A 228591-nucleotide genomic window follows, 5' to 3' on the forward strand; every position below is an offset into this window, starting at 1 on the left:
CCGAGGCGCTCGGCCTCGACACGGCGCCGCTGCGCATCGAGTGCTTCGACGTCTCGCAGATCCAGGGCACCGACGTGGTCGCCTCGATGGTCGTCTTCGAGGACGGCCTGGCCCGCAAGAGCGAATATCGGCGCTTCGCCATCCGCGGCAACCCCGACGGCAGCGGCACCGACGACCTGGCCGCGATGAGCGAGGTGATGCGGCGCCGCTTCGCCCGCTTCCGCGCCCGTCCCGGCGCCGACGCCCCTCAGGATCGCCCCGACCCCGACGACCCCGATGAGCTGGACGGGCCGGGCGGTGAGCCGGCCACCGGCGGGTCGACCGCTGGTGGCGCTGCTTCGTCCGGCGTCGGTGAGGCCGTCCCCAGTTGGACAGAGGCGGCAGCAGCCGCCGAGTCGGCCGCCGGTGGGGCACTCACCGGAACGGCAGCTACCGCGTCCGCCGCCGTCGAGGCCCCCGCCGGAAAGACGGAGGCGTCCGTCCTGGGCGAGGGCGACGAGATCGCCACCGCCGACCTGCCGGGCATCGACCCGCTGACCGGCCGGCCTCGCCGGTTCGCCTATCCGCCCCAGCTGGTCGTCGTCGACGGCGGCCAGCCGCAGGTGAACGCCGTCGCCGCCGTGCTGGCCGACCTGGGCATCACCGACGTGGCGCTGTGCGGCCTGGCCAAGCGCCTCGAGGAGGTGTGGCTGCCGGGGGAGGACTTCCCGGTGATCCTGCCGCGCACCTCCGAGGCGCTCTATCTGCTGCAACGCGTCCGCGACGAGGCCCACCGCTTCGCGATCACGTTCCACCGGCAGCGCCGTTCGAAGCGGATGACCGCCTCGGCCCTCGACAACGTGCCCGGGCTGGGCGAGACCCGCCGCAAGGCGCTGCTGCGCCACTTCGGATCGCTCAAACGGGTGGCCGCGGCGACGCCCGAGGAGATCACCGAGATCCCCGGGATCGGCCGGCGCACGGCCGAGACGCTGTTGGCGGCCCTCAACCCCGACAAGGCCAAGCCGACCGACCAGAGCGACCCGGTGGACCAGGGCAACCCGGCGGACGACAGCGGCCTGGCCGACCGGAGCGGCTTGGTGGATCAGGGCGGCCTGGCGGACGACGGTGGCCGGGCCGACCGGAGCGGCTTGGTGGATCAGGGCGGCCTGGCGGACGACGGTGGCCGGGCCGACCGGAGCGGCTTGGTGGATCAGGGCGGCCTGGCGGACGACAGTGGCCGGGCCGACCAGAGTGGCCGGGCCGACCAGGGAGGCTCCGCGGACCCGGGTGGCATTGCGGACGAAGGCGGCCAGGTGGACCGGGGTGGCCCAATGGGCGAAGGTGGCTCGGCTGGCCAAGACGGCGCGTCTGACCAGGCCGGACCGGCCAATCAGGGCGGCGCAGGCGAGCAGGGCGGCGCAGCCGAACAGGGCGGCGCAGCCGAGCCCGGCACCGTGCCGGCCGGGGGAGCGGGCCGCACCAAGGCCGGTGCCAACCGGTCCAAGGCGTCCAAGCCCAAAGCCACCCGGCTTGAAGCGTCCTGGACCGAGACGTCCCGGCCGTAGGAGTGGCGCCTCGCCGCGTCCTGGCCTGAGGGGTCCCGGCCTGAGGGGTCCCGGCCTGAGACGCCGTCGCCGCAGGTGCGTTCGTCGTCGTTCGGTCACCGGGACAGCGTGGCGGAAGAAGCGCCTCGCCACGCTGCCTGTGGACAACGCTCGGCCGGCCGGGCCGCCCCCTGTGGACAACGCGCCGGCGCTCTTGCGAGCGAGTAGGGTCTCCCTGCCCCGGGAGGGAGGGGGCTCGGGATGGCTTGGCCGCACGAAGCAAGATCGAAAAACGTGCGTCCGGGCGGAAGGCGGGACGGCGTGCCGGTGTTGTGACAGGCGGAGCTGGTTCAGCGGTGTCGTGGCGACCGAGCAGAGGATCTGTTGTGACGACCGGAGCAGAGGCACCGATCGGATGGATGACATGCCTCCGAGCGGATGCCGGCCCCAGCTTCGGCCTAGGATGTTGTGTCCGCCGGGGGCGCGGGCGAAGCGACGCTGGGAGGCGTGCGTGACCGAGTCGATGCCGGAGTTCGTGGCCGACGCGACCGATCCCGACGAGGTGACCACCGACTTGGTGGTCGTGACCGGGGTTTCCGGCGGTGGGCGCAGCACGGTTGCCCGCGCGCTGGAGAATGTCGGCTTCTACGTGGTCGACAACCTGCCGCAGGCTTTGATGCTCGACATGGCTCAGCTCGCCTTCCAGGCCGGCGGGGCCGCGCGGCGTACGGCGATGGTTCTCGACGTCCGCAGCCGGGCCTTCTCCACCGACCTGGCCGGCGCCATCCGGGCTCTGCGCGAGCGTGGCTTCTCGCCGCGGGTCGTCTTCGTCGACGCCGAGGACGACGTGCTGATCCGCCGCTTCGAGTCGGTGCGCCGGTCGCACCCGCTGCAGGGGGACGGCCGCCTCGCCGACGGCATCACGGCCGAGCGCAAGCTGCTCGAGGAGGCCCGCGAGCAGGCTGATGTGATCATCGACACCAGCCACCTGAACGTGAACCAGCTGCGCCGTCGCGTCGAGGAGCTGTTCGGCGGCGAGGACGTGCGGCGGCTGCGCATCACTGTGCTCTCGTTCGGCTTCAAGTACGGTCTGCCGCCGGACGCCGACTACGTGATGGACGCCCGCTTCCTGCCCAACCCGTTCTGGGTGCCCGAGCTGCGCGACCACACCGGCCTGGAGGACGCGGTCAGCTCGTACGTCCTCGACCAGGAGGGCGCGGGCGACTTCGTGAAGACGTACGCGGGTCTGATCGCGGCCACCGCGACGGGCTTCGAGCGTGAGGGCAAGCGCTACCTGACCGTGGCCGTCGGCTGCACGGGGGGCAAGCACCGCAGCGTCGCGATCGCCGAGGAGCTCACCGCCCAGCTGCGTGACATGCGCCTGGCCGCGCACCCGTCCCACCGCGACCTGGGGCGGGAGTGACCATGCCCCCGGTACGCGTGGTGGCCTTCGGCGGCGGCCACGGGCTGAGCGCCTCGCTGCGTGCCCTGCGGGGCAGCGCCGCCCAGCTCGATCTGGACATCACCGCGGTGGTCACCGTGGGCGACGACGGTGGTTCCAGCGGGCGCCTGCTGGCCGAGCGCGACGCGTTGCTGCCGCCCGGCGACCTGCGTCAGGCGCTCGCGGCGCTGGCCGACGACCAGCCAACCACCCAGCGCACCGCCAAACTGCTGCAGTATCGCTTCGCCGAGATCTCGGCGGTCGGTGGCGAGGGTCCCGACCCGCTGGTGGGGCACGCCGTCGGCAACCTTCTGCTGCTCGGCCTCATGGAGATGCTGGGCGACCCGGTGGAGGCCCTCGATCAGGCGGCCGCCATGGTCGGCGCGCGCGGGCGGGTGCTGCCGATGGCCCGGCACGCGATCGGCATCGAGGCCGACGTCCGCGGGGCCGACCCGAAGCATCCGGACGAGATCGTCACCGTGCGCGGTCAGCACGCCGTGGCGGTCGCGCACGGGCACGTCGAGGCCGTCCGCATCGAGCCGGCCGACCCGCCGGTCTGCGCGCAGGCCATCACCGCGATCGGCGAGGCCGACTGGCTGATCTTCGGCCCGGGCAGCTGGTTCACCAGCGTGCTGCCGCACCTGATGGTGCCGGGGCTGGCCGAGGCGATCATGAAAAGCCCGGCCCGGCGGCTGGTCACGCTCAACCTGGCCAGCGAGAACGAGACGCTCGGCCTGTCGGCCGCCGACCATCTGGCCGCCCTGCACTGGCATCAGCCCGGTCTGCGGGTCGACGTCGTGCTGGCCGACGGGCGCTGGGTGGGCGAGCCCGAGCCGGTGCGCCGGGCCGCGGAGGCTCTGGGCGCCCGCCTGGTCCTGGCCCCCGTGGCCGTTGCGGACGGCAGCCCGAAGCATGATCCTGCATCGTTGGGCGTTGCCCTGGTGCCTGTCCTCGGTGCCGATCGTTAAAGCAAGGGCGTAATGCGGCACTCACTGTTCAAGATCCGGCGCATGAGGTGACAACACGATGGCTATGACGGCAGCGGTCAAGGATGAGCTGAGCCGGGTCGACGTGCCCAAGCCATGCTGCCGGCGGGCCGAGATGGCGGCGTTGCTCCGGTTCGCGGGCGGCCTGCACATCGTCTCGGGGCGCGTGGTGGTCGAGGCTGAGCTCGACACCGGTGCGGTGGCCCGGCGGCTGCGGCGCGAGATCGCCGATGTCTACGGGTACCCCAGCGAGGTGCACGTCCTCGCGTCGGGTGGGCTGCGCAAGGGCAGCCACTACATCGTGCGCATCGTCAAGGACGGTGAGGCGCTGGCCCGCCAGACCGGCCTGCTCGACGTGCGTGGCCGTCCCGTGCGGGGTCTTCCGCCGCACGTCGTCTCGGCCAACGTCTGCTGCGCGGTCGCCGCGTGGCGGGGCGCTTTCATGGCGCACGGCTCGCTCACCGAGCCCGGCCGTTCCAGCGCCCTGGAGATCACCTGTCCCGGCCCCGAGGCCGCCCTGGCCCTGCGGGGCGCGGCCCGGCGCATCGGCATCACCGCCAAGGACCGCGAGGTGCGCGGCGTCGACCGCGTGGTGATCAAGGACGGCGACGCGATCGCCGCGCTGCTCACCCGCATCGGGGCGCACTCGAGTGTGCTGGCCTGGGAGGAGCGCCGGGTGCGCCGCGAGGTGCGGGCCACGGCCAACCGGCTCGCCAACTTCGACGACGCGAACCTGCGCCGCTCGGCCCGCGCCGCCGTCGCCGCGGCCGCCCGGGTCACCCGGGCCCTGGAGATCCTGGCCGACGAGGCTCCCAACCACCTCACCTCGGCCGGCCGGCTGCGCCTCGAGCACCGGCAGGCGTCGCTGGAGGAGCTGGGCGCGCTGGCCGACCCACCGCTGACCAAGGATGCGATCGCCGGCCGTATAAGGCGTCTGCTCGCCCTCGCCGACAAGCGCGCCCGTGATCTCGGCATCCCCGACACCGAGGCCGCCGTCACCCCGGAGATGATGGCCTGCTGATCGGCCACCGGGCCGGCCGCCGCGCTGTCCGGTGTCGTTGCGCTCGGTCACTGTCACACCGCGTACGGCCGTGTTGTCCGGTAGGAGAAGTGCTGGTTAACGGTGGCGTCGCAGCAGGGTGGGGTCGTGACCCCTCGGAAAGTTTCCGGGAGGTCTCGGATAGGGTCTTACCGACGGCGACGGTGCCGGCAGCTCGGCCGACCGCGCTGTGCGCCGCCAGTCTGACGCGGCGCCTCACACAGCTTCAGGCGCGGCGACCGGACGCCCCTCTGCCGGCCCTCGACATGGTCGGCAACGCAGACCCCTCCGCCGGTCGCATATTCCGGCGGACCGAAACGAGGAGATCCACCTGTGACCATCCGGGTTGGCATCAACGGCTTCGGCCGTATCGGCCGCAACTTCTTCCGGGCGGTTCTCGCCTCGGGTGCGGACATCGAGATCGTCGGCGTGAACGACCTGACCGACAACGCCACGCTGGCTCACCTGCTCAAGTACGACTCGATCCTCGGCCGCCTGCCGCACGAGGTGAAGGCCACCGCCGACGAGATCACCGTCGCCGGCAAGACCTTCAAGGCGTACGCCGAGAAGGACCCCAACAACCTGCCCTGGGGCGACCTGGGCGCCGACGTCGTCATCGAGTCGACCGGCTTCTTCACCGACGCCGCGAAGGCCAAGGCGCACGTCGACCAGGGTGCCAAGAAGGTCATCATCTCGGCCCCGGCCAAGAACGAAGACATCACCATCGTCATGGGCGTCAACGACAACCTGTACGACGGTGCGAAGCACACCATCATCTCGAACGCTTCCTGCACCACGAACTGCCTCGCGCCGATGGCGAAGGTCCTGAACGACACGATCGGCATCGAGCGTGGCCTCATGACCACGATCCACGCCTACACCCAGGACCAGAACCTGCAGGACGGCCCGCACAAGGACCTGCGTCGCGCCCGCGCCGCCGCCCTCAACATCGTGCCGACCTCGACCGGTGCCGCCAAGGCCGTCAGCCTGGTGCTGCCCGAGCTCAAGGGCAAGCTCGACGGCTTCGCGCTGCGGGTGCCGATCCCCACCGGCTCGGCCACCGACCTGACCTTCACCGCCGGCAAGGAGACCTCGGTCGACGAGGTCAACGCCGCGATCAAGGCGGCCGCGGACGGCCCGCTCAAGGGCATCCTGGTCTACACCGAGGACCAGATCGTCTCCTCGGACATCGTCACCGACCCGGCCTCCTGCATCTTCGACGCCGGCCTGACCAAGGTCATCGGCAACCAGGTCAAGGTCGTCGGCTGGTACGACAACGAGTGGGGCTACTCGAACCGCCTCGTCGACCTGGTCAAGCTGGTCGGCTGACACATCGTGAAGACTCTCGACGACCTGCTCGGCGAGGGTGTCTCGGGTCGGCGCGTGCTCGTGCGCGCCGACCTGAACGTCCCGTTCGACAAGAGCAACCCCGGCGTGATCAGCGACGACGGCCGCGCCCGCGCGGTGCTGCCCACGCTGGTCGCGCTGCGCGACGCGGGCGCCCGCGTCATCGTCATGTCGCACCTGGGCCGGCCCAAGGGCGCGCCCGACCCCAAGTACACGCTCGCCCCGGTCGCCACCCGTCTGGGTGAGCTCCTCGGCTCGCCGGTGATCTTCGCCGCCGACACCGTGGGTGCGGACGCGTCGGCCAAGGCCGGCGCGCTCGAGGACGGCCAGGTGCTCCTGCTCGAGAACCTGCGCTTCAACGCCGGCGAGACCGCCAAGGACGACGCCGAGCGCGGCGCCTTCGCGGACCAGCTGGCCGGGTTCGCCGACGTCTACGTCGACGACGCGTTCGGCGCGGTGCACCGCAAGCACGCCTCGGTCTTCGACGTGGCGGCCCGCCTGCCGCACTACGCGGGTGGTCTCGTCCTCAAGGAGGTCGAGGTGCTCAAGAAGGTCACCGAGAGCCCCGAGCAGCCGTACGTGGTGGTGCTCGGTGGTTCGAAGGTGTCCGACAAGCTGGCCGTGATCAAGGCCCTGCTGCCCAAGGTCGACAAGCTCCTCGTCGGCGGCGGCATGTGCTTCACGTTCCTCAAGGCCCAGGGCCACGAGGTCGGCAAGTCGCTGCTCGAGGAGGACATGGTCGGCACCTGCCGCGACCTGCTCTCCGAGGCGCAGGGACGGATCGTGCTGCCGGTCGACGTCGTCGCGGCGACCGAGTTCTCGGCCGACGCCGACCACGTGACCGTGCCGGCCTCCGAGATCCCGGCCGACCGGCTCGGCCTGGACATCGGTCCCGAGTCGGTCGCGCTGTTCGCCGAGGCCGTCGGGTCGGCCAGGACGGTCTTCTGGAACGGCCCGATGGGCGTGTTCGAGCTGGCGCCGTTCGCGGCCGGCACCCGGGGCGTGGCCGAGGCGATCACCAAGATCGACGGCTTCTCCGTGGTCGGCGGCGGCGACTCGGCCGCGGCCGTGCGGACGCTGGGCCTCGACGAGAGCGCCTTCGGGCACATCTCGACCGGCGGCGGCGCCTCGCTGGAATACCTCGAGGGCAAGACCCTCCCCGGCATCGACGCACTGGAGAAGTGATGGCGGACGCTCGCCGGCCCCTGATGGCCGGCAACTGGAAGATGAACCTCAACCACTTCGAGGCCAACCTTCTGGTGCAGAAGCTCGCCGCGAGCCTGAGCGAGCAGCAGCTGACCGACGTCGAGGTGGCTGTCCTGCCGCCGTTCACCGACCTGCGCACCGTGCAGACCGCGGTCGACGGCGACAAGCTCCGGATCGTGTACGGGGCCCAGGACATCTCGCAGCACAAGTCGGGCGCGTACACCGGCGAGATCGCCGGGTCCATGCTGGAGAAGCTGGGCTGCACGTTCGTGCTGGCCGGTCACTCCGAGCGCCGGGAGTACCACAACGAGGACGACACGCTGGTCAACGCGAAGGTGAAGGCGGCCTTCGCGAGCAACCTGACGCCGATCCTGTGCGTGGGTGAGGGCCTGTCGGTCCGCGAGGCCGACGGCCACCGCGATCACTGCGTGTCGCAGCTGGACGCCGGCCTGGCCGGGCTGAAGCCCGAGCAGGTCAAGCAGATCGTCGTCGCGTACGAGCCGGTCTGGGCGATCGGCACGGGCAAGACGGCGACGCCCGAGGACGCCCAGGAGGTCTGCGGTGAGCTGCGCAAGCGGCTCGCCGACAAGTACGGCGCCGAGATCGGCGACGCTGTGCGCATCCTCTACGGCGGATCGGTGAAGGCGGCGAACATCGCGGCCATCATGGCCCAGCCCGATGTGGACGGCGCCCTGGTCGGCGGCGCGAGCCTGGACGCCGAGGAGTTCGCCTCGATCGCCCGGTTCCGCGAGCACGTAGCGCGCTGATGTCTGTCCGTGTGCCCGGGCGCATAGAGCGCCCGGGCACACGCTATTGTTGACCCGCTGCAGTGCCCTTCGAGAGGATTCGGCCCGACTATGCCCATGTGGTTCGCGTACACGTTGATCGTGTTGCTGGTGCTCACCAGCATTCTGCTGACCCTGCTGATCCTGCTGCACCGCGGCAAGGGCGGCGGCATGTCGAGCATGTTCGGCGGCGGCGTCACGTCCAGCCTCGCGGGCTCCTCGGTCGCCGAGAAAAACCTGGACCGCTACACCGTTCTGGTGGGCATCATCTGGTTCGCCTGCATCGTCGGGCTCGGCCTGTGGCTCCGGCTCGCCATCCCGGGCAGCTGATTCCCCGCCCCGTGCTTCCTGACGGAGCGTCATAGTCGTAGAATCTGCCGCGCGTCCGGTTCTGCCGGGCGCGCGGCATTTTTCTTGCTCTGTTTCGGCCTGATTTCGGCCAGCAAACATCAGCGCCCTCGAGACAGGAGTTCCTCCGTGTCCAGTGGCAGTGCGATCCGTGGCAGCCGGGTCGGCTCGTCCCCGGTCCGCCCCGACGAGCGCAGCGAGCCCGCCCCGCGGCGTGAGGTGACCTATTTCTGCGCGGCAGGTCACGCCAGCGAGATTCTGTTCGCCGCCGAGGCGGCGCCGCCCGACGCCTGGGACTGCCCGCGCTGCGGTCAGCCCGCCGGCCTCGACCGGCAGAACCCGCCGGGACGGTCCCGCGCCGAGCCGTACAAGTCGCATCTGGCGTACGTCAAGGAGCGGCGCACCGACGAGGACGGCGCCAAGATCCTCGAAGAGGCGCTGGCCAAGCTGCGGCAGCGCCGCGGCCGGGGCAACTGAGCCCTCTCAGACAGCCGTGTCGCGGCCCAGGTAGATGACGCCGGGCTGCGACGGCACCACGATCTGCTCGAAGCCCAGCCGGTCGTAGAAGGCACGCGCGGCGGTGTTGGCCGGGGCCATGCCCAGGTGCACCCTCGGCACGCCGGCCGCGTGCAGCCCGGCCAGGAACGACCACATCAACCCGCGTCCGAGACCACGGCCCTGCCATTCCGGCAGCAGGTCGATGTGCAGGTGCGCGGGATGGCCGGCGAGCTCGGGCACCAGCATGCGCTCGGGGTTGTGGTGCAGCTCGAGCCAGAACTCGTCGCGCGGGTCGTCGCCGTACCGGCCGGCGGTGACGGGCAGCCACTCGGTGCGGTAGCGGCGTACGAACTCGGCCGTGTCGGCAGTGCCGACGACGTAGCCGACCGCGTTGCCCCGTCCGTCGTCGAGGATGCGGGCCACGGCGGGTTCCAGGACGACGTACGGGGCGGCGAAGATGTCGCCGACGAGGCGGTCGGAGCTGTTCTGCCCCCGGGCGTCCCCGCCGGCGTCGGCGGTACGGACGCAGATGTCGTAGACGGCGTCGAGGTCGGAGGGCTGATAGGCGCGGATCTCTGGCTGCACACCGGAAGTCTATGATCCGCGTTCGGTGTGGCCTCGATCACCGTCCGGCGACAGATGGTCGGAGAGCGCGGCTGCCGGAGCGAAGCAGACGCTAACTCGCCTTGGCGGCGGCCGCCTTGTCGAGCAGCCAGTACGTCTTCGTGCGGCCGGTCGCGTGGGCCGCCGGCACCAGCTTGTCGCCGTTGAGCGCCCGGCCGACCGAGTCGGTCTTGTCGGGGCCGGCCGCGATGAGCCACACCTCGTCGGCCGACTGGATCGTCGGCATCGTCAGAGTGATCCGGGTGGGCGGCGGCTTCGGGCTGTCGTGCACGGCGGCCGTGGTGCCGACGGTCTCGTTGAGCACCGGGTGCTCGGGGAAGAGCGAGGCCACGTGGCCGTCCTCGCCGACCCCCAGCATCAGCACGTCGAACGGCGGCAGGCCGGCCTCGCCCTGGCGCAGCTCCCCGGCGTACCGCGAGGCGGCCGCCTCGGCGTCGTCGCCGTCGGGGCCGTCCGAGGCGGGCATGGCGTGCACCCGGGCCGGGTCGAGCGGCAGCGCGTCGAGCAGCGCCTCGCGGGCCTGGGTCTCGTTGCGCTCGGGGTCGCCGGCGGGCAGGAAACGCTCGTCGCCCCACCACAGGTCGACCCGGGTCCAGTCGATCGCCGCGGCTTCGGGCAGCGTCCGGAGGGCGGTCAGCACCCGCTTGGCGATCCGGCCGCCGGTCAGCACCACACCGGCCGAGCCCCGCTCGGCCTGGGCGTCCACGATCTTGGCGATCAGCCGGGACGCCACGGTCGCGGCCAGGGTGTCGGCGTCCGGTACCACCACGACCAGGGTCTTGCTCACTGTGCGTCTCCTGTCGGCGTCAATGGGAGAGGCCGTCCACCGGTTACGGCGGACGGCCCCACTACTCGTTCCTGGAACTCAGGCGGCCGTGCCGCCGGGACCGGCCATCGCGGCCTCGTCGCCGGCCTTGGCGGCCAGCGCCGGGTCCTTCCACACGTGGACGCGCATCGGCGGCTTGTGGTCGAGCCCGGAGACGCCGGCCATCGAGCCGAGCGCGTCGGCGTAGATCTGGTCGGCGTCCAGCCGCCGCAGCTCCTCGGCCAGCTCGTCACCGACCGGGCGCTTGGGCAGCGGCATGTAACGGTCTTCCTGGCCCGTGCGGCTGAACAGCGCGGTGTTCTCCTCGCGGGTCACCGTCACCGTGTCGCCGGTCTCGGTCTGCAGCATCACCGAGTGCATGCGCGGGGCACGGTCGGAGGCCTGCAGCTCGGGCACGATGCCCAGCCGGGACTGCAGCCAGCCCTTCATCAGCCAGGCCGTCGGGTCCTTGGGCGGGGCCACGATGGTCGCGCCGGTCACCCGGGCCTCGGTGGTGTCGAACGCGCCGGCCACCAGGGTGCGCCACAGCGTGATGCGGGTCCAGGTGAGGTCGGTGTCGCCCGGCGCGTAGTCGATCGCCCGCTGGCGCAGCGCGGCCACCGGGTCGGGCGCCTGCGCGCAGTCGGTGATGCGGCGGTCGGCGACCACCCCGAGGAAGTCGTTCGCGATCATGTCCGGTGGCTCCTGGTGCCACCAGCTGACGACCGGGACGTCCGGAGCGAGCAGCGGCATGACCACCGACTCGGCGTGCAGCGCGAGCCGACCGTACATGCGCATGACGACCGCCTCGGCCGGGCCGAGACGACCGCCGACGACGATCTCGGCGTCCAGGCGGCTGCGGCCCTCCAGATCGGAGCGCACCACGATGAGCAGCCGGCAGGGGTGCGCGGCGGCCGCGATGGTGGCCGCGGCCTCGGCCTCGCGGACCTTCTTCTCCTCGACGACAGCCACCAGCGTCAGGGCGAGGCCGGAGGCCACACCGCCGGCGCTGCGCCGCTCGGCGGCGAGCGCCTTGACCACCTCGTTGCCGGTGGTGTCCCACAACCCGATCATGCTCGCCTCCAGGCGCGACCCTCGCGGGCCAGCAGTTCGTCCGCAGCGCGGGGGCCCCACTCGCCGGCCCGGTAGGGCTCGGGCTTGGTGCCCGCCCACGCGTCCTCCAGCGGGTCGATGACCTGCCAGCTCTGCTCGATCTCGGCGGCGTCCGGGAACAGGGTCCGATCGCCGACCAGCACGTCCAGCACCAGACGCTCGTACGCCTCGGGGCTGGACTCGGTGAATGCCTCGCCGTACTGGAAGTCCATCGCGATGTCGCGGACCTCCATCGTGGTGCCCGGCACCTTGGAGCCGAACTTCAGCACCACGCCCTCGTCGGGCTGCACGCGGATGACCAGCTGGTTGTTGCCCAGCATCTCGACGTCGGCCGGGTCGAACGGCAGGTGCGGCGCACGCTTGAACAGGATCGCGATCTCGGTCACCCGGCGCGGCATCCGCTTGCCGACGCGGACGTAGAAGGGGACCTCGGCCCAGCGCCTGTTCTGGATGCCGAGGCGCACCGCGGCGTACGTCTCCGTCGTGGAGTCCGCCGGGATGTTCTTCTCCTCGAGGTAACCGACCGCGCGCTCGCCGGCGACCCAGCCCGGCAGGTACTGACCGCGGACCGTGCCCTGGGCGATGTCCTTCGGGATGGCGATCGCCTTGAGCACCTTGAGCTTCTCGGCGCGGACGTCGTCGTGGTCGAAGCTCGTCGGCTCCTCCATGGCCACCAGGGCCAGCAGCTGGAGCAGGTGGTTCTGCAGCACGTCGCGGGCGGCGCCGGACGCGTCGTAGAACGCGGCGCGGGTGCCGATGCCGACGTCCTCGGCCATGGTGATCTGCACCGAGTCGACGTACTTGGAGTTCCACACGGGCTCGAACAGACTGTTCGCGAAGCGCAGGGCCAGGATGTTCTGGACCGTCTCCTTGCCCAGGTAGTGGTCGATCCGATAGACGTCGACCGGCGTGAAGACCTCGTCGACCAGCTGGTTCAGCGCGATCGCGGTCTGCAGGTCGTTGCCGAACGGCTTCTCGACCACGACCCGGCGCCAGCCACCGGACTTGGCGTTGTCGGCCATCCCGGTGCGGGCGAGCTGGTTGAGCACCAGCGGGAACGCGGCCGGCGGGATGGAGAAGTAGAACGCGGCGTTGCCCGGGATGCCGTTGCGCTCGCGCAGGTCGTCGAGGGTCTCGGCCAGGCTGTCGAACGCGGCGTCGTCGTCGAACGAGCCGGGCACGAACTGGAACTGGCTGGCGAGCCGCTGCCAGACGTCCTCGCGCCACGGGGTCCGGGCGCCCTTCTTCGCCGACTCGTAGGCCAGCGATTCGAAGTCGCCGTCACCCCAGTCGCGGCGGGCGAAGCCCAGCACCACGAAACCGGGCGGCAGCAGACCGCGGTTGGCCAGGTCGTAGACGGCCGGGATGAGCTTCTTTCGGGACAGGTCACCGGTGACTCCGAAGATCACCAGAGCACACGGCTCCGGAATCCGGGGAAGCCTGCGGTCCTGTGCGGTACGCAGCGGATTGCCCACGTGATCCATCCTGCCAGTTTTCGGTGTCATGCAAGTGTCTAAGCAGGGACAGAGGAGGGGACCCGTGTCAGACGAGTCCCCTCACTGCGTTCGTCAGGCCGCGTCGCTCGGGCTGTCCGAGCCCTTGGCCGCCGCCTTGAGCGACTTGTCGACGCCCTCGAGCAGCTCTTTCCAGCTGGCCTCGAACTTGTCGACGCCCTCGTCCTCGAGGACCTTGAAGACGTCGGGCAGGTCGACACCGACCCGCTCGAGGTCGGCGAAGACCTTGCGGGCCGAGTCGTACGAGCCGGTCACCGCGTCGGGGCGGGTCTCGCCGTGGTCGGCGAACGCGTGGATCACGGACTCGGGCATGGTGTTGACCGTGCCCGGAGCCACCAGCTCCTCGACGTAGATGGTGTCCTTGTACTCCGGGTTCTTGGTGGAGGTGGACGCCCACAGCGGACGCTGCGGCTGGGCCCCGGCGGACTCCAGCGCCTTCCACCGGTCGGTCCCGAAGACCTCCTGGTACGCCTCGTAGGCCAGCTGGGCGTTGGCGATGGCCGCCTTGCCCTTGAGCGCCTTGGCCTCGTCGCTGCCGATCTTGTCGAGGCGCTTGTCGATCTCCGAGTCCACGCGGGAGACGAAGAACGAGGCCACCGAGCCGATCTTGGACAGGTCGTGGCCGTTGGCCTTGGCCTGCTCGATGCCGTCGAGGAAGGCGTCCATGACCTGGCGGTAACGCTCGTTCGAGAAGATCAGGGTCACGTTGACGCTGATTCCCCGGGCCAGGACCTGGGTGATCGCCGGGAGACCGGCCATGGTCGCCGGGATCTTGATGTACAGGTTCTCCCGGTCGACCAGCCACCAGAGCGTCTTGGCCTCGGCCACGGTGCTCTCGGTCTGGTGCGCCTTGCGCGGGTCGACCTCGATGGACACGCGGCCGTCGACACCGTTGGAGGCGTCGTAGGCCGGGCGCTCGACGTCACAGGCGTCGCGTACGTCGCGGCCGGTCATCAGCCGGACCGCTTCCTCGACCGTGACGCCCTGAGCGGCGAGGTCCTTGAGCTGCTCGTCGTAGGCGTCGGCGTCGGACAGCGCCTTCTGGAAGATGCTCGGGTTGGTCGTCACGCCGACCACGTGCTGCTCGTCCATCAGCTTCTTGAGCCCGCCGGTGGTCAGGCGGGGGCGGGAGAGATCGTCGAGCCAGACCGCCACACCAGCGGCGGACAGCTCTGCAAGCCTGTCGGTCATCACGTACTCCCTCAGTTACCGGTCGTGTGACCGGTGATCTCGCCGACCTTGGCCAGGGCGGCGTTGGCCTTGGCCACCACGTTGTCCGCGGTGAACCCGAACTGCTCGAAGAGGATCTTGGCGGGGGCGCTCGAGCCGTAGTGCTCGATGCTCACGGGCTCGCCCGCCTCACCCAGGATCCGGTCCCAGCTCTGCCGGATGCCGGCTTCCACCGTCACCCGGGCCTTGACGCCACGCGGCAGCACCTGCTGCTGGTAAGCGGTGTCCTGCTCGTAGAACCACTCGAGGCACGGCATCGAGACCACCCGGGTCGGGGTGCCCTCGGCCTCCAGCCGCTCCTGGGCGGCCAGGCAGACGGACACCTCGGAGCCGGTGCCGATGAGGATCACCTTGGGCTCGACGCCGGACGCCTCGGACAGGATGTAGCCGCCCTTGAGCGTGCCCTCGGCCGACGCGTACTTGCTGCGGTCGATCGTCGGCAGGTTCTGCCGGGACAGCGCCAGACCGGTCGGGCGGTCGCCGTGCTCGAGGGCGCCACGCCAGGCCCACGCCGTCTCGTTGGCGTCGGCCGGGCGCACGACGTCGAGGCCGACGATGGCGCGCAGTGCGGACAGCGTCTCGATCGGCTGGTGGGTCGGGCCGTCCTCGCCCAGGCCGATCGAGTCGTGCGTCCACACGTAGATGACCGGCAGCTTCATGAGCGCGGAGAGGCGTACGGCGCCTCGCATGTAGTCGCTGAAGACCAGGAAGGTGCCACCGTACGGGCGGGTGCGCCCGTGGGCGGTGATGCCGTTGAGCACCGAGCCCATGCCGTGCTCGCGGATGCCGAAGTGCAGCGTGCGGCCGTACTCGTTGCCGGGGAAGGCCTTGGTCGCGTACTCGGCCGGGATGAAGGACGGCTCGCCCTTCATCGTGGTGTTGTTGCTCTCGGCGAGGTCGGCCGAGCCGCCCCACAGCTCCGGCAGCGTCGGGGCCAGCGCCTCGAGGATCTTGCCGGACGCGGCCCGGGTGGCCAGGCCCTTCTCGTCGGCCGGGAACTCGGGGATCGACTTCTCCCAGCCCTCGGGCAGCTTGTGCGCCGACAGCCGGTCGAACAGCGCCTTGCGCTCCGGGTTGGCCTTGGCCCAGGTCTCGAACTTGGCGTCCCACTCGGCGTGCGCCGCCTTGCCCCGCTCGACCACCCCACGGGTGTGCGCGAGGACATCGTCGGCGACCGCGAACGACTTCTGCGGGTCGAAGCCGAGGATCTCCTTGGTCGCGGCGACCTCGTCGGCGCCGAGCGCCGAGCCGTGGATCTTGCCGGTGTTCTGCTTGTTGGGCGCGGGCCAGCCGATGATCGTCTTCAGCACGATGAACGACGGCTTGTCGGTGACCTTGTTGGCCGCCACGATCGCCGCGTGCAGCGCCTCGACGTCCTCGTGGTACTCGCTGCCCTTGGACGGGTCGCCCTTGCGCCAGTCGACGTGCTGGACGTGCCAGCCGTACGCGGCGTAGCGCGCGCCGACGTCCTCGTTCTTGGCGATGCGGGTGTCGTCCTCGATGGAGATCTCGTTGTCGTCGTAGATCACCGTGAGGTTGCCGAGCTTCTGCACGCCGGCGATGGCGCTCGACTCGTGGCTGACGCCCTCTTCGATGTCGCCGTCCGAGCACAGCACGTAGACGTTGTGGTCGAACAGAGAGTCACCGGTGGCAGGCTCGGGGTCGAACAGACCGCGCTCGCGCCGGGCGGCCATGGCCATGCCCACCGCGTTGCCGACACCCTGGCCGAGCGGGCCGGTGGTGACCTCGACGCCGGGGGTGTGGCCGTACTCCGGGTGACCCGGGGTCAGCGACTCCCACTGCCGCAGGGAGGCCAGGTCGTCGAGCTGCAGACCGAAGCCGTTGAGATACAGCTGAATGTAGAGCGTGAGGCTGGAGTGCCCACAGGAGAGCACGAACCGGTCCCGGCCGGCCCACAGGGGATCGGTCGGGTCATGCCGCATGACCCGGTTGAACAGCAGGTAGGCGGCGGGCGCGAGGCTCATCGCGGTGCCGGGATGGCCGTTACCGGATTTCTCGACCGCATCCATGGCCAGTACCCGGACAGTGTCCACCGCTTGGCGGTCTAGGTCGGACCAATTGAGAGCAGGATCTGTGGCAGCCACGTCGGTTGTGCTCCTCGGGCATGTTTTTTTGGGAACCCTTTTGAGCTTGACCCTATCCACTTGGGCTAAACCCGCGCCCGGGGAACGCCTCAGGCCCATACGCTGAGAGCGGACACGCCGACGTGTGACGCCGTGCACCTGCCAAGGGTCGCCAGAGCAGCGCAGATGGCTGAGCGTAGGCTGATCCAGCGTGCCGCCGGCTGGCGCCGGTAACGGTCGTGAATTGGCTAGTGCCGAAGCCGGAAGGTGGCAGTCCGTGAGCATGATCACCGAGCGTCCCGTCCCAGGACGGCCGCCCGGCGGTCCGGAGAACGCCGCGGCAGCGGTGCGCTCCGAGACACGTCGCGATCCCGTAGCGCTGTTCCGCGCCTATCTGGCGCTGACCAAGCCGCAGATCGTCGAGTTGCTGCTGGTGACCACGGTCCCGGCCATGATGGTCGCCGCCGGCGGGTGGCCTGACCTGCGCACTCTTGCCGTGGTGCTGATCGGCGGGGCGATGGCGGGCGGCGCGGCCAGCGCCCTCAACTGCTATATCGACCGCGACATCGACCAGGTCATGCGGCGGACCAAGCGACGCCCGCTGCCGGCCAACACGGTCACCCCCCGAAGCGTGTTGATCTTCGGTTTGACGCTCGCCGTGATCTCCGTCGCGCTGATGGCCGTTTTCACCAACTGGCTGGCGACCGCGCTGACCGCCGCGGCGATCTTCTACTACGACGTCGTCTACACGCTCTGGCTCAAGCGGCGCACCCCGGCGAACACGTTCTGGGGCGGCATCTGCGGCTCGGCCCCCGTGATCATCGGCTGGGCCGCCGTCACGGGCAGCGTGGCCCCGCTGGGATGGGCGCTTTTTGCGGTTGTCTTCTTTTGGCAGATGCCGCACTTCTATGCGCTCGCCATCAAGTACAAGGACGACTACGCCCGCGCCGGCGTCCCGATGCTGCCGGTCGTGCGCTCGGCCGCGCGAGTCAACGGCGAAATCGTCCTCTACACGGTGCTGACCGTGGCTGCCTCGCTGGTGGCGTGGCCGTTGGGGCTGGGCCCGATCTACGGCGTCGCGGCGATCGTCACCGGGATCGCCTTCCTGACCGAGGCCCTGCTGCTGGTCAAGCGTTCGCGGGCGGGGGAGCCGCTCAAGCCGATGCGGCTGTTCCACTGGTCCATCACCTACTTGACGATCCTGTTCATCGCCGTGGCGGTGGACGCGCTCGTCTGAGTCGTCCGCTCCCGCGCTCGTCTGTCGCGCGCCCGCTTCCGCCACTGGCGGGACGGGCGCGCTGCCGTATCCGGCTTCGCGTCGGGGCGCTGCGGGCCCGGGTCCGGTGGGACGGCGCGCTGCGGGCCCGGGTCCGGTGGGACGGCGCGCTGCCGTAGAAGGGCCGGCTTGGCGGCCGGGCGGCTGCCTGTACGCCGTACCGCGACGCTGATCGGTCGAGCGGCTATCTCGGCCGCGGTTTGCGCCGGAACCCGAGCGGGCATGGTCACCGATGTATCAGAGTGGTGCTCGCGTCCAGCGCTGCTGAAAAGCTCGTCCTCCACGGGCGTTGCAGATGAGGCGAGTGTTGGGCCGAGGGTTACGGGTGTCGCACAACGTGCCCGAATCCGCCCTATTTTTCGTCACGGTGCGTCACTCCTTCGATGGAAACCTGTGTATGCGACAATTCGGTCAAAAGCGCGTTATACCGACGTGTCCATAGCGTAAACCCGCAGGTAATTCCTCTCACAAAAGGCAGCAGAAGATACTTGCCTGCGCCTTGGGGCTGCTTACTCTTCCGTCATGGCTCAAGGTTCCGATACGACACTGACCGCGGGGATCAAGTCCTTCGCCGCCGGCCACGGTGGTGCCAAGGCGGTCATCGAGTACGTCGGCAAGCGTGGTGCCCGCATCGTCCTCGTGGGCGAGGACGGCGAATGGTCCGACCAGTTCGCCGACGACACCAGCACCGCCCGCAAGGCTTGCGAGAGCGCCGGCGTCGAGGTGGAGAACGAGTGGGAGCGCGAGCTCATGGAGCAGATGCGCCCCAGCAACGACCTGTGGCGCTCGATGTCCCGCCGGAGCATGGCCCGCTGATTTGACCGAGATGTCCTCTCCTCAAGCGGCCCGGGAGCGATCCCGGGTCGCTCTCGTCACGTGTGACCTCTTCCCCGACCTGTGGGAGGACGACGTCGAGCTGCGAGATGCCCTGCGCTCCCGCGGTGTCGACGTCGACGCGGTCAGCTGGGACGACGCCGCAGCGGACTGGGCGTCGTACGACCTCGCGGTGATCCGCTCACCGTGGGACTACGTTCCCCGCCGGCCACAGTTCCTGGCTTGGGCCCACAGCGTGCCCCGCCTGCTCAACCCGGCCGACGTGCTGGAGTGGAACACGGACAAGCGCTACCTCGCCGAGCTGGCCGAGGCCGGGCTGCCGGTCACGCCCACCGAGTTCGTGGCCCCCGGCCAGACGTGGACTCCGCCGACGACGGGCGAGTGGGTGGTGAAGCCGTCGGTCAGCGCCGGCAGCCAGGACACCGGCCGCTACGTGCTGCCCGCCCAGAGCGACCTGGCCGAGGCCCACGTGGCCCGCCTGACCGCCGAGGGCCGGACGGCGATGATCCAGCCCTACCTCGCGGCCGTGGACGAACTGGGCGAGACCGCGCTGATCTTCCTGCCCGACTCCTCCGGCGACCTCGGCTACAGCCACGCGATCCGCAAGGGCGCGATGCTCACCGGCCCGGACGAGGGCCTGATCGACCCGGGCAGCGAACAGATCGACCCCCGCACCGCGACCGAGGCCGAGCGCCGCACCGCCGAGCGGGTCCTCGAGGTCATCCCCGGCGGCACGAAGCGCCTGCTCTACGCCCGCGTCGACCTGATCCCCGGCCCCGACGGCACCCCGCTGCTGGTCGAGCTCGAACTGGCCGAGCCCTCGCTCTTCCTCACCGAAGGCGGCGACGCCGCCACCACCCGCCTGGCCGAGGCCATCATCGGCCGGCTCTGACCATCCGCCGCGTCCGGTTGCCCGCCGGCGTCGCAGCGCGCGTCCGGTTACCCGCCGGCGTCGGAGCCCGCGTCCGGCGCTTACTCGCGTCGGAGCCCGCTTCCGGCGCTTACTCGCGTCGGAGCCCGCTTCCGGCGCTTGCTCGCGTCCGGCGTTTGGCTGCGTTCGATGTTCGGCCGTGTTGGGTGTTCGGCCGCGTTGAGCGTTTGGCTGCGTTGAGCGTTTGGCTGCGTGAGGCGGTTGCTGCGTGGGGCGGAGGATCGCCTGTGGGTAAATCCCGTCGCTTGTCCGGTCTGGCCTGAGCCCAGCAGGTGTTCTGCGGTGGGTTGGCCCGGCTTGAGAACGCCTGGACGGCGGGTGGTGGCCGGAGAGGGGGGCCACCACCCGTGCCCTGGTGGTTTGGCGTGGCGGTCGCGCAGAGACACCGGGAACGACCGCCCGCGCCGACGAAAGCCTCCGTATAGGCCCACCTCCTCTCGTATGGCGTGGTTATCGGGATGCCGGCGGCATGCCGGTGGGCGGCGCGGCCGGACGACTCGGCCGCGCCGGTCCGGCACCTGGCATGCGGCGCCGGTTGACTGGGTGGCGTCCGAGGAGCCGTCTCGGTGGGGAATCCGATGTCGACGGCTGGAAACGGACGCCACCCCTTCGGCAGGGCTCGCGGGATGCCGGTCCGCCTGACGAGTAACGGACCGACAGCCCTGCCGGGTCTGAGGGCCGGCCGGATCAGGCCGGCGCGGCCAACGCGCCGGCCCTGCGGCAAGCCGCAGTGTCGGCGGGATACTCGCGGCGCGGTGCGACGCGTCGGGGCAGGCTTCCGCTTCGCGGAGCGCAGTCCTCGGCGCCCCAGCTGGGCGCGGCTTTGCCAACTAAGTGGTGGCCGCTCAGGAGGGTCGCGGTGGCCACTCGCCGAGGCTCGACTGGCGCAGGCTCGGGGGACTGGCTCCGCTGGTTACAGCTCGGCTAGGACCGGCTCGACTGGCGCAGGCCCGGCCGGGACCGGCTCCGCTGGTTGCGGCTCGCCTAGGACCAGCTCGGCTGGGACCGGCTCGCCTCGGGCCAGCTCGGCTGGGAGCGGCTCGGCTGGGAGCGGCTCGGCTGGCACAGGCTCTGTTCGGACCAGCTCGATTGGTGTCGGCTCGACTGACATCGGTCGGGCTTGCCGCAGCCGGCTGGGGAGAATTTCGTTGGAAGATCGCGGAGGCGATAGACGCCAGCGCCGTTTCCGTTTGCTGTTCGAAGGCGATGAGGCTTGTTCGCGGCATGGGGACAGCGTGCCGAAGTGAGCCGATCAATGCCGGGCCGATGTTTTTCCTGTGGACGACACGCCGCTTATCCACAGGGGCGAATCGCATAGGGCCTGTTCAGTGCGTTTCATAGCCGAGGGCGCCGACGCTTTTCGTAGTCGGAAACGCAAGGTCTTCGGGATGGCCGGCAAGAAACAGGCTGGCTGGAGAAGGTGGTCCGGAGAGTAGGCGGTCGAGGTGATCTAGTGGCGAGCCGGAACTGCGGAGATCGGCATTCGCGGCAAGCGTCGGGGAACTTCGTCGGCCACCGGCCAGCTCGGCAAGCCGGCCCGCCAGGTCGCCGCGGCCAGAGCCGACCGGGCGGAACTGACCGGTGCCCCGGCGGGCCACGAGCTTGCGCGGCTCGGTCGGCGCGGTGAGGGCTGCGTGCCGGGCCAGCGAGGTGGGGCTGCGTGCCGGGACAGTGCGGTGAGGGCTGCGTGCCGGGTCAGCGAGGTGGGGCTGCGTGCCGGGACAGTGCGGTGAGGGCTGCGTGCCGGGTCAGCGAGGTGGGGCTGCGTGCCGGGACAGTGCGGTGAGGGCTGCGTGCCGGGTCAGCGTGGGGCGGGGACCGGCTCTTCGGCTGCGACGGTGGGGGACGGCTCGGCGGGCGCTTCGACCGCGGCGGGCACGTCGGGGCGGCTGCGCAGGGACCAGATCACGGCCAGCGTGGACGTCCAGACCAGGGCGGCGCCGAGCATGTGGGCGCCGACCAGCAGGACCGGCAGGTGGGTGAAGTACTGCACGAAGCCGATCAGGCCCTGCGCCAGCTCGACGGCCAGCAGCACCACCGCGGCCCGGACCGTGGCCCGGGGGGCGTTCACCGCGCGGAGGGCGAAGACCAGCGCCAGCGTGAGGCCGAGCAGCAGGAACACCACGTCGGCGTGGGCCTGGGAGATCGCGGCCGGGTCGAGGCCGTTGCGCTTGGCGTCCAGGTCGCCGGCGTGCGGGCCGCTGCCGGTCACCACCACGCCCAGGGCGATCACCGCGGCGCTGACCGTGGAGAGGATCCAGACGAGGTGGCGTAGCGGGCGCGGCACCAGCTGCACCGGCGGACCGTCGCCCTCGGCGGCTCGCCTCCACAGGGCGTACGCGAAAGCGATGATCACGATGGAGATGAGGAAGTGGACGCCCACGACCCAGGGGTTGAGGTCGGTGAGCACCGTGATGCCGCCGACCACGGCCTGCAGGGGGATGTAGAGCAGCACGGCCAGGGCCAGCAGGACCCGTGAGCGGCGGCGTGGCTTTTCCAGCAGGGCGGCGATCACACAGGCCACGGCGATGATGCCGAGCGCGAAGGTGAGCAGCCGGTTGCCGAACTCGATGACGCCGTGGACGCCCATCTCGGCGGTCGTCGTGTACGAGGTGTCGGTGCACCGCGGCCAGGTGGGGCAGCCGAGGCCCGACCCGGTCAGCCGGACCGCGGCGCCGGTGACGACCAGCGCGACGTTCGCGACCAGCGACGCCAGGGCCAGGGGGCGCAGCGGCAGGAATCTCACCTCTGGCATCGTACGCAGGGATTTGATCTTGATTGGCAGGGCCCGGAGGCGTCGGTGGCGTGGATCACCGGGGAGTCGGTTTGCAGGGCTCCGCGGAAATACGTAACGTTGGAGTAGTGAAAAACGAGGTGTTGATCCCGATCGGGGCGGTGGCGTCGGCCAGCGCTTCGGACGGTCGCACCCGTGACCGGGTCGCCCAGCTCCTGCTGGAGCGTGGGTCGGCCACCGCGGCCGAGCTCGGCGCCCTGCTCGGGCTGAGCCCGGCGGCCATCCGCAAGCACCTCGACGCGATGCTGGCCGATCAGCTCGTCGAGACCCGCGAGGTCCGCAACGCCGGTCCGCGCGGCCGGGGGCGCCCGGCGAAGGCGTTCGCCCTCACCGCGGCCGCCCGCGAGAATCTCAACCCGCACTTCTACGACGGTATAGCGACGGCCGCGCTTCGCTGGATCGAGCAGAACCACGGGCCCGAGGCCGTCACCGCCTTCGCGTCGGCGCAGGTCGCCGGTCTGGAGGAGCGGTGCCGGGCCGCGCTGCTCGAGGCCGGCGACGACCCGATCGCCCGGGCCGAGGCGCTCGCCGAGGCATTGACCGCCGAGGGCTACGCTGCCAACGCGACCGTGATCGCGTCCGGCGGCCAGCTGTGCCAGCACTCCTGCCCGGTGGCGCACGTGGCCGCCGAGTTCCCTCAGCTGTGCGACGCCGAGACCGCGGTCATCTCGCGGCTCATCGGCACCCACGTGCAGCGTCTCGCCACGATCGCGCATGGCGACCGGGTGTGCACCACGCACATCCCAGCCCCGGCGCGAGGAGTAACTCCAGCAACCACGGTTAGGACAGATACATGACCGACCAGATCGTCAGCCAGGAAGAGCACCTCGCCGCCCTGGGCCGGTACGAATACGGGTGGGCCGACGCCGACGTGGCGGGCTCGACCGCCCAGCGTGGGCTGTCCGAGGCCGTGGTGCGCAACATCTCCGCGCTCAAGAACGAACCGCAGTGGATGCTCGACCTGCGGCTCAAGGGTCTGCGCCTGTTCGACCGCAAGCCCATGCCCAACTGGGGCGCCGACCTCACCGGCATCGACTTCCAGAACATCAAGTACTTCGTGCGCTCGACCGAGAAGCAGGCGGCCACCTGGGACGACCTGCCGGCCGACATCAAGGCCACGTACGACAAGCTGGGCATCCCCGAGGCCGAGAAGCAGCGCCTCGTGTCGGGCGTCGCGGCGCAGTACGAGTCCGAGGTCGTCTACCACAAGATCCGTGAGGACCTCGAGGAGCAGGGCGTCCTCTTCCTCGACACCGACACGGCTCTGCGCGAGCACGAGGACATCTTCAAGGAGTACTTCGGCACCGTGATCCCGGTCGGCGACAACAAGTTCGCCGCGCTGAACACGTCGGTGTGGTCGGGTGGCTCCTTCATCTACGTGCCGAAGGGTGTGCACGTCGACATCCCGCTGCAGGCCTACTTCCGGATCAACACCGAGAACATGGGCCAGTTCGAGCGGACGCTGATCATCGCCGACGAGGGCAGCTACATCCACTACGTCGAGGGCTGCACGGCGCCGATCTACTCGTCGGACTCGCTGCACTCCGCGGTCGTCGAGATCGTCGTCAAGAAGAACGCCCGGGTGCGCTACACGACCATCCAGAACTGGTCGAACAACGTCTACAACCTGGTCACCAAGCGCGCCACCTGTGAAGAGGGCGCGACCATGGAGTGGGTCGACGGCAACATCGGCTCCAAGGTGACGATGAAGTACCCGGCCGTCTACATGACCGGCGCGCACGCCAAGGGCGAGGTCCTCTCGATCGCCATGGCCGGCGAGGGTCAGCACCAGGACTCGGGCGCCAAGATGGTGCACGCCGCGCCGCACACCTCCTCGACGATCATCTCGAAGTCGATCGCCCGGGGCGGCGGCCGTACGTCGTACCGCGGTCTCGTGCAGGTGCTGGAGGGCTCGTCGTCCTCCAAGAGCACGGTCAAGTGCGACGCGCTGCTGGTCGACACCATCTCCCGGTCGGACACGTACCCGTACGTCGACATCCGCGAGGACGACGTGTCGATGGGGCACGAGGCGACCGTCTCCAAGGTCAGCGAGGACCAGCTCTTCTACCTGATGAGCCGCGGTCTCACCGAGGACGAGGCGATGGCGATGATCGTGCGCGGCTTCATCGAGCCGATCGCCAAGGAACTCCCGATGGAGTACGCGCTCGAGCTGAACCGCCTGATCGAGCTCCAGATGGAAGGGGCTGTGGGCTAATCCCACCGCCGCGCCCGATGGTCAAGCTGCAAGCCATAAGGACGAGATGACTACCGAGACCACGATCGCCCCGCCCAGCACCAAGTCGCAGGTGCTGAGCTCCTTCGACGTCACCGAGTTCCCGGCCCTCAACGGCCTGGAGGAGGAGTGGCGATTCACCCCGCTCAAGCGGCTGCGCGAGCTGGTCACGGCCACGTCGCTGACCGGCACCGCACCGCAGTTCGAGACCGGTGACCTGCCGGCCGGCGTGAGCGTGCGGAGCGTCGACCAGGTCGACCCGGTGCTCACGCCGTTCGACCGGGTCAGTGCGCTGGCCTTCGGCGCGGCCGCGGGCGTGACCCTGATCGAGGTCGCGCCCGAGACCGAGCCCGAGCAGGCCGTGGTGATCCGCGTGGTCGGCAAGGGCGGCGACGCGGCGGCCGCGCGCACCTTCGTCAAGGTGGGCGCGTTCGCCAAGGTCACCCTCGTCCTCGAGCAGACCGGCACGACCACACTGGCCGACAACATCGAGGTCGTGGTGGGCGACAGCGCCCAGCTGACCTTCGTGACGGTCGCCGGCTGGGACGCCGGCGCCGTGCAGGCCCAGCACGTCAAGCTGCGGGTCGGCAAGGACGCCCGGGCCGTGCACGTGCAGGTGGCGCTCGGCGGCGACCTGGTCCGCCAGTTCACCAGCGTCGAGTACACCGGGCGGGGCGGCGACGCCGAGCTGTGGGGTCTCTACTTCGCCGACGCCGGCCAGCACTTCGAGCACCGCCAGCTGGTCGACCACTCGGTGCCGGACTGCCGCAGCTACGTCGGCTACCGCGGCGCGCTCCAGGGCGCGTCGGCGCACACCGTCTGGGTCGGCGACGTGCTGATCCGCGCCACGGCGACCGGCACGGACACGTACGAGATCAACCGCAACCTGATCCTGACCGACGGGGCCCGGGCCGACTCGGTGCCCAACCTCGAGATCGAGACCGGTGAGATCGTCGGGGCCGGGCACGCCAGCGCGACCGGCCGCTTCGACGAGGAGCAGCTGTTCTACCTGATGGCGCGCGGCATCCCCGAGGGCGAGGCCCGCAAGCTGGTGGTGCGCGGCTTCTTCGCCGAGCTGCTCAACAAGATCCCGGTCGAGGAGCTGCGCGAGCGGCTCGGCGACGCGATCGAGGCGAGGCTGGCGGAGAGCGGCGCGTGAGCTTCGAGCTGGTCGGCTCGGCAGCCGACGTCGCCAAGGGCGCCGCGATCTCGGTCGAGGTCGACGGTGTGGACGTCGCGGTGGTGCACGCCGACGACGACAACTTCTATGCCGTACGCGACGAGTGCTCGCACGCCACGGTCCCCCTCTCCGAGGGTGAGGTCGAGGGCTGCATGCTCGAGTGCTGGCTGCACGGCTCCCGGTTCGACCTGCGCACCGGTGAGCCGAGCGGCCCGCCCGCGTTCACCGCGGTGGCGACCTACCCCGTCGAGATCCGCGACGGCGACATCTATGTATCGACGACCCCGAGTAATGGAGTAAACCCGTGAGCACCCTGGAGATCCGCGACCTGCAGGTGTCGGTCAAGCTGCCCGAGGGCGACCTGAAGCCGATCCTGGCCGGGGTCGACCTCACCGTGAAGTCGGGGGAGACCCACGCCATCATGGGTCCGAACGGCTCGGGCAAGTCGACGCTGGCGTACTCCATCGCGGGCCACCCCAAGTACGAGATCACCGGCGGCAGCGTGAAGCTGGACGGCGAGAGCGTGCTCGACATGACCGTCGACGAGCGCGCCCGGGCCGGCCTGTTCCTGGCCATGCAGTACCCGGTCGAGGTCCCCGGCGTCTCGGTGGCCAACTTCCTGCGTACGGCGAAGACCGCGATCGACGGCGAGGCGCCCAAGCTGCGGACGTGGGCCGGCGAGCTGCGCGGGGCCATGGAGAAGCTCCAGATGGACCCGGCGTTCGCCCAGCGCAACGTGAACGAGGGCTTCTCCGGCGGTGAGAAGAAGCGGCACGAGATCATGCAGCTCGAGCTGCTCAAGCCGAAGATGGCGATCCTCGACGAGACCGACTCGGGCCTCGACATCGACGCGCTGCGCGTGGTCAGCGAGGGCGTCAACCGCGTCCGCGAGACCGGCGACACCGGCCTGCTGCTGATCACCCACTACACCCGCATCCTGCGCTACATCAAGCCGGACTTCGTGCACGTCTTCGTCGCCGGCAAGATCGTGCAGGAGGGTGGCCCGGAGCTCGCCGAGCAGCTCGAGGCCGAAGGTTACGAGCGCTACGTGGGCACGCGGGTCTGACGGGGGCTGGCACATGACGTTCGACGTGGCCCAGGTCCGAGCCGATTTCCCCATCCTCACGCGGGAGATCAACGGCCACCCGCTGGTCTATCTGGACAGCGCCAACACCTCGCAGAAGCCTCGGCAGGTCATCGAGGCGATGCGGGTGCACAACGAGCGGCACAACGGCAACGTGTCCCGCTCGGTGCATACGCTCGGCACCGAGGCCACGTCGGCGTACGAGGACGCCCGCGCCAAGGTGGCGGCCTTCATCAACGCCGCCACCCCGGACGAGATCGTCTTCACCAAGAACTCGACCGAGGCGATCAACCTGGTCGCCCACTCGGCCGGGCAGCACCTGCGGCTCCAGCCGGGCGACGAGATCGTGATCTCCGAGATGGAGCATCACTCGAACATCGTCCCGTGGCAGTTGCTCTGCGAGCGCACCGGCGCCACGCTGCGCTGGTTCGGCGTGACCGACGACGGCCGGCTCGACGAGTCCCAGCTCGAGACGCTGGTCAACGAGCGCACCAAGCTGGTCTCGGTCGTGCACATGTCGAACGTGCTGGGCACGATCAACGACGTCTCCCGGATCGTCGCGCGGGCCCGTGAGGTCGGCGCGCTGGTGCTGCTCGACTGCTCGCAGTCGGTGCCGCACCTGCCGGTCGACGTGCGCACGCTCGGCGCCGACTTCATCGCGTTCACCGGTCACAAGATGCTCGGCCCGACCGGCATCGGCGTGCTGTGGGGGCGTTACTCCCTGCTCGCCGAGATGCCGCCGTTCCTCGCCGGTGGCTCGATGATCGAGACGGTGACGATGGGCGGCACCACCTATGCCGCGCCGCCGGCCCGCTTCGAGGCCGGCACCCCGCCGATCGCCGAGGCGGTCGGGCTCGGCGCGGCGGTCGACTACCTGACCGGGCTGGGCATGGAGGCGGTGCACCAGCACGAGCAGGACATCACCGCGTACGCCCTCAAGACCCTGCTGGACGTGCCGGGAGTCCGCCTCTTCGGCCCGGCCACCCCCGAAGGCCGTGGCGGCACGCTGTCGTTCGGCGTGGACGGGGTGCACCCGCACGACGTCGGGCAGGTCCTCGACGCGCTCGGGGTCGAGGTGCGGGTCGGGCATCACTGCGCCAAGCCGACCTGCGTGCGTTTCGGCGTCCCGGCGATGACCCGCGCGTCGTTCTACCTCTACACCACCACGGACGAGATCGACGATCTTGCCCGCGGCCTCGACCAGGTCAAGAAGGTGTTCGGCTGATGATGCTCGACGGGCTGTACCAGGAGATCATCCTGGACCACTACAAGCACCCGCACGGCCGTGGCCTGCGCGACCCGTTCAACGGCGAGGCCCACCACGTCAACCCGACGTGCGGCGACGAGATCACCGTCCGGGTCACCGCCGCCGGCTCGTCCTTCTCCGACATCTCGTACGACGGCCTGGGGTGCTCGATCAGCCAGGCGTCCGCCTCGGTGCTGTACGAGCTGCTGCTCAACCGGTCCACGGCCGACGCGGCGGGAATCCACGAGGCTTTCGTGGCGCTGATGCAGGGGCGCGGCCAGGTCGAGCCCGACGAGGACGTGCTCGGCGACGGCATCGCGTTCGCCGGGGTGGCGAAGTTCCCGGCCCGGGTCAAATGCGCGCTGCTGCCGTGGATGGCGTTCAAGGACGCCGCCGCCCGGGCAGGCGTGGACGTTTCCTCGACAGACGCAACCGCTCCAGAGGCTTCAGAGGTGAAGGCATGACTGACACTCCCGTTACCGCTCCCGAGGACGGCGCCACCGCGGTCGCCCCGGCGGAGGTCTCCAAGGCTTCCATCGCGGACGTCGAAGAGGCGATGAAGGACGTCGTCGACCCCGAGCTCGGGATCAACGTCGTCGACCTCGGCCTCGTGTACGACGCGTACGTCGACGACGACAACATCGCCACCCTCGACATGACGCTCACCTCGGCGGCCTGCCCGCTGACCGACGTCATCGAGGACCAGACGCGGACGGCGCTGACCACCGGCCCCGGCGGCGGCCTGGTCAAGGACTTCCGCATCAACTGGGTGTGGCTGCCGCCGTGGGGCCCCGACAAGATCACCGACGACGGCCGCGAGCAGCTGCGGGCGCTCGGCTTCAACGTCTGAGTTCTGTCGGACCCCCCTGCTACAAAAAGGGCATGGAACTTCCCGCCCTCATCACCCTGATCGACGAGCGGTCGGCGGCGCTGCGTGACGCAGTCGCCGCCGCTGCTGTTCCCGGCGCCCGGGTGCCCGGCTGCCCCGACTGGGATCTCGGCGATCTCGTGGCTCACCTGGGCGCGGTCCAGCGTTTCTGGGCCGTGGTGGTGACCGAGGGCGACCCGACCGGCCCGCCGCCGGCCGCCGCGCTGGGCGACCGCGAGCCGCGCGGTGACCTGCTGCAGTGGTCGGCCGAGTCGACCGACCTGCTGCTCAAGGCGCTTCACAGCTCGTCCGCCGACGCCCCGGCGTGGGCCTGGTGGGGCGCTTCCTCCGCACCCCTGACCGTCGGTGCGATCGCCCGCCACCAGGTGCAGGAGGCGGCCGTCCACGCCCGCGACGCGCAGGAGGCGGTGGGCCGGGCCGAGCCGCTGCCCGGCGTTGTCGCGGTCGACGGAGTGGCCGAGTTCCTTCAGGTCGGGGTCGGCTCGCTGGGCGCGTGGCCGCACCGCCCGGCCCGGATCGCCTTCGCCGCCGTCGACGGCCCGACTCACACTCTCGATCTGTCACCGTCGGGCGGCCGGCTCGATCCCGCGGCCGGCGGCGACCCGGTGGTCACCGTGCGCGGGCCGGCCGGTGATCTGGTGCTGGCGCTCTACGGCCGGGTGCCGTTCCACAACCTACGGATCGAGGGCGACCGGGAGGTGCTGACGCAGCTGCGCTCTTGGTCGAACCCCGACTGAACGCGGCCGGGCCTGCCTCGTGCTTCGGCCTGTTTCGCGCGGCCGGCTTTGTCTTGCGCGGCCGGTCTGACTCGCGCGGGCCGGTCTGTCTTGCGCGGTTGACTTGGCTCGCGGGCTGACTGTTCAGTCTTGCGCGACCGGCCCGCCTCGCGGCGCTCGCCGGCCGACGCGGGGCTACCGCCAGCCGTGCCGAGTCGTCGGGAACGTCGGATTCGGTCCGTCGGTCGGACGTTGACGCAAATCGTCGGCGTGACCATCAGGCGGGTTCCGCCTCGGTCACGTGTGTGCGCTGGTCGTGGGCTACGCGGGCGGCAGGTGGTCGACCGCGTTGTAGTAGGCGAGCTCGAGCCGTCCGTCGACAGCGACGAAGCGGCTCAGCGACGCGTTGCGGACGCTGCCGGCGGAACGCTCGGCCTCCAGCACCTGGTCCCAGGTCAGTTGCTCGATGACGGCGCGCATCATGAGCACCACCGCGTCGTGGGCGACCACGATGACCCGTTCGCCGGCGTGGTCGCGGTTGAGGTCGTCGAGGAAGGCGCCCAGTCGCACCTCGATGTCCGCGAAGGACTCGCCGCCCGGCGGAGCGTAGTGATGCTCGCCGGCGTCGGCGCGCCGCTGGGCCTCGTCCGGGAAGCGCTGGGCCACGGCGGCCCGGGTCAGCATCTCGAGGTAGCCGAGCAGCCGATCGACGAGGCGGTCGTCAGTGGTCGGCGCGGGCAGCTCGACGCCGGACTTCTCCGCCGCGATCCGCCACGTCTCCCGGGCCCGCAGATAGGGCGAGGTGATGGCGACCTGGGGCCGCTCGTCCTCGGGCAGCTCCCCGATCCACTCGCCGAGCGCCGCGGCCTGTTCCTGGCCGTACTCGGTCAGCGGCACCTCGGCATCACGCCCGCTGACCTCGGCCTCGAGCAGCCCTCCGGCATCGGCGGCGGGAAAGGCGACGTTGGCCAGGCTCTGCCCGTGCCGGACGAGGAGAAGTTCGGCAACCACACTCATGATCCGACCCTACCGAGCGAGCTGCTCCGGTGTGACGCCCGACGGCACCAAGACGGCGCCGGCGGTCGGTCGCTGGAGCTTGCGCGGGCGGCGCGATAAATCGGTCGCGGTGGTGTGCCGGGAACGCGACCATGGGCCCGTGACGAAGTCGATCCCGCACCCCGCTGTCTCTGTCGCTGTGGCCGATCGGGCCGCGCGACAGCAGCGGACCGGCCCCCGCGGAACGGCGGTTCGTCAGCAGCGGTCATGAGCGCGGCGTTTCTGGCCGGCGTCGTCGCGGGCTACGGGGTCGCGCTGCCCATGGGAGCCATCGGCGTGCTCATCGCCGGTCTCAGCGCGCGCACGTCCCTCCGGGTCGGCGCGGCGGCCGGGTTGGGCGCAGCCACGGCGGACGGCCTCTTCGCGGCTATCGCCGTGGCCGGGGGAGCAGCCGTGGCCAGCCTGATCGCGCCGATGGCCGCACCGCTGCGCTGGGTCGCGGCCGTCGTCTTGCTGATCATCGCCGCGCTGACAGCCCGGGCGGCCTTTCGTGAGCCGGGTACCGCCGCCGTGGGCGATCGGCCTGTCAAGCCCGGGCGGGCCTACGTCGGCGTGCTCGGCCTGACCTTGCTCAACCCGGCGACCGTCATCTACTTCGCCGCGCTGGTCCTGGGCCGGGCCGGCGAGGGCGGCGGCGTGCCCTTCGTCGCCGGCGTCATCCTGGCCTCCGCCAGCTGGCAACTCGTGATCGCCGCCGGCGGCTCGCTCATCGGCCGCCGGCTGACCGGCCCACGAGGCCGCACCTGGACGGCGCTGGTCTCCAGCATCGTCATAGCTGCCCTGGCTGTCCGCCTGGTGCTCCCGGCCTGAGTCGGCCCCACCCGTCTACGTCAGTGCGACTTCGTGGCGGAATGCTGTAGGGCGGGCGAGCGGAAACGGCTCAGTCCGGAGTCACCGCTTTCTCGCCCGCTCTCGCCCGCTCTCGCCCGCTCTCGCCCGCTCTCGCGGTGGAGTGCTGGGAGCGGGCAACTGGAGCGGCTTGGCTGGGCGACTGCTTCCTCGCCCGCTTTCGAGGTGAAACGCCGGGGACAAGCCGGGCGGCTCGGCCGCAGTGACCGTTCTCTCGCCTGCTTCGCGGTGGAGCGCTGGGGGGAGACGAGCCGGGCGGCTCGGTCGGGGTGACTGTTTCTTGCCTGCTCTCGTTGCGGAACGCTGTAGGGCGGACAATTGGAGCGGCCAGTCCGGAGTCACCGCCTTCTCGCCCGCTCTCGCGGTGGAACGCTGAGGGACAAGCCGGGCGGCTCGGCCGCGGTGACCGTTTTCTCGCCTGCTTCGCGGTGGATCGCGGGGGAGGACAAGCCGGGCGGCTCGGTCGGGGTGACCGCTTTTTCGCCTGTTCTCGTGGCGGAACGTTGTAGGTCAGGCAAGCGGAACGGCTCAGTCCGGAGCCACTGCTTCTTGCCCGCTCCTCGCGGTGGAGCGCTGTGGGGTGGGCAAATGGAGTGGCTCGGCCGGGGCGATCGCTTCCTCGACTGCTCTCCTGGCGGAGCACTGTAGGGCAGGCAAGTGAAACAAAACTCGGTCCGGGGCGCCCGCTTTCGCGGTGGAACGCTGGAGGAGGGCAAGAGGAACAGCTGACGGGACGCGTGCTCGCAAGGCCGGAGAACCGCAGTCGGCCCGGCCTGCACGACGCAGGGGCGTTCAGCGGGACAGGTGGGCTACCGCGCCGGTTTCCAGGGCGGCCCAGACGCCGCCGTCCGGGCCGATGGTGATGCCGTGCGGCTCGGAGGACGGGGTGGGCAGGTCGAATTCCTCGATCTTGCCGGCCACGCTGATGTGAGCGATGCGGTTGGCGCCCCACTCGGTGAACCAGCAGCCACCGCCGGGATCGGCGGTGATGGCGTGTGGGCGGGCCGCTCGGTCGGGGAGCGGGAATTCGGTGACGGTGCCGTCGGGCGTGATGCGGCCGACCTGGCCGGCGCCGATCTCGACGAACCACAGGGCCCCGTCGGCGCCCAGGGTGACGCCGACCGGCGACGCGCCCTTGGTGGGCAGCGGGTGCAGCGTCACCTGGCCGTCGAGTGTGATGCGGCCGATCGCGTCGGCCTGGTTGAGGGTGAACCAGAGCGCTTCGTCGGGGCCGGGGGTGATCATCGAGGGGAAGCCGCCGGCCCTGGGCAGGGGAAACTCGGTGAGCCGGCCGTCGACCGTGAGGCGGCCGACGGCGTCGCCGTTCATCTCGGTGAACCACAGGGCGCCGTCGGCGCCGGGAGCGATGCCGAAGGGTGCACCACGCACGGTGAAGGAGGTCTGCTTGCCGTCCGTGGTGAGGCGTCCGATGCGGTCGTCGCGGTTACGGGTGAACCACAACGCTCCGTCACCGCCCACGGTGACGACCGACGGTCCGCTCGTGGCCGAGTCGAGTGGATGTTCCTCCGTGGTGCCGTCCATGGCCAGCCGGGCGACGCGACCACCGTGGACGAGTGTCATCCACAAGGCGTTGTCGGGCCCGGCGACGATGCCGTAGGGCCCGGCCGCCGCGTCGGTGACTCCGATCTCGCGCACCGGCTGCCTCACACCCTCGCTCCCTCACTCACAGAACCATGACCCTCTCGCGGACCGACCGAACTCACCGATGCTTCGTCCCCTCGCGGACCGACCGAACTCACCGATGCTTCATCCCCTCGCGGACCGACTGAACTCACGGATGCTTCATCCCCCGGCGGGCCGACTGAACTCACGGATGCTGACCGACTGAACCGCTCGCGGGCCGATACGCCTCACAGATGCTTCATCGCCTCGCGGACCGACAGGCCGGAGAGCGTCGACCGGTGAGCCTCGACGAAGGCGCGGACGGCGTCGGGGTCGGTGCGGGCGTACTGGCGCAGGGCCCAGCCGATCGCCTTGCGCACGAAGAAGTCGCGATGGCCGGCCTGGGCCCGGCAATAGCCGAACAGGCGGTCGACGTCCGTCGCGCCGCCGTAATGCAGCTGGTGCAGGATCGCCGTGCGGACCAGCCACAGGTTGTCGTCCCTCGACCACTCGTCCATGACGGCGACCAGCGACGGGTGGTGCGTGACCAGCCCCCCGGTGAACCGGGTGGCCAGCGGGTCGATCGTGTCCCACCATGACTTCGTGGTGATCAGCTCGCGCAGTGTGGGCACGAAGCCGGGGCCCGGCACCGTCACGTTGGCGCCGAGGTAGGAACAGCCGACGTACTGGAACTCACGCTCCGGACGGGACCACAGCGCCAGGGCGATCGAGCGAAGATCATCCTCCGTGGGCCGGGGCAGGTCTCGCACGGCCTCGCGTTGCATCGTTCGCAGGGCCGGCGAAGCCAGGCCGAGGAACGGGAACCGGCCTTTCATGTACGCCGCCTGGCCCGCGGCCCGAACCGGGTCGGCCGCGGGCAGCAAACGCTCGTCGAGCCGTTCCAGCAGCGTCGCGGTCAGGTCGGTCATGGCCCGCATCCTGCCACCGTAGTCTGACAAGAATGGGCGAACGGACGGCCGCGGGCGGCGGCAAATGGGTCGATGTCGCGCCGGAGCGGATGACCCGGTGGCTGGAGAACTTCGCGCGCCGCCACGGCCCGTACCGGGAAGAGGGGTTGACCCTGATCGCCGAGGACGGCGCCTCGGCGGACTGGCGGACGCCGCCCGGCGCGGCCGGCGTGGCGACTCTGGCCGAGCTGATCGAGACGGCTCAGCGGCCGCGCAAGCTGGGCCTGCTGCTCGCCCGTAAGGGCGCGGTGGCGGTGGGCGTCGCCGACGGTGCCACGCTCCTCGCGTCCAAGGTGGACAGGAACTATGTGCAGGGGCGCACGGCGGCTGGTGGCTGGTCACAGCAGCGCTTCGCGCGCCGCCGCGACAACCAGGCCAAGGCGGCCGCCGCGGACGGCGCCGACATCGTCGCGCGTGTTCTGCTGCCCTCCGTACGGGACCTCGCCGCGCTGGTGACGGGCGGTGACCGCACCGCGGTGGAGGCCATCCTGACCGCGCCGAACCTGGCCCCGCTGGCCGCCGCGCGGGCCGAGCGGTTCCTGGACGTGCCCGAGCCCCGGCACGCGGTGCTGATCTCCGCGGTGGCCGGGGCCCGGGCCGTGTCCGTCCTGGTGAAGGAACCTTAGAACGAGGTGTTGCAGCTCTCCGGATTGCCCGAGTCGTAACCCTTCTGGAAGTTCTGCTGCCGCTGGGCCGCGGTGCCGTGCGTGAACTCCTCCGGGTTGACCGGGTTGCCGCTGCGCTTCTGGAGCACGTCGTCACCGATCTGGCCGGCCGTCTGGATGCCTTCCTCGATGTCCTGCTGGGTCAGGCTCGTGAAAAGTTTCTGGCCCTTGGTGTCGGTCGTCTCGGTGGCCGCCTTGGACCACACCCCGGCGTAGCAGTCGGCCTGCAGCTCGAGCTTCACCGACAGCGCGTTCTTCTCGCTCTCGCCCGCGCCCTGCTGAGCCCGGCGCATCTTGGCCTCCTGGCCGGTGATGTCCTGGATGTGGTGGCCGTACTCGTGGGCCAGCACGTAGGGCTGGGCGAACTCGCCGGGCGCGCCGAGCTGCTGGGACAGCACGTCGTAGAACGTGAGGTCGATGTACACCTGGTTGTCGCCGGGGCAGTAGAACGGCCCGACGCCGGAGTCGGCCGCGCCGCACGCCGTGTTCACCTGGCGGGAGAAGATCACCGTCTTGGCCGGTTGGTACTGCGTGCCGAAATACTGCGGCGTCGCCTTGTTCCAGTACGCCTGGATCGAGTTGATGTAGAGGACGTTCCGGCACTCCAGCTGCTGGGTGGCGTTGTCCTGGGAACACGTTTGCTGGATGTTGGTGTTGTTACCCGTGTCGGTGCCACCACCACCGATCTGGTTGATGCCGAAGTAACCACCGACCACGGCGACGACGATCGTGATGATGATGCCGACCAGGCCACCACCGCCGATCGGCAGCCCGCCGAGGCCGCCGCCCCCGCCACCGCCGGAACCACGTCGATCCTCGACCTGACTGGTATCGATGTCGGCGTTCTCGTTGAGTTCCATTTCTTCCTCACTGAGGGAGTGCGGCGGGAGTCCCCGATGCGTACCCGATGATCTTGCTGGTTAATCGGGTGGGAGGTACAGCGGGCCGCCCGGTACTATTGCCGGGTGCTGCTCTGCGAAGGCTGACCTGCCCCGCGCCGACCCTTGGCTGTTCCGACGGAGGAACAGCGCGAAGGCCGGCGTTCTTCTGTGCCCGGAGCCAGCCTTCTTCTGAGAGTGAGCAGTCAAAACATGATCACCGCCACCGGACTCGAACTGCGCGCCGGCTCCCGCATCCTGCTGTCCCCGGTCACCCTGCGGGTGCAGCCGGGCGACCGGATCGGTCTGGTCGGCCGCAACGGCGCGGGCAAGACCACCACGCTCAAGGTCCTGGCCGGCGAGGGCCAGCCCTACACGGGTCAGGTCGAGCGCACCAGCGAGGTCGGCTACCTGCCGCAGGACCCGCGCACCGGCGACCTCAACGTGACCGGCCGCGACCGGGTGCTCAGCGCCCGCGGCCTCGACGCGATCATCGCCGAGATGCAGAAACTCGAGATCAAGCTCGAGGAGAGCGCCGACGACAAGCTGATCCGCCGCTACGGCGTGCTCGAGGATCAGTTCTCCGCCCTGGGCGGGTACGCGGCCGAGGCCGAGGCCGCCCGCATCTGCTCCAACCTGGGCCTGCCCGACCGGGCGCTGGCGCAGGCGATCGGCACCCTCTCCGGCGGCCAGCGCCGCCGCATCGAGCTGGCCCGCATCCTGTTCGCCAACTCCGGGCAGAACGGCAAGGGCATCCTGCTGCTCGACGAGCCCACCAACCACCTCGACCAGGACTCGATCGCCTGGCTGCGCGGCTACATGGCCCAGCACAAGGGCGGGCTGGTGGTGATCAGCCACGACGTCGAGCTGCTCGAGGCCGCGGTCAACAAGGTGTGGTATCTCGACGCCAACCGCTCAGTCGTCGACATGTACAACATGGGCTGGAAGAAGTACCTCGAGTCGCGCGAGACCGACGAGCGCCGCCGGCGCCGCGAGCGGGCGAACGCCGAGAAGAAGGCCGGCGCCCTGATGGCCCAGGCCGACAAGATGCGGGCCAAGGCCACCAAGACGATCGCCGCGCAGAACATGGCGCGCCGGGCCGAAAAGCTGCTCGGTGGCCTCGAGGAGGTACGCAGCTCGGACAAGGTGGCCAAGGTGCGGTTCCCCAACCCGGCCCCGTGCGGAAAGACGCCGCTCACCGCGTCCGGCCTGTCGAAGTCGTACGGGTCGCTCGAGATCTTCACCGATGTCGACGTGGCGGTCGACCGGGGCTCGCGCGTGGCCATCCTCGGCCTCAACGGCGCCGGCAAGACCACCCTGCTGCGGATGCTCGGTGGCCTGCTCGAACCGGACACCGGCGAGGTGCACGCGGGGCACGGCCTGCGGCTGGGCTACTACGCGCAGGAACACGAGACGCTCGACGTCGACCGGACGATCCTCGAGCACATGCGCAGCGCCGCGGCCGACCAGACCGACACCGACCTGCGCAAGATCCTCGGCGCGTTCCTCTTCTCGGGTGACGACGTCGACAAGCCGGCCGGGGTGCTCTCGGGCGGCGAGAAGACCCGTCTGGCGCTGGCCACGCTCGTGTGCTCGGGCGCCAACGTGCTGCTTCTCGACGAGCCCACCAACAACCTCGACCCGATCAGCCGCGAGCAGGTGCTCGATGCCATCGCCAACTACCCGGGAGCGATCGTGCTGGTCACGCACGACGCCGGCGCGGTGCAGGCGCTGAAGCCGGACCGGGCCATTCTGCTGCCCGACGGCGACGAGGACGCGTGGAGCGACGACCTGCTGGAGCTCGTCGAACTGGCCTGATCGCGGGATCATCGCCATCGTCTCTTGTCAACCGGTGCCCACACAGACAGTGCGACGTTCGGGCGTTTGCGGTCAGGTCGGGCACCGGTCCGGGCAGTCCCCCGTGGGCCCTCCCGGCTCGGCAGCGGTGGGTAGGGGACGCATCGACGCTCAGTCATGTCCGGTCGACGACGGCTCTCGATCGCGAGTTTTCGCAGGTGATCGATGGTCTTGGCGGAAAGGTGAGCGAAGCCTTACGCGGGTTCCGAAAGCCTGTCGCCCTAACGACTGTGAACTGTCTGACATTGATGGCCGTGGTCATCGTCAAGTTCCTGACAGTGATAAATGGGCACGTTGGCTAGGCCTGGATACCTAGCGCATGATCGTTGGAGGCGGTCTAATAGGTGAGACCGTATGAACCGCACTGTCTGGGACGTGAGGATTCAAGATGCCAGCCACGGGCACTGCCACCAGTACTGAGAAGGGTCGCCGAATCGTCGGCAGCGAGCGCCAGTCATTGGCGAAGGATCTGGTGAAGCGTTACACGTCGGGGGAGAGCATTCGCGCCCTCGCCGCTTCGACCGGCCGGTCCTACGGATTCGTGCACCGGGTACTCACCGAGTCCGGTGTGCAGCTCCGCCAGCGTGGTGGCGCTCGTCGCCGCAAGAAGGCGTGACGATCGGCGACGCCGCACCCGGCCTCCCCGCCGACGAGTCGGGCGTTCGCTACGACCTGGACGGGCCGGTGGCAACGGTGACGTTGTCCCGGCCCGAGGTCCTCAATGCGCAAACGCCGGCGATGTGGGCCGAGCTCGCGAACATTTCGCGGAAATTACCTGGCGACGTACGAGTCGTCATTGTCCGCGGCGACGGACGCTCTTTTTCCGCAGGCCTGGATCTGTCGGCCGCACGGGGCGAAGGCGATTCTTCACTTGCGAAGCTTTCGCAGTTGTCACCAGAGGAGTGCGCGGATCGGATTGCCGGCTTCCAGTCGGCGTTCACGTGGCTGCGTAACCCCTCGATCGTGACGATCGCGGCCGTGCAGGGACATGCGATCGGCGCCGGATTTCAACTCGCGCTCAACTGTGACATGCGAGTACTGGCCGACAACGCGCGATTCTCGATGGCCGAGGTGACCCTCGGGCTCGTGCCCGATCTGGGCGGCACCAAGCGGCTCACCGAGCTGGTCGGGCCCTCCCGCGCGCTCGAGATCTGCGTGACCGGCCGGCGCATCGAGGCCGACGAGGCCGTACGCATCGGTCTGGCTACCGCCGTCGTGCCGGCCGCCGAGCTGGAGGGCGCCGTCGCCGACCTCGCCGCCGCGGTGCTCGCCGCCGATCGCGGCGCGGTCGCCGAGATCAAGGCGCTGCTGTCCGGGGCCACCCAGCGAACGTACGCCGAACAAGACCGCGCCGAGCGCGAGGCGCAGACCCGCCGCCTGCGGGATCTGTCGGAATAGTCTCCTCACCACCCGGAGTTGTCATACCCGCCGGGCAGAATCCTTTCTGCCCGCACGATGTGACACCGAGCCGAAACCCGGGAGGTGACGAGATGAGCATGCCCTCGTGGTCCATGCTGCGCTCGATCCAGAACTCGGACCGGGTGGCCGAACACCGCCTCCGCCAGGGCACGACCCGGCGGATCCTTCGTTACGCCCGGCCCTACCGCCGGGACATCCTGGTCTTCCTCATCACCGTGGTGCTCGCCGCCGGCATCGGCGTCGCGACACCCCTGCTCGCCGGTCACGTGATCAACGCCATCACCGACGGCGACCCCGACGCGGCGTCCACCGTCATCCGGCTGGCCGTGATGATCGCGGTGCTCGCGGTCGTCGACGCGTTCCTGTCGCTGGCCCAGAGGTGGTATTCCGCCCGCATCGGCGAGGGCATCATCCTCGACCTGCGCACCAAGGTGTACGACCACGTGCAGCGCATGCCGTTGCAGTTCTTCACCCGCACCCAGACCGGCGCCCTGGTCAGCCGGCTCAACAACGACGTCACCGGCGCCCAGCGGGCCTTCACGTCCACCCTGTCCGGCGTGGTCAGCAACGTCATCCAGCTGGTGCTCACGGCCGCGGTGATGTTCAGCCTCTCGTGGCAGATCACCACGCTGTCGCTCATGATGCTGCCGCTGTTCATCATCCCGGCGCGCCGGGTCGGCAAACGCCTCGCCGAGATCACCCGCGAGTCGTACAACCTGGACGCCAAGATGAACGCGACGATGACCGAGCGGTTCAACGTCGCCGGCGCGATGCTGGTCAAGCTCTTCGGCCGTCCCGGCGCCGAGGCCGACCGCTTCGGTGAGCGGGCCGCCCGGGTCCGCGACATCGGCATCCAGCAGGCCATGTTCTCGCGCACGTTCTTCGTCGCGATGTTGCTGGTCGCCTCGCTGGCGCAGGCCCTGACCTACGGCCTCGGTGGCTGGCTCGCAGTCACCGGCAGCGTCACGGCCGGCACGGTGGTCACCCTGGCACTGCTGCTGACCCGGCTCTATGGCCCGCTGACCGCGCTCAGCAACGTGCGGGTCGACGTGATGAGCGCGCTCGTGTCGTTCGACCGGGTGTTCGAGGTGCTCGACCTCAGGCCCGGCATCGAGGAGCGCCCCGGCGCCGTCGACCTGCCGGCCGGCGCCGGTCGGGTCGAGTTCCGCGACGTGCACTTCCGCTACCCCAGCGCGAGCGAGGTCTCCCTGGCCACGCTCGAGGATGTGGCGACCCTCGACCGGACGGAGAACGCGCCCATCCTGCGCGGGGTCGACTTCACCGTCGAGCCCGGCCAGATGGTCGCGCTCGTCGGCCCGTCCGGCGCGGGCAAGTCGACCACGTCGATGCTGGTCTCCCGCATCTACGACGTCACTTCGGGCGCCGTACGGATCGACGGGGTCGACGTCCGCGACGCGACGCTCGACTCCTTGCGCGACACGATCGGGGTCGTCACGCAGGACGCCCACCTGTTCCACGAGACGATCGCCGAGAACCTGCGATACGCGCGTCCCGACGCGACCGACGAGGACATGTGGGAGGCGTTGCGCGGCGCCCAGGTCGCTGAGCTGGTGGCGGCGCTGCCCGAGGGGCTCGACACGGTCGTGGGCGAGCGTGGCTACCGCTTCTCCGGCGGCGAGAAACAGCGGCTGGCGATCGCCCGGCTGCTGCTCAAGCGCCCGTCGATCGTCGTGCTCGACGAGGCCACCGCCCACCTCGACAGCGAGTCCGAGGCGGCGGTGCAGCGGGCCCTGGCCGTGGCGCTCGAGGGTCGCACGGCGTTGGTGATCGCCCACCGGCTCTCCACCGTCCGCGACGCCGACCAGATCCTGGTGCTCGACGCGGGCCGCGTCGTCGAGCGCGGCCGCCACGAGGAGCTCGTGGCCGCGGGCGGCCTCTACGCCGAGCTCTACCGCACCCAGTTCGCGGCCGCTTCCCCGGCGGCCACCTTCGCCGACGACGTCGAGATCGTCACGGTGCCGGCCGGCCAGATCGAGCCCTGACCGCCCACGGCGCCGGAGCTCCGGGAGGCCGGGCCCGGTAACCCGACTACTGCCGGTGCGCTGGGACAACTCGGTGACGGTGGACGGTGGACGGCGGATGGTCGCGGGTCGGCTCGGGCGCCGCCGAGATGGTCAGTGAGCTGGTCCGGGACTTTGCGGCCGCGCGGGCGTCTGGGCCATCCGGCGCCCGATCAACGCGTTGGCGCAGCGTGGCGATGTCTGCGGGCTGCCTTTGTGAGGGCGGAGCACCGGCAGGGCTTGCGACGCGGTCCGGCGGCCCCGAGCTACCGCAAAGCCGAGGCCGTCCCCGCTGGTCGTCCGGCCTGCTCCAGCACCGGGTCGGGGTGGAGTCAGCTCGCCTGGTGAGTGCTGTTGTGGAGCGAGGCGGTGCGGCCCCTTTCGCCTCGGCCGGGGACGGCTGTCAGGCGGGGGTGCGGCCGCTGATCGCGAGGAGGCGCTCGAACATCTCGGCGTCGGCCGGGGCCTGAGCCTCCGCACCGAAAACGCCCATCGTGCGGCCGGTCGGCGCCATCTGCTCGACGAACGGCAGCAGCGCTTCGACGGCGGCTTCGGCCGGCCGGTAGGGCTGGCCCGTGGCCGTGGCCAGATCCCAGCCGTGCACGGTGAGGTCGGTCAGGGCGAGATTGCCGACCATCGGCTGAGGCATGCCCATGCCGGGGGAGATGCCGTCGAGGGCGGCCGGGTCGGACCAGGCGGCGATGAGACGATCGGTCTCGGCGGCGAACCGGTCGCGCCAGCCCTCGGCGAGGAAATCGGGCGTGCTGGAGAAGTCCATCGCCTCCTTCCGCGCGGCGGCCTGGAAGTTGACGACCACCTGGAAGAGGTGGTTGAGCAGGTCACGCACCTGGAACTCGGCACACGGCGTCGAGTCGCCGAGCTGGTCGTCGCGGATGCCCCGGACGATGGGGACGGTCCGCTCGGCCGCCGCTGCCATCAGGGTGCTGGTCTCCGTCGTCATGGCCCCGACCGTAGCTAAAACAGCACCTCTCTCGTCGCCCCGACACCCCGATCGAGTCAGGACCGGGGGTGCTCAAGGCACGGGGAACCACCCGGCCGGCGCGGTCAGTCGGCCACCCAGGCGGCGATCGTCGCTGCCGGCGGGGTGAGGGTGAACACGGCGTAGGCGGTGGTGAGCACGGCGGCCGAGACGCTCCACCAGCGCAGTCGGGCGGACAGGGTGCGGTACCGCAGCGCCGTCGCGCCGGCACCGAGGAGCGCCAGGGGGACGGCGAGCACTGCCCCGAGCAGAGTGATCCAGAAGCCGGGCACGCCGAGCAGCCAGCCCGGCACGATCCAGACCCACGTCGGCGGAGCAGCGTTGTCGCGCCAGAGATAAGGGATGACGGCGGCGGAGACATAGGCGGCGACCACGTACAGCTGGAGGGCGATCAGCGTACGCATGAGCACGGTCCTGCCGGCTGCCGTGGTGGCGGGTTGTGCGGCCGGGGTGAGGCTCAGGTCCGTCACGCTTGCTCCTGTCGTGTGCGCTCGTCCAGCTCGCGCAGCGAGTCCGCCGCCTCCAGTGGAGAGTCGTGGGACAGCACGCTACCGGGCGTTGTCGATATTCGGCGGCTGTCGTCCGGCGCTTGTCAGGTCGCGGCGGCCCGTAGCTCGGCGAACTGGATGGCCAGGTCGCCGATCTGATATCTCGCGTTCAGGCCGCTCGGGTTGGGCAGGACCCATACCGGGACGCCGCCGATCGCGTCGGGCTGCGGACCGATCGTGGCTTTGGGCCGGGCGAAGGCGGTGCGGTAGGCCGTGACGCCGAGGACGGCCAGGTATCGCGGGCGCCACCTGTCGGCCAGCGCGGCCAGGATCTCGCCGCCGGTGATCAGCTCGGCCGGGGAGAGCTCGTCGGCCCGGGCGGTGGCGCGGGCCACCACGTTGGTGCTCCCGAGGCCGAGGCCGGGTAGTTGGTCCTGTTCGGACGGGTGCAGTTGGCGGTCGGTGAAGCCGGAGCGGTGCAGCGCCGGCCAGAAGCGGTTCCCGGGGCGGGCGAAGTGGTGGCCGGTCGCCGCCGAGTACAGGCTCGGGTTGATGCCGGAGAAGAGCACCCGGAGACCCGGGCCGATCAGGTCGGGAATGGTGCGGCCGGCGGCGGCCGCCACCTCGGCGGGGGTGGGCGCGGGCACCGTACGAGCGTATCCACCGAACCGCGGACAACACCCGCCGGCCGGACCGGCACCGACCACGCGGCCGGCAATCAGAGCGCCCCGAGGTCAGAGCGCCCCGAGGTCAGAGCGCCCCGAGGTCAGAGCGCGCCGAGGTCACAGCGCGCCGAGGTCACAGCGCGCCGTGATCAGAGCGCGCGGAGGTTGCCACCGTCGACGGCCACCGTGCTGCCGGTCATGTAGCTGGCCGCCGGGGAGAGCAGGAACGCCGCGACCCGGCCGAACTCGGCGGGCTCGCCCAGACGACGCATCGGGATGCTCCTGGCGACGGCCGCCGCCGCGGCGGCCGGGTCGTCGGCGGCGGCGAAGAGCTCCAGGTTGCGGTCGGTCAGGAAGCGGCCGGGGAGCAGGTTCAGGATGCGGACGCCGCGCGGGGCGTACTCGTCGGCCATGTCCTTCGCGGCCATGGCCAGGCCGGGGCGCAGGCCGTTGGAGAGCCCGAGGCCGGTCAGCGGCGTCTTGACCGACGTGGACAGGACCAGGCCGATCACGCCGCTTTCGGGCAGCGCCGAGGCGAAGACGCGGGCGGCCCGGATCGAGCCCAGGAACACCGTCTCGAACGCGTTGCGCCACTGCTCGTCGTCCATCGCGGCCGCGGTGCCGGGGGCCGGGCCGCCCACCGAGATGAGGGCGCCGTCGAAGCGGCCGAAGCGATCGCCGGCCGTGTCGATCAGCGTGCGCGGGGTCGCGGGGTCGGTCAGGTCGGCGGTCACCCCCACGGCGTGCTCGGCACCGCCGAGAGCGTCGACGGCTTCCGTGACCCGTTTCTCGTCGCGCGCGGAGATCACCACCTTGGCGCCGTCGGCGACCAGCGCCTTGGCGGTGGCGTAGCCCAGCCCCCGCGAGGCTCCGGTCAGCACGTAGACGCGATCAGCCAGTCCGAGATCCATGCCCCGATCCTCCCATCGCCACGGTCAGCGGTGCAGGGCGGCGGCGGTCGCCGGGTCGGCCGGCAGGAACGACTCGATCGCCAGCTCGGACAGGGTGACGTCCAGCGGTGTGCCCAGAACCGACGTGATGCTGAAGAAGGCCAGATCGTCGAAGCGCAACGGCACGACCAGCCCGTGCGGCGGCTCGCCGGCCGTGGTGGCGCCGCCGGGGTAGGCCGTCAGCTCGGCGTGCAGCTCCCGCAGCACCGGGTCGTTCGTGGCCTCCGCCTGCCGGCCGAGGCGGTGCAGCACGTGCGTACGCCACTCGGGCAGGTTGCCGATGCGCGGCGCCATGCCGTCCGGGTGCAGTGAGAGACGCAGGACGTTGACCGGTGGTTCGAGCAGCCACGGCGCGCAGCCGTCGGTGAAGCGGGCCACCGCGTCGTTCGCGTCGACCATCGTCCAGTGCCGGTCGATCAGCACAGCCGGATACGGCGCATGCCCGACCAGCACGTCCCGCAGCGACGAGAGCACCGCTGCGAGCGGCGGCCCGTGCAGAGCCGTTTCCCCGTACGCCGGTGCGAAGCCCCCGGCCAGCAGGAGCTCGTTGCGGGACCGCAGGGGCACGCCCAGCTCCTCGGCCAGCCGCAGGATCATGTCGCGGGTCGGCCGGGAGCGCCCGGTCTCCAGGAACGACAGGTGCCGCGCGGACACCCCGGCCCGCACCGACAGCTCCAGCTGGCTCAGCCGCCGGTCGGTCCGCCACTCCCGCAGGAGCCCGCCCACCGCGCTCATCCCGCACCTCCTCCGCGCGCAGGGAAGGTCGAGCTGCGCCCCCGCAGCGTAGGCGCGCACCGGGAAGCGCGGCCATTACCTCGCGGGTAATCGACCGGCGTCCGTCCGCGGGCGACAGTGATCGTCATCAGCGACTTTCGTCCGGGAGGACAGAACGATGAGCGACTTCGACGCCCTGGTGGACCGCTACCTCGCCGTGTGGAACGAGCCGGACCCGGTCACCCGCCGCAAGGCTGTGGACGACCTCTTCGCCGACGACGTGCGCTACGTCGACCCGTTGGCCGCGGTCGAGGGCCGGGCGGCGCTCGATGGCCTGATCGGCGCCGTGCAGCAGCAGTTCCCCGGTCACACCCTGACCGTCGGCGGGCCGGTGGACGGCCACCACGACCAGGTGCGCTTCACCTGGAATCTGGCCGCCGGCGCCGGAGATCCCCTGGTTGTCGGCTTCGACGTGGCCGAGCTGGACGCCGGCGGGCGCATCCGCCGGGTGCATGGCTTCCTCGACAAGGTGCCCGCTGCGTAGCAGGGGCCCGGCCACGCAGAGCGACGCCGACGACGCATAGGCCCTGGGGGTACGTCAGGGCCGTCGCAGAAGCCAGACCCGGCCGGCCACTTGGAGGGCCGCGGCGCCGGAGGTGACCCGCAGGGCCGGCCCGCGGCGGGAGCGGGGCGCCGACGCGCCGTCGTAGTGCCAGGCGGCCTCGCGCTCGGCCAGCTCGGCGGCGGCCACCGACGGCAGGCCGCCCCGCCGGGTGAGGTCGCGGGCCAGGTCCCAGCCGTCGCGCAGCGAGCCCTGAGCCGGGCGGGCCGCGGCCCACGCGGCGAACTCCCGCTTCCACCGGTCGCCGAAGCCGGCGGCGAGCATCGGCCACTGCCGCGCGACCTCACCGGCCCGCTTGCGCAGCAGAGCCACCCTCGCCGCCTCGAACCGGAAACCGTCGAAGCCTTCGGGTACGGGTCGACCGGCCGTGAGCGCCGCTACAAGCGCGGCCTGCCGCTCGCCCAGACCGCCCGCCCCGGCCGGGGGAGCGGTCATGTGACCGAGGGGTAGCCGGAGGCCTTCGCGATGGCGTCCAGCTCGGCCGCCAGGGCCGCAGCCGGCGGGTAGTCGCCGTCGCGTTCGAGCATCAGGGCCGGTGGGCGCTGCCGCTCACACAGGGCCGTGACCAGATCGAGCACCGGCTCGGGGACCGCGTCGGTGTGGGTGTCGTGGTAGAGGCCCTGGTGTTCGGCGCCGCCGGCTACGTGCACGTAGGCCACCCGTTCCAACGGCAGGTGGTCGAGCAGCTCGGCCGGGTCGGTGCCCCGGTTGCGGGCGTTGGCGTAGACGTTGGCCACGTCCAGCAGCAGCCGGGCGCCGGAGCGGTCGAGGATCTCGGTGAGGAACTGGGCCTCGGTCAGCTCGTCGTCGGGCCAGTCGAACAGGGCGGCGATCGGCTCGAGGGCGATCGGCACCGGCAGCGACGCCTGCACCCGGCGGACGTTGGCGACCACCGCGTCGACCGCCTCGCGCGTGCGGGGCAGCGGCAGCAGGTGGCCCGCCTCGATGCCGCCCGCCCGCACGAACGCGATGTGTTCGCTGACCAGCGGCGCCTCCAGGCGCGCAGCCACCGCCGCGAAGTGCTCGACCCGGGCCGGGTCGACCGGGTCGGCGCCGCCCAGCGACAGCCGGACGCCGTGCGGGATCACGGTGACGCCGCGGTCGAGAAGCTCTTGCAGGCCGGGCGGCAGCTCGCCGTGGGCGTGCACCGACTCGGCGACGACCTCGACGAAGCGCAGGCCGGGCAGCTCCGCCACGAAGCCGGCGATCTCCGGCCGCCAGCCGACCCCCACCCCGTACGGGTCAGCCACCGCAGCCACCCCCGCCGCCGCAACCGCCTCCGCCGCCTCCGCCGCCTCCGCAGGAGGAGCCGGAATCGCCCGAGCTGCCGCCGCCGCTGCTGTCGCCGCCGCCCGTGGTGCCGCCCGAAGCGGCGATGCGCTGAACCTCGGCCTCGGCCGCGAACGCCGGGTCCATCGAGTAGAGCGCGGCGCCGCCGTAGAGCGCGACGCCCATGGCCGCCCCGGTCGCGCCGTACGTCGCGTACGACGGGGAACTGCTCGGGGCCAGGTGGTGGTGCCGGCGGCGCAGGTCGCGCAGGCCCTTGACGGCCGCGTCGGTGGCCCAGCGGCGGGTGCGCAGCAGGGTCAGCGTCAGGATGAACGCGGCGATGGTGGCGACGATCAGGAAGCCGACCGGTTTGTCGTTGCTGAGACCGGCGAGGACCCGGGCGATCCCGATCGCGACGAGGGTGAGGCCGCCGAGCACCCAGACGCGGGCCTCGCGCATCTTGCCGGCGCTGACGGCCAGGCCACCGCGCTCGAGGTGGTCGCGCAACTGCTCGATCGCGGAGGCGACCCACTGGTCGTGCTGCAGGTCGCGGGTGCGGGCGCCGTGGCCGGCGGCGTTGTAGACGGCGCTGTCGAGCGGCGTGACGCCGGCCGGCAGGGGGCCGGAGCGGACCAGCGTGCCGCCGGGGCCGGTGCCGAGCGCGCCGGCCGCTCGCAGACCACCCATCGACGAGTAGATCGCCAGCCGGTCGCCGCCGTTGAGATAGGCCACCTGCTGCGGGCCGAGGTGGTCGACCTGGGCCGTGCGGTCGCCACGGAACAACGCCTTGCGGTGGAACGCCGCGATGATCACGATCGCGATCATCGCGCCGAGGTAGTAGGTGAGGAAGGTCGGGCCGGAGATGCCCCAGGTGTCGTTCATGGGCTGGGCCTTCCTGCTCGTCGCGGCGCTCAGGCCCTCATTGTGCAGAGTGACGCAAGGCCTGTGATCAGGCCCTTCGGACGGCTTCCTCGACCAGATCGAGGACCCGGCGGAGCTCTCCGGGCGGCCGGCCGGTGGCCAGGTGCAAAACGAGCCCGTCATAGGCCAGCTCGAGGAACTGGGTGAGCACCTCGACCGGGACGTCCTCGCGCAGCACACCGGCCTCGCGCTGGCGCTCGAGCCGGTCGCGGGTGGCGCCGGCGATGGCCGCGGAGCGTTCGGCCCAGCGCTGGGCGAACGCCGGGTCGGTGCGGAGCCGGCGCGACACCTCGAGCTGGGTGCCGAGCCAGCCGGCGGTGTCGCCCTCGCTGCCGCCGGCCCGGGCCAGCAGGTCACGCATCACCTGGACGAGGCCGTTGCGGGCCACCGTCTCGACCATCGCGGCCGCGTCGTCCTCGGCGACGGCCAGGAACAGCGATTCCTTGTCACGAAAATGGTGGAAAATCGCACCACGGGACAGCCCGGTTGCGTCCTCGAGCCGCCGTACTGTCGCACCCTCGTAGCCGAACCGCGCGAAACAGTCGCGGGCCGCGGCGAGGATCTCGGTGCGACGGGCGTCCAGCTGGTCCTGACTCACTCTGGGCACTCCTGGATCGTGTCACGTGGGCCCTTTCGCATGCAATCCGTACGTACGTCTTGGCAAGGGAGCCGACAGCGACGGACGGATAGTACGAATTCCGACATAACGCCCTTAGTTGTTAACAGTGCTGGACTGTTCGCTGCCCTCCTCGCTCACGTAAAGTGCCCGGGTGCCTCTTGTCCTGATAGCTCTCGACGACACTCTGCTCGACCGCAGCGGTGCGTTCCGGCTGTGGGCAAAAGGATTCCTCGATGAGATCGGCGCGCCCCAGGACGACCTGGACTGGTTACTGTCCGTCGATGCCGATGGATTGACCTCGCGCTGGGACCTGGCCGATCTGATCCGCGAGCGCTATCAGCTGACCATCCCCTCGATCGACGTGGTCGAGGAGTTGCACGAGGGCCCGCTGGCCTTCGAGAAGCTCGACCCGCTGGTCGGCTGCGCGCTGCAGATCGCCGGGGACGCCGGCCTGGTCCCGGTGGTGGTCACCAACGGCCAGGCCGAGATCCAGGACAGCCGCATCCGGCGGACGGGGTTGGACCGCTATGTCGCCGACTGGGTGATCTCGGAGCGGGCCGGGGTGAGCAAGCCCAATCCGCGCATCTTCGCGCTCGCCGCGCAGCGGGTACGGATGCGCCTGGGTGGCGCCTGGGTGGTCGGCGACAGCCCCGAGGCCGACATCGGCGGCGCCGCGGCCATGGGCCTGCCCAGCGTCTGGCTGCATCGCGGCCGCGAGTGGACCGACAACCGGTTCGCGCCGACCCAGATCGTGGGCAACGTCATCCAGGGGATCTCGGCCATCATGGCCGCCGCGAAATAAATCGGTTGCGCCGCCCGGAGCCGGTCCGGGAAAGTGTGCGCGTAGCCCGCAGAGGGCTCGAGAGAGAAGGGGGTGGACTCCATGGCTGTCATTGCGATGCCTGCTGTCCCGATGTCACTTCCTTTCTTTTCTCTCGAGGAGACCCTCCAGTGCGTGAGCACGACTCTTTCGGCCCGGCCACCATCCGCCGCGGCCGTCGCAAGTTCGACGACGACGAAACCTTCCTGAAGCGCGGGCGGCCCGAGCCGCAGCTGAAGGAGGATCCCGATCTGCCCGAGACCGGCGACCGCTGGTCCACCTGGGACGGCGCGTTGCACGGCCCGGTGCCCCGGCCCGATTGGGTCCGCACCGAGCACGGCGCGGTCGACACCGAGCTCGGCATGCTGAAGACCGGCAAGGAAGCCGACGTCTTTCTCGTACGCCGGGCTCTTCCCGACACCGACGCGGTGAGCATGCTGGCCGCCAAGCGATACCGCGACGGCGACCACCGCCTGTTCCACCGCGACGCCGGCTATCTCGAGGGGCGCCGGGTCCGGCGCTCGCGGGAGATGCGGGCGATGACCAACCGTACGGCGTTCGGCAAGGAGATGATCGCCGGGCAGTGGGCGGTGGCCGAGTTCGGCGCGCTCAGCCAGCTCTGGCAGCTCGGCCAGGAGAGCGGTCTGGTGCGGGTGCCCTATCCGGTGCAGCTGATCGGCACCGAGGTGATGCTCGAGTTCATCGGCGACTGGGAGACCGGCGAGGCGGCGCCCCGGCTCGCGCAGGTGCGGGCCGACCGGGACCAGCTGGCCGACCTCTGGCAGCAGATGACCGACGCGTTGTCGGTGCTGGCCCGCGCGCAGGTGGCGCACGGCGACCTCTCGCCGTACAACACGATGGTGCACGAGGGGCGGCTGGTGCTCATCGACCTGCCGCAGATCGTGGACGTGGTGGCCAACCCCCAGGGCGGCGACTTCATCGCCCGCGACGTGCGCAACGTCGCCGCCTGGTTCACCCAGCGCGGCCTCGAGGTGGACGCCGACGAGCTGGTGGAGAGGCTGCTCTACGAGGCCGGCCTCAAGTGAGACGCAGCCGGCCTCCGGAGAGATGCCGGGATGGCTTCCGGCCGCGACCGCCCAGGACTCGGCGGCCGCGGCCGGGGCCGCGTCACTGCAGGTAGCCCTCGACCTCGCCGACGCTGTGCGCCTGCACGGCGTTCGGGTCGTCGCCCGCCTCGCGGGCGGCCCGGCGCCGGCGCAGCAGGTCCCAGCACTGGTCCAGGGCCTCCTCCAACTCCTTCAGCCGGGCGTGCTCCTCGCTCGACGAGATCTCGCCCTTGGCCAGCTGCCCGCGCAGCTGGTGCTCCTCATCGACCAGGCCGTTGATCCGGCTCAGCACAGTCTTGTCATCCATGCCCGGAAGCCTATGCGCACCCGCCACTGTTCTCATCCGGCCCCGCCATGACCCTCGTTACGCCGGCCCTGTCCCCGCGCCGCCGCCGGAGCCTCACAGGTCCCGGCGCTGGAACGCGCCTCACAGGTCCCGGCGCTGGAACGCGCCTCACAGGTCCCGGCGCTGGAACGCGAGCCCGGCCAGGGCCAGCACCAGTGCCGTCCAGGCCACCGCCCAGATCAGGTACGTGCCGGTCAGCGGGGCCGCGCTGAGGAACGGGTGACCCTCGAACGCCTCGCTGAACTGCGAGAGCAGCGACGGGTCCTGGAACGAGCGCATCGCGCCGCGCCACAGCCCGTCGGTGGGCAGCAGCACCTGCGACACCGTGCCGATCCGCTCGACACTGGCGTTGCCGAGGGCGCCGCCGAGCCCGCCGACCACCCCGGCGATCCAGGTGGCGCCGAACAGGCCGACCGCGACGATGCCCGAGGCCATCGGCGAGATGACCGTGGACAGCAGCAGCCCCAGCGTGAGCAGGGCGACCGCCTGCCCGGCCAGCAGGGCCAGACCGGCCACCGGATCGGGTGGCCAGTACCCGGTCGTGAGCTTGACGATCAGCAGCTGGGCGGTGCCGGCGACGGCCACGAAGCCGGTGCCGAACACGACCAGGCCGAGCCACTTGCCCAGCAGCACGGCCGTCCGGCGTACCGGACGGGCCAGCACTGCCAGGGCGATCCCGGACTCCGCCTCGCCGGACACGGTCGGGCCGGCCAGGAAGGCCGTGCCCAGCGCCGCGATCAGGCTGAGCCCGAACATGACCAGGTTGAGCACCATGGCGGCGATCAGTTTGGACTCGCCGCTGGTGAGCCCGCCGAACTCCGCGTCGATGCGGGAGAAGCCCCAGGCGCTCAGCGACAACAGCAGGACGGTCAGCACGGCCAGCGAGCGCAGCACCTTGCGGCGTACCGCCTCGCGCAGGGTCAGACCGGCGATGGTGAGCACGATCGTCATCGGTCCTCCCCGGCCCGGATGACCTCGAGCAGCCGCTCCTCGAGGGTGATCCGGCCCGGCTCCACCGCGTGCACCCGCACGCCCAGCTTGACCAGGCCGGCGACGATCTCCGGCACGTCGTCCGGATCCCTGATCGGCAGGACGAACGCGTCGCCGTCCCGGGCCGCCCCGTCGAGCAGCGCCTCGGCCTCGGGGGTCACCCCCTCGAGCCGCAGCCGCAGCTCGCGCTGCCCGAGCAGTTCGGCCAGCGTCCCGGAGGCGGCGACCCGGCCGTGGTCGAGGATGACGACCCGGTCGCAGACCCGTTCCACCTCGCCGATCAGATGCGAGTTGAGCAGCACCGCGACCTGCCTTTCGCGCAGGGAGAGCAACAGGTCCCGGACGTCGGCCCGGCCGATCGGGTCGAGGGCGCTGGTCGGCTCGTCCAGCACGACCAGCTCGGGCCGGGCGACCAGGGCGACCGCCAGCCCGAGGCGTTGCTGCATGCCCTTGGAGAAGCCGCCGACCCGGTCGCCGGCCCGGTCGGCCAGCCCGACCAGCCCGAGGCAGGCGCGTTGCTCGGCGGCCGGCACGGCCGCGCCGGCCAGCCGGGTGTGCAGCCGCAGCACCTCGTCTGCGGTCAGCCACGGCTGATAGCGGAACAGCTCGGGCAGATAGCCGATCCGGGCCCGGGACGCCGGGTCGGTCCCGTGCCGCCCGAGCAGCATGATCTCGCCCGCGTCGGGCCGGACGAGGCCGAGCAGCATCTTGATGACGGTCGTCTTGCCGGCGCCGTTGGGCCCGAGCAGCCCGACCACCTCGCCGCGGGCCACGGTGAACGTCACGTCGTCGACGGCCTGCCGGCGGCGGTAGCGCTTGCGCAGCCCCGAGGCCCACACCGCCGGCGAGCTCCCCGCTGCCTGAGCGACAGCGGCGGTGCTCACCGCAGCCCCCGGGCCACCGAGAGCACCTCGTCGGCGCTGAGCGAGCCGGCCACCGCGGTGACCTCCCCGTCGCGGACCCAGACCACGGCCGACAGGAACCCGTCGGTCGACGTGAGCAGGGTCGCCGGGGTGCCCCCGACCTCGGTGGCCTTGCTGGTCATCTCCTCGGGCATCACGTGCAGCGGCAGCGTCGTCCCGTCGGCCGAGAAGCGCCGCAACTGGGCCGCGACGTCCGCGGGCAGCCCGGACAGCGACAGCAGGTAGTCGCGGGCCGTCGTGAAAGGCACCCCGGTCGAGTACGCCGCGGGCGCGACCGCCCGGGCCACGATCAGCGACGGCACGCCCTGGTTGCTCGCCCACACGGCGGCGGCGCCGGGCCCGGCGGTGAGCCGGAAACTGCTGCCGTCCAGACCCGCAGGCATCGGGGGCAGGGTGCCGCCCTGGCCGGCGGCGAACGTCGCCACCTTGGACGCCCGGAAGGTGAACGTCGCGCTGATCCGCCGGCCGGCCTGGTATGCCGGGTCGCCGGTCACCCCGCGCGGAAGGTCGCCGACCTCGGGCAGGTCGAGCCCGCTCTCCTTCTCGGCGGCCGTCACGCCCGCGACCCGGTGGACCTCGGGCTTCGAGGTGATCTCGACGTCACCCCACGAGGAGAGGTCGGGCATCGCCATCAGGTCGGCCTGGTGGATCGTCACCGGCGCGATGCGCTCGGTCCGGAAGATCGGGAACCAGTCGGCGGCCGCGGCGGCGCCCGCTCCGGCCAGCACGACGGCGGCGGCCAGACCGGCGACGATCGGACTCCGCAGCTTCCATCTGGTCTGCGGTTTCCGGCCGGGCTGGGCGGCCCCGGCCCGGTCGAGCCGCTGCCACGCGGCGTCGACATCGGGGTCGGCCCCGGCGTACAGGGCGGTGGCGGTGAAGGCGGTGGCGGCGAAGGCGGCGTCGCGCTGGGCTGCTTCGAACCCCGACCGGCACACCGGGCAGGCGTCGACGTGCTCGCGGTCGGCGTCGGCGACACCGGCCGGCTCGTCCACGAGCCGGCGCAGCACGCCGTCGTTCGGATGGCGCTTCATGCGTTCAACTCCTTGCGCAGAGCGGATTCGGCGCGCCGCACCGTGGTGCCGACGCTGCCGGGGGAGAGGTCGAGGGCGGCGGCCACCTCGGCGTAGCTGAGGCCGCTGTGCCGCAGAACGAGCGCGACCGCCTGTTTCCGGGGGAGCCGGGCCAGGGTGGCCCGCACGCGGCGGCGCTCCTCCAGGGCCACCACCGCGTCGGCGACGTCGGGCACGACTGCGTCGTCCGGGCGGCCGGCGCGCTCACGGCCGGCGCGGCGTTTTCCCGTACGGATGTGGTTGAGAGCAGTGTGGGCAGCCGCCACCGAGAGCCAGGGAAGCGCCTCGCCCGCCGGCACGTCGGAACGCCCGAAGGTCAGGAACACCTCCTGCGCGACGTCCTCCGCCTCGTCGCGCGAGCCGAGCACGCGGGCGGCCACGGCCACCACGCGCGGGTAGGCGGCCCGGAAGATCTGTTCCAGGTCGGGCCGGACGACCGGAGCTCGTTTCGACAGGGCCACGCCGTCCTCCCTGCCATGGGCCAATGCCAAGTCCATGCCAGGTAAGCACCGCCGGGGCCGCTCATGTGACACGACCTCCGGCTTCGGCCCGAATCCGGCTCACGGCCGGCGGCCCCGGGCGCTACAGAAGGACGTTGATGACCACGGTCAGCACGATCGAGGCCACCACCGACAGCAGAATCATGCCGAGGCAGCCGAGCGGGCCGCCGAGGAACCGGACTTCCGTGTTGCCGATGCGCATGGTTTTCCGTCTACCCGGCTTCGGCGGGTGGCATGCCGGTCGGTTCATGCCGAGCGGCTGCCTGTCACCGCGCTCGCTCAGAGGGCGGCGGAGTTTCGTCGGCCACCGCGCGCGCGACGGTGGAGGAGACGGCCGCGAGGGACGGCCGGGTGGGCAACAGGAGCGTGGACACGCCGAGGGACTCGTTCATGGCGGCCAGTTCCTGCTCCTGACGGACGTCCTTGGCCGTGCGCACGCCTCGGATGATCACGGAGACGCCGTGGTCGTGGCAGTAGGCGGCGGTCAGGCCTCGCCAGGCGGCGACGGTGACGTTGCGCCAGGCCGGGGAGAGAGAGGCCCGGACCGCCTGAGCGCGGGCCTCGCCCGCGCGGGTGGGCTGCTTGTCGCCGTTGACCGCCACGAGCACGACCAGCTCGTCGAAGAGGTGCCGGGCGCGGTCGACGACGTCGAGGTGGCCGGGCGTGAACGGGTCGAACGTGCCGGGTAAGACCGCGCGGGACATGGTCTCGAGACTAGTGGCGGCGAAACAGCAGCCAGTTGTGAGCCTAGGTTCCTAGGATGCCGAAGGGCGGGCGGTCGAGCACTCTGAGCGCTGACACCCGGTGGATGCGCGATGCCCCGCCTCCCGGAGTGGGAGACGGGGCATCGGGGACGGTCGCGTCAGCTTTCGAGCATCTTGCGGAGGACGTACTGCAGGATGCCGCCGTGGCGGTAGTAATCCGCCTCGCCGGGGGTGTCGATGCGCACGTCGGCATCGAACTCGACGCCCGTGTCGGTGCGGACCTTGACCGTACGCGGGGTGTCGCCGTCGTTGAGCGCGGTCACGCCGGTGATCGTGAACGTCTCGGTGCCGGTGAGGCCGAGCGACTCGGCGTTGGTCTTGGCCGGGAACTGCAACGGCAGCACGCCCATGCCGATCAGGTTGGAGCGGTGGATGCGCTCGTAGCTCTCGGCGATGACGGCGCGGACACCGAGCAGCATGGTGCCCTTGGCCGCCCAGTCGCGCGACGAGCCCGAGCCGTACTCCTTGCCGGCCAGGATGACCAGCGGGACGCCGGCCTCCTGGTAGGCCACCGAGGCGTCGTAGATGCTGCTCTGGTCGCCGGTGAGGTGGTTGACCGTGAAGCCGCCCTCGACGCCGGGCACCAGCTGGTTGCGCAGCCGGATGTTGGCGAACGTGCCGCGGATCATGACCTCGTGGTTGCCCCGGCGCGAGCCGTAGCTGTTGAACTCGTGGCGCGGGACGCCGTGCTCGGCCAGGTACTTACCGGCGGGGGAGTCGGCCTTGATCGAGCTGGCCGGCGAGATGTGGTCGGTGGTGACCGAGTCGCCCAGCTTGGCCAGCACCCGGGCGCCGCTGATGTCGTTGACCGGCGTCGGCGACGCGGACATGCCCTCGAAGTACGGGGGCTTGCGGACGTAGGTCGACTCGTCGGCCCACTCGAAGGTCTTGCCCTCCGGGGTGGGCAGCGACTGCCACTGCTCGTCGCCGGCGAAGACGTCGGCGTAGGCGGTGCTGAAGCCCTCGGCGCCGATCGCCGAGGCGATGACGTCGTCGATCTCCTTGGCGCTGGGCCAGATGTCGTTGAGGAAGACCGGCTCGCCGTCGGAGCCAATGCCCAGCGGCTCGGTGGTGATGTCGATGTCCATCGAGCCGGCCAGCGCGTACGCGACGACCAGGGGCGGGGACGCCAGGTAGTTCATCTTGACGTCCGGGTTGATCCGGCCCTCGAAGTTGCGGTTGCCGGACAGCACGCTGACGGCGGTCAGGTCGGCCTCGTTGACCGCGGCCGAGACCTCCTCGGGCAGCGGGCCCGAGTTGCCGATGCAGGTCGTGCAGCCGTAGCCGACCAGGTTGAAGCCGATCTTGTCCAGGTACGGCGTCAGGCCGGACCGGTCGTAGTAGTCGGAGACGACCTTGGAACCCGGGGCCAGCGTGGTCTTGACCCACGGCTTGCGGGTCAGGCCGCGCTCGACCGCCTTCTTGGCCAGCAGGGCGGCGCCGATCATGACCTGCGGGTTGGACGTGTTGGTGCAGGAGGTGATCGCGGCGATCACCACGGCGCCGTGGTCGAGCTCGTACTCGACGCCGTCCTCGCCGACCACCCGGGTCGGCTTGGACGGGCGGCCGTCGGCGTTGCGGGCGGCGCTGAACACGTGCGGCTTGTCGGCCGCCGAGTCCTCGTGGTTGGCCGGCGGGTCGCTGGCCGGGAAGGACTCCTCGCTCGCCTCGTCGGCCGGGCCCTGGTCGGACACGTAGTTGGTCAGCGCGTCGCGGAACATCGACTTGGCCGCGTTCAGCGGGACCCGGTCCTGCGGGCGCTTGGGGCCGGCCAGCGACGGCACGATCGTCGACAAGTCGAGCTCGAGCCGCTCGGAGTAGTCGGGCTCGGCGTTCGGGTCGAGCCAGAGGCCCTGCCGCTTCGCGTACGTCTCGACCAGCGCGACCTGCTGCTCGGTGCGCCCGGTCAGCTTCAGGTACTTGATCGTCTCGTCGTCGATCGGGAAGATCGCGACGGTCGAGCCGTACTCGGGCGACATGTTGCCGATGGTGGCCCGGTTGGCCAGCGGCACGGCGCTCACGCCGGGGCCGTAGAACTCGACGAACTTGCTGACCACGCCGTGCTCACGGAGCATCTCGGTGATCGTCAGCACGAGGTCGGTGGCGGTGGTGCCGGCCGGCATCTCGCCGGAGAGCTTGAAGCCGACGACCCGCGGGATGAGCATGCTGACCGGCTGGCCCAGCATCGCGGCCTCGGCCTCGATGCCGCCGACGCCCCAGCCGAGCACGCCCAGGCCGTTGACCATCGTGGTGTGCGAGTCGGTGCCCACGACGGTGTCGGGGTAGGCCTGCCCGTTGCGCTCCATGATCGTACGGGCCAGGTATTCGATGTTGACCTGGTGCACGATGCCGGTGCCGGGCGGGACGACCTTGAACTCGTTGAACGCGGTCTGGCCCCAGCGCAGGAACTGGTAGCGCTCGCGGTTGCGCTGGTACTCCAGCTCGACGTTGCGGGCGAAGGCGTCCTCGCGGCCGAACAGGTCGGCGATGACCGAGTGGTCGATGACCAGCTCGGCCGGGGCGAGGGGGTTGACCTTGGTGGGGTCGCCGCCCAGGTCCTTCACGGCCTCGCGCATGGTGGCCAGGTCGACCACGCAGGGCACGCCGGTGAAGTCCTGCATGAGGACCCGGGCCGGGGTGAACTGGATCTCGACGCTCGGGTCGGCCGTCTGGTCCCACCCGCCGAGCGCGCGGATGTGGTCGGCCGTGATGTTGGCGCCGTCCTCCGTCCGCAGCAGGTTCTCCAGCAGGATCTTCAAGGAGTAGGGGAGGCGGTCGTGCCCCTCGACCTTGTCGATCGTGAAAATCTCGTAGCTCGCGTCACCGACGCGGAGCTCGCTCTTCGCACCAAAGGTGTCGAGGCTGGCCACCGTCATCTCCTTCACACCCAGCGACTGTCGTTCAAGTCTTTCGCACCGAAAGGGCGGCCTTCGGGTTAGGCATACCTAACTCTCGGTTCACGTTCGTCTGTAAACCGTACGTCCGTCTTGTAAGAGTGCGCAAGGCGGGGTCTCCCTTGTCTCACGTTTACTCCGATCCCGCGCCGGGCACACCCCAACCGTGAAGGCGCCTACCGATCTGGCCCAGCTCACCGACTTCTTCAACCGCTACGGAAACGCTCTGACCAGCGGAGATGTCACGGCAATCGCCAACTGTTACGCGCTGCCGGGCATGGTGGTGGCCGATGCGTACAGCTTCACGTTCACCTCGCCGGCCGCGGTGGCGCTGTCGTTCCTGGGTGCCGCCCCGACCTACGACGAACAGCAGATCGTGGCCGCCCACGCTCAGATGCTCGACGTTCAGCCGCTGTCGGCGGTGCTCAGCCTCGTCGCCGTGGAGTGGGAATACCTCGATTCGCGGGGAAATGCCGTTCCAGGCGAGCGCTACAGCTATCTGCTGCGGGTCGGCCCGGACGGGCCGAGAATCACCACGGTGATTGCTACGCACTGAAACTGTCGGGCCCTGGTGGAAGTATGACCAGGTGATCAGCTCTCCGGACGCCGTGGTGATCCACTACCAGCGACCAGCCGGCGACTACGCCGGCTGGGGTCTGCACGCCTGGGAAGGCACGATCGGCAGACCCGACTGGCACCGGCCGCTCGGCCCCGCCTCCTTCGACGACTTCGGGGCCGTCTTCGAGGTTCCGGTACGCGAGGACGCGATCGGCCTGCGCTTCGTGCTCCATCGCGGCGACGAGAAGGATCTGCCCGACGACCAGCGGCTCGACCTCACCGTGGCCCGTGAGGTGTGGCTGCGGGCCGGCAATGTCGCGCCCGTGCGTCCCGACCTCGGCACGCTCGGCCCCGAGCTCGACCGGGCCCGCGCGTTCGCCGTCTTCATCGACCGGACGACGATCGCCCTGCCCGGCTGGCTGGCCGACCGGGCCGTGACGTTCTCGCTGCTCGGCGCGGCCGCGCTTCCGCTGACCGCGCGTCCCGGCGGGCTGTTCCAGGGCCAGAGCCGCCGCTTCCCGCATCTGCGGGCCTACCGCGCGTTCTCGGTCCGCGAGATGGGCGACGCCGCGTTCGGCGAGCTGCTGCGCGGCCCGGTGCTCGTCGAGGGGCGCGACGCCGGCGGGCAGGTCACCGCGCTCACCGGCGTACAGATCCCGGGGGTCCTCGACGACCTCTACGCCGACGCCGCCGACGCCGAGCTGGGCCTCGTCCTCGGCGACGAGCGCCCGCGCCTGTCGGTCTGGGCGCCCACGGCCCGCACGGTCGAGCTCGAGCTGTCCCGGACGCCCGGTGACGAGCCCAAGCTGGTGCCGATGGACCGCGACGCGCTGACCGGCGTGTGGACGGCCGCACTCAAGCCCAAATGGCTGGGCCGCTACTACCGCTACCGCGTCGAGGTCTGGCACCCGGCCGCCCAGCGGGTGGTCACCACCAGCGTCACCGACCCCTACTCGCTCGCCCTGGCCGCCGACTCGACCCACAGCCTGCTGGTCGACCTCGACGACCCCGCGCTCAAGCCGTCCGGCTGGGACACCCTGGCCAAGCCGGACGCGGTCGCTCCCGCGCGCATGCAGATCAGCGAGGTGTCGATCCGCGACTTCTCGATCTTCGACCACTCGCTGCCACCGGCCGAGCGGGGCACGTACGCGGCCTTCACCCGTTCCGGCTCGGCCTCGATGCGCCACCTGAGCTCGCTCGCCGAGGCCGGGCTGACCCACGTGCACCTGTTGCCCGCGTTCGACTTCGGCTCCGTGCCCGACCGCCGCGCCGACCAGGCCACCCCCGCCTGTGACCTGGCCGCCTTCCCGCCCGACTCGCCCGAGCAGCAACGCGCGGTGATGGCGGTCGCCGACGCCGACGGGTTCAACTGGGGCTACGACCCGTGGCACTACACGGCGCCCGAGGGCAGCTTCGCCGTCGACCCCGAGGGACCCTCGCGGGTGCTGGAGTTCCGCCGCATGGTCGCCGCCCTCAACACGGCCGGCCTGCGCGTGATCATGGACGTCGTCTACAACCACACGATGGCCGACGGCCTCGGCCGGTTCAGCGTGCTCGACCGTCTCGTCCCCGGCTACTACCACCGCCTGCTGGCCGACGGCTCGACCGCCGAGTCCACGTGCTGCCCCAACACGGCCCCGGAGCACATGATGATGAGCCGCCTGGTCGTCGACTCGGTGCTCACCTGGGCCCGGGAGTACCGGGTCGACGGCTTCCGGTTCGACCTCATCGGGCACCACCCGCGGGCCAACATCCTCGAGGTCCGGGTCAACCTCGACCACCTCACCACCGAGGTCGAGGGCGTCAACGGCAAGGACGTCTTCCTGTACGGCGAGGGGTGGAACTTCGGCGAGGTGGCCAACGACGCCCGGTTCGCCCAGGCCACCCAGATCAACCTGGCCGGCACCGGCATCGGCACGTTCAACGACCGGCTGCGCGACGCCGCCCGCGGTGGTGGCTCGTTCGGCGACCCGTCCGTGCCCGGCTTCGCCACCGGGCTGGGCGGTCGGACGCCGCTCGTCGTGCACGACCAGATCAAGGTGGGACTGGCCGGCGGGCTGGCGGCCTACCGCTTCGTCACCCACACCGGCGCCGAGCAGAGCGGGGCTCAGGTCGACTACAACGGCTCGCCCAGCGGCTACGCGATGTCCCCGGGCGAGACGGTCAACTACGTCGACGCCCACGACAACGAAATCCTCTACGACGCGATGGCCTTCAAGCTGCCGATCGGCACCTCCCCGCTCGACCGGGCCCGGCTCCAGGTGCTCGCGCTCTCGCTGGTGGTGCTCGGGCAGGGCGCCGGGTTCGTCGCGATGGGCAGCGAGCGGCTGCGGTCCAAGTCGCTCGACCGCAACTCGCACAACTCCGGCGACTGGTTCAACCAGATCCGCTGGGATCCCGCGCTCGGCAACGGCTTCGGCCTCGGCCTGCCGCCCGCCGGCGAGAACGAGGACCGGTGGGCGATGGCCGGTCCGCTGCTGGCCGAGCCCGCGCTGGTGCCGCCGCCCGACGTGATCGAGCTGGCCGCCGAGCGCTACCGCGAGCTGCTGCGCGTGCGCCGGTCCTCGCCGGTGTTCGGGCTGCCGACGGCCGACGAGGTGCAGCGGCGGGTGACGTTCCCGCTCGGCGGCCCGGCCGAGACGCCCGGAGTGATCGTCATGTGCCTCGACGGCACCGGGCTGGACCCCCGGTGGAGTCAGGTGGTGGTCGTCTTCAACGCGACCGGCGACGACACCGTGCAGACCGTTCCCGGGCTCTCCGAGGGGCTGCGCCCGCATCCCGAGCTGGTCGAGTCGGCCGACCCGCTGCTGCGCACGGCCAAGGCGGCCGCGGGTGAGCTGATCGTTCCGGCCCGGTCGGTGGCGGTGTTCGTGGCCGACACCGCCTGATCGACGGCCGACGCCGCCTGGGGTTCAGCTGTGAGTCCCCTCCCGGATGGCTGTGGGGGGTCGCGCTCCACGCCGTCCTGGGAAAAGATGGGCGGCGGAGGTGTGTCGTTGCGTGAGGTGAACTACGACGATCGGCAGCATCTGGTCTATGCGCGGGCACGCGCGCTGACGCCCGAGAGGCTGACCGAGTGGTTGCGTGTGTTCGCCCGGCACGCCCCGCAGCGGCGCCCGCTCGCCGTGCTCGACCTCGGCTCCGGCACCGGACGGTTCAGCCCGGCGCTGGCCGATGAGTTCGGCGGTCCGGTCTGGGGCGTCGAGCCGTCCGAGCACATGCGGGCCGGCGCCGAGGAGCACGCCGCCCATCCCGGCGTGACCTATCTGTCCGGCTCGGCCACCGCCGTCCCGCTGCCCGACGCGAGCTGTGACCTCGCCGTCGTGTTCCTCGTGCTGCAGCACGTCCGCGACCACGCCGGCGCGGCCGCCGAGATCGCCCGGGTGCTGCGCCCCGGCGGCCGGGTGCTGATCCGCAGCCTGTTCCCCGACCGGATGCCCGAGCTGCCGTGGTACAGCTACTTCCCCGGCGCCCGGGACATCGACGAGCAGGTGTTCCCGCGGATGGATCCGCTGCTCGAGACGTTCGCCGCGGCCGGTCTGCGGTTCGTGACGGTCGAGCGGGTGCAGGAACGCATCGCCGACAGCCTGGCCGACTACGAGACCCGGCTGAAACTGCGCGGCTCGTCGACGTTCGAGCGCCTCACCGAGGAAGAGATCATGGTCGGCTTCGACGCGCTCGAGGCCGCCGTCCGGGCCGAGCGCCGCCCCCGCCCGGTCGAGGAGGAGAGCGACCTGCTGGTGCTGGAGCGGGCCGCGGATTGACCACCCACGGCGTCCGTCACCGACGCGAAACCGACTTCCGCGGCCGGTAGCGCACGACTGCGACCCCCATGAACGTCAAGGCCAGGACCACCGCGCCGAAGGTGAGGGCGATGGGGTAGCGGTCGGTGTCGGCCGCCAGCTGTCCCAGCGCCAGAAACACCAGGCCGAGGCCGCTGAACAACGAGTACAGGCCGGCGTCGCGAGCGGACCGGAAGGCGGCCCGCGACCGTTCCGACAGGCGACCGGTGATCACCATCGACAAGCCGTGGACGACCAGGACGGCCCCGATCGCCAGAATCACCATTCGTAGCCAGAACATGAAATCCATGGCCGACCCCTACCCGATCGACCGTCCGGCCACGCCCCGGGTCAGCTGAGGGCGGCCGCCTTGTTCAGCAGGACGGCCCGCTCGCGGGTGTTGGCGCACAGGCGGGCGGCCAGTTCGAGCTCGGCGCGGGCCTCCGCGGTGCGGCCCAGCCGGCGTAACAGCTCGCCGCGGACGCTCGGCACCAGATGCGAGCCGGGCAGGCGGTCGGTGGCGACCAGCTCGTCGACCATCAGCAAGCGCCTCGGCCGGACCGCCGGCCATGGCCACGGCGACCGCCCGGTTCAACTCGACGATCGGGGACGGCGCGACCCGGCCCAGAGCCTCGTAGAGCAGCACGATCCGCTCCCAGTCCGTCCCGGCGACCGAGCCGGCGGTGGCGTGGCAGGCGGCGATGGCGGCCTGCAACCCGTACGGGCCGAGACCGCGACCGGCCGCCGTGGCCTGACCGAGAGCGGCCAGCCCGCGGCGGATCGCCGACCGGTCCCAGCGCCGGCGATCCTGATCCTCCAGCAGCACGGCCTCGCCGTCGGGACCGGTCCGGGCCGGGAAGCGCGCCGCGGTGAGCTCGCACAGGGCGAGGAGCCCGAACACCTCCGGCTCGCCCGGCAGCAGCGCGGCCAGGGTCCGGGCGAGCCGGATCGCCTCGTAGGCCGGCTCGGTGCGCAGCAGATTGTCGCCGGCCGTCGCGGTCGAGCCCTCGGTGAAGATCACATAGAGGACGCTGAGCACGCCGCCGAGCCGCTCCCGGCGTTCGTCGGCCGGGGGCACCTCGAACGGCACCCGGGCCGCCGCGATCGTCTTCTTGGCCCGGGTGATGCGCGCCTGGATCGTCGGCACCGGCACCAGGAACGCGCGGGCGATCTCCTCGCTGGACAGTCCGCCGACCGTCCGCAGGGTGAGCGCGACGCGGGCCTCGGGGGAGAGGACCGGATGACAGGCGACGAACATCAGCGCGAGCACGTCGTCGTCGATCCGGTCCGGATCCCACAGGTGGCCGTCGCCGCCGTCGGTGTCCTCGGCGGCTAGCCGCGCGTACCTCTCGTCGCGGGCCGCCCGGCGGCGGAAGCTGTCGATCGCCCGCCGCCGGGCGGTGGCCAGCAGCCAGCCGACCGGGTTTCCCGGTTCGCCGTCCCGCGGCCAGCTGGTCAGGGCCTCGGCCAGCGCCTCCTGCGCCACGTCCTCGGCCAGCTCGAGATCACCGCCGGTGCAGCGGGTGAGCGCGCCGACGATGCGGGCCGACTCGATGCGCCAGACAGCCTCGAGCGTGGTAACAGCTGGCCGGTCTGCTCACGCCAGACGCGCTCCTTCTCGACCCACTCGTTGTCCTGCGGGAACTCGTCGATGCCGGGCACGCGGCGGATCTCGGACTTCGAGCCGGGGATCGCGGGCATGCGCTTGGCCCACTCGATCGCCTCGTCCTTGGACGCGACGTCGAGGATGTAGAAGCCGCCGAACAGCTCCTTGGTCTCCCCGTAGGGCCCGTCGGTGACGACCGGCGTCTCGCCGCTGTAGTCGACCACCACGCCCTGCGCCGCGTCGTCGAGACCCTCGGCGGCGACCAGCACGCCGGCCTTGATGAGCTCGTCGTTGAAGCGGCCCACCGAGTCGAGCATGTCCTCGAACGGCGTCTCCATCATCTTCGCCAGGCTCTCGTCGGTGTTCCGCATGATCAGCATGTACTTCGCCATGACGGCTTCTCCTCGTCTCCGGTCCGGTCGCTCGCCGACCTTCTCATCCTCAGGTCGAACGGGGCCGACCCCGATCGACACCGCCCACGACAAATTTCGGGGAAGCGTCGTTGCGTTAGATTGCGGGTCGGTTTTCGGCGAGGGGAGACGTTGTGCGGTTGCAGTGGGCCTTGGGTGGCCTCGCTCTGGTGGCGCTGGTCGGCGGGTGCACGTCGTCGTCGGACCCCGAACCGGCTGCTCCGGCGGCGCCCGCGTCGGCTCCGGCCTGGACCGAGCCGGCCACGTACTCCTACGTGCTCTCCCGCGGCTGCGACACCGCCGCGCCGGTGGGCCGCTACGAGGTACAGGTCAAGTCGGGGTCGGTCGCCACCTCGAAACGTCTGGACGCCGCCGCGGCCCAGCCGTCGGGCGGCGCCGAGGAGGACCTCGGTCCCGCCACCGGCGACACCGGCGAGGAGATCGAGGCCTTCACCCTCAAGGACCTGCTCGAGATGGCCCAGACCGCCGCCGAGGACGGCGGCGAGGTCACCAAGGCCTTCGACACCACCGACGGCCACCCGGTCAAGGTGACCATCGACGTCGGCTCCGGCCCGGAGTGCTGGAACGTCAGCGACTACGCCTCGGCGTCCTGAGAAGCCGGCCACGGGCCGGCGCATTCACCGGAGAAACGTCAGCAACAGGATCACCACCGCGATCCCGATGAACATCAGCGTGGCGGCCGCGGCGAATGCTGCTTTGATCACTGCCAGCACCGGCTCGACCGCCCGCAGGAACGCGCCGCCGGCCAGGATCAGCAGCAGGACGGCGACGACGACGAGGCCGGACGACGGAATGGCCGAGGCCGGGGCCGCTTCGCCGGATGGGGTAATAGTGGCTGTCGTGTGAATCGTGGACGAAGGTTTCGCCGACTGCGACTCCGGGGTTATGGTGGACATGGCTGTTCCTCCGGGGCTAAACGGTTGGATGGCCAACTCGAGAGCACCCCTGGCCGCAATCCAGGGGTGTCCCTCTTTCTCAAGTCCTGTTGTTCATTTCGAGCGGCGCACTCGTCACGCAGGGCACTTGATCGGCCGGTGGCGCCCGGTCTTTCCGCATCGCGACCCCCTCCCCGGCAACCGGGGCGTTGCCGCGCCCCGGTCGCCAAGGAACCTTAACTTTCGTTCAATGTAGGGGTTCAGAAGCTTCTGAAGCAATGAACTTCTCCGAAGTTGAGCGAAGTTTCCCGAGGTTCTTGATCGTTTTCGGCAACAATGCCGCGGGTCGGTGACCTCAGCCGTGACCTCTGCGCGTACAGTGTGTCGCCGGGACGGCTGGCGAACTCTGAACTTTTCTGAAGGTGGCAGGCTATGGACCCGGATGCCGCGGCGGTGCAGCTGGCGCAACGTCTGCGAGCCCTGCGTACCCAAGGCTTGCAACGACCTTTGACGCAGCGGCAGCTGGCCGAGGCGTTGCAGGTGTCCGAGCCCTCGATCTCGGCCTGGGAGAACACCCGGCGGCTCTCCGCGCCGCCGCCGATCGGCCGGTTGCGCGACTACGCTGTGCTTTTCGCTCGGGAGACATGGCCCGAGAGCGGCCAGGTGACGCTGCCCGATCCCGCCTCGTTCACCGACGAGGAGCGGGCGCGGCGCCAGGAACTGGAAAGGAACCTTCTCGGTCTGCGGGCGGTCGCGCTCGACGAACCGCTGGAGCACGCTTCGCTGGAGGGCTCCCGTTCCGTTTCCTTCGACGACTTCGAAGAGGAATTGCTCGGCGCGCAGACCGTCATCCAGCAGGTGCTCAACACGTTCGGCACCTTTCTCGCCACCGGCACCGACGAGTCGCGCTCGGCGTCGGAACGGCTCACCAAACTTCTGCGCTCCGCGCCGGTGCTCGTCGGCTCGCATGTCCTGAGTGACAACGAGCTTTACCTCGTGGAAACCCAGGACGCATGGAAACGCGTATGGTCGTTGTCGACCGACGACTCCATCGAGTTCGAATATCCCGTCACCGGACCGTCTTTCGCGCCGGTGGTGGTGCACAATCTGGACCGCGGTGTTCAGTATCGTTATCTCGTGCCCTATACCGAGCGGGCTGTCGAGCGTGCGCAGGTCATCACCAACGAGTATCAGGGCATCGAGATCCGATTCTTCGACAATGATTACCTGAGAGAATTCGCCAGCACGTTGGACGAGCTCATCGTCTACGAACCGTCCGATCCGGGGCGTCGGCCGGGGGTCTATTACCTCTATCCCGGCTCTGATCCTCGTCGGTGGATCCGAGCCGACCGGCACAGCGCGGCGAACCGCCTGCACGACGTGCAGCAACTCTGGAAATACTCCAAGAAGGGGCCCTGATGAGCTATTCCGGCCTGCCCGGCTTCAGTTGGTCGACGACCCAGATCGGCGCTCTTCTGCCGGCCGGCTGGCGCCAGCAGTTGGTCGACATAGCTCAGAAAGAGGCAGTCTTCAAGATCCTGACCGCGTCGTCGGTCACCTCCCGCGAGGAGAGTCCCGATACGGAGACTCCCTCGTACACCGTCGACGGTGAAGTGCTGAGCCGGTTGGCCCCGTGGCTGACCGAGCTGTACCGGACCACTTTCCGGGACCTCGCCGCGCATTTCGCTGGTGAGCCGGTCAAGACGGCGGAGGAGTTGCGTTACGGCGCGGTCCTCAATTTGCAGCGGGGGCCGATGCCCTACGAGTGCCACGTCGACTCCAACCCGGTCCAAGGGCTGCTCTACGTCACCACGCACCTGCCCGGCGAAGGCGGTGAGCTGTGTGTCGCGCGCAATGCCGACGCGCATTCGGTGCAAGCCGTGGAAGAGGACTGTGAGGTCATCCATCCGGTCGCCGGTCACCTGCATTTCTTTGACGCCCGCCGATGGCCGCACTACGTACGGCCGCTGCGCGAACAGAGCGCCGTGCGGGTGGTCGTCGCCATGAACTTCTACACGGCAGCGTCGCCGGAAAGCGCGCGACCGGCCGACCTCGACGAGCACCTGTTCGGCTCGTTCTCGTAACCGCGGTGGCCACGACGGCCCCCACGCTGGGCCGGCTCACCGGCGCTGGGCCGGCTCACCGGCGCTGGGCCGGCTCACCGGCGCTCGGTCGTACAGGCCCGGGCGCCGGTGAGCGTGGCCGTGGATCAGCCGGGCAGGCGGGGGCCGGCCTCGCGCTGGGCGTCCAGCCAGGACTCGACCTCGGCCGACGAGCGGGGCAGGCCGGCCGACAGGTTCCGGCAGCCGTCGGCGGTGACCAGCACGTCGTCCTCGATGCGGACGCCGATGCCCCGCAGCTCCTCCGGCACCAGGTCGTCCTCGGGCTGGAAGTAGAGGCCGGGCTCGACGGTCAGCACGTAGCCCTCCCGCAGCGGGCCGTCGCGGTAGGTCTCGTTGCGGGCGTTGCTGCAGTCGTGCACGTCGATGCCGAGCATGTGGCCGAAGCCGTGCAGGGTCCAGCGGCGGTAGACCGTGCTCTGGTCGCTCATCGCCTCGTCGACGCTGACCGGGAGCAGGCCCAGGTCGTGCAGGCCCTCGGCGAGCACCCGCATGCAGACCTTGTGCACGTCCTTGAACAGCGCACCGGGCTTGACGGCGTCCATGCCGGCCTGCTGCGAGGCGTGCACGATGTCGTAGACCTGGCGCTGCAACGGGGTGAACCGGCCCGAGACGGGGACCGTGCGCGTCACGTCCGCGGTGTAGAAGTTGTCGCCCTCGACGCCCATGTCCATGAGCAGCAGCTCGCCCGGGGTGGTGACGCCGGTGTTGCGGACCCAGTGCAGGATCGTCGCGTGGGCGCCGGCGCCGACGATCGAGCCGTAGCCGATGTCGTTGCCGTCGTGCCGGGCGCGCAGGCCGAAGACGCCCTCGAGCAGGCGCTCCTTGACCCCCCGGTCGGCCGGCAGCACCCGGGCCACGTCCTCGAAGCCGCGGACGGTGGCGTCGATCGCGGCCTGCAGCTGGGCGATCTCCCACTCGTCCTTGATCAGCTTGAGCTCGCTGAGCACCCAGGCCAGCTCGCGGTCGCGGGGCTTGGCACGGTCGGGCTCGTAGGCCAGCACCGTGCGGTCGACCGCCGCGTCGAGACCACGCAGCACCCTCGTACGCCCGGGGGCGGAACCGGCCAGGGCCGCGCCCAGCTCACCCAGCGACGCCGTCTCGACGCCCAGCTCGGTCGATTTCTCGGCCAGCGTGTGCGTGCGCCCGACCCACAGCTCGCCGTTGCGGCTGCGGAAGAACGCGTCGGTGTCCTTGGAGTTGCGCTGGTGGGTGTAGAGCACCGCGTCGTGGCCGGAGCCGCTGGGGCGCAGCACCAGCACGCTGTCGGGGTCGCGGTCGCCGGTCAGATAGACGAAGTCGCTGCCCGGGCGGAACGAGTAGTCGGTGTCGTTGGCCCGGACCTTCTCGTTGCCGGACGGGATGATCAGGGTCTCGCCGGGAAAGGCCTCGCTGAGCGCGTTGCGGCGCTTCGCGTAGTTGGGCACCTCGGGCAGCGGGCTGACCGACAGCGGGTCCTCACGCCAGCCGGACCGCATGAACTGCAGGAAGGCCTCGGGGAAGGCGGGGTCGTGGGATTCCGTCTTGGCCGCGGGTTGCGCGGCCTTCTGCTCGGCCATGGTGGCGCCTCCGATCTCAGCACGTCGTGCGACGCCGAAGAGTCGCCGAAGCTCCGACGTTACCGCCTTCCCCGAAGCGTCACTGCTGCGGCAGGGTCAGACAGGCCACCCGGGGCCCGGCGGTCCCGGCGACACCGGGCGCGGTCTTGGTCGCCTGCGCGTGCAGGATCAGCGACCGGGCCGATCGGCCGGTCGGGAAGGCCCAGGGCTGAACGGCCGAGACCACGGCGGTTCCGTAGCCGTCGACGGTGAAGTCGAGCCACACCTCGTTGCGCGGGTTCGCGTACGAGGGGTCGACCGACGGCGTCTTCGGGTCCTTCTGGTGCTGGTAGTGCGGCCCGGCCTGGTCGGGCGTCGCGGTGCAGGGCTCGGTGTGCAGGTGGGCCCCGTACGTCCGGCGCGGCACCAGCCCGCCGGCCTCCAGGCGCACCTCGGTGCTCCGGGGGTTGCTCGTGATCGCGACCGACGCCCTCGCCCCGGGCGGGACCGCCGCCGGGTCGTAGGTGATCGCCGTCGAGCCGGGCCGGTACGGCAGGAACGTCCCGGAGGCGACCGTGTCGGGCGCCCGGGAGGCGGCCGGGGAAGGGCTGGGTGCGCCCTGGTAGAGCGTCCACGCCGAGGCCGAGGTGAGCATCGACGCGGTGGTCGTGGGGCCGACCTCGACCGCGTTCGTGCAGCCGGTGATCATGAACAGGGGAACGGTGAGGGCGAGCGCGCGTGAGAACATCCCGTGATCATCCCAAACTTGGACATATCGTGCGAGCACTGGTGCGGGGCGTTCCGGAACGGAAGGCTGTGCCCATCGGACACAGGAGGAATGGCATGGGCTACGCGGTGGTGCTCGGCGAGGCGCTGATCGACCTCCAGGAGGCCGAGCAGGCCGGTGAGGTGGTCTACCGCCAGGCGATCGGCGGGGCGCCGCTCAACGTCGCGGTCGGGGCCACCCGGCTCGGCGGCGAGGTGCAGTACGTCGGCTCGCTGAGCGACGACGTGCTGGGCGACCGGATCGCGGGGTTCCTGACCGAGCGCGGCGTCGGGACGGCCGGCGTCAAGCGGGTCCCGGTGCCCACCACGCTCGCCGTGACCACGTTCGTGGGGGCCGAGCCGACGTTCACGTTCTACGGCGAGCCGCCCTCCTACGCGGTGCTCGGGCCGGCCGACGTCGACACGGCCACCATCGGCGGGGCCGACGTGCTCTACACCGGCTCCATCTGCCTGCTGCGCGAGCCGTTCCGGGCCGCCGCGCGCGCCGCCTGGGCCGTGCCCGGGCCGCTGCGCGTCTTCGACCCCAACGCCCGGCCCACCCTGCTGCCCGACGGCGCCGCCGTGACCCACCTGCGGGAGCTGTCCGAGGAGTTCTTCGCCACCGCCGACCTGGTCAAGCTGAGCGCGGCCGACGCCGAGGTCCTCTACGACGGGGCCACGCCCGAGCAGGCCGCCGAGCGCATCCGCGGCCTCGGCGCCAAGGCCGTGGTGGTCACGTGGGGCTCCAAGGGGGCCTTCGTGTCGGTCGCCGAGGGCACCGTGATGCTGCCGGCCCCGCAGGTCGACGCGATCGACGCGACCGGCGCGGGTGACTCGGTGATGGGCGCCCTCGTACGCCGGTTGCTGGCCGACGGCCTGCCCAAGGACCTCGAGGGCTGGCAGCGCGCCGTGCGCTTCGCCCTCGCCGTGGCCGGCCTGGTCTGCGAGCGCCGCGGCGGCGCCGTGGCCATGCCGACCAACGAAGAGGTCACCGCCCGCTGGGGCGCGCTGTAGGCCTCAGCCGATCGCCTTCTGGATGAATCGCTGACGGTCGAGCACCGCCCGCTCGACCCGCACCTCGGCGACGAGGTCGTCGTTGTGGCGCACGACGACCTCGAAGAAGAGCGTGCGGCCCTCGGTCTTGGCCAGGGTGGCCAGCGCGTGCACCCGGTGGCCGACCGGGCTGGGCAGCAGGTGGGCGATCTCGGCCCGCACGCCGACCGTCGTGATGCCGCCGGGCAGGTGACGGGCGGTGGCGGCGACCGTGGCCGCCTCGGCCAGCGCCAGGACGCGGGGCGTGGCCAGCACAGGCACGTCCCCCGAGCCGAGCGTCTGGGCTGTGTCGGCGTCGGTGACGGTCAACTCGACCCGGGCGGACAGGCCGGGCGGGAATTCCGGGAGCTCCATGGCATGAGCTTAGGGCTGGGCGGGTGACTGCCAATATGCCTCGGGGGTGGCCGGCTCGGGCGTCCGGGCCTGCCGGGCCCGCACGGCCAGCTCGGCGGCCAGGGCGTACGCCTCGGCGAGATCGCGGTCCTTGGCCTGGCCCGAGCGTCCCCGTGCGGTGTCGGCATAGACGGTCGCCAGCCCCAGCCACCGCTGCAGCGGCCCCTGCACCACCCGCACGCTCTGCAGGCGGGCGTACGGCACCAGGTGCATCTCGCGGGTCAGCAGGCCCCAGCGCGTCACGAGCACCTCGGGCGTCAGGCCCACGCCGATCGACCGCAGCGCGATCGGGTTGAGCCAGCGGGCCCGGCGCGGCGGTGGCGAGGTGGCCAGCGCGGCCAGATCGACGCCCGGCAGCACCTCCCACACCAGCCCCCGCGCGGTCGCGAACTCGCCCACCGGCAGCAGCCTGTCCGAGCGCTTCGCGTCGCCCCCGCCCTCGCCCGCGTACCCGGCCACGTCGAGCCGCAGATGCAGCCAGCCCTGCCCGCGCCAGAGCAGCGGCCACGTCGCCCCGACCGCCTGCACCCGGTTGAGCGGCACCACCTGGCTGCGGGTCTCGAGCAGCCCGTAGCGCACCGCGAGCCGCCCCTCGGGGTCACGGGCCAGGCGGAAATCCCAGTCCTGCAGCACCCGGCGCACCGGTTGCAGCAGCACACCGGCCATCGCCGTCACCGTGCTGGCGATGCCGACGAAGGTCCACGAGCCCTCCATCACGAACTGCAGCACCACGAAGGCCACGCCGACGGGCAGGAAGAACGCCTGCGGGGTGAGCAACTGGCTGACGACCAGATCGCGGTTGCGGACCCGCAGCAGCGGACGTTCGAGGGTGGGCGCCGCGGCCCCCGCCGTCACCGGCTGGTCACCCGGTTGCGCGGCCACCGCCGGACGCCCGGCCAGCGCGAGCAGCCGCTCCCGGAGCGAGGCCGCCTCGCGCACCGTCAGGTAGGCCAGCGGCGCCTCGGTCTTGCCGCCGCCGATCACCTCGAGGCGCAGCTCGGCGAGCCCGGTGAGCTGGGCCAGCAGCGGCCGCCGGAGCTCCACCGCCTGCAGCCGCTCGAGCGGGATGGCCCGGTTGCGCCGCCAGAGCAGACCGTCGGAGATGCGCAGCTCGCGGCCGACCACCTGGTAGCCCGTGGTGAGCCAGCCGAAGATCGAGAAGATCACCACGGCGACCGCGATGACCAGCACGACCAGCGCGAACCGTTCCAGCCCGACCTGTGACAGCGTCTGCCAGGAGAGCGCCGCGACGACCACCGCGATGCTCTTGGCGCCGTGCAGCACCGGGCTGAGCGGGTGGAGCCGGCGGCGGGGCTCCGCGACGGCCGCCTCGGGCGGCAGGGTCGGTGGTGGTGGGCCGGCGGCGGTCACAGGCCCTCGGCCCGGTCCTCGCCCAGCGTGGTGAGCCGGTCGCGCAACCGGGCCGCCTCGGCCGGCGGGAGCCCGGGGATCCGCGCGTCGCTGGCCGCCGCGGCGGTGTGCAACTGGACCGTGGCCAGGCCGAACGCGCGTTCGAGAGGGCCGGCCGTCACGTCCACGAACTGCATGCGGGCGTACGGGACGATGGACAGCCGCCGGATCACCAGGCCGTGCCGGACGAGCAGATCCTGGTCGCGTTCCGCGTAACCCCAGGCCCGCACGGCCCGGACGGTGACGAACGAGCGCCAGATCGCGTTGAGCACGACCAGCGCGATGCCCAGCCGCCACAGCCAGTGGCCCTGCAGCACCAGGCCGACGACCAGGCCGGCGACGAGGATGATCGTCCAGCTCCAGCGGACGATCAGCTCCACAGTGATCAGCTTGGGCGAGACCGTGCGCCACTCGACGGTGTCGGGCCAGGGGGTCAGGGCGTCGACGGTCACCTCTTCACCCTAGGAGATCGACGCGTCCGACGCCGCACCGAAGGGCGTCACTTCGCGCAGGAATCCGCGTACGTCCAGGAATTGACCCAGGGTGACGCGGTGTTCGTCACAGGCCAGCCAGGTCTTGCGGTACTCGGGGGTGTGCAGCTTGGGGTTGTTCCAGTGAAGCTGCCACCGGGCGTCGGCGCGACATCCTTTGGCGGAGCACTGAGGCTCCGAGGGGCCCGATGCGGAGCCCGAGAAGGGGCCGGGGCCGATCACGAGGAGCCATCCATACCAGAAAGTGTATGAGCGCCGGGCGACCACGGGGGAAGTCGCCCGGCGACGGGGACGATGTTACACGCTTCGGGACGCCGCGCATCCTCCCCGCGGGGGTGCCCGATCCGGCGTATCGCGCAGAAAGATCGACTTGCTTGACCCATGGCGGCGGGCATCGACGGCGCGTAAAGCGACACCACGAGCACGCACTCAGGTCGGTCGTGTAAGTCTTGAGCGTCGGCATTGGCTTTCGACCGCTTGTGGAGGACCGGTGGCTCAGCCGCTCACGCCCGAGACCGAGATCAACCCCGGTGCCGGCGCCCCCGTGCCCCCGGCCCAGGACGCGTCCCAGCTCGAGCGCGCGATGTTCGAGGTCAAACGGGTCATCGTCGGCCAGGACAGGATGGTCGAGCGGATGTTCGTGGCGCTGCTCGCCCGCGGGCACTGCCTGCTCGAGGGCGTCCCCGGGGTGGCCAAGACGCTCGCGGTCGAGACGCTGGCCCGCGTCGTCGGCGGCAGCTTCTCCCGCGTGCAGTTCACCCCCGACCTGGTGCCGGCCGACATCGTCGGCACCCGTATCTACCGCCAGAGCAACGAGAAGTTCGACGTCGAGCTCGGCCCGGTCTTCGTCAACTTCCTGCTGGCCGACGAGATCAACCGGGCGCCGGCCAAGGTGCAGTCGGCGCTGCTCGAGGTCATGGCCGAGCACCAGGTGTCGATCGGCGGGCAGACCCACGAGGTGCCCACCCCGTTCCTGGTGATGGCCACGCAGAACCCGATCGAGCAGGAGGGTGTCTACCCGCTGCCCGAGGCCCAGCGCGACCGCTTCCTCATGAAGATCCTGGTGGGCTACCCGACCGACGCCGAGGAACGCGAGATCGTCTACCGGATGGGCGTCAGCGCCCCCGAGCCCAAGACGGTCTTCACCACCGAGGACCTGCTCGGCCTGCAGCGCCGGGCCGACCAGGTGTTCGTGCACAACGCGCTGGTCGACTACACGGTCCGGCTGGTGCTGGCCACCCGCGCGCCGGCCCAACACGGCATGCCCGACGTGGCTCAGCTCATCCAGTACGGCGCCAGCCCGCGCGCCTCGCTGGGCATCGTCCGCGCGACCCGGGCGCTGGCCCTGCTGCGCGGCCGTGACTACGCGCTGCCGCAGGACGTGCAGGACATCGCGCCCGACATCCTGCGCCACCGCCTGGTGCTCAGCTACGACGCGCTGGCCGACGACATCCCGGCCGACCACATCGTCGCCCGCATCATGCAGAGCGTCCCGCTGCCCTCGGTCGCGGCCCGCCAGGGCACGTCGCCCAACGGCACCCACCCGGCGGCCCCGGTGAGCGGCGGGCCGCAGCCGCAGAACCAGACCGGTGCGGTATGGCCGGCCCAGCACTAGGCGGCGAGGCCGGCACGGCGCGGACCTCGGCGCCGGCCGGCTCGGCGCTGGGCGGTTCCGCGCGGACAGCGGCCCTGGGCGGCGAGGCCGGCACCACGCGGGCCGAGGCTGTCCTGTCCCGGCTCCAGCTGCTGGTCACCCGCAAACTCGACGGGCTGCTGCAGGGCGACTACGCCGGTCTGCTCCCCGGCCCGGGCAGCGAGGCGGGCGAGTCGCGCGAGTACCGGCCCGGCGACGACGTCCGCCGCATGGACTGGCCGGTCACCGCCCGCACCACGATGCCGCACGTGCGCCGCACGGTGGCCGACCGCGAGCTCGAGACGTGGATGGCGATCGACCTGAGCGCCAGCCTCGACTTCGGCACGGCCCAGTGGCTCAAGAGCGACCTGGTGCTCGCGGCGGCCACGGCGATGGCTCACCTGACCGTGCGTGGTGGCAACCGCATCGGAGCGGTGGTGGGGACGGGCTCTCTCGCCGAGACCAAGCCCCGCCGCTGGCGCCGGGACAAGGCCGGACCGGCCGAGACGGTCGCCCCCTCGGTCGTACGGATGCCGGCGCGACCGGGCCGCAAGGAGGCCCAGGGCCTGTTGCGGGCGATCGCCGGCACCCGGATCCGCCCCGGCCGCACCGACCTCGGCGAGCTGATCGACAAGCTCAACCGGCCGCCCCGCCGCCGCGGCGTGGCCGTCGTGATCTCCGACTTCATGGCGCCGGTCGAGGGCTGGTCGCGGCCCATCCGCAAGCTCGGCGTGCGGCACGACGTGCTCGCCATCGAGATCGTCGACCCGCGCGAGCTGGAACTGCCCGACGTCGGCGTGCTCACCCTGGCCGACCCCGAGACCGGCGCGCTGCACGAGGTGCAGACCGCCGACGAGAACCTGCGCCGGCGCTACGCCGAGGCGGCGGCCGAGCAGCGGGGCGCGATCGCCGGCGCCCTGCGCGCGGCCGGCGCGGCTCACCTGCGCCTGCGCACCGACACCGACTGGCTGTTGGATATGGTCCGATTCGTGGCCGCCCAACGACACGCACGCACCCGGGGGACGACCCGATGATCCGTTTCCTGGAGCCGTGGTGGCTCCTGGCTGTGCTGCCGGTGCTCCTGCTGGCCGGCCTCTACACCTGGCGGCAGTTCCGCAAGCGCACGTATGCGATGCGGTTCACCAACGTCGACCTGCTGCGCACGCTCGCCCCCAAGGGCCTGGGCTGGCGCAAGCACGTCTCGGCGGTCGCCTTCCTGCTGTCGCTGCTGACCCTCGGCGCGGCGCTGGCCCGCCCGTCGGTCGACAAGGAAGAGCCGCTCGAGCGGGCCACGGTGATGCTGGCGATCGACGTGTCGCTGTCGATGGAGGCCGACGACGTCGCGCCCAACCGCATCGAGGCCGCCCAGGAGGCGGCCAAGGCGTTCGTCAACGAGCTCCCGCCCACCTACAACCTGGGTCTGGTGTCGTTCGCGAAGGCGGCGAACGTGCTGGTGTCGCCGACCAAGGACCGCTCCGAGGTGGTCGCGGCGATCGACGGGCTGACCCTGGCCGAGGCGACCGCCACCGGCGAGGCGGTCTTCACCTCGCTCGACGCCATCCGCTCGGTGCCCGCCGACGGGGCCGACGGGGCGCCCCCGGCCCGCATCGTGCTGCTCTCCGACGGCTACCGCACGTCGGGCCGTTCGATCGAGGACGCGGCCACGGCGGCGTCGCAGGCCAACGTGCCGGTCTCGACCATCGCCTTCGGTACGGACACCGGCGTGGTCGACATCCGCGGCGCCCTGCAGCGGGTGCCGGTCGACCGGCTGTCGCTGCAGCAGCTGGCCGAGAACACCAAGGGCTACTTCTACGAGGCCGCCTCGGTCAGCGAGCTCAAGCAGGTCTACGAGGACATGGGCAGTTCGATCGGCCACCGGGTGGAGCCCCGCGAGGTCACTCAGTGGTACGCGGGGCTCGCTCTGCTGCTGGGTCTGGTGGCGGCCGGCCTGTCCCTGATCTGGACGTCCCGCCTGCCCTGATCATCGCCGGTGCCGGACGGCCGACGGGCCGGGCCGGCCCCGGTGAGGGCGTGCCTGCGGTCAGGGCGTGCCTGGGGTCAGGGCGTGCTGTGGGCCAGGACGAAGAGGACGACCACGTAGACGGCGGCGACCGTGAAGGTCAGGGGAGCGATGAGGTTCTTCATCTGACGGCTTCTTCCGCTGGTGACTGGCGTTTTCAGCGCACGTCACGTCGCGGCCGGCACCCACGCATCCGGCGTCGCGGCGCACACGACTCACCCGGGCGGCCCTGTCGGGCGTACCGGTGGATGCGGGGCTTGTCTGTCAGCGGAACGCTGACACTGCGTCAGCGGCGAGGCTGACGAGCGGCCCGGCCACGACTAGGAGGATCGCTATCTCGCACAGCGATCACCTCCAGCAAGTCGTTCGGCATCAGGACCGCGAGGAACTGTACCCCTTAAGCCCCGCTTAAGAAACGTGGCCCGGCCGGTCGTGTCGAGGACCACCCGTCAGGACGACGTCGGCCACGGCTCGCAGCGTGACACTGCCCGGCACGAGATAGAAATCGTGCCCGGCCACACCGTCGGTGGGCAGGGCCGACGCGCCGAACCCGGGGGAGCTGGGGCGGCGGCCGAGGCCCAGACCGAACAACCGCACCTGCGGGATGCGACGGATCCAGTCGGTCGGGGCGAGGGCCGCCCACACCCGTGCGCCGCCGAGCTCGGCGGCGCGGTCCACACCGGCTCCGGGCGCGCCGAGCGTGATCACGTCGTCGATCCCGGGCTTGTTCTTCGCGGCCAGGCCGACGACGACCGCCCCGTAGCTGTGCCCGATCAGCGTGACCGTGGCGCCGGGTCGCCGGCTCCGCAGATCGCCGACGAACGTGCTGAGCGCGGCCGCGCCGACCCGGGCGCGGCCCTCGGTGGCGGCGGCCGGGCCGACCCCCTCCGGCGGGTCGTAGCCGAGCCAGGCGATGACGGCGGTGTGCGGGTCCCGCTTGGCCAGGAGGTCATGCAGGGCGCGGGCCTGCACGCCCGGGGCGCGGCGGGGGACGCCGCCCAGGCCGCGGTCGAAGTCGGCCAGAGTCGTGTCGACCCCGGGGACGAGGATGGCGATCCGGGTGGCCGTGGCCAGATCGCCGAGCACCTCGGCCGCGCGCCCGCCGCCGGCCGGGTCGAAGAACAGGAAGCGGCGGCCGTGGGCGGCCCAGGTGGCGTACGGGCAGCCGGTGGCGAGCATGTGCGTGGCGGTCTCGCGGTACGCCGCCGTGAAGGCCGGGAGGTGCGGGGTCTTCGCCCGTACGGGCCGGGCGGGAATCGAGGCGGTCAGGCCGAGGAGGGCGGTCAGCACGAGGGCGAGAGGCAGGATGCGCATGCCGCGCAGCGTCCGGCCGCGGTGACCCGCCGGACGTCACCCCGCAGACCGCAATCGACGGTGCTACCCCGGTATGACCAGGCCCGTCTCGTAGGCGAAGACGACCGCCTGGGCCCGGTCGCGCAGGCCCAGCTTGGCCAGGATCCGTCCGATGTGGGTCTTCACGGTCTGCTCGGCCACCACCAGGTCCCCGGCGATCTCCTGGTTGGAGAGACCGCGGGCGATCAGGCGCAGCACGTCGGTCTCGCGCGGCGTCAGCGCGTTCAGGGCGACGGGCCGGGGCCGGTCGGCCATCGGCCGGGCGGCGAACTCGGCGATCAGGCGCCGGGTCACCGACGGCGCGAGCAGGGCCTCGCCGGCGGCCACGACCCGGACGGCGTGGATGAGGTCGGCCGCCGGGGCGTCCTTGAGCAGGAAGCCGCTCGCCCCGGCGCGCAAGGCGGCGTACACGTAGTCGTCCAGATCGAACGTGGTCAGGATCAGCACCTTCGGGCCGTCGTCGCGCAGACCCAGGCGGCGGGTCGCCTCGAGACCGTCCATGACAGGCATGCGGACGTCCATCAGCACCACGTCGGGGCGGAGCTCACGGGCCCGGACGACCGCGGCCGCGCCGTCGGCGGCGTCCCCGACGACCAGCATGTCGGGCTGGGCGGCCAGCAGGGCGCCGAAGCCCTGCCGGACCATCGCCTGGTCGTCGGCGATCACGATCTTGATCACTCGTCTCCTCCCCAGGGCAGCACCGCGCGCACTACGAAGTGGTCGCCGTCGGGAGCGGCGGACAGGGTGCCGTCGAGAAGCTCGGCCCGTTCCCGCATGCCCTCCAGGCCGTGCCCCCGGCCGGGGGTGGCAGGGGCGGTCAGCGGGTTGCGCACGGTGAGCTCGAGCCGGTCGCCGAGGCCGCGGGCTTCGACGGTCACCGGGCTGCCGGGCGCGTGGCGGGCCGCGTTGGCCAGCGCCTCCTGGACGATGCGGTAAGCCGCGAGCTCAGCCGCCGCCCCACCCAGGGTGGGCAGCCTATGGCCTTCCGCGTCGTGCTGCGTCTCGTTGTCCACAGGCTGCCCTCGTTCGCCGGCCGACTCGTCCACAGGCCGTGCCGCGCCGACAACCTGACCCGTCAGGCCGGACGCGCTGTAGGACACTTCCACCCCGGCCGCCCGGGCGGCCGCGATGAGGTCGTCGAGCTCGGCGAACCCCGGCTGCGGAGCCCGCGGCGCCTCGTCCTGCTCGGCCCGCAGCACACCCAGCAACCGCCGCATGTCGGTCAGCGCCTCCCGCGCCGACCCGGCGATGCCGGCCAGCTCCTCCTGGGCCGCCGGCGACAGCCCGCCCACCCGGTAGGGCGCGGTCTCGGCCCGGACGGCGATCATCGACATGTGGTGGGCGACCACGTCGTGCATCTCGCGCGCGATGCGGGTGCGTTCCTCGAGGACCGCGCGCCGGGCCCGCTCCAGCTCGGTGAGCTCCTCCTTCTCGGCGAGCAGGGCCTGCGTACGCCGGCGCCGGGACACGATGTCGCCGAGCGCGGCGATGGCCACGAGCAGCAGGGCCGCGCCCCACGCGTTCGCGGCCGGGGCGTACAGGAAGACCGGCACCAGGCTCAGGGCCGTCGCCCAGACGGTGAGCTGGGCGCCCTCGATCACCGCGAGCCGGCCGAGCACCAGCAGGAAGCCGAGGATCTGCACCGTGTTCCACGGCCAGGACTCCTTGACGCTCGGCTCCAGGGTGCCCAGGAACAGCATCACGAAGCCCAGCCGCCAGGCCAGGACGGGCCGACGGAGAGTGACGACGATGGGCAGCACCGAGCCGATCGACAGGATCACCACCCAGACGTCGTCGAGCTGCCGGTTGTCGGTCAGGTAGGCGCCGGTCGCCAGGCCCAGGCCGGCCAGGGCCAGCAGACCGAGCGGCAGGAGATAGACCCAGATGCGCGCCCGGGGTGCGGGGCGGACCGTCTCGCGGGACCAGAGCAGGCGGCGGAGCGGCCCCGTGGCATTGCGCCGGGTCACCGGGCCGATAGTCTCCACTCCGGCAGGTTACGGCGCTGCCCAGCGCGCCGTCGTGCCCCCGAGGTGCCATCCGGCACCCCCTACCTGGGTATGAGGAGCGAAGTTTCGTGGCGCGCACGGTTCTGGTGACAGGCGGCAACCGGGGTATCGGCCTCGCGATCGCGCAGGCTTTCGCGGCGCAGGGCGACAAGGTCGCGGTGACGCACCGGGGCAGCGGCGCGCCCGAGGGCCTGTACGGGGTGCAGTGCGACATCACCGACCCGGCGCAGGTCGACGCGGCCTTCACCCAGATCGAGAAGGACCTCGGCCCGGTCGAGGTGCTCGTGGCCAACGCCGGCATCACCGACGACACCCTGCTGCTGCGGATGAGCGAGGAGCAGTTCGAGCGGGTGATCGACACCAACCTCAAGGGCTCGTTCCGGGTGGCCAAGCGGGCCAGCTCCAAGATGTTGCGGGCCAAGTGGGGCCGCATGATCTTCATCTCGTCGGTGGTCGGGCTGTACGGCGGGCCGGGCCAGGCCAACTACGCGGCGAGCAAGGCCGGGCTGGTCGGCCTGGCCCGCAGCATCACCCGCGAGCTGGGCAGCCGCAACATCACCGCGAACGTGGTGGCCCCCGGGTTCATCGACACCGAGATGACCCAGGTGCTGTCGGACGACCGTCGCGCCGAGATCATCAAGGCGGTTCCGGCCGGGCGTCTGGCCACCACCGACGAGGTCGCAGCCGCGGTCACGTTTCTGGCCGGGGACAACGCCGGCTACATCAACGGCGCGGTCCTCCCGGTCGACGGCGGCCTCGGCATGGGCCACTGACCTTCTCCCTCGTACTCGAAAGGCGAACCCTGTGTCTGGACTGCTGGCCGGCAAGCGGCTGCTCATCACCGGCGTCATCACCGACGCCTCGATCGCGTTCTCGGCGGCCAAGATCGCCCAGGAGAACGGGGCGACCGTCGTGCTGACCGGCTTCGGCCGGATGTCGCTGGTCGAGCGGATCGCCAAGCGGCTGCCCGAGCCGCCGCCGGTGATCGAGCTCGACGTGACCGACCCCGAGCAGCTGGCCGCGCTGCCGGACAAGGTGCGCGAGCACGTGGACGGGCTCGACGGGGTGCTGCACTCGATCGCGTTCGGTCCGCAGAGCGTGCTGGGTGGCGAGTTCCTCAACGCCCAGTGGGAGGACGTGTCGAAGGCGCTGCACGTCTCGACGTACTCGTACCAGGCGCTGGCCGTGGCCTGCCTGCCGCTGATGCAGTCCGGTGGCAGCATCGTGGGCCTGACCTTCGACGCCACCAAGGCGTGGCCGGTCTACGACTGGATGGGCGTCGCCAAGGCCGGGCTCGAGTCGGCCAACCGCTACCTGGCGCTGCACCTGGGCAAGCAGGGCATCCGCAGCAACCTGGTCAGCGCCGGGCCGCTGCGCACGATGGCGGCCAAGTCCATCCCCGGCTTCGAGCAGTTCGAGGACGCCTGGGCCGGCCGGGCGCCGCTGGGCTGGGACCTGCACGACACCACGGCCACCGGCAAGGCGATCTGCGCCCTGCTCTCCGACTGGTTCCCCGCCACGACCGGTGAGGTTGTCCACGTCGACGGGGGTTACCACGCGCTCGGCGCTTAGGACGGTGGGAGGATGGACGGGTGGTCTACGACGCGTTCGTCCTTCTGTCCTTCGGTGGTCCCGAGAAGCCCGATGACGTGATGCCGTTCCTGCGCAACGTGGTGCGCGGGCGTGGCGTCCCGGACGAGCGCCTGGCCGAGGTGGCCGAGCACTACTACCACTTCGGCGGCGTCTCCCCGATCAACCAGCAGTGCCGGGACCTGCTCGACGCGGTGCGCACCGAGTTCACCGGCAACGGCATCGACCTGCCCACCTACTGGGGCAACCGCAACTGGTTCCCGATGCTGGCCGACACGGTGGCGCAGATGCGCGACGACGGCATCAAGCACGCGCTCGGCTTCGCGACCAGCGCGTACGGCGGCTATTCGTCGTGCAAGCAGTACTGGGAGGACATCGCGGACGCCCGGGCCAAGGTCGGTCCGGGCGCGCCGGTGATCTCCAAGCTGCGCCAGTTCTGGGATCACCCCGGCTTCGTCGACCCGCACGCTTCGGCCGTACGCTCCGCGCTGGCCACGCTCGACCAGAGCCGGCGGGCCACGACGCGGCTGGTCTTCACCGCCCACTCGATCCCCTCGAGCATGGCCAAGACAGCCGGGCCGACGGGCGGACGCTACGAGGCCCAGCTGCACGAGACGGCCGGTCTGGTGCACGCGTCGGCCGCCGCCGATCTGCCGTGGGACCTGGTGTGGCAGAGCCGCTCCGGTCCGCCGCAGGTGCCGTGGCTCGAGCCGGACATCAACGACCACCTCGAACAGCTTCGGGAGCAGGGCGTCACCGACGTCGTGGTCAGCCCGATCGGGTTCGTCTCCGACCACCTCGAGGTGATCTGGGACCTCGACAACGAGGCCGCCGAGACGGCCAAGCGGCTGGGCCTCGGATACGCGCGGGCCGCGACGCCGGGCACCGATCCGCGGTTCGTGACGATGGTCCGCGAACTGGTGCAGGAGCGTACCGCCGGTGCGCCCCTCAACCGGCTCGGTACGCTGCCGGTCTGGGACACCTGCCCGGTCCCGTGCTGTCCCCCTCCGCAGCGACGAGGAGCATGATGCCTGAGCGCAAGGCCATCGAGAGCTGGCTCACCGACATGGACGGGGTTCTCGTCCACGAGGGTGTGCCGGTGCCGGGCGCCCCCGAGTTCGTCAACCGGATGAAGACGTCCGGCAAGCCCTTCCTGATCCTCACCAACAACTCGATCTACACGCCGCGTGACCTGCAGGCCCGGCTCACGCGGATGGGCTTCGACGTTCCCGAGCAGTCCATCTGGACGGCCGCGCTGGCCACCGCCCAGTTCCTCGCCGACCAGCGGCCGGGCGGCACGGCGTACGTCATCGGCGAGGCCGGGCTGACCACGGCCATGCACGCGGCCGGTTATGTGCTGACCGAGTTCGACCCCGACTACGTGGTGCTCGGCGAGACCCGCACCTACAGCTTCGAGCAGATCACCAAGGCGATCCGGCTCATCGGCGGCGGCGCCCGGTTCATCTGTACGAACCCGGACGCCACCGGCCCGTCCAACGAGGGCGCGCTTCCGGCGGCGGGCTCGGTGGCCGCCATGATCTCCAAGGCCACCGGCGTCGACCCGTACTTCGTCGGCAAGCCCAATCCGATGATGATGCGGTCGGCGCTGAACACCATCGAGGCCCACAGCGAGAGCACGGCCATGATCGGCGACCGGATGGACACCGACATCCTGTGCGGGCTGGAGGCCGGGCTCGAGACGATTCTCGTGCTCACCGGCATCAGCACCCGCGTGGAGGCGGAGCGTTACCCGTTCCGCCCGTCGCGCATCGTCAACTCGGTCGCCGACCTGATCGCCGAGATCTGACCGGGGCCGGCGATGGGCCACCCGGTCATGTTCGACGAGTCGGATCCGGTGCTCGCTCGCGTACGGAAGCTGGCTCTGGCTTTTCCGGATGCCGCCGAGAAGGTGTCGCACGGCATTCCGGCGTTCTTCACGACCAAGGTGTTCGCCTATTACGGCGGTTCGGTCAAGGTGGACGGCGAGTACCGGCGGCACGACCGGTCGGTGCTCGTGCTGCTCGAGCCGGACGAGCGGACCGCTCTGGAGGACGATCCGCGCTGCTATGTGCCGGCCTACCTCGGGCCGAGCGGCTGGATCGGCGTCGACCTGGCCGAGGGCGCCGACTGGGACGAGATCGGCGAGTTGCTCGACGCCAGTTATCGCCGCACGGCCGGGCCGCGCCGGGTGGCCCGGCTCGACCAGCTCAGCCGATGAGACGGTCGAGCAGCGGGAACTCGTCGTAGGGCTGGTTGTAATCGCCGAAGTGGCCGTCGTCGCGGACGATCTGGGTGCCGCCGAGACGGTCGAACATGGCCCGGCCCTGGTGCTCGTCGCAGCCGTACGGGTCGTGGCGGGAATTGATGAAGTAGGGATCGCGGACGTTGGCGCGGATGGTGTCCCAGTCGTAGCTCGCCCGCAGCACGGGCTCGTCGGACGAGTTGGGCCGCGTGCAGTAGCCGGCCACCAGGATCGCCTGGTCGACCTTCACGTGTTCGAGCAGCGCCAGCAGCAGCGCCGCCCCGCCGGAGTGGCCCACGAGCACGGTCTGCTCGTCGAAGCTGTGCGCGCTCAGCACCCGGGGCAGTAACTCGCCGACCGGTTCGACGTTGATCCCGGGGTAATGCGGAACCTCGACCTCGTAGCCCCGCTCGGCCAGCCGGCCCGCGAGCCACGGATACCAGACCACACCGGGGTTCCCGCCGGTCCCATGAAAGATGATCGCCTTTCGCATCGGGGCATTCTCGCAGATGGCCAATTTGCCCTAGTGTGTTGTCATGTACACCGGTAGGGCGATCGCGGGCGGGGTGCTGGTCGCGCTGGCCGCCACGGTCACGGCCGTCGCCGCCGCGCGCGACGACCACCCCGGGACGGTGGCCGTGCGCCAGGTGCCGGCCGCGGCCGTGCCCACGGCAAAGCCGGCGCCGATCCCCAAGGCCGCGCCCGCGCCTCCCGGTCTGCCGACGATCTCCTACTGGCACGCGGCCCAGGGCTTTCCGCACGATCCGGCGCCGCACTCGGTCGCGTTCGTGGCCGAAGCGCTGCGCCCGCACCGGAAGGCCGCCGTCTACGACGCTCCGGGCGGCACGCCGAAAGCCTTCCTCCCACGGACCATGAGCGGCCTGCCGGTGACCGCGCCCGTCGTCGCCCGGCGGCCCGGCTGGCTGGCCGTGCTGATCCCGTCGATCAACCGCCGGGTCGGGTGGGTCCCCGAGAGCGCCGGCACCGTACGACCGCTGCGCGACCAACTCGTCGCCGACCTCAGCGAGAGGCGGCTCACCTGGCTCCACGACGGAAGGCAGCGCGGCGCCTGGGAGGTCGCGGTCGGCTCCTCGAGGACGCCCACCCCGCTCGGGCGCACCTTCGTGCTCGGCCGCACCATCACCCACGGGGACGTCTACGCGGGGCTGGACGCGCTGGTGCTGGGCGCGATCCCCGACGACCGGGACGCGCTGTCGGCCTCGTTGCGCAACGGCCACACGGCGATCCACGCGTGGCACGACGAATCCGCCTTCGGGCGCAGCATCTCCAACGGGTGCATCCGGGTGCCCCCGGAGGTTCAGCGCACGTTGCTGCGCCGCCTGCCCGAGGGCGTCGTGCTCACCGTGGTGGAGTGACCTCCGCGGTGCGCGGCCGGGCTCAGGAGTCGCGCAGCCCCACGCTGTCGTAGTCCCAGAAGGTCGCGGAGTAGACCAGCGTCCCGGTCATCCACTCCTCGTAGGCGCCGAGCGGGTAGACCTGGAAGGCCGCGTCCGGGATGCGCAGCGACGGCTTGCGGAAGCCCAGGTCGCCGCCCGCGCGGAAGCCCGCCCGGGCGTAGTAGGCCGGGTCGCCCTCGAGGAACACGAGCGGGACGCCCTGCTCGTCGGCGATCTCGAGGCCGCGCCGGATCAGGGCCCGGCCGGCCCCTTGACGCTGGTGCCCGGGCCGGACCGACAGGGGACTGAGCACCCACACGTCGACCAGGCGCCGCGGCGCGTCGAGCAGGCTGCGGGTGAACATCACGTTGCCGACCACCTGCCCGTCGGCCTCGGCCACGAGCGAGAGCAGGCCGGGGTCGTCGCGTCGGAGCGCCGCCACCAGCTCGGCGATGTGGTCCCCGTCCGCGCCGAACGCCGCCCGGTGCACCTCGGCGACGTCGTCCCCGTCCCGCTCAGCCCGAATCTCCATGGCGCGCACGCTAGCGGCCCCCGCGGTCCGGGCGCTTCCGGTTTACGCGGCTACGCTCGCCCGGTGACCAGCGAAGTGATCGCCGCGGCCTGGGTCTGTGTCCGCGAGCGCCGGGTCCTGGTGGTGCGGCCGGACGCCTCGGACGCCTTCTATCTGCCCGGCGGCAAACCCGAGCCCGGCGAGTCGTACGCCGAGGCCGCCGCCCGCGAGACCGGCGAGGAGGTCGGCCTCGTCATCGATCCGGCCGATCTCGCACTGTGGACGGAGATCGTGGCCCCGGCCCACAACCGCCCGCCCGGCACGACGGTGCGGCTGATCTGCTTCACCGGCGGCAAGACCGACGACCAGCCGGCCGCGTCGAACGAGATCGCGGAGTGGGCCTGGTTCGGCTCGGCCGACTCGGCGCGCTGCGCTCCGGCCATCCGGGTGCTGCTCGATGAACTGTCGGCCGCCGGCCTCATCGACTGACGGGATCAGTCGGCTGTCTCGGCGAAAAACCGGGCGGCGACGGCGGTGTGCAGGCTGAAGCCGAGCTCGGCCGGACCCTTCAGCACTTCCCAGCCGTACGTCTCGTCGGTCGGCACCGAAGGCGGCAGGGCATCGGCCGAGGGGAGCGGCGGGAAGAGCGCGAAGACGAGCAGGGTGCTGTCCGGGGCGCTGATCGTGTCGTAGAGGACGGCGCTCAGCGGATCGGCCCGCAAGCCGGTCTCCTCGAACAGTTCGCGGGCGGCGGCGTCCGGCCAGGACTCGCCGAAGTCGATGAAACCGCCGGGCAACGCCAGCTTTCCCTCGGCCGGCGCGATGCCCCGCCGTACGACCAGCAGGCCGCCGCCGACGGGCTGCACCGCCACCGCCACCGGGGTCGGATTCCGGTACGTCGTCTCGCCGCACGCGGCGCACCGGCGCGGCCAGGGCTGGCCGGGCACGAAACGCGCGCCGCAATACGTGCAGTGCTTGAAACGGTCAGGCATGCAACGGCGAGTTGCACGCGGCGACCAGGGCCTGGCGGCACGCGTCCAGCAGGGGGCGCAGCGCGGCGTCGCGCTGCTGGGCCTCATAGCCGTTGATGGCGCCGCCGGGCGCGTTGGTCTCGGCCAGCGCGAGCACCTGGTCGAGGATCGAGGCGCGGGCGAACAGGCGGCGGGCGCGCGGGTCGAAGCCGGGCGGCAGCGTGGCCGTGCTCTCGGGGCGCCGCAACGCCTGCAGGGCCCCGGCCAGCTCGGGTTTCCACTGGGCCACGTCGAGCCGGGTCAGCTGGGTCGTGGCCTCGCCGAGCGCCACGGTCAGCTCGCCCTCGGCCTCGGCCGCGCCCATCTGGAAGACCGGGCGGTAGTTCTCCACCGGGAACCAGCGCCACAGCACCGTCTCGAACTCGACACCGGAGCCGGAGACGTGCCGCCGGACCTCGGGCACGACCCCGAACGACGGCGTCATCACGGCCTCGCCGGCGAGCATCGCGCTGCCGGTCAGCGGGCCGGGACCGGGCAGGCCGCGCGGGTCGCCCGGGGCGGGCAGCACCAGCCGGATGTCGTCGGGGTGCACCTTGGCGAAGGCCGGCAGGCCCTGCGGCAGCGGCACGTCGGTCCACGTGCCGGGCGCGTCGGCGACGAGGTGCTCCTCGTCGCGGGCGATCTCGTCGGCCAGCTCGTCTAAGGGGACCAGGCCGGCGCGCCAGGCGCGTACCCAGGTCACGAACCGGGTGGAGCGCCGCGCGACGCGGGTGGCCGCATCAGCTGCGGGGAACATGCGAGCAAGGGTACGTGCCCGCCGGGAAGGTTGTCTCGGCCGGAGAGTCAGAAACCCCGTGTCGCAACGCACGGGTTACGGTGCCTTGCATGTATGGGGAGGACGTGCTCAAGGGGAACTGGCGGCGGCGCAAGGTGATTCCCGAGGTGGACGCCGAACGCGACCTGGTCGTCGAGGACGCCGAGTCGGGCTTCTGCGGGGCGGTCATCGGCTTCGAGCTCGGCGCGGTCGTCCTGGAGGACCGGCACGGCAAGCGGCGCAACTTCCCGCTGGCGCCGGCCGCCTTTTTGCTCGACGGGAAGACGGTCACGCTGCGCCGGCCGGCCGCGGCGCCGGCGCAGGCCCAGCGCAAGGTCACCGCGTCCGGCTCGATCGCCGTCGACGGCGTCCGGGCCCAGGTCGCGAAGGCCAGCCGGATCTGGGTCGAGGGCATCCACGACGCCGCGCTGGTCGAGCGCATCTGGGGCGACGATCTGCGCATCGAGGGCATCGTCGTCGAGCCGTTGGACGGCATCGACGATCTGGCCGGCGCGGTCCGCGAGTTCCGGCCGGGCCCGCAGCGGCGGCTCGGCGTCCTCGTGGACCACCTCGTCCCCGGCAGCAAGGAGAGCCGGATCGTGGCCGCGGTGACCGATCCCGACGTGCTCGTGACCGGTCACCCGTACGTCGACATCTGGCAGGCGGTGAAGCCGCAGCGCGTCGGGCTCTCCAAATGGCCCGTGATCCCGCCCGGGCGGCCCTGGAAGGAAGGGATCTGCGCAGCCGTGGGCGTGCGCGAGCCGGCCGACATGTGGCGGCGGATCCTGTCGTCGGTGAGCAGCTACCGGGACGTCGAGACGCCGCTGATCAACTCGATGGAGCGGCTGATCGACTTCGTCACCGTCCCCTGACCCAGGTGACTCACCGTCCGAGGACCTCGCCGAGGCGCCGGGCCGCTTCGGCCAGCCGGTCGGGCGGGTTGGCCGCGTAGCCCAGGATCAGCCCGGGCGGTCCCGGGGTCATCCGGTGCCACGACAGCGGGTGGACGAGGACACCGGCCGCCGCGGCCCGGTCGGCCAGCCGCGTGTCGGCCTCCTCGCCCGGCATCATGATCAACAGGTGCAGCCCGGCGGCCACGCCGATCACCCGGGCCCGCGGCAGGTGGGCGCCCAGCGCGGCCAGCAGCGCGTCCCGGCGGCGGCGCTGACGAGCCCGGACGTTGCGCAGGTGCCGTTCGTAGTCGCCGGTCGCGAGCAGCCGGGCCAGCACGAGCTGGGGCAGCGCCGGGCTGCCGAGGTCGCTGTCGTGCTTGGCGGTGAGCAACGCCGGTTGCAGCCGTCGCGGGGCGATCAGCCAGCCCAGGCGCATGCCCGGCGCAAGCGACTTCGAGACGCTTCCGGCGTACGCCACCTGGTCGGGCGCCGACCCCTGCAGGGCGGCCACCGGGGGCCGGTCGTAGCGGTGCTCGGCGTCGTAGTCGTCCTCGATGACCAGGCCCCCGGCGACCGCCCAGGCCAGCAGCGCGCGGCGGCGCTCCGGGCTGAGCACGACGCCGGTGGGGAACTGGTGGGCCGGTGTGACGACGACCGCGTCCTGGGTCAGGGCGTCGACGACGAGTCCCTCCTCGTCGACCGGGACGGGCTCCGGGCGGACACCCCAGTGCGCCATCTGGTCGCGGGCCCCGCGCGACCCCGGGTCCTCCACCGCGATGCTCGTCGCCGGCCGGGTCTGGGCCAGCAGCGCCAGCGCCTGGGCCACGCCGTTCACCACGATGACGTCGTCGGGCTCGGCCCGTACGCCGCGGGTGCGGGCCAGCCACCCGGCCAGCTCGGCCCGCAGGCGCGGCGTGCCGCCCGGATCGCCGTAGCCCAGGTCGGCCGCGGTGATCTCGCCGAGGACGGCCCGCTCGGCGCGCAACCAGGCCGTACGGGGAAAAGCGGCCAGGTCCGGGATGCCCGGGGAGAGGTCGAGGTCGATGCCGTCGGCCGGCGGCAGGGGCAGCCGCAGCGTGTCGAGGGACCGGCGCCGGTCGGACGGGCTGTCGCGGACGTGCGGATGGGCGACGACGGTGGTGCCGGCCCCCGTGCGGGCCTGAGCGAGCCCCTCGTCGATGAGCCGCTGATAGGCGTCGACCACCACCCCGCGCGAGATCCCCAGCTCGGCCGCCAGGACCCGGGTCGGCGGCAGCTTCTCACCCGGAGCCAGCCGCCGCCCGGCCACCGCGGACCGCAGCCCGTCGGCCAGCCAGGCGGTCAGCCCCTTGGCCGGGGCGTCCTCGGCCCGCAGCTGGAGAAAGTCCGATCCGGAAATTGGTCCTCCTCAGCCGGGGCGAATTGGTCCTTCAATCCGGACCATATCGCGACGAGCATCACCGGTGTGCAGACACCTCTCGCGCCCGCCCTGGCCGGCGCCACCGGCATGGCCTTCGTCGGCGGCAGCGTGGCCGTCTCCGGCTTCCTGGCCGACGCGCCCTCGCTGACCGTCCAATCCCTCCGGTACGCGCTCGCGTGCCTGCTGCTCGTCCTGTGGGCCCGCCTCGCCGGCAAGCGCCTGGTCCGCCCCCGGCGCTCCGACTGGCTCTGGCTCGGCGGCGTCGTCCTGACCGGCATGCTGATCTTCAACGTGGCCCTGGTGCAGGGCTCCCGCCACGCCGAACCGGCCGTGCTCGGCGTCGCCGTGGCCTGCGTGCCCCTGCTGCTGGCCGTGGCCGGTCCGCTCCTCGAGGGCCAGACCCCGGCCCGGCGGCTCGTCGCGGCCGCGCTGGTGGTCACCGCCGGAGCCGCCCTGGTGCAGGGCTTCGGCCGCACCGACGGCCTCGGGCTGGTGTGGGCCCTGGTCACCTTCGCCTGCGAGGCCGGTTTCACGCTGCTGGCCGTCCCGGTGCTGGGCCGGCACGGGCCGCACGGGGTGTCGGTGCACTCGACCTGGATGGCCGCGGTCGCCTTCGGGGCGGCCGGCCTGGTCGGCGAGGGCCCCCGCGCGGTCCTGCGCCTGCGCCCCGACGACGTGCTGGCCGGCGTCTACCTGGCCGTCGCGGTCACGGCGGTGGCGTTCGTGCTCTGGTACACCTGCGTCCAGCGGCTCGGCCCGGCGCGGGCCGGCCTGCTGACCGGGATCGCCCCCGTCGCGGCCGCCGCCGTCGGTGTGGCCCTCGGCGGCCCGATGCCGGGCCTGGCGGTGTGGGCGGGCGTCGCCGTGGTCGCGGCCGGCCTGGCCCTCGGCTTCCGCCCCGGCCGCGCCGCCGCCCCCGACGCGCCGCCTGTCCTGGCGCCCGCCGTTTCGGGGCCGGCGGGCCTCAGGCCAGATGTGCTGGATCGCGTTTGAAGACGAACGTCGCGATGTCGATCGCCTGGACCTGGCCCTCGTCGTCGCGCAGGAGGTGCAGGATCTCGCCCTCGTTGTCGCCCTCGATGCCGCGCCAGTGGTCCGGGGCCTCGCGGGTGAACCGGGAGCGGTGGTTCGGCCCGGTCATGAGCAGCGAGTCGCCGTACGGGGTGATCTCGAACTCGCGGCCCATCCACCACCAGCGGCCGACCAGGGTGGCCGCCTCGCCGGTGGGCGGGGCGGGCGGCATCCAGGGTGCGGGCGTGGCCGGTTCGGCCTCCACGGCCACGGCCAGCGCCGCCAGTGCCACGTCCTTGATCGTCGTGCCGGTCAGGCCGTACGCGTTGGCGAACACGACCACGCCCAAGCGGCTCCGGCGGTGCACGGCGAACTGGGCCACGTAGCCGGGCATCGAGCCGCCGTGCCCGACGAAGACCCGTTCGCCGACCCGGTAGAGGTGCGGGCCCAGACCGTGGCCCTCGGTCCACGATTCCAGGTCGCTGATCACGACCGGCGCGCACATCTCGTCGACCGTCTCGCGGGCCAGCACCGTGGGCGCGGGATCGGTCCAGAAGGCGGCCCACTTGGCCATGTCGGTGAGCGTCGACCAGAGCTGGCCGGCCGGCGCCATCGCCCCCGAGTCCAGGCGTGGCTCCTCGTGCAGCGAACTGTCGAGCGCGTGCACGACGTAACCGCGGGCGTACGGCTCGACGGGGGAGTACGTCGTCCGTTTCATGCCCAGCGGGTCGAGCACCCGCTTACCGGCCAGGGTCGCCCAGCTCTCCCCGGTCACCCGCTCGAGGACGGCGCCCAGCAGCCCGTACGCCAGGTTGGAATAGCGGTAGCGCCGGAAGGGCGCCCCGGCCACCTTGTCGTACCCCAGCTCGGCCAGCAGTTTGTCGACGTCGCCACCGGGAGTGCGCTCCCACCAGGCGCCGTCCGGCTCACGCTGCAGGCCCGACACGTGGCCGAGCAGCTGGCGCAGCGTCACGCCGCCGATCGGGGTGCCGGGCAGGTGACGGTAGAGCAGGTCGTCGAGCGCGAAGAAGCCCTCGTCGCGCAGTTGCAGGACCAGCGCGGCGGTGATCGTCTTGGTGATCGAGCCGAGGCGGTACTGCGTCTTCGCGTCGGGGCGGGGATGTTCGCCGGCGACGACCTGATGCAGCACGGCGCGGTCCCGGACGATCGCCAGGGCGAGGGACGGCGTACGCCCTTCGGCCTGCGCGCGGACGGCGATCTCCTCGACCCGTCGGCCGGTCTCCGGCAGCAGCGACACGGTGGACCCTCTCGATGTGTGACTCGTGGGTATAACTCCGTACGGGCGATATGGCTACGCCGAACCGGCCCCCGGCTTCCATGGCAGTTCGATGACATTTTCCGTGTGGGGGCACGGAGCGTCGCCGGACGTGCGCGCGCGTGTCACGATCGATGCGTGGAAGCGGTTCTCTGGATCGTGCTCGGCATCGCCTTGGCGATCGCCGAGGCTTTCACGGCCACATTTCTGATCATTTTCTTCGGGGTCGGGGCTTTCGCCGCGGCCGGCGCGGCCGCTCTCGGCGCGCCTCTCCTCCTACAAGTCATCGTCTTCGCCGTCGTCTCCGGCCTCTCGGTCACCGCCCTGCGGCCGATCATCCTCCGCCACGCCAAGCCGGCGATCGAGACGGGTGACACCCCGTTCGGCGTCGAGGCGCTCGAGGGCACCCAGGCCATGGTGCTGGAAGAGGTCGACGGCGCCCACGGCATGATCAAGATCGACGGCGAGCACTGGCAGGCCCGCTCGTTCGACGGCCACGAGAAATACCTGCCCGGCGAACGCGTCCGGGTCATCAAGGTCAACGGCGCCACGGCCATCGTGTGGCGCGACGATCTGCCCAACCTTTAGAGAGGGGTGCCATGGAAGCTGTAGTCGGCGTCCTCATCATCGTGATCGTGGTGTTCGCCATCGTCACGTTGCTTCGCTCCGTCCGCATCGTCCCGCAGCAGCGCATGGACGTGGTCGAACGGCTCGGCAAGTACAAGCGGACCCTGTCCCCGGGCCTCAACCTGCTGGTGCCGTTCGTCGACTCGGTGCGCAGCAAGGTGGACATGCGCGAGCAGGTGGTCTCGTTCCCGCCGCAGCCGGTCATCACGTCCGACAACCTGGTCGTGTCGATCGACACGGTGCTCTACTTCAAGGTCGTCGACCCGGTGCGGGCGACCTACGAGATCTCCAACTTCCTGCAGGCCATCGAGCAGCTCACGGTGACCACCCTGCGTAACGTCATCGGCTCGCTCGACCTCGAGCGCGCCCTGACCAGCCGCGAGGAGATCAACCGGCACCTCTCCACGGTGCTCGACGAGACCACCGGGCGCTGGGGCATCAAGGTCACCCGGGTCGAGATCAAGGCGATCGAGCCGCCGCCGAGCATCCGCGACTCCATGGAGAAGCAGATGCGCGCCGAGCGGGAACGACGCGCCACGATCCTGAACGCCGAGGGCCACAAGCAGGCGGCGATCCTCACCGCCGAGGGCGAGAAGCAGTCCCAGGTGCTGCGGGCCGACGGTGACCGCCAGGCCCGCATCCTGCAGGCCGAGGGCCAGGCCAAGGCGATCCGGACGGTGTTCGACGCCATCCACACGGCCAACCCGTCACAGAAGGTGCTGGCCTACCAGTACCTGCAGGCTCTGCCGCAGATCGCCAACGGCACGGCCAACAAGGTGTGGATCGTGCCGACCGAGCTGACCAAGGCCCTCGAGGGCATGGGCGGCGCGCTGGGCGGCCTGGCCAACATGGCGGGCGACATCCCGAAGTCCACGGTCGACTCGGCCGCGGTCGAGCGGGAGGCCTCGGAGGCGGCGGCGTCGGCCGCGGCCGAGGCACAGAAGGTCAACGACCAGGTACGGGTGGCCGAGGCTCAGGTCAGCGGCGACCAGGACAAGACGGCCGCACTGCCCGCGGCCGAGCCGATCCCACCGTCGGCCGCTCTCGGCGGCGCCGACTACAACGGCGTGGTCGACCGCGAACGCGCCTGACCTCACGCACAACGGCCGGCTCCGTCAGGGGCCGGCCGTTTCACGTCCCGGCACCGTCGCCGCTCTCACGCCTCCAGGTCGTCGCGTCCTGGCACCGTCGCCGCTCTCACGCCTCCGGGTCGTCACGGCCCAGCTCCCAGAAGGCGACGGCGGCCGCGGCGGCGATGTTGAGCGAGTCGACGTTGCGGCGCATCGGAATCTTGACGGGCACGTCGCTGGCCGCCAGCGCGTTCTTCGAGAGCCCGGGGCCCTCGGCGCCGAGCAGCAGCGCGGTCTTGCGCCGCTGCTCGCCGGTGAGCCGCTGCAGCGGCACCGCCCCGGCATCCGGCGTCAAGGCCAGGACGGTGAAGCCACTCCGGCGGAGCAGCTCCAGGCCGTCGGGCCAGGGCTCCAGGCGGGCGTACGGAACGGCGAACACCTCACCCATGCTGACCCGCACGCTGCGACGGTAGAGCGGATCGGCGCACGTCGGCGACAGCAGCACGGCGTCGATGCCCAGCGCGGCCGCGCCCCGGAACACGGCGCCGATGTTGGTGTGGTTGTTGACGTCCTCCAGCACGGCGACGCGGCGCGCGGTGGCGACGACCTCGCCGGCCGTGAGCAGCGGCGCCCGATGGAACGAGGCCAGGACGCCACGGTGCACGTGGAAGCCGGTGGCCTCCTCGAGCACGGCCGGGGTGGCCGCGTAGATCGGCGCGTCGCCGGGCAGGTCGGCCAGCTGATCGGTGCGTTTCTCGTCGATCAGGTAGGACCGCGGCCGATAGCCGGCTTTCAGCGCGCGGCGCAGCACCAGCTCGCCCTCGGCGATGAACAGCCCGTTGGGCGGCTCCCATCGGGTGCGCAGCTCGAGGTCGGTCAGGGCGCGGTAGTCGCCGAGCCGGTCGTCGCCGGGGTCGGTGATCAGATGGATCTCGGGCACGGCGCTCAGTCGACCCGGTAGGTCAGGTGGGTGGCGTGCCCGGACGCTCGCACGTGGATCTGGCGCAGCCCGCGCGGCACGGCGCCGTCGAACAGCGGGGTGCCCGAACCCAGCAGCACCGGGGCGAGATGCAGCCGCACCTCGTCGACCAGGCCCGCGTCGACGGCGCTCCGGACGACCGCGCCACCGCCCATGATGACCACGTCGCGATCGTCGGCCATGGCCCGGCCCTTGTCGACCGCGCTGCCGAGGCCGTCGACCACGAAGGTGAACCGGTCGGCCAGCCGCACGTGAGCCGGCGGGGTGCGGGTGACGACCAGGACGGGCGGCTCCGCGGCCAGGCCGGCGCCGTAGCCCATCTCGTCGCTCCAGCCGTCGGGGGCGTCGACGATGTCGAACAGGGTGCGGCCCATGATGACCACACCGGTGGCGTCGACCGTCTCGGCCTGGACGGCCCGGTCGATGGCGTCACCGTCGAGGGCCCAGGTGTGCAGCGCCTCGCCGCCGCGGCCGAGGCCCTGCCCGGGGCCGGGCTCGGGACCGGTCACGAATCCGTCGAGCGACACCGAGATGTCGGCGACCACCTTGGCCATGGCTGCTCCTTCCGGCCGATCCCGGGGTCTCCCGGGGCCGACTGCGAGCATGCCACTGGGGTCCGACATTCCGGTGCGGGGGCCTTCGGGGCCTTGGTGCTGCGGAGTATGGGTGCTGCGGGGTGTCTCAGTGCTTGGGGAGGAGCCGGCCGCCCGTCCAGGCCAGGCCTGTGCCCGCGGCGAGCAGCAGCAGGGCCCCCACCGCCGGCAGCGGGCGCTGGGCGTGCGCGCCGGCGCCGATGACCGCGGCGGCCAGCATGAGCAGCACGCCGTCGGCCGGGTTGACCAGCCCCGACCGGAAGACCGCCCAGCCGAGCAGCACCCAGCCCGCGCCGAGCGTGGCGGTGGCGCCCAGCTCGACCAGGCGCAACTGGTCGACCGTCAGCGCCGAGCCGGCCGCGGCCGTACCGGGCGGGAGGGCCATCAGCGGCAGGCTCAGCACGAACCCGGCCAGGCCGAGCAGCAGACCGACCAGGGCCGACCGGCGGGTGCGCGAGCCGGCGAGCAACCCGGCCAGCGCGATCATCGCGACCGCGGCCAGCCAACCGGCGGTCAGCGTCACCAGGAGGGGCCCGGTCGGCGCGTCCAGGCCCAGGGTGGTCCAACCGTGCAGCAGAGCCGCGACCGGCAGCGCCCACAGCGCCAGACGGGCATAGCGGCGGACACTCCAGACCCACACCGCTTCCCGTACGGGGAGAAGGGGCTCGTCCCGGGCCACGCCGGCGCCGCCGACCCACGCCGGGGCGACGCGCAGTGGCCGTCCACTGGCCGTCTGATGGTGGCTGATGCTCATGGCTCCGCCTCGTGTGGGCTCAAGCCGAGCGGCCCGGGGGCAACCGTCGGAATCCTGCGTGCAGCCTCCCAGAGCCCGGCCCGACTCGCAGTCGATTCACAGAAAACTTCCGCCGGGAAACTGTCGGAGCCGAGGTGCAGGATGTCGGCATGAACGCGGAACTGACTGTCCCCCCGCTGTCCGACCTCCGGCTGCGCCGCAGCGTCAAGTGGCGCACCTTCCCCGGCGACGTGCTGCCGCTGTTCGTCGCCGAGATGGACTATGCGCTGGCCCCGCCGGTCGCGGCGGCGCTCACCGAGGCCGTCGCGCGCGGTGACGCCGGCTATTCGACACCCGGTCCCGAGCTCGGCCGGGCCTTCGCCGGGTTCGCCGCCCGGCGGTGGGGATGGGAGCCCGATCCCGGCCGGGTCCTCCCGGTGACCGACGTCGGTGTCGGGGTCGTCGAGCTGCTGCGGCAGCTGGTCCGTCCCGGCGATCCGGTGGTGATCAGCCCGCCGGTCTATCCGCCGTTCTTCGACTGGGTGCCCGAGGCCGGCGGCCGGGTCGTCGAGGTGCCCCTGGCCGCCGGCCGGCTCGACCTGGCCGGGCTCGAGGCGGCGTTCGCCACCCATCCGGCGGCCTACCTGCTGTGCAACCCGCACAATCCGGTCGGCCGGGTGCACACGCCCGACGAGTTGGCCGAGCTGGTCCGGCTCGCCCTGCTCCATGAGGTGCCGATCATCAGCGACGAGATCCACGGCGCCCTGGTGCTGCCCGGGGCGAGCTTCACGCCGCTGCTCTCGGTGCCCCGCGCGGATCAGACAGCGCTGAGCGTGGTGTCGGCCAGCAAGGCGTTCAACGTGGCCGGGCTCAAGTGCGCCGCCGTCGTGGCCGCCTCGACCCGGATGGCCCAGATCGTCGAACGGCTGCCCCGCGAGGTCACCGAACGCACCGGGCACCTCGGCCTGCTCGCCTCCGTGGCCGCCTTCGAGGAGGGCGACTCCTGGCTCGAGGCGCTGATCACGACGCTGGCGGCCCGTCGCGAGCAACTCGGCGGGCTGCTGGCGTCCCGGTTGCCCGCGGTGCGGTGGACCCCGCCCGAGGCGACCTATCTGGCCTGGCTCGACGCCTCGGCGTGGGGGCGCGACGCCGAGCCGCGCGACCGGTTCCTCGACGACGCCCTGGTCGCGCTCGAGCCGGGCACCAGGTTCGGGGCGGTCGGCTCGGGGCATGTCCGCCTCAACTTCGCCACGAGCCCGGAAATCCTCGACGAGGCGGTGAGCCGCATGTCCGCCGTATCGGTCTGAAAGCTCCACCGCGTCGTCGCGCTCGTTTCCGCGCTTCCGGGTTGACCTTCGACGGCGCCGGCCACTTGTGCGGCGGTTGTCCGGACGGGCGTCGTCGGCCGACGGTGAAGCGGTGCTCTGATCGACGTGTTCTGTCGGCGGGCGACGGCTTCGACAGTCGCGGCCACCACCAGCCCACCCGCTGCGAGCGGATTCGTCCGAGCACCGCACGCGCCGGCCAGGCAGTGCCGGCCGGTCCGGTGCACCGTTTCGGCCATGATGTGAGCGCCGCGTGATCCGGTGGCGCGACGGGTGTTCCGGTTCCGGCACGTTTCCTGAGGGGACGCGCGAGGCCGGTGGTCCGGTTGGGGTTGTGCTGTCTTCCGGTCGAGCGGCGCGGCGCGGCGTCCGGACGTACGGTTGTACTGGTCGATCGATCCGCCGAACGGGGGTGTGCCAGTGTCGTCCGGATCAGGCTCGGGTTCCGCCGCGGATCAGCATCTGATGGCCCTGCTGCGCGCGATCCGCTTGCGCCAGGCCGCCCCCGACGCGGTCGCCGCGGGTATCGCGGACACCGTCGAGGCCCTCCGCGAGCAGGCCGAGACGGGCCCGTCCGTGCTGCCGCCGGTCGAGCCACGGGAGGCGCTGCCCCCGGGCCCCGCACGGTTCGGTCTGCCCACCGGGCCTTCCCACCACGACCCGGCCACGACCGGCCAACCCCTGCGCCCGCGCTGGGCTTCGCCCACCGCAAACCACCCCGGCGCCGCTCCACCGACCGAGAACCGCCCCGGCGCTGTCCCGCCGGCCGCGAACCATCCCGGCGCCGCTCCGTCGACCGGGAACCGTCCGGGCGCCGCCTCGCCGATCGCGAACCATCCCGGCGCTGCTCCGCCGATCGGGAACCGTCCTGGCGCCGCCTCGCCGATCGGGAACCGTCCTGGCGTCGTCTCGCCGACCGCGAACCACCCCGGCGCCGCTCCGCCGACCGCGGCCCAACCCGATGCCGGCGAGCCCAGCCCACACGGGCCCGGATCCGACCGGCCCGTCGCGGGTCGGATGGGCGCTGACCGTTCTGGCGCGGATGGCCCTGTCCTGGGTCGGCCGGGAGCTGCTGAGGTCGGCGTCGATCGGGCGGGCGCGGGCCCGACCGGTCGGTCCTCGGGGGGAGCCGAGTCGGCTTCGGCTGGAGCTGGTGTGCCGTCCGACGAGGCGGGGCCGACACCGGGGCGCTCGTTCTGGGAGCGGCGTTCGGTGCGAGCCGTTCCGCCGGCGTTGAGGCGTGAGCGTTTGACTGGCGGGCCTGGCACTTCATCTGGCGGCCCGCGAGCTTTGCCGGGCGGATCCGGTGGCGACCTGGGAGCTTTGCCGGGCGGATCCGGCGCCCTGCCCGGTGAGCCTGAGGCGTTGCCTGACGGGTCTGGCGGCGGGAGCGCCGGAACGCGCGCCGCCCCCGGCCCGGCCGAGACGGCGAGGCGGCCGTGGATGCCGGCGATCGACCCGACGCGGCCGAGCGGCCGGAACCTGCCCGCACCGGTGCCGCCGCGTGAAGTGCCGCACGAGGATGTCGGCCTGCCGTCGGCCGAGGGCCTTCGCGCGCCGGTGGAGGCTGCCCGATCCGGCGACGAGTCCGGCCTGGCGATGACGTCTCGGGATGACGCCGCCGGTCACTCCGGGGGCCACCGAGGCAGGACCGGCACGGAGCCGTCGGCGTCGGACGAGGTCGAGCGGCACGTGTGGGGTCACGAAGCGTCGATGTCACCGGAGGCGGTTGCGGTCCGTGAGGGTGGCGGGCGGCCCGGCAGGGCGTTGATGTCGCCCGAGGATGCCGCTCGTGAGATCGAGGCGCGTGGCCGTGAGGGTGCTTCGGGCAAGGCGTTGATGTCGCACGAGGATGTTGCCCGTGCGGACGAGGCGCGTGCTCCCGGCCAGGCTTTGATGGTGCCGGAGGACTCTGCGCGTCGTGCGGTCGTCCGTGCCGGTGAAGGACGGCCCGGCAACGCGGTGACGACGCCCGAGGAAGCTGGGCGTTATGCCGACGTCGAGGCGGTGGGCAAGCCGAGCCGTAACCAGTTCGCGGGGCTTCCGGGGCGGCGGGCCGAAAGGGTGGTCCGGCCGGTTGCTGAGCCGTGGGCGCCGGAAGGGCCGGAGTTCGAGGCGGGGCCCCGGCCCGAGTGGGCGGCCGGGGGCAGGGTGCGGGATGACCGCGTACGGGATGAGGGTGGGTTCTTGCAAGGCGATGCTCAGCGGGACGGTGGCGCGCACGCCACCCGGGCGGCCGGAGCGCCGGCGCCGCGGTTGCCGGGGTTCGACCTGCCGCACGTCATGCCGCCGATGGTGTCGCGGAGCCCGGGCGCGGGGGACGGGATGGACCCGGCCGACGACGCGCTCCTGCGGCAGACGCAACGGCTGCTGAGCACCAGTCTGACCTTCGCCGGCGGGCCCGTCGAAGTGGCCGAGCGGCTGCGGGTCGCCCTGTTGCAGGCGCATCCCTCGCTGATGGCGGCGCTGCCGGGCGGCCCGGCGACGCGGACGGCGCAGCTCGCGCGGGCCCTGACCTGGCTGGTGCACCACCTCGACCGGCCACCCGTGCTGGTCGAGGGGACCGGACGGCTCGGGGCGGCGCTGGCCGCGTGCGAGATCGAGCCGGGCCGGATGCATCTGGTCGGCGCGGCGCTGGCCGAGGCGATGCGGGCCGGCATGGCGCCGGGGCAGTGGCGGCAGGACTTCGATCTGGCCTGGCGGTCGACCTGGCAGCACGTGTACGAGTGGATCTCGCACGGCGCGGCGCGCGCCGCCTACGACCCGCCGGTGTGGGACGCGACCGTGGTGATGCACGAGCGCCGCCGGCCCGACCTGGCCGTGGTGCGGCTGCGGCCGGAGCTGCCGATGCCGTTCCGGCCGGGGCAGTTCGCGCGGATCCAGGTGCCCGAGCTGCCCGCGATCTGGCGACCCTACTCGCTGGCCGGGGCACCGCGCCGCGACGATCTGGTCGAGCTGCACGTGCGGGCCAAGACGACGTCCGGGGTGAGCGCCGCCCTGGTGTACCGCACGAACGTCGGCGATCGCGTGCGCCTGAGCCGGGCCGAGGGCGCGATGACCCTGCCCGACGAGCCCGGCCGCAACCTGCTGATGATCGCCGGCGACACCGGTGTGGCACCCCTCAAAGCCCTGCTCACCGAGCTGGCCGACACCGGGGACCCGCGCTCGGCCGTCCTCTTCTGGGGCGTCCGCGATCTCGGCGAGCTCTACGACATCGACGAGATCGCCGAGACGGCCCGCGCCGCGCGCCGGGCCACCGTGGTGCCGGTCGTCTCCGAGGGCGACCCCGGACCGTACGCCTCCGGCCTGGTCACCGACGCGGTGGCGGCCTACGGCGAGTGGTCCGACCACGAGGTCTACCTGGCCGGCCCGCCCCTGATGCTGACGGCCACGAGCCTGGCCCTGCAACAACTCGGCGTAGCCCCGGAACGCATCCACCACGACGCGCCGGAGTAGTACGCCAAGGCGCGGCCGGCAGACCGATTTGCTCCGTCTCGCCCGGCCGGACCCCGGCAGGTGGAAGGCGGGACAAGGCGCCTACTCCGCGGGCGGGACCTTGTAGCCGGCGACGGAGGGCCACCGGACGGTGAGGACAACGGTGTCCTCCTCCTCGGCCAGCCAGGAGTGGTCGACGCCGCGACCCCACACGACGTAGTCGCCGGGTTCGGTGAGGACCACCGTGCGGTCCGGGAACTCCATGTGGAAGCGGCCTCTGATCAGGACCAGCAGGGCGGTGCGTTCCTCGCCGGTCACCCATCGGGCGCGGCGGTCGCCCTTGGGGTGGCGGCCCCACTTGATCTCGACGGCGGCGCTGTGCCGGGGATCGTCCGCGGGGCGGAAGTGTCCCAGCAGCCAGCCCTGCTCCTCGGGCGCGTCGAGGTCGGCCTTGCCGACGTAGACGGCACCCGCCCCGAGCTCGGTCGGGACGGAGGGGGCACCCGCTCCGAGCTCGGTCGGGACGGAGGAGGCACCCGCCCCGAGCTCGGTCGGGACGGAGGACGCACCCGCCCCGAGCTCGGTCGTGGCGTCGTCGGCCCCAGGCTTCGTCTCGGCGTGGACGGCGCCTGCCTGGGGGTCGTTCGTGGTCCGGTCGGTCATAGCGCGTCGGTGAGGATCTTGGCGTAGGTGGGCGGGACGTAGGCGGGGCCGCCGGGGGTCAGGACGTCGTCGCGGGAGGCGGCGGCCCAGGCCTCGGGGGGTACGGCGGCGCGCAGCGCGACCAGGACCGGCGCGTCGTCGTCGAGCATCGACAGGGCGACCAGCGACTCCTCGACCTCGCCGACGCACTCGAACGGCTTGTGGGCGTCGATGCCGAGCAGCTCCAGGAAACCGGGGACCTGGGCGGTGTCGGCGAACAGGTCGTGACCGAAGATCCGGGTCAGCCGGGTGCGGTCCATCGCGGGCGCCATCGCCAGGAAGACGAAGCGGCACTTCGGGCAGTCGCCGCACCAGCGGACCGTCGGGTCGTGCAGCTTGAAGGCCTTGTTGCAGCTTGTCACCACGTCGTCGTACTGGGTGTGACGGGCGAACAGCTGCGCGATGTGCAGCTCGGACAGCGAGCGCAGCAGCGAGAAGTACGGCTCGGTCAGGCCCGCGTGGGCGGTCACCGCGGCGCGCAGCAGACCCTCGGCCTCGACGCCCTTGGACCACTGATGGTTGACCTCGTGACCGTTCCAGATCAGGTTGGGGTCGGACGCCGAGCGCTCGTTGGACATCACCACCGGGCCGAGCCCGTGCCACACCGCGGTGGCGATCGCGATCAGCGAGTTGATCGCGGTGACCGGGATGTGACCGTTGAGCGCGCCGGCCTTGTTGAGCTCGAACAGGCTCGGGTCGAGCTTGCGGCGGGCGGCCAGCGCGGGCAGGCCCGAGGCGGCGTTCACGTTCTGGATCACCGGGTTGGGGTTGACCGAGAACGGCACCGGGTCGAGCCCGGCCGCGCGCAGGATCTCGAGCGTGACGATCGAGTCCTTGCCGCCGCCGACCGCCGACAGCGGCCGGGCCTGGCTGTTGTCGACCGGCTCGGTCACCGGGACGTCGCCTTCCGGCACCTCCAGGACCAGGTCCAGGACGTGGGGGAGCTGATTGCGGTACGCGTACTCGGCCATGCCCTTGGTGTAGATCGCGGTGAAAAAATCGGCCACGGCCGGGGCCACCGGCTGGGGAGCCACCACGCGGGCCGGGGCACCGACCTTGAAGTAGCTGACCCCGGCGACCACGTGCAGCAGATCGAGGACGCGGCCCAGAGCCACCGGGACCTCGTGGTCGCCGTCGGGGACCGGCAGCGTGATCGTCTCGGTGAAGTGCAGCGGGTCGGGGCCGTCGAGCACGTAGTCGAACGTCACCACCCCGGTCGCGGGGTCGAGGGCGTACGAAGGGAAGCGCATGACGTCGAACTGCACCCGGGAACTCCTGTCTGAGGATCGACCGGCAATACTAGTGCGACTCGTCGAAGAGGAGAGAACGTGCGCCTGGCTGACCTCAAAGGGCGATCCGTGGCGGTCTGGGGCACGGGCCGCGAGGGCCGCGCCGCGGTGACCGCGATCGCGCCGCACGGGCCGTCCCGCCTGATCGCGGTCGACGACAGCGCGAACTTCCTGTCGGTCGCGTGGGAGGGCGAACTCGCCGCCCAGGCCCCGCTGGCCGGCGGCGACCACGCGTTCGCGGCGCTGGTCACGGCCGACGTCGTGGTGCGGTCGCCGGGCGTGCCGCAGACCCACCCGTGGATGGCCGAGCTGCGCGGCCGCGGTGTCACGGTCACCGGGGGCAGCGCCCTGTGGATGGCCGATCACGCCGCGCGCACGATCGGCGTCACCGGCAGCAAGGGCAAGAGCACGACCTCGAGCCTGATCAGCCACCTGCTGGCGGCGGTCGGCCGGCCCAACGTCTTCGGCGGGAACATCGGGGTGCCGCTGCTCGATCTGCCCGACGCGCCGCAGTACGTCCTGGAGCTGTCGAGCTACCAGTGCGCCGACCTGACCGACTCGCCCCACGTCGCGGTCGTGACCTCGCTCTTCCCCGAGCACCTGGACGCGCACGGCGGCGAGCGGGAGTACTACCGCGACAAGCTCAACCTGCTGCGGCACGGACCGGAAATGATCGTCGTGAACGGCGCCGACGAGCGGCTGCGCGACGAGATCCGGGGAGTGACCGACGCGAACGGTTTCCCGCCCGTCCCGGCCGCCGCCGACGATTCGCGGTTCCGGGTCGAGGGCGAGCTGGTCTACTGCTCCGACGAGCCTCTCTTCCCGCGCGCGACGCTGCGGCTCAAGGGCGCGCACAACGGTCGCAACCTGTGCGTGGCCCTGGCCGTGCTCGACGGGCTGGGCATCGACGTCCCGGGCCGCAAGGACACCCTGGCCGCCGCGGTCGCGTCGTTCGAGGGCCTGCCGCACCGGCTCACCGAGATCGCCGACCCGTCCGGTCTCACCTTCGTCGACGACACGCTCTCCACGAGCCCGTATTCGGCCATGCACGCCATCGACGCGTACGCCGACCGGCCCCTCACGGTCCTGCTGGGCGGCACCGACCGCGGTCTCGACTACACACCGCTGCGGCACTTCCTGGCCGAGCGTGAACTGACCGTGATCGGCATTCCCGACAGCGGTCCCCGCATCCTGGCCGAGCTGGCCGGTCTGCCGGGTGTCACCACCGCGGTCGCCGACGACCTGGCCGATGCCGTACGCCGGGCGCGCGAGCTGACCCCGCCGGGTGGCGTGGTCCTGTTGTCGCCGGCTGCCCCCAGCTACGGCCAGTTCCGCAATTTCGAGCACCGCTCCGAGGCCTTCGCCGCGGCCATCGAGGCGACCGCCTGACCGCAGCCCGGCCCGGGTTGCCGCCACGCTCGCCCGCGTAGGCGGGCCACGCTCGCCCGCGTACGCGGGAAGCACCGTCGAAACCAGCCGCAGCGCCGTCGAGGCAGCGCTGCCGAACAGTGCTGTCCCAGCAGCGTGCAAGGCCTTCAGTGCAGACGTGACGTCCGTACGGGAAAGGTCTTGATCTTGTTTCCGACGTAAAAACCGCGTTTCACAACCGCCAAGAGATGGTCCGTCCGGACCACCACGGCTCAGCTGATCGGTCGGCCGGCCTCCGTAAAGAGGCCGATGGCAAAACGGTACGAATCACCGCATGTGATGGCTGTCACGCCGTAAAGAACATTTCCGGATCGATGGCCGTCAAGCGGTACCGCCGTAACACGCGTTCATCTGCGCAGGTCAGGTAACGGTTTGAAAACTTCGCCCAACTCCTTGACACAGAGGGGCTGTTAGTAAGAACTTTTACCGCGACAGTAAACACTGTTTCCTGAAAGGGTGACCAATGAGCGAGCCGGAGATGGACGGCGCCGCGTCGACCGCGGTCGTCGACCCCCTGGTTCCGCGGGCCGGGGTCACCACCAGCCACAACCATGGCGGGCAGCTGAACTCGGACGGCGTTCTGGCCCGGGTGCGGTCGATGCTGCCGGAGTTCACGGGGGCGCTGCGCCGCGTCGCCGAGCACGTGCTGACCGACCCGGCCGCCGCCTCCCGGGCGACCATCGTCGAGCTGGCCGAGCGCAGCGGCACCTCGCCGGCGACCATCACCCGGTTCTGCCGGGCGCTCGGTTTCGACGGGTACGCCGACCTGCGCCTCGGCATCGCGGCGGAGACCGGGCGGGCCCGTTCCGCCGGGTGGACCGTCGACATCGGGCGGGAGATCCAGCCCAGCGACCCGCTCGAGCGGGTCCTCGGCCAGATCATGGCCGCCGACACCCAGGCCATGCACGACACGGCCGCGCTGCTCGACCTCTCCGAGGTCGAGCGGGCCGCGGCTGCGATCGCCGCGTCGGCTCGGGTCAACATCTTCGGCGCCAGCGGAAGCGCGCTGGTCGGCGAGGAAATGCAGTTCAGCCTCCACCGCATCGGGGTGCCGGTCTGGGCCTGGACCGACGTGCACAACGGTCTGGCCAGCGCCGCGCTCTCGCGTCCCGGCGACGTCGCGCTCGGCATCTCGCACAGCGGGGCGACCGGCGAGACGATCGAGATGCTCGCCGAGGCGAGCAGCCGGGGCGCCACCACCATCGCCCTGACCAGCTTCCCGCGCTCGCCGCTGGCCGAGCTGGCCGACATCACCCTCCTCACCGCAACCCAGGCGACCACCTTCCGGCCGGACGCGCTCAGCGCCCGTCACCCGCAGCTGGTGGTCCTCGACCTTCTCTACGTCGCCGTCGCGCAGCGGACCCACGAACGTTCGCACGCCGCCTTCCAGCGCACTGCACAGGCCGTACACGGTCACAAGGCGGTCAAGGACGGCAGCACCACCTGAGCTCCACCCCCCACCTGAAACCTGTGCAAGACATAACTCCCTGGAGGAAGCGTGAAGCGCAAGATCGCGGCCGCCGCGGCCATCGCTGCGACGCTGCTCGGCGCCGCAGCCTGCGGCTCGAACGACGAAGACGCCCCTACCACCTCGGCTTCCGGCAAGGTCGACGGCACCGGCAAGACCCTCAAGGTCTGGCTGATGGTCGACGCTCAGACCGCCTGGAAGAGCGTCGTCGACGACGCGAGCAAGCGGTTCACCGACGCCACCGGCGCACAGGTCAACGTCGAGTACCAGCAGTGGGCCAACCACCTGACCAAGCTGGACGCGACCCTGGCCGGCAGCGACGTTCCCGACGTCGTCGAGCTGGGCAACACCGAGTTCCCCAAGTACGTCTTCAGCGGCGCGTTCGGGGCGATCAACCCGGCCGACTACGAGAACTCGGGCTCCTGGCTGCAGGGCCTCAAGGGCGCCTGTGACTTCGAGGGCCAGACCTACTGCGTGCCCTACTACGCCGGCGCGCGCGTGCTGATCTACCGCACCGACCTGCTCAAGAAGGCCGGCATCGCCGAGGCCCCCAAGACGTACGACGAGTTCCTGTCGGCCGCCGACAAGGTGCAGACGGCCGAGAAGGCCAACAGCAAGTTCGGCGCCGTCTACATGCCGGGCCAGTACTGGTACGCGGCGATGAGCTGGGTCAAGTCGACCGGTGGCGAGATCGCCAAGCAGGACGGCGACAAGTGGGTCGGCCAGCTCTCACAGCCGGCCTCGATCGAGGGCCTGCAGCGCTGGGTCGACCTGGCCAAGAAGTACTCGAAGGCCGACCCCACCAAGAACGAGAACGACCAGGCCAACACGTTCGCCCAGGGCACCGCGGCGATGTTCTACGGCAACGCCTGGGAGCAGGGCTCGGCCGAGGAGACCAAGAAGGACCCCAACGACCCGAACTCGCCGCTGGTGGCGACCAAGGTCAAGGGCAAGCTGGCCGCCGCGCCGATGCCGGAGATCCCGTCGTTCCTGGGCGGCTCGAACCTCGGCATCCCCGAGAAGAGCCAGAACAAGGAACTGGCCGCCCAGTGGGTCAAGGCCTTCACCGACAGCACCTCGATGGCCGGGCTGGTCAAGGCCAACGCGCTGCCGAACGCGACCGCGCTGCTCGACAAGGCGGCCGCGGACAACCCGAAGATCGCGCCGGCCGCGCTGGCCGCGAAGAACAGCTGGTTCCCGCCGAACGCCGAGAAGTGGGCCGACGTCGAGAAGGGCGCGGTGCTGCAGACGATGCTGACCGACATCCTGACCGGCAAGAAGTCGGTGGCTGACGGGGCCAAGTGGGCCGACGAGCAGCTCAACTCGACGCTCAACGAGAGCTGACATCCGCCGGGCTGCCCGCCTTTGCCAGAGGCGGGCAGCTCGCCCACCCCCTTCAGAGAGGGAAAGCCGATGTCCGTCGTCGACTCCCCGGCGACCCGACGGTCGAGCGACCCCGGCCGGTCGCAGCAGAACCGGGTCACCGGTCACGCCGCCCCCAAGCGCCGCCGGCGCGAGAACGGCCGTACCCCGTGGCTGCTCGCCCTACCCGCACTCCTGCTGATCGCCGGCCTGCTGGGTTACCCGCTGGTCCGGATGGTCGTCCTGTCCTTCCAGAACATGCGCCTGCGCGAGCTGCTCAGCGGGCGCACGCCCCCGTGGGTCGGCTTCGACCAGTACACCCGAGTGCTCTCCGACGGCGTCTTCTGGGCGGTCGTCGGGCGTACGGTGGCCTTCACGTTCGTCTCGGTCCTGATCTCCGTGCTGTTCGGCCTGAGCATCGCGCTGCTGATGCGCCGGGTCAGCCGCGGCGTCCGCCTGTTCATGGTCGTCGCCATGATGTTCGTGTGGGCCCTGCCGCAGCTGGTCGCGGCCCAGATCTTCCGATGGATGACCGACTCCGACTTCGGTGTCGTGAACTACCTGATCGACAAGCTGCCGGGCGTGAACTACCAGAACCACAGCTGGTTCGTGAACCCCTGGCAGGGCTGGGGCGTCATCACCATGCTGGTGGTGTGGGCGGGCATCCCGTTCCTGGCGATCACGCTCAACGCCGGCCTGACCCAGGTGCCCAAGGAGCTGCTCGAGGCGGCCACGGTCGACGGCGCCACCCCCTGGCAGGCGCTGCGCACCATCGTCCTGCCGATCCTGAAGCCGCTGATCATGATCGTCACCACGCTCTCGGTGATCTGGAACTTCGGCCTGTTCACCCAGGCCTGGGTGCTGCGTGACGGCCACCCGGAGCCCCAGTTCCAGACGCTCGCGACCTACTCGTACACGCAGGCGTTCGGTCAGTCCCGCTACAGTCTCGGCTCGGCCATCGCGGTGATCACCGTGCTGCTGATGCTCGGCGTGATGATTTTCTACATCCGGCAGATGTTCAGGATCGGAGAGGTGGACTGATGGTCGCTCCCGCAGCGAGGCCCGCTCCCGCGCCGGCCTCCACCGTCCCCCTCCGGCGCCGCCGGGCCAAGCCCGACGACGGCGTCGTCACCGTCGGCCGCAGCCGGACCGGCACCGTCCTGGCCAACACGGCCGGCGTCGTCTTCTCGGTGCTGATGCTCTTCCCGGTCTACTGGGTGCTGAACACCGCGTTCAAGCCGGCCGACGAGGTGCTGGCGCTGGAGCCGACGTTCTGGCCCACCAGCCCGACCCTCGACAACTTCATCTCCGCCTTCAAGGCCCCGCTGTTCCTCACCGACATGCTCAACGGCGTCATCGTCACGCTGCTCGCGGTGGCCGGCGCCCTGGTCGTGGGGTTCCTCGGGGCGTTGTCGATCGCGCGGTTCTCGTTCTACGGCCGCAAGGCGATCATCCTGGTCGTGCTCGTGGTGCAGCTCATCCCGTTCCTGTCGTTGCTCATCCCGCTCTTCCTCATGCTGCAGAGCGCGAACTTGACCAACAGTTTGATCGGTGTGAGCATCACCTACCTCGTGCTGATCCTGCCCTACACCGTCTGGACGCTTCGCGGCTTCATCTCCGGCATCCCCCGGGAGCTGGACGAGGCGGCGATGATCGACGGCTGCACCCGGGCCCAGGTCTTCTGGCGCATCATCCTGCCGCTCACCGGCCCCGGACTGGTGGCCACGAGCGTCTACGGCTTCATCCAGGCCTGGAACGAATTCATCATCATCAACACGCTCAACAGCCCGGACAAGCAGAATCTGATGGCCTGGCTGCTGCAGAACCAGACAACGCGCGGTACCGCCTGGGGGCCCCTCATGGCAGGTGCGATCATCACCTCGATTCCCGTGGTGATCTTCTTCCTCATCATCCAGCGCAATATCGCCACCGGCCTCACCGCCGGCGCCGTCAAGGGATGATCAGGACTCAACACCGGTAAGGCAGTACGGCAAGCACTGAGGAGATGCTGTGACCGACATATTCACCAAGCCCGAGCTGGACCGTCGTACGCTGCTGCGTCGCGCGGCTGCCGTCGGTCTGCTGGCCACCCCCGCCGTGGGCATGCTCAGCGCCTGCGTAGGCAGCTCCGAGGAGGACGCCCCGGAGCAGGCCACCGGTACGAAGTCGGCGGACAACCCGCTCGGCATCGACCCGAAGGCCGGCGTCGAGATCGTGATCTTCAACGGCGGCCTGGGCACCGACTACGCCACCAAGGTGGACACGCCGCTGTTCAACAAGAAGTGGCCGGAAGCCAAGATCACGTACTCGCAGGCCGAAGAGATCTCGACGGTCATCCAGCCCCGCATCAACGCCGGCAGCCCGCCCGACATGATCAACAACTCGGGCTCGAAGCTGATGGACTTCGGCGCGCTGGTCAAGGCCGGCCAGGCGGCCGAGCTGACCGACCTGTTCGCGGCGCCGTCGCTCGACATCCAGGGCAAGACCGTGGCCGACACGCTGGTGCCGGGCGCGATCGAGCAGGGCAGCTACAACGGCAAGCCGTACGCGGTGAACTACTCGTACACCGTCTTCGGTCTCTGGTACAACGCCGCGCTGTTCAAGAAGAACAACTGGACCCCGGCCACCAACTGGACCGAGTTCACCGCGCTTCTCGACAAGATCAAGGCCGCCGGCATCACGCCGTTCGGCTACGCGGGCGCGAACGCGTCGTACTACATGGTGCGGGCCATCCTCACCAGCGCCGGCAAGATCGGCTCCGAGCAGGTTCTCAAGGACATCGACAACCTGAAGCCGGGCGCCTGGACGAACGACGCCATCAAGCAGGCCGCCGCGGCCTGGGCGGGCATCGGCCAGAAGTACATCAACAAGACGTTCCTCGGCCTGCGCCACACCGAGGTCCAGCTCCAGCAGAACCAGGACAAGGTCGCGTTCTACCCCTGCGGCTCCTGGCTCGAGAACGAGCAGGCCAAGGACACCCCGGCCGGCTTCGAGTACGCGCTCGCCCCGTACCCGAGCGTCACCAGCGCCGACCAGCTCCCGGCGACCGCGATCAACGCGGCCGCCGGCGAGATCTACTTCGCCGCCGCCAAGGGCAAGAACCCCCAGGGCGGCAAGGAGTACCTGCGCACCATGCTCTCCAAGGAGGCGGCGCTGGAGTTCACGAAGCTCACGAAGTCGCTCACCGTGGTCGCGGGCGCGGCCGACGGCCAGACCATCTCTCCCGGTCTGACCAGCGCCAACGACGCGGTGACGAAGGCCGGCAAGGACATCTTCATGGGCTACCTGTTCGACACCTGGTACAAGAAGCTCGACGACGAGTCCCGCGCCGCCGCCAACGACCTGATGTTCAAGGACTACGACGCGGCGAAGTTCTGCGACCGGATGGAGAAGGCGTCCCAGGCTGTCGCCAAGGACTCCTCCGTCACCAAGTTCACCCGCAGCTGATCGCCAAGTAACCCGCACCTAGCAACAAGGCAGGACGGTAGACGCCATGCGGCACGGCAAGTATCCCTTCATCATCGGCTTCCTTGTCGTGCCGGTGGCGCTCTACGTGACCTTCGTGGTCTGGGCGTACATTCAGGCGTTCTACCTGTCGGTCTACGAGTGGTCCGGCCTCGGGCCGGTGACCAACTTCGTGGGCCTCGGCAACTTCCGGAAGATGCTGGACGACACGACCTTCTGGCAGTCGCTGAAACACAACGTGTTCCTGCTCGTGCTCCTGCCGATCATCACGGTCATCCTGGCGCTGGTCTTCGCGTTTTTGCTGAACGTCGGCGGCGGCTCGAAGGGCGGCGTGACCCGCGGCGTCTGGGGCTCGAAGGTCTACCGGATCATCTTCTTCTTCCCGCAGCTGCTCGCCCTGGCGATCGTGGCGGTGATCTTCGGCCGGGTGTTCGGCCCGGACAAGAGCGGCATGCTCAACGGCCTGTTCCCGGACTCGTGGTCACCCTGGCTGTTCCTGGCCGACGAGCGCTACGCGATGGCCTGCATCCTGATCGTGCTGGTCTGGCAGGCGGTCGGCTTCTACGTCGTGCTGTTCTCGGCCGGCATGGGCAACATCCCGACCGAGGTGTACGAGGCGGCCGCGATCGACGGCGCCACCCGGGTCACCCTGTTCTTCAAGATCACGATCCCGCTGCTCTGGAACACCATCCAGGTCGCGTGGGTCTACCTCGGCATCGCCGCCTTCGACGCCTTCGCCCTGGTCAACATCATGACCGTGGACCGCGGCGGCCCGGACGGCGCGACGTCGGTCCTCAGCCTCATGATCTACCGCAACGCCTTCGAGTTCTCGCAGGCCGGTTACGCCTCCGCGCTGGGCGTGGTTCTCTTCTTCCTGACCCTGACCTTCGCCGCGCTGACCCTGCGGGTCACTCGTCGCGAGTCCCTCGAAGCCTGAGAGGCGAGGCGATGACCAACATCACCAGCACTCCCGGCACGGACGCCGTTCCGACCGCCGGACCCGTCGGCGCCTCCAAGAGCGCGGGCCGCAAGCCCGACAGCCGGCGCGAGTTCAAGGCGTTCAACGGCCTCGCGCACGTGGCCCTGATCGTGTGGGCCCTGGTCACGGCCGGTCCACTGCTCTGGGTGCTGCTCGCGTCGTTCAAGAGCAACACCGAGATCTTCCTGGGCAAGCCGTTCGCGCTGCCGGCCAGCTTCTCGTTCAGCACCTACGCCGACGCGTGGACCGACGCACACATCGGCCGCTACTTCATCAACAGCGTCTTCGTGGTGCTGATCAGCACGGCCGGCACGATGCTGTTCGGCTCGATGGCCGCGTACGTGCTGGCCCGCTACAAGTTCTTCGGCAACCGGGCGATCTACTATCTGTTCGTCTCGGGGTTGGCGTTCCCGACGTTCATGGCGCTGGCGCCGCTGTTCTACATCCTCAAGGGGATGGGGCTGCTCGGCTCGTTCACGGGCTTGATCCTGGTGTACATCGCGTACTCGCTACCCTTCACGATCTTCTTCCTGGCCGCGTTCTTCAAGTCGCTGCCGTACGAGATCGAGGAGGCGGCGACCGTCGACGGCGCGTCCCACGTCCGCAAGTTCTTCCAGATCATGATGCCGATGGCCCGGTCGGGGCTGGTCAGCATCACGATCTTCAACATCGTCGGGCAGTGGAACCAGTACCTGCTGCCGGTGGTCATCATGAGCGGGCCTGGGGCGGATCAGAAGCTGCTGCTCACCCAGGGCATCGCCCAGATCAGCGTGTCGGCGGGGTATCAGGCCGAGTGGTCGACGCTCTTCGCCGCTCTGGTCCTCACGATCCTTCCGATGATCATCGTGTACGGGATCTTCCAGCGGCAGATTCAGTCTGGGCTTACGGCTGGGGCCGTCAAGTAGGTCGCTCAGCGGCTCCTCCCGGGGTTCGGGGGGAGCCGTTTGCTGCGTGGGGGTCTTGTTGCGGTGGACGGGTGGGGCCGAGGGTGGCCAAGCTCGTCCGTAAAGCGTCTATGGCCGTGCTTGGCCACCCTCGGCCCCACCCTTGCGGGGTCGCCGGTGGCGGCTTGGGGATGGGTCGCCGGCTGCTCATTGCCTGGTTGGGGTGGCGGTCACCTGGCGGGTTTGGGGTCTGGCTGCCGCGTTGTGGTCACCGGACTGCGTGTTGGCTTGGGCGGGCGGGCCTGGGTGGTGGGTCAAGGGAGCCGGACCGTGCCGGTTGCGGTCAGCATGTCGCGGTTGGGCGTTGGGTCACCGCGGCTGGCTGGGGCGGGGTGAACCGCGTTCGCTGGGCGGCGGCTGGACTCGGTGCGTCGTTGGGCGGGGGTTGCGGCTCGGGCTCGCACGTCCGCGAGCGGAAGAGCGACGCTGGGCCTGCCGCTGTGCCGGACTGTGCCGCTGTTGGCCGGGCAGTGCCGCTGTCGGCCGGGTAGTGCCGCTGTTGGCGGGGCAGTGCCGCTGTCGGCCGGACAGTGCCGCTTTCGGCCGGGACAGGTCGGGTTCCGACGGCAAGCTTGCGAGGTCAGCGACAGCTGACTCGGCGAGGGGTCGGCGACACCTCCGTCAGCGCCGCCTGGGTGGCGTCCTGCGTGGGCTGCGCGGTGCTCGTCGGATTCACGGGCAGCATGCCTCCCCACCGGGTCAGCAGCTGCCGCGTGGGTCGGGTTGAAGCGCCACCACAATCGTCACGGCGCTCATGGTTGCGCCGGGCGGTCTCGTTCGCCGGGTGCGTGCTCTTGCTGGGTGGCGTGCTTCTTGCTGGGCGGCGGGCTGGGCGGCGGCCGTGTCCGGGCGGTCGGAACTCGAAGGTCGGGCTGGGCACGGCTCGTCTGCTACTGAGGCTGGGGCACCGGTTGCCGCAGCGCCGGGAGGGGCCTTGCTCGGACGGCAGGTTGAGCGGCTCATCCGCGACTGACACGGCGCCGGTGCTGGTGTGTTGCGGCGTCGGTTGTGGGGTCCGGAAGCTGCGGCGTCGGGTGCGCGGCGTCGGGGTGCGCGGCGTCGGGGCTGGAAGTGTGGCTGGGCTGGCCGCGCGCGGCGCGGCGATGGACCGGTCGGCGTTGGGCGAGTACGGCGCCGGGGCTGGAAGTGCGGTGTTGGGTGTGGGGTCTGGAAGTGGGGGTCGGAGTGGGGGTCAGCCCCAGACTTCCTGGGCTGTTTCGGCTATGAGGGTCAGTTTGGCTACCTGCTCGTCGTAGGTGAGGACGTTGCCTTCGACCGTGGAGGAGAAGCCGCACTGGGGGGAGAGGCAGAGCTGGTCCAGGGGGACGTATCGGGCGGCCTCGTCGATGCGGCGCTTCAGGGTGTCCTTGGACTCGAGGGCGCCGCGCTTGGTGGTGACCAGGCCCAGGACTACCTGCTTGCCGGGTGGGACGAAGCGCAGCGGGGCGAAGTCGCCGGAACGGTCGTCGTCGTACTCCAGGAAGAAGCCGTCGACGGCCAGTTCGCTGAACAGGGCCTCGGCGACGAAGTCGTAGCCGCCCTCGGCTGTCCAGGACGAGCGGAAGTTGCCGCGGCACATGTGGGTGGTCACGGCCAGGCCCTCGGGGCGGTCGGCGATCGCGGCGTTGATCTGGCGGATGTAGCGCAGGTGCTGGTGGTCGGCGTCGTCGCCGCGCTCGGTGAGCAGGCGGCGCTGGGCCGGGTCGTTCAGGTAGGCCAGGCTGGTGTCGTCCAGCTGCAGGTAGCGGCAGCCCAGATCGGCCACCCGGCGCACCTGCTCGGCGTACGCGGCGCTCAGATCGGCCCAGAACTGGTCCTGGTCGGGGTAGACGGCCGGGTCGATCGCGGCCCGGCCGCCGCGGTAGTGGACCATGCTGGGCGACGGGATGGTCAGCTTGGCGGTCACCTCGGTGTCCACGATGGACTGCAGGAAGGCGAAGTCGTCGCCGAAGATGGTCTCGGTGAGGCGGATCGGCCCGTCGACGGCGAGCGCCGCGGACTCGAAGTCGATCTCGCCCTCGGCGTTGCGGAAGTGCACCTGGATCTTGTCGTCGGTGGGGTGGATGCCGCCCAGGCGATAGATGAAGTCCATGTGCCACGAGGTGCGGCGGAACTCGCCGTCGGTGGCCGAGCGGAGGCCGGCGTCGCGTTGCATGCGCACGACGTCGCGGATCGCGTCGTCCTCGACGGCGCGCAACTCGTCGGCGTCGATCTCGCCGGTGGCGCGGCGCTCGCGGGCCTCGAGCAGCCGGGCGGGGCGGAGCAGACTGCCGACGTGGTCGGCCCGGAACGGTGGCGTCTCGCGCAGCGTCATGCCCCTCACCGTAGCGCCGGGAACGGTTCGCCGCGGTTGAGATCATCGATGAGTTTGATCGCGGCCGGTGGTCCGCCGTTCGCTTCGAGCCACCGGCTGACCCGGCACCCGGCCCGGGAGTACACCTGCGGGTCGGCGCTCGCGGCGGTGAGCCAGTCGGACAGCGTGCCGGGCAGCGGCTCGTTGGACAGTGCCTCGTTGGAGGGTGCCTCGTTGGAGGGTGCCTCGTTGGGCAGCGCCTCGTCGGGCTGGGAGGTCTTGCCGGGTGGGGGGCAATGCTCGCCCAGGTAGCGGGGATCGTCCGAGACGACGACGGCCAGGCCCTCGTCGAACCACTGCGGGACCTCGGCGTCGAGCCGTTCGTGCAGCTCGACGTGGGACATCTCGTGGGCGGCGATGACGACGTCGAGACCGCGGGGCGACAGCATGACGGCGCGGTTGAGCACGGCGATGCCCTTCTCGCCGCCGCCACCGATGCGGTCGTAGCACTCATCGGTGTAGCAGGCGACGAGCCGCGGGTCGGACCGGCGGCCGCCGTAGAAGTCACCGACCCGGCGGCGGGCGTCGGCCGCAAGAGCGGTCAGCTGATCCTTGCGGGCGGTGCTGAGGTCACGCTCGCTCCAGAGGCCGTCGGCCACCCGGGTCAGGCCGTAGCAGCCGGGACAGGTCGTCGCCGCGACCGACGGGTAGGCGACGGCCAGGCCGCCGGCGGCCACCACGAGGAGGGCGACGACACCGGCTGCTATCCAACGGAATCTCACCGGGCCAGTCTCCCGGGGGATTCGGTTGGAGGCATCGGACCACGGGTGGAGATCTGCCTGGGGTCAGAGGGCCAGCCGCGCCGCGCTCACGTCCTCGCGGCCGTGCCCCTCGCCGACCGCCTTGTGCCATTGCTGCGACAGCGCCCGCAGCAGCGGCAAGCGGTCGGCGCCGGCCGCCGCGACGGCCAGGTCGACGTCTTTGAGCGCCCACTCCAGGGGAAACTCGGGCGAGTAGTCGCCGCTCTGCATCTTGTGCAGCTTGGCGTCGGCGATCGGGGCGTCCAGCGGGCCGCCCTCGATGGCCCGGTCGAGATCGGCTGGGTCGAGGCCCAGCTCGGTGGCGAGCCGCAGCGCTTCGGCGACCCCCTCGATCAGCACGGACATGTAGGCGTTGATCGCGAGCTTCATGGCGCTGCCGCGGCCGGCCGGCCCCAGCCAGAGGGTCTCCCGGCCGATGGCGGCGAACGGCTGCTCGACCCGTCGGCGAGCCGCGTCGGGGCCCGAGGCCAGGATGAGCAGCCGGCCGGCCCGCGCCGGGCCGCTGCTGCCCGAGACGGGAGCGTCCACGAAGAGCACCCCGTCCGGCGCCTGACCGGCCAGGGCGGCCGTCGCGTCGAGCCCGATCGTGCCCATCTGGGCCCAGACGGCGCCGGGGGCGAGGGACTCCAGCGTGCCGCGGGCGACCATCACCTCGGTCACCGCCTCGGGCGTGGAGAGCATGGTGATCACCACGTCGGCCCCGGCGACGGCCTCGGCGGGCGAGGCGGCCACCGTGGCTCCCGGCAGCGGTTTCGGCGTGCGGTTCCACACGGTGGTGGGCAGTCCAGCCGCGACCAGGTTGCCGGCCATCGCCGCGCCCATGATGCCGAGGCCCAGCACGGCCACCCGCGTCTCTTCGCTCATGCCTCTGCGGTTGTCCGATCCGGGCGGCGGCAAACCGTGGCCGCTCTCACGCCAGCAGCGCCTCGCGCATCTCCTTGCCGGGGTTGAAGCCGGCGACCACCCGGGGCGAGGCCGGGTCGTACACCTCGACGGTGTTGTTGCGGCGCATGAGCTCGCGGACCGGCTGGGGGAGCGGGGGCTCGTCGCTCATCGCGGCGCGCAGGTCGCGAGCCGTCACGATCAGCCGGTGGGCCAGGGTCGCGCCGTCGGTGTCCGGGCGGACGCGGCCGAACTCCCAGCCGTCGACGGTCAGGTCGAGGATCTCGAAGACGTGAGCCAGCAGCGGATGCGCGTCGAGCTGGCGCACGACCCGCTTGGCCTCGGTCCCGACCACCGTGGCGGCCGCGCTGACCTGGATGTACGGGTGGAGCCGGCACGGCAGCGTGAACAGCGGCCACCGCAGCCCGCCCTGCGTGTCCCGCCACAGCGGGCGGTAGTTGGCCCGGTCGACCGGGAACGCGTAACCGGTGCGCCGGGACAGCTCGGCCGCCTGCGCGCGCAGGTCGGCGTACGCGGCGTCGGCGAACTCCCGCAGGATCGCCGCGGCCGCGACCACCCCGTCGTCCCCGGCCAGCACCGCGACGACCGCGTCGGCCTGGTCGGGGAAAGACCCGGGCAGGTGCGGGCCGAAACGCCCCCGCACGTCCTCGACCAGGGCCTGCTCGAGGCCGGGAGTCTTGTCTCTGCCCGAACCGCGCCGGAACCACCGCATGTCGCCTCGTTTATGCCGTCGCCGTTGGAAACGCGGCAATGCTAGTCGATTCCCCGTCCGCCCGGGTCCGGATGTTCTCCGGCCGGTGGGGTACCAGGATGAGGTCAGGGGCGCGTGCCCCGTACGCGCGAAGGAAGGGTTTGACCATGCAGAGTCGCCGCATCGGTGACGTGACGGTGAGCGCGATCGGTCTCGGCGGCATGCCGATGTCGATCGAGGGCCGGCCGGACGAGGACCGTTCGATCCGCACGATCCACGCCGCGCTCGACGCGGGCATCACGCTGATCGACACCGCCGACGCCTACCACATCCACGCCGACGAGGTCGGCCACAACGAGACGCTGATCGCCCGTGCGCTGGCCACCTACGGCGGGGACACCTCCGACGTGCTCGTCGCCACCAAGGGCGGGCACCTGCGCCCGGGCGACGGCAGCTGGACGCTGAACGGCTCGCCCGACTATCTGAAGCAGGCGTGCGAGGCGTCGCTCAAGCGGCTCGGCGTCGAGACGATCGGGCTCTACCAGTTCCACCGTCCCGACCCCGAGGTTCCGTACGCCGAGTCGGTGGGCGCGATCCGCGACCTGCTCGACGCGGGCAAGATCCGGCTGGCCGGCATCTCGAACGCCGACCCGGAGCAGATCCGCCAGGCGCAGGAGATCCTCGGTGGGCGGCTGGCCTCGGTGCAGAACCAGTTCTCGCCGGCGTTCCTGTCGTCCGAGCCCGAGCTGCGGCTCTGCGACGAGCTGGGCATCGCGTTCCTGCCCTGGTCGCCGCTGGGTGGCATCAGCAAGGCGTCCGAGCTCGGCGGGCGGGCCGACGCCTTCGCCCGGGTGGCCGAGCGCCACGGGGTGAGCCCGCAGCGCGTCTGCCTGGCCTGGCATCTGGCCAAGTCGCCGGTCGTGGTGCCGATCCCCGGAGCCAGCCGGCCCGAGACGATCCGCGACTCGGCCCAGGCGTCCGAGCTGACGCTCACGTCGGACGACCTGGCCGAGATCGGCATCTGACCGGCGTTACTTGTCGAAACTGGCGTAGTACGTAGCCGCCATGTCCTTGTCGCCGTGGCCCTGGTCGGCGGCCCGTCGGAACCGTTCGGCCCCGGCCTCGACCAGGTCCAGCCGGACGCCGTGCCGCCGGCCGGCCTCGGCGATGAGGCGGGCGTCCTTCTCGGCCGTGGTCACGGCGAAGCTGGCCGGGGACAGCTGGTCGCTCCGCATCAGGCCCACCTTGGCCCGCAGGTAGCCGTTGTCGAGCGGACCCCCCTCGATGAGCTGGAAGAACCTGTCCGGGTCGACGCCCAGCGCCTCGGCCAGCGAGAGGGTCTCGGCGCCGGCGTGGGTCAGGGCCAGCACCCAGCTGTTGGCCACGAGCTTGAGCCGGGTCGCGTCGCCGGGCCGGTCGAGCCACACGGTGCGGCTGCCGACGGCCTCGACGATCGGCGTCAGCTCCTCGCGCCGCTCGCCCGGGCCGGCCGCGAGCACGGTGAGCTGCCCGGCCTCGGCCGGTTGGCGGGTGCCCAGCACCGGCGCGTCGTAGAAGGCGAGCCCGTGCTCGGCGGCCCGGGCGGCGAGCCGGTCGACGTCGTCGAGGCTCACGGTGGTCGACTGCATCCACAGCGCCCCGGATCTGACGGCCGGCAGGGCCTCGTCCATCACCTCGCTGACGGCCGCCCCGTCGTAGAGCATGGTGAGCATCACGTCGGCGTCCCGGACGGCCTCGGCCGCGCTCTCCACCGGCACTGCGCCGTCGCCGGCTAGCGCCGCGGCCTTGTCGGCACTGCGGTTCCAGACCCGTACGGTGTGTCCGGCCTTGAGGAGGTTCCGGGCCATCGCGGCCCCCATGATGCCGGTGCCGAGAACAGCCACGGTCAGTGTGTCGGTCATGCCGACCATCCTGACCGGTGCGGCCGTTCCCGGCCACGACGTTCCCGCATGCCCGGCCCGCGCCGGCCGCATGTCGGCCCGGGGCCGCCGCAAAGTGTCGTACCTCCGGGCGACAATGACCGGGTGCTGACAGCGGTGGTGGCGGATGCGGGCGGTCGAGGGGGCCGCCTGCTCGACCTGCGCGCCGACGGCACGGCCGCCGGGCCCGTCGGGCACACCGCCGACCTGGCCGCGGCGATCGGCGAGCGGGAGGCGGCCGACCACCCGCGCTGGGTCTGGCCGGCCACCGCCGATCTCTACCCGGCCCTGCTGCGGGCCGGGGTGCGGGTGGCCCGCTGTCACGATCTCGAGCTGACCGAGGCGCTGCTCTCGGGCCATGCCGGGCGCTGGGGCGAGCCGCGGTCGCCGGCCGCGGCCCACGCCCGGCTGCACGGGCTGCCGGTTCCGCCCGATCCGCCGCCGCGGGTGGCCGAGCCGCCCGGGTTCGCCCAGGCGTCGCTGTTCGAGACGTCAGGTGACCACTCGGCCAGCGTGGCCATCGAGGTCGTGCGCGAGGTCTACGCCGATCAGCTGGCCCGCCTGGCCCGGACCGAGCACCCGGGCCGGTTCCGGCTGCTCGTCGCGGCCGAGTCGGCCGGCGCGCTGGTCGGGGCCGAGATGGGCCACACCGGTCTGCCGTGGCGGGCCGACCTGCACGACGAGTTGTTGCGCGAGTTGCTCGGCCCGCCCCAGCCGGTCGGGCCGCCCCGCCGCCTGGCCGAGCTGTCAGCCGAGATCAACGCGGCCTTCGGCACCCGGGGACTGCACCCCGATTCGCCGGCCGAGGTCGTCCGGGCCTTCGCCCGGGCCGGGGTCGACGTGCCCAACACGCGTGCCTGGGTGCTCAAGCAGGTCGATCACCCGGCGGTGCGGCCCCTGCTGGAATACAAGGAGCTCTACCGCATCTGGACGGCCCACGGGTGGTCCTGGTGCGACGCCTGGGTGATCGAGGGACGCTTCCGGCCGGAGTACGTGCCCGGGGGCGTCGTCAGCGGTCGCTGGGCCACCCGCGGCGGCGGCGCCCTGCAGGTGCCCAAGGCGGTGCGCCGGGCCGTCGTGGCCGACCCGGGGTGGCGGTTCGTGGTCGCCGACGCCGGTCAGCTCGAGCCGCGGGTGCTCGCCGCCATCTCGGGCGACCAGCGGCTGGCCGACGCGGCCGCGGCCGGCGACCTCTACGCCGCTCTCGCCACCGACTCGTTCGACGGCGACCGCGCCAAGGCCAAGATCGCGCTGCTCGGCGCCATGTACGGGCAGACCGGCGGCTCCGCCGTCCCCGCGCTCGCCGTGCTGCGCCGGCACTATCCGACCGCGTTCGAGTTCGTCGAGCACGCGGCCCGGGTGGGCGAGGCCGGCGGGATCGTCCGTTCCTGGCTGGGCCGCACCTGCCCGCCGTCGGCCACCGCCTGGCGGGATGCCGGGCTCGACCCGCCCGAGGAGGCCGAGCCCGTGGGCGCCTCCGGCCGGGCCCGGGGCCGCTTCACCCGCAACTTCGTGGTCCAGGCGACCGCCGCCGAGTGGGCTCTCGTCCTGCTGGCCACGCTGCGCACCGCGCTCGAGGGCAGCAAGGCCGAGATGGTGCTGTTCGTGCACGACGAGGTGGTCGTGCACTGCCCGGCCGAGCAGACCGACGAGGTCGTGGCGGCCGTCCACGAGTGCGCCGAGCAGGCCGGGCGGCTGCTGTTCGGCGCCACCACCGTGCGCTTCCCGCTCGACGTCGCCGTGGTGGAGGCCTATGTCGACGCGAAATAGCCACCGAGGTGAACGACGCGACGTCTCAGCAGTTGGCTTCCGCGAGGAGGCGGCAACGAAAATCGGGTAGCTTGGTGGGTCCGAAGCGAGAGGCGCTGCAACGGGGTGACACCCGCCACGCTCGCTCGGTGGAAACCGACCAAGGGCGCCTCCGTTGAACCGGAGGTGGTCGGTGTGGAAACAGATCTCGGACGAAGCGGACGTATCGCGGAGCTCAAGCGCCTGTTGAACGAGCGCATCCTGGTGCTCGACGGAGCGTGGGGCACGATGCTGCAGGGGGCCCAGCTCACCCCCGAGGACTACCGGGGCGACCTGATCGGCCCCGACCACGAGCAGGACGTCACGGGCGACCCCGACCTGCTCATCCTCACCCGGCCCGACGTGATCCTCGACGTCCACCGGCAATATCTGGCCGCCGGCGCCGACATCACCACCACCAACACGTTCACCGCGACGAGCATCGCCCAGGCCGACTACGGCCTGGAGTCGTACGTGCGCGAGATGAACATCCGCGGCGCCCAGCTGGCCCGGCAGGCCGCCGACGAGGCGGGCGGCCGGTTCGTCGCCGGCTCGGTCGGTCCGCTCAACGTGACCCTGTCGCTGTCGCCCAAGGTCGACGACCCGGCCTACCGCGCGGTCACCTTCGACCAGGTCAAGGCCGCGTACGCCGAGCAGATCGCCGCCCTGGCCGAGGGCGGCGTCGACCTGCTGCTGGTCGAGACGATCTTCGACACGCTCAACGCGAAGGCCGCCATCGCCGCGGCCCGTGAGGTGGCGCCCGAGCTGCCGCTGTGGATCTCGGTGACGATCGTCGACCTGTCCGGCCGCACGCTCAGCGGCCAGACCGTCGAGGCGTTCTGGCGCTCCATCGAGCGGGCCGAGCCGCTGGTCGTCGGCGTGAACTGCTCGCTCGGCGCGGCCGAGATGCGCCCGCACGTGGCCGAGCTGGCCCGCCTCTCCAACGTCTATGTCGCCTCGCACCCGAACGCCGGGCTGCCCAACGCGTTCGGCGGCTACGACCAGACCCCGGCCGAGACCGCCGGCCTGATCCAGGAGTTCGCCGAGAGCGGCCTGGTCAACATCGTCGGCGGTTGCTGCGGCACCACCCCGGCCCACATCGGCCGGGTCGCCCAGGCGGTGCGCGAGGCCAAGCCGCGAGACATCGCGCCGCCCGGCGAGACGACCCGGTTCAGCGGCCTGGAGCCGTTCGAGATCGGCCCGGACACCGGCTTCGTCATGATCGGCGAGCGGACCAACGTGACCGGCTCGGCCAAGTTCCGCCGGCTCATCGAGGCCGACGACTACCAGGGCGCGGTCGCCGTCGCGCTCGACCAGGTGCGCGGCGGCGCCAACCTGCTCGACGTCAACATGGACGCCGACCTGCTCGACAGCGAGCAGGCGATGACCACCTTCCTCAACCTGATCGCCACCGAGCCCGAGGTCGCCCGCATCCCGGTCATGGTCGACAGCTCCAAGTGGACCGTGCTCGAGGCCGGGCTCAAGTGCGTGCAGGGCAAGGGCGTGGTCAACTCGATCAGCCTCAAGGAGGGCGAGGAGCAGTTCCTGGCCCAGGCCCGCCGCATCCGCGACTTCGGCGCCGGCGTGGTGGTGATGGCCTTCGACGAGCAGGGCCAGGCCGACACCCGCGACCGCAAGGTCAGCATCTGCGGGCGCGCCTACGACCTGCTGGTCAACGAGGCCGGCTTCGCGCCCGGCGACATCATCTTCGACCCCAACGTGCTGGCCGTCGCGACCGGCATCGCCGAGCACAACGGCTACGCCAAGGCGTTCATCGAGGCGCTGCCGCTGATCAAGGAGCGGTGCCCGGGCGCCCGCACCAGCGGCGGCATCTCCAACCTGTCGTTCTCGTTCCGCGGCAACGACGTGGTCCGCGAGGCGATGCACTCGGCGTTCCTGTTCTACGCGGTCCAGGCGGGCCTCGACATGGGCATCGTCAACGCCGGTCAGCTCGCCGTCTACCAGGACATCCCGGCCGAACTGCTGGAGCTGGTCGAGGACGTGCTGTTCGACCGCCGCCCGGACGCCACCGACCGGCTGGTGACGTTCGCGTCCACGGTCACCGGCAAGGGCAAGCAGCGCGAGGTCGACCTCTCGTGGAGGGACAACCCGGTCGCCGAGCGCCTCTCGTACGCGCTGGTCCACGGCATCGTCGACTTCATCGAGGCGGACACCGAGGAGGCCCGGAAGGAGAGCGCCCGGCCGCTCGACGTCATCGAGGGCCCGCTGATGGACGGCATGAAGGTGGTCGGCGACCTGTTCGGCTCGGGCAAGATGTTCCTGCCCCAGGTGGTCAAGAGCGCCCGGGTCATGAAGCGGTCGGTGGCCTACCTCGAGCCGTTCATGGAGGCCGAGAAGGAGCAGGCCCGCCTCGAGGGCCGGGCCGAGGCCCACCGCGGGCAGGGCAAGGTCGTGCTGGCCACGGTCAAGGGCGACGTCCACGACATCGGCAAGAACATCGTCGGCGTGGTCCTGGGCTGCAACAACTACGAGGTGATCGACCTCGGCGTGATGGTGCCGGCGGCCAAGATCCTGGACACCGCGATCAGCGAGGGCGCCGACGTCATCGGTCTGTCCGGGCTGATCACGCCGTCGCTCGACGAGATGGTCTCGGTCGGCGCCGAGATGCAGCGCCGCGGGCTCAAGCTGCCGCTGCTCATCGGCGGCGCCACCACGTCCAAGCAGCACACGGCAGTGCGCATCGCCCCAGCGTACGACGGCTCGACCGTGCACGTGCTCGACGCGTCCCGGGTCGTCGGGGTCGTCAGCGACCTGCTCGAGCCCGACCGGGCCGATCGGCTCGACACGGCGAACCGGGCCGACCAGGAGCGGCTGCGCGAGCAGCACGCCAACCGGCGCTCCCAGGCCCTGCTCACCCTCGACCAGGCCCGGGCCAACCGCGAGACCGTCGACTTCACCGACCTGCCCACGCCGGCCTTCACCGGCGTCCGGGAGGTCCGGCCGTCCATCGCCGAGCTGCGCGAGATGATCGACTGGCAGTTCCTCTTCCTGGCCTGGGAGCTCAAGGGCAAGTATCCGGCGATCCTCGAGCAGCCGGTCGCCCGGGAGCTGTTCGACGACGCCGGCACGCTGCTCGACCAGATCATCACCGACGGTTCGTTCGAGGCCCGCGGGCGCTACGCGATCTGGCCCGCGCACAGCGACGGCGACGACATCGTGCTCGGCAACGGCGTCACGTTCCCGATGCTGCGCCAGCAGACCCAGAAGCCGGCCGGCCGGGCCAACCGCAGCCTGGCCGACTACGTCGCGCCGGCCGGCGCGACCGACCACCTGGGCGGTTTCGCCGTCGCGATCCACGGCGCCGACGAGCTGGCCGCCAAGTACGAGGCCGACAACGACGACTACCGCGCGATCATGGTCAAGGCGCTGGCCGACCGGCTGGCCGAAGCGTTCGCCGAGTTCCTGCACCTGCGGGTCCGGCGCGAGTGGTTCGAGCCCGACGCCCAGCCCGTGCTCGAGGACCTGCACGCCGAGCGGTTCCGGGGCATCCGGCCCGCCCTGGGCTACCCGGCCAGCCCCGACCACAGCGAGAAGAAGGACCTCTTCGAGCTGCTCGGGACGTCCGAGATCGGCGTGGGGCTCACCGAGTCGTACGCGATGATGCCCGCCGCCGCCGTCAGCGGTCTGATCTTCGCCCACCCGCAGTCGCGCTACTTCACCGTCGGCCGGCTCGGCAAGGACCAGATCACCGACTATGCCCGGCGCCGGGGCATGCCGGTCGACGAGGTCGAGCGCTGGCTGCGCCCCAACCTGGCGTACGAGATCGAGTGAGCAGCGTCGGCCCGGGCGGCCGATCGGCGTGCGGACTTCCGCGGCACCCGGCATGATCGCCGGGTGACTACTGTCGACCTCCGGGGCGTGGACGCCCTGCTGGCCCGGGCTCGCGAAGGCCTGCGACGGCTGGACCCGCACGAGACGCGGGCCGCCGTCGCGGCCGGCGCGCTGCTGGTGGACACCCGCACCGACGTCCAGCGGGAGAGCCAGGGCCGGCTGCCCGGCGCGATCGTCATCGACCGTACGGTGCTGGAGTGGCGCCTCGATCCGGCGTCGCCCAACCGCATCCCGGAGGCCGGCGACCCCCACCGGGTGATCGTGGTGGTCTGCCGGCAGGGCTACAGCTCCAGCCTGGCCGCGGCCAGCCTGCAGGCCGTGGGCCTGACCAACGCGACCGACCTGGCCGGGGGCGTCGAGGCGTGGCTGGCGGCGGGCCTGCCGACGACCGACGCACCCGAGGACGTGCGTTTCTGATGCCGCTGCTCTTCTCGTACGGCACCCTGCGCGACCCGGCCGTGCAGAAAGCCACCTTCGGGCGTACGTTGGCCGGCCGGGCGGACCGCCTCGTCGGCTTCCGCCTCGAGATGCTGGAAATCGCCGATGCCGAGGTGGTGGCGTTGAGCGGCGAGAGCCACCATCCCATCCTGGTCACCGGATCGCCGGACGACACCGTCGACGGCTCGGTCTTCGAGCTCACCGACGAAGAGTTGCGCCGGGCCGACGAGTACGAGGTCGACGACTACCGCCGGGTCGAGGCGGCACTCGCCTCGGGTGGCGTCGCGTGGGCCTACGTTGCCCGGTGACGTGCGGGCTCAGCGGCCCGCCAGATAGCGCAGAGCACGCCGCCGGCTCCGCACGGCCGCCCAGCAGGTCCCGGCGAACGAGAAAGCCAGCGTGGCGGACAGTCCCACCTGGAACCAGTCGTCGTTGCCCGTCACGACGCGGAAAATCGCGCCACCCGCCTGGGTCACCGCGCCGGCGCCGGTGAGCACGATGAACCAGGCCCGCTTCACCTCCCACCCGGCGAGCCGGCGCGCCCGTTCGTCGATGCGGGGATCGCTCGTGCCGCCCTCCTCCAGGGCCTTCACCACCGCGTCCTGTACGCCGGGCTCGAGGCTGACCGGCGGCCGGCCACGCCCCGTCGAGAACGGGAAGACGACCAGCCTGGGGTCCATGGACGTCTCTTACCCCAGGCGGCGCGTTCTCAGTACCGGGATCGGTAGCGGCGGCGCCGGCGTCGCGGGTCGGTCAGCAGGCTGCGGCCGACGAAGAACGCCAGGCCGACGATCACGGCCAGCAGGCCACCGACCAGCGGCAGGTTGACCGTGGAGGCGGAGGTGGTCTGCCCGACCGCGGACAGCGCCGGGCCCGCGCCGCCGCCGGTTCCCGCAGCGGCGGCGGCGGCCGGGGCCGGCGGCGGCGCCGTGGGCAGGGCCGCGTAGTCGACCAGGTTGCTGCTCTCGAGCAGGGTCAGGTGGGTCATGACGAACTGGTTGGCCCGCTGGGCCAGCTTGCGGATCGTGTCGTTGCGGGTGCTCGTCCGGATCGTCGCGATGGCCGGGAAGATCTTGCCGTGGGCGGCCCGGAGCCGGTCGATGTAGATCTGGTCGAACTCCTCGCCCTCGGCGTCGCGCATCTCGGCCAGCCAGCTCTGCTGGTCGGCGTTGGGCTTGTCGGGCAGCTTGATGGTGAGCTTGCGCGCCGCGTCCCGGACCATCTTGTCCAGCACGACGTGCTGGGCGGCGATGTCGCGGCCGATGGCCTTGATCCGGGGATCGTCCGACTTCTCCTGGGCCATCTCGCCGGCCGGGATCTCCCACAGTCCGGCCAGGCGTACCTTCACGGCGAAGTCGCGGTCCGCGGCGGCGACATCCCCCGTGCCGGTGTCCTTGATGAGCCCGTTCGGCGGTAGCGGCACTCCGGGCTCGGCCCGGGCCACGCTCGGCTCGAGCAGCACGAGGGCCAGGGCGGTGATCGCCACCGCGGTCAGGCGGCTGCGGCGGGACAAGCGATCGACGGCGGACACGTCAATCTCCTCCAATTCCGTTTACGTCGGGCCCCCCTGACAGCCAGAGATACGGAAGGGGAACGGCAACGGATCAACGAAGGCTCACCCGGTTGTCGTGTGCCCCGGAGCGCGGCGGCGCGTTTGCCCTCGAAGGGCACGGGTAGCCAGACACCGGTCAGCCCTGCGCCAATCAGGAGGTTCCGGTGCAAGCCATGGTTTATCGCGGGCCGTACCGTGTCCGTGTCGAGGAGAAGGACCGCCCGTCGATCGAGCATCCGAACGACGCGATCGTCCGGGTCACCCGGGCTGCCATCTGCGGCTCCGACCTGCACCTTTACCACGGATTGATGCCGGACACGCGGGTCGGCATGACGTTCGGCCACGAGTTCGTCGGCGTGGTCGACGAGGTGGGTGGCTCGGTGCAGAACCTCAAGGTCGGCGACCGGGTCATGGTGCCGTTCAACATCTTCTGCGGTACGTGCTTCTTCTGCGCCCGCGGGTTGTACTCCAACTGCCACAACGTCAACCCGAACGCCACGGCGGTCGGCGGCATCTACGGCTACTCGCACACCTGCGGCGGCTACGACGGCGGCCAGTCCGAGTACGTCCGGGTGCCGTTCGCCGACGTCGGTCCCAGCCCCATCCCGGACTGGATGGACGAGGACGACGCCGTGCTGCTCACCGACGCGCTGGCCACCGGCTACTTCGGCGCTCAGCTGGGCGACATCAAGGAGGGCGACGTCGTGGTCGTCTTCGGCGCGGGACCGGTGGGGCTCTACGCCGCCGCGTCGTCGTGGCTGATGGGCGCGGGCCGGGTGATCGTGATCGACCACCTCGACTACCGCCTCGAGAAGGCCCGGACGTTCGCCCACGCCGAGACGATGAACTTCACCGAGTACGACGACATCGTCGTCCAGATGAAGAAGACCACCGAGTTCCTCGGCGCCGACGTGGCCATCGACGCGGTCGGCGCGGAGGCCGACGGCAACCTGCTGCAGCACGTGACCGCGGCCAAGCTCAAGCTCCAGGGTGGCTCGCCGATCGCGCTCAACTGGGCGATCGACTCGGTGCGCAAGGGCGGCACCATCTCGGTGATGGGCGCGTACGGGCCGATGTTCAGCGCCATCAAGTTCGGCGACGCGATGAACAAGGGGCTGACGCTGCGCATGAACCAGTGCCCGGTGAAGCGGCAGTGGCCCCGGCTGTTCGAGCACATCCGCAACGGCTACCTCAAGCCGAGCGACATCGTGACGCACCGGATCCCGCTCGAGCACATCGCCGAGGGCTATCACATGTTCTCGGCCAAGCTCGACGGCTGCATCAAGCCGCTCATCGTCCCGTCCGCCTGAGGGGGAAGCCATGGCCTACACGCCCGACAAGCCCAAGCTCCCGGAGAGCACCGAGGAGCTGCGCGCCCGCATCCCCGGGTGGGGCGCCGACCTCGACCCGAAGGACCGCCCGTCGGTGCCGCGCGAGAAGTTCGACCCGACCTTCAGCGGCGCCCACTGGGAGTTCCCCGAGCGTCAGCCCGAGTTGTGGCCGCGGGAGCGGTCGATCGAGCACGCCTTCCTGACCCCGGTCTTCGGCACGTCCTGCCCGCCGCGCGGGCTCTCCGGCCGCATCCGCCGCTACTCGTACGCGAAATACAGCGAGGGTCGCGCGGCGCACTGGCTGCTGCTGCTGGCCTCCGACCGGGTCGACGCGGTGGAGAGCACGCTGCGCTCGTTCGTGTCCCGCCGCCCGGACAACCCGATCACCGAGACCGGCGTGCTGAGCGAGGTGTCCCGCCACGGGCTGTCCTCCCGGCTCAGGGACCGGCGGGCGGACAAGGTCCACCAGCCGCTCGATCCGATCATCGTGGCGGCTCCGTGGGTGCTGGGCGCCGGTGTCGCGTACGCCGTGGTCCGCCGCGTCGTCCGCCGGTCCCGCCGCTGACGTTCCCGCGGGGCTGACATTCCCGCGGGCTGATGTTTCCGCGGCTGACCGTCCCATCCGGCTGATCGCCAGGGTGCTGGCACCACCAGAAACCATGGGGTCAGCCGGATGGCCGCCGGGAGTCGCGCATTCGTACCGTGAGGTCCTCGTTCCGATGTGGAAACAGGGGGATCCCAGTGGTGACGAATTCTCGAATCCGGCGGAGTGTGGTGCACGCGGGAGCGGTGGTCGCGGCGGCCGTGCTGGCCGTCCCGGCGATCGGCGCGGTCCCGGCCGGCGCGGTCCCGGCCGGGGCAGCCCCGGCCGGGGCGGCACCGCCCCGTTCGGAACTGCAGACCGCTCTCGACGATCTGCGCGCCCTGGGCATCACCGGCGCGCAGGGGGAGATCTCCGCCGGTCGCCGTGACGTGGTGGCCCGCAGCGGGGTGGCGGACCGGCGCACCGGCCGGCCGATGCCGCTCGACGGCCGGTTCCGGATCGGCAGCAACACCAAGACCTTCGTCGCGGTCGTGGTGCTCCAACTGGTCGGTGAGGGGCGGCTGTCGCTGGACGACACCGTGGAGCGCCGGCTGCCCGGCGTGGTGTCGGGCAACGGCAACGACGGGCGCCGGATCACCGTACGCCAGCTCCTCCAGCACACCAGCGGGCTGTTCAACTACACGAACGACCTGGCCGCGCTGGGCTCGGCGGAGTCCTACCAGGCCCACCGGTTCGACCACTACGAGCCGGCCGACCTGGTCGCCATCGCGATGAAGCACGAGCCCGGGTTCGCGCCGGGCGCCCGGTGGGAGTATTCGAACACCAACTACATCCTGGCCGGGATGATCATCGAGCGGGTCACCGGGCACTCCTGGTCGTCCGAGGTGCGGTCGCGCATCCTGCGCCCGCTGGGGCTGAACGACACGTCGTACCCGCAGGACCGATCCACCCTGCCGCGCCCGCACGCCCGGTCCTATCAGCAGTTCGTTCCGGGCGGCCCGCTGCTCGACGTCACCGAGTTCAACCCGACCGCGGCCGGCGCGGCCGGCGGCATGGTCAGCACGACCGCCGATCTGACCCGGTTCTGGCGCGCCGTGCAGCGCGGCGAGCTGCTGCGCCCGGCGCAGGCGGCCCAGATGCACCGCACGGTCCTGGCCGACGGCATGCAGGACATCGTGCCCGGCATCCGGTACGGCCTGGGCATCTTCCAGGTGCCGAACGACTGCGGCGGTTTCTGGGGCCACCCGGGTGACGTGGTCGGCACCAGCACCTTCAACGGCGTCAGCCGCGCCGGCGACCGGGCCGTGGTGCTCTATCGCACCACCGGGCTCGCCGACCCGGCCCCGTCGGCGGCCGTGGACAACCGCATCCTCCGGTTGGTGACCGACGTCCTCTGCTGACGGCCACCAGCGCCTGTTTCCCAGGGAGAGCCGCGCCGCGACGCGCTCCCCTGGGAACAGGTGCTGCCGCCCGTCGACGGGGACGCCGGCCGGATCCGGCATGACGCGTGCCCGTTCAGGGAGCGCGGGCGAATCCAGCTTGACGCCTGCCCGTTGACGGGGACGTCGGGCGGATCCGGCATGACGCGTGCCCGTTCAGGGAGCGCGGGCGAATCCAGCTTGACGCCTGCCCGTTGGCTGGGGACGCCGATGGATCCGGGTTGACGCCTGCCCGTTGAGGGGGACGCCGACGGATCCGGGTTGACGCCTGTCCGTTGAGGGGGACGCCGACGGATCCGGGATGACGCCTCCCCGTCGACGAGGACGCGAGCGGACCTGGGGTCGACCGGACCTAGGATCACGCCGCGTTCTCGACGTGCTCCGGGTCGGACGGTGCCGGAAGGTGGGCGACGGATGCTGTCAGGAGGCGAAGAGCGCCGTCAGCTCGTCGGTGTGGGAAGTCCCGGTCGGCCGCGCCTTGCTCAGGGCAATGGTGGCGGCGTGCAGGTAGGCGCGGTCTCCACTGGCGACGTATTCGGCGCGCAGGAGCGCGGCGATCTCGTTCGCGAGGGTGCGACGGGCGTCGGTGTCGGCGGTCTTGAACATGGGCACACTTTCTCGGGCTACGGAGCGATAATGATGCGCCGTCCGACACTCGGATGCATCAACCGAAACGGTGATGCCGGGTTCGGGTCGCGGCAGGGATCATCCCGGCCGCGACGGTGACCGGCCGCATCGTCATCAGTGTGCCTGGCCGATGCGGAGCGGGCCCGGATCGGCACGCTCCGCATCGGATCAGAAGGGCGAACGCGTCCTCGGAGGGGCCGCCCGAACCCTTGTGAACGCCGTTCTGAGAGCAGCAGGCGCTGTGACAAGCGGCCGCCGCCCGTCACGCCGGCTGCCGCCCGTCACAGGGTGCTGCCGCCCGTCACCGGGCTGCCGCCCGTCACAGGAGCAGCCGCCCGTCACAGGAGCAGCCGCTCGTCACTCCGCAGCCAGCCGCGACAGGGCAGCCCTCCCAGCGACCCCGCTTGCCCAGCGCCAGTCCAGCCGCAGCTCGTCACAGCAGTGGCTGCTCGTCACAAGGGCGGCTGCTCGTCACAAGGGCGGCTGCTCATCACAACGGCGGTCGCTCGTCACAGCAGCCGCTTGTGACAGTGGCAGCCGCTTGGGGCAGCGGCTACTTGTCACAGTGGCGTGCGCTGGTCACAGCAGCGGCTCGCCGCGACGGTGGCGGCTCGTCGCGGCGGCGGCTGTTTCCGGAGTGGTAGCGGTTCTCAGAGGGGGAGCCAGAGCGCCAGGACGTTCGGCGGCTCCCAGCCGGGCAGTGCGGTGTGCGCCTGCCGGCACTGGTATCGCACGCCGTTGTAGGTCACGATCTGGCCCACGGCGTACGGGGTGCCCGCCGCCCACGTGGTGCCGGCCGGCGGCTGCGTCGCCGGCGGGGTCGTCGCCGGGGGACGCGTGGTCGGCGGCGTGGTGGTGGGCGGGGTCGTCGCCGGCGGCTGGGTGGGTGTGGTCCCGCCGGCGCCGAACGGGCTCATGATGATGCCCGCGCGCTGCGGGTCGCCGTCGTTGACCAGGGACTCGAAGCCGCCGACGTCGTCGTACGCGAAGCCGTAGGCCTTGCCGTCGGCCATGTTCGCGTGGATGATCCGCGAATAGTGGTTGGGGGCGCTGTTCTTGTAGAACGCGTTGGCGTCGTACACCGGCTCCACGGTCGAGGTGCCGAGCGTGCCCCGGACGAGCGCCGTGCAGATGGTGCGCCGGACCTCGCTCTGGATGAACGGCGCGACGTTCGGCGCGTTGAAGACGCCGTCGCAACCCCAGACGTTCGAGGTGCTGGGTTTGTCGACCGTCGCCACCTCGGCGCCCGAGCTGTCGGTGAACCGCAGGGTGTTGCCCACGGTGCGCCCGAAGAACTTGCGGTTGGGCTCGGCCTGCCGCGGCTGCACGGTCAGGGTCCGGCTGGTGTAGGCGGCGAACGCCGAGTTGATGTAGGCGTCCAGGTAGTTCGCGGGGAAGAGGCCGGCGTCGGTGGCCTTGCCCGGCGCGAGCACCCGCAGCACCGTGCCGTCCGAGCGGGTGATGACCGACCGCTCCCAGCCGGGCTGCGCCTTGATCGCGTTGATGACCTTGTTGCGACCGTCGGCGACCACGTCGCCGGTGCGCTTGGTCTGGCCGGCGCCGTTGGTGACGGTGACCGCGTGCGGGATGCCGAAGAAGTCGACCTGCGAGCTGTTCAGCCAGAGCCCGGAGTCGTTGAAGGTGAACTCGCTGGTGTCGAAGAGGGTGTTGAAGTTGGGGTCGCCGGGCGCCCACGGCGCGGGCTGCACGAAGCCGTCCGGGGTGATGAAGAACTTGATCTTGTCGCGCATCGCCAGGTAGACGCGACCGGACAGGCCCTTGGGGATGCGGATGGTCGTGCTGCCGCCGTTGCCCGGGCCGGGAATCGACACGTCCGGCGCGGGGGTCGGCGGCAGGCCGCCGGCGGGCCACGGCGTGAACGTGGCGCCGCTGTTCACCGAGCCCCAGCGGCCGTTCAGGATGCCGATGACGTAGAGGTGGACCGCGTCGCCGCGGCCGGTGTTGTTGCTGACGGTGACGGGGAGGACGGCGGGGGATGCCGCCGAGGCGGGCATCGTCACCGCCGCGACGGGCGCGGCGACGGCCAGGGCCGCCACCGCGCTCAGCCATGCGGTTCGTTTACGCAAGTCGGCTCCTCATTCTGGGGGACGCTCCGGGGTGAGAGCGCTCTCGCAGAATGTTTCGCAAAGTTAACAGTTGTCAATGGAACCGATCGAAGCGTGCCCGAACGCTCACTCGAAGAACTTGAGACCGAAGCCGGTGTCCGACGTCGCGCCCGGGACGTTCGCGCGGGTGTACGTGGAGCCGCCCCACCAGGCGAAGATCCCGGTGTACCAGTGCCGGTTTTCCCAGGCGTACGGCGTGCCCTTGGGAACGGCGTGATACATCAGCGGGAAGCGCGGGCCGGCCGGCGGGCTGGTGGCGATGTCGCCGTTGAGCAGCACGAACGTGTGGTGGCCGGGCCCGTTGGCGGACACCGTCGGATCCCAGCCGGCCATCATGGTCGCCCGGTTCGAGCCGAACTGGCACCCGTTGGACTTGTACCAGTCCCAGACGTACGTGGGGTCGCCGCCCGCGCGCAGCCGCAGGTCGGCCAGGCAGTACTGGTCACTCCAGCTGCCGTTGGCGGAGTACACGATGTGCAGCCGGCCGTCGGGGTCGCGGATCGGCTGCGGCCCCTCGTTGATGAACGGGTTGCCGACCACCCGCTCCCAGCTCTCCCGCGGCTGCGAGATGACGAACCGCCCGCCGGTGGTCGTGGTGGGGCTGCTCATCCGGGCCAGGTAGAGGTTCTGCTCGACGTTGGTGTCGCCGGCCCAGCCCGACCAGACGAAGTAGCGCTGCCCGGCGAAGACGAACATGGCGCCGTCGACGGCCCACTTGTCGTCGGGCAGCGCCAGCCGCGTCTCGGCTGTGTAACCGCTTGCGGCCGACGCCGAGCTGATGGCGTACATCCGGTGGGCCGGGCCGCGTCCGGCGGAGAAGTAGATGTAGTAGCGGCCGGCGTCGGTGGTGATCTCGGGCGCCCACACCTCACCGAGGTTGCGGGTGTCGCTCCAGACCTGGCGGGCCGGCGCCGCGGCGAGCCCGTCGGTCGACGAGGCCTGCCGTACGGCGATGCCGCCGCCGGTCGACTGCACCGAGATGTAGGTGCCGCCGACCCGCAGCACGCTGGGGTCGGCCGCGCGCAGTGAGGTCTGTCCGGCCTCGGCGGGGGTGGCGGTGGCGAGGGTGGCGGCCGCCACGAGGGCGACAGCCATTGACAGGTACCGATTTCTCATGACAGTTCCCGGGGATGAGGGAATGGGGGATTCCCCGAGAGTCCGTGCTTGGTTACAACGTTGTCAACAGTGCGGGCCGGGAACGGCGCCTACGGGCAGGCGGCCCCCGAGGAAAGCGGTCAGCGGCCGCTGTTGTCGGCCCACGCCTGGAGCTCGATGTGCTGCAACAGGCCCGGCGCGAAGATGCCGGCGATCGCCAGCAGCGAGATGACGACGAACGCGGTCCGCAGGACGACCGTCTCGACCTTGCCGCCGACCCGGACGGCCATGCTGTTGGGCACGCCGACCATCCGCCACAGCCGGCGCCCGGTGGGTATCGGCCAGAGGATCGGCACGCCCGCCGACGTGATGATGTCGCCCAGCAGATGGACCACGCAGCCGACCGCGACCGCGAACCCGAGCATCGGATAGCCCCGGTCGCCGGGCAGGTTGGCCGCGGTGAACATGGCGATCACGGCCGAGCAGATCGTCACGATGACCCAGCCGGCCCGCTCGGCCCACTTGTCGAACAGGCCCCGCAGTGCCAGGCCGGCCATGAAGAAGACGATGCCGACCACGGCCCACTTGCCGTAGTGCCCGCTCAGCCAGGTCGTGCCCCATCCGACCAGCGCCGCGAAGGGCAGGGTGTGGGTGAACGTACGGTGCCCGTTGGTCCGCCTCGGGTCGCGGCTGAGCCGGGTCGCCGTGTAGATGCCCAGCGAGATCTTCTCGATCACCTCGGCGGCGAACAGCGAGAACACGCCGAACGTCCGGGCGACGGTCGCGCCGCCCTGGTTGCGGGTGACCTTGCCGGACAGGTCCAGATCGGGCAGCAGGGCGCCGCCGGCACACACCAGCGTGCCGACGGCGATGGCGAGCGGCGACTGCTCGTACCCCGCGAAGTGATCGAGGGCCCAGGTCCCGGCCAACCAGGCGGTCGCCCCCGAAAGAGCGTGCGACGGACCCATCATGCGAGTGTTGCCCTCCCCGAGCTGAACAGCGCTCAAACCCCGTTAATCTGTCAGAGCGGGGAGGGTTGATCAACAACCTCGATGTCCACTGTGGAACCGGTGCGGTCCCCCGTAGCCGGGTGCGTTCCACGGGGCGACGCCGTGGCCGAGGCTGTACTCGACCTGCCAGCGGCGGTAGCGAGCGTGCTTGAAGAAGCCGATGAGCAGGAACGTGAGCGGAATGACGGGCCAGAAGAACTGCGCCCCCGAGATGATCCACAGGCCGGTGAGGATCATGGCGATCGAGAGGATGATCCCGCCGTGCCGCCGCAGGCTCCGGCGTGTCGCGTTCCGGGCCTCGGGAGTGTCGGCCAGGGCGCTCAGGCCACCGTTGGGCAGGTCGGCGGTGAGCGGGCCGAGCTCGTCGCGGAACTTCGCCGCGTACGTCGCGGCCAGTCGCTCCTCGCCCTCGGTCAGGTCGAGGCGCCCCTCGGCCATCGCCGCCCGCAGGATCTCGGCGACCTGCTCGCGTTCCTTGTCGGAGGTCCGCAGCCGCTTGCTGGACCAGGTCGTGTCGTTGGGTTGCACCGGGTTCCTCCTCAGTGGGGCTTCCTGGTACCAGGATCGGCTTTCCGCCGCCGCCGGTCGTCGGCCCGGCGGAGCATCTTCCGGGCGGCCTCCGGGACGGTTCCGGCCCCCGCTCGTACGCCCGGGGGCGCACGACGTCCGCCCGGCGTACGACCCCGGGAGTAGCCGAAACCCGCCCGTGCTCCGATGCCCGCGGGCCCGCCGGTGCCGTAGCTTCGGCAGTGCCGGGAAACAGCCCGGGGCACGGCGGAACGGACGGGGACGGTGAGCACAGCGTGAAACACCTGCACGGGCCGCCGGCGCCGCCCTGGGGGCGCGACCAGCGCACCGGCCGCTTCCACGGGGGGCCGCCCGGGGCCGGGCAGTTCCGCGGGCCGGGCGTCGGCGCAGCCGTCGGCGCCGGGTTGTTCCAGGCCCTGGGGGCCAAGCAGCAGGCCGGCGAGGGGCACATCCTGGTCGCCATGCGCCCGGCGCTCTACCTGCTGCTGCTGGTCGGCCCGGTCGCCCTTCTCCTGCGCCGCCGCTACCCGGTGACGGTGTTCGCCGTCGCGGCCGCCGCCTCGCTGGGCTTCGCGACGGTTGCCCAGCCGCACTGGTTCTGGACCGTGGCGCCCATCGTCGCCCTGTTCGCCATCGCCTGCGCCGGGCGGCGCACCGCCGCCCTGATCGCCGCCGGTGTCGCCTACACGGCGTACCTGCTGGTCTTCTGGGTCTTCGCCGACCCGATCGGGCTGCCCGGCCAGGCCCGGCCCGGGCTGCGCGAGGCGCTGCTGCTCGGGATCGCGCTGGCCGCGGCGATCTTCCTGGGCGGCATGGCCAAGATCCGGGGCGAGCAGCTGGCGCAGACGATGAAGATGCGCGCCGAGCGCGAGCGCGCCGAGCAGGAGCAGCAGCGGCGCCAGGCGTCCGAGGAGAGGCTCCGCATCGCCCGCGAGCTGCACGACGTGATCGGCCACCACCTGTCGCTGATCAACGTGCAGGCCGGGGTGGGTCTGCACCTGATGGACAGCCGGCCCGAGCAGGCCCGCGAGGCCCTGTCGGCGATCAAGACGGCCAGCTCCGAAGCGCTGCGCGAGGTGCGCTCGGTGCTGGGCGCGCTGCGCACCGAGGACGAGGCGGCTCCCCGGCAGCCGGCGCTGGGCCTGAGCCGGCTGCACGACCTGACGGCCGACGCCGGGCTGCCGGTCGAGACCCGGGTGACCGGCGAGGTGCGCACCCTGCCGGCCGAGGTCGACCGGGCGGCATACCGGATCGTGCAGGAGGCGCTGACCAATGTGCGCCGGCACGCGGGCCAGGGGGCGTCCGCCTCGGTGGCGGTCGACTACCTGCCCACCGCGCTGCACCTGGCCGTCCGCAACGACACCGCCAACGCCCCGGCGCCGGTCGAGGGCGGGCCGGCCGGCACGGGCATAGCCGGCATGCGGGCCCGGGCCCAGAGCCTCGGCGGCACGCTCGAGGCCGGCCCGGTGACGGACGGCTTCCTCGTGTCGGTGCTGCTCCCGGCCGGGGGCCATGCGGTGGTCGGCGATCGGCCGCGACGAGAAGGAGCGATGGAGTGATCTCGGTTGTGCTGGCGGACGACCAGCTGCTGGTCCGGGCCGGGTTCCGGGCCCTGCTCAACGCCGAGCCCGACATCGAGGTGGTCGGCGAGGCCGCCGACGGCCTCGAGGCGGTCGTGCAGGCCCAGGCCACCCGGCCCGACGTGGTGCTCATGGACATCCGCATGCCCGGCGTGGACGGCCTCGAGGCGACCCGGCGGATAGCGGCCGACCCCGCGCTGTCCGGCACCCGGGTGGTCATCCTGACGACGTTCGAGCTCGACGAGTACGTCTTCGACGCGCTGCGGCTGGGCGCGTCGGGGTTCCTGGTCAAGGACACCGAGCCGGTCGAGCTGATCCGCGGGGTGCGCGCGGTGGCGGCCGGCGACGGCCTGCTCTCGCCGGGCGTCACGCGCCGGGTCATCGGCGAGTTCGCCGGCGGCGGTCACGGGCGTTCCCCGGCCACCCCGCCCGCCTCCCTCGATCACCTCACCGACCGCGAGCGCGAAGTCCTCGTCCTGGTCGCCGAGGGCCTGTCCAACGACGAGATCGCCGCCCGCCTGGTGATCAGCCCGGCGACCGCGAAGACCCACGTCAGCCGCACGATGATCAAGCTGGGCGCGCGCGACCGCGCGCAGCTGGTCGTCTACGCCTACGAGGCCGGCCTGATCCGCCCGGGCTGGCTGGCTTAACCGTCCGGTTCCGGGGTACGCGCCGCGCATGCCGGCCAAGGAGCCCTCGGACATAGCCCACGCCGCCGTCGCCACCGGGGTGAAGAAGGCCGACCTGCGCTGGGACAAGGTGCTGGTCGGGTCGTTCCTGGCCGGCGCGTACATCGCCTTCGGCGGGCTGGTGGCCATCGCCGTGTCGTCCGGGCTCGACCCGCGGACCTGGGGCAGCCTGCCCACGCTGTTCACCGGCCTGGCCTTCACCCTGGGCCTGGTGCTCGTGCTGGTCGCCGGCTCGCACCTGCTCACCGGCAACATGCTGCTGGTGCCGATCGGCGCCATGCAGGGCCGCCTCTCCGCGGCCGACGTGGCGCGCAACCTGACCCTCGTCCTGATCGGCAACGTCGTCGGCGCCCTGTTCGTCGCCTACTTCCTGGCCGTGCAGACCGGCGTGATCGGCCAGGTCGGCAGCGACGCGGGCACGTCCGGCGCGATGACCTACGACCGGCTGGCCTCGATCGCCGAGGCCAAGGCCCTGCACGAGGACAACTGGCAGATCTTTTTGCGGGCGGTCGGCTGCAACTGGCTGGTCTGCCTGGCCGTCTGGATGTCGCTGGCCGCCGACACCCTCTCGGGCAAGGTCCTGGTCATCGTGTTCCCGATCATGGCCTTCGTGGCGATGGGCTTCGACCACGTGGTGGCCAACATGTTCTTCCTGCCCGCCGCCATCTTCGCCGGCGTCCCCGATCTGGGCTGGGACGACACCCTGCGGAACTGGCTGTTCGCCTTCCTCGGCAACTTCGTCGGCGCGGTGGTCTTCGTGGCGACGTCGTACTGGTATCTCTACCTGCGGGACGAGCCGTCCGAGGAGAAGCCTCGCGAGCTGACGTGAAGCCGCGCCACGCCGGCCCGGGCGAAGACTCAAGTCGGGCGGGGCGGCACCGATAACAAGCTTCGTGCTGAACTCACCGGGTACCTTGCCGCAGAGCTCGGGGCGTCTGCGTGCCCTGCGGGCCACCGGGCTGCTCGAGGCTCGCGACGTGCACGCCCTCGACCGGCTGACCAGGCTGGCCGCCCGCATGCTGGAGGCCCCGACCGCGCTCGTGTCGCTGGTCGACGAGGACCGGCAGCGCTTTGCGAGCGCTTACGGCCTCTCCGGCGAGATCGAGGAGACCCGGCAGACCCCCCTGTCCCACTCGTACTGCAAGCACGTCGTCGAGGGTCAGGCCGCGCTCGTCGTCCCGGACGCCCGGCTGGACGCCCGCCTGCACGACAACCCGGCGATCGGCGACTTCGGCGCGATCGCCTACGCCGGCGTTCCGCTGCGCTCGCCCGACGGCCACGTGCTCGGGTCGTTCTGCGTCGTCGACTCGGTGCCGCGGCAGTGGAGCCCCGAGGACCTCGCCGTGCTGCACGACCTCGCCGAGTCGGCCGAGTCCGAGGTCGCGCTGCGGCTGGCCCGGGCCGAGCAGCAGATCTCGTCGGCCCGGATGAGTGCCGTGCTGAACGCGACCCACGACGCGTACATCTCGACCGATCTGACCGGCGAGGTGCTGGGCTGGAACGCGGCCGCCGAGCGGCTGTTCGGCTACCGCGCGGGCGAGGCTATCGGCCGCAACGTCGCCGACCTGATCATCCCCGAGCGGTTCCGCGCCGACCACCTGGCCGGCCTGGCCCGGGTCCGGGCCACCGGTGACTCGCAGCTGAGCGGACAGCACCTGCGGATCGCCGCGCTGACCAGCACCGGCCGCGAGTTCCCGGCCGAGATGACCCTCCAGGTGGTGACCGAGCCCGGCGGCACGATCTGCCACGCCTTCGTGCACGACATCACCGGACGGCTCGTGGCCACGGCCGAGATGGAGCAGCACCGCAAGAAGCTCGACGAGGAGCACGCGTTCCTCGAGGCCGTACTGGACAGCGTCGACGTCGGCATCGCCGCCTGCGACAGCGAGGGCCGGCTGAGCCTGCTCAACCGGGCCGCCCGCGAGATGACCGGCCACCAGACGTCCCCCGACACTCCGGTCGAGGAGTGGCTGGCCGCCTTCCAGGCCTATGAGCCGGACGGTCGCGAGCTGGTGAGCGATATGCCGCTGACCCGGGCCCACCGCGGTGAGGTCGTCGAAGGCCGGCACGTTCTGGTCAAGAGCGAGGACTCCTGGCGCCGGTTCGTCACCAACGGCCGCCCGATCGACACCCGCGACGACCGCCGGCTCGGCGCGGTGGTGGCCTTCCACGACATCACCGAGGCGCACCGGGCCGAACAGCTGCGGCGCGCCCGGCACGCGGTCGCCCAGGTGCTCTCCGACGCCACCAACGCCCGCGACGCCGGCATCGAGGCGGTCGCCGCGATCACCGGCTCGCTGGGCTGGCTCTGCGGCGAGTACTGGCAGGTCACCGACGACCGCAAGAGCATCGTGCGGCACAGCTCGCACACCACCGGCGACCGTGACCTGTCCGCCTTCACCAACGACCGTGCGCTCACCTTCGTCCTCGGCGAGGGCCTGCCCGGCCTCGTCTGGGCGCGCAACCGTGAGGTGTGGTGGGACACCGGCCAGACGCCGACGGACATGGTCGACCAGGGCCGGGCCGAGCTGCACGAGGTCGGCATCCGGGTCGCGGTCGGTGTGCCCGTGCGCTCCGGCCGCCGGACCCTCGGCGTGCTCGCCTTCTACACCGACCAGGACCTGCCCTTCGACACCGACACCGTGGAGATGCTGGACGCGGTCGCGGCCCACCTGGGCCGCTTCGTCGAGCGCCGGTGGGCCGAGGACATGTCCCTGGCCCTGGCCGACGCCCGCCGCAACTTCGACCGGATCGTCGCGCAGGTCAACGACTACGTCTGGACCGTCGAGACGACCCCCGGCGAGGAGCCCCGCCTGGTCTACGGCAGCCCCAACGGCCGCGCGGTCTTCGGCCGCGAGGTGACCGACGAGTCGCCGGCCGTGCTGGGCGAGCTCGTCCACCCGGACGACGCCGGCCTCCTCGACGAGTTCAACCTCAAGCTGGCCGCCGGCGAGCACGCCGAGGTGGAGTGCCGCCTCGTCGGCTATGACGGCGTGGTCCGCTGGATCTGGACCCGGGCCGCGGCCCGGGTCGAGGGCGACCGGTTCTTCGTCGACGGGCTGTCCACCGACGTGACCGATCGGCACGAGCTCTCCGAGCAGCGCGAGCGCCTGCTGGATCAGGAGCGCGAGCAGGTCGACAAGCTGCGGGAGCTGGACCGGATGAAGGACGAGCTGTCGGCGCTGGTCATCCATGAGCTCCGCAACCCGGTGGGCGTCATCAAGGCGTACACGGAGGTCCTGCTCGACAGCCCGGCGCTGGGCGAGGCGGAGCGCAAGCACGCCACCGTGGTCGACCGCAGCACCCGGCACCTGCAGGGGCTGGTCGACGACCTGCTCGACCTGGCCCGTCTGGACGCCGGCCACATCAGCATCGACCCGTGCCCGATGGCCGCCGACACCGTGCTGCGGGACGTGCTCTACAGCCACCACCTCAGCGCCGCGGCCAAGGGCCTGACCCTCAACGCGTCGATCAAGCCCGACCTGCACGTGCTGGCCGACGCGCAACGCCTGCGTCAGGCGCTGGACAACCTGATCTCGAACGCCGTCAAGTACACGCCCGAGGGCGGCACGGTGTCGGTCACCGCCGAACACGACGGCGACGCCGTGCTCATCACGATCAGCGACAACGGCATCGGCGTCCCGGCCGAGCAGTACCCGCACCTGTTCAGCCGGTTCTTCCGGGCCAGCAACGCGCAGAAGGCCGGCATCAAGGGCACGGGCCTGGGCCTGGCCGTGACCAAGGCGATCATGGACGCGCACGACGGCACCATCACGGCGCGCCCGGCGGCCGGTGGGGGTACCGAGTTCGCGCTGTCCCTGCCCGCGCCGGAGCTCGACTTCGGCGGCCTTCAGCGGTAGCCGTCCCCCGCGGGAATGAGGCGAGGCCCCTTCGCGTAGTGGTCAGGTCACCGTCGGTCGTCGTGCACAATCGGCGGTGTCAACACATCTGACACACGGCAGTGAGACGCTGGGCACGGGGCGGCGGGTGCGAGGGGTGAGGCAGGCGTGGCGGAGCGCTTACGGCTGGCGCAGGCGGACTCCGGCGAGCAGCCGTGGCGGGCCTGGGGCCCCTACCTGGCCGAGCGGGCCTGGGGCACGGTCCGGGAGGACTACAGCGAGCACGGCACGGCCTGGGACTACTTCCCGCACGACCATGCGCGCTCCCGGGCGTACCGGTGGAACGACGACGGCATGGCCGGGCTCTGCGACGAGCGTCAGACGTTCTGCTTCGCGCTGGCCCTCTGGAACGGGCAGGACCCGATCCTCAAGGAGCGCATGTTCGGCCTCGGCGGCGACGGCGGCAACCACGGCGAGGACGCCAAGGAGTACTGGTGGTATCAGGACTCCACGCCGACCCACTCGTGGATGAGCTGGCGCTACCACTACCCGCAGGACCCTTTCCCGTACGACGAACTGGTGCGCGTCAACGGGCAGCGTTCCCGCGGCGAGGCCGAGTACGAGCTGGTCGACACCGGGGTCTTCGACGACGACCGGTTCTGGGTCGTGACCGTCGACTACGCCAAGGCCTCCCCGCGCGACATGTGCGTCGCCGTGACGGTGGCCAACCGGGGGCCCGACCCGGCCACCCTGCACGTGCTGCCCACGCTGTGGTTCCGCAACACATGGTCGTGGGGCCTGCCCAACCGTCCGGTGCCGAGCCTGACCGGCCGTCCGGGGCGCCTCGCCGGCGCCCACCGCACGCTCGGCCACCTGGTGCTGGAGGGCGAGGACGGGGCCACGCCGCTGCTGTGCGACAACGAGACCAACGCGCAGCGGCTGTGGGGACAGCCCGGCAAGAGCCTCTATCCCAAGGACGGCATCAACGACCACATCGTCGCCGGAGCGCCGACGGTCAACCCGGCCGGCGTGGGCACCAAGGGCTCGCTGCACTACGAGCTGACGCTGGCACCGGGGGAGAGCCGGACCATCCGGCTGCGCCTGACCCAGGACGACGACCCGATCGGCCCCCTCGACCTGGGCGACGACTGGTCGTCGGTCATGGGCGGGCGCAAGGCCGAGGCCGACGCCTACTTCGCCGGGATCATCCCGGCGGCGGCCTCGCCCGAGGAGGCGGCCGTGGCCCGGCAGGGCATCGCCGGGCTGATGTGGGGCAAGCAGTTCTACCACTTCGACGTGAAGCAGTGGCTCACCGGCGACCCGGGCTCGGCGCCACCACCGCCGGGCCGGCGCTACGGGCGCAACAACGCCTGGTGGCACATGAACAGCTTCGACGTCATCTCGATGCCCGACCCGTGGGAGTACCCCTGGTACGCCGCCTGGGACCTGGCGTTCCACTGTGTCTCCATCGCCCGCGTCGACCCGGCCTTCGCCAAGGCGCAACTGCTGTTGCTGCTCCGGGAGTGGTACATGCACCCCAACGGGCAGATCCCGGCGTACGAGTGGGCCTTCGGCGACGTCAACCCGCCGGTGCACGCCTGGGCGGCGCTGCGCGTGTTCGAGATCGACGGCGGGCGTGACTTCGACTTCCTGGGCCGGATCATGCACAAGCTGCTGCTCAACTTCACGTGGTGGGTCAACCGCAAGGACGTGGGCGGCAACAACGTGTTCGAGGGCGGCTTCCTCGGGCTCGACAACGTCGGCCCGTTCGACCGGTCGGCCGCGCTGCCGGTGGCCGGGGTGCTGGAGCAGTCCGACGGCACGGGCTGGATGGCGATGTACGCCCTGAACCTGCTCGACATGGCGATCCGGCTCGCGCTGCACGACCGCACGTACGAGGACATGGCGACGAAGTTCTTCGAGCACTTCGCGTACATCGCCGAGGCGGCCTACCGGCAGGGCCTGTGGGACGACGAGGACTGCTTCTTCTACGACCAGTTGCGCCTGCCCGACGGGCACAAGCTGCCGCTCAAGGTGCGCTCGATCGTCGGTCTGCTGCCGCTGGCCGCCACCACCCGGCTCACCAAGACGACCCTGGACCGGCTGCCCGAGCTGCACGCGCGGCTGCGCTGGCTGCAGGCGTCGCAGGGCGAGTACGCCGACGTGATCAGCGCCCGCCGGTTGTCGGCCCAGGGTGCCCAGCAACGTCTGTTGTCCATGGTCGGGCAGGACCAGCTGCTGCGGATCCTGGCCCGCATGCTCGATCCCGAGGAGTTCCTCTCGGCCTACGGGATCCGCACCCTGTCCCGCAGCCACCTGGAGAAGCCGTTCACCGTCTCGCTGGGCGGCTCGGACTTCACCGTCGGCTACGAGCCGGCCGAGAGCACCAGCGGTCTGTTCGGCGGCAACTCGAACTGGCGCGGCCCGGTCTGGATGCCGGTCAACTATCTGCTCATCGAGGCCCTGCGCGAGTACGCGGAGTTCTTCGGCGACGACATGAAGGCCGAGTATCCGACCGGCTCGCAGCGCAAGGTGCCGCTGGCCGACGTGGCCGACGACCTCTCGCGCCGCCTGATCTCGCTGTTCCTGCCCGACGCGGACGGCCGGCGGCCGATCTACGGCGCCAACGAGGTGCTCCAGACCCACCCCGACTGGAAGGATCTGATCGTCTTCCCCGAGTACTTCCACGGCGACAACGGGGCCGGCCTGGGCGCGTGGCACCAGACCGGCTGGACCGCCCTCGTCGTCGACCTGATCCTCACCCTGCGCCGCTGACCTCCGGGGCGGCCTGGAGCGTGTCGCCCAGCAGGGCCCGCAGGGCGGCGGCGTGCCCGGTGAGCGCGTGCCGCCCCTCGGCGGTGAGCCGGACCGTGGCCCGGCGGCCCTGACGTTGCAGCTCCACGTAGCCGGCCTCCTGCAGGGTGCCGATCTGCTTGCTCAGCGCCGAGTCGCTCAGCCCGGTGGCCTCGCGCAGGTAGGCGAACTCGACGTGGACGGCCGGCGCCAGCAGGGACACGAGAGTGAGCCGGACCGGCGCGTGCAGCACCTCGTTGAAGCCCGGCGGATGCAGCGCGCTCACGACGGGCGACGGGTCGTGGCGGCCGTCTGCGCGATGCCCATCGCCCCGATCCACACCGCGCCGGCGGCCAGGCCGCCGATCGTGCCGGCGACGGGGACGTCGAAGAGGCGCAGCACCGTCCCGACGCCGATGCCGGTGACCACCACGGCGGCCACGAAGGCCAGCAGCGGCCGATATCGCAGGCTGCGCCGGCGCAGCCGGACGCCGGTGGAGCGCTCGAGCGCCCAGGCCAGCGCGATGAGCGCGACGGCGCTGACCGCGGTCAGGATCGTCGAGGCCGGGCGGGTCAGGTCGGTGCCGGCCCAGCCCAGCGTGAGCGCGGCCGCGCCGCCGTAGGTGAACCACGCCGGCAGGCGGCGGGGACCGCCCCGCTCGAGCGTCTCCTGCTGGCGCTTGTCGATCTCGGCGAGCGATCGTGAAGCCTCGTCGACGTCCATGGGGCCTCCTTCGGCACGGGGACTGTTTCCATGAAGGAAACTATCACAACTCTTTCCGCCTCGGCAAGAGTCGTCGGCCGATAACACTTTCCGTCGATTTCTGCCCGTACGGTCCGATGTTCTTAGCGGCTGATTAAGTGGCTTCTGCGCGCACGGGGAACGCCGTTACGGTCGCCGCATGTCACGCAGAACGCTTGCCATCCTCATCTCCTCCGTGGTTGTCGGAGGACTCGGCGTCCTCGGCATCACGGCGGCCTCGGCGGCCGACGCCGGGCCGATCACCGGCGCCGCCGGCCGCTGCGTCGACGTGGCCGGGGCCAACCCGGCCGCCGGGACAGCCGTCCAGCTGTGGGACTGCAACGGCACGGCGGCGCAGAAGTGGACGATCGACGGCGGCAGCGTCCAGGCGCTGGGCAAGTGCCTCGACGTGGCGGCGGCTTCGCGGGCCGACGGCGCCCGGGTCCAGATCTACGACTGCAACGGGACCGGCGCCCAGAAGTGGTCGGCCACCGGCGGCCGGCTGGTCAACGCCGGGTCGGGCAAGTGCCTGGACGCCGACGGCGCCCGCCTGCAGATCTGGACCTGCACCGGCAACCCGAACCAGCTCTGGACCGTGCCCGGCGGAACCGCGCCGGCCACCACCGCTCCGGCCACGCCGGCCACCACGGCCCCCACCACGCCACCGGCCCCCGGGGCGCCGGCCGCGGCCAAGAAGGGCGTCAGCACCTGGCAGTTCACCGGCCTGTCGGGCGCGGTCCAGGACGTCGGCGCGAAGTGGTACTACAACTGGGGAACCAACAACGACAGCACGCCGGCCGGCGCCGAGTTCGTCCCGATGATCTGGGACGAGAACGTGGTGACCCCGGCCAACCTGGCCAAGGTCAAGACCGAGGGCAGCACGCTGCTGGGCTTCAACGAGCCCGACCTCGCCGGGCAGGCCGAGATGAGCGTCGAGCAGGCCCTGGATCTGTGGCCGCAGCTGCAGGCGACCGGCATGCGACTGGGCAGCCCGGCCGTGGCGTTCGGCGGGAACACCCCGGGTGGATGGCTCGACCGGTTCATGACCGGCGCCGAGCAGCGGGGTCTGCGCGTCGACTTCATCACCCTGCATTGGTACGGCTCGGACTTCAGCTCGGCCGCGGCCGGTCAGTTCATGGGGTACGTCCAGGCGGTCCACGACCGGTACGGGCTGCCGATCTGGGTGACCGAGTACGGCCTGATGAACTTCACCGGTACGCCCAAGTTCCCGAGCACCGCGCAGATCACCGCGTTCATCACCGAGTCGGCCCGCCGGCTCGAGGCGGCCTCGTACGTCGAGCGCTACGCCTGGTTCTCACTGCCGGCCGTCGATGACTCGGTCGACTACGGCCTCTACCGCAACGCCACCACGCCGACCGAGGCGGGAAAGGCGTACCGCGCAGCCGGACGATGATTGGCGCGCGGGGGAGTCGGGTACACAAAGGACGCCAACGACTCTCGCACGGGGAAAGGTAACTCCGATGACTCAGGTGACAACCCGCCGCAGAAGCATCTCCGGCGCTCGGGTGTGCACGATCCTCGCGTTCGTGTTCGCCGCGGTGGCCGTGTTCTTCGTGCCGGTGGTCTTCGGTCTGGCCGCGCTCGTGCTCGGTCTGGTCGGCGGCTTCCTCGGTGACCGTCCGCTCGGCTGGTACGCCGCCGCGGCCGGTGTCGCCGGCGGGGTGATCGGCGTCGTCCTGAGCGCCCTGATCCTCAACGCCGCCAACTGACCGCGGCCTCTCTCTGCTCCCCGTGCCGGCCCACCCCGGCACGGGGAGTCGCCGTTTTCCCAGGGCCACCCGGTTCCTAGGATCGGCGCATGGACTTCGGTGTCGGTTACTTCCCCACCCATGACGGCATGCGGCCGGGCGAGATCGCTCGCCGGGCCGAGGAGCGCGGGCACAGCGCGCTGTACTTCGCCGAGCACACGCACATCCCGGCGAGCCGGGAGACGCCCTGGCCGGGCGGGGCCCAGCTGCCGCGCAAGTACTGGCACACCTACGACCTGTTCGTCGCGCTGACCGCGGCGGCCGAGGCGACGAGCCGGCTGCGGATCGGCTCGGGCGTGTGCCTGGTCACCGAGCGCGACCCGATCACGACGGCCAAGGAGGTCGCGAGCGTCGACCACCTCAGCGGCGGCCGGTTCGATTTCGGCGTCGGGCTGGGCTGGAACCGCGAGGAGATGCGCAACCACGGCACCGACCCGCGCCGCCGGGTGCCGGTCCTGACCGAGCGGCTGAAGGCCATGCGCGAGATCTGGACGACCGAGGAGGCCTCCTTCCACGGCGAGCACGTCGACTTCGACCGCATCTGGTCGTGGCCCAAGCCGGCCCAGCGCCCGCACCCGCCCGTCCTCATCGGTGGCGGTGGCCCGACGGTGGTCGACCGGGTGCTCGACCACGGCGACGGCTGGTTCCCGCAGTGGCGCGACGAGAATGTGTTCGCCCGGATCGCCGAGCTGCGAGCCCGCGCCGACCGCTACCTGCAGGTGCAGATGTTGAGCGTGCCGCCCGACCCGAAGGCGCTGGAGCAGTGCGAGCGGGCGGGCGTCGACTGCGTCTCGGTGTGGCTGCCGTCCGGGCCGTGGAGCATCGTCGAGCCGGCGCTGGCCAAGTGGGAGGCGGCCATCGGCGAGCTGACCGGCCGGTGACCCCGGCCGAGCTGTTCGCGACGGTGCCCGTGGCCCGGCTGGCGACGGTCGGGCCGGACGGGGCGCCGCGCCTCGTGCCGATCGTCTTCGCGCTCGTCGGAACCGACGTCATCGTCTCGGCGGTGGACCACAAACCCAAGCGCACCCGCGCGCTGCGGCGGCTGGCCGACATCGCGGCCGAGCCTCGGGTCAGCGTGCTGGCCGACCACTACGAGGCGGACTGGTCGCGGTTGTGGTGGGCGCGCGCCGACGGGACGGCGCGCGTCCTCGAGACGTACGCGGAAGGTCTGGAAGCCCTGGTCGAGCGCTATCCGCAGTATCGCGGGACGCCGCCCGCCGGGCCGTTCATCGAGATCACCGTCCGGCGCTGGGCGGCGTGGTCCCCGGAGTGACGGCGCGCAGCTTGTCGGGGTTGGCCATGGTGTAGATGCCCCGGATGCGGCCGTCGTCGGCGAAGTCGAACGACAGCGTGGAGATCACCCGGCCGGCGCCGGTGAAGACGATCCCGGGGCTGCCGTTGAGGTCGACCAGGTCGGCCCGCATGTCGGCGGGCGCGACACCCTCGTACGGGACCCGGCTGACACCGGCCATCCAGGCCGCCACCCGCTCGGCCCCGACGACGGGGCGGCGCGCGTGGCGGACCTTGCCGCCGCCGTCGGTCCAGAGGGTGACGTCAGGGGCGAGCAGCTCCAGGAGCCCGTTGAGGTCGCCGCCGGAGGCCGCCGCGAGGAACCGCTCGGTCACGTCGCGCTGGTGACGGCGGTCGGTGTGGAAGCGGGGACGCCGGGCCCGCACGTGCTCGCGGGCGCGGTGGGCGGCCTGGCGGACGGCCGGTTCGGTGCGGTCGACGGCGGCGGCGATCTCGGGATAGGGGAAGTCGAAGATCTCCTTGAGGACGAACACCGCCCGTTCGAGCGGGCTGAGCGTCTCGAGCACGACGAGCATCGCCAGCGAGATGTCGTCCGCGTCGACGTCACCGGTGGTCAGGATCGGTTCGGGCAGCCACGGGCCGATGTAGGTCTCGCGCCGCCGCCGGGCCGACCGGAGCTGGTCCATCGCCTGGTGGGTGACCATGCGGGCCAGGTACGCCCGGGGGTCGGCGACGTTCGTGCGGTCCGCCGCCGACCACTTCAGCCAGGTGTCCTGCACGGCGTCCTCGGCGTCCCCGGCCGTCCCCAGGATGCGGTACGCGATTGCGAACAGCAGGCGCCGGTGCTCGTCGAAGACGGTCATCGGGTGTACCGGCCGCCGCGGGGCCACCACGAGGCCATCGCCGGGTGCGCCCGCATCCGGGTGAAGACGGGCCAGGGGGAGGCGCTCACCGTCTCCTTGTACCAGACGGCGGTGCGCCCGGTCAGGTACGCGCGGCGCGGGCTGTCGTCGGGCCGGGTGAACTGCACGACGGCGTCGCCGCGGCCCAGGCTGACCGGCCGGTGGTAGTACCCGAAGCGGAACGGCTGGGGCTCCCGGCCCTCGAGCTCGCGGGCGATCGACACCGCGGCGTGCACGCCGGTGGGCATGCCGCTCTGGCAGGTGCCGTGCAGCACGCCGAAGCCCAGCCGGACCGCGGCCGCGTCCCCGACCGCGTAGACCTGCGGGTGCGAGACCGAGCGCAGGCACGGGTCGGTGACGATGCGCCCGCGGTCGTCGACGGCCGGCCCGGCCGCGGCGGCCAGCGGCGAGACCCGGGTGCCGGCCGTCCACAGCACCACGTCGGCGTCGACCCGGCCGTCGGCCAGGATCACCGAGCCGGGCCGCACCTCGCAGATCTCGACACCGCTGCGCACCTCGACGCCGAGCCGGTGCAGGGTCGCTTCGACGTACGCCCGGGCCCCCGGCGCCATCGTCGCGCCCGGGGCCTGGCGGCCGAGCAGGTGGACGGTGAGGGCGGGGTGGCGTTCGGCGATCTCGGTGGCGGCCTCGACGCCGGTCAGGCCGCTCCCGCAGACCGCCACGGCGCCGCCGTCGAGGCCGGCCAGCCGGGCCGCCAGCGCCTCGGCGTCGCGGTAGCTGTCGAACGTGTAGGCGTGCTCGGCTGCGCCCGGCACCGCGGCGGTGTCGGCCGCGCTGCCCAGGGCCCAGATCAGCTTGTCGAAGCGCAGTTCCCGGCCGTCGTCCAGGTGCACGACCCGGGCCGCCGCGTCGGCCGCGGTCACCCACCCGCGCACGAATTCGACGCCGGTGCCGGCCAGCAGATCGGGCAGGCGCAGGTCGGCCGTGGCCCGGCCGGCCCCGGTGGAGTGCAGGCGGAGCCGTTCGGTGAACCGCTCGTCGGCGTTGACCAGGGTCAGGCGGACGCCGGCCCGGCGCCGGACGCGGCCGGCCAGGTTGGTCGCCGCGCTCAGGCCCGCGTAGCCCGCCCCGAGGATGAGTACGTCAGTCATGACCGCGGGACGGGACCGGCGGGCTCGGCTGTGACTCGGAGTGACCCAGGTCACTGATCCGGGAGATCCCGGCGGACGGCCCAGCCCCAGGTTGGGTACGGATGCTCATCCGCGGGGGCCGGTGCGGGCACGAGGATCGGTGCCATGACCTATCCCTGCCCGCACTGCTCGGCCCCGGCCTCGCCGGAGAGCGGCTGCCCGTCCTGCGGGCGCGGCCCCGACCCGGACGCCATCGAGGTGGTCCGGGCCGATGCCGAGATCGCCGAGCTCAACGCCCAGCTGGTCACGGCCCGGCAGCGGGTGGGGGAGATCGAGGCCCGGCTGGCCGGGGTCTGGAACAGCCGGCAGGCCGCGGCGGCCCGGGTCCGCGCCTCCCTGGGCGCCGCTCCGGACGTTCCCCGGGCCGGGCGGGAAGTTTCGTCGACATTCGCGCAGACCGTGCTTTTCGTGCTGGGCGGCCTGTTGCTCGGGGTCGCCGCGATCGTCTTCGCCGCGGTCGCCTGGGCCCAGTTCGGCCTGGGCGGCCGCGCGCTGGTGCTGCTCACGTTCACCGGCGTCGCGCTGGCCGTGCCGTTCGTGGCGCTGCGGCGCGGCCTGCGGGCCACGGCCGAGACCTTCGCCGCCATCGGACTTCTGCTGATGCTGCTCGACGGGTACGCGGCCTGGCACGTCGACCTGTTCGGCGTGGCCGCCACCGACGGCTGGGGCTACGCGAGCGCCGTCTTCGCCCTGACCGCCGCCGTGGCCGCCGGGTACGAGCACGTCACCGGTCTGACCGGGCCCCGATACGCCGCCCTGGTCGTCGCCCACCCGGTGATCCCGCTGCTGGCGGCCACGGCCGGACCCGGTCCGGCCGGCTGGGCGCTGGCCTTCGCCGCGGTGGCGGCCGTCGACGTCGCCGTGCTCGCCCAGCCCCACCGGGGTCTGCGCCTCGCCGGCGCCGCGACCGGTGGCCTGGCGGTGGTGATCGCCAGCGGATTCGCCCTGACCGGCCTCTTCTCGACCGGCGACCCCGGCGACGCCGCGCTCGCCGGTGGCTCGCTGCTGATCGCGGTCGCGACGGTGCTGGCCGGGGCCGTGGTGTCGAAGCAGCCGTGGGCCCGCGAGGTCGCGGTGAATCTGCTGGTCGTGGCGGCCGGCGTCGCCGTGAGCCGGGTGGCGCACCTGCTCGTGCACGGTGATGCGCTGCTGACCGTCGCCATCGTGGCTCTGCTCCTGACGCTGGCGAGCCGCTTCGGTGGCCGTCCCGGCGCGTTGGCCGTGGCCGGGGCGCCCGGCCTGATCGCGCTGGGCCTGGCCGCCGAGGCCGGGGTGCGGGCCTTGGACACGACCCGGACCGGCCCGTCCGGCTGGGAGCTGCCCGCCGCCGTGGCCGTGCTGGGCGCGGCCTTGGTGCTGCTGCTCCCGGCCGGGTGGCGCCGGGTGGGCACGCTCGGCTCGGTGGCGGTGCTGGCGCTGACCGTGCCGGCCGGTCTCGGACTGCCCTGGTGGACGGCCCTGATTCTCGACGGCCTCCTGGTCGTGGCCGGTCTCGTCCTCGGCCGGGGCCGGTCGAGCTGGGTCGTCTACGGGCCGGCCCTGGCCGTCGGGCTCCTGCCCCAGCTGATGGTGATCCTGGTCGACGACGGCGAACACCTGCGGCGTCTGCTGCTCGGCGGGGCCTGCGTGGCGGTGGTGGCGGCCGGGGTGGCCACCCGGCTGCGGGCGCCGGTGGTCGCCGGGGGCGCGGTGCTGACCGTGCTGGCCCTGCACGAGCTGGCCGAGGTCTGGGACCTGATCCCGCGGTGGATCCCGCTCGCGGTCGCCGGTCTGGTGCTGGTGCTGCTGGCGACGACGCTGGAGCGCCGCCGCCGCGACCTCAACCGGATCCGAACCGCCCTGCAACGCATGAGCTGACCCAGACTTTTCAGCAACGGCATCCGGGTGCCGATCAAAGGGGCTCAACCACCCCTGAGACGGATCGGAGCACGGATGTCGGCCAAGCGCATGCAAGCGTGCTTCGGCGCCTGGGTCGTCACCCTGACGATCGTCTTCTACGTGCTGCCGCAGTACAGCATGTACACCTGGGCGACGATCGGTCTCTCCGCCGCCGCCATGGTGCTGGTGGGCGTACGGGTGCATCAGCCGTCCCGGCGCCTGCCGTGGTATCTGCTGTCGGCCGTGGTGGCCAGCTTCACGCTCGGCGACACGACCTACAACATCCTCACCGACTTCCTCGGCGTCGAGAACCCGTTCCCGTCCCTGGCCGACGTGTTCTACCTGATCGTCTACCCGATGATCGCGGTGGCGCTGCTGGTCTTCATCCGGGCCCGGGCCGGCGCCGACAACCGGGCCGCGCTGCTCGACGCCCTGGTGCCCACCGCCGGTCTCGGCCTGCTGGCCTGGGTCTTCCTGATCTCGCCGTACGTGCGTGACACCGGCCTCGGGTTCGTCGAGAAGCTGGTCTCGGTCGGCTACCCGCTGGGCGACGTGCTGGCCCTGGCCATGCTGGCCCGGCTGCTCACCGCCGGCGGCCGCAAGCCGGTCGCGCTGACCGTGCTCGTCGCCGGCGTCGCCAGCCTGCTGCTCACCGACGTCGTCTACGGCCTGCGGCAGCTCGCCGGCACGTGGCAGGTCGGCGGCCCGGTCGACGCGGGCTGGGTGCTGTTCTACACCGCGATCGCGCTCTCGGCCCTGCACCCCTCGATGCGGCAGCTGACGATCAGCGACCGCGTGCCTCCGGGCATCGTCGGCGGGCGGCGTCTCGCGCTGATGTCGCTGGCCGCGCTGATCGCTCCGGCTGTCCTGCTGGTCGAGCACCTGGCCGGCGAGATCACCGACGCCATGATGATCGCCACCGCCTCCGGCGTCATGTTCCTGCTGGTCATGGCCCGGGTCGCCGGTCTGATGAAGTCGCAGCGGGAAACCGCCGTACGGGAGCGCACGCTCCGTCTCACCGGCGCCGACCTGGTCGCGGCCAGCAGCGTGGACGAGGCGGGCGCGGCCCTCACCCAGGCCGTCACCTCGATCGTGCCGTCGGGCGCCGACCACCGCTGGTACATGCGGGCCTTCGACGCCGTTCCCGGCGCCGAGACCGGCCTGCTGAGCACGGGGCGGGTGCGGATCGCCGATCTGCCGCCGGAGGTCGTCGCCGAGCTCGGTGGCTTCGAGTGGGCGCTGCACGCCGAGGCGGTCGCCGGTGGTCGTACCGCGGGCGGGCCGCCGCGGAACAACCAGGTCTTCCTGGCCGCCGCCGACGACGTGCTGACCGCGCTCGAGCCGTCCTTCGAGGCGCTGATGGCCCAGGGCACCATGGCCGTCGAGCGCATCACCCTGACCGACGAGGTCAACCGCCGGAGCAGCGAGGACTACTTCCGCGCGCTGATCCAGAGCGCCTCCGACGTCATCCTCATCGTCGGCGACGACGAGACCATCCGGTACGCCAGCCCGTCCGCGCTGCCGGTCTTCGGCCGCACCGACCTGGTCGGCATGCCGCTGTGGCGCCTCATCGCCGGCACCGACCACGGCGCCCTGCTCGACCTGCTCGACCAGGTGCGCGCCGGTCGCGGCCCGCGTGACGGCGTCGACCTGACCGCGGTCTCCGGCGACGACCTGCTGCTCCAGGTCGAATGCACCTGCCGTGACCTGCGCGGCGAGCCGGCCGTGAACGGCCTGGTCGTCACCATCCGCGACGTCACCGAGCGGCGCCGGCTCGAGAACGACCTGGCGCACCAGGCGTACCACGACGCGCTGACCGGGCTGGCCAACCGGGTCCTGTTCCAGAACCGGCTGGAGAACGCGGCCTCGTACGCGGCGGTCCGCCGGCACGAGGTGGGCGTGCTCTTCGTCGACCTGGACGACTTCAAGGAGGTCAACGACAGCCTCGGCCACGCCGCCGGCGACCAGTTGCTGATCACCGTGGGCCGCCGCATCGCCGAGGTGGCCGGCCCGCTGACCACCGTGGCCCGCACCGGCGGCGACGAGTTCGCCGTGCTGATCGAGCACGGTGGAGCCGACGACGCCGAGAGTGTCGCCGATCGGATCGTCACCGCCCTGGCCGAGCCGGTCGAGGTCGTCGACGCGACCGGATCGACCCACCTGATCCGGGGCGCGGCCAGTGTCGGCGTCGCCACCAGCGCCGACGCCCCCGGCATCAGCGAGCTGCTGCGCCGCGCCGACGTGGCCATGTACGGCGCCAAGACCGTCGGCAAGAACACCTGGCAGCGCTACCAGGACGAGATGCACGAGACGATGCTGCAGCGGCTCGAGATGCGCTCGGCGCTCAACGACGCGGTGGCCGACGGCCAGATGCGCCTGCGGTTCCAGCCCATCATCGATCTGCCCACCGGCGAGGTGGCCGGGCTCGAGGCCCTGGTCCGCTGGCAGCACCCGGTGCGCGGCCTGCTCGGCCCGAACGAGTTCATCGAGCTCTCCGAGGAGAACGGCTCGGTCGTCGCCATCGGCGGCTGGGTGCTGCGCGAGGCGCTGCGGGCGTTCGCCGAGTGGCGCGAGACCGACGCCGGCCGCGACCTGCGGTACGTCAGCGTCAACGTCTCGGCCCGTCAGTTCCGGGCGCCCGGGTTCGTCGACGAGGTCCGCGGCGTTCTCGCCCGGACCGGCGCCGACCCGCGCTCCCTGCTCCTCGAGGTCACCGAGAGCCTGGTGCTGCACGACGCCGACCAGGTCTGGCGCGACCTGCGCGAGCTCCGCGCGATGGGGGTGCGGATCGCCATCGACGACTTCGGCACCGGCTACTCGTCGCTCAGCTACCTCAGCAACATGCCGGTCGACGTCCTCAAGATCGACAAGTCGTTCATCGACGACATCCTGCACAAACCACAGCAGCTGGCGCTGGTCGAGACCATCGTCAACCTCGCCCGCACGCTCGACCTGGCCGTCGTGGCCGAAGGCATCGAGCTCGACGGGCACCGCATCGCCCTGACCGAGATGGGCTGCTCGTACGGCCAGGGCTACCTGTTCTCCAAGCCGATCACCGCCGACGAGTTCCAGGAATACCTGCGGACACGGCACACCGCGCTCTCCCACTGAAAGTCCCCACCCCTTGTTCGGAAGGAAATTCATGAACGACGCTCCCCTCGCCGGTTCCGGTCTCGAGTTCGTCAAGCGCGACGGACGCTGGGCCGACCTGGAGCGGTTGCGCAGCGGCAACCCGATGTACGACGCCACGATCGAGGAGATCAAGGGCCGGCGCATCCGTGTCGGCGACCACTGGCTCGCCGACTTCGCGTCCTGCAACTACCTCGGCTTCGACCTCGAGCCCGAGATCATGGACGCGATCGCCCCCGAGGTCGCCCGCTGGGGCACCCACCCGAGCTGGTCGCGCCTGCTCGGCAACCCGTCGCTCTACCCGCAGATCGAGGAGAAGCTGACCGCGCTGCTCGACGCGCCCGACACCCTGGTGCTCCCGACCATCACGCACATCCACATGTCGGTGCTGCCGATCCTGGCCGGCAAGGGCATGATCTTCCTCGACTCGCAGGCCCACAAGACCATCTACGACGGCAGCATGGTCGCCCGCGGCTTCGGCGCGACCGTGCAGCGGTTCCGCGCCAACGACCACGAGCACCTGCGGGAGCTGCTGGCGGCCGCCCCGTCCGGCATCTCGAAGATCGTGGCGATGGACGGCGTGAACAGCATGACCGGCAACGCGCCCGACCTGAAGGCGTTCGCCGCGGTGGCCCGCGAGCACGGCGCCCTGCTCTACGTCGACGACGCGCACGGCTTCGGCGTGATCGGCGAGCGTGGCGCCAACGAGAAGTCCCCGTACGGGCTCCGGGGCAACGCCATCGTCAAGTACAGCGGCGAGACGTACGACAACGTGGTGCTCGTCGGCGGCTTCTCCAAGTCGTACTCGTCGCTGCTCGCCTTCCTGGCCCTGCCGACCTGGCTGAAGAACCACCTCAAGGTCTCGGCCGCGCCCTACCTGTACTCCGGCCCGGCCCCGACCGCATCGCTGGCCACGGTCAACGCCGGGCTCGACCTCAACGAGAAGCGCGGCGACGACATCCGCGCCGACCTGTACCGCAAGACCATGAAGGTGCTCGACCACGTGCGCGGCCTGGGCGTCTACACGCCGAACACCGGCAGCACCCCGGTCATCGAGCTGCCGCTGGCCGAGGGCGAGGACATCGACGCCGTGGGCAAGCTGCTGTGGGACCGCGGCATCTACGTGACGCTGGCCGCCTACCCGCTGGTGCCGCGCGACCAGGTCGGCTTCCGCGCCCAGGTCACGGCCGCGAACTCCGACGACGAGCTGGACGAGCTGAACGCCGTCATCACCGACCTGGCCGCGGCCGGCAAGCTGCGCAGCGTCCAGAAGTGAGGCTCGCCGGTCCGTTGGCGCCGCTGCGCAATCGCCAGTTCCGGCTCCTGTGGACCGGGATGAGCGCGTCGCTGGTGGGCGACGGGGTCCTCCTCGTCGCCCTGGCGTGGCAGGTGTACGACCTGTACGGGACGCCCGCCGCCATGTCGGCGGTGGGCGTCGCCCTCTCCCTGCCGCAGGTCGTCACGCTGCTGTTCGGCGGCGTGGTGAGCGACCGGTTCGACCCGCGCAAGGTCATGCTCGGCTCCGACCTGGTGCGCGGACTGGTGATGGCCACGCTGGCCACCCTGAGCCTGACCGGGCAGCTGAGCTCGCTCTGGTCGATCCTGGTGCTGACGGCGATCTACGGCGCCGCCGCCGGGTTCTTCGGGCCGGCCTTCGACGCCACCGTGCCCCGGATCGTGCCGGCCGGCGACCTGGTGGCGGCCAACGCCCTCGACCAGTTCGTCCGGCCGGCCGGGCTGCAGATCTTCGGCCCGATGCTGGGCGGCGCGGTCATCGGGATCGCCGGCGCGGGCTGGGCCTTCGCCATCGACGCGGCGACGTTCGCGCTCTCGGTCGCCTGTCTGCTGGCCATGCGGCGCATCGCGTCCGTGGAATCTCCCGAGGCGTCCGCACCGTCCTCGTCGGACGAGTCGATGTGGCAGGAGATGCGGGCCGGCTTCCGGTACGTGCGGGGGCAGGTGTGGCTGTGGGGGACCTTCCTGTCGGCCACGTTCACCTACCTGCTGTTCGTGGGGCCGACCGAAGTGCTCCTCCCGTACGTGATCAAGCACGAGCTCGGTGGCAGCGCCACCGCCCTCGGGCTGGTCCTGACCTCGGGCGGCCTGGGCGCGATCGCGGCGGCGCTGACCGTGGGCTGGTTCGGCATCCCGCGGCGGTTCATGACCTACATGTACTCGGTCTGGGCGGTCGCGACCCTGGCCGTGGCCGGATACGGCGCGGCGACCCACACCTGGCAGCTCGCCGTGGCCTGTGTGCTGGTCAACGGCCTGGAGGCGGCCGGAACGGTGGCCTGGGCGACGACCAAACAGCGGTTCGTACCCGAGGGCATGCTCGGCCGGGTGTCCAGCCTCGACTGGTTCGTCTCGACCGCGCTGTTGCCTCTTTCGTACGCCCTGGCCGCGCCGATCGCGGCGTGGATCGGGGTGCGCGAGACGCTGATCGGCGCCGGTCTGCTCGGCGCGGTGGTCACGTTCGGCTTCCTGTTCCTGCCCGGCATGCGCCGGATCGAGGAGAACGCCGGCTACCGGCCGCGGCACCTGCGCGAAGGGGGCCTGGCCTATATCGAGCGTCCGGCGGCTGCCTCCGGTGACGTGCCGGTCGGCGCCGCTCGGGCCACCGCGGAGATCGAGCGGGAGGGGATCCCGGTATGAGCGACGGACCGGCGCAGGCGGTACGCGATCTGAGCGAGGCCTTCGCGGCCCGCGACCTGAACGCGGCCCTGGCTTGCTTCGCCCCCGGCGACGACATCGGCTACACCGGCTCCGAGCTCACCGAGTCGGCCCGGGGCCGCGCGGCCCTGACCGCCCTGCTCGGCGACGTCTTCGCCCGGCCCGAGGCGTACGCCTGGCAGGCCCGCGAGAGCACCGTCCACCGCGCGGGTTCGCGGGCCTACGTCTTCGCCGAGGCGGACGGCGAGGCGCGCGCCGACGCGGGTGGCCGGGAGAACTTCCCCTATCGGGTGTCGGGGCTCGTGGAGCAGGTCGACGGCCGCTGGCTCTGGCGTCACTGCCAGGGCAGCGAGCCGTCCTCCTGAGTCCGGGCGCCCACGGGGGCAGGGGTGGGGAAACGGCCGGCCGGTGGGGCTCTCACCAGCCGGCCGCCCGCATGCCCGCGTCATAGCGATTTCTCGATGAGGTCGGCGGCCCGGGTGGCGCCGCCCTGCGTGCGTACCTCGTGCTTGATCTGCTCGCAGCGAGCCGTCACCTCCGGATCGGTGATCAGGCCGAGCAGGCGCCGCAGCTCCCCGGCGGTGACGGTGGCCGACTCGACGACCCGCGCGACGCCCAGGGCGGCCAGCTGCTCGGCGTTGCCGAACTGGTCGGCCGCCTGCGGGGCTGCGATCATCGGCGTTCCGCAGTACAGGCCCTCGCTGCTGCCGCCCATGCCGGCGTGCGTGACGAACGCGTCGGCCTGTTCGAGGACGGCCAGCTGGGGCACCCAGGAACGCACCTCGACGGAGCCGGGCACCTCGCCGAGCTCGGCCGGGTCGACGTGCCGGCCGATCTGCAGGACGGTGTGCCAGCCGGGCAGCGTACCGAAGGCCTCGACGCACCGCCGGTAGAAGCCGGGGTGGTTGGTGAAGGCCGAGCCGAGCGACACCAGCAGCACCTTCTCGGCGTCGGCCGGGCGGGTCCAGGAACCCTGGGCCGACCGGTCACCGAAGACCGGGCCGACGAAGTCGTAGACGGCCGGGTCGACCCGGTCGGCGTGTGGTTGCAGCGCCCGGGGGATCAGCGCCAGGCCGCGGTCGGGCCGCCCCTGGAACGCCTGACTGTCGGTCGTGGACGATCCGTTGGCGGCCAGCCAGGCCGAGAAGCGGCGGTAGTAGTCGGCGCCCCGGGGGTCGGCGCGCATCGCCTCCACCAGGGGCGCCATCTCCTGCTCGTACCCGTCCCAGGCCACGAAGGTGGGGGAGAGCTGCACGGCCGGGATCTTCCACTGCTCGGCGAGCAGCCGGGCCGGCGCGCCGGCGATGTCGTAGAGGAACAGGTCGGGGCGGTCGTCGGCGTAGGCGTCCCGCAGTTGCGGCAGCATCTCGATCGCGTCGTCGAGAAAGACGGTCAGCTGGTCGACCGGGTCGTCGGACCACTGCTCGTCCGTCGCGGGCAGCGTGGACGCGTACGGCTTCAGCTCCGCGCCCGCGCCGGTGATCACGTCGGCGAACGAGGGCGCGTTGGCGTACGTGACGCGGTACCCGCGGGCGGCCAGCGTCCGGATGATCTCGATGCTCGGGTTGACGTGGCCGTGGAACGGAATGCTGACCATGGCGATGTGCGGCATGTTTCCTCGCTCGGCTCGACGCGTTTCGACAACGAGACGGTACGTCTCGTCTCGTGCTCGCGTCAAGACGAGACGTATCGTCTCGCAGCCGGTACGCTGGCCGGGTGCCCGACCTCGCCCGCCGCAATGAGCAATCCCGCCGCGCGATCCTGACCGCGGCGCTCGACCTGCTGTCCGAGACCGGGTACGCCCGGCTGACGATCGAGGCCATAGCCGGCCGGGCCGGCGTCGGCAAGCAGACGATCTACCGCTGGTGGCGCGGCAAGGGCGCGGTGATCCTCGACGCGCTGGTCGAGAACGCCGTGCCGGCCGAGCTGCCCGACACCGGCGACCTGGAGGCCGACCTGCGGGCCGTCGTGCGGGGCACGGTCGCCGAGTTCGCCGATCCCCGGCTGTCGGCCACGACCCGCGCGCTCACCGCCGAGACGCTGGCCGACGAGGCCCTCGGCGACCAGGTGCGCGACCGGCTTCTGCGGCCCCAGCTGGCCGCGGTGCGCGACCGCCTCGACGGCGCCCGGCGGGCCGGTCAGGTGCCCGGCGACGCCGACCTCGACCAGGCAGTCGAGCTGATCTTCGGCCCGATCTTCCACCGCTGGCTGCTGCGCACCGGGCCGCTCACCAACGACTACGCCGACGGCCTCGTCGCGCACGTACTGGCGGCCGTCCGGCTCCGCCGGCCCGGCAGCGAGCCGGCCGGTCAGTCTCCGGTCAGTTGAGGATGGCGCCCGTGACGGCGACCTGTTCGGTGAGGACGCCGCTGATCAGCTTCTGCGTCTGGTTGATCTCTTCCACGGCGGTGTGGATCTCGGCGAGCGAAGCGGTGACGGCGTCGACGCGGGCCTGGATGGCGTCGACCCTCGAGCTCACCTCGGAGGTGGCCCGCTCGGTCTCGTCGGACAGGGCCTTGACCTCGCCGGCGACGACGGCGAAGCCCTTGCCCGCCTCTCCCGCGCGGGCCGACTCGATGGTCGCGTTGAGCGCCAGCAGCTTGGTCTGCGCGGCGATGGACTGGATCGTCTGCACCACCTTGCTGATCTCGGCGCTGGCCTCGCCGAGCCCGGCCACCTGCTGGTTGGCCTCGACGGTGAGCTGTTCGCCCTGTTCGGCGACCGTGGCGGCCGACGTGACGTTGCGCTCGACCTCGGCGATGGAGTCGAGCAGCTCGCGGCCGGCGTTCTGCAGCTGCTCGGCCGCGGCGAACCGCTCCAGCGCCTGACCGACCAGGTAGGCCGTGTTCCGCAAGGCTGCCTCCCGGCCCGGATACATGATGAGCGTGCGGGTGGCGAAGAAGTCCATCGTGCCGACGACCTGGCCGCCGATCTTGATCGGCAGGCAGACGCCCGACTTGACCCCGGCGGCCTGGGCCGCCGGCCGGCGCACGCAGTCGGTCAGTTCGCCCAGGTCCTCGACGAAGACCAGGTCGTCGCGGGCCCAGGCGCGACCGGAGAGCCCGACGCCCCGGGCGAAGGACGCGGACATCGTCACCCTGCGGAACTCCGCCCCGGCGTCGCCCGACTCGAGCGCGAAGCGCAGCACGTTGTCGTCCTCGTCGAGCTGCCAGAACGAGCCGTACTGCCAGTCGAAGTCCTGGCGGATCGTCTCCAGCGCGGACCGCAGGGCCTGATCGCGGCTGGTCGCCTGGGTCAGCTCACGGATGACGGTGGAGACCGCCTCGACGTCCTGGGCCGCCTTCTCCTGCCGTACGGCCTCGTGCAGGCGGGCCAGCGCTGCGGACACCAGCTGGCCGACCGAGCGCAGGACCGCCAGCCGGCCCTCCGACGGGTGCAGCTCCTCGGTCGCGAAGAAATCCATGGTGCCGACGACGCGGTCGTTCTCGACGAGCGGGAAGCAGACGCCGCTGCGGACACCGGCCCGCGCGGCGACGGGAGCCCGTACGCAGTCGGTCATGTCGGCGATGTCGCGGACGAAGACCAGGTCGCGGCTGCGCCACGTGCGCCCCGACAGGCCCACCCCCTCGGGGAACGAGGCCTCGAGGGTCACCCGGCGGAAGTCCTCGTTGACGCTTCCGCTCTCCTGGGCGAACCGAAGCGCCTTGCCGGTGGGGTCGAGCTGCCAGTAGGAGCCGTAGGCCCAGCCGAACAACTGACGGACGAGGTCGAGGGCCGTGCCGATGGCTCGTTCGGGAGAGGCGGCGGTCTCCATCGCCCGCATGATCGCGGTCACCGCCTGGACGTCCGCCTGTGCTTCCGCGAGCTCGGCCGTCACCTGGTCGAAAGCCGCCCGCCTACCGTTCCCGAACACGCCTGCCCCTTCCGGAGCGGCCCCGTGCCGCTCAGTCGGCGGAATCTTCGGCGGACGCGGACCCCACTTGAAACAACCCGAAATGGTCTGGTGAATACAATTCGGACCGTTACAGGGTGACTACGGCAAGTGATCGGCCGATGGGGCGGCCGCATGGCAGGGTGGCGGCATGCGACTTTCCTTGTGGCCCGGCGCCGGGCAGAGCTTCGCCGGGGTGCTCGAGGCCGCCCGGCACGCCGAGCGCACGGGATGGGACGGCGTGTGGTTCGCCGACCACTTCATGCCGAACACGGAGCCGGGCGAGGACGACACCTGGCCCGTGCTGGAGTGCGGCTCGGTCGTGGCGGCGCTGGCCGTGGCGAGTTGCCCCCGCTCAAGCAGCGCATCGACCGGTTCGAGGAGGCCCTGCGGGTGCTGCGCGGGCTGCTCGCCGACGCGCGCACCACGGTGGACGGTTCGTACTACCGGATCACCGACGCGGTCTGCGAGCCCAAGCCGGTGCAGCGGCCGCTGCCGTTGCTGATCGGGGCCAAGGGCGAGAAGCGGATGCTGCGCGTCGTGGCCGAGCACGCCGACGAGTGGAACTGCTGGGGGCGGCCGGACCTGGTCGCGCACAAGTCGGCCGTGCTCGACGAGCACTGCGCCGCGGTCGGACGGGACCCGGGCGCGATCGCGCGCACGGCGCAGGCGCTCGCGGTGGTGAACGGGCCGGTGCCCGAGAGCGGACCACCGGTCATCGGCGGGTCACCGGAGAAGCTCGCCGACGACGTGGCCGCGTACGCGGATCTGGGTCTCGACGAGCTGATCATCCCGGACGGCCTGCTCGGCACCGGCGCGGACCGCCTCAAGGCGATGGACGTGATCCGCGGGATCGTCTGAAACGCGCCTTAGTGGCCGGTGACGATGGCCTCGGCGACACGGCGCAGCTGGTTGTGGTCGGGCTCGAAACCGGCGGCGATGTCCGGGTGCAGGCCCGCCTTGGTGCCCTCGAGCAGCTGACCGGTGACCTCTTCGACGCTCTCCCCGGCGTACGAGTGCCTGATCTTCTCGGTCGCGGCCTGGAGGGCGGACGTGAGCTGTTCCTCGAGCGCGCCCTGCAGCTTCGCCTCGACCGGGCTGAGAGTGTTCGTATCCAACGTGACCTGAGGCTCGGCGGTCATCGATTCTCCCTGTGGTGAACGGCGTGACGCCGAGACCCGTGCGCGTCACGCCGCCAAACGTACTCGCCGGCCGGTCAGCTTCGGCCGCGCTTCACCTCGTAGAACGTATCGGTGCGCATGAGCGTGACGACCGAGTCGAACATCGCCGTCGACGCGGCGCCCGAGGGAACCACGTCGATGATCGGGCCGTGCAGTCCGCGGGTGGCCCCCTCCGCGTGCAGCACCGGCGAACCGATGTCCGGGCCGGCCAGCTTCAGAGCGGTCTCGTGCGACTCGCGGACGGCCTCGTCCCAGCGCTCGTCGTCGAGGATCGCCTTCGCGTCCTCGATGCCCACCGCCTCGGCGACCTGGTCGACCAGCTGGTCGTCCAGGGCGGCGCCGTCGTCGTGCACGCGGGTGCCGAGTTCGGTGTAGAACGTCGCGATCGTGTCGTCGCGGTGGTCGGCTCGCAGCGCTTCGACCAGGCGCAACGCGCGGAACGAGGCGAGCACACCGCCGCGGTATTTCTCAGGGGTGTTGTCGCCGTTGAGGATCAGCAGGCTGAACGACCGCCAGCGCACGGTGACGTCCCGCTCGGGCGCGACCGCGACCAGCCAGCGCGACGTGCGCCAGGTGAACGGGCAGACGGGATCGAAGAAGTAGGTGGCTTCCATGGACGAAGCTTAGATCTCTCCGACGCGTTTCTGGTTTGTTTCGTCACTGCCTGGGGCAGGACAACCACTGGCCGTCAAGTGATGAAGATCACTTGGCGCGGTACCGGCCGGATGGAGGGTCAATGGCGATCTCAGACCGACATCCGCAACGGCGCACCCTGCGCGCCCGGGCACTCGCGGCGGGGGCCGCGATCGCTCTGGTCGCACCGTTGGCAGCCTGCGGATCCGACGAGGGCGGCGTACCCGTCCTCAATCTCTATCAATTCCCCGTCGAGAACATGCAGAGCGTCATCGACCGATGCAACCAGCAGGCGGGGGGACGGTACGAAATCGTCTATCAGGTCCTGCCCCGCTCGGCCGACGACCAGCGGGTGCAGATGGTCCGCCGGCTCGCCGCCAAGGACGACAGCATGGACATCCTGGGCATGGACGTCACCTGGACCCAGGAGTTCGCCAGCGCGAACTGGATCAAGGAGTGGACCGGGGACGACCGGGCCGAGATCGAGAACGGCACCCTCCCGGGCCCGCTGGCCTCGGCCGAGTACGAGGACAAGGTGTACGCGGCGCCCAACAACACCAATGTGCAGTTGCTCTGGTATCGCAAGGACCTCGTGCCCACCCCGCCGAAGACGTGGGACGAGATGATCCAGATGTCCCGGCAGTTGCAGGCCGAGGGCAAGACCTACCAGGTCGTGACCATGGGCGCCCAGTACGAGGGCCTGGTGGTGCTCTTCAACAGCCTGGTGGCCAGCGCCGGCGGGCAGGTCGTGAGCGAGGACGGCAAGACCGCGGTGATGGACGAGGGCGCGGTCCGTGGGCTCGAGACACTGAAGACGTTCGCGACGTCCGGGGTCACCACCCCGTCGTTCTCCAACGCGCTCGAGGACGACGTCCGGCTCGCGTTCCAGAACGGCGGCGGGGCGTTCCAGCTGAACTGGCCGTTCGTCTGGGCCTCGATGCAGGGCGACGCGCCCGACCTGGCCCGGAACGTCGGCTGGGCCCGCTACCCGGGCATCGACCCGAACACCCCCAGCGTCACCACCATCGGCGGCTCCAACATCGCGGTCAGCTCGTACAGCAAGCATCCCGACCTCGCCTTCGAGGCGGCCAAGTGCCTGCGTGACCGCGAGTCGCAGAAGTATCTGGCGATCAACGCCGGGCAGCCCCCGTCCATCGAGTCCATCTACAACGACGCCGACATGGCCGAGGCCTACCCGATGAAGGACACGCTGCTGGAGGAGCTCAAGAACGCCTCGCCCCGCCCGCGTACGGCGGCCTACCAGAATCTCTCCACTGTGGTCGCCGCTCAGCTGTCGCCGCCGTCCGGCATCGAGCCGCAGAAGACCGCGGGTGAGCTGAGAAAGTCGATCCAGGCCGCCATCGACTCGAAGGGAGTGCTGCCGTGAGCATCTCCAGCACGACCCCGGCGACGTCGGCGGCCGCCGACGCCGAAGAGCGCGCCATCCCGAAGCAGCGCGGCCGTCGCCGCCGGGTGGAGCTCAGCGAGGGCAAGAAGCAGGAGCGGAAGCTCGGCTGGCTGCTGTGCGCGCCGGCCGCGATCGTGATGGTGGCGGTCACCGCGTACCCGATCCTCTACTCGTTCTGGCTGTCGCTGCAGCGGTACGACCTGAAGTTCCCCGACGAGCGCGAGTTCGTGTGGTTCTCCAACTACGTCACCGTGCTGACCAACGGGTACTGGTGGACCGCGTTCGGGGTGACCATGCTGATCACCCTGGTCTCGGTCGTCGTCGAGCTCGTGCTCGGCATGGGACTGGCCATCATCATGCACCGCACCCTGGTCGGGCGCGGGTTGGTGCGGACGTCGGCCCTCATCCCGTACGGGATCGTGACCGTCGTCGCCGCCTTCAGCTGGCGCTACGCCTGGACGCCGGGCACCGGCTACCTGGCCAACCTGGTCTCGCCGGAAGGGGCGCCGCTGACCGAACGGGCCAGCGCGCTGGGCATCATCATCCTGGCCGAGATCTGGAAGACCACGCCGTTCATGGCGCTGCTGCTGATGGCCGGGCTGGCCCTGGTGCCCGACGACCTGCTCAAGGCCGCGTCGATGGACGGCGCGACCTGGTGGCAGCGCTTCACCAAGGTCATGCTGCCCGTGATGAAGCCGGCCATCCTGGTCGCGCTGCTGTTCCGCACGCTCGACGCGCTGCGCGTCTTCGACAACATCTATGTGCTCACCAACGGCGCCAACGAGACGTCGTCGGTCTCGATGATCGCCTACAACAACCTGATCAAGGGCCTCAACCTCGGCATCGGCTCCACGATGTCGGTGCTGATCTTCCTCACCGTGGCGATCATCGCGTTCATCTTCGTGAAGTTGTTCGGCACGGCCGCGCCCGGTAGCGACGAGGGGAGACGCTGATGGCCGCCGCAACCACCTCGGCCAAGGTCAAGTGGGGGGTGCTGGACGCGGTCGTGGTCGTGTTCGCGCTCATCCCGGTGTTGTGGATCGCGTCGCTGTCGTTCAAGACGCCGGCCACCCTCACCGACGGCAACTTCATCCCCCGGGAATGGACGTTCGACAACTACAAGCTGATCTTCCAGACCGACCAGTTCGTCCGGGCGCTGATCAACTCGATCGGCATCGCGCTGATCTCGACGCTGATCGCGGTGGTCCTCGGCACCATGGCCGCCTACGCGATCAGCCGGCTCGACTTCCCCGGCAAACAGCTGCTGGTCGGGGTGTCGCTGCTGATCGCCATGTTCCCGCAGGTGTCGCTGGTGTCGCCGCTGTTCAACATCGAGCGCAACACCGGGCTGTTCGACACCTGGCCGGGCCTGATCCTGCCGTACATCACGTTCGCGCTGCCGCTGGCCATCTACACGCTGTCGGCGTTCTTCAAGCAGATTCCGTGGGACCTCGAGAAGGCGGCCAAGATGGACGGCGCCACGCAGGGTGAGGCGTTCCGCCGGGTGATCGCCCCGCTGGCGGCGCCCGGGGTCTTCACCACGGCGATCCTGGTCTTCATCTTCTGCTGGAACGACTTCCTGTTCGCCATCTCGCTGACCTCGACCGAGCGGTCCCGCACGGTCCCGGTGGCGTTGTCGTTCTTCACCGGTGCGTCCCAGTTCGAGGACCCCACCGGCGCGATCTCCGCGGCCGCCGTGGTGATCACGATCCCGATCATCCTGTTCGTGCTGTTCTTCCAGAAGCGCATCGTCGCGGGCCTCACGTCCGGCGCCGTGAAGGGTTAGGTATCGATGGCTGACATTGTTCTCGACAAGGTGACCAAGAAATACCCGGACGGCACCACCGCGGTGCACGAGGTGGACCTCGAGATCGCCGACGGGGAGTTCATCATCCTGGTAGGGCCGTCGGGCTGCGGGAAGTCGACGACCCTCAACATGATCGCCGGCCTGGAGGACATCTCCTCCGGTGAGCTGCGCATCGCCGGCGAGCGGGTCAACGAGAAGCAGCCGAAGGACCGGGACATCGCGATGGTGTTCCAGTCGTACGCGCTGTACCCGAACATGACCGTGGGGGAGAACATGGCGTTCCCGCTGCGGCTGGCCAAGATGGACAAGGCGCTCATCAAGCAGAAGGTGGACGACGCGGCCCGGGTCCTCGAGCTGACCGAATACCTGGACCGCAAGCCGGCCAACCTGTCCGGCGGGCAGCGGCAGCGGGTGGCCATGGGCCGGGCGATCGTCCGCTCGCCCAAGGCGTTCCTCATGGACGAGCCGTTGTCCAACCTGGACGCCAAACTGCGGGTGCAGATGCGTACGCAGGTGTCGCGCCTGCAGAAGCAGCTGAACACCACCACGGTGTACGTGACACACGACCAGACCGAGGCGATGACGCTGGGCGACCGCGTCGTGGTGATGCGGGGCGGCTACATCCAGCAGTTGGGGGATCCGCAGACGCTGTATGACAACCCGAAGAACCTGTTCGTGGCCGGCTTCATCGGCTCGCCGTCGATGAACTTCCTGTCGGCCACGGTCGAGGAGAGCCTGCTGCGGACGCCGTTGGGTGACCTGCCGCTGGGGGACCGGCTGCGGAGCTCGCTGAGCGGCGCGGACGCCCCGCGGCAGCTGATCCTGGGCATCCGGCCCGAGCATTTCGAGGACGCCCGGCTGATCGAGGAACACCAGCGCGAGCGGGGCTTCGAGTTCACGATGCCGGTGGACCTGGTCGAGTCGATGGGCTCGGACAAGTACGTCTACTTCACGGTCGAGGGCGAACACGCCACGGCCGCCGACCTGGAGGACCTGGCCGCCGACGCGGGCGGCGCCGACCTCCCCCCACAGGACAGCCTGGTGACCCGCCTGTCGGCGGAGTCCCGAGTACGCGACGGCGTAGACGCCCGCGTCTGGATGAACCTCGACAAAATCCACCTGTTCGACCCCCGCGACGGCCGCAACATCACCCTCCACGAGGACAAGACCGCAGGTGTGACCACCGTCTGACCGCCACCCCCCCACGGGCGCCCGGCCTCTCGCCGGGCGCCCGCCTCATGCCCGGAGCGCCCGTGCGCCCCGCCAGCCGATGTCCCGCCCGCCGCGCCTGCCGACGTCTTGCCCGGCATTCGCTCAGACGAGGCCGGCGTCGTGGACCATCACCGCCGCCTGCGAGCGGTTGTTCATGCCCAGCTTGCCCAGAACACGCGACACGTGGCCCTTCACGGTCGAGACCCCCATGCCCAGCGCGGCCCCGATCTCGGCGTTGGACCGGCCCTGCCCCAGCCCGATCGCCACGTCGCGTTCCCGATCGGTCAGCTTGCCGAGCTGCTCCTGCGCCCAGGCACGGCGTGACCCGCCGCCCGAGGCAGCGACGAAGCCGACCACCGCCCCGATAACCTGCGGTGACAGGACGCTCTCGCCCCGGGCGACCTTCCGCACGGCCGCGATCAGCTCAGTCGGAGGCGTGTCCTTCAGCAGAAACCCGTTGGCGCCGTTCCGAAGAGCCTGCAGAACGTAGTCATCCACATTGAACGTAGTCAGAATGAGGATCTGCGGCGCCCGCGGCCGCGCCCGGATCAGCCGGGTGGCCAGCACCCCGTCCATCCGCGGCATCCGGACGTCCATCAGCATCACATCGGGCCAATGCGCGTCCGCCGCGACGATTGCTTGCGCCCCGTCCTCGGCCTCGCCCACCACCTCGAGGTCGGACCGCCCGCCCAGCAGGAACCGCAACCCGGTGCGCACCATCGGATCGTCGTCGACGATCACCACCCGGATGGGCCGCTCATCCCCGCGCAGGGGGTCGACCTGTCCCTGGTCCGGGCCGTCGCCCGCTCCGGCACCACCGCGGCCTCCGCCAGCGTGAACCAGGTCTTCACCAGCGCCACCTTCACCAGCGCCACCTTCACCAGCGCGACCTTCACCAGCGCCGCCTTCACCAGCGCAACCTTCACCAGCGCCACCTCCGCCGGCGCCGACACGACGCCCGGCAGCGTCGATCGGCGGCGGTGCTACTCCTGCCACGGCAGCCACGCCTCCAATCGGAAGCGTTCGCCGTCGGCGCCGTACTCGACCCGGCCCCCGACCAGCCCCACGCGCTCCCCGACGCCGGTCAAGCCGGTGCCGGATCCGGGTAGCTCCTCGCCACCCGGCACGTCGCCGTGGTGGCCACCCAGCGAGTTGACGACCAGGATCCGGAGGTCACGGTCACCGCCGCCGTCGAGCAGCACCTCGATGTCGGCCCCCGGAGCGTGCTTGCGCGCGTTGGTCAGCGCCTCCTGCACCACCCGGTAGGCCGTCCGCCCCAGCTCCTGCGAGGGCGATGCCCGCGGCACCACCCACGCGAAGTCGATGTTCATCCCCGCCGTCCGCGCCCCGTCCAGCAGATCGGGCAGATCCCAGAACCGAGGCTGCGGCGGCTCAGGCTGAAAGCGTTCCAACCGTTCACGGACGCCTTCCGTCCAGGCCTCGTCCTCCGCGTCGGTCTCCGACTCCGCCTCCTCAAGGATCTTGGCCCACATGTCGTCGGAGTCCGGTGTTGCGGCGTCCTGCTCAGCCCCCGCCTCGCCGCGGCCGCCGCGGTCGCCGGAGTCGCTGCGTTCGTCAGAGTCGCCGCGTTCGCCGGGGTTGCCGGGGTTGCCGGAATCGTTCTGCTGACGCCGTGCAAGATCCGCCGAAGCGTTCAAGCCGGTGTGGGGTTGGTCCGGCTGACGCAGGACGCCGATGACGGAGCGCAGCTCTTCCAGCGCCTCATGGGAGCTGACCCGGATCGTGCGCGCGGCCGCCGCGATTTCGTCGGGACGGGCGTCGGCGCGGACCTCCAGGGCGCCCGCGTGCAGGCTGACCATGGACATGCGGTGGGCGAGCACGTCATGCATCTCGCGGGCGATGCGGGCGCGTTCGGTGAGGCGGGCCTGCTGCATCCGCAGTCGCTGCTGAGCCAGCGCGTTCGCCGCCTCGGCCCGCAGCGTCGAGGTCAGATGGCGATAGGCCCGAAGGAACAGCCCCCAGCCGGCCGCGGCCAGCACGGTCACGGATCGCAGAAGCAGATCGACCCAGAGCTCGAAAGGCGGGTCGTGCTGCAGCGCGTAATAGACGACGCCCGTGCCGACGTGGGCGGCGGCGAGCCCCAGCACGAGAACCGCCCGCCGGCGGATGGCGACGGTGAAGAGCGCCATCAGGATCGGTCCCGTCGCCATCACCGAGATGACGCCGAGTGGCAGGAGCGCGAGGCACACCCCGAGCGGCCATCGTCGGCGCACGAGCAGAGCGGGCGCACAAGCGACACCGATCGCCACGTCAGCCTGCCACGGGATGGCCGCGTGCGGCGCGGTCGCGTCGCCCAGCACGACCATCACGGCGCCGTAGGCCAGCGCGATCAGCACAGCCATGGTGTCGGCCGCCCGGTCGCGCAGCACCGCGTGCCGGCTGCCCGGCGGACCGGGCACCAGCAAGGCGAACAGGAGCGACGACATGAGCGGAGCCTACGAGGCGACGAGTCCGTTGGGGACCTACCAAAGTACTGGGTCGACCCCCGACCGATGGCGGCTGTGCTCAGCGGCGCGAGCGGCGATTCTCAGCGCCATGACTTTTCCTCCGGCAATCGTCTGGGCTCTGGTCGCTGCTTCCTGGGGTGCGGTCGCAGGGTGGTGGACACCGCGCGGCCCGCTCACCGTCACCCAAGCATTGTGCTCGGTCGGAGTCAGCGCCGCGATCGGGTGGGCCGCCGGCCGGTCCGGCCGGTCCCGTCTGGTGTGGCTGGTGCCGGTCTTCTTCGTCGTGGCGCTCGAGCTAACCCGCGCCCGTGTCGCCGGTCCGTCCACCGGCCCTCCACATGCCAGCCCGTTCGGCGTGATCGTCTTGATCGCCGGTCGGGGAGTGCAGGCGGTGCTGACCTTGCTGCCGCTCCTGCTGGGCCTCGCGATCGGCCGGGGCGTCCGCCGGCGGCTGGGTCGTGTGCTCGTGGCCCTGCCCGCGGCCGGTCTGCTCCTGCTGACCGCCGTCATCGCCGTGCCTGCCCGCACCGCGCCGATCACGGGTGGCGTGGCCGAGTTGACCCAGGTCGGGCGCCTCGGCGTCATGATCCGCGGGGCGAGGGCCGACCTGCCGGTGCTGCTGTTCGTGCCGGGCGCTCCCGGCGGGTCCGAGCTGGGTAACGTCCGCAACCGCCTGGCGCCTGTCGAGCAGCGATTCATCATGGCCACCCTCGACCGGCGAGGCGGTGGCTCGTCCTATCCGGCGCTCGACCCGACCTCGCGCGTGACGCCCGACCGGATGGTCGACGACATCCTCGAGGTGGCCGACTATCTACGCGGGCGCTTTCGCCAACACAAGATCTACCTGCTCGGTCATTCCGGCGGCTCGATCCTGTCCGTCCTCGCGGTGCGGCGGCACCCGGAGAAATTCGCGGCCTACATCGGCACCGGCCAGGCCGTCGACCTGCCCGCGAGCGACCAGATCTTCTACGACGACATCCTGGCCTGGGCGCGTTCCAGCGGTCGCGAGGGGGTGGTCCGGCAGCTGACCAGGCAGGGTCCGCCCCCATATCCCGACTTCTGGGCCTACGAGCCGATCCTGACCTACCAGAACCAGGCGTACGACCAGGAGCCGCTCGACCTGGGGCTGGGCGTCCGGGAGTACACGCTGCTGCAGAAGGCGCATGTGCTGAACGCGATCCTTGATACCTGGAGCGTCCTCTATCCCCGGATGCAGGGCATCGATCTGCGCCGCGATGTGCCGAGCTTGACGGTGCCGACGTGGTTCCTCCTGGGCGGCAACGAGATGCGCGGTCTACGGGTCCTCTTCGACGATTGGTACGCGCGGCTGCGGGCACCCGACAAGAGACTGGTCGTCGTGCCGGGCGCCGGTCACCCGGTGCTCTTCGAGCGGCCCGAGCGATTCGTCGAGGTGCTGGACGAGGTGCTCGACGATGTGCCGGCCCGGTAGTCGCCCTGAGGCCCCGTTGCTCGCCGGCTATCCGATCGCCGGGCGTACGGGGCCGGTGGCCCAAGCGGAGGCTCTCGATCCCCTTGAACCACCGGCATTATCTTCGCTACCCGTTCTTGGCGATGCTAATCACGTCGGACATCACTTCCGGCAGAAGTTCGGCGAGCACGGCCACGCCGTCGCGGCTCAGCACCGACTCCGGGTGGAACTGCAAACCGGCGAATCCGGTGCCCCGCAACGCATGCACGGCCGAGTCGGTGGTGTCGCGAGCGATCTCCACCCGGCCGTACGGGGTGTCCCATTCATCGACGGCCGAAAGCGCGGTGAAGCTCGAGTAGAAGCCGATCCTCCGCCGCGTCCCGAAGAGGTCGATCTCCCGGGCCAGCCCCTGATAGGGCGAGACGCGCCGGTGCAGGTCGAGCCCGAGCAGCCCGGCGAGGATCTGATGCCCGAGGCACACGGTCAGCAGCGGCTTCCCTTCCGCCAGCCGGGCCGCGACCAGCTCCCGCATCACCGCCATCTTCGGGTCGGCCTGATCGCCGGGGTCGCCGGGCCCCGGCCCGGCGACGACCAGGTCGGCATCAGCCACGGCCACGCCGGCACCGGTTCCTGCGGCACCGGTTACGGCGGCACCGGTTACGGCGGCACTTGCCACGGCGGTATCGGTCATGGGGGTACCGGCTGGGCGCAGGGCCGTCCACGGGACGACCGTGACGGTCAGCCCGAGGGCCCGCAACTGGTGGGCCAGCATCGCGGTGAAGGTGTCCTCCGCGTCGACGATCACGGCCGTCCGGCCGGCCAGGCCGGGGACGGTGAGCGCGTCCGGCGCCCGCGAGTCGAGCCAGAAACGGGCCAGCCCCTCGTTGCGTGCGGCCAGCGCCGCCCGTACCTCCGGCGACTCCACCTCGGCGCGGGCCGGCCCGGGGCGGGACGCGACGGCGCCGAGCGCGGCCAGGACGCCCGCGGCCTTCGTGTGGGTTTCCGCGACCTCGCCCGCCGCTGTCGAGTGGCGTACGAGGGTGGCGCCGACCGGCACGCGCAGGGCGCCGTCCGGCGAGATCTCGGCCGTGCGAATCAGGATCGGCGCGTCCAGGGTCTGCCGGCCCTGGTCGTCGTGGTCGAGCAAGGCAAGCACGCCGGCGTAGTAGCCACGCCCGCGGCGCTCGTGGCGGGCGATCACCCGGCAGGCGTTCTCGATGGGGCTGCCGGTCACGGTCGGGGCGAACATGGTTTCGCGCAGCACGTCGCGCACGTCGAGGGAGCCGCGCCCGGCCAGGAGGTATTCGGTGTGGGTCAGGTGCGTCATCTGTTTGAGGTAGGGCCCGGCGACCTGACCGCCGTGCTCGGCCACGGTCGCCATCATCTTGAGCTCCTCGTCGAGCACCATGTAGAGCTCCTCGATCTCCTTCGGGTCGCGCAGGAAGTCGAGCAGGTGGCCCGAGCCGTTGCGGAAGGTGCCGCTGATCGGGTTCATCATGGTGATGCCGTCGACCACGCTGACGTGCCGCTCCGGGGTGGCGCCGACCAGCGTGCGGGTGCCGGTGTGCACGAGGAACGTCCAGTAGGTGCCCTGCTCGGCGGCGAGCAACCGGCCGAAGGCGGCTCGCGCGGCGGCGATCGGGTCGCCGTCGACCCGCGCGGTGTAGACCCGGTGGATCACGAAGTTGGCGCCCTCCCCGCGGCCGATCTCGTCGCGCAGCACGTCCTCGACGATCGCGCCGTAGGCGTCGTCGGAGAGGTCGAATCCGCCACCGCTGATGCTGAGCGGCCCGGGTGGGAAGGCGTCGAGCGGTTCCTGGCGCGACGACCGCACGACCAGGCACTCGAGGGGTGCGCCGTCGTCGACGCAGTCGAAGCCGCGCTCGGTGATCTGCCGGTAGGGGATGACGGCCAGCGTGGGGCGGCCCCGGTGCAGCGGGATGTCGTCGAGCGAGGCAACGGTGACGACGTCGCCTTCGAGCACCTCGACGTGGTCGGCGCCGTCCCGGTGGAGCAGGGCGAAAGGCCGCATGGTGGTCCTCTTTCGGATCTCGGCGGCGCCGGCCGAGGCCCGACCATACGAAAAGGCCGCCTCGGGGAGGCGGCCGCGTGGTGGGTACGCGAGAAGTATGGCCGCCAGTCAGGCGGGCCACCAGTTCCTTCGCGCGTTCAGCATGGTGCCGAGCCTACGACCCGCCGCCGAAGCCACACCACCCCCGTCCCAGATTTCCCCCGGCCGGACCACCGCCGGAGCCGGCTGGGGCGCGCCGCTCATGCCAAGCGCCGCGCCGGAGCCAGGCGAGGACAAACGGGTGGGAACGGAGTGGCGCGACGGGTCAGGCGAGGACGAACGAGGCCCGCCGGGTCAGGTTGGAATGAGTGGCACGCCCTGCTTAGACCAGGACGGAAGCGGCCCGCCCTCGAAGGGGAAGGGGGTGGCGCGCTGGGTTGTACGAAGACGGAGTGGCCCGCCAGGTCAGGTGGGGACGAGTGGCGCGCCGGGATCGAGTGGACACGCAGTGGCGCGCCGGCATCGAGTGGGGACGAATTGGCGTGCCGAGATCGCGTGGGGACGCAGTGGCGTGCCGGGCTCGAGTGGGGATGGAGTGGCGCACCCGGCTTGGGTGGGGATGGAGTGGCGCACTCGATCGGGTGGGGACGGAGTGGCGTGCCGGGATCGGGTGGCGACGGGGTGGCACGCCAACATTGGGTGGGGACAGAGACGTGCTGGGTCAGGTGGCAGCCGAGCGGCGCGCCGGACTGGGCGGTCAGTCGAAGGCGGAGCGGACGGCCTTGCGGGCCCACCGCATGCGGCCGAGGGCGCAGTCGGGGTGCTCGCCGAACTCCTGGGCCACCAGCTCGGCGCAGCGGGCCTCGCCGAGGCGGTCGACCGTGGTGGTCACCGCCTCGCGGATCAGCTCAGGGGTGGGGCTCTGTGAGCGCTGCAGGCTGGAGACGAAGAGAGCTTCGGTGCGGATCGAGTCGAGGACTGTGTTCATCGGAAACCTCCCGGGCGGCGCAAGTGGGGCCTGCAACCAGAACACCCGAGCGCGGATGCAGGTGTGCTGCGTGGCGGGTGCGCGTGGGTTGCACAAGTCGGCACTCCTCGGCTTCTGCCGGGGGCGGTGGCGCCGCCGGCTGTCTCGTGCGGGTGCATCGGCATTTGCGGAGGGGCCTCTGCTGGGGGCGGTGGTGCCGCCGGCAATCCGGGCGGGCGCGTCGGCATTCTCGGAGCGGCCTCACAAGTCCGACTAACCGGATATGGTCCCGAAGTAGCGTCTGCGCTGACAACCGAGGGAGAGTGCCGTGACGGTGGTCCTGGTCGCCGATGACGACGCCGACATCCGCGACCTGGTGGCGTTCAAGCTGGAGCAGGCGGGCTTCGAGGTGATCGCCGTCGAGGACGGGCAGGCCGCGGTCGAGCAGGCTCGTGATCGGCAGCCCACGCTGGCCGTGCTCGACGTGTCCATGCCGGGGCTGTCCGGCATCGACGTGTGCCGCAAACTGCGGGCCGACCCGTCCACGGCCGGGATCCTGATCATCATGTTGACCGCGCGCGTGCAGGAACAGGACGTCGAGGGTGGTTTCAGCGCCGGCGCCGACGACTATGTGACCAAGCCGTTCAGCCCGCGCGAGTTGGTGTCACGCATTCAATCCCTTCTGAGCCGGGCCCGGGCTTGAGGGCCGGTCGGCCGGACGCTACGGGACGATGCCACGTGACCGCTCCGTCGAGGGGCTGCCCAGCGACGGGAAGCCGCACAGCGTCGACGGGCCGCCCAGCGACGAGAAGCCGCCCAGCGACGAGAAGCCGCCCAGCGACGAGAAGCCGCCCAGCGACGGGAAGCCGCCCAGCGACGGGAAGCCGCACAGCGTCGACGGGCCGCCCAGCGACGAGAAGCCGCCCAGCGACGGCAAGCCGCGTAGCGACGGGAAGCCGCGCAAGGCCGGCGGGCTACTCAGCGTCAGCGGACTGCTGAGCAGGGCCTTCGCGGTCCTGGTCGCGCTGATCGTCGGCTCGGGCCTGGCCCAGCTGACCACCCTGCTGGTCGAGCACCGGGCCGTGCAGCAGCTCACCGCCGAGGTGCAACCGTTGCAACTGGCGAACGCCGGCCTGCACGACGCGCTGGCCGACGCGCAGAGCGGCTTGCGCGGCTACCTGCTCACCGGCGACCGGCAGTGGCTCGACGCCTACGCCGGCGCGCGCGGCGAATACTCGGTCGCCGGTGACGACCTGCGCCGGCTGAGCGGTGACCACCACGCCGACGCCACGAAGGACCAGATCGCCAAGGCCGACAGCTGGTGGGCGAACGCCGAGACCCAGCGGACCGCGCCGGCCCGTAGCGATGCCGCGATCCGGTCGGCCGAGCGGGCCGGACCCCTCTACCAGTCCTTCGTCACTGCCAACCACGAGCTCCGGGTCACGCTCGAGGCTCGTGCCGACGGTCTTCGCGGCCGGGTCCGCACCCTGCAAACGGTGGCGGTCGTGGTCGTCGCGGTGCTGACTGTCACGGTGGCCGCATCGGCCGTCCTGATCGCCGTGCGGGCCGGTCGCCGCCTCACCCGGCCGCTGGGAGCGGTCGTCGAGACCCTCGGCCGCGTCCGCGACGGGCAGCTCGACGCCCGGGCCGACGTCACGAGCGGCCCGGTCGAGATCCGGGCCGTCGCCGAGGCGGTCAACGCGGCCGCCGAGCACAGCGAGCTCATCCGCCGCAACGAGGAACTGGTCATCGCCCGGCTCGAGGCGCTCGACACGGTCAAGACCGACTTCATGTCGACCGTCTCGCACGAGCTTCGCACGCCTCTGACCAGCATCTCGGGCTATCTCGAGCTGCTGCGCGACACCCAGCCGGACGATTTGAACGACGCTCAGCGGCGGATGCTCGACGTGATCGCGCGCAACACCCGGCGGCTGCGGGATCTCGTCGAGGACATCCTCACGCTCTCCCGGATCGAATCCGGCGGCTACGACAGCGACCGCACCCCGCTCGACTTCGCCCAGGTCATCGACCAAGCCCTCGTGGCGATCGGCCCCGTGGCCCACAAGAACGCGGTCGTTCTGCACCTCGACGTCCGAGGTCCCCTTCCGGTACGCGGGGACAGCGCCCAACTCGCCCGGGTACTCGACAACCTGCTGACCAACGCGGTCAAGTTCACCCCGGCCGAGGGCACGGTGACCGTGCACGCCGACCGCCGCGGCGACCATGCGGTGCTCGTCGTCGCCGACACCGGCATGGGGATCCCCGCCGCCGAGCAGCAGGCGCTGTTCGGCCGTTTCTTCCGCGCCACCAACGCCATCCGGCAGGCGATCCCCGGCACCGGACTGGGCCTGGCCATCGTGCGCACCATCATCGAGAACCACAGCGGCACCATCGGCGTCACCTCGGCCGAGAACGAGGGCACCACCATCACCGTCCACCTCCCGGCCGACCGCACCGCCCGCGCCGAGTCGCCGTCGCCCCCGGCCGAGGCCCGGACGAACGACCCGAACGACCCGAACGACCCGAACGACCCAAACAATTCGGATAAGTCGGATAAGTTGCGGGATGGGGTCGAGCAAGGAAAACCGCTCGAGCCGAGCCACCCCAGCCGCCCGGGTCAACCGGGAGACCCGGGGTGGCCGGACGAGCCGGAGTGGTCCGACGCGGGTAAGGGCGGGCAACCGGCCGGGCGCCCCGCCGCCGCCTGGCACGCCGAACGGGTCGGGCACTCGCGCGCCGATCAGGGGAGCCCGACCGAGCATACCTGACCTCACGCGCCGATCACGGGAGCCCGCTCGGGCGCACCTGACCTCACGCGCCGATCACGGGAGCCCGACCGACCACGCCCGACCCGTGCTCAGAAGCTCAGGACCGCCTGGAGTTCGTGCCGCTCCCGCGACGCCAGCTGGTCGAGCAACGCGGGCCCGTCCTCGAACGGCACCACCGCGGTGATCAGGTGCTTCCGGATGGCCTCGCCGTGCCCCCGCAGCAGGTCGATGGTCGCCGCCGAGAGCCGCTCGCGGTCCCACGTCGGCGCCAGCCCGCGCGGCACCCGGCCGATCTGGGCGGTGCGGATGCCGAGCCCGTTGTGGTGGAACTCCTCGCCGAGGCGTACGTCGTCGGCCCCGCCCGGATAGAAGGCCAGGTCGATGACCGTGCCCTGGGGTCGCAGCAGCCGCAGCGCCAGGTGCAGGGCCGAAGCCTGCCCGCGGCACTGGAAGACCACGTCGGCCCCGCGGTCGTCGGCCGTGTGCCGCCACGCCGTCTTGAGCGTGGGCGCCGGGTCGGCCGAGGAGTCCATCGTCTCCAGCCCGAGCGCGGCGGCCACGGCCAGCCGGGCCGGGGTCGGGTCGAGCACGACCACCGAGGCCGCCCCGTGCGCCTTGGCGAAGAGCGCCGTCAGCAGCCCGACCACGCCGGCGCCGGTCACCGCCACCCGGCGGCCGGCCACGCCGTCGCCGAGCCCGCGCACCGCCGGCCCGTGCAGGTCGGCCGCCGCGTGCAGCAGGCCGTTCGCGCAGATGGGGCCCATGTGCGCGACGTAGATGCCGAGCAGCGGGTCGAGGTCGTCGGGCAACGGCACCACCCGGTCGCGCACCGGATCGCCGGTCCAGCCGCTGCGATGCCCGTACGTCATGGCCACCACGCTGCCCTCGGCGACCGCCGGCGTCCGGCTCTCGGTGACCTGACCGACCTCCATGTAGCCCAGCCGGGTCACCGGGTAGGCCGCGGCCGGGGGCCCGCCGAACAGCCCGAGGACGGGGTCGAAGCTGTGGTGCAGCGCCGGGTTGGTGCCCTTGACGAAGGTCAGCTCGGTGCCGGCCGAGATGCCGCTGAACAGCGTGCGGACCCGGAACGGCCCGTCGGCGACCGGCTCCTCGACGACCTCGAGCTGTCCGGGCGCCGCGACGATGAGGTTGCGGTCAGACACCGGGCACCGCCACGGGTCGCCCGGCCACGGCCGACGCGGCGACGGCGAGGGCCAGGGCGTGGGTCTTCAGGGCCTCCGCGTACGGGACCCGGACGTCGTCGCCCTCGCCGCGGACCGCGCTGATGAACGTGGCGTCGACGGCCACCCGGGCCTCGTCGGGATCGCTGGCGACGGAGTAGGACTCGTCACCGTCCCGCACGGTCAGGCCGTCCTCGGCGATCGACAGGGCCAGGCCGTCGGCGAAGATCTCGAGGCCGGCCCGCTGCTTCCAGCCGAGCACGCAGGTGGCGGCCAGGGTGCCGATCGCCCCGTCGGCGAACCGCAGCGTGGCCACCGTGGTGCTGTCGATGTCGGCGCCCTCGACCGCGGGCGGGACGCCGTTGCCCACCGCGGAGACCTCGAGGACCTCGCCGGCCAGGTAGCGGGCCAGGTCGAGCACGTGCGCGGCCTGTTCGACGACCGGGCCGCCGGAGCGGTCGCGGTGCGGCCACCAGCCCACCGGCGGCACCTTGTCGAGCCAGGCGCCGGTCACCAGGCGGACGGGCCGGCCGTCCAGCAGGGCCCGGGCGCGGTCGGCGATCGCCAGGTATCGCCAGTGATGTCCCACGGCGGTGAGAATCTTGCGCTCGTCGGCCAGTGCGGCCAGTTCACGTGCAATGTCTAGATCAACCGCAATGGGCTTTTCCACGAATAGCGGGAGCCCAGCCTCGATGACCGCTCGCTCGGCCGGCCCGTGGGCGAACGGAGGCACGCATACATAGACCGCGTCCAGCCCTTCGGCGAGCAGCGCCTCGACGTCCGGCACCACCTTCATCCCGTACGTCTCGGCCAGCGCGCCGGCCGCGGCCGGCGCCACGTCCGTAACCGCCGTCAACTGGGCATCCGGCAGACCGGCGAGCACCCGCGCGTGGCGCTGAGCCACCCCGCCCGCTCCGATCAATCCAACCCGTGTCGCCGCCATGCAGCCGTCCCCTTCGTCGATGAGTGATACGGCGGCACACCTTTTCCGGCCCGCGACCTGCGAAACATCGGACATCTGGCCCCCGAGATGCTGGTCTCACGGAGTTAATCGAAAATCAAGATTGATTAGCGCTCAGGCCGGGCAACTGGCGATCTCCATTGTCGATGTGACATCGGGGGTGTCCATGCAGCAGCCGCACATGTCCAATCCGTCCGGCCCGTTGCCCGTGGTCGAAGCGTGGGCCACGTACCGCACCGGCAACGCCAACCAGTGGACGGCGGCCGAGCTCGCCGCGACCAAGAAGGACCGGGTCAGCGTGGTGATCCCGGCTCGTAACGAGCAGGACACCATCGGTGACATCGTGTCGGTCATCCGGCGCGACCTCATCGAGCGCGTCCAGCTGGTCGACGAGATCGTCGTGGTCGACTCGCGGTCGACCGACGCCACGGCCATGCTGGCCCGGGCGGCCGGCGCGCGCGTGGTCGCCCAGGACGACATGACCCGGGGCCTGCCGCGGATGGAGGGCAAGGGCGACGCGCTCTGGTCCGGACTGGCCGCCAGCACCGGCGACATTGTCGCCTTCGTCGACGGCGACCTGCGTGACTTCTCGTCGACGTTCGTCACCGGCCTGGTCGGCCCGCTGGTCACCAACCGGTCGGTCGAGTTCGTCAAGGGCTTCTACCACCGGCCGCTGGTCGGGGCCACGAGCGTCGAAGTCGACGGCGGCGGCCGGGTCACCGAGCTCAGCGCCCGGCCCCTGATCAACCTGTTCTGGCCCGAGCTGGCCGGGTTCGTGCAGCCGCTGGCCGGGGAGTACGCCGGTCGCCGGCACACGCTGGAGAGCATCCCGTTCGTCTCGGGCTACGGCGTCGAGATCGCCATGCTCATCGACCTGCTCGACCTGGTCGGCCTCGACGCGCTGGCCCAGGTCGACCTCGGGGAGCGGCACCACCGGCACCAGACGATCGACGCGCTGGGCCGCATGTCGGCGCAGATCATGGTGACCGCGTGGAGCCGGCTGCACCGGCACGGCCTGGCCACCACCCCGGTGCCGCCGACGACCCTGCTCACCCAGTTCCAGCGTGGCGGCGAGGACGCCCTGCCGCACCTGAACCGGCAGGTCGTGGTGTCCGACGTCTCGGTCGACGAGCGCCCGCCGCTCGTCACGGTGCCGCGTCCGGCGGTGCGCGCCGCGTGAAGGTCCTGATGAACGCCGGCCCCTGGCTGCCGGTGCCGCCGCGTGGTTACGGCGGGATCGAGAACATCGTCGCCACACTCGTGCCCGAGCTGCGCCGGCTCGGCGTCGAGGTGGTGCTGGCGACGGTCGGCGACAGCGAGCTGCCGGTCGAGGAGAAGATCGCGGCCTTCCCGTCCGGGCAGTTCAAGCTCCTCCAGCGGCCGTACAACCAGGTGTGCGGGGTGGTGCCCGCGCACCAGCTGGCGGTGATCCGCCGCCTGGCCGAGGGGGACATCGACGTCCTGCACGACCACGTCGAGGCGGCCGGCCTGATGACCGCGGCGGCCCTCGGCCCCTCGGCGCCCCCGGCCCTGCAGACCCTGCACTGGGACCTGAAGAAGCATCCCGAGCTCTACGGCTCGTTCGACGGGGGCGGCCGGGTGTTCGTCAACGGCGTCTCGGCCGACCAGCTCACACACGCTCCCGCGGCGCTGCGGGCCCACGCCATCGGCCATGTGCATCTGGCCACCCCGCTCGCGGCGGACCCGCGCCCGGTCCCCGACAAGGGTGCGTACGCCGTGGTGCTGGGCCGCATCAACGCCGGCAAGGGCCAGGACCTGGCCGCCCGGCTGGCCCACGAGTACGGGTTCGATCTCGTGCTGGCCGGCCCGGTGGGGCCCTACCACGACGCGGAGGCCCTGGCCGCGGCCGATCCGCAGAACCCCGATGTGGCGTTCTGGCGCGAGCACGTGGCCCCGTACGTCGACGGCGACCGGGTGCGCTGGGTCGGCACCCTGGTCGGTCAGGCTCGCGACGACCTGCTGGCCCGGGCCCGGGCGTCGCTGTTCCCGCTGCGCTGGAACGAGCCCGGCGGCACGGCGATCGTCGAGTCCCTGGCGGTCGGCACTCCGGTCGTGGGCATCGCCCGGGGCTGTCTGCCCGAGCTCATCGAGCACGGCCGCACCGGCCTGCACACGACCGACGAGGTCGAGCTGGGCGAACTGGTGCTCAAGGCCGGTCTCATCGACCCGGCCGAATGCCAGGCCGAGGCCGCTCGCCGGTTCTCCCCGGCGGTGATGGCGGCCGGCTATGCCGAGCTCTACGAGAGGCTGAAGTCGATCACGGTACGTATCGATGCCGATGCCCAAAGTGCCGGGGTTTGAGTCTTCGGCGCGGAGACGGCACTATGCACCGGTGCGGCATCGGCGAAACCTCATCATTGCTGTGGCGGCAGCCGTGATCCTGGGCGGCGGCGGCCTGATCGCGCTCGGCGTGAGCGACGACGACGACGGCGTCCTTCCGGCTGCTCTCACCGGCGGCAACGCGAAACCGGCCGGCCCGAGTGCCGAGGAGCTGGCCAAGCGCGAGCGCGCGAAACGGGCCAAGGCCCTCGACGCCGCCCTCAAGCAGGTCGCGGCCGAGACGCCCGACTTCTCGGTCGCCGTCCTCGACAAGAAGACCGGGCAGACGTACGCCTATCAGGGCGCGACGACGTTCGACACGGCGAGCATCGTGAAGGCCCAGATCCTCGCCTGCGAGCTGCTCAAGGCCCAGGACGCCGACCGTGAGCCCACCGCGGCCGAGATGGCGCTGGCCACCCCGATGATCCGGGCGAGCGACAACGACGCGACGACCGCGTTGTTCCAGCGTCTCGGGGGCCGGAGCGCGATCACCAAGTGCAACAAGCGCCTCGGCCTGACCCAGACGACGGTGAACAAGGCCTGGGGCCTGACCAAGACGACGGCCGCCGACCAGGTCAAGCTGCTGGCCAAGTTCGCCGACACCAAGGGTCCGCTCGACGCCGACTCGCGCAAGACCGCTTTCTCGCTGATGAACACGGTCAACGACGACCAGAACTGGGGCGTGCCGGTGGTCGCCAAGCCGGGGGAGAGCGCCACCGTCAAGAACGGCTGGGACACGCGCTCGGCCGACGGCGGTCTGTGGGCGGTCAACACGATCGGCCGGGTCACCTCGCCCGACGGCAAGGTCAACGTGTCGCTGGCCGTGCTGTCGCACAACAACCAGTCGATGGACACCGGCATCGCGCTGGTCGAGAAGGTCGCCCAGCTCACCCGGCAGCACCTCAAATACTGACCCTAACCAACTGAAGGACCGTTCAGGAACACTCGTCGGTATCTTCGTCCGCGGGTGCGGGATTTCATCGATTGGCATGGATTCGTTCACCGGTTGACCGGACGCTCGGAGCATCCCCCTCAAGGAGGCTCCGTTGACCCGACGCATCCTCGTCGTCCTGTTCTTCGCCGTCGCCGCCCTCTTCCCGGCCGGCGCCGCCCACGCCGCGGACTCCAAGGCCACCGTCCTGGCCCGCTGGACACAGCCGACCGCAGCCGCCACCGCGGCCTGGAACGCCGCCCGCGCCGACCGCCGGCCGTGGGCGTCGTACAACTTCGACTGGTCCACCGACTACTGCTCCTCGAGTCCCGACAACCCGCTCGGCTTCGCCTTCGACGTCTCCTGCTGGCATCACGACTTCGGTTACCGCAACTACAAGGCGATCGGGACCTTCCCGGCCAACAAGGCGCGGGTCGACGACGCGTTCTACGCCGACCTCAAGCGGGTGTGCGCGGGCTACGGCTCGGTCTCGCAGGCGGCCTGCGTCAGTCTCGCCTGGATCTACTACCAGGCGGTCCGGAACTTCGGCTCACTCGCGGCGGTGAAGCAGGCCGACATCGACCGCGCCGCCGCCCTGCTGCCCGAGGGATCGAAGAACTAGCCCGCTGTTCACGCGGACGTCATCGGCCGTTGGAGCGGCCCGGCGGTCGGTGACGGCATCCTGCAACGATGTTCGGATTTCTGGTCGGCGGACTCGCGGCCGTGTGGGGCGTGATGGTCGCCGTCCTGGACCAGGCGCCGCCCAGCCCGCGCACCCGCAAACTGTGCACAGCCCTGCTGATCGCCCTCGGCGCCGTGGTCGCCGCCGGCGGCATCACCACCATGGCCGACGTGTAGCCGACGCCACCCGGTCCCTTCGGGGCCGGAATCGGCTGTTTATTCGGGCGCCGGTCGTTTGCCATCATCGGCTCATGCCGAGCGTCCGCCCGTACCAGTCGTCCGACCGCGAAGCCGTGCTCGCGCTGGCCCCTCGCCTGACCATCGGGGTGGCCCCCTGGCGCGACCCCGCGGCGGTCGGCCGGGCCGTGGCCGGCTGGGTCCGCGACGCGATCGACGGGACGGACGGCCAGGTCCTCGTGGCCGTGGCGGACGACGGGCGGCCGGCCGGACTGGTGACGGTGGGCGAGCGCCGGCACTTCTCCGGTGAGGTGGACGCCTACGTGGGCGAGCTGGTGGTGAGCGCCGAGCACGAGAAGCACGGCATCGGCACCTTGCTCCTGCGCGCGGCCGAGCAGTGGGCCCGGGCCCGCGGCCGGCGTCACCTCACCCTCGAGACCGGTGCGGCGAACACGGGCGCCCGGGCTTTCTACGCCGCCCGCGGCTTCCTCGAGGAGGACGTACGGCTCACGAAGGCGGTGGAACGCCCGGATCCGGCACGCCGATCGCCATGACGGCGGTGTCGTCGTCGAGGCCGTCGTCGAAGCTGTCGAGCAGGCCGACGAAGGCTTCCACGACCGCGGTGGCCGACGCCGGCGCCCGGTCGGCGGCGAAGCTGGTCACCGCGTCCAGTCCGAAGCGGTCGTCATCGCTGGCGCCGCGGGTCGTGCGGGCCTCGTTGAGGCCGTCGGTGTGCAGGACGAGCGTGTCGCCGGGCCGCATCGTGAGCGGGGTGTTGGTGTAGACCGAGTCGGGGAACACGCCGACCATGCGGCCTTTGGTGGGGTGCCGGGCCACCGTCCCGCCGGCCCGCAGGACGAGCGGTTCGGGGTGGCCGCCGCTCGCCAGCACCGCCCGGAAACCGGCCGGCTCCGGGGTGAGGATGCCGAACACCACGGTGCAGTAGCGGGCGTCCCGGCGGTACTCCTGATAGAGCACGCGGTTGAGGTTGTGCAGGACCGCGGCCGGGTCGGGGTCGTAGACGGCCGCGGCCCGCAACGTGTACCGGGCCAGCGACGTCACCGTGGCCGCGTCGATGCCCTTGCCGCTGACGTCGCCGAGGAAGAATCCCCAGCGGTCGTCGTCGAGCGGGAACAGGTCGTAGAAGTCGCCGCCCACCTCGTCGACCGAGGCCATCCGGTAGTGGGCCGCGGCCTCCAGGCCGGGTGGGGTCTGGAGCACCGCCGGGAGCAGGCTGCGCTGCAGGTCGGCGACCAGGTGGCGGAGGCGCCGGGTCTCCCGTTCGGCGGCCTGCCGGGCGTACAGGAGCTCCTGCTCGTAGGCCCGGCGTTCGCGACCGTCGAAGACGATCGTGCGGATCAGGCCGGGGCGCCCGTCGTCGCGGGTCAGCAGCGAGCTGACCAGGACCGGGAAGGAACTGCCGTCCTTGGCCCGCAGATCGAGGGCGACACCGCTGATCTCACCCTGCATGGCGAGCAGGGGGGACAGGTGGGTCTCGTAGTAGATGCGGGCGCCCATGGTGAGCAGGTCGCCGAACCGCTTGCGCCCGGCGACCTCGTCGAGCGTGTAGCCGAGCCAGCCCAGCAGGGTGGCGTTGACCTTGGCGATCGTGCCGTCCGGGGACGAGGTCAGGTTGCCGCACAACGCGTTCTCGTACAGGTCACCGGCGCTGTCTTCGGGCAATGCTGACAACCTTGCGTCGTCGTGGTCGAGGGGCGCCTACACACTATCCCGGCCCGAGGCCGAGCGGAAAAACGGGAACGTACCTGCGACACCTCATACTTTCGGTTGGCAATCGCTCCGCTGAAAGGATACGTTGGCGGAGGTGCGGGGAGTTCGTTTGTGTCTCAGGGAGAACCTGTGAAGGTTTCTGCTGTCTCTGCCCGCCGTACAAAGATCAACGTCGACCGCGACCAGGCCGGCGAGCTCATTCAGGCGTTCGCCGTCATGGACCTCGGTCATCCGGGCCGCGACGATTTGCGTCGCCGGGTCATCGAGTCGTGGCTTCCGCTGGCCCAGCACCTGTCCCGTCGCTACACCGGCCGTGGTGAGCCCGCTGACGACCTCGTCCAGGTCGCGATGGTCGGCCTGATCAAGGCGGTCGACCGGTACGACGCCGATCAGGGCGTCGACTTCGCCGGTTTCGCCATCCCGACCATCCTGGGCGAGCTCAAGCGCCACTTCCGCGACAAGGCGTGGGCGATCCGGGTGCCGCGCCGCCTGCAGGAAATGCGGATGGCCATCACGACGGCCAACCAGACCCTCAGTCACACGCTCGGCCGCGCGCCGACCGTCACCGACGTCGCCGCCCACCTGGGAGTCACCGAGGAAGAGGTCCTCGAAGGCCTGGAGGGCGCGCGCGCCTACAGCGCCACCAGCCTGTCGACCCCGATCGGCGACGAGAGCGGGCAGGAGCTGGGTGACACCCTCGGCTTCGAGGAGAACGGCTACGAGCTGGCCGAGCTGCGCATCGCGCTGGGGCCGGCGCTGGCCGCGCTGGACGAGCGGGAGCAGCGGATGCTGTCCCTGCGCTTCTACGGCAACCGCACCCAGGCCGACATCGCCCAGGAGATGGGCATCTCGCAGATGCACGTCTCGCGTCTGCTGGCCAAGGCGCTCGGGCGGCTGCGATCGCTGATGGAGGACGACGGCCGGCGCTGACCGGCCCGGCTCACTCCGGCTGGTGGCGGACCACGGCGAGGACGACGTCGTCCTCGGACTCGGTGATCAGGGCGTCGGAGAGGTGCTCGCAGATCTCCTCGGCGCTCAGGTGGGACTGGCCGGTGAGGGCCCCCAGCAGGGCGGCGAAGCCCTCGTCGAGCGGCCGGTCGCGACGTTCGAGCAGCCCGTCGGTGTAGAAGACGACCGTGGTGCCCGGCTCCAGATGCACCTCGTGGCTGGTGCGGCCGGTGCGGATGTGTGTGCCCAGCAGGGGCTCGGAGGCCGCCTGAAGCAGACGGGCGGCGCCGTCCGGCCCCAGCAGCGCCGGTGGGGGATGGCCCGCGTTGGACCAGCGCATGTCGTGCGTCGCGAGGTCGATGTGGGCCAGCACCACCGTGGCCAGCTCGTCGACCACCAGGCCGGTCATCGCGTCGTTGAGAGATGACAGAACCTCGCCGGGCGGCACCGGCAGCGCGTACGAGATGCCACGCAGCAGGTTGCGGACCTGGCTCATCGCCGCGGCGGCGTCGCGGTCGTGGCCGGTGACGTCGCCGACCGCGACGGCCAGGCGGCCGCCCGGGAGCTGGAACGCGTCGTACCAGTCGCCGCCGACCCACGCGCCCTCCGCCGCCGGGTGGTAGCGCACGGCCACCTCCAGGTGGTCGGGCTGGGCCGGGTGGCTCAGCAGGCTGCGCTGCAGGGCCTCGGCCATCTGGCGTTCCGTGGCCGCCGTCCGGCGCGACGCCACCCGGTTGAGCCCCAGCACCAGCGCCGAGGCGACCAGGCGCAGGAAGCCGCGATAGTCCTCGTCGTCGGGCAGGTGCGGGCTGAGCCCGGTGACCAGCTCCAGGCCCTCGGCGAGCGGCAGCCGCACCCGGCTGTCACCGCCGAGCCGGGGGCCGCTCTCGAGGTCCACCCCGGGCAGGTCGTCCGAGGCGTCCCGCAGCACGGGCAGCACCTGCTGGAGGAAGTGCGGCACCGACTCGACATCGGCGACCCGCTCGGTGAGCCGGTCCAGCAGCTCGAGCCGCCGCCGGCCGATGACCAGCGCGGTGGTCTCGGAGGCGATGTCGATGATGCCCTCGATCTCGCCGGCCGGGGACCGCACCGCCGAGTACGAGAAGGTGAAGTACGTTTCCTCGAGGTAGCCGTGCCGGTTCATCAGCAGCTTCATGTTCTCGGTCCAGGTGGCGCCCCGGCCCGCCCGCACCGACTCGAGCATCGGCCCGATCTCGTCCCAGATCTCGGCGAACGCCTCGCGCGCGGGCGCCCCGAGAGCAGCCGGGTGCTTGTCGCCGATCATCGGCACGTACGCGGCGTTGTAGACCAGCCGGAAATCCGGCCCCCACATGAGAGTGACCGCGTTGCGGGTGTTGAGCACCAGGTCCACCGCGCCCAGCAGCGTCGGGCTCCACGTGGACACGGGACCCAGTCCGGCCGCCCAGTCGACGCCCAGGTAGGCGGCACGCAGCGGGCCCGCGGCGTCCAAGGGGTTGATCACGTCCCGACCCTACCGGTGGACGCCCCCGGTCACGCGGGCCGTGACCGCCTGGTGCGGTTTCCCGGCGAACAGGAATCCTCCCTCGACTCCCGGCCCGGGGTGATGCAGCATCTCGGCCTCGACCGTGAAGCCGGCCGCCTCGAGCCAGGGGACCATTCGCCCCGGGCTGCGACGGTGCACGTAGACGTTCATCGGGTGCCCGCCGTACCCCTCGGTCTTGAGCCTGCTGCCCTCGCCGGCGTGGAAGCCGATCAGCAGGGCGCCGCCGGGCCGCAGCACCCGGTGGAACTCGCTCAGGGCCGTCGGCACCTCGTCGTCCGGCACGTGGATCAGCGAGAACCACGCCAGCACCCCGGCCAGCGACCCGTCACCGACGTCCAGCGCGGTCATCGACCCGACCTCGAAGCGCAACCCGGGATGGTCGCGCCGGGCCACCTCGATCATCGCGGGGGACAGGTCGACCCCGAACACGTCCAGCCCGATGCCGTCGAGGTAGCCGGTGAGGCGCCCCGGCCCGCAGCCGATGTCGGCGACCGGTCCGCCGCCCTGGGCCCGCACCATCTCGGCGAGGATGCCCAGGATCCCGCGCTGGAACGGCTCGCCGGCGAGCGCGTCGCGGAGGAGATCGGCGTAGCTCACCGCCACGGTGTCGTAGGACTTCCGGGTGTCGTCGATCCAGTCGGGCACGGGCATGCGAGGCACTCTACGGTCGTCGCTCACATCGACTTGTTATAGTAGAATGCAAACATGTTGTTCAGGGTCGACGGGTCGGCGGCGGAGCCGCTGGCCGATCAGATCGCCGCGCAGGTGCGCGGCGGCATCCTGCGGGGCGAGCTCACCCCGGGCGAGCGGCTGCCGGCCGCCCGCGAGCTGGCCGACGTGCTCGACGTCAACCTGCATACCGTGCTCCGGGCCTACGCCAAGCTCCGCGACGAGGAGCTGATCGAGCTGCGGCGCGGCCGGGGTGCCGTGGTCCGCGGCGACGCCGACGCGGCCCGGCTGCGCCTGGTCGAGCTGGCCCGGCAGTTCGTCGGTGAGGCCCGCCGGCAGGGCCTGGCCGACGCCGAGATTCACGCGATACTGAGGGAGGCACAGCCATGAACCGACCGAGGACAGTGGCCGCGATCATCCTGATCTGGCTGCCCGTTGTGGTCACCGCGGCGACGTGGGCGGCCTGGTCCGACCGCTTGCCCGAGCGGATGGCGACGCACTGGAACGGCTCCGGCGCGGCCGACGGCTACAGCTCGTCGGGCGCGTTCGCGACGGCGATGCTGGTGGCCGGCATGGTCGCCGGTCTGGCCGGTGTCGTGGCCGCGTTCCGCGCTCGCGGCGTCCCCGGCCGGCGTTACCTGCTGGGCGGGGCCGGGGTGCTGGCCGGCAGCGCGGCCGGCGTCTGGGTGGCCGCCGCGACCGCGAATCTGGCCGATCCGGCCGACCCCCGGCCCGGGTGGCGCTTCCTGTTCGTCGTGGCCGGGATCGCCTGGGGCGCTGCCGTCGCCGTGGTGGCCGGGCCGTCGCCGGTCACGCCGCCGCCGCCGGCCCCGGCCGTCACCCCGCTCGACCTCGGACCGGCCGAGCGGGCCGCCTACAGCACCACGCTGCGGGCCCCGCTGATCCTCGCCGTGACCGGGGCGGCCGCCCTGCTGATCGCGGTCCTGGCCGCCGCCGGACTGAGCGTGCTCTGGCCGGTGCTCGCGCTGCCCGTCCTCGCCGGTCTGGTCCTCGGCCAGGTGCGGGTCACCGCCGACCGGCGCGGCCTGCGGCTGGTGGCCGGGCTGATCGGCCTGCCGTTCACGACCATTCCCTTGACCGGCATCGCCGGCGTCGAGGTGGCCGACATCGAGCCGCTGGAGTGGGGCGGCTGGGGCTACCGGGTGACGCCGGGCCGGGCCGCGCTGGTGCTGCGCCGCGGGCCCGGTCTGGTCGTGCACCGCACCGACGGCCGCCGGTTCGCCGTCACCCTGGACGACCCCCGTACGCCGGCCGCGCTGCTCTCGGCTCTGCGGTCCCGTACCTGAGGACCGACGTCAGTGCTGGTGCCGCAGCATCGGCACCAGCATCGCGGGGAACATCAGGACGTGGCCGGCCGTCATCAGCACGCCGCCGTCGATCAGGCCCATCCAGTACGGGACCAGGAGCACCACGAACGGCGCGCACATCCAGGCGCACATCTCGCCGATGTGCGACCAGTCGTGCCGGCGGAGGCGCATCCACACGGCCATGCCGATGGACATGTCGGTGGCCATCACCATGGCCGCCGCGTCGGGGTACGCGTCGAGACCGGGCAGCGCCGCCGACCACAGCGGGCCGAGGGCGACCATGCCCACGAGCATGGCGACCACCATCTCGAGGTAGTGGCCGGCGAAGCGGAGACGGGAACGGGTGCGGCTGGACGTGGTCGTTGTCATGGGCCGATCGTCGCGGCGGCCGGGTCACGGGCGCAGGTGCCGGAAGTCACGACCGGGGTCACTCCCGCAGCAGGCCCAGCTCGCGGGCTCGCAGCGCGGCCTGGGTGCGGTCGCGCACGCCGAGCTTGCCGAGGATCGTGGTCACGTGGTTCTTGACCGTGCCCTCGGCCAGGAACAGCGCGGCGGCGATCTCGCGGTTGCTGCGGCCGCGGGCGAGCAGCCGCACCACCTCCCGCTCGCGCTCGGAGAGCGGCACCGCCGCCTCCGGGGCCTCGATGTCGGGCAGCTGGGCGAAGCGGGCCACGACCTTGGCCGCCACCGAGGGCTGCAGCACCGACTCGCCGCGGGCGGCCGCCCGGACCGCCTCGACCAGCCGTTCCGACGACACGTCCTTGAGCAGGTAGCCGACCGCGCCCGCGCGCAGGGCCGCGAACACGTCGGCGTCGTCGTCGAAGGTGGTCAGCGCGATGACCCGGGTCGCCGGGTGCTCGTCCCGGAGGCGCCGGGTGGCGGCGACGCCGTCGAGCACGGGCATGCGCAGGTCCATCAGCACGACGTCGGGCGACAGCTCGGCGACCCGGCGCACCGCCTCGGCGCCGTCGCCCGCCTCGCCGACGACGGACAGACCGGGGTGGGCCGACAGCAGCACAGCCAGCGCCTCGCGGAACAGCGCCTGGTCGTCGACGAGCAGGACCCGTACGGTGCTCATCCCGGCAACTCCATCCGCAGCGTCGCGCCGTCCCCGGGCGCCGAGTCCAGGGTCAGCCGGCCGCCCAGCTGCGTCGCGCGCTCCCGCAGCCCCAGCAGCCCGAACCCGCCGTCGGTCGAGCCGATGACGCCGGCGCCGTCGTCGCGCACCTCCAGGCGTACGCCGGGGGGTGAATAGTCGAGGACCAGCCAGGCCCGGGTGGCGTGCGCGTGCCGGCCGACGTTGGTGAGGCCCTCCTGCGCCGCGCGGAACAGCGACTCCTCGGCGTCGGGCCGCAGGGGCCGGGGGTCGCCGTGGACGTCCAGCACGGTCGGCAGCCCGGCGGCCTCGGTCAGCGCCCGCAACGCCTCGGGCAGCGGAACCGGCGGTCTCTGCTCGCGCAGCGCGCCGACCGACCGCCGTACCTCCCGGAGGGCCTCCTCGGCCTGGTGCTGAGCCTTGTCCAGCAGGTCGTCGGCCCGCTCGGGGGCGGCCGCCAGCACCGCGCGGGCCGCCTTGATCTGCATCTGCACGACGGTCAGCGCGTGACCCAGCCCGTCGTGGATGTCGCGCGCGACCCGGTTGCGCTCCTCGAGGACCGCCAGCGCCTCCACCTTGAGCTGAGCCTGGGCCAGGGCGGCCCGGGCGTCCCGCTCGCGCATCAGCGACTTGGTGACGACCGCCGCGAACGCCCCCACGGCGAGCAGGCCGAGCCCTTCCCGGACGCCCTCGACGAACGCCATGCCGGTGTGCAGCAGCGGCAGCAGCAGCACGACGACCGCGACCGCACCGAGCGGCAGCAGCAGGGTGGCCTGGACGACCAGGACCACCAGCATGAGCGTGGCCCCGACCGAGGCGTGCGAGACGATGAAGGCCGCGAAGCCCAGCACGAGCAGCCCGGCTGTGTACGCGTACCGGAGAAACCGGTGATCCCGGCGCTCGACCCGGCCGAACCCGAGCGTGGCGACCACGGTGAACAGGAAGCCGGGCAGCAGCGCCACGCCGTCGCGATGACCGCCGCCGACGTCCACCAGCAGCGTCACGAACGCCGCGACGGTCAGCGCAGCCAGGGCCGATCTCACGCCCCTACTGTCCCGGTAATTGTCCCGGCCGGTCAAAAGCGATCCGGACCTGGCCGGTTTCGGTTCATCGATCATCCGTTCGTCCCTCGCGTGGGTGCGGCCCGGGGTCTAACCTGTGGCCCGGGCGGCGCCGCGATCTTTCTCATCCGCGGCGTTATCGAGCCGATGGGATCGATGTGGAGAGGACACCCGGCGCGGAGGCAGCCACCGTTCCGCCGTTCCGTCTGACGCGTACCCTGGCCATCGCCGGGGCCGTCCTCGTGATCGCGTCGCTCTGGTTCGCGGTCGGCCTCTTGGGCCTGACCCCGTCGTGGTCGGGCTGGGTCCCGGTGGTGATCGCCGTGCTGCTCGCCGCGGCCACCTCCTGGCGGGCCTCCCGTCAGGGCCGCACCTACTGGCGATACGCATCGGTCGGCATCGTCCTGATCGGCCTCGGCGGGGCTTCCAACGCCTACGACTACTACAGCGGCACGCAGCAGGGCCAGCACATCAGCGGGTTCACCGCGGCGGTGTACGTGAGCGGCCTGGCCGTGTTCCTGATGGGACTCCTGCGCATTCCCGGGGCCCGCCGGTCGCGCATCGAGTGGATCCGGTTCGGCCTCGACATCGCCACGGTCATCGTCACCGTGCTCACCTTCACCTGGCATCTGGCCTTCCCGCGCTGGGAGAGCTGGCTGGGCGGCGGCTTCGCCGACTCGGCCACGGTGATCATCGTGCTGTCGGCCGGCATCATCTGCGTCTTCGCGTTCGTCAAGGTCGCGTTCACCGGCACCGGGCCGATCGACCGGCGGGCCCTGCACCTGCTGGCCCTGACCGGCGCGGTCGGGGCCGGCGGCGGGGCGTTCGCGCCCCTGCTGGCCGACAGGCCGTACCTGAACACCGCGCACGTGCTCCTGCCGGCCTGCTGCCTGTGCCTCAGCCTGGCCGCGGACCGCCAGATCCGGGCCACCCGGGTCGGCCGTCCGCTGCCGCGCCCGCCGATGCAGCGGCTCAGCCTGATGCCGTACGCCGCCGTCCTGGCCACCGGCGGCCTGCTGCTCTCCACCGCGGTCGAGAACAGCGCCGACCTCATCGCGATCGCGATCGGCTCGGTCACCGTGACCCTGCTGGTCGCCACCCGTCAGCTCGTCGCCCTGCGCGACAACGCCCGCCTGCTCGACGACCTCGACGCCCGGCAGCGGGAACTGGCCCATCAGGCCGGCCACGACGCGCTCACCGGGCTGGCCAACCGGACCGTGCTCACCCGGGACATCACCGCCGCGCTGGCCGACGACCCGGCCGACGTGTTCGTCGCGCTGATCGACCTCGACGACTTCAAGGCCATCAACGACGACCTGGGCCACGCGGTCGGCGACGAGCTGCTCACGGCCGTCGCCGCGACGATCCGGTCGCGGCTCGGTCCCGGCGGCGTCGCGGCCCGGCTCGGCGGCGACGAGTACGCCCTCCTGCTGCGCGGCGACGCGGCCGGGACCCTGACCGCGATCGCCTCGCGGCTGCGCCGCCCGGTGCGCGCGGGCGGCCACGAGCTGGTCGTCGAGGCCAGCATCGGCCTGGCCCCGGCCCGCGACGGCGACACCGCAGACGAGCTGCTGCGCCGCGCCGACGTGGCCATGTACGAGGCCAAGGGGCAGGGCAAGGGCCGCCAGGTCACCTACGCCACGGCGATGGACCAGCGCACCGCCGAGCAGTCGCGGCTGGCCGCCGACCTGCGCATCGCCCTCGACACCGACCAGCTCACGCTGCTCTACCAGCCGATCGTCACGATGCCGGGCGGCGAGCTGTACGGCGTCGAGGCCCTGATCCGCTGGCGGCACCCCGAGCGCGGCCCGATCGGCCCGGCCGTCTTCATCCCGGCCGCCGAGCGCACCGGCCTGATCGTGCCGCTGGGCGCCTGGATCCTGGAGGAGGCCTGCGGTCAGGCGATGCGCTGGCGCGCCGAGCTGGGCGCGGGCGCCCCCAGCACGGTCACCGTCAACGTCTCGGCTCGCCAGCTGCGCGAGGCCGGCTTCGCCGACGAGGTCGCGGCCGTCCTGTGCCGCACCGGACTGCCGCCCGAGGTGCTGACCGTCGAGGTCACCGAGACCGCGGTGTTCGACGGCGGCACCGCGCTCACCGAGCTGCGGGCCATCGCCGCGCTCGGCGTCAAGATCGCGTTGGACGACTTCGGCACCGGCCACTCGTCGCTGGGTCTGCTGCGCACCTGCCCGGCCGACGTTCTGAAGGTCGACAAGTCGTTCGTCGACGACGTCACCGACGACGGCCCGCAGGCGGTCGTGGTGGCCGCCCTGATCGGCATCTGCCAGGGCCTGGGGCTGCGCGCGGTGGCCGAGGGCGTCGAGACGGCCGGGCAGGCGGTCGAGCTGCAGCGCCTCGGCTACCGCTACGCGCAGGGGTACTACTACGGCCGGCCGATGCCCGCGCACGAGGTCGCCGGCTACCGCCCGGCCGCCGTCGAACGGGAACTCGCAGCCTGATCAGGTCAGTCCGGCCATGCCCGGGTCGCTGATGCTCTCCCGGCCGTTCTCGAGGTGCCCGGCGTACCGGCGTTCGAGGCCCTCGGCCGTCACGCTCAGGTCGTACCAGCCGCGGGCCTTCTCGGCCGAGTGCCTCTCGGTGTGCCTGCCGCCGGCCGGGACAGCCCGGGTGGTGGTCCGCCCGGTGTAGCGGTCGACCACCTTGACCAGGGCCCGGGCGGAGCCGTGGTTGCTGACCTCGAGGACGGCGACGTGGTCGTGCTGCTCGGCGCGCACCTCGACCGACGGCCGGCCGGCTGTGCCCCGGAAGTGCCGGTAGAAGCCGTTCGGGCCGCGCACCTCCAGGTCGTACGCCTGGCCGGTGGGCCACATGCCGGTGAGCCGTTTGCGCGGCTCGACGGTGTAGGTGCGCGGCTCGTGGGCCGGGTCGGCCGAGTGGACCTGGAACACCGCCGCGGCGCGGCCCGTGTTGCGGAACTCGATCGTGAAGCCGGTCGGGGCCGATTTGCCGTCGGCGTGCAGCTCGTACGGCAGGGCGCGGGCCGGGCGTACGCCCTGCTCCTGGACCGGAAGACTGGGGTCGGCCGGTGGCACCGGGACGTCGTCGGGCTGCCGGGTCAGCTCGGTCGGCTTGAACGCGGCCGTCCCGGGCAGGTCGACGAGCCGGCGGTTCGGGGTCTTGAAGTCGAACGCGCTGGTCAGATCGCCGGCCACGGCTCGCCGCCACGGGGTGATGTTGGTTTCCCGGGTCCCGAAGCGCCGCTCCAGGAAGCGGATCAGCGAGGTGTGGTCGAACAGTTCCGAGTTGACCCAGCCACCCCGGGTCCACGGCGAGACCACGATGGTCGGCACCCGCACCCCGAAGCCGTACGGGCCGGTCGGGTGGTCGGCGCTGCCGGGGAAGATCTCATTGGTGATCGGCACGGTCGAGCGCCCCGGGTCGGGGGTGGGCGGCACCAGGTGGTCGAAGAAGCCGCCCTCCTCGTCGTACGTGAGGAACAGGGCCATCTTGCTCCACACCCGCGGGTTGTCGGCCAGGATGTCGATGACCTGCGAGACGTACCACTCGCCGTAGTGCGGTCCCCAGTTCGGGTGCTCGGTGTACGCCTCGGGCGCGACGATGTAGCTCACCGCGGGCAGCCGGTCGTTGCGCACGTCCTCGCGGAAGTCGCTGAGCAACTTCGCGGGGTCCCGGCCGAGCTGGGCGATCTCGGTGCCGCGCTTGGCCCGGTCGGCGAGCGGGCTGCCCGGCCGGGCGTTCTGGTACTGGTGGAAGTAGAGCAGGGAGTTGTCGCCGTAGTTGCCGATGAACGGGTCGCTCGTCCAGCCCCACGATCCGGCCGCGGTCAGCCCGATCCCCGTGTCCTGGTAGATCTTCCACGGGACGCCGGCGCGCTCCAGCCGTTCCGGATAGGTCGACCAGTCGTACCCGGCCTCGGCGTTGTCGACGACCGGGCCGCCGCCCTTACCGTCGTTGCCGACCCAGCCCGTCCACATGTGGTAGCGGTTGGGGTCGGTCGAGCCCATCAGCGAGCAGAAGTAGTTGTCGCACACTGTGAAGGCGTCGGCCAGCGCGAAGTGGTAGGGCAGGTCGGCCCGGGTGTGGTGGGTCATCGTCTGCACGCCCTTGTTGGGCACCCACCGGTCGTACCGGCCGCCGTTCCAGGCGTCGTGCGTGTCGTTCCAGCCGTGCGGCGGGTCGGGCAGGAACGTGTCACCCATGTCCGGCACCTCGGGCCGGAACGGCAGCAGTTCCGAGTCGCCGTGCGGCTGATGCCAGACGCTCTTGCCGGTCGGCAGCCGTACGGGATGGGGGTCGGCGAAGCCACGCACCCCGCGCAGGGTGCCGAAGTAGTGGTCGAACGAGCGGTTCTCCTGCATCAGGAAGATGACGTGCTCGACGTCCTCGATGCTGCCGGTACGGTTGTTGGCCGGGATGGCGAGCGCCTTGTCCAGGCTCGCCGGCAGGGCCGACGCGACCGCCGGCATGCCCAGCATCTGCAGAAACGTCCGGCGATCCAGCTCGGCCATCGCGAACCCCATCCAGTCGGAGACGGGGGAACGCTAACGGCGTCAGGTGGACCCGAAATATACAGAAGTCGATTATCGACTGACGGCTGCCTGACCGGGACGCTGGAGATCGGGGCGGGCAGAACTTCGGTCTGGCGAATAAAAGATCTCGATACCTTGACTAAAGCTTCCGTTCTCCGAGGATGGGTCGATGGGCGTCTTCCACCGAGTTGTCCTCGCGTTCACCGCTGCCGTCGTCGTCGTGTTCGCCGCGCCCTCGCCGGCCGCCGCGCACGGCACGCTCGCCATGTCCAACCCGGCCAGCGGGACGACCTTGGCCGCTCCGGTCGGCAGCGTGGAGCTGTTCTTCACCGAGAAGGTGCCGGACAACGCGTACTTCACGGTCACCGCCCCGGGCGGCGGCCGGGTCGACAGCGGCTGGGAGCACGCGAGCCCGCGGCCGCTGGACAAGCCGGTCACCGAGTACTTCATGGAGGGTGGGAAGTTCGAGCCCCGGCAGTACACCACCGGGTTCCCGGCCCGGGTGCGCGTCGCCCACCTGCCGGCGGCGGGGGAGTACAAGGTCGACTACCTGTCCAAGGCCTCCGACGGCGACTCCGTGCACGGGACCGTCACCTTCAAGTACACCGGGCCCGCGACGCCGGCCCCGGCCGGGTGGACGCCGCCGACCGACCAGGCCGATCCGGCGCTCACCGGCTCCGGCGGCCCCGGCCCGTCGGCCGCGGCGGCCCCCACGGCCACCGCCGCGGCCACCCCCACGGCCGCGGCCGCGCCCGCACAGCCTCAGGACGACTCCGGCGGATACGCGTGGCTGGGCTGGCTCGGCGGGACGGTCGCGGCTGTCGCCGCGGTGGCCGGTGTCGTCCTCGTGCGGCGCCGCCGGACTCCGCTTCCGGTCGTGCCGATCGCGGTGGGCGCGGTGGTCGTGGCGCTCGTCGGCGGCTACGCCCTGGGCCGCGCGACCGTCCCCGAGCAGCGTGCGCCGGTCGCGACCGGCGCGACCGGCCCGGCCGCGGTCCCGGCTGCCGCCGGAGCCGGTCACCAGCACGGGGGCAGCGACGCCGGCGCGGCCACGGTGGACGCGGCCGGCACGACCGTCAGCGCGGGCGGCTACACGCTGCAGCCGGTGCGCCGCTCCCAACCCGCGGGCCGGACCGTCGAGTACGCCTTCCGGATCGTCGGCGCCGACCGCCAACCGGCCACCCGCTTCGCCGTGGTGCACGACCAGCCCCTGCACCTGGTCATCGCCGGCCGCGACCTGGGCGGCTTCCAGCACCTGCACCCCACGATGTCGCCCGACGGCCTGTGGTCGGTGCCGCTGACCCTGCCCCGGGCGGGCGCCTACCGCATCTTCGCCGACTTCACCGTGGCCACGGCGGACGGCGCCCCCACGCCGCTCGTCCTGGGCGTCGATCACCTGGTGCCCGGGACCGCGCCGGAGTTCGCCCTGCCCAAGGCGGCCACCCAGGCCCAGGCCGGCTCTTTCGCCGTCACCATGGAGGGCAAGCCCACGATCGGCGCGACCGTCCCGGTCAGCTTCCGGGTCGCCCGGGCCGGCGCCCCCGGCCCGGCCACCCTGGAGCGTTACCTGGGCGCGTACGGCCACCTGGTCGTGCTGCGCGAGGGCGACCTCGGCTACGTCCACGTCCACCCCGACCAGGAACTGGTCGACGGCGCCATCAGGTTCAACGTGTCGGTGCCGGGCGCGGGCCGCTACCGCGCGTTCCTCGAGTTCCAGGTGGCCGGCGGCGTCAACCGGGCCGAGTTCACGCTGGACCTGAGCTGACGGCGGCGGTCGGCGGGGTCGAGTTCACGCTGGACCTGAGCTGACGGCGGCGGTCGGCGGGGTCGAGTTCATGCTGGATCTGAGCTGACGGCAGCGGCTGGCGGGGCCGAGTTCATGCTGGGTCTGAGCTGACCGCTGCGGCCAGCCGGGGGTGGGACGGCAGGGTTACGTGGTTGGCGTCGACCCGCTCGATGGTGAGCCGGGGCAGCAGCGCCGAGGCGCGGGCCAGCGCGGCGTCGTTGAGGAAGGCCGCGGCCCCGTCGTGGGTACCGTGGGCGGCGGCCAGCAGATGCACCGGCACCTCCAGATCCCGTACGGCGGTGAGGGTGGGCGGTCCGGCGAGGGTGTCGGCGGCGTCGGCGACCAGGCGGTGGCGGCGTAATCGGGGGCGACCGTTGCCGTCGAGCAGGTAGGCGGCGGCCTCCCGTGCCGACGGGCGGAGATCGGGGCGGGTACGCAACACCCGGCCCTCGGTCGCCTCCAGGAAGGCGTCGGGGGTGCGCCAGCGGCGGCCCAGGAACAGCGCCTGCGCGGTGAAGATCGCCTTGACGACGGGGCGGCTCAGCAAGGGGGAGGGGTCGGGTGGGATGCCGCCGTCGGCCAGCACCAGCTTGCGGACCCGGTCGCCCAGGGCGGCTGCGACCAGCGGGGCCAGGAAGGCGCCCATCGAATGGCCTACGACGGTGAGGTCGGTCAGGTCGAGGTCGTCGACCAGGGCCACCACCGCGGCGGCGTGGCCGGGGAGGCCGGGGGAGGCGGTTGTGGTGACGGAGCCGCCCCGGCCTGGGAGGTCGGGGGCCAGGAGGCGGGTGTGGGGGAGGGCGGTCGCCAAGGGGGACCAGGTTTCTGAGGTGCTGGTCAGGCCGTGCAGGGCCAGGACGGTGGTGGTGGCGTTGGGGTGCCATTCCGCGCAGGTCAGGCGGGCTGTGGTGCGGCGTGTCGCTTGTTCGCCCATGGCGTGATCTTCTCATCGGGGGTGGGTGCGGCTCTCGACCGGTGAGGTCGTCGCGGCTTGCGTTAAGAGATGTTCATTGTTGTCGGGGGTGGACCTCAGGGCTCTGCCCCGAACCCCGGCCATCGCTGGAGATCTCTCTGGCGATGGTTGCGGTAGGGGCTCGGGGGATCTCCGGGCGGCGGCTGCCGTAGCGAATCGCAAGCTGAGGGAAGCCGCAACCAAACCCCGGTTGCGGCTTCCCTCACCTCGCGATGAGCTTGGGCTGCCGTCGCCCGGAGATCCCCCGAGCCGGGGGCGCGCTGAGGAAAGACGGGTGGCTCACCGTTCGGTTGCGGCGCAGCCTTCCATCGCCCAAGCGTGACGTGCTGACCGCAAGCGGCAGGGTTCGGTCCCCTTGACCCACCACTCAGGTCTGCCCGCCCTTGCCGACTTCCGGTCCGGTGACCACAGCGCGGTAGCCAGACCCCTCACCCGTCAGGTGACCGCCGCCTTCACCAGGCGATCAGCAGCCGGCGACCCACCGCTCAGCCGCCGCGTGCTCCCCCGCAAGGGTGGGGCCGAGGGTGGCCAAGCACGGCCATAGACGCTTTACCGCCGAGCTTGGCCACCCTCGGCCCCACCCGTCAACCGCAACAAGTCCACCCACCCGTCAGGCCGCCCTCAGTTGACCCGATCGACCGCGGCCGTGGCCAGATCGCTCAGAGCGTCCCGCACGAACGACGGCACCGGCGCCAGAGCCAGCGCCGCCAAGCCGGCTTCGGCCCGCACGCGGATCATCTGTTCGATCTGGTCCAGCGCTCCCGTCTCGATGATGATCGCGCGCAGTTCCTCGGCGCCGGACGCGTCCAGGTCCGGATTGCCGAAGAGCCCGGCCATCTGCTGCGCCTGGGCCCGGGTGGCCGCGTCCCGGGCCAGCGCCATCATGACCGTCGGTTTTCCTTCTCTCAGGTCGTCCAGGGTGGACTTCCCCGTGATCGTCGGGTCGCCGAAGACGCCCAGCACGTCGTCCCTGAGCTGGAACGCGTCGCCCAGCGGGTCGCCGAAGTCGGTGAAGGCCGTGTACAACGCTCTCGGGGCGCCGGCCAGCCACGCGCCGATCTGCAGGGGTCTGGTGACCGTGTAGCGGGCCGCCTTCATGCGGATCACCGTCAGGGCGCTCGCCACCGAGCCGTCGCCTACGCCGGAGACCAGGTCCAGGTACTGGCCGGCGATCACCTCGGTGCGCATGAGGGCGAACGCCGCGTAGCCCTGGTGGATCTGGCGGGGTGGCAGGCCGCACTCGTGGAACATCTGCTCGGCCCACGCCGCGCACAGGTCGCCACACAGCAGGGCTGTGTTGCGGCCGAACGCCAGGGAGTCGCCTCGCCACGAGTGGCGGTCGTGCAGGGTGGCGAAGAAGCGGTGCATCGAGGGCTGGCCGCGTCTCCGGTCGCTGCCGTCGATGATGTCGTCGTGGATGAGGGCGAACGCGTGGAACAGTTCCAGCGCGGCCGCCGCGTTGACGACCTCGGGGCAGTCCTCGCCTCCGCCGCCGCGCCAGCCCCAGTAGCAGAACGTCGGCCTCAGTCGTTTGCCGCCGGCCAGTACGAAGCGGCGCAGGCTGTCCAGGGCCCCGCGCGGGGCGCCGTCGGGCCAGGCCGGGTCCTGCCGGTCGATGAAGGCGGCGAGGGCCAGGTCGAAGCGCCGGCGCAGTTCGGCGGCGGCCGGGGGGCGGGTCGCTTCGAGTGTCATGACAGGCCCGCCAGCCCTAGGAGCAGGGCCTTGACCTCGGTGGCCTCGACCTTGTCCCGTACGGCGGAGGGGTCGGAACACAGCAGCACCGGGGCGTCGGCCGGGTTGTCGGGCAGCCTTCCGTGCGAGCCGCGGACGGCGCGGGCCCCGGCGTCGAGGCCGACCGGGTTCATGACGTAGCGCAGGCCCAGTTTCTTGCGGGCCACGGCTTTCACGGCCCGGCGTTTGGCCGCGCCCGGGTCGGCCGGGTCGAAGAACAGCTCGGCCGGGTCGTACCCGGGTTTGCGGTGGATCTCGACCGAGCGGGCGAAGTCGGGGGCCCGGGCGTCGTCGAGCCAGTAGTAGTAGGTGAACCAGGCGTCGGGGTCGGCCACCAGCACGAGGTCGCCGGCCCGGTCGTGGCCGAGCCCGTGGGCCGCCTTGCCGGCCTCGTCGAGCACCTGGTCGACGCCGGGCAGAGCCGCGCACAGCTTGGCCACGGCCGGGAGGTCGCCGGGATCGCGGACGTAGACGTGGGCCACCTGGTGGTCGGCCACGGCGAAGGCCCGCGACACCCACGGGTCGAGGTACTCCATGCCGTCCTGGGTGTAGACCTCGAGGAGGCCCTCGGTGCGCAGCATCCGGTTGATGTCGACCGGCTTGCTCACGTCGGTGATGCCGTACTCGGACAGCGCCACCACGGTGAGGCCGGGCTGGTCGAGCAGCGGCGCCAGCACCTTGTCGAGGGCGGCGGCCGCGGCCGCCGCCTGGGGGGAGGACGGGCCGAAGCGTTGCAGGTCGTAGTCCAGGTGCGGGATGTAGACCAGGGTGAGGTCGGGGTTGCGGGTCTTGAGCAGGTGCTGGGCCGCCCGGACGATCCACTGCGACGACGGCATCCCGGCGGCCGGCCCCCAGTAGGTGAAGAGCGGGAACGGCGGCAGCTCGTCGTGCAGCTCCGGCGGGTAGGTGTAGCAGTCCGGGTCCTTGCGGCCGTCCGCGCGGTAGATCGGCCGGGGGGTGATGGTCCAGTCGACCTGGGCGCCCATCGCGTACCACCAGCACACGTTGGCCACGGTGTAGCCGGGGGAGACCTTGCGGGCCGCGTCCCAGAGCTTCTCGCCGCCGACCAGTGCGTTGTGCTGGCGCCAGAGGAAGACCTCGCCGAGCTCGCGGAAGTACCAGCCGTTGCCGACGATGCCGTGCTCGGCCGGGGTGGCGCCGGTGAGGAAGGTGGACTGGGCCGAGCAGGTCACGGCGGGCAGCACCGTCCCGAGCGGGGCCTGGAAGCCGCGGTCGGCCACGGCGCGCAGCCGGGGCATGTGTTCGAGCAGCCGCGGGGTCAGGCCGACGACGTCGAGCACGAGCAGCCGGGTCATCGGGCCACCTCCGCTGTCATCAGGTCGCGGGCGAACGCGAGCTCGGCTGCGATCCCGTCGGCCAGGCCGGCCGCGTCGGCCGGCCGCTGATCGGGCGGCAGGACACCCCAGGTGTACGTCTCGACGTCGTAGTGCTCGCAGTCGGTCCGGGTCAGGAGTTCGTGGACGGCCTGCCGGAGCACCGGGACCGTCGAGGTCAGCGGCGCGGACGGCACGGCGTGCAACGGCACGTGGTAGTGGATGCGCCACGGCCCGGGCAGCTGTTCCCCGAGCGCCGCGTCGAGGTCGTCGGTGGCCCCGCCGAACGCCGAGCGGGTCTGGTGCAGGAACCGCGGCTCCACATAGGTCCGCAGGACGTCCTCGGTGGCGAGCGGATCGTCGGCCTGCAGGGCCGCCGACACCTGCACCTTGACCACCGGCACCCCGGCTGCGGCCAGCCGGTCGAGCGCCGCGGCCGGCTGTTCCCAGGCGCAGGCCAGGTGGGCCAGGTCGAGGCAGACGCCCAGCCACCGCTTGTCCACGTCGGCCAGCAGGTGGGCGGCCTGCGTGGTGTTCTCGATCAGGCAGCCGGGCTCGGGTTCGAAGCCGACCCGGATCGTGCGCCCGGTCTCCGCGGCGATGCGTTCCAGCCCGCGGGCCAGGTCGTCGAGGTGCCCGCGGGCGGCCGACGCGCGGGACGGGTCCCACGGCGTGCGCCAGGCCAGCGGCAGCGTCGAGATCGAGCCGTACGTGGCCGTCTCGGGCATCAGGTCGCTGAGCACCCGGGCCAGGTCGAGGGTGTAGTCCAGCCGGTCGGGGGAGGTCCAGTCGGGGTGGTAGACGGCGTGCTTGACCACCGGCGCCTGGAACGCCTCGTACGGGAAACCGTTGAGGGTGACCACCTCGAGCCCGCGCGCGTCGAGCTCGTGCCGCAGCCGCTGGCGCAGCGCCGGGTCGTCGGCCAGGGCGGCCGCGGCCGGGGCGGCCAGCCACAGTCCTAGGCCGAGGACGTCCGAGCCCAGGCGCCGGCGGATCGGCAGCGCGTACGTGTCGAGCTGCTCGATGATGCCGGCCAGGTCCTCGGCCGGGTGCACGTTGGTGCAGTAGCTCAGATGCATCAGCTGCCTCCGCGCAGGATCGAGTTGCCGGCAAAGGTGGCGTCCGGTTCGGGCAGGTCGGACAGGTCCAACCGGCCCGACTGGCTGTAGAACTCGACGGGGTTGCGCCACAGCACCCGGTCGACGTCGTCCTTGTCGAAGCCGCCGGCCAGCATGGCCTCGGCGGTCCGCAGGGTGAGCAGCGGATCCGACTTGCCCCAGTCGGCCGCCGAGTTGACCAGCACCCGGTCGGGGCCGTATTCGCGCAGGATCGCGACCATGCGGTCCGGGGACATCTTCGTGTCGGGGTAGATCGAGAAGCCGGCCCACACGCCGGCGTCGCGGGCCAGGCCGACCGTGACCTCGTTGAGGTGGTCGAGCAGCACCCGGCCCGGGTCGATGCCCGACTCCTTGACGACGTCGAGGCTGCGCTGGGTGCCGCGGGCCTTGTCGCGGTGCGGGGTGTGGACCATGGCCGGCAGGTCGTGATCGAGCGCCAGGGCCAGCTGGGCCGCGAAGGCCTCGTCCTCGGCCGGCGTCATCGAGTCGTACCCGATCTCGCCCACCGCGACCACGCCGTCCTTGGCCAGGTAGCGCGGCAGCAGGTCGAGCACCGGCCGGCAGCGGGGGTCGTTGGCCTCCTTGGGGTTCAGCGCGATCGTGGCGTGGTGCCGGATGCCGAACTGGCCGGCCCGGAACGGCTCCCAGCCGATCAGCGAGTCGAAGTAGTCGGTGAACGAGCCCGGGTTGGTGCGCGGCTGCCCCAGCCAGAACGCGGGCTCCACCACCGCCTGCACTCCGGCCTCGGCCATGCGGCGGTAGTCGTCGGTGGTGCGCGACGTCATGTGGATGTGCGGGTCGAAGATGCGCATCAGGCCTCCTGGAGCGAATCGAGCAGGGCGAGAGCGTCGGGCGGCATGTCCCGGCCAGCGGCGTGGCGTTCGGCGGCGAAGGCGCTGAGCATCGCCCGCAGCTCGGGGTCGGCGCGCTCGGGCAGCCCGTGCACGAGCCGCAGCGGCACGCCCATGAAGACGCACTTGAGGACGGCCTGACGCCACGCCTCCTGGCCGAGGTGCTCCGCGTACGGGCCGAGGGCCGCGGCCACCAGCCGGGTGTCGTTGGTGCGCAACGCGTCCTCGAGCAGCGGCACGGCGCTGTCCCCGATCGGCAGCAGCGGCAGCGCCTTGAGCACGGCCAGCTTCTCGGCCGTGTCCCCGTACCGGTAGATCTCGTGGACCTCGGCCGGCGGCACCGCGGCGAGCATCAGCGCGCGGGCCGCCTCGTCGGTCGTCCACCCTTCGGTGAGCGGCTCGCGTCCGTAGCGGCGGGCCGCGGCCGGGAACAGGGCCGGCACGTCGCCGGGCCGGAACTCGGCCGGCAGGAAGGTGCGGAGCTCATCGAGGGTGGTCATGCCGGTCTCCTGCCTCTTTGGCGGCGTTGCGCAGGAACTCGAGCGAGCGGGCGGCGATCGCCGGGGCCGCGTGCGCGTGCCGGGGCAGCTCGACCGAGACGAGCCCGTCGTAGGAGGCCGACAGCGCGGCCAGCACGGGTGGGAAGTCGATCTCGCCGGTCCCGAACTCGAGGTGTTCGTGGACTCCGCGCCGCATGTCGTCGATCTGCACGTTGACGAGGTGGTCGGCGACCGCGGTGACGCACTCGGGCACCGGCAACGTCTCCAGGCAGCGGCAGTGTCCGATGTCGAGGGTGATGCCGAAGTTCGGCGGTCGCCCGAGGTCGTCGTGGAGCCGACGCCAGTCGGCGATGTCGTTGACGAGCATGCCCGGCTCCGGCTCGAAGCCCAGCGTCACGCCCGTCTCTGAGGCGAGCTCGACGATCTGCCGGGTGCCGTCGACGAGCCGGTCCCAGGCTTCCGGCGGGCCGATGCCGGCCCAGAACGAGACCGCCTCGGCGCCCAGGTCGGCGCCGACCCGCACGGCCCGGCGCAGATATTCCAGCCGGCGGGCCGGGTCGTCGTCCATCAGGGTGGGGGAGTGCTTGCGCCACGGGTCGAGCAGGTAGCGGGCGCCGGTCTCGATGACCACGGCCAGGCCGTGCCGTTGCAGGTCGGCGGCCACGCCGGCGGTGCGGCGGGCCAGGTCGGCGTCGAAGGGGTCCAGGTGGTTGGTGTCGAGGGTGAGCGCGACCCCGTCGTAGCCGAGGTCGGCCAGGACGGCCAGCGCCTCGGGCAGCCGGTGGTTGGTGAAGCCGTTCGTGCCGTATCCGAATCTCATGTCGGTGACACCTTCCGCGCCAGGATCCGGGCGAGCGGCGCGACGAGGGCGAGCCCCAGCCCGTACGCGGGAGCGCCCGCCTTGGCCGTCAGCGCGCCCTGCAGCCGGGGCAGGTCGGTGATGCCGGCGCCGACGGCCGCGCGCACCCGGCCCGGCGTGGGGTCGGCGGCCGCACGGGCCTGCGCGGTCCCGTAGCCGGCCGCGTACCAGGCCGCCAGCAGCCCGGCCGGGCCCGGTCGCCGGCCCGCCGTGGTGGCGGCCAGCGCGGCGGTCGCGGCCAGGGTGGCCAGCGGCAGCGCCGGCGTCGCTCCGGACACCTCCCGGCGCGACAACTCGGTGACCGTGTAGGTGTGCGCGGCCACGGTGAGAGCCGGCGGGACGGCCCGGCGGAGGTTGCCGCCGCTGGCCCCGAGCAGCACGTCGAGGCCCCGGCAGGCCGCCATCACAGCCGGTCCGGCCGCTGTGTTCTTGGCCCACAGGTCGTAGGCCCAGACCGTCGCGGCGAGCGGCAGGGCGACCGCGGCGGCCCGGCGTCCGCCGGCCACCGCGGCCAGGCCGACGCCGGCCGCGGTCAGCCCGGCCGCGGTGAGCAGCGCGTGCCGCGCCGGCACCCGGCCCGACGGGATCGGCCGTCCGGGCCGCTCGACGGCGTCGAGCTCCCGGTCGGCCCAGTCGTTGGCGGCCATGCCACCCCAGTAGAGACAGACCGAGGCCGCGGCCAGGGCCGGAGTCGAGCGTCGCAGCCCGCCCGCCGCGGCCGCCCCGGCCACCGTGTCACCGGGGACGGACAGGGCGGCCGGCGCGCGGACGAGCTCGGCCAGGTCACGCAGGCGCATGGAGGCCCCGCACGAAGGCGACCAGCGCGGCCCACTGGTCGGGCAGCGCGTGCGGCACCTCGCCGATCGGATCCTTGAAGAAGAAGGCCAGCTCGGCGAGGGGTCCGCCGCGCCCGGCGGCGTGCGCGGCCGAGGTCAGCCGGGCCAGGTCGAGGATGAGCGGGGCGGCCAGGGCCGAGTCGCAGCCGTGCCAGGAGAACTCCATCCGCATCCGGGTGCCGAGGAACCCGCTGAAGGTGATGAGGTCCCACGCGGTCTTGAAGTCGCCGATGTCGTCGACGTACTCGATGTGGCTGCTGCCCTCGGGCTGGTAGCCCAGCGTCTCGGCCAGCACCCGCTGCTTGCTGCCGGCCTTGGCGGCGTTGGCGGCCGGGTCGGCCAGGTTGGCGCCGTCGCCCCCGCCCAGCAGGTTGGTGCCCGACCACGTGCGGACCCGCAGGTGCCGCATCGCGAACATGGGGGCCAGCACCGACTTGACCAGCGTCTCGCCGGTCTTGCCGTCGTGCCCGGCGTAGGGCAGGCCGTGCCGGTCGGCCAGCTCCCGCAGGGCGGGCAGCCGCGAGCCGGTCGACGGGGTGAAGTCCACGAAGGAGCAGCCGGCCGTGAAGGCGGCGTAGGCGTAGAGCGAGCTCGGCGGCAAGACGTGCTCGCCCGGGGAACCGAGGGCCTCCTCGAGCGCGGCCAGGCTCTCGTGGGCGGGATGCGGCGTCACGGCCGGCTCGGTGGACGAGACGTTGACGACCACGACCCGCTCGAGACCGCGCCGGCGGCGGAAGTCGTCGATGTCCTGGGCGATCAACCGGGCGGTCTCGAGCTGCGAGTCCGCCGTGGGCACCGGGCGTATCTCGCGCTGCACCGCGGCCAGCTGATCGGTCACGGCGCCGGCCGGCCGGGCCGGGAGCACCCCGGCGGCGACCAGACTCTCGACCTTCTTCTCCAGGGTGAGGTCGCTGATGTCGTGGCCACCGAACTCCAGGTCGGCCAGGCCGGGCAGGGCCGGGCCGGCCAGCTCGGGCAGTTCGGTGACGCAGCCGAGCGGTTCGGCGAGCCCGGCGCGCAGCGCCAGGGCCCCGACGACGCTGGTCACCGCCACGGATCCGCGTGCTCCGATCAGCCACACTCCGGTGGTCGTCATCTGGTCCTCCTTTTGTTGCTGTGGTGCGCGGGCCGGGACCTTGTGGGTCCCGGCCCGCGGACGGCTCAGTTGCCGTAGACCTCGAAGGTGAAGAGGGAGTAGCCCCACGCCGTGGCGCGGGTGGTGCCCAGCACGCGGACGTACCGGGCCTGGGCATTGAGGCCGGTCAGGTCGTCCTCGCCGCCGTTGCCGCCGGTCACCGAGCGCTCGGTGGTCCAGGTGGTGCCGTTGGCCGAGGTCTGGATCTGGTACGCCGATCCGTACGCCGCCTCCCAGAGCAGGCGGACGCGGTTGACGTTGAAGGTGGCGCCCAGGTCGACCTGGACCCACTGCGGGTCCCCGAAGGCGCTCGACCACCGGGTCGTCGTCGAGGCGTCGACCGCGTTGGAAGCCGGGTAGGAACCGTTCTCGACGCTGGAGGCGGTGGCGGTCTTGTTGAGCGCCAGGTTGCTGACCGGCGGCTGCCCGGTCAGCTCCTTGACCCGGATGTTGCGGAACGCGGCCTGGTCGCCCGCGCCGTGGTTCTGGATGCCGATGTAGCCGTCCAGGTTGCGGGCCGGGTCGGTGTTGGTGAAGTCGTTGACGAGCCGGCCGTTGAGGTAGACCCGGATGCGCTGGCCCTCGACGAGCAGCTCATAGGTGTTCCACTCGCCGGCCGGGTTGAGCGCGGCGTCCCGGGCGGCCAGGTCGGCCGACTTGAACGTGTAGATCGCGCCGGTGGTGCGGTCGGCCGCGTCGGTGGCGTCGATCTGGATCTCGTAGCCCTGGTTGACGGCCACCCACGGGTCGTTGCTGGGGTTGGGGAAGCCGACGAAGATGCCCGAGTTGCTGTCGCCGGTGAGCCGCCAGTCGGCCTTCAGCGAGTACGACGTGAACGGCTTGGCCGAGTACCAGTAAAGACCCATGCCGCCGGTCGAGCTCAGCGTGGCGTCGCTGCTGGTGAAGCCGCCCGGCCCGGCCTGCGTCCAGCCGGTGGTGCTGCCGTTGTAGAGGGCGGTGTAGCCGGTCTCGGGCCGGCAGTCGGCCTTGGCCCGGTTGGCCGCGTAGCGGATGCCGCCGAGCAGGTGGGTGCGGAAGTTCGCCTCGGCGTACGAGGCCTGCGTGTGCCCCAGGCCGGTGTACCAGGAGCGCCCGCTGTCCATCGTCTTGCACCAGGCGATCGGGTGGTCGGCGCCCATCGAGCCGCCGGAGTACGTCGACTCGTCCAGGGTGGCCAGCACGTGCGCGGTGCTGCGCGGGTTGGTGCGGTAGTTGTAGAGCTCGTCCGTCCGGGTCCAGGCCTGCGGCAGGTGGGCCGTGCTCGCGTGCCCCCGGTCCTCGACCCGGGTGGTGACCTGCTGGATGGCCGGGTGCGACTGGAAGTACGCGCCGACCAGCTGACCGTAGAAGGGCCAGTCGTACTCGGTGTCGGCCGCCGCGTGCACCCCGGCGTAACCGCCGCCGCCCCGCACGTACGACTCGAAGGCCGTCTGCTGGGTCGCGTTGAGGACGTCGCCGGTGGTGTTGAGGAAGACGACGGTCTCGTACTGGGCCAGGTTGGCCGTGGTGAACGCGTTCGCGTCCTCGGTCGCGGTGACCGTGAAGTTGTTGGCCGCGCCGAGATCCCGGATGGTCTGGATGCCGACCGGGATCGCGTCGTGCCGGAAGCCGGCGGTCTTGGAGAAGACCAGGACGTCGTACGGGGCGTCGGCCGCGGTTGCCGGCGACGCCGTGAACGTGCAGGCGGCGAGGGCGACCAGGGTCGCCGCGCCGGCTACGAGCTTGCGCATGGAACCTCCTGTGACGGGGGTGGTGGGCGCCCGCTTGGGGGAACGGGCGCCCACTCCAGGGGGAAGGTCAGCTGCCGTACACCTCGAAGGTGAAGAGGGAGTAACCCCAGGCGGTGGCCCGGGTCGTGCCGTTGATCCGCACGTACCGGGCCTGGGCGCTGAGGCCGGTGTTGTCGTCCTCGGCGCCGTTGCCGCCGGTCACCGACCGGGCGGTGGTCCAGGTCGTGCCGTTGGTGGAGGTCTGGATCTGGTACGCCGAGCCGTAGGCGCCCTCCCACTGCAGGCGTACCCGGTTGACCGTGCGGGTCGCGCCCAGGTCGACCTGGATCCACTGCGGATCCGCGAACGCGCTCGACCACCGGGTGGTCGTCGAGGCGTCCACCGCAGCCGAGGCCGGGTAGGTGGCGCTCTCGGTGCTGGAGGCGGTGGCCGGCTTGTTCAGCGACAGCAGGCTGCTCTGGGCGGTGCCGGTGGTGAACGAGAAGCTGTCCACGTCGTACAGCGCGCCCGTGCCCGTCCCGGCGAACGTCAGGTAGAGCGACGTGGTGCCGGCCGGCGCCCCGCTGATCGTTCCGGTGACGGTGACGAACGTGTCCCAGGAGCCGGTCGGCGCCACGGCCGCCGAGCCGATCACGGTGCCGGTCGGCGATCCCGTCCGCAGCTGCAGCGTGCCGCCGATGCCGGCCGAGGAGACCCGGGCGCTGAACGACGTGGCGTTGTTCAGCTTGTACGGGTCGAACTGGACCCAGTCGCCGTTGTTGATGTCGCCGACGGTCTGTCCGCCCTCGGCCGACGTCTTGGTCATCTTGGCGACGCCCGACGACGTCTTGTAGTGCTCGGCCTGCCGTTTGCGCGGCGCCAGGATGTGCTGGGCGTTGCCGGTCAGCCCGCTCTTGTCGGTGTAGGTGGCGTCGAAGATCGGGAAGATGTTCGCGGCGTCGTCGTGCTCCCCGTCGGTGGGGATGGTGATCGTGCCGGAGCACCCGGTCTGCGAGGTGATCTGGTGACCGTGCTGGTCGTGGCCGAGCACGTAGGCCATGGTGACCTTCGTGCAGTCGATCGTGCCGTCCTCGGGGTCGGTGACCGTGACGCTCCACGGCACACTGTCGCCGAAGGATGCGAGCTGCCCGGCCGACGGGGTGTTGATGGTGACCTTCGGCGCGGTGTTGCCGACCGTGACGGTGACGCTCGACGAGCCGGTCGCGCCCTGCGGGTCCCGAACGGTCAGCGTCGCGGTGTACGTGCCGTTGGTGCTGTACGTCTTGGACGGGTTGGCCGCCGTCGACGTGGTGCCGTCGCCGAACGTCCAGGAGTGGGTCAGCGCCCCGCCCTCGGGGTCGCTGCTGCCGGCCGAGGAGAACGCCACGGTCAGCGGGGCCGACCCGGACGTCGGGGTGGCCGCGGCCTGGGCCGTCGGGGCCCGGTTGCCCCCGGCGACGTAGTCGTAGCGGTAGAGCGCCGAGTTGGCGTCGCCGTTGAAGTAGCCGGTGCCGTAGTCGAGGACGTAGAGCGCGCCGTCCGGGCCGAATGCCAGGTCCATGACCTGCTTGCCGTTCCACGGGAACGTGTCGATCGCCCCGCGCGTGCCGTTCGCGTTGACCACGGTCGGCTTGATCCAGCCGCGGCCGAACTCGCCGGCGAAGAACTGCCCGTCGAAGACCTGCGGGAACTTGGTCGTGGAGGGGTTGCTCGCGTTGTAGCGGTAGACCGGGCCGCCCATCGGCGACTCCGAGCCGCCGCCGAACTCCGGCGGGGAGCCCGCGTCGCCGGCGTACCGGATCCAGGCCGGCTGGGCCGGCGGCAGCGTGGTCAGGCCGGTGTTGCGGAACGAGTTGTTGGTCGGGCCGCCGGCGCAGTTGTACTTGGCGCCGGTCGCGCTGGTGGCGAAGTTCCACTCGTTGTAGGTCTCGGTGCTGGTGTTCGTGCCGGTGCAGTACGGCCAGCCGAAGTTGCCGGGCGCGGTGACCCGGTTGAACTCCACCTGCCCGGACGGCCCGCGGGTGGCCGACGTGGTGCCCGCGTCCGGTCCGTAGTCGCCGACGTAGACGACGCCGGTGGCCTTGTCGACGCTGATCCGGTACGGGTTGCGGAAGCCCATGGCGTAGATCTCGGGGCGGGTGTTGGCCGTGCCCGCCGGGAACAGGTTGCCGGCCGGGATCGAGTACGTCCCGTTGGCGTTGACCTTGATCCGGAGGAGCTTGCCGCGCAGGTCGTTGGTGTTGCCCGCGCTGCGCTGGGCGTCGTAGACCGGGTTGCGGTCGGTCCGCTCGTCGATCGGGGAGTAGCCGGCCGATTCGAACGGGTTCGAGTCGTCGCCGGTCGACAGGAAGAGGTTGCCGGCCGCGTCGAAGTCCATGTCGCCGCCCACGTGGCAGCACTGCCCGCGGTCGGTCGCCACGTCCAGCACGTTCACCTGGCTCGCCAGGTTGACCGAGAAGTCGGCGTTGAGGGTGAACCGCGACAGCCGGTTGACGCCGGCCCAGGTGGCCCAGTTCGCCGCCGTGCCGCTGGCCGGGGCATCACCGGCCGGCGTGTTCAGCGGAGGGGCGTAGAACAGGAAGATCTGCCGGTTGGTGGCGAAGCCGGGGTCGACCGCCACGCCCTGCAGGCCCTCCTCGTCGTGCGTGTAGACCGGGATGGTGGCCACGACCGCGGTGTTGCCGGCCGCGTCGGTGCGCCGCAGGGTGCCGTTGCGCGCGGTGTGCAGCACCGACCGGTCGGGCAGCACGGCCAGGCTCATCGGCTCGCCGGTCTCGGCGACGCCCTTGGCCAGCGTGACCTGCTGGAAGTCGGCCGGGTTGATCACCGCGGAGGCCGGGGTGGCCGGCCCGGCGGCGACCGTGAGGACGGAGGAGAACAGCAGAGCTGCCGTACCTATCGCCACTCTTCGATGGACTGGGGTGTTTTTCACGTGGTCCCTTCCTGACTCGAGTCGCCAGGCGGGGCGCGTGCCGCCGCGCCGCAGCCGGGGATTGCTGTGGCTCAGGCGTGTCCCGGCACGACGGTGGGGGAACCGACACGTACCGGAAACATTCCTGTAGTGGGCATCACGTTATGAACTAACGAACTGTCCTGTCCAGACTTTTGGATCGACCGGCATAACTTTTGCGTCATCCGTCGAAAGCAGCGCGCGGCTCTTCCGGCAAGATCGCCGACCGGCTTCAGGCCGACGGAAGCCGCACGCTGAAGGTGGTGCCCAGGTGGGGACGGCTGGCGACCTCGATGCGGCCGCCGTGATCGGTGACGATCCGGTGGGCGATGGTCAGCCCGAGTCCCGTGCCGCCGGTCGCGCGCTGGCGGGCCGGGTCGGCCCGCCAGAACCGGTCGAAGACGTGCGGCAGGTCCCCGGCGGCGATCCCCACGCCGGTGTCCCGGACCGAGAGCACCGCCTCGCCGTTCTCGACGGCCGCCCGCACCACCACCTGGCCGTCCCGGTCGGTGTAGCGGATCGCGTTGGTCAGCAGGTTGCCCAGCACCTGACGCATCCGGTCCTGGTCGGCCACGACCCAGACCGGCCGGGGAGCGTCGACCGTCAGCGCCACCCCGGCCTCGGCGGCCACCGCCAGCTGCGCGGTCACCCCGGCCGCGGCCAGCTCGGCCAGATCGGTCGGCGTCCTGGTGTAACCGAGGTCGCCCGCCTCGGCCAGCGCCAGCACCTGCAGGTCGTCGAGGATGCGGCCCTGCAGCAGCGTCTCCTCGTGCAGCGAGGTGAACAGCTCCCGGCTCGGCTCGATCACCCCGTCCGACAGGCCCTCCAGGTAGCCGCGGAGGTTCGACAACGGCGTCCGCAGCTCGTGCGCGACGTCGGCGACGAGCCGGCGCTGCCGCTCCTCGCTCTCCTGCACCGCGCGGGCCATGGCGTTGAACGACCGGGACAGCTGGGCCAGCTCGCCGTGCCCCTCGTCGCGCACCCGCACGTCGTGCTGGCCCGCGGCGAGCAGGATGGACGCGCCGGTGAGCCGGCGCACCGGGCGGCTGACCTGCCGGGCGATCAGGAACGTGCCGGCCAGCGCGACGACCAGCAGGCCGGCCGCGCCGATGAGGGCCGGTCCACCGAAGTCGGCGATCTCGACCGTGTTGCGGCCGCCGAGGTAGAGCAGCAGCGGCGGGGCCGAGCTCGTCACCACCGTGTCGTTGAAGGCGCCCCGCAGACAGGACGCGGAGGTCAGGTCGGCGTCCATGCCCTCGCTCGGTCGCACGCGCTGGCAGCGCAGCAGGAAGTCCCAGTAGCCCTGGAACCAGGCCTGGTCGCTCAGCACCCGGGACGTGGCCTTGCGCAGGCACGCCGGCGACGTCGTCAGCTGGTCGCGGTTCAGGTACGGGGCCCGGTCGAGCCCCAGCGCCGGCTCGCCCAGGGCGGCGTCGTTCAGGCAGCGCACCAGCACCAGGCCGGCCCGGTACTGTGCGGCCTGGCGGAGCGCGAGCACGTCCGGGCTCATGATCTCGGGGTCGGTCGGACCGGGCCCGAAGAGGTCCGTGAGGACGAGCTTCGTCTTGGCCAGACCGGTCGACGGTGGTAGCTCGAACGTCGGGGGCGCGGCGGGCACGGCGGGCGGCACGGACCCCGGCGTCACTCCGGGCAGTCGTGGGACCGGGAGCGGATCGATGTCGTAGGCCACCGCCTGGACCGGCCCGGACGTGCGGTTCGCTTCGGTGTCCGAGTCGACCAGCACGTCACCCTCGGCCGTCTGCAGCTGGATGTGCAGACCGGTGCGGTCGGCCAGGCCGGTCACCACCCGGTCGACCCCGGGCCACCGGCCGTGCCGCAGGCCGTACCGCTGGATCTCGGCGATGATCTCGGCCCGGTGCCGGCTCTGGTCGTCCAGCGCCTGCGTCACCCCGCGGGAGGTGAGGTTGAGGGTCAGCCAGGCCGTCGCGCCGATCGCCGTCGAGGCGACCAGCAGCACCAGGACGAAGATGCGGAGCCGGAAACTCAATGCTCGGCCATCCGGTAACCCCGGCCGTAGACGGTCTGCACATAGCGGGGCTCGGCCGGGTTCATCTCGATCTTGCGGCGCAGGTTGACCACGTGCGCGTCGACGGTGCGGGCCGAGACGTCGTGCTCGAAGCCGAACGTCTTGTCGATGATCTGGCCGCGGGTGAAGACCCGGCCCGGCTCGCGGGCCAGCAGCTCGAGGATGCCGAACTCCTTCGCGGTGAGCGTCACCGTCTCGCCGCCGACCCGCACCTCGAACCGGCCCGCGTCCACCTCGAGCTCACCCACGCGCACGATCGACGACGGTCCGTCGGCCGCCCCCACCCGCCGCAGCAGCGCCCGCACCCGGGCGGTCAGCTCGCGCGGGCTCACCGGCTTGGTCATGTAGTCGTCGGCGCCGACGTCGAGCCCGAGCAGCATGTCGTTCTCCGACGACCGCGCGGTGACCAGCAGGATCGCCACATCCGACTCGGCCCGCAGGATGCGGCACACGTCCAGGCCGTCGACCAGCGGCATCATCACGTCCAGCACGACCAGGTCGGGCTTGCGCGCCCGGGCCACGTCGAGCGCGGCCCGGCCGTCACCCACAGTGATCACCTGGTGTCCCTCCCGCTCCAGGTACAGGCGGATGAGCTGGGCCTGCTTGGGGTCGTCGTCGGCCACGAGGATGCGTGCGGTCACGCCGCGATTGTGACCGTGCTTCGCCACCCCGGCCAACGAATGTGAGATTCCGATGAAGTTCCTTCCCGATTGCGATATCCCAACAAGTTCTTCACAGCCGCCCGCCTACGTTTCCCGGCATCCGACCAGGGGAGTGAACGATGTGTGGGCTGAACGTCTTCGTGAGCAGTCGACCGGGTGCCGGGGCACCGGACCCGGCCACGGCGGAGGCCTTCGCCGCGTCGCTCGAGACGATGCACCACCGCGGACCCGACGACACCCGGATCGAGTTCACCGACGGGGCCGCGTTCGGTTTCAAGCGGCTGGCCATCATCGACCGGGCCGAGGCGGCCCAGCCGGTGCACTACCGGGACAGGTGGACCGTCGTCTTCAACGGCGAGATCTACAACTACCGGGAGCTGCGGGCCGAGCTGATCAACGACCACGGGGCCACGTTCGCCACCGAGGGTGACAGCGAGGTGCTGGCCGCGGCCTTCCACTTCTGGGGACCCGGGGCGCTGCCGCGACTGCGGGGCATGTTCGCCTTCGTGGCGTACGACGGGTTCACCGGCACGCTGCACGCGGCCCGCGACCAGTTCGGCATCAAGCCGCTCTACCTGCTGGAGACCGTCGACGGGCTGTTCCTGGCCAGCGAGCGCAAGGCGCTGCTGGCCTTCGCGGCCGGCTCCGGACCGTCGATCGACACCGACGCGCTCGCCCACTACTTCTCGTTCCAGTACGTGCCCGACCCGCTGACCCTGCACCGCCAGATCCGCCGGCTCCCGCCCGGGCACCGGCTGACCTGGACGGCCGCCGGCGGCGTACGCATGGAGCGTTACTTCCGGCCCAAGCTGCGCCCGCTGAACACCAGCGCCGAGGACGCCCAGACGGCCATCCGCGACGCCCTGCGCGACAGCGTGCGCAAGCACCTGCACGCCGAGGTGCCGGTCGGGGCGTTCCTGTCCAGCGGCGTCGACTCGTCGGCCATCGTCGCCCTGGCCCGCGAGGTCAAGCCCGACCTGCACGTGTTCACCGCCGGGTTCGCCGACGAGGGCTACTCCGAGATCGAGATCGCCCAGGACACCGCCGACCAGCTCGGCGTGCGGCTCACCCCGACCGTGGTCACCGAGGACGACGTGATCCGCGAACTGCCCCGCATCGTCCACCTGCTCGACGACCCGGTGGCCGACCCCTCGCTGATCCCGCTCTACTTCCTGGCCCAGACGGCGTCGCGCTACGTGACCGTCACCCTCTCCGGTGAGGGATCGGACGAGCTGTTCGGCGGCTACACCATCTACCGCGAGCCGATGTCGCTGTCCTCCATCGAACGGCTGCCCAACGGCGTGAAGCGCGGCCTGCGCGGCCTGGCCCACGCCATCCCCGAGGGGATGCGCGGCCGCAGCTTCCTCGAACGCGGCACGACGCCCATCGAGGAGCGCTACTACGGCAACGCCCGCATCTTCTCCCCCGAGGAGAAGGCCCAGCTGCTGCGCTTCACCGCCGACTCGCACACGGCGGTGACGGCCCACCTGTACGCGGAGACCGCCGACGTCGACGACACGGTCTCGATGCAGTACGTCGACCTGCACACCTGGCTGCCCGGCGACATCCTGGCCAAGGCCGACCGCATGTCGATGGCCCACTCGCTGGAACTGCGCGTCCCGTTCCTCGACCAGGCCGTCTACGCCGCCGCGGCCGGGCTGCCGACCGACCTCAAACTGCCGCCGCACAGCACCACCACCAAGCACGCGCTGCGCGAGGCGATGCGCGGCATCGTCCCCGAGTCGGTGCGCGAACGCCGCAAGCTGGGCTTCCCGACCCCGACCCGGCTGTGGCTCAAGGGCAGCATCGGCGACTGGGTCGGCGGCCTGATCTCGGGCTCCGCCCCGCGCCACCTGATCGACGTCGACTACGCGCTCAAGCTGCTCACCGACCACCGGGCCGGCGTGGCCGACAACTCCCGCAAGGTGTGGACGGTCGCCATGTTCAGCCTGTGGTGGGCCATCTTCGTCGACCGCACGATCCGCCCCGCCCCGCTGACCATCCCGGTGGCCCCGCTGCAGCGGGGAAACGACCGAATCACGACAGTCCTGACTGGTCAGTAGCAAGCCGGACTACCATCGGTCGCGCCGAACTCGACCGAAGGGGTGCCTCGAGCCATGGCGATTCCCGCTGATTCACCGCTGGCCCGTCCAGAGCAGATCCAGGGCAACATCCTGCGGCCGTTCGGCGGCGGCCATCAGGCTTTCCTGGCCCTGTCGTTCGCCAACGACCAGGCCGGAGCCCGGCGCTGGCTGGCCGGTGTCGCCAGCCGCGTCACCGGCACGGCCGGCGTCCCGCCCCGGGCTCCCCGCGGCGAGACGCGGCTGGCGCCCGGCACGACCCTGCTCAACGTGGGGCTCACCGCGTCCGGCCTCGTGCTGCTGCACCCCGAGACCGCGAGCCGGCTGGCCCCGTACGAGGCGTTCTGGGCCGGCCCGCTGGGCCCCCGGGTCGACGAGGCGGGCCGGCTCACCACCACGCCGGCGCTGGTCGGCGACACCGGCCGGAACGACCCCCAGACCTGGGTCGTCGGCGGCCTCGGCGTGCCGGTCGACGCGCTGCTGACGCTCGCCGCCGGCGACGAGGAGACGATCCGCGAGGTGGTGCGGAGCGAGCTGGCCGCCGCGACCGGCGCCGGCCTGAAAGAGCTCCACACCGAGTACGGCATCGTCCACCGCGACAAGGACGACGGGCACCGCATCGAGCACTTCGGCTTCGCCGACGGCATCTCCCAGCCGGCCGTCGAGGGCTTCCCCGACGACGAGGCCCGGTTCAGCTCGCCCGGCATCGCCGCGGGCGAGTTCATCCTCGGCTGCGCGGCCGAACGGCGCCCCCAGTCGTGGAAGCAGCGGCCGGTCCCGGCCCGCTGGATGCACGGCGGGTCGTTCCAGGTCTTCCGCAGGCTGGAGCAGGACGTGCCCGGCTGGTGGAAACGCATGGAGGAGTTCGCTGGGCCGGGCGAAACGGCTGAGGACGCGGCCGCGCGGGCGCTCGGCCGCCGGCTCGACGGCAAGCCGCTGGCCAAGCCGGACGCCCAGCCGGGCCAGGAGAACGACTTCACCTTCGCCGACGACCCCGACGGCGAGAAGACTCCGCTCTACGCGCACATCCGCAAGGTCAACCCGCGCGAGGACACGGTCTTCCGCGACCGCAACCACAAGATGCTGCGCCGGGGCCTGCCCTTCGGGCCGCTGTTCGACCGGGAGCGTCCCGACAGCGTAAAGCGCGGCATTCTCTTCAACTCCTACCTGACGAGCATCGAGGACCAGTTCGAGTTCATCCAGCGGCGCTGGGCCAACAACCCCGGCTTTCCCGCGAGCTCTCTGGCGGAGTACGGCCGGGTCGCGGCCGAGCCGCCCCGGATCGACGGCCTCGACCCGGTACTCGGGGACAGTCGCGAGGACGCGGCGAATCGCCTCCCCGCCGCCGTCGTCGAGGAAATGCCCAAGCCCGCGTACGGCGGTTTCGTGACGACGACCGGCGCGGTCTATGCTTTTGCGCCCTCCCTGCCGATCCTGCGTCGGCTTGCCGGCGACGATGACCTGGACGGCTAGGCAGCAGCGTGACGAGGAGTCCGATCGATGCGATGGAGCAGAGAATCCAGGCTGGGGCCACTGTCCGTGACGATCCACTGCGGCAGGGCCGGTAGAGGCGGCCCGGGTGCCAGACGCACGCCCGTGAGCCGACGATAAGCGTCCCGGTACTCCATTTTAGGCGCCCGCAAGTAGAGCCTCTTGTAGATGTCGGCCGCCACCTGTCGGGCGTCGTCGTCACGGGGATCGGCCTGCCAGGCGGCGTCCAGCAGCGCCGCTATCTCATGAGGCTCGGTCCAACGGTCGGCCGCCTTGCGCAGCGATCGGGCCGCGAAAGCGGGTTCGATCTCATTTCGTCCGACTCTCAGCAGGACCGCCAAGATGTAAGCGTTCACCTGTGTCTCCCGCTCGTCGTGCTCCTCGGCCACGCGCAAAGCCTCAGCGTTCAATCGCTCAGCCATGGCCGAACGGCCCGCGCTGAGGTGAAGACGGGCCAGCCGATGAAGCGACTCGCAGAGGTAGTGAGGCGCATCCAGCTCTCTTGCCAGTGGGATGACACGCTCCAGCAGACGCTGCGCCTCATCGAGGCGGCCCTCGGCGGCGGCGATCGCACCGAGACCGGTCACCTGATCGACGACTGGTATCCAGTCGCGCTGTTCGACAGTGACACGTAATGAGTACATGGCACATGCCTGCGCTCGCACGAAGTCGCCTTCGTCTCGATAGATCTCGCCCATGTTGCCGACGGTGATACCGGCGGTCGGCCGAGCACCGATGTCGCGGGCCACTTCCAGAGCCTGGCGGTACGACGTTATGGCCTCACCGTGATCTGCGTTGCGCCGAAACGCCACGCCCAGATTGCCGGCGCCGAACAGCATCCAGTGCCGGTCGTTGGCGCGCGAAGCCGTACTCAAGGCCTGTTGCAGATAATCGATGGCTTCTTCGGAACGGCCGGTGTTCAGCAGACACAGACCGAGATGGTTGAGAGCCGCACACATCGCGGGCAGGTCGCCGGACTCGGTGGCCATGGCCAGGTGCCGGTAAGCCATCGTGATGGCCTCGCCATACTCTCCCTGGCGATACAGCACGAAAGTCATCCGGTCCAAGGTCCGTGACAATCCGGTGGCGTCGCCGAGGCCCTGGAACCCGTTGAGAGCCCTTTCCAGCCAGCTCAGTGCCTCAGCGTGGGAGCCGGTATACATCAAGAGGTCGCCAAGCTGACGTTGCCCCGCAGCCACGATATCGCGGCGATCGGTCGCCTCTGCTGCCCGCATCGCAAGCCGGTAGTGACGCTCCGCTTCCGTCCATCGCCCGGTGAGGTGATGGACGGCGCCGATTCTGATGTGCAGTGCCGCCTGTTCCGCCTCAGGCAGGAGCGGGAGCAACTTCTCGTAGAAGTAGGTCGCAGCCTCGTTGGCGAAAATTGCTTCAGCGCGGTCGCCGGCCGCCCGGAACCAGATCCGCTGCTTGTCTGTCCGATCGGTGCGGGCGTAGTGGTGCGCGAGCAGGTCGACGTACTGCGGCAGGCGGTCGGAGAAGTTCGCCTCGATGAAGATTCCGGCCCTTTCGTGCAGGGTCGCCCTCGTGTCATAGGTCATGCTCTGATACGTCGTTTCCTGCGTGATCGGGTGCCGGAATTCGTACTCCGGCTCCGGCGCCGTTGTGACCTGCGGCGTGAGCTCCAGAACATGCAGCCGGCTCAGGTTGGCGGCGACCTGCGCCGGCGATCCCGCAGCCGGGTAGACCGACGAGATCCACGGCGGCCGAAAGCGGCGGCCGATCACGCTCGCCACTTTGATGGCGGCCTTCTCGTCGTCGGTGAGCTGATCGATGCGGGCCATCACCAGCCGCTGCAGGCTGTCAGGCAGGTGGAGAGCAGTCAGCCCGCGCCGGTCGGACGGGTCGACCCCGGTGCCGTGCAGATAAGCCACAAGTTCTTCGATGTAAAAGGCGTTTCCGCTGGCCTGCTCGTCGATCTGTCCGACGAGCTCATCAGCGATCTTCGCCAGGTGTCCGTATCGGTCACGTAATCGCTGTACGACCAGGCCCTGGGCATCTCTGCTCGTCATCTGACCGAGTCCCAGGCTTGTCATGTGGTCGGCCTCGGCCAGGGTGCCGGGCGCCGGCTCGCGCGAGGTGGCCAGCAGCAGGACCGGCAGCTCCGTGAGCCGGTCGGCGAGGAGGTTGAGCAAAGTCAGCGAGGCCGGGTCGATCCAGTGACAGTCCTCGAGCAGGAGGACAATCGGGTTGCGCGAGGCCCGGTCTCGAAGGCAAGCGAGCAGGGTCGAACGCAGCAGCACGTCACGACCAGTTTGATCCAACTGGGCGGTAAGGTCGTTTTCCGGCATCGGCAGGCCGATGACGGCGGCCACCAGAGGTGCTCGCTCGCCCGTGCCGTCGAAGCGGGCGATCTGCTCGGTCAGTACGGCTCGTTGCTGATCGAGCTCCAGGCTTGGATCCACTTCCAGCAATTCTCGCCAGATGGAGCGCCATACGAGATAGCTGGAGCTGGTTCCGTGCGATCGGCAACTACCGCCGTATCCGGTGAAACCGAGCGTGTCGCTCATGCGGCAAGCTTCGGCGGCCAGACGTGACTTGCCGATTCCCGCTTCGCCGTGCAGCCATACGATATTTCCTCGCCCGGCAAGTGTCTCGTGAACCAGTTGGCGCAGGCGAGCCATCTCAGTCGTGCGTCCGACCAGCGCTCCGGGCGTTGCGGGTGGTAGTGGCCGGGTGGGCGTGGACTCGAGCAGACCGCTGACGGGCCAGGCCGGCACCGGCTTGGCTTTTCCTTTGGCAGTCACGCTGATCTCGTCGCCGGCCACGGCGAGATTGCGAACGCGCTCGTACGTGGCTCTGTCGACGAGAAGGTGTCCCGGCGGGGCGGCTTGCATGAGACGGGCGGCCAGGTTGACCGCGTCCCCGACGACCGCGTACTCGCGACGGACATCGGACCCCACCTCCCCGCAGAAGACCGGCCCTGTAGTGACGCCACCGCTGTCGACGCCGCCGGACAGCTTCAGCAGCTCCAGGCCGCATCGGAGAGCACGCTCCTCATCGTCCTCATGGCTGACCGGTGTTCCGAAGACGGCGACGAGCACGGTGCCCTTGTCGTCGGCCATGAGATGACGCAGGTGTCCTCCGAACCGGTCGATGACCTTGACGCCGGCTGCGAGGTATCGCTGCAGGGCGTCGACGGTCGTGGGATCGTCGATCGACAGGTCGGGCAGTTGCACGAAGGCAGTGGTGACCTTACGGTGTTCGTTCACCAGTTCGTGCCGGCCGAAGCGCAGTCTGGTGCGGATCGCCGGATGCAAGAACGGTTCGATCAGCCCCTCCAGCTCAGTGGTGGACGGCGCCGGTGGGACGAAAGGGGGATCAGATGCCGTCGGTGGACCGGCAATCCTCCGCAGCGCTGAATCAACCACGACTTCACCGCGGTCGGCTTGGTGCAGAGCGTCGATCGCGCCTGTCAGGGCCGGGCCGGCGATCAGGTGCTGCAGTCGGGTTGCTGGATCGCCCAGGAGCATGAGAAGCACGGGTCCGGAGGCCAGCCCGACTCGGATCGTCAAGGACCGTGCGCCGTCCGGTGTCGGTACGGGAGGAACCTCTGCGGTGGCCTCCCTGATCAAGTCGGCGCAACGGATCGCCCTGCGTGCCACAGCTGACGCCGTCTCCGGCGTGTAATCGAACATGCCGACCAGGGCGTCCCCGGCGAAGTCCACCACGCTGCCACCGGACGCGGCGACGGCATCGGCAGTCACCGCGAACCAGCGGTTGATGATGCGGGTGAGTTGCTCGGTGCCGAAGGCGCCCGTATTGGCGAAGCTTTCAGCCAAAGCGGTGAACCCGGCGACGTCGGCGTAGAGGACGACAGCGTCGGCGCGCTGCGTCACTGGCGGGTTGCTGACACTTTCGGCAGTCAGAAGCAGCCGCAGCGTATGTTCGGGCAGATAGGACCGCCAGGTCGTGGCCAACTCGCTCACGATCTGGGACGGAGGATCCCTCTGCGGCTCCTGCGTCACGCTTTGTGCGGCCACCCTTCGGATCGTACTGTCGGGGATCAATCATCACTCTCAGCGAGTCTGTCGCCAATGGGGGATCAATCATGTCTGTGGGCCTCAGCGACGCCGCCTTCGAACTCTCCGGTGCGTGCGTCCACTCGCTCCGATTCGCGTTCGGAGCCCCGCTGGGATATCCGAGCGGCCTGCGGCTGGCGGAAAGCCGCGAAAGCCTGCCGCCGGCACTGTTCCGCCGGATCCAGGCAGTATCGCCGCCGCCGACGCGGGCCGGGGAGCCTTGGCACCAAGGAATGACGCTTGCCGGGCAGCCCTTCCAACCTCAGGGCGCTGTCGACAAGCTCGCCGAAGTCATCTGCGACGAGGGCATCCCGTCGCTCGATGCGGCAGCCCCCGGCGCCGTGGTGCTCGACGAATGGTTCCGGGTGGGTCAGCAGCAGAAGGACATCGACTTTCCGGGCCGCGATCACGGCCGGTACTTGCTCTCGATCAGCTACTGGAGCCCGGTCCCTGAGGGCCAGGCAGCCACTCGCAAGACTGTGGCCTACTACGACGACACGTATGAGATGACCTGGACCCGCCCGGTGAAGGTCGGGGACTGGGTGGCAGTCAGCTTCGACGCCTTCTTCCCTCCGGAGCGCGACAGCGCCGAGGTCATCGTCCCGATCAGCGAATGCGACGAGATCTGCCGAGCTTGAGCGATCCGCTCGACCGTATCCGGCAGATTGCTGCCTGGCGATTCGTAGCGTCAGGGTGAAGCCCTCCGCGAACATGTCGCCTGCCCGCTCGATCGCTCACGCAGAGTGTCGTTGCGCCGTTGGCCAGCTAAGACCGGCGGGCCCGGCAACGGGTGCCGTCCCAGGCACTGTTCCCGCCGCGGCGCGGCTCCGCTCCAAGCCGCTGACCGACATGCCGGCCGTCACGAGCGGCTCAGGCGAACAGTGAGCCGGTGGATGGCGCGTAACCATCGGCCGGCGCCATCACGACGCCAGCCGTCCGCCCCCGGCAGCTACTGAGAGCTGGTGCAGAGTTGGTCGCATTCGCCGAGGGGGATGAGGATGTCGGCGCTGTCGCGGTCTTTGGGGAAGAAGTCGTCGAAGCTGACGGCGACCCAGTCGGTTTCGGGTTTCTGGGTCCATTCGACGCGGTGGGTGGCGTAGTAGTCGACGGTTTGGGTGATGGTCTGGCCGGTGGCCTCGGCGGGGTTCCAGTAGGGGATGGAGAGCAGGAGTTTGTTCTGGTCGTCGCCGGGTGCGGTGATGGTGTGTTGCTGGCGGGGGACGTCGAACATCCAGTTGAGGATGACGGTGTCGGGTGCTGGTTGGTCGAGGTTGGTGGCTCCTTCGGGGTGTTTGATGTCGGCGAGCCGGTCGTGTGGGCCATCGGGGTCGAAGGGTTGGCCGTCGAGGGTGAGGCCGGTTTGCCAGGGCGCGCCTTGGCGGGTGGGCGGCGGTGAGGCGGCCTGGATGCGGCGGAAGAGTGCCGGGGGAGGGTTTTCGTCGGCCATTTCTGCGGGTGCGTAGGGGTAGCCGACGGGTGCTGCGAAAGAGAAACGTAGTGAGTGCTGGCATGCTCCGTGCAACTCGAAAGCTGCATCACTGCTCCACACAGTCATTTCAGTCTCCTGTTCTTAGTTTCGGCAGAGTTGGTCGCATTCGCCGAGGGGGATGAGGATGTCGGCGCTGTCGCGGTCTTTGGGGAAGAAGTCGTCGAAGCTGACGGCGACCCAGTCGGTTTCGGGTTTCTGGGTCCATTCGACGCGGTGGGTGGCGTAGTAGTCGACGGTTTGGGTGATGGTCTGGCCCGTGGCTTCGGCGGGGTTCCAATACGGGATGGAGAGCAGGAGTTTGTTTTCGTCGTCGCCGGGTGCAGTGATGGTGTGCTGGTGGCGAGGAATGTCGAACATCCAGTTGAGGATCACGGTGTCGGGCGCCGGGGTATCCAAGTTCGCGGCGCCTTCAGGGTGCTGCACGTGGGCGAGCCGGTCCGTCGGCCCGTCCGGAAGAAACGGCTTGCCGTCGAGGGTCAGGCCGGTGTGCCACGGCGCGCCCTGGCGGGTGGGTGGCGGGGAGGCGGCTTGGATGCGGCGGAAGAGCACCGGGGGAGGGTTTTCGTCGGCCATTTCGGCGGGTGCGTAGGGATAACCGACGGGTGCTGCGAAAGAGAAACGCAGGGAGTGTTCGCACGCTCCGTGCAACTCGAAAGCTGCATCACTGGTCCACACGGACATTTCAGTCTCCTGTTCTTAGTTTCGGCAGAGTTGGTCGCATTCGCCGAGGGGGATGAGGATGTCGGCGCTGTCGCGGTCTTTGGGGAAGAAGTCGTCGAAGCTGACGGCGACCCAGTCGGTTTCGGGTTTCTGGGTCCATTCGATGCGGTGGGTGGCGTAGTAGTCGACGCTTTGGGTGATGGTCTGGCCCGTGGCTTCGGCGGGGTTCCAGTAGGGGATGGAGAGCAGAAGTTTGTTTTCGTCGTCGCCGGGTGCAGTGATGGTGTGCTGGTGGCGAGGAATGTCGAACATCCAGTTGAGGATCACTGTGTCTGGTGCCGGGGTATCCAGATTCGCGGCGCCTTCAGGATGCTGAACGTGGGCGAGCCGGTCGGTCGGCCCGTCCGGAAGGAACGGCTCGCCGTCGAGGGTGAGGCCGGTTTGCCACGGCGCGCCTTGGCGGGTGGGCGGTGGTGAAGCGGCTTGGATGCGGCGGAAGAGTGCCGGCGGTGGGTTTTCGTCGGCCATTTCTGCGGGTGCGTAGGGGTAGCCGACGGGTGCTGCGAAAGAGAAACGCAGGGAGTGCTCGCATGCTCCGTGTAATTCGAAACCTGCATCACTGGAAAACACAGTCATTTCAGTCTCCTGAGATCTATGTCAGAGCATTAAGCGACACATTTTCTGACAGCAGATGCAGTGCCGCACGGGAAGGCGCGAATGCGTACACAGAACCGGTGGTGGTGACGAAGCCGCCGAATGCCAGTGGGTGCACATCCTTGACTGCGTCGCCGTGACGACGGTGCGCCGCGTCGGCGCTGTAGCCGATCACCGGGTCCATGCCGTCGACGCGGTCGGCCGCCGCGCCGGGCTCCAGGTCGAACTTCGCGATCAGACGTGACGGGAACTTGTGATCGTTCGCCCAGCAGCGTTGGAGGAACTCGAACTGATCTTCGATGCTGGCCATGTACGCGTTGAAGAGCATTCCCCGCTCGCTGCCGTCGGGGGCCGTGCGGTCCATCGGCGGCCCGAACGGAATGCCCCGCCGAAGCAGCTTGTGACTACGGTCCCGGAACATTTCGTCGCGCCGGGGGTTCATTTTCCGAATGTGGGCGTAGAGCGGCGTCCGGTCGCCGTTCTCATCACCCTGAAAGTTGAAGTCGTTCGGGTCGTTCGGATTGGCGTCGTGCGCAAGGGGTGTGCCGTCCAGGCGCCGGCCGACGGCCCGGGCGGCGACGTCCTCGGGTGAGGTGTTGTCGTCGCTCAGCTTCTCCATCTTGTCCCACCAGCCGGCCACGTCCTGCCGAAGCCGGCGGAAGACGTGGAAGGAGCCACCCCGCATCCAGGCCGCCGGCGTGGGCCGAGACCCGAGAGTGAGCGGCCGGCGTTCGCCGGTGAGGCCGAGCACGAACTCTCCGGCCGCCACGGACGGGGAGCCGGCCGCGGCGCCGTCGACGCCACGGACTCCAGGATTGGAGATGCCCTCGACAAAGCCGAAGTGCTCGATCGGCTTTCCGTCAGCATTGCGCAACACGGTGCCGTACTGCTCGAGAGGGCCGTCCCCGTCCGATCCGGCGATGGGCATGACCACCAGGCCCGCGTCGGTGGCTTGCTGTCTTTCCCGAGCGACCCTGGCGTGGAGTGTCTGCTCATCGTCGGCGGCGAGGGACACCAGGGCGTCGACCGGTGCGCGCCGGACGCCGCCGACCACCCACGTCGTCGGGTCGCTGTCGCCCACGTCGCCGAGTAATGCGGGCGTGCTGGTGATGCGGCCGCTCTCGTCGAGCCGGTTGCCGAGCGGTCCCTTCCAGAACGCCTCGAAGGCCACGAGGTCGTCGGCCGCCTCGGGGTGGAGGGTGACCAGTCCGGTGGCGGTGAGGCTGACGCCCATCAGCGTTCGGCCGGGCGGGATGTGGGTGCCGTCGCGAGCCGCGAGCACATCGGCTGTGCAGTCGACCCGGGCGGCCGCCGCGGCGAGCCACTCGCGCGCCCTGGTGCGGCTGCTGCCGAAGGAAAGGAACACGAAGGCCTGGTGACGGCCGTCGAAGGGTTGCAGGATGTTGCCTTGAATCTGTCGGGGATCAGCGATCTGCGCGTCGAGGTCGTGGAGGCTTTCCGCCATGAACCCTCCCAGGGGTCGGCCTGGTCTGTCCACTGCGGAGCTTAGGTGCTCGCCGACTCGTTCGGTGCCCCCTCACCGGACAATTCTTCTTCACCCCGGTGTCACGGCGAAGCCGGGGTGGACTCGAGACGGCGACGGTCATAAGATCGGCGCTCCTGAATAGATTCCGTGTCAAGCCGGGGTTCTCACGGCATGGGGGTGCGTCCTGACCACGGAAGCGGACGTCGCCGAGCAGCCACGCGACAAGGACCCCGAGGGGCACCGCAAGGGTGGGATTCGATTTCCCGTCGGTGTGTGGTTGCTGCTCTCCGGGGACCTGGTCCTCGCGATGGGCGTCGGGCTGACCCAGCCGTACGCCGTCGTGCTGCTCCACGAGGTGCGAGGATTCTCGCTCGCCGTGTCGACCGGCATCTGGGCGCTCGGTCCGGTCATCACCATCGTGGGCAACGCCGTCGCGGGGCCGCTGATCGATCGACGTGGCGGCCGGCTGGTGATGGTCACCGGCCTGGCCATCGTCGGCGCCGGCCTGCTGGTCCTCGCGTACGGCCCCGGTCTGGTCTCGGCGGTAGCCGGCGTCATGATCGGGGGTCTGGGCTGGTCGTTGGTGATCCCCGCCATGGGCACGCGCCTGGCGATTCTGGCTCCGGAAAGCATCCGATCGCGCGTTTTCACCTTTCAGTACGTGATCATGAACCTCGGCATGGCGATCGGCGCCGCTCTGGGTGCGGTTGCCCTCGCCCGGATGCCGCCCGACACCGAGACGGGGAGGTTCGTCCTTCCCCTGCTCTGGGTCGTTGGCGCGTTCACCTGCGTGGTGGCAATCGTCCTGTCCATGTTCGCCGGCCGCCAGATGCCGTTGAAGTCCCAGGACGACCACGTGCGGCGGGGCGGTTACCGGCGTGCTCTGCGCGACCGCACGCTGCTGCGCGTTCTCGGCGCCTCGGTGCTGCTCTCCACGGTCGGTCTCGGGGTCTACAACGCCGCTCCCTCGGTGCTGGCACTGGCGGCAGATGACCCGGCGGCGCTGGGATGGGCGGGTGTGGCCAACGCCGCCGCCGTGGTCGTCGGGGCACCGATCGCCCTGCGGCTCGCCAATCGCATCTCGGCACGCACCGCCCTGCTCTGTACGGCGGCGCTGTGGGCGCTCGGTTGGGCGGTCTGCATTCCGACCGTGTTCGGTATGGGGTTGAACACTCGAGCGGCTTTGACGGTGGCCTCGGTGCTCATCGGCTTCGGGGAGCTCCTGCTCGCCGGGGCCATACCCACCCTTGTGAACGGGATAGCACCCGACGACCTGCGCGGGCGATACAACGCTTTGGCAAGTCTCTCGCAGACCCTCGGCCTGGCGGCGGGACCGTTGCTGACTTCGGCGGCCGTAGTCGCGCGATCGACCGACTATCTGCTCTACACCACGATCGTCCTGGCCGGATTGGCCTGTCTGTTGCTGGTGCTGAACCCTGTCCGTGTCACACCAGAACCGTCAACGGAGGTCGGCGACAAGGGCGTGGTCTGAGCCGTCCCTGACGAACGTCCGCGGCGGTATGCGCGCCGGCCATCCGCATGGATCGGTGCCGAGGGGCAAGTGGCGTGATCGTCCGGTCGGCAGCCGCCGGGTGCATCTAGCCATGTTCCCGCTGAAATCGGGAGTCAACCGGCGTCACTGACTGCGTGAAACAGGCGACTGAGGCGGTTTCCAGGGGACACGACAGTAAAATGGCGGATGCACGGGCGCGC

The 228591-nt window shown here is 71.2% G+C and carries 208 protein-coding genes and 2 pseudogenes (1 of these 210 running past the window's edge); 107 read left to right on the forward strand and 103 right to left on the reverse strand.

Annotated features, from left to right (window positions below):
• The 9 genes and pseudogenes from uvrC to HJC40_RS02445 form a co-directional block, all read left to right on the forward strand.
• A pseudogene (gene uvrC, locus HJC40_RS02405) lies at positions 1–1010 on the forward strand (excinuclease ABC subunit UvrC); its annotated part reaches 1207 nt to the left of the window's first position; the annotation flags it as partial.
• Positions 1011–2046: 1036 nt separating this feature from the next.
• A complete protein-coding gene (gene rapZ, locus HJC40_RS02410; protein WP_249998217.1) occupies positions 2047–2946 on the forward strand; it encodes an RNase adapter RapZ in 900 nt (299 codons plus the stop codon).
• Positions 2947–2948: 2 nt separating this feature from the next.
• Complete coding sequence (yvcK, locus tag HJC40_RS02415; RefSeq protein ID WP_249997938.1) at positions 2949–3932, forward strand: uridine diphosphate-N-acetylglucosamine-binding protein YvcK; 984 nt, start codon at positions 2949–2951, stop codon at positions 3930–3932.
• A 58-nt stretch (positions 3933–3990) separates the two neighbouring features.
• Positions 3991–4971, forward strand: coding sequence for a DNA-binding protein WhiA (gene whiA / locus HJC40_RS02420; RefSeq protein WP_249997939.1), 981 nt, complete (start codon positions 3991–3993; stop codon positions 4969–4971).
• Between the two features lie 351 nt (positions 4972–5322).
• A complete protein-coding gene (gene gap, locus HJC40_RS02425; protein WP_249997940.1) occupies positions 5323–6318 on the forward strand; it encodes a type I glyceraldehyde-3-phosphate dehydrogenase in 996 nt (331 codons plus the stop codon).
• 6 nt (positions 6319–6324) lie between these two features.
• The gene (gene pgk / locus HJC40_RS02430; protein ID WP_249997941.1) at positions 6325–7521 is read left to right on the forward strand and encodes a phosphoglycerate kinase; all 1197 of its coding nucleotides are present in this window, start codon (positions 6325–6327) and stop codon (positions 7519–7521) included.
• Positions 7521–8309 (forward strand): triose-phosphate isomerase, encoded by a 789-nt coding sequence (gene tpiA / locus HJC40_RS02435; protein ID WP_249997942.1) that lies wholly within the window; start codon positions 7521–7523, stop codon positions 8307–8309. Before pgk ends, tpiA begins: the two co-directional genes overlap by 1 nt.
• Positions 8310–8399: 90 nt before the next feature.
• Complete coding sequence (gene secG, locus HJC40_RS02440) at positions 8400–8657, forward strand: preprotein translocase subunit SecG (protein WP_249997943.1); 258 nt, start codon at positions 8400–8402, stop codon at positions 8655–8657.
• A 147-nt stretch (positions 8658–8804) separates the two neighbouring features.
• Positions 8805–9152 carry an RNA polymerase-binding protein RbpA gene (locus HJC40_RS02445; RefSeq protein ID WP_249997944.1) on the forward strand — a complete coding sequence of 116 codons (348 nt, stop codon included), beginning with the start codon at positions 8805–8807 and terminating at the stop codon, positions 9150–9152.
• 6 nt (positions 9153–9158) lie between these two features.
• Here HJC40_RS02445 and HJC40_RS02450 read toward each other — a convergent pair whose 3' ends face one another.
• The 6 genes from HJC40_RS02450 to tkt all read right to left on the reverse strand — a co-directional run bounded on the left by HJC40_RS02450 (position 9159) and on the right by tkt (position 16663).
• Entirely contained in the window at positions 9159–9758 is a 600-nt protein-coding gene (locus HJC40_RS02450) for a GNAT family N-acetyltransferase (RefSeq protein WP_249997945.1), read from the reverse strand.
• Positions 9759–9849: 91 nt separating this feature from the next.
• A complete protein-coding gene (gene pgl / locus HJC40_RS02455) occupies positions 9850–10584 on the reverse strand; it encodes a 6-phosphogluconolactonase (RefSeq protein WP_249997946.1) in 735 nt (244 codons plus the stop codon).
• Positions 10585–10662: 78 nt separating this feature from the next.
• Positions 10663–11676 carry a glucose-6-phosphate dehydrogenase assembly protein OpcA gene (locus HJC40_RS02460; protein ID WP_249997947.1) on the reverse strand — a complete coding sequence of 338 codons (1014 nt, stop codon included), beginning with the start codon at positions 11674–11676 and terminating at the stop codon, positions 10663–10665.
• Positions 11673–13190: a glucose-6-phosphate dehydrogenase gene (gene zwf / locus HJC40_RS02465; protein WP_308200824.1), complete on the reverse strand. Its 1518-nt coding sequence runs from the start codon at positions 13188–13190 to the stop codon at positions 11673–11675. Before zwf ends, HJC40_RS02460 begins: the two co-directional genes overlap by 4 nt.
• Before the next feature lie 93 nt (positions 13191–13283).
• Positions 13284–14420, reverse strand: a complete 1137-nt coding sequence (gene tal, locus HJC40_RS02470; RefSeq protein ID WP_249997949.1) for a transaldolase — start codon at positions 14418–14420, stop codon at positions 13284–13286.
• An 11-nt stretch (positions 14421–14431) separates the two neighbouring features.
• Positions 14432–16663 carry a transketolase gene (gene tkt / locus HJC40_RS02475; protein WP_374271049.1) on the reverse strand — a complete coding sequence of 744 codons (2232 nt, stop codon included), beginning with the start codon at positions 16661–16663 and terminating at the stop codon, positions 14432–14434.
• 163 nt (positions 16664–16826) lie between these two features.
• Here tkt and HJC40_RS02480 point away from each other — a divergent pair, with 163 nt between their 5' ends.
• The 3 genes from HJC40_RS02480 to HJC40_RS02490 all read left to right on the forward strand — a co-directional run bounded on the left by HJC40_RS02480 (position 16827) and on the right by HJC40_RS02490 (position 19545).
• Positions 16827–17780: a heme o synthase gene (locus HJC40_RS02480; protein WP_249998219.1), complete on the forward strand. Its 954-nt coding sequence runs from the start codon at positions 16827–16829 to the stop codon at positions 17778–17780.
• Positions 17781–18341: 561 nt separating this feature from the next.
• Positions 18342–18635, forward strand: a complete 294-nt coding sequence (locus HJC40_RS02485; RefSeq protein ID WP_127501455.1) for a hypothetical protein — start codon at positions 18342–18344, stop codon at positions 18633–18635.
• A gap of 10 nt (positions 18636–18645) precedes the next feature.
• Positions 18646–19545: a RimK family alpha-L-glutamate ligase gene (locus tag HJC40_RS02490; protein ID WP_249997950.1), complete on the forward strand. Its 900-nt coding sequence runs from the start codon at positions 18646–18648 to the stop codon at positions 19543–19545.
• 1840 nt (positions 19546–21385) lie between these two features.
• On the opposite strand, the gene HJC40_RS02495 is transcribed toward HJC40_RS02490, so the two are convergent.
• Positions 21386–22339: a heme A synthase gene (locus tag HJC40_RS02495; RefSeq protein WP_249997951.1), complete on the reverse strand. Its 954-nt coding sequence runs from the start codon at positions 22337–22339 to the stop codon at positions 21386–21388.
• A 107-nt stretch (positions 22340–22446) separates the two neighbouring features.
• Between HJC40_RS02495 and HJC40_RS02500 the strand changes: the two genes are divergently transcribed.
• From HJC40_RS02500 to HJC40_RS02540, 9 genes are read left to right on the forward strand one after another with little or no spacing between them, the layout of a single operon-like run.
• Positions 22447–23175: an ArsR family transcriptional regulator gene (locus HJC40_RS02500; RefSeq protein ID WP_249997952.1), complete on the forward strand. Its 729-nt coding sequence runs from the start codon at positions 22447–22449 to the stop codon at positions 23173–23175.
• Entirely contained in the window at positions 23172–24593 is a 1422-nt protein-coding gene (gene sufB / locus HJC40_RS02505) for a Fe-S cluster assembly protein SufB (protein WP_249997953.1), read from the forward strand. Before HJC40_RS02500 ends, sufB begins: the two co-directional genes overlap by 4 nt.
• Before the next feature lie 46 nt (positions 24594–24639).
• The gene (gene sufD / locus HJC40_RS02510) at positions 24640–25770 is read left to right on the forward strand and encodes a Fe-S cluster assembly protein SufD (RefSeq protein WP_249997954.1); all 1131 of its coding nucleotides are present in this window, start codon (positions 24640–24642) and stop codon (positions 25768–25770) included.
• The gene (locus HJC40_RS02515) at positions 25767–26099 is read left to right on the forward strand and encodes a non-heme iron oxygenase ferredoxin subunit (RefSeq protein ID WP_249997955.1); all 333 of its coding nucleotides are present in this window, start codon (positions 25767–25769) and stop codon (positions 26097–26099) included. The genes sufD and HJC40_RS02515 overlap by 4 nt, the downstream gene beginning before the upstream one ends.
• Positions 26096–26857 (forward strand): Fe-S cluster assembly ATPase SufC, encoded by a 762-nt coding sequence (gene sufC, locus HJC40_RS02520; protein ID WP_249997956.1) that lies wholly within the window; start codon positions 26096–26098, stop codon positions 26855–26857. The genes HJC40_RS02515 and sufC overlap by 4 nt, the downstream gene beginning before the upstream one ends.
• A 13-nt stretch (positions 26858–26870) precedes the next feature.
• On the forward strand, positions 26871–28100 hold the full coding sequence (locus HJC40_RS02525) for a cysteine desulfurase (protein WP_249997957.1): 1230 nt from the start codon (positions 26871–26873) through the stop codon (positions 28098–28100).
• The gene (gene sufU / locus HJC40_RS02530; RefSeq protein WP_249997958.1) at positions 28100–28585 is read left to right on the forward strand and encodes a Fe-S cluster assembly sulfur transfer protein SufU; all 486 of its coding nucleotides are present in this window, start codon (positions 28100–28102) and stop codon (positions 28583–28585) included. Before HJC40_RS02525 ends, sufU begins: the two co-directional genes overlap by 1 nt.
• The gene (locus tag HJC40_RS02535; protein ID WP_249997959.1) at positions 28582–28971 is read left to right on the forward strand and encodes a metal-sulfur cluster assembly factor; all 390 of its coding nucleotides are present in this window, start codon (positions 28582–28584) and stop codon (positions 28969–28971) included. Before sufU ends, HJC40_RS02535 begins: the two co-directional genes overlap by 4 nt.
• A gap of 32 nt (positions 28972–29003) precedes the next feature.
• Entirely contained in the window at positions 29004–29747 is a 744-nt protein-coding gene (locus HJC40_RS02540) for a maleylpyruvate isomerase family mycothiol-dependent enzyme (protein ID WP_249997960.1), read from the forward strand.
• 300 nt (positions 29748–30047) lie between these two features.
• On the opposite strand, the gene HJC40_RS02545 is transcribed toward HJC40_RS02540, so the two are convergent.
• Positions 30048–30743, reverse strand: a complete 696-nt coding sequence (locus HJC40_RS02545) for a histidine phosphatase family protein (protein WP_249997961.1) — start codon at positions 30741–30743, stop codon at positions 30048–30050.
• Between the two features lie 246 nt (positions 30744–30989).
• Between HJC40_RS02545 and HJC40_RS02550 the strand changes: the two genes are divergently transcribed.
• Positions 30990–31592 carry a LysE family transporter gene (locus tag HJC40_RS02550; protein ID WP_249997962.1) on the forward strand — a complete coding sequence of 201 codons (603 nt, stop codon included), beginning with the start codon at positions 30990–30992 and terminating at the stop codon, positions 31590–31592.
• A gap of 831 nt (positions 31593–32423) precedes the next feature.
• Here the strand turns inward: HJC40_RS02550 and HJC40_RS02555 are convergent.
• Positions 32424–33299 carry a virginiamycin B lyase gene (locus tag HJC40_RS02555; RefSeq protein ID WP_249997963.1) on the reverse strand — a complete coding sequence of 292 codons (876 nt, stop codon included), beginning with the start codon at positions 33297–33299 and terminating at the stop codon, positions 32424–32426.
• Positions 33300–33502: 203 nt separating this feature from the next.
• On the reverse strand, positions 33503–34192 hold the full coding sequence (locus HJC40_RS02560) for a DNA alkylation repair protein (protein ID WP_249997964.1): 690 nt from the start codon (positions 34190–34192) through the stop codon (positions 33503–33505).
• Between the two features lie 23 nt (positions 34193–34215).
• On the opposite strand from HJC40_RS02560, the gene HJC40_RS02565 reads away from it, so the two are divergent.
• Complete coding sequence (locus HJC40_RS02565) at positions 34216–34848, forward strand: acVLRF1 family peptidyl-tRNA hydrolase (protein WP_249997965.1); 633 nt, start codon at positions 34216–34218, stop codon at positions 34846–34848.
• On the opposite strand, the gene HJC40_RS02570 is transcribed toward HJC40_RS02565, so the two are convergent.
• Entirely contained in the window at positions 34845–35747 is a 903-nt protein-coding gene (locus HJC40_RS02570) for a neutral zinc metallopeptidase (RefSeq protein ID WP_249997966.1), read from the reverse strand. The genes HJC40_RS02565 and HJC40_RS02570 overlap by 4 nt on opposite strands.
• Positions 35748–35978: 231 nt before the next feature.
• Here HJC40_RS02570 and HJC40_RS02575 point away from each other — a divergent pair, with 231 nt between their 5' ends.
• The 4 genes from HJC40_RS02575 to HJC40_RS02590 all read left to right on the forward strand — a co-directional run bounded on the left by HJC40_RS02575 (position 35979) and on the right by HJC40_RS02590 (position 41044).
• On the forward strand, positions 35979–37583 hold the full coding sequence (locus tag HJC40_RS02575; protein WP_249997967.1) for an ABC-F family ATP-binding cassette domain-containing protein: 1605 nt from the start codon (positions 35979–35981) through the stop codon (positions 37581–37583).
• Between the two features lie 427 nt (positions 37584–38010).
• Complete coding sequence (locus HJC40_RS02580) at positions 38011–38238, forward strand: helix-turn-helix domain-containing protein (protein WP_127501473.1); 228 nt, start codon at positions 38011–38013, stop codon at positions 38236–38238.
• Positions 38235–39020, forward strand: a complete 786-nt coding sequence (locus tag HJC40_RS02585) for an enoyl-CoA hydratase/isomerase family protein (RefSeq protein WP_249997968.1) — start codon at positions 38235–38237, stop codon at positions 39018–39020. The genes HJC40_RS02580 and HJC40_RS02585 overlap by 4 nt, the downstream gene beginning before the upstream one ends.
• 92 nt (positions 39021–39112) lie before the next feature.
• Complete coding sequence (locus HJC40_RS02590) at positions 39113–41044, forward strand: ABC transporter ATP-binding protein (protein ID WP_249997969.1); 1932 nt, start codon at positions 39113–39115, stop codon at positions 41042–41044.
• A 421-nt stretch (positions 41045–41465) separates the two neighbouring features.
• Here the strand turns inward: HJC40_RS02590 and HJC40_RS02595 are convergent, their stop codons facing one another.
• The 5 genes from HJC40_RS02595 to HJC40_RS02615 form a co-directional block, all read right to left on the reverse strand.
• Positions 41466–42023, reverse strand: a complete 558-nt coding sequence (locus HJC40_RS02595; RefSeq protein ID WP_249997970.1) for a TIGR03086 family metal-binding protein — start codon at positions 42021–42023, stop codon at positions 41466–41468.
• 104 nt (positions 42024–42127) lie between these two features.
• Complete coding sequence (locus HJC40_RS02600) at positions 42128–42532, reverse strand: hypothetical protein (RefSeq protein ID WP_249997971.1); 405 nt, start codon at positions 42530–42532, stop codon at positions 42128–42130.
• 122 nt (positions 42533–42654) lie between these two features.
• Positions 42655–43197, reverse strand: coding sequence for a G/U mismatch-specific DNA glycosylase (mug, locus tag HJC40_RS02605; protein ID WP_249997972.1), 543 nt, complete (start codon positions 43195–43197; stop codon positions 42655–42657).
• A gap of 167 nt (positions 43198–43364) precedes the next feature.
• Positions 43365–44126 carry an SDR family oxidoreductase gene (locus tag HJC40_RS02610; protein ID WP_249997973.1) on the reverse strand — a complete coding sequence of 254 codons (762 nt, stop codon included), beginning with the start codon at positions 44124–44126 and terminating at the stop codon, positions 43365–43367.
• A gap of 24 nt (positions 44127–44150) precedes the next feature.
• Positions 44151–44900, reverse strand: a complete 750-nt coding sequence (locus tag HJC40_RS02615) for a helix-turn-helix domain-containing protein (protein ID WP_249997974.1) — start codon at positions 44898–44900, stop codon at positions 44151–44153.
• Positions 44901–45057: 157 nt separating this feature from the next.
• Between HJC40_RS02615 and HJC40_RS02620 the strand changes: the two genes are divergently transcribed.
• Positions 45058–45423: a nuclear transport factor 2 family protein gene (locus HJC40_RS02620; RefSeq protein WP_249997975.1), complete on the forward strand. Its 366-nt coding sequence runs from the start codon at positions 45058–45060 to the stop codon at positions 45421–45423.
• A 54-nt stretch (positions 45424–45477) separates the two neighbouring features.
• On the opposite strand, the gene HJC40_RS02625 is transcribed toward HJC40_RS02620, so the two are convergent.
• From HJC40_RS02625 to HJC40_RS02640, 4 genes are all read right to left on the reverse strand, one after another.
• Positions 45478–45936 (reverse strand): hypothetical protein, encoded by a 459-nt coding sequence (locus HJC40_RS02625; RefSeq protein ID WP_249997976.1) that lies wholly within the window; start codon positions 45934–45936, stop codon positions 45478–45480.
• A complete protein-coding gene (locus HJC40_RS02630; RefSeq protein ID WP_249997977.1) occupies positions 45933–46751 on the reverse strand; it encodes a DUF692 domain-containing protein in 819 nt (272 codons plus the stop codon). The genes HJC40_RS02625 and HJC40_RS02630 overlap by 4 nt, the downstream gene beginning before the upstream one ends.
• Entirely contained in the window at positions 46744–47652 is a 909-nt protein-coding gene (locus HJC40_RS02635; protein WP_249997978.1) for a TIGR04222 domain-containing membrane protein, read from the reverse strand. Before HJC40_RS02635 ends, HJC40_RS02630 begins: the two co-directional genes overlap by 8 nt.
• Before the next feature lie 67 nt (positions 47653–47719).
• The gene (locus tag HJC40_RS02640) at positions 47720–48298 is read right to left on the reverse strand and encodes a TetR/AcrR family transcriptional regulator (protein ID WP_249997979.1); all 579 of its coding nucleotides are present in this window, start codon (positions 48296–48298) and stop codon (positions 47720–47722) included.
• 163 nt (positions 48299–48461) lie between these two features.
• On the opposite strand from HJC40_RS02640, the gene HJC40_RS02645 reads away from it, so the two are divergent.
• Positions 48462–49112: an HAD family hydrolase gene (locus tag HJC40_RS02645; protein WP_249997980.1), complete on the forward strand. Its 651-nt coding sequence runs from the start codon at positions 48462–48464 to the stop codon at positions 49110–49112.
• Positions 49113–49261: 149 nt separating this feature from the next.
• Positions 49262–50176 (forward strand): serine protein kinase RIO, encoded by a 915-nt coding sequence (locus HJC40_RS02650; RefSeq protein ID WP_249997981.1) that lies wholly within the window; start codon positions 49262–49264, stop codon positions 50174–50176.
• Positions 50177–50258: 82 nt separating this feature from the next.
• Here HJC40_RS02650 and HJC40_RS02655 read toward each other — a convergent pair whose 3' ends face one another.
• The 7 genes from HJC40_RS02655 to acnA all read right to left on the reverse strand — a co-directional run bounded on the left by HJC40_RS02655 (position 50259) and on the right by acnA (position 57669).
• Positions 50259–50504 carry a DUF2630 family protein gene (locus HJC40_RS02655; RefSeq protein ID WP_249997982.1) on the reverse strand — a complete coding sequence of 82 codons (246 nt, stop codon included), beginning with the start codon at positions 50502–50504 and terminating at the stop codon, positions 50259–50261.
• 147 nt (positions 50505–50651) lie between these two features.
• Entirely contained in the window at positions 50652–51494 is an 843-nt protein-coding gene (locus HJC40_RS02660) for an ABC transporter permease (RefSeq protein WP_249997983.1), read from the reverse strand.
• A complete protein-coding gene (locus HJC40_RS02665; protein ID WP_249997984.1) occupies positions 51491–52417 on the reverse strand; it encodes an ABC transporter ATP-binding protein in 927 nt (308 codons plus the stop codon). The genes HJC40_RS02660 and HJC40_RS02665 overlap by 4 nt, the downstream gene beginning before the upstream one ends.
• Complete coding sequence (locus HJC40_RS02670; RefSeq protein ID WP_249997985.1) at positions 52414–53490, reverse strand: hypothetical protein; 1077 nt, start codon at positions 53488–53490, stop codon at positions 52414–52416. The genes HJC40_RS02665 and HJC40_RS02670 overlap by 4 nt, the downstream gene beginning before the upstream one ends.
• On the reverse strand, positions 53487–53990 hold the full coding sequence (locus HJC40_RS02675) for a sigma-70 family RNA polymerase sigma factor (RefSeq protein ID WP_249997986.1): 504 nt from the start codon (positions 53988–53990) through the stop codon (positions 53487–53489). Before HJC40_RS02675 ends, HJC40_RS02670 begins: the two co-directional genes overlap by 4 nt.
• 305 nt (positions 53991–54295) lie before the next feature.
• Positions 54296–54733: a pantetheine-phosphate adenylyltransferase gene (gene coaD, locus HJC40_RS02680; RefSeq protein WP_249997987.1), complete on the reverse strand. Its 438-nt coding sequence runs from the start codon at positions 54731–54733 to the stop codon at positions 54296–54298.
• 158 nt (positions 54734–54891) lie between these two features.
• Positions 54892–57669: an aconitate hydratase AcnA gene (gene acnA, locus HJC40_RS02685; RefSeq protein ID WP_249998220.1), complete on the reverse strand. Its 2778-nt coding sequence runs from the start codon at positions 57667–57669 to the stop codon at positions 54892–54894.
• A gap of 184 nt (positions 57670–57853) precedes the next feature.
• Between acnA and HJC40_RS02690 the strand changes: the two genes are divergently transcribed.
• From HJC40_RS02690 to HJC40_RS02700, 3 genes and pseudogenes are all read left to right on the forward strand, one after another.
• Positions 57854–58243, forward strand: coding sequence for a hypothetical protein (locus tag HJC40_RS02690; protein ID WP_249997988.1), 390 nt, complete (start codon positions 57854–57856; stop codon positions 58241–58243).
• 46 nt (positions 58244–58289) lie between these two features.
• Positions 58290–61133: pseudogene (pulA, locus tag HJC40_RS02695) on the forward strand (pullulanase-type alpha-1,6-glucosidase); the annotation flags it as partial.
• A gap of 117 nt (positions 61134–61250) precedes the next feature.
• Complete coding sequence (locus HJC40_RS02700; protein ID WP_249998221.1) at positions 61251–62009, forward strand: class I SAM-dependent methyltransferase; 759 nt, start codon at positions 61251–61253, stop codon at positions 62007–62009.
• Between the two features lie 16 nt (positions 62010–62025).
• Here HJC40_RS02700 and HJC40_RS02705 read toward each other — a convergent pair whose 3' ends face one another.
• Genes HJC40_RS02705 through HJC40_RS02715 form a run of 3 tightly spaced genes read right to left on the reverse strand, consistent with a single transcriptional unit; the run spans position 62026 to position 64025 of the window.
• Entirely contained in the window at positions 62026–62337 is a 312-nt protein-coding gene (locus HJC40_RS02705; RefSeq protein ID WP_249997989.1) for a hypothetical protein, read from the reverse strand.
• A gap of 9 nt (positions 62338–62346) precedes the next feature.
• Complete coding sequence (locus HJC40_RS02710) at positions 62347–63582, reverse strand: sigma-70 family RNA polymerase sigma factor (protein ID WP_308200835.1); 1236 nt, start codon at positions 63580–63582, stop codon at positions 62347–62349.
• Positions 63483–64025: a YciI family protein gene (locus HJC40_RS02715; RefSeq protein WP_249997990.1), complete on the reverse strand. Its 543-nt coding sequence runs from the start codon at positions 64023–64025 to the stop codon at positions 63483–63485. Before HJC40_RS02715 ends, HJC40_RS02710 begins: the two co-directional genes overlap by 100 nt.
• A gap of 152 nt (positions 64026–64177) precedes the next feature.
• Between HJC40_RS02715 and HJC40_RS02720 the strand changes: the two genes are divergently transcribed.
• Positions 64178–64657: a hypothetical protein gene (locus HJC40_RS02720; protein ID WP_249997991.1), complete on the forward strand. Its 480-nt coding sequence runs from the start codon at positions 64178–64180 to the stop codon at positions 64655–64657.
• A gap of 24 nt (positions 64658–64681) precedes the next feature.
• Here HJC40_RS02720 and HJC40_RS02725 read toward each other — a convergent pair whose 3' ends face one another.
• Complete coding sequence (locus tag HJC40_RS02725) at positions 64682–64996, reverse strand: hypothetical protein (RefSeq protein ID WP_249997992.1); 315 nt, start codon at positions 64994–64996, stop codon at positions 64682–64684.
• Positions 64997–65371: 375 nt separating this feature from the next.
• On the opposite strand from HJC40_RS02725, the gene HJC40_RS02730 reads away from it, so the two are divergent.
• Positions 65372–66358 carry a helix-turn-helix transcriptional regulator gene (locus HJC40_RS02730; protein ID WP_249997993.1) on the forward strand — a complete coding sequence of 329 codons (987 nt, stop codon included), beginning with the start codon at positions 65372–65374 and terminating at the stop codon, positions 66356–66358.
• Entirely contained in the window at positions 66358–67023 is a 666-nt protein-coding gene (locus tag HJC40_RS02735) for a 2OG-Fe(II) oxygenase (protein ID WP_249997994.1), read from the forward strand. Before HJC40_RS02730 ends, HJC40_RS02735 begins: the two co-directional genes overlap by 1 nt.
• 125 nt (positions 67024–67148) lie before the next feature.
• Here the strand turns inward: HJC40_RS02735 and HJC40_RS02740 are convergent, their stop codons facing one another.
• Both HJC40_RS02740 and HJC40_RS02745 read right to left on the reverse strand, forming a co-directional pair.
• Positions 67149–68618, reverse strand: a complete 1470-nt coding sequence (locus HJC40_RS02740; RefSeq protein ID WP_249997996.1) for an aminopeptidase P family protein — start codon at positions 68616–68618, stop codon at positions 67149–67151.
• Between the two features lie 79 nt (positions 68619–68697).
• Positions 68698–69345 carry a superoxide dismutase family protein gene (locus HJC40_RS02745; protein WP_249997997.1) on the reverse strand — a complete coding sequence of 216 codons (648 nt, stop codon included), beginning with the start codon at positions 69343–69345 and terminating at the stop codon, positions 68698–68700.
• 95 nt (positions 69346–69440) lie between these two features.
• On the opposite strand from HJC40_RS02745, the gene HJC40_RS02750 reads away from it, so the two are divergent.
• Positions 69441–70376, forward strand: a complete 936-nt coding sequence (locus tag HJC40_RS02750; protein ID WP_249997998.1) for a carbohydrate kinase — start codon at positions 69441–69443, stop codon at positions 70374–70376.
• A 3-nt stretch (positions 70377–70379) separates the two neighbouring features.
• Here HJC40_RS02750 and HJC40_RS02755 read toward each other — a convergent pair whose 3' ends face one another.
• From HJC40_RS02755 to HJC40_RS02770, 4 genes are read right to left on the reverse strand one after another with little or no spacing between them, the layout of a single operon-like run.
• A complete protein-coding gene (locus HJC40_RS02755) occupies positions 70380–70769 on the reverse strand; it encodes a thioesterase family protein (protein WP_249997999.1) in 390 nt (129 codons plus the stop codon).
• A 9-nt stretch (positions 70770–70778) separates the two neighbouring features.
• Positions 70779–72179, reverse strand: a complete 1401-nt coding sequence (locus HJC40_RS02760) for a PH domain-containing protein (protein ID WP_249998000.1) — start codon at positions 72177–72179, stop codon at positions 70779–70781.
• Complete coding sequence (locus tag HJC40_RS02765) at positions 72176–72670, reverse strand: PH domain-containing protein (RefSeq protein WP_249998001.1); 495 nt, start codon at positions 72668–72670, stop codon at positions 72176–72178. Before HJC40_RS02765 ends, HJC40_RS02760 begins: the two co-directional genes overlap by 4 nt.
• Before the next feature lie 9 nt (positions 72671–72679).
• Positions 72680–72931: a hypothetical protein gene (locus tag HJC40_RS02770; protein ID WP_249998002.1), complete on the reverse strand. Its 252-nt coding sequence runs from the start codon at positions 72929–72931 to the stop codon at positions 72680–72682.
• 268 nt (positions 72932–73199) lie between these two features.
• On the opposite strand from HJC40_RS02770, the gene HJC40_RS02775 reads away from it, so the two are divergent.
• From HJC40_RS02775 to HJC40_RS02785, 3 genes are read left to right on the forward strand one after another with little or no spacing between them, the layout of a single operon-like run.
• Positions 73200–74324 (forward strand): MoxR family ATPase, encoded by a 1125-nt coding sequence (locus HJC40_RS02775; RefSeq protein ID WP_249998003.1) that lies wholly within the window; start codon positions 73200–73202, stop codon positions 74322–74324.
• Positions 74325–74371: 47 nt separating this feature from the next.
• Positions 74372–75376: a DUF58 domain-containing protein gene (locus HJC40_RS02780; RefSeq protein ID WP_374271056.1), complete on the forward strand. Its 1005-nt coding sequence runs from the start codon at positions 74372–74374 to the stop codon at positions 75374–75376.
• Complete coding sequence (locus HJC40_RS02785) at positions 75373–76323, forward strand: 26S proteasome regulatory subunit RPN10 (protein ID WP_249998005.1); 951 nt, start codon at positions 75373–75375, stop codon at positions 76321–76323. The genes HJC40_RS02780 and HJC40_RS02785 overlap by 4 nt, the downstream gene beginning before the upstream one ends.
• A gap of 447 nt (positions 76324–76770) precedes the next feature.
• Here HJC40_RS02785 and HJC40_RS02790 read toward each other — a convergent pair whose 3' ends face one another.
• The 3 genes from HJC40_RS02790 to HJC40_RS02800 all read right to left on the reverse strand — a co-directional run bounded on the left by HJC40_RS02790 (position 76771) and on the right by HJC40_RS02800 (position 79700).
• Entirely contained in the window at positions 76771–77676 is a 906-nt protein-coding gene (locus HJC40_RS02790) for an alpha/beta hydrolase (protein ID WP_249998006.1), read from the reverse strand.
• Between the two features lie 63 nt (positions 77677–77739).
• The gene (locus HJC40_RS02795; protein ID WP_249998008.1) at positions 77740–78393 is read right to left on the reverse strand and encodes a response regulator transcription factor; all 654 of its coding nucleotides are present in this window, start codon (positions 78391–78393) and stop codon (positions 77740–77742) included.
• Positions 78390–79700, reverse strand: a complete 1311-nt coding sequence (locus HJC40_RS02800) for a histidine kinase (RefSeq protein WP_249998009.1) — start codon at positions 79698–79700, stop codon at positions 78390–78392. Before HJC40_RS02800 ends, HJC40_RS02795 begins: the two co-directional genes overlap by 4 nt.
• Positions 79701–79789: 89 nt before the next feature.
• Between HJC40_RS02800 and HJC40_RS02805 the strand changes: the two genes are divergently transcribed.
• Genes HJC40_RS02805 through HJC40_RS02825 form a run of 5 tightly spaced genes read left to right on the forward strand, consistent with a single transcriptional unit; the run spans position 79790 to position 83529 of the window.
• Positions 79790–80494, forward strand: coding sequence for a beta-ketoacyl-ACP reductase (locus HJC40_RS02805; RefSeq protein WP_249998010.1), 705 nt, complete (start codon positions 79790–79792; stop codon positions 80492–80494).
• Between the two features lie 31 nt (positions 80495–80525).
• Complete coding sequence (gene fabI / locus HJC40_RS02810; protein WP_249998011.1) at positions 80526–81293, forward strand: enoyl-ACP reductase FabI; 768 nt, start codon at positions 80526–80528, stop codon at positions 81291–81293.
• A gap of 20 nt (positions 81294–81313) precedes the next feature.
• On the forward strand, positions 81314–82339 hold the full coding sequence (locus HJC40_RS02815) for a ferrochelatase (protein WP_249998012.1): 1026 nt from the start codon (positions 81314–81316) through the stop codon (positions 82337–82339).
• Entirely contained in the window at positions 82339–83118 is a 780-nt protein-coding gene (locus HJC40_RS02820; protein ID WP_249998013.1) for an HAD-IIA family hydrolase, read from the forward strand. The genes HJC40_RS02815 and HJC40_RS02820 overlap by 1 nt, the downstream gene beginning before the upstream one ends.
• A gap of 12 nt (positions 83119–83130) precedes the next feature.
• On the forward strand, positions 83131–83529 hold the full coding sequence (locus HJC40_RS02825; protein ID WP_249998014.1) for an MmcQ/YjbR family DNA-binding protein: 399 nt from the start codon (positions 83131–83133) through the stop codon (positions 83527–83529).
• On the opposite strand, the gene HJC40_RS02830 is transcribed toward HJC40_RS02825, so the two are convergent.
• On the reverse strand, positions 83519–84046 hold the full coding sequence (locus tag HJC40_RS02830; RefSeq protein WP_249998015.1) for an alpha/beta hydrolase: 528 nt from the start codon (positions 84044–84046) through the stop codon (positions 83519–83521). The genes HJC40_RS02825 and HJC40_RS02830 overlap by 11 nt on opposite strands.
• A gap of 43 nt (positions 84047–84089) precedes the next feature.
• Between HJC40_RS02830 and HJC40_RS02835 the strand changes: the two genes are divergently transcribed.
• A complete protein-coding gene (locus tag HJC40_RS02835) occupies positions 84090–84929 on the forward strand; it encodes a L,D-transpeptidase (protein WP_249998017.1) in 840 nt (279 codons plus the stop codon).
• Between the two features lie 22 nt (positions 84930–84951).
• On the opposite strand, the gene HJC40_RS02840 is transcribed toward HJC40_RS02835, so the two are convergent.
• Positions 84952–85482, reverse strand: a complete 531-nt coding sequence (locus HJC40_RS02840; RefSeq protein WP_249998019.1) for a GNAT family N-acetyltransferase — start codon at positions 85480–85482, stop codon at positions 84952–84954.
• 63 nt (positions 85483–85545) lie between these two features.
• Between HJC40_RS02840 and HJC40_RS02845 the strand changes: the two genes are divergently transcribed.
• The gene (locus HJC40_RS02845; protein WP_249998020.1) at positions 85546–85950 is read left to right on the forward strand and encodes an NUDIX domain-containing protein; all 405 of its coding nucleotides are present in this window, start codon (positions 85546–85548) and stop codon (positions 85948–85950) included.
• 5 nt (positions 85951–85955) lie between these two features.
• On the opposite strand, the gene HJC40_RS02850 is transcribed toward HJC40_RS02845, so the two are convergent.
• Complete coding sequence (locus HJC40_RS02850) at positions 85956–86453, reverse strand: NUDIX domain-containing protein (RefSeq protein WP_249998021.1); 498 nt, start codon at positions 86451–86453, stop codon at positions 85956–85958.
• On the reverse strand, positions 86446–87228 hold the full coding sequence (locus tag HJC40_RS02855; protein WP_249998023.1) for a hypothetical protein: 783 nt from the start codon (positions 87226–87228) through the stop codon (positions 86446–86448). Before HJC40_RS02855 ends, HJC40_RS02850 begins: the two co-directional genes overlap by 8 nt.
• Before the next feature lie 89 nt (positions 87229–87317).
• On the opposite strand from HJC40_RS02855, the gene HJC40_RS02860 reads away from it, so the two are divergent.
• Complete coding sequence (locus tag HJC40_RS02860) at positions 87318–88118, forward strand: DUF3097 domain-containing protein (RefSeq protein ID WP_249998024.1); 801 nt, start codon at positions 87318–87320, stop codon at positions 88116–88118.
• A 10-nt stretch (positions 88119–88128) separates the two neighbouring features.
• On the opposite strand, the gene HJC40_RS02865 is transcribed toward HJC40_RS02860, so the two are convergent.
• Complete coding sequence (locus HJC40_RS02865) at positions 88129–89427, reverse strand: PLP-dependent aminotransferase family protein (RefSeq protein WP_249998025.1); 1299 nt, start codon at positions 89425–89427, stop codon at positions 88129–88131.
• 156 nt (positions 89428–89583) lie between these two features.
• On the opposite strand from HJC40_RS02865, the gene HJC40_RS02870 reads away from it, so the two are divergent.
• A complete protein-coding gene (locus tag HJC40_RS02870) occupies positions 89584–90531 on the forward strand; it encodes a DMT family transporter (protein ID WP_249998026.1) in 948 nt (315 codons plus the stop codon).
• On the opposite strand, the gene HJC40_RS02875 is transcribed toward HJC40_RS02870, so the two are convergent.
• Complete coding sequence (locus tag HJC40_RS02875) at positions 90503–91807, reverse strand: serine hydrolase domain-containing protein (RefSeq protein WP_249998027.1); 1305 nt, start codon at positions 91805–91807, stop codon at positions 90503–90505. The two genes, HJC40_RS02870 and HJC40_RS02875, sit on opposite strands and share 29 nt — an antisense overlap.
• A gap of 156 nt (positions 91808–91963) precedes the next feature.
• On the opposite strand from HJC40_RS02875, the gene HJC40_RS02880 reads away from it, so the two are divergent.
• Together HJC40_RS02880 and HJC40_RS02885 are read left to right on the forward strand one after the other, a co-directional pair.
• Positions 91964–92413, forward strand: a complete 450-nt coding sequence (locus HJC40_RS02880; RefSeq protein WP_249998028.1) for an NfeD family protein — start codon at positions 91964–91966, stop codon at positions 92411–92413.
• An 11-nt stretch (positions 92414–92424) separates the two neighbouring features.
• Entirely contained in the window at positions 92425–93543 is a 1119-nt protein-coding gene (locus tag HJC40_RS02885; RefSeq protein ID WP_249998030.1) for an SPFH domain-containing protein, read from the forward strand.
• A 106-nt stretch (positions 93544–93649) separates the two neighbouring features.
• Here the strand turns inward: HJC40_RS02885 and HJC40_RS02890 are convergent, their stop codons facing one another.
• From HJC40_RS02890 to HJC40_RS02900, 3 genes are all read right to left on the reverse strand, one after another.
• Entirely contained in the window at positions 93650–94462 is an 813-nt protein-coding gene (locus tag HJC40_RS02890; protein WP_249998031.1) for an RNA methyltransferase, read from the reverse strand.
• A 5-nt stretch (positions 94463–94467) separates the two neighbouring features.
• A complete protein-coding gene (locus tag HJC40_RS02895) occupies positions 94468–95055 on the reverse strand; it encodes a dihydrofolate reductase family protein (protein WP_249998032.1) in 588 nt (195 codons plus the stop codon).
• Positions 95056–95182: 127 nt separating this feature from the next.
• Complete coding sequence (locus HJC40_RS02900) at positions 95183–95848, reverse strand: hypothetical protein (RefSeq protein WP_249998033.1); 666 nt, start codon at positions 95846–95848, stop codon at positions 95183–95185.
• 149 nt (positions 95849–95997) lie between these two features.
• Between HJC40_RS02900 and HJC40_RS02905 the strand changes: the two genes are divergently transcribed.
• On the forward strand, positions 95998–97134 hold the full coding sequence (locus tag HJC40_RS02905; RefSeq protein ID WP_249998034.1) for a MalY/PatB family protein: 1137 nt from the start codon (positions 95998–96000) through the stop codon (positions 97132–97134).
• A gap of 2205 nt (positions 97135–99339) precedes the next feature.
• Positions 99340–100608 (forward strand): globin, encoded by a 1269-nt coding sequence (locus tag HJC40_RS02910; RefSeq protein WP_249998035.1) that lies wholly within the window; start codon positions 99340–99342, stop codon positions 100606–100608.
• Positions 100609–100689: 81 nt separating this feature from the next.
• Here HJC40_RS02910 and HJC40_RS45995 read toward each other — a convergent pair whose 3' ends face one another.
• Positions 100690–101250 (reverse strand): hypothetical protein, encoded by a 561-nt coding sequence (locus HJC40_RS45995; protein ID WP_308200827.1) that lies wholly within the window; start codon positions 101248–101250, stop codon positions 100690–100692.
• The gene (locus tag HJC40_RS02920; RefSeq protein ID WP_249998223.1) at positions 101247–102539 is read right to left on the reverse strand and encodes a hypothetical protein; all 1293 of its coding nucleotides are present in this window, start codon (positions 102537–102539) and stop codon (positions 101247–101249) included. Before HJC40_RS02920 ends, HJC40_RS45995 begins: the two co-directional genes overlap by 4 nt.
• A gap of 78 nt (positions 102540–102617) precedes the next feature.
• Here HJC40_RS02920 and murD point away from each other — a divergent pair, with 78 nt between their 5' ends.
• The 8 genes from murD to HJC40_RS02960 all read left to right on the forward strand — a co-directional run bounded on the left by murD (position 102618) and on the right by HJC40_RS02960 (position 112185).
• On the forward strand, positions 102618–103967 hold the full coding sequence (gene murD / locus HJC40_RS02925) for a UDP-N-acetylmuramoyl-L-alanine--D-glutamate ligase (protein ID WP_249998036.1): 1350 nt from the start codon (positions 102618–102620) through the stop codon (positions 103965–103967).
• Positions 103968–104469: 502 nt separating this feature from the next.
• Positions 104470–105453: a MurR/RpiR family transcriptional regulator gene (locus HJC40_RS02930; RefSeq protein WP_249998037.1), complete on the forward strand. Its 984-nt coding sequence runs from the start codon at positions 104470–104472 to the stop codon at positions 105451–105453.
• Positions 105454–105504: 51 nt separating this feature from the next.
• Positions 105505–106818: an extracellular solute-binding protein gene (locus HJC40_RS02935; RefSeq protein ID WP_249998039.1), complete on the forward strand. Its 1314-nt coding sequence runs from the start codon at positions 105505–105507 to the stop codon at positions 106816–106818.
• A 69-nt stretch (positions 106819–106887) separates the two neighbouring features.
• On the forward strand, positions 106888–107877 hold the full coding sequence (locus HJC40_RS02940) for a carbohydrate ABC transporter permease (protein ID WP_249998040.1): 990 nt from the start codon (positions 106888–106890) through the stop codon (positions 107875–107877).
• Positions 107877–108797, forward strand: coding sequence for a carbohydrate ABC transporter permease (locus HJC40_RS02945; RefSeq protein WP_249998041.1), 921 nt, complete (start codon positions 107877–107879; stop codon positions 108795–108797). The genes HJC40_RS02940 and HJC40_RS02945 overlap by 1 nt, the downstream gene beginning before the upstream one ends.
• A 49-nt stretch (positions 108798–108846) precedes the next feature.
• On the forward strand, positions 108847–110283 hold the full coding sequence (gene ngcE / locus HJC40_RS02950) for an N-acetylglucosamine/diacetylchitobiose ABC transporter substrate-binding protein (RefSeq protein ID WP_249998042.1): 1437 nt from the start codon (positions 108847–108849) through the stop codon (positions 110281–110283).
• A 46-nt stretch (positions 110284–110329) separates the two neighbouring features.
• Entirely contained in the window at positions 110330–111238 is a 909-nt protein-coding gene (locus HJC40_RS02955) for a carbohydrate ABC transporter permease (protein ID WP_249998043.1), read from the forward strand.
• A gap of 11 nt (positions 111239–111249) precedes the next feature.
• The gene (locus HJC40_RS02960) at positions 111250–112185 is read left to right on the forward strand and encodes a carbohydrate ABC transporter permease (RefSeq protein ID WP_249998044.1); all 936 of its coding nucleotides are present in this window, start codon (positions 111250–111252) and stop codon (positions 112183–112185) included.
• Between the two features lie 1231 nt (positions 112186–113416).
• Here HJC40_RS02960 and HJC40_RS02965 read toward each other — a convergent pair.
• The 4 genes from HJC40_RS02965 to HJC40_RS02980 form a co-directional block, all read right to left on the reverse strand.
• Entirely contained in the window at positions 113417–114538 is a 1122-nt protein-coding gene (locus HJC40_RS02965; RefSeq protein ID WP_249998045.1) for a 5-methyltetrahydropteroyltriglutamate--homocysteine S-methyltransferase, read from the reverse strand.
• A 5-nt stretch (positions 114539–114543) separates the two neighbouring features.
• Entirely contained in the window at positions 114544–115299 is a 756-nt protein-coding gene (locus HJC40_RS02970; RefSeq protein ID WP_249998046.1) for a hypothetical protein, read from the reverse strand.
• A 63-nt stretch (positions 115300–115362) separates the two neighbouring features.
• A complete protein-coding gene (locus HJC40_RS02975; RefSeq protein ID WP_249998047.1) occupies positions 115363–116202 on the reverse strand; it encodes an NAD(P)-dependent oxidoreductase in 840 nt (279 codons plus the stop codon).
• 46 nt (positions 116203–116248) lie between these two features.
• A complete protein-coding gene (locus HJC40_RS02980) occupies positions 116249–116953 on the reverse strand; it encodes a hypothetical protein (protein ID WP_249998048.1) in 705 nt (234 codons plus the stop codon).
• Positions 116954–117099: 146 nt separating this feature from the next.
• Here HJC40_RS02980 and HJC40_RS02985 point away from each other — a divergent pair, with 146 nt between their 5' ends.
• On the forward strand, positions 117100–117957 hold the full coding sequence (locus HJC40_RS02985; protein WP_249998049.1) for an aldo/keto reductase: 858 nt from the start codon (positions 117100–117102) through the stop codon (positions 117955–117957).
• A gap of 6 nt (positions 117958–117963) precedes the next feature.
• Here HJC40_RS02985 and HJC40_RS02990 read toward each other — a convergent pair whose 3' ends face one another.
• Positions 117964–118833, reverse strand: a complete 870-nt coding sequence (locus tag HJC40_RS02990; RefSeq protein WP_249998050.1) for an NAD(P)-dependent oxidoreductase — start codon at positions 118831–118833, stop codon at positions 117964–117966.
• Positions 118834–118956: 123 nt separating this feature from the next.
• Between HJC40_RS02990 and HJC40_RS02995 the strand changes: the two genes are divergently transcribed.
• From HJC40_RS02995 to HJC40_RS03010, 4 genes are all read left to right on the forward strand, one after another.
• Positions 118957–120621: a bifunctional 3'-5' exonuclease/DNA polymerase gene (locus HJC40_RS02995; RefSeq protein WP_249998051.1), complete on the forward strand. Its 1665-nt coding sequence runs from the start codon at positions 118957–118959 to the stop codon at positions 120619–120621.
• Positions 120622–120846: 225 nt separating this feature from the next.
• The gene (gene metH, locus HJC40_RS03000; RefSeq protein ID WP_249998224.1) at positions 120847–124431 is read left to right on the forward strand and encodes a methionine synthase; all 3585 of its coding nucleotides are present in this window, start codon (positions 120847–120849) and stop codon (positions 124429–124431) included.
• A gap of 63 nt (positions 124432–124494) precedes the next feature.
• Positions 124495–124908, forward strand: a complete 414-nt coding sequence (locus HJC40_RS03005; protein WP_249998052.1) for a rhodanese-like domain-containing protein — start codon at positions 124495–124497, stop codon at positions 124906–124908.
• On the forward strand, positions 124908–125237 hold the full coding sequence (locus tag HJC40_RS03010; RefSeq protein WP_249998053.1) for a gamma-glutamylcyclotransferase family protein: 330 nt from the start codon (positions 124908–124910) through the stop codon (positions 125235–125237). Before HJC40_RS03005 ends, HJC40_RS03010 begins: the two co-directional genes overlap by 1 nt.
• Positions 125238–125246: 9 nt before the next feature.
• Here the strand turns inward: HJC40_RS03010 and HJC40_RS03015 are convergent, their stop codons facing one another.
• Positions 125247–125609, reverse strand: a complete 363-nt coding sequence (locus tag HJC40_RS03015; protein ID WP_249998054.1) for a hypothetical protein — start codon at positions 125607–125609, stop codon at positions 125247–125249.
• Positions 125610–125638: 29 nt separating this feature from the next.
• Positions 125639–126460, reverse strand: coding sequence for a DUF4142 domain-containing protein (locus HJC40_RS03020; RefSeq protein WP_308200829.1), 822 nt, complete (start codon positions 126458–126460; stop codon positions 125639–125641).
• Between the two features lie 194 nt (positions 126461–126654).
• Between HJC40_RS03020 and HJC40_RS03025 the strand changes: the two genes are divergently transcribed.
• The 3 genes from HJC40_RS03025 (at position 126655) to HJC40_RS03035 (ending at position 129756) form a co-directional block, all read left to right on the forward strand.
• Complete coding sequence (locus tag HJC40_RS03025) at positions 126655–127791, forward strand: zinc-dependent alcohol dehydrogenase (protein ID WP_249998226.1); 1137 nt, start codon at positions 126655–126657, stop codon at positions 127789–127791.
• Between the two features lie 10 nt (positions 127792–127801).
• Positions 127802–128377 carry a hypothetical protein gene (locus tag HJC40_RS03030; protein WP_249998055.1) on the forward strand — a complete coding sequence of 192 codons (576 nt, stop codon included), beginning with the start codon at positions 127802–127804 and terminating at the stop codon, positions 128375–128377.
• 179 nt (positions 128378–128556) lie between these two features.
• Entirely contained in the window at positions 128557–129756 is a 1200-nt protein-coding gene (locus HJC40_RS03035) for a serine hydrolase domain-containing protein (protein ID WP_249998056.1), read from the forward strand.
• A gap of 459 nt (positions 129757–130215) precedes the next feature.
• Here the strand turns inward: HJC40_RS03035 and HJC40_RS03040 are convergent, their stop codons facing one another.
• From HJC40_RS03040 to HJC40_RS03065, 5 genes are all read right to left on the reverse strand, one after another.
• Complete coding sequence (locus HJC40_RS03040; RefSeq protein WP_249998057.1) at positions 130216–130401, reverse strand: hypothetical protein; 186 nt, start codon at positions 130399–130401, stop codon at positions 130216–130218.
• A 671-nt stretch (positions 130402–131072) separates the two neighbouring features.
• Positions 131073–132509, reverse strand: coding sequence for a beta-1,3-glucanase family protein (locus HJC40_RS03050; protein ID WP_374271050.1), 1437 nt, complete (start codon positions 132507–132509; stop codon positions 131073–131075).
• Positions 132510–132614: 105 nt separating this feature from the next.
• On the reverse strand, positions 132615–133643 hold the full coding sequence (locus HJC40_RS03055; RefSeq protein ID WP_249998058.1) for a glycoside hydrolase family 43 protein: 1029 nt from the start codon (positions 133641–133643) through the stop codon (positions 132615–132617).
• Positions 133644–133783: 140 nt separating this feature from the next.
• Positions 133784–134614, reverse strand: coding sequence for a metal-dependent hydrolase (locus HJC40_RS03060; RefSeq protein ID WP_249998227.1), 831 nt, complete (start codon positions 134612–134614; stop codon positions 133784–133786).
• Positions 134615–134683: 69 nt separating this feature from the next.
• A complete protein-coding gene (locus HJC40_RS03065) occupies positions 134684–135181 on the reverse strand; it encodes a DUF1707 domain-containing protein (RefSeq protein ID WP_249998059.1) in 498 nt (165 codons plus the stop codon).
• A gap of 275 nt (positions 135182–135456) precedes the next feature.
• Here HJC40_RS03065 and HJC40_RS03070 point away from each other — a divergent pair, with 275 nt between their 5' ends.
• The 5 genes from HJC40_RS03070 to HJC40_RS03090 all read left to right on the forward strand — a co-directional run bounded on the left by HJC40_RS03070 (position 135457) and on the right by HJC40_RS03090 (position 144064).
• Positions 135457–136740 (forward strand): histidine kinase, encoded by a 1284-nt coding sequence (locus HJC40_RS03070; RefSeq protein ID WP_249998060.1) that lies wholly within the window; start codon positions 135457–135459, stop codon positions 136738–136740.
• On the forward strand, positions 136737–137411 hold the full coding sequence (locus HJC40_RS03075) for a response regulator transcription factor (protein ID WP_249998061.1): 675 nt from the start codon (positions 136737–136739) through the stop codon (positions 137409–137411). The genes HJC40_RS03070 and HJC40_RS03075 overlap by 4 nt, the downstream gene beginning before the upstream one ends.
• Positions 137412–137439: 28 nt before the next feature.
• A complete protein-coding gene (locus HJC40_RS03080; protein WP_249998062.1) occupies positions 137440–138279 on the forward strand; it encodes a formate/nitrite transporter family protein in 840 nt (279 codons plus the stop codon).
• A 64-nt stretch (positions 138280–138343) separates the two neighbouring features.
• Complete coding sequence (locus HJC40_RS03085) at positions 138344–141310, forward strand: PAS domain S-box protein (RefSeq protein ID WP_249998063.1); 2967 nt, start codon at positions 138344–138346, stop codon at positions 141308–141310.
• 147 nt (positions 141311–141457) lie between these two features.
• Positions 141458–144064, forward strand: coding sequence for a glucosidase (locus HJC40_RS03090; RefSeq protein WP_249998064.1), 2607 nt, complete (start codon positions 141458–141460; stop codon positions 144062–144064).
• Here the strand turns inward: HJC40_RS03090 and HJC40_RS03095 are convergent.
• The gene (locus HJC40_RS03095) at positions 144048–144368 is read right to left on the reverse strand and encodes a transcriptional regulator (protein ID WP_249998065.1); all 321 of its coding nucleotides are present in this window, start codon (positions 144366–144368) and stop codon (positions 144048–144050) included. The genes HJC40_RS03090 and HJC40_RS03095 overlap by 17 nt on opposite strands.
• Entirely contained in the window at positions 144365–144805 is a 441-nt protein-coding gene (locus HJC40_RS03100) for a hypothetical protein (protein ID WP_249998066.1), read from the reverse strand. Before HJC40_RS03100 ends, HJC40_RS03095 begins: the two co-directional genes overlap by 4 nt.
• 178 nt (positions 144806–144983) lie before the next feature.
• Between HJC40_RS03100 and HJC40_RS03105 the strand changes: the two genes are divergently transcribed.
• From HJC40_RS03105 to HJC40_RS03120, 4 genes are all read left to right on the forward strand, one after another.
• Positions 144984–146237 carry a glycoside hydrolase family protein gene (locus HJC40_RS03105; protein ID WP_249998067.1) on the forward strand — a complete coding sequence of 418 codons (1254 nt, stop codon included), beginning with the start codon at positions 144984–144986 and terminating at the stop codon, positions 146235–146237.
• Positions 146238–146304: 67 nt separating this feature from the next.
• A complete protein-coding gene (locus HJC40_RS03110; RefSeq protein WP_249998068.1) occupies positions 146305–146553 on the forward strand; it encodes a hypothetical protein in 249 nt (82 codons plus the stop codon).
• 89 nt (positions 146554–146642) lie between these two features.
• Positions 146643–147473 (forward strand): LLM class F420-dependent oxidoreductase, encoded by an 831-nt coding sequence (locus HJC40_RS03115; RefSeq protein ID WP_249998069.1) that lies wholly within the window; start codon positions 146643–146645, stop codon positions 147471–147473.
• On the forward strand, positions 147470–147865 hold the full coding sequence (locus HJC40_RS03120) for a TIGR03668 family PPOX class F420-dependent oxidoreductase (RefSeq protein WP_249998070.1): 396 nt from the start codon (positions 147470–147472) through the stop codon (positions 147863–147865). The genes HJC40_RS03115 and HJC40_RS03120 overlap by 4 nt, the downstream gene beginning before the upstream one ends.
• Here HJC40_RS03120 and HJC40_RS03125 read toward each other — a convergent pair.
• Together HJC40_RS03125 and HJC40_RS03130 are read right to left on the reverse strand one after the other, a co-directional pair.
• Positions 147828–148706 carry an RNA polymerase sigma-70 factor gene (locus tag HJC40_RS03125; RefSeq protein WP_249998071.1) on the reverse strand — a complete coding sequence of 293 codons (879 nt, stop codon included), beginning with the start codon at positions 148704–148706 and terminating at the stop codon, positions 147828–147830. The genes HJC40_RS03120 and HJC40_RS03125 overlap by 38 nt on opposite strands.
• A complete protein-coding gene (locus tag HJC40_RS03130) occupies positions 148703–149857 on the reverse strand; it encodes an NAD(P)/FAD-dependent oxidoreductase (protein ID WP_249998072.1) in 1155 nt (384 codons plus the stop codon). The genes HJC40_RS03125 and HJC40_RS03130 overlap by 4 nt, the downstream gene beginning before the upstream one ends.
• A gap of 144 nt (positions 149858–150001) precedes the next feature.
• On the opposite strand from HJC40_RS03130, the gene HJC40_RS03135 reads away from it, so the two are divergent.
• From HJC40_RS03135 to HJC40_RS03155, 5 genes are all read left to right on the forward strand, one after another.
• Positions 150002–151753, forward strand: a complete 1752-nt coding sequence (locus HJC40_RS03135) for an SCO7613 C-terminal domain-containing membrane protein (protein WP_249998073.1) — start codon at positions 150002–150004, stop codon at positions 151751–151753.
• A gap of 75 nt (positions 151754–151828) precedes the next feature.
• The gene (locus HJC40_RS03140) at positions 151829–154885 is read left to right on the forward strand and encodes a bifunctional diguanylate cyclase/phosphodiesterase (RefSeq protein WP_249998074.1); all 3057 of its coding nucleotides are present in this window, start codon (positions 151829–151831) and stop codon (positions 154883–154885) included.
• 31 nt (positions 154886–154916) lie between these two features.
• Positions 154917–156179 carry a pyridoxal phosphate-dependent aminotransferase family protein gene (locus HJC40_RS03145; protein WP_249998075.1) on the forward strand — a complete coding sequence of 421 codons (1263 nt, stop codon included), beginning with the start codon at positions 154917–154919 and terminating at the stop codon, positions 156177–156179.
• Positions 156176–157555: an MFS transporter gene (locus HJC40_RS03150; protein ID WP_249998076.1), complete on the forward strand. Its 1380-nt coding sequence runs from the start codon at positions 156176–156178 to the stop codon at positions 157553–157555. Before HJC40_RS03145 ends, HJC40_RS03150 begins: the two co-directional genes overlap by 4 nt.
• Positions 157552–157938 (forward strand): nuclear transport factor 2 family protein, encoded by a 387-nt coding sequence (locus HJC40_RS03155; RefSeq protein WP_249998077.1) that lies wholly within the window; start codon positions 157552–157554, stop codon positions 157936–157938. The genes HJC40_RS03150 and HJC40_RS03155 overlap by 4 nt, the downstream gene beginning before the upstream one ends.
• Before the next feature lie 80 nt (positions 157939–158018).
• On the opposite strand, the gene HJC40_RS03160 is transcribed toward HJC40_RS03155, so the two are convergent.
• Positions 158019–159185 carry a macrolide family glycosyltransferase gene (locus HJC40_RS03160; RefSeq protein WP_249998078.1) on the reverse strand — a complete coding sequence of 389 codons (1167 nt, stop codon included), beginning with the start codon at positions 159183–159185 and terminating at the stop codon, positions 158019–158021.
• A gap of 104 nt (positions 159186–159289) precedes the next feature.
• On the opposite strand from HJC40_RS03160, the gene HJC40_RS03165 reads away from it, so the two are divergent.
• Positions 159290–159901, forward strand: coding sequence for a TetR/AcrR family transcriptional regulator (locus HJC40_RS03165; protein ID WP_249998079.1), 612 nt, complete (start codon positions 159290–159292; stop codon positions 159899–159901).
• Here HJC40_RS03165 and HJC40_RS03170 read toward each other — a convergent pair.
• Complete coding sequence (locus HJC40_RS03170; RefSeq protein ID WP_249998080.1) at positions 159894–161447, reverse strand: GAF domain-containing protein; 1554 nt, start codon at positions 161445–161447, stop codon at positions 159894–159896. The two genes, HJC40_RS03165 and HJC40_RS03170, sit on opposite strands and share 8 nt — an antisense overlap.
• Positions 161448–161810: 363 nt before the next feature.
• On the opposite strand from HJC40_RS03170, the gene HJC40_RS03175 reads away from it, so the two are divergent.
• Positions 161811–162326 (forward strand): LLM class flavin-dependent oxidoreductase, encoded by a 516-nt coding sequence (locus HJC40_RS03175; protein ID WP_249998081.1) that lies wholly within the window; start codon positions 161811–161813, stop codon positions 162324–162326.
• Positions 162327–162334: 8 nt separating this feature from the next.
• Here the strand turns inward: HJC40_RS03175 and HJC40_RS03180 are convergent, their stop codons facing one another.
• Complete coding sequence (locus HJC40_RS03180) at positions 162335–162607, reverse strand: hypothetical protein (protein WP_249998082.1); 273 nt, start codon at positions 162605–162607, stop codon at positions 162335–162337.
• 74 nt (positions 162608–162681) lie between these two features.
• On the reverse strand, positions 162682–163260 hold the full coding sequence (locus HJC40_RS03185; RefSeq protein WP_249998083.1) for a DsbA family protein: 579 nt from the start codon (positions 163258–163260) through the stop codon (positions 162682–162684).
• Between the two features lie 122 nt (positions 163261–163382).
• On the opposite strand from HJC40_RS03185, the gene HJC40_RS03190 reads away from it, so the two are divergent.
• From HJC40_RS03190 to HJC40_RS03205, 4 genes are read left to right on the forward strand one after another with little or no spacing between them, the layout of a single operon-like run.
• Entirely contained in the window at positions 163383–164666 is a 1284-nt protein-coding gene (locus HJC40_RS03190; protein WP_249998084.1) for an ABC transporter substrate-binding protein, read from the forward strand.
• A gap of 56 nt (positions 164667–164722) precedes the next feature.
• Positions 164723–165640, forward strand: a complete 918-nt coding sequence (locus HJC40_RS03195; RefSeq protein WP_249998228.1) for a carbohydrate ABC transporter permease — start codon at positions 164723–164725, stop codon at positions 165638–165640.
• Entirely contained in the window at positions 165640–166473 is an 834-nt protein-coding gene (locus HJC40_RS03200) for a carbohydrate ABC transporter permease (RefSeq protein ID WP_249998085.1), read from the forward strand. The genes HJC40_RS03195 and HJC40_RS03200 overlap by 1 nt, the downstream gene beginning before the upstream one ends.
• A 6-nt stretch (positions 166474–166479) precedes the next feature.
• Positions 166480–167685 (forward strand): ABC transporter ATP-binding protein, encoded by a 1206-nt coding sequence (locus tag HJC40_RS03205; protein ID WP_249998086.1) that lies wholly within the window; start codon positions 166480–166482, stop codon positions 167683–167685.
• A gap of 123 nt (positions 167686–167808) precedes the next feature.
• Here HJC40_RS03205 and HJC40_RS03210 read toward each other — a convergent pair whose 3' ends face one another.
• From HJC40_RS03210 to HJC40_RS03220, 3 genes are read right to left on the reverse strand one after another with little or no spacing between them, the layout of a single operon-like run.
• Positions 167809–168447, reverse strand: coding sequence for a response regulator transcription factor (locus tag HJC40_RS03210; RefSeq protein WP_249998087.1), 639 nt, complete (start codon positions 168445–168447; stop codon positions 167809–167811).
• Entirely contained in the window at positions 168444–168632 is a 189-nt protein-coding gene (locus HJC40_RS03215) for a hypothetical protein (RefSeq protein ID WP_249998088.1), read from the reverse strand. The genes HJC40_RS03210 and HJC40_RS03215 overlap by 4 nt, the downstream gene beginning before the upstream one ends.
• A 57-nt stretch (positions 168633–168689) precedes the next feature.
• Positions 168690–170153: a sensor histidine kinase gene (locus tag HJC40_RS03220; protein ID WP_249998089.1), complete on the reverse strand. Its 1464-nt coding sequence runs from the start codon at positions 170151–170153 to the stop codon at positions 168690–168692.
• 109 nt (positions 170154–170262) lie between these two features.
• On the opposite strand from HJC40_RS03220, the gene HJC40_RS03225 reads away from it, so the two are divergent.
• A complete protein-coding gene (locus tag HJC40_RS03225) occupies positions 170263–171624 on the forward strand; it encodes an alpha/beta fold hydrolase (protein ID WP_249998090.1) in 1362 nt (453 codons plus the stop codon).
• A 106-nt stretch (positions 171625–171730) separates the two neighbouring features.
• Here the strand turns inward: HJC40_RS03225 and HJC40_RS03230 are convergent, their stop codons facing one another.
• Positions 171731–173635: an anthranilate synthase family protein gene (locus tag HJC40_RS03230; protein ID WP_249998091.1), complete on the reverse strand. Its 1905-nt coding sequence runs from the start codon at positions 173633–173635 to the stop codon at positions 171731–171733.
• A 736-nt stretch (positions 173636–174371) separates the two neighbouring features.
• The gene (locus tag HJC40_RS03235; protein WP_249998092.1) at positions 174372–174602 is read right to left on the reverse strand and encodes a hypothetical protein; all 231 of its coding nucleotides are present in this window, start codon (positions 174600–174602) and stop codon (positions 174372–174374) included.
• A gap of 307 nt (positions 174603–174909) precedes the next feature.
• On the opposite strand from HJC40_RS03235, the gene HJC40_RS03240 reads away from it, so the two are divergent.
• Both HJC40_RS03240 and HJC40_RS03245 read left to right on the forward strand, forming a co-directional pair.
• On the forward strand, positions 174910–175284 hold the full coding sequence (locus tag HJC40_RS03240; protein WP_249998093.1) for a response regulator transcription factor: 375 nt from the start codon (positions 174910–174912) through the stop codon (positions 175282–175284).
• A 28-nt stretch (positions 175285–175312) separates the two neighbouring features.
• Positions 175313–177349 carry an ATP-binding protein gene (locus HJC40_RS03245; protein ID WP_249998094.1) on the forward strand — a complete coding sequence of 679 codons (2037 nt, stop codon included), beginning with the start codon at positions 175313–175315 and terminating at the stop codon, positions 177347–177349.
• A gap of 89 nt (positions 177350–177438) precedes the next feature.
• Here HJC40_RS03245 and HJC40_RS46000 read toward each other — a convergent pair whose 3' ends face one another.
• The gene (locus tag HJC40_RS46000) at positions 177439–178512 is read right to left on the reverse strand and encodes a zinc-binding alcohol dehydrogenase (RefSeq protein WP_249998095.1); all 1074 of its coding nucleotides are present in this window, start codon (positions 178510–178512) and stop codon (positions 177439–177441) included.
• The gene (locus HJC40_RS03255; RefSeq protein ID WP_249998096.1) at positions 178505–179473 is read right to left on the reverse strand and encodes a Gfo/Idh/MocA family protein; all 969 of its coding nucleotides are present in this window, start codon (positions 179471–179473) and stop codon (positions 178505–178507) included. Before HJC40_RS03255 ends, HJC40_RS46000 begins: the two co-directional genes overlap by 8 nt.
• Positions 179474–179672: 199 nt before the next feature.
• On the opposite strand from HJC40_RS03255, the gene HJC40_RS03260 reads away from it, so the two are divergent.
• The 6 genes from HJC40_RS03260 to HJC40_RS03285 all read left to right on the forward strand — a co-directional run bounded on the left by HJC40_RS03260 (position 179673) and on the right by HJC40_RS03285 (position 184174).
• Complete coding sequence (locus tag HJC40_RS03260; RefSeq protein ID WP_249998097.1) at positions 179673–180671, forward strand: glucosyl-3-phosphoglycerate synthase; 999 nt, start codon at positions 179673–179675, stop codon at positions 180669–180671.
• 8 nt (positions 180672–180679) lie between these two features.
• Positions 180680–181813, forward strand: coding sequence for a glycosyltransferase (locus tag HJC40_RS03265; protein ID WP_249998229.1), 1134 nt, complete (start codon positions 180680–180682; stop codon positions 181811–181813).
• Positions 181814–181874: 61 nt separating this feature from the next.
• Positions 181875–182744 (forward strand): serine hydrolase, encoded by an 870-nt coding sequence (locus HJC40_RS03270; RefSeq protein WP_249998098.1) that lies wholly within the window; start codon positions 181875–181877, stop codon positions 182742–182744.
• A 133-nt stretch (positions 182745–182877) separates the two neighbouring features.
• Positions 182878–183384 carry a phospholipase gene (locus HJC40_RS03275; RefSeq protein ID WP_249998099.1) on the forward strand — a complete coding sequence of 169 codons (507 nt, stop codon included), beginning with the start codon at positions 182878–182880 and terminating at the stop codon, positions 183382–183384.
• Between the two features lie 68 nt (positions 183385–183452).
• Positions 183453–183620 (forward strand): hypothetical protein, encoded by a 168-nt coding sequence (locus HJC40_RS03280; protein WP_249998100.1) that lies wholly within the window; start codon positions 183453–183455, stop codon positions 183618–183620.
• Between the two features lie 74 nt (positions 183621–183694).
• Positions 183695–184174, forward strand: coding sequence for a GNAT family N-acetyltransferase (locus tag HJC40_RS03285; RefSeq protein WP_249998101.1), 480 nt, complete (start codon positions 183695–183697; stop codon positions 184172–184174).
• Here the strand turns inward: HJC40_RS03285 and HJC40_RS03290 are convergent.
• The gene (locus HJC40_RS03290; protein WP_249998102.1) at positions 184128–185303 is read right to left on the reverse strand and encodes a PP2C family protein-serine/threonine phosphatase; all 1176 of its coding nucleotides are present in this window, start codon (positions 185301–185303) and stop codon (positions 184128–184130) included. The two genes, HJC40_RS03285 and HJC40_RS03290, sit on opposite strands and share 47 nt — an antisense overlap.
• A 264-nt stretch (positions 185304–185567) precedes the next feature.
• On the opposite strand from HJC40_RS03290, the gene HJC40_RS03295 reads away from it, so the two are divergent.
• Positions 185568–186281 (forward strand): SigB/SigF/SigG family RNA polymerase sigma factor, encoded by a 714-nt coding sequence (locus HJC40_RS03295; RefSeq protein ID WP_249998230.1) that lies wholly within the window; start codon positions 185568–185570, stop codon positions 186279–186281.
• A gap of 10 nt (positions 186282–186291) precedes the next feature.
• Here the strand turns inward: HJC40_RS03295 and HJC40_RS46005 are convergent, their stop codons facing one another.
• Positions 186292–187782 (reverse strand): PP2C family protein-serine/threonine phosphatase, encoded by a 1491-nt coding sequence (locus HJC40_RS46005; protein ID WP_249998103.1) that lies wholly within the window; start codon positions 187780–187782, stop codon positions 186292–186294.
• Between the two features lie 9 nt (positions 187783–187791).
• Entirely contained in the window at positions 187792–188475 is a 684-nt protein-coding gene (locus tag HJC40_RS03305; RefSeq protein ID WP_249998104.1) for a class I SAM-dependent methyltransferase, read from the reverse strand.
• Between the two features lie 54 nt (positions 188476–188529).
• Here HJC40_RS03305 and HJC40_RS03310 point away from each other — a divergent pair, with 54 nt between their 5' ends.
• Complete coding sequence (locus HJC40_RS03310; RefSeq protein WP_249998105.1) at positions 188530–188883, forward strand: GntR family transcriptional regulator; 354 nt, start codon at positions 188530–188532, stop codon at positions 188881–188883.
• Complete coding sequence (locus HJC40_RS03315; RefSeq protein ID WP_249998106.1) at positions 188880–189800, forward strand: DUF1648 domain-containing protein; 921 nt, start codon at positions 188880–188882, stop codon at positions 189798–189800. Before HJC40_RS03310 ends, HJC40_RS03315 begins: the two co-directional genes overlap by 4 nt.
• A 9-nt stretch (positions 189801–189809) precedes the next feature.
• On the opposite strand, the gene HJC40_RS03320 is transcribed toward HJC40_RS03315, so the two are convergent.
• From HJC40_RS03320 to HJC40_RS46010, 3 genes are read right to left on the reverse strand one after another with little or no spacing between them, the layout of a single operon-like run.
• Complete coding sequence (locus HJC40_RS03320; RefSeq protein WP_249998107.1) at positions 189810–190190, reverse strand: hypothetical protein; 381 nt, start codon at positions 190188–190190, stop codon at positions 189810–189812.
• 58 nt (positions 190191–190248) lie between these two features.
• A complete protein-coding gene (locus tag HJC40_RS03325) occupies positions 190249–190899 on the reverse strand; it encodes a response regulator transcription factor (RefSeq protein WP_249998108.1) in 651 nt (216 codons plus the stop codon).
• Positions 190896–191960, reverse strand: a complete 1065-nt coding sequence (locus HJC40_RS46010; RefSeq protein WP_249998109.1) for a sensor histidine kinase — start codon at positions 191958–191960, stop codon at positions 190896–190898. The genes HJC40_RS03325 and HJC40_RS46010 overlap by 4 nt, the downstream gene beginning before the upstream one ends.
• Positions 191961–192136: 176 nt before the next feature.
• Between HJC40_RS46010 and HJC40_RS46015 the strand changes: the two genes are divergently transcribed.
• Entirely contained in the window at positions 192137–194434 is a 2298-nt protein-coding gene (locus tag HJC40_RS46015; RefSeq protein WP_249998110.1) for an EAL domain-containing protein, read from the forward strand.
• Here HJC40_RS46015 and HJC40_RS03340 read toward each other — a convergent pair whose 3' ends face one another.
• Complete coding sequence (locus tag HJC40_RS03340) at positions 194435–196465, reverse strand: phosphocholine-specific phospholipase C (protein WP_249998111.1); 2031 nt, start codon at positions 196463–196465, stop codon at positions 194435–194437.
• Between the two features lie 190 nt (positions 196466–196655).
• Here HJC40_RS03340 and HJC40_RS03345 point away from each other — a divergent pair, with 190 nt between their 5' ends.
• Positions 196656–198251, forward strand: a complete 1596-nt coding sequence (locus HJC40_RS03345; RefSeq protein ID WP_249998112.1) for a copper resistance protein CopC — start codon at positions 196656–196658, stop codon at positions 198249–198251.
• A gap of 112 nt (positions 198252–198363) precedes the next feature.
• Here the strand turns inward: HJC40_RS03345 and HJC40_RS03350 are convergent, their stop codons facing one another.
• The 13 genes from HJC40_RS03350 to HJC40_RS03410 form a co-directional block, all read right to left on the reverse strand.
• Positions 198364–199206, reverse strand: coding sequence for an alpha/beta hydrolase (locus HJC40_RS03350; protein WP_249998113.1), 843 nt, complete (start codon positions 199204–199206; stop codon positions 198364–198366).
• Positions 199207–199866: 660 nt separating this feature from the next.
• A complete protein-coding gene (locus tag HJC40_RS03355; protein ID WP_249998114.1) occupies positions 199867–200937 on the reverse strand; it encodes a polyprenyl synthetase family protein in 1071 nt (356 codons plus the stop codon).
• Positions 200934–202292 carry an alkaline phosphatase family protein gene (locus HJC40_RS03360; RefSeq protein ID WP_249998115.1) on the reverse strand — a complete coding sequence of 453 codons (1359 nt, stop codon included), beginning with the start codon at positions 202290–202292 and terminating at the stop codon, positions 200934–200936. Before HJC40_RS03360 ends, HJC40_RS03355 begins: the two co-directional genes overlap by 4 nt.
• A complete protein-coding gene (eboE, locus tag HJC40_RS03365) occupies positions 202289–203389 on the reverse strand; it encodes a metabolite traffic protein EboE (RefSeq protein WP_249998116.1) in 1101 nt (366 codons plus the stop codon). Before eboE ends, HJC40_RS03360 begins: the two co-directional genes overlap by 4 nt.
• Complete coding sequence (locus HJC40_RS03370; protein ID WP_249998117.1) at positions 203389–204240, reverse strand: TatD family hydrolase; 852 nt, start codon at positions 204238–204240, stop codon at positions 203389–203391. Before HJC40_RS03370 ends, eboE begins: the two co-directional genes overlap by 1 nt.
• Positions 204240–204779, reverse strand: coding sequence for an EboA domain-containing protein (locus HJC40_RS03375; RefSeq protein ID WP_249998118.1), 540 nt, complete (start codon positions 204777–204779; stop codon positions 204240–204242). Before HJC40_RS03375 ends, HJC40_RS03370 begins: the two co-directional genes overlap by 1 nt.
• Positions 204763–205599, reverse strand: a complete 837-nt coding sequence (locus HJC40_RS03380; RefSeq protein ID WP_249998119.1) for a sugar phosphate isomerase/epimerase — start codon at positions 205597–205599, stop codon at positions 204763–204765. Before HJC40_RS03380 ends, HJC40_RS03375 begins: the two co-directional genes overlap by 17 nt.
• Positions 205596–206435 carry an SCO3242 family prenyltransferase gene (locus HJC40_RS03385; protein ID WP_249998120.1) on the reverse strand — a complete coding sequence of 280 codons (840 nt, stop codon included), beginning with the start codon at positions 206433–206435 and terminating at the stop codon, positions 205596–205598. Before HJC40_RS03385 ends, HJC40_RS03380 begins: the two co-directional genes overlap by 4 nt.
• The gene (locus tag HJC40_RS03390; RefSeq protein ID WP_249998121.1) at positions 206422–207570 is read right to left on the reverse strand and encodes an inositol-3-phosphate synthase; all 1149 of its coding nucleotides are present in this window, start codon (positions 207568–207570) and stop codon (positions 206422–206424) included. The genes HJC40_RS03385 and HJC40_RS03390 overlap by 14 nt, the downstream gene beginning before the upstream one ends.
• 65 nt (positions 207571–207635) lie before the next feature.
• Positions 207636–209339, reverse strand: coding sequence for a ThuA domain-containing protein (locus HJC40_RS03395; RefSeq protein WP_249998122.1), 1704 nt, complete (start codon positions 209337–209339; stop codon positions 207636–207638).
• A gap of 67 nt (positions 209340–209406) precedes the next feature.
• Positions 209407–212223 (reverse strand): PQQ-dependent sugar dehydrogenase, encoded by a 2817-nt coding sequence (locus HJC40_RS03400; protein WP_249998123.1) that lies wholly within the window; start codon positions 212221–212223, stop codon positions 209407–209409.
• 277 nt (positions 212224–212500) lie between these two features.
• Positions 212501–214276: a cell wall metabolism sensor histidine kinase WalK gene (locus HJC40_RS03405; protein WP_249998124.1), complete on the reverse strand. Its 1776-nt coding sequence runs from the start codon at positions 214274–214276 to the stop codon at positions 212501–212503.
• Positions 214273–214956 (reverse strand): response regulator transcription factor, encoded by a 684-nt coding sequence (locus HJC40_RS03410; RefSeq protein ID WP_249998125.1) that lies wholly within the window; start codon positions 214954–214956, stop codon positions 214273–214275. The genes HJC40_RS03405 and HJC40_RS03410 overlap by 4 nt, the downstream gene beginning before the upstream one ends.
• Positions 214957–215117: 161 nt before the next feature.
• Here HJC40_RS03410 and asnB point away from each other — a divergent pair, with 161 nt between their 5' ends.
• Positions 215118–217040, forward strand: coding sequence for an asparagine synthase (glutamine-hydrolyzing) (gene asnB / locus HJC40_RS03415; protein WP_249998126.1), 1923 nt, complete (start codon positions 215118–215120; stop codon positions 217038–217040).
• 54 nt (positions 217041–217094) lie between these two features.
• Positions 217095–218531 carry a Dyp-type peroxidase domain-containing protein gene (locus HJC40_RS03420; protein WP_249998127.1) on the forward strand — a complete coding sequence of 479 codons (1437 nt, stop codon included), beginning with the start codon at positions 217095–217097 and terminating at the stop codon, positions 218529–218531.
• On the opposite strand, the gene HJC40_RS03425 is transcribed toward HJC40_RS03420, so the two are convergent.
• Positions 218528–222550, reverse strand: a complete 4023-nt coding sequence (locus HJC40_RS03425; protein ID WP_249998128.1) for a tetratricopeptide repeat protein — start codon at positions 222548–222550, stop codon at positions 218528–218530. The genes HJC40_RS03420 and HJC40_RS03425 overlap by 4 nt on opposite strands.
• Positions 222551–222618: 68 nt before the next feature.
• Between HJC40_RS03425 and HJC40_RS03430 the strand changes: the two genes are divergently transcribed.
• The gene (locus HJC40_RS03430) at positions 222619–223227 is read left to right on the forward strand and encodes a hypothetical protein (protein WP_249998129.1); all 609 of its coding nucleotides are present in this window, start codon (positions 222619–222621) and stop codon (positions 223225–223227) included.
• Between the two features lie 311 nt (positions 223228–223538).
• Here HJC40_RS03430 and HJC40_RS03435 read toward each other — a convergent pair whose 3' ends face one another.
• From HJC40_RS03435 to HJC40_RS03450, 4 genes are read right to left on the reverse strand one after another with little or no spacing between them, the layout of a single operon-like run.
• Complete coding sequence (locus HJC40_RS03435) at positions 223539–224144, reverse strand: hypothetical protein (protein WP_249998130.1); 606 nt, start codon at positions 224142–224144, stop codon at positions 223539–223541.
• Positions 224145–224159: 15 nt separating this feature from the next.
• Positions 224160–224759: a hypothetical protein gene (locus HJC40_RS03440; RefSeq protein WP_249998131.1), complete on the reverse strand. Its 600-nt coding sequence runs from the start codon at positions 224757–224759 to the stop codon at positions 224160–224162.
• 15 nt (positions 224760–224774) lie between these two features.
• Positions 224775–225374: a hypothetical protein gene (locus HJC40_RS03445; protein WP_249998132.1), complete on the reverse strand. Its 600-nt coding sequence runs from the start codon at positions 225372–225374 to the stop codon at positions 224775–224777.
• Positions 225375–225390: 16 nt separating this feature from the next.
• A complete protein-coding gene (locus HJC40_RS03450) occupies positions 225391–226857 on the reverse strand; it encodes a Dyp-type peroxidase (RefSeq protein ID WP_249998133.1) in 1467 nt (488 codons plus the stop codon).
• A 274-nt stretch (positions 226858–227131) separates the two neighbouring features.
• On the opposite strand from HJC40_RS03450, the gene HJC40_RS03455 reads away from it, so the two are divergent.
• Positions 227132–228370: an MFS transporter gene (locus tag HJC40_RS03455; RefSeq protein WP_374271057.1), complete on the forward strand. Its 1239-nt coding sequence runs from the start codon at positions 227132–227134 to the stop codon at positions 228368–228370.
• Positions 228371–228591 lie beyond the last annotated feature (221 nt).

Source organism: Actinoplanes sp. M2I2 (assembly GCF_023544445.1).
GTDB lineage: Bacteria > Actinomycetota > Actinomycetes > Mycobacteriales > Micromonosporaceae > Actinoplanes.

Coding starts and splice junctions, on each gene's coding strand:
- rapZ (WP_249998217.1), top strand. CDS start 2,047: ATGCCGGAGTTCGTGGCCGACGCGACCGATCCCGACGAGGTGACCACC.
- yvcK (WP_249997938.1), top strand. CDS start 2,949: ATGCCCCCGGTACGCGTGGTGGCCTTCGGCGGCGGCCACGGGCTGAGC.
- whiA (WP_249997939.1), top strand. CDS start 3,991: ATGGCTATGACGGCAGCGGTCAAGGATGAGCTGAGCCGGGTCGACGTG.
- tpiA (WP_249997942.1), top strand. CDS start 7,521: ATGGCGGACGCTCGCCGGCCCCTGATGGCCGGCAACTGGAAGATGAAC.
- secG (WP_249997943.1), top strand. CDS start 8,400: ATGCCCATGTGGTTCGCGTACACGTTGATCGTGTTGCTGGTGCTCACC.
- HJC40_RS02460 (WP_249997947.1), bottom strand. CDS start 11,676: ATGATCGGGTTGTGGGACACCACCGGCAACGAGGTGGTCAAGGCGCTC.
- tal (WP_249997949.1), bottom strand. CDS start 14,420: ATGACCGACAGGCTTGCAGAGCTGTCCGCCGCTGGTGTGGCGGTCTGG.
- tkt (WP_374271049.1), bottom strand. CDS start 16,663: ATGGGCCTGAGGCGTTCCCCGGGCGCGGGTTTAGCCCAAGTGGATAGG.
- HJC40_RS02480 (WP_249998219.1), top strand. CDS start 16,827: ATGATCACCGAGCGTCCCGTCCCAGGACGGCCGCCCGGCGGTCCGGAG.
- HJC40_RS02485 (WP_127501455.1), top strand. CDS start 18,342: ATGGCTCAAGGTTCCGATACGACACTGACCGCGGGGATCAAGTCCTTC.
- HJC40_RS02490 (WP_249997950.1), top strand. CDS start 18,646: ATGTCCTCTCCTCAAGCGGCCCGGGAGCGATCCCGGGTCGCTCTCGTC.
- HJC40_RS02495 (WP_249997951.1), bottom strand. CDS start 22,339: ATGCCAGAGGTGAGATTCCTGCCGCTGCGCCCCCTGGCCCTGGCGTCG.
- sufB (WP_249997953.1), top strand. CDS start 23,172: ATGACCGACCAGATCGTCAGCCAGGAAGAGCACCTCGCCGCCCTGGGC.
- sufD (WP_249997954.1), top strand. CDS start 24,640: ATGACTACCGAGACCACGATCGCCCCGCCCAGCACCAAGTCGCAGGTG.
- HJC40_RS02525 (WP_249997957.1), top strand. CDS start 26,871: ATGACGTTCGACGTGGCCCAGGTCCGAGCCGATTTCCCCATCCTCACG.
- sufU (WP_249997958.1), top strand. CDS start 28,100: ATGATGCTCGACGGGCTGTACCAGGAGATCATCCTGGACCACTACAAG.
- HJC40_RS02535 (WP_249997959.1), top strand. CDS start 28,582: ATGACTGACACTCCCGTTACCGCTCCCGAGGACGGCGCCACCGCGGTC.
- HJC40_RS02540 (WP_249997960.1), top strand. CDS start 29,004: ATGGAACTTCCCGCCCTCATCACCCTGATCGACGAGCGGTCGGCGGCG.
- HJC40_RS02545 (WP_249997961.1), bottom strand. CDS start 30,743: ATGAGTGTGGTTGCCGAACTTCTCCTCGTCCGGCACGGGCAGAGCCTG.
- HJC40_RS02550 (WP_249997962.1), top strand. CDS start 30,990: ATGAGCGCGGCGTTTCTGGCCGGCGTCGTCGCGGGCTACGGGGTCGCG.
- HJC40_RS02560 (WP_249997964.1), bottom strand. CDS start 34,192: ATGCGGGCCATGACCGACCTGACCGCGACGCTGCTGGAACGGCTCGAC.
- HJC40_RS02565 (WP_249997965.1), top strand. CDS start 34,216: ATGGGCGAACGGACGGCCGCGGGCGGCGGCAAATGGGTCGATGTCGCG.
- HJC40_RS02570 (WP_249997966.1), bottom strand. CDS start 35,747: ATGGAACTCAACGAGAACGCCGACATCGATACCAGTCAGGTCGAGGAT.
- HJC40_RS02575 (WP_249997967.1), top strand. CDS start 35,979: ATGATCACCGCCACCGGACTCGAACTGCGCGCCGGCTCCCGCATCCTG.
- HJC40_RS02580 (WP_127501473.1), top strand. CDS start 38,011: ATGCCAGCCACGGGCACTGCCACCAGTACTGAGAAGGGTCGCCGAATC.
- HJC40_RS02590 (WP_249997969.1), top strand. CDS start 39,113: ATGAGCATGCCCTCGTGGTCCATGCTGCGCTCGATCCAGAACTCGGAC.
- HJC40_RS02595 (WP_249997970.1), bottom strand. CDS start 42,023: ATGACGACGGAGACCAGCACCCTGATGGCAGCGGCGGCCGAGCGGACC.
- HJC40_RS02610 (WP_249997973.1), bottom strand. CDS start 44,126: ATGGATCTCGGACTGGCTGATCGCGTCTACGTGCTGACCGGAGCCTCG.
- HJC40_RS02615 (WP_249997974.1), bottom strand. CDS start 44,900: ATGAGCGCGGTGGGCGGGCTCCTGCGGGAGTGGCGGACCGACCGGCGG.
- HJC40_RS02620 (WP_249997975.1), top strand. CDS start 45,058: ATGAGCGACTTCGACGCCCTGGTGGACCGCTACCTCGCCGTGTGGAAC.
- HJC40_RS02625 (WP_249997976.1), bottom strand. CDS start 45,936: ATGACCGCTCCCCCGGCCGGGGCGGGCGGTCTGGGCGAGCGGCAGGCC.
- HJC40_RS02635 (WP_249997978.1), bottom strand. CDS start 47,652: ATGAACGACACCTGGGGCATCTCCGGCCCGACCTTCCTCACCTACTAC.
- HJC40_RS02655 (WP_249997982.1), bottom strand. CDS start 50,504: ATGGATGACAAGACTGTGCTGAGCCGGATCAACGGCCTGGTCGATGAG.
- HJC40_RS02660 (WP_249997983.1), bottom strand. CDS start 51,494: ATGACGATCGTGCTCACCATCGCCGGTCTGACCCTGCGCGAGGCGGTA.
- HJC40_RS02670 (WP_249997985.1), bottom strand. CDS start 53,490: ATGAAGCGCCATCCGAACGACGGCGTGCTGCGCCGGCTCGTGGACGAG.
- coaD (WP_249997987.1), bottom strand. CDS start 54,733: ATGTCCCGCGCGGTCTTACCCGGCACGTTCGACCCGTTCACGCCCGGC.
- acnA (WP_249998220.1), bottom strand. CDS start 57,669: ATGACGGTGGCCAGCCTCGACACCTTTGGTGCGAAGAGCGAGCTCCGC.
- HJC40_RS02705 (WP_249997989.1), bottom strand. CDS start 62,337: ATGGATTTCATGTTCTGGCTACGAATGGTGATTCTGGCGATCGGGGCC.
- HJC40_RS02715 (WP_249997990.1), bottom strand. CDS start 64,025: ATGGCGAAGTACATGCTGATCATGCGGAACACCGACGAGAGCCTGGCG.
- HJC40_RS02730 (WP_249997993.1), top strand. CDS start 65,372: ATGGACCCGGATGCCGCGGCGGTGCAGCTGGCGCAACGTCTGCGAGCC.
- HJC40_RS02735 (WP_249997994.1), top strand. CDS start 66,358: ATGAGCTATTCCGGCCTGCCCGGCTTCAGTTGGTCGACGACCCAGATC.
- HJC40_RS02740 (WP_249997996.1), bottom strand. CDS start 68,618: ATGGCCGAGCAGAAGGCCGCGCAACCCGCGGCCAAGACGGAATCCCAC.
- HJC40_RS02745 (WP_249997997.1), bottom strand. CDS start 69,345: ATGTTCTCACGCGCGCTCGCCCTCACCGTTCCCCTGTTCATGATCACC.
- HJC40_RS02750 (WP_249997998.1), top strand. CDS start 69,441: ATGGGCTACGCGGTGGTGCTCGGCGAGGCGCTGATCGACCTCCAGGAG.
- HJC40_RS02755 (WP_249997999.1), bottom strand. CDS start 70,769: ATGGAGCTCCCGGAATTCCCGCCCGGCCTGTCCGCCCGGGTCGAGTTG.
- HJC40_RS02785 (WP_249998005.1), top strand. CDS start 75,373: ATGATCCGTTTCCTGGAGCCGTGGTGGCTCCTGGCTGTGCTGCCGGTG.
- HJC40_RS02790 (WP_249998006.1), bottom strand. CDS start 77,676: ATGCGCATCCTGCCTCTCGCCCTCGTGCTGACCGCCCTCCTCGGCCTG.
- HJC40_RS02820 (WP_249998013.1), top strand. CDS start 82,339: ATGCCTGAGCGCAAGGCCATCGAGAGCTGGCTCACCGACATGGACGGG.
- HJC40_RS02825 (WP_249998014.1), top strand. CDS start 83,131: ATGGGCCACCCGGTCATGTTCGACGAGTCGGATCCGGTGCTCGCTCGC.
- HJC40_RS02830 (WP_249998015.1), bottom strand. CDS start 84,046: ATGCGAAAGGCGATCATCTTTCATGGGACCGGCGGGAACCCCGGTGTG.
- HJC40_RS02835 (WP_249998017.1), top strand. CDS start 84,090: ATGTACACCGGTAGGGCGATCGCGGGCGGGGTGCTGGTCGCGCTGGCC.
- HJC40_RS02840 (WP_249998019.1), bottom strand. CDS start 85,482: ATGGAGATTCGGGCTGAGCGGGACGGGGACGACGTCGCCGAGGTGCAC.
- HJC40_RS02850 (WP_249998021.1), bottom strand. CDS start 86,453: ATGCCTGACCGTTTCAAGCACTGCACGTATTGCGGCGCGCGTTTCGTG.
- HJC40_RS02855 (WP_249998023.1), bottom strand. CDS start 87,228: ATGTTCCCCGCAGCTGATGCGGCCACCCGCGTCGCGCGGCGCTCCACC.
- HJC40_RS02860 (WP_249998024.1), top strand. CDS start 87,318: ATGTATGGGGAGGACGTGCTCAAGGGGAACTGGCGGCGGCGCAAGGTG.
- HJC40_RS02885 (WP_249998030.1), top strand. CDS start 92,425: ATGGAAGCTGTAGTCGGCGTCCTCATCATCGTGATCGTGGTGTTCGCC.
- HJC40_RS02895 (WP_249998032.1), bottom strand. CDS start 95,055: ATGGCCAAGGTGGTCGCCGACATCTCGGTGTCGCTCGACGGATTCGTG.
- HJC40_RS02900 (WP_249998033.1), bottom strand. CDS start 95,848: ATGAGCATCAGCCACCATCAGACGGCCAGTGGACGGCCACTGCGCGTC.
- HJC40_RS02905 (WP_249998034.1), top strand. CDS start 95,998: ATGAACGCGGAACTGACTGTCCCCCCGCTGTCCGACCTCCGGCTGCGC.
- HJC40_RS45995 (WP_308200827.1), bottom strand. CDS start 101,250: ATGACCGACCGGACCACGAACGACCCCCAGGCAGGCGCCGTCCACGCC.
- HJC40_RS02920 (WP_249998223.1), bottom strand. CDS start 102,539: ATGCGCTTCCCTTCGTACGCCCTCGACCCCGCGACCGGGGTGGTGACG.
- HJC40_RS02930 (WP_249998037.1), top strand. CDS start 104,470: ATGAGCGAGCCGGAGATGGACGGCGCCGCGTCGACCGCGGTCGTCGAC.
- HJC40_RS02940 (WP_249998040.1), top strand. CDS start 106,888: ATGTCCGTCGTCGACTCCCCGGCGACCCGACGGTCGAGCGACCCCGGC.
- HJC40_RS02945 (WP_249998041.1), top strand. CDS start 107,877: ATGGTCGCTCCCGCAGCGAGGCCCGCTCCCGCGCCGGCCTCCACCGTC.
- HJC40_RS02955 (WP_249998043.1), top strand. CDS start 110,330: ATGCGGCACGGCAAGTATCCCTTCATCATCGGCTTCCTTGTCGTGCCG.
- HJC40_RS02960 (WP_249998044.1), top strand. CDS start 111,250: ATGACCAACATCACCAGCACTCCCGGCACGGACGCCGTTCCGACCGCC.
- HJC40_RS02965 (WP_249998045.1), bottom strand. CDS start 114,538: ATGACGCTGCGCGAGACGCCACCGTTCCGGGCCGACCACGTCGGCAGT.
- HJC40_RS02975 (WP_249998047.1), bottom strand. CDS start 116,202: ATGAGCGAAGAGACGCGGGTGGCCGTGCTGGGCCTCGGCATCATGGGC.
- HJC40_RS02980 (WP_249998048.1), bottom strand. CDS start 116,953: ATGCGGTGGTTCCGGCGCGGTTCGGGCAGAGACAAGACTCCCGGCCTC.
- HJC40_RS02985 (WP_249998049.1), top strand. CDS start 117,100: ATGCAGAGTCGCCGCATCGGTGACGTGACGGTGAGCGCGATCGGTCTC.
- HJC40_RS02990 (WP_249998050.1), bottom strand. CDS start 118,833: ATGACCGACACACTGACCGTGGCTGTTCTCGGCACCGGCATCATGGGG.
- HJC40_RS03010 (WP_249998053.1), top strand. CDS start 124,908: ATGCCGCTGCTCTTCTCGTACGGCACCCTGCGCGACCCGGCCGTGCAG.
- HJC40_RS03015 (WP_249998054.1), bottom strand. CDS start 125,609: ATGGACCCCAGGCTGGTCGTCTTCCCGTTCTCGACGGGGCGTGGCCGG.
- HJC40_RS03025 (WP_249998226.1), top strand. CDS start 126,655: ATGGTTTATCGCGGGCCGTACCGTGTCCGTGTCGAGGAGAAGGACCGC.
- HJC40_RS03030 (WP_249998055.1), top strand. CDS start 127,802: ATGGCCTACACGCCCGACAAGCCCAAGCTCCCGGAGAGCACCGAGGAG.
- HJC40_RS03040 (WP_249998057.1), bottom strand. CDS start 130,401: ATGTTCAAGACCGCCGACACCGACGCCCGTCGCACCCTCGCGAACGAG.
- HJC40_RS03055 (WP_249998058.1), bottom strand. CDS start 133,643: ATGGCTGTCGCCCTCGTGGCGGCCGCCACCCTCGCCACCGCCACCCCC.
- HJC40_RS03060 (WP_249998227.1), bottom strand. CDS start 134,614: ATGATGGGTCCGTCGCACGCTCTTTCGGGGGCGACCGCCTGGTTGGCC.
- HJC40_RS03080 (WP_249998062.1), top strand. CDS start 137,440: ATGCCGGCCAAGGAGCCCTCGGACATAGCCCACGCCGCCGTCGCCACC.
- HJC40_RS03100 (WP_249998066.1), bottom strand. CDS start 144,805: ATGGACGTCGACGAGGCTTCACGATCGCTCGCCGAGATCGACAAGCGC.
- HJC40_RS03105 (WP_249998067.1), top strand. CDS start 144,984: ATGTCACGCAGAACGCTTGCCATCCTCATCTCCTCCGTGGTTGTCGGA.
- HJC40_RS03110 (WP_249998068.1), top strand. CDS start 146,305: ATGACTCAGGTGACAACCCGCCGCAGAAGCATCTCCGGCGCTCGGGTG.
- HJC40_RS03115 (WP_249998069.1), top strand. CDS start 146,643: ATGGACTTCGGTGTCGGTTACTTCCCCACCCATGACGGCATGCGGCCG.
- HJC40_RS03125 (WP_249998071.1), bottom strand. CDS start 148,706: ATGACCGTCTTCGACGAGCACCGGCGCCTGCTGTTCGCAATCGCGTAC.
- HJC40_RS03130 (WP_249998072.1), bottom strand. CDS start 149,857: ATGACTGACGTACTCATCCTCGGGGCGGGCTACGCGGGCCTGAGCGCG.
- HJC40_RS03135 (WP_249998073.1), top strand. CDS start 150,002: ATGACCTATCCCTGCCCGCACTGCTCGGCCCCGGCCTCGCCGGAGAGC.
- HJC40_RS03140 (WP_249998074.1), top strand. CDS start 151,829: ATGTCGGCCAAGCGCATGCAAGCGTGCTTCGGCGCCTGGGTCGTCACC.
- HJC40_RS03145 (WP_249998075.1), top strand. CDS start 154,917: ATGAACGACGCTCCCCTCGCCGGTTCCGGTCTCGAGTTCGTCAAGCGC.
- HJC40_RS03155 (WP_249998077.1), top strand. CDS start 157,552: ATGAGCGACGGACCGGCGCAGGCGGTACGCGATCTGAGCGAGGCCTTC.
- HJC40_RS03160 (WP_249998078.1), bottom strand. CDS start 159,185: ATGCCGCACATCGCCATGGTCAGCATTCCGTTCCACGGCCACGTCAAC.
- HJC40_RS03180 (WP_249998082.1), bottom strand. CDS start 162,607: ATGACCGCCGAGCCTCAGGTCACGTTGGATACGAACACTCTCAGCCCG.
- HJC40_RS03185 (WP_249998083.1), bottom strand. CDS start 163,260: ATGGAAGCCACCTACTTCTTCGATCCCGTCTGCCCGTTCACCTGGCGC.
- HJC40_RS03190 (WP_249998084.1), top strand. CDS start 163,383: ATGGCGATCTCAGACCGACATCCGCAACGGCGCACCCTGCGCGCCCGG.
- HJC40_RS03200 (WP_249998085.1), top strand. CDS start 165,640: ATGGCCGCCGCAACCACCTCGGCCAAGGTCAAGTGGGGGGTGCTGGAC.
- HJC40_RS03205 (WP_249998086.1), top strand. CDS start 166,480: ATGGCTGACATTGTTCTCGACAAGGTGACCAAGAAATACCCGGACGGC.
- HJC40_RS03220 (WP_249998089.1), bottom strand. CDS start 170,153: ATGTCGTCGCTCCTGTTCGCCTTGCTGGTGCCCGGTCCGCCGGGCAGC.
- HJC40_RS03225 (WP_249998090.1), top strand. CDS start 170,263: ATGACTTTTCCTCCGGCAATCGTCTGGGCTCTGGTCGCTGCTTCCTGG.
- HJC40_RS03230 (WP_249998091.1), bottom strand. CDS start 173,635: ATGCGGCCTTTCGCCCTGCTCCACCGGGACGGCGCCGACCACGTCGAG.
- HJC40_RS03235 (WP_249998092.1), bottom strand. CDS start 174,602: ATGAACACAGTCCTCGACTCGATCCGCACCGAAGCTCTCTTCGTCTCC.
- HJC40_RS03245 (WP_249998094.1), top strand. CDS start 175,313: ATGCCACGTGACCGCTCCGTCGAGGGGCTGCCCAGCGACGGGAAGCCG.
- HJC40_RS03255 (WP_249998096.1), bottom strand. CDS start 179,473: ATGGCGGCGACACGGGTTGGATTGATCGGAGCGGGCGGGGTGGCTCAG.
- HJC40_RS03260 (WP_249998097.1), top strand. CDS start 179,673: ATGTCCAATCCGTCCGGCCCGTTGCCCGTGGTCGAAGCGTGGGCCACG.
- HJC40_RS03265 (WP_249998229.1), top strand. CDS start 180,680: ATGAACGCCGGCCCCTGGCTGCCGGTGCCGCCGCGTGGTTACGGCGGG.
- HJC40_RS03280 (WP_249998100.1), top strand. CDS start 183,453: ATGTTCGGATTTCTGGTCGGCGGACTCGCGGCCGTGTGGGGCGTGATG.
- HJC40_RS03285 (WP_249998101.1), top strand. CDS start 183,695: ATGCCGAGCGTCCGCCCGTACCAGTCGTCCGACCGCGAAGCCGTGCTC.
- HJC40_RS03295 (WP_249998230.1), top strand. CDS start 185,568: ATGGACCTCGGTCATCCGGGCCGCGACGATTTGCGTCGCCGGGTCATC.
- HJC40_RS03305 (WP_249998104.1), bottom strand. CDS start 188,475: ATGCCCGTGCCCGACTGGATCGACGACACCCGGAAGTCCTACGACACC.
- HJC40_RS03310 (WP_249998105.1), top strand. CDS start 188,530: ATGTTGTTCAGGGTCGACGGGTCGGCGGCGGAGCCGCTGGCCGATCAG.
- HJC40_RS03315 (WP_249998106.1), top strand. CDS start 188,880: ATGAACCGACCGAGGACAGTGGCCGCGATCATCCTGATCTGGCTGCCC.
- HJC40_RS03320 (WP_249998107.1), bottom strand. CDS start 190,190: ATGACAACGACCACGTCCAGCCGCACCCGTTCCCGTCTCCGCTTCGCC.
- HJC40_RS03325 (WP_249998108.1), bottom strand. CDS start 190,899: ATGAGCACCGTACGGGTCCTGCTCGTCGACGACCAGGCGCTGTTCCGC.
- HJC40_RS03340 (WP_249998111.1), bottom strand. CDS start 196,465: ATGGCCGAGCTGGATCGCCGGACGTTTCTGCAGATGCTGGGCATGCCG.
- HJC40_RS03345 (WP_249998112.1), top strand. CDS start 196,656: ATGGGCGTCTTCCACCGAGTTGTCCTCGCGTTCACCGCTGCCGTCGTC.
- HJC40_RS03350 (WP_249998113.1), bottom strand. CDS start 199,206: ATGGGCGAACAAGCGACACGCCGCACCACAGCCCGCCTGACCTGCGCG.
- HJC40_RS03355 (WP_249998114.1), bottom strand. CDS start 200,937: ATGACACTCGAAGCGACCCGCCCCCCGGCCGCCGCCGAACTGCGCCGG.
- HJC40_RS03360 (WP_249998115.1), bottom strand. CDS start 202,292: ATGACCCGGCTGCTCGTGCTCGACGTCGTCGGCCTGACCCCGCGGCTG.
- eboE (WP_249998116.1), bottom strand. CDS start 203,389: ATGCATCTGAGCTACTGCACCAACGTGCACCCGGCCGAGGACCTGGCC.
- HJC40_RS03370 (WP_249998117.1), bottom strand. CDS start 204,240: ATGCGCATCTTCGACCCGCACATCCACATGACGTCGCGCACCACCGAC.
- HJC40_RS03375 (WP_249998118.1), bottom strand. CDS start 204,779: ATGACCACCCTCGATGAGCTCCGCACCTTCCTGCCGGCCGAGTTCCGG.
- HJC40_RS03380 (WP_249998119.1), bottom strand. CDS start 205,599: ATGAGATTCGGATACGGCACGAACGGCTTCACCAACCACCGGCTGCCC.
- HJC40_RS03385 (WP_249998120.1), bottom strand. CDS start 206,435: ATGCGCCTGCGTGACCTGGCCGAGCTCGTCCGCGCGCCGGCCGCCCTG.
- HJC40_RS03390 (WP_249998121.1), bottom strand. CDS start 207,570: ATGACGACCACCGGAGTGTGGCTGATCGGAGCACGCGGATCCGTGGCG.
- HJC40_RS03395 (WP_249998122.1), bottom strand. CDS start 209,339: ATGCGCAAGCTCGTAGCCGGCGCGGCGACCCTGGTCGCCCTCGCCGCC.
- HJC40_RS03420 (WP_249998127.1), top strand. CDS start 217,095: ATGGCGATTCCCGCTGATTCACCGCTGGCCCGTCCAGAGCAGATCCAG.
- HJC40_RS03430 (WP_249998129.1), top strand. CDS start 222,619: ATGTCTGTGGGCCTCAGCGACGCCGCCTTCGAACTCTCCGGTGCGTGC.
- HJC40_RS03435 (WP_249998130.1), bottom strand. CDS start 224,144: ATGACTGTGTGGAGCAGTGATGCAGCTTTCGAGTTGCACGGAGCATGC.
- HJC40_RS03440 (WP_249998131.1), bottom strand. CDS start 224,759: ATGTCCGTGTGGACCAGTGATGCAGCTTTCGAGTTGCACGGAGCGTGC.
- HJC40_RS03445 (WP_249998132.1), bottom strand. CDS start 225,374: ATGACTGTGTTTTCCAGTGATGCAGGTTTCGAATTACACGGAGCATGC.
- HJC40_RS03450 (WP_249998133.1), bottom strand. CDS start 226,857: ATGGCGGAAAGCCTCCACGACCTCGACGCGCAGATCGCTGATCCCCGA.